203 protein-coding genes and 2 pseudogenes (2 of these 205 only partly in view) are annotated in these 227,163 nt (G+C 71.7%); 112 read left to right on the top strand and 93 right to left on the bottom strand.

Features of this window, described 5'->3' with window-relative positions; translation table 11 throughout:
- Nucleotides 1-108: the start of a YbfB/YjiJ family MFS transporter gene (locus AB0I28_RS01250; RefSeq protein WP_357488663.1), read on the bottom strand. The gene continues 1,029 nt to the left of window position 1, outside the view; 108 of the gene's 1,137 nt are visible here — the first part of the coding sequence; it begins with the start codon at nt 106-108; its stop codon lies off the left edge, out of view.
- A gap of 79 nt (nt 109-187) precedes the next feature.
- On the opposite strand from AB0I28_RS01250, the gene AB0I28_RS01255 reads away from it, so the two are divergent.
- Both AB0I28_RS01255 and AB0I28_RS01260 read left to right on the top strand, forming a co-directional pair.
- Nucleotides 188-796 (top strand): TetR/AcrR family transcriptional regulator, encoded by a 609-nt coding sequence (locus AB0I28_RS01255; protein WP_357488664.1) that lies wholly within the window; start codon nt 188-190, stop codon nt 794-796.
- Nucleotides 793-1,929 (top strand): serine hydrolase domain-containing protein, encoded by a 1,137-nt coding sequence (locus AB0I28_RS01260; protein ID WP_357488665.1) that lies wholly within the window; start codon nt 793-795, stop codon nt 1,927-1,929. Before AB0I28_RS01255 ends, AB0I28_RS01260 begins: the two co-directional genes overlap by 4 nt.
- A gap of 1 nt (nt 1,930) precedes the next feature.
- On the opposite strand, the gene AB0I28_RS01265 is transcribed toward AB0I28_RS01260, so the two are convergent.
- A complete protein-coding gene (locus AB0I28_RS01265) occupies nt 1,931-2,539 on the bottom strand; it encodes a TetR/AcrR family transcriptional regulator (RefSeq protein WP_357488666.1) in 609 nt (202 codons plus the stop codon).
- Between the two features lie 63 nt (nt 2,540-2,602).
- On the opposite strand from AB0I28_RS01265, the gene AB0I28_RS01270 reads away from it, so the two are divergent.
- From AB0I28_RS01270 to AB0I28_RS01280, 3 genes are read left to right on the top strand one after another with little or no spacing between them, the layout of a single operon-like run.
- A complete protein-coding gene (locus tag AB0I28_RS01270) occupies nt 2,603-3,010 on the top strand; it encodes a RidA family protein (RefSeq protein WP_357488667.1) in 408 nt (135 codons plus the stop codon).
- 59 nt (nt 3,011-3,069) lie between these two features.
- Nucleotides 3,070-3,711 (top strand): PAS domain-containing protein, encoded by a 642-nt coding sequence (locus tag AB0I28_RS01275; protein WP_357488668.1) that lies wholly within the window; start codon nt 3,070-3,072, stop codon nt 3,709-3,711.
- On the top strand, nt 3,708-4,841 hold the full coding sequence (locus tag AB0I28_RS01280) for a pyridoxal phosphate-dependent aminotransferase (protein ID WP_357488669.1): 1,134 nt from the start codon (nt 3,708-3,710) through the stop codon (nt 4,839-4,841). The genes AB0I28_RS01275 and AB0I28_RS01280 overlap by 4 nt, the downstream gene beginning before the upstream one ends.
- A 79-nt stretch (nt 4,842-4,920) precedes the next feature.
- Here AB0I28_RS01280 and AB0I28_RS01285 read toward each other — a convergent pair whose 3' ends face one another.
- Nucleotides 4,921-5,706, bottom strand: coding sequence for an alpha/beta hydrolase (locus AB0I28_RS01285; RefSeq protein WP_357488670.1), 786 nt, complete (start codon nt 5,704-5,706; stop codon nt 4,921-4,923).
- Between the two features lie 204 nt (nt 5,707-5,910).
- Here AB0I28_RS01285 and AB0I28_RS01290 point away from each other — a divergent pair, with 204 nt between their 5' ends.
- The 3 genes from AB0I28_RS01290 to AB0I28_RS01300 all read left to right on the top strand — a co-directional run bounded on the left by AB0I28_RS01290 (nt 5,911) and on the right by AB0I28_RS01300 (nt 7,137).
- Complete coding sequence (locus AB0I28_RS01290; protein ID WP_357488671.1) at nt 5,911-6,348, top strand: MarR family winged helix-turn-helix transcriptional regulator; 438 nt, start codon at nt 5,911-5,913, stop codon at nt 6,346-6,348.
- 71 nt (nt 6,349-6,419) lie between these two features.
- Nucleotides 6,420-6,869, top strand: a complete 450-nt coding sequence (locus AB0I28_RS01295; RefSeq protein ID WP_357488672.1) for a hypothetical protein — start codon at nt 6,420-6,422, stop codon at nt 6,867-6,869.
- A 4-nt stretch (nt 6,870-6,873) separates the two neighbouring features.
- Entirely contained in the window at nt 6,874-7,137 is a 264-nt protein-coding gene (locus tag AB0I28_RS01300) for a DUF3817 domain-containing protein (RefSeq protein WP_357488673.1), read from the top strand.
- A gap of 6 nt (nt 7,138-7,143) precedes the next feature.
- On the opposite strand, the gene AB0I28_RS01305 is transcribed toward AB0I28_RS01300, so the two are convergent.
- Entirely contained in the window at nt 7,144-7,596 is a 453-nt protein-coding gene (locus tag AB0I28_RS01305; RefSeq protein ID WP_357488674.1) for a MarR family transcriptional regulator, read from the bottom strand.
- 121 nt (nt 7,597-7,717) lie between these two features.
- Here AB0I28_RS01305 and AB0I28_RS01310 point away from each other — a divergent pair, with 121 nt between their 5' ends.
- The 3 genes from AB0I28_RS01310 (at nt 7,718) to AB0I28_RS01320 (ending at nt 12,058) form a co-directional block, all read left to right on the top strand.
- Nucleotides 7,718-9,163 carry an MFS transporter gene (locus AB0I28_RS01310; RefSeq protein ID WP_357488675.1) on the top strand — a complete coding sequence of 482 codons (1,446 nt, stop codon included), beginning with the start codon at nt 7,718-7,720 and terminating at the stop codon, nt 9,161-9,163.
- Nucleotides 9,164-9,312: 149 nt separating this feature from the next.
- Nucleotides 9,313-10,764 carry an argininosuccinate synthase gene (argG, locus tag AB0I28_RS01315; protein WP_357488676.1) on the top strand — a complete coding sequence of 484 codons (1,452 nt, stop codon included), beginning with the start codon at nt 9,313-9,315 and terminating at the stop codon, nt 10,762-10,764.
- A 214-nt stretch (nt 10,765-10,978) separates the two neighbouring features.
- Entirely contained in the window at nt 10,979-12,058 is a 1,080-nt protein-coding gene (locus AB0I28_RS01320; RefSeq protein WP_357488677.1) for a beta-eliminating lyase-related protein, read from the top strand.
- A gap of 134 nt (nt 12,059-12,192) precedes the next feature.
- Here AB0I28_RS01320 and dacB read toward each other — a convergent pair whose 3' ends face one another.
- Both dacB and AB0I28_RS01330 read right to left on the bottom strand, forming a co-directional pair.
- Entirely contained in the window at nt 12,193-13,758 is a 1,566-nt protein-coding gene (dacB, locus tag AB0I28_RS01325; RefSeq protein ID WP_357488678.1) for a D-alanyl-D-alanine carboxypeptidase/D-alanyl-D-alanine-endopeptidase, read from the bottom strand.
- A gap of 67 nt (nt 13,759-13,825) precedes the next feature.
- On the bottom strand, nt 13,826-14,332 hold the full coding sequence (locus AB0I28_RS01330; RefSeq protein ID WP_357488679.1) for a hypothetical protein: 507 nt from the start codon (nt 14,330-14,332) through the stop codon (nt 13,826-13,828).
- Between the two features lie 154 nt (nt 14,333-14,486).
- Between AB0I28_RS01330 and AB0I28_RS01335 the strand changes: the two genes are divergently transcribed.
- The 6 genes from AB0I28_RS01335 to AB0I28_RS01360 all read left to right on the top strand — a co-directional run bounded on the left by AB0I28_RS01335 (nt 14,487) and on the right by AB0I28_RS01360 (nt 21,982).
- Nucleotides 14,487-14,936: a YdeI/OmpD-associated family protein gene (locus AB0I28_RS01335; RefSeq protein WP_357488680.1), complete on the top strand. Its 450-nt coding sequence runs from the start codon at nt 14,487-14,489 to the stop codon at nt 14,934-14,936.
- Nucleotides 14,937-15,075: 139 nt separating this feature from the next.
- The gene (locus AB0I28_RS01340; RefSeq protein WP_357488681.1) at nt 15,076-15,975 is read left to right on the top strand and encodes a glycoside hydrolase family 19 protein; all 900 of its coding nucleotides are present in this window, start codon (nt 15,076-15,078) and stop codon (nt 15,973-15,975) included.
- A gap of 349 nt (nt 15,976-16,324) precedes the next feature.
- Complete coding sequence (locus AB0I28_RS01345) at nt 16,325-17,890, top strand: M4 family metallopeptidase (RefSeq protein ID WP_357488682.1); 1,566 nt, start codon at nt 16,325-16,327, stop codon at nt 17,888-17,890.
- Between the two features lie 142 nt (nt 17,891-18,032).
- A complete protein-coding gene (gene bla / locus AB0I28_RS01350) occupies nt 18,033-18,950 on the top strand; it encodes a class A beta-lactamase (protein ID WP_357488683.1) in 918 nt (305 codons plus the stop codon).
- A 78-nt stretch (nt 18,951-19,028) separates the two neighbouring features.
- Nucleotides 19,029-19,970, top strand: coding sequence for an alpha/beta hydrolase-fold protein (locus AB0I28_RS01355; protein WP_357488684.1), 942 nt, complete (start codon nt 19,029-19,031; stop codon nt 19,968-19,970).
- 107 nt (nt 19,971-20,077) lie between these two features.
- Nucleotides 20,078-21,982 carry an endo-1,4-beta-xylanase gene (locus AB0I28_RS01360; RefSeq protein WP_357488685.1) on the top strand — a complete coding sequence of 635 codons (1,905 nt, stop codon included), beginning with the start codon at nt 20,078-20,080 and terminating at the stop codon, nt 21,980-21,982.
- Between the two features lie 9 nt (nt 21,983-21,991).
- On the opposite strand, the gene AB0I28_RS01365 is transcribed toward AB0I28_RS01360, so the two are convergent.
- Genes AB0I28_RS01365 through AB0I28_RS01375 form a run of 3 tightly spaced genes read right to left on the bottom strand, consistent with a single transcriptional unit; the run spans nt 21,992 to nt 23,552 of the window.
- Nucleotides 21,992-22,528, bottom strand: coding sequence for a DUF664 domain-containing protein (locus tag AB0I28_RS01365; protein ID WP_357488686.1), 537 nt, complete (start codon nt 22,526-22,528; stop codon nt 21,992-21,994).
- Between the two features lie 50 nt (nt 22,529-22,578).
- Nucleotides 22,579-22,965: a tautomerase family protein gene (locus AB0I28_RS01370; protein WP_357488687.1), complete on the bottom strand. Its 387-nt coding sequence runs from the start codon at nt 22,963-22,965 to the stop codon at nt 22,579-22,581.
- Nucleotides 22,966-22,979: 14 nt separating this feature from the next.
- Nucleotides 22,980-23,552 (bottom strand): TetR/AcrR family transcriptional regulator, encoded by a 573-nt coding sequence (locus tag AB0I28_RS01375; protein WP_357488688.1) that lies wholly within the window; start codon nt 23,550-23,552, stop codon nt 22,980-22,982.
- 127 nt (nt 23,553-23,679) lie between these two features.
- Here AB0I28_RS01375 and AB0I28_RS01380 point away from each other — a divergent pair, with 127 nt between their 5' ends.
- Nucleotides 23,680-24,816, top strand: coding sequence for a magnesium and cobalt transport protein CorA (locus AB0I28_RS01380; protein ID WP_357488689.1), 1,137 nt, complete (start codon nt 23,680-23,682; stop codon nt 24,814-24,816).
- Here the strand turns inward: AB0I28_RS01380 and AB0I28_RS01385 are convergent.
- The 4 genes from AB0I28_RS01385 to AB0I28_RS01400 all read right to left on the bottom strand — a co-directional run bounded on the left by AB0I28_RS01385 (nt 24,794) and on the right by AB0I28_RS01400 (nt 29,120).
- Complete coding sequence (locus AB0I28_RS01385) at nt 24,794-25,810, bottom strand: LacI family DNA-binding transcriptional regulator (protein WP_357489271.1); 1,017 nt, start codon at nt 25,808-25,810, stop codon at nt 24,794-24,796. The genes AB0I28_RS01380 and AB0I28_RS01385 overlap by 23 nt on opposite strands.
- A 55-nt stretch (nt 25,811-25,865) precedes the next feature.
- Complete coding sequence (locus tag AB0I28_RS01390) at nt 25,866-26,696, bottom strand: carbohydrate ABC transporter permease (RefSeq protein ID WP_357488690.1); 831 nt, start codon at nt 26,694-26,696, stop codon at nt 25,866-25,868.
- Nucleotides 26,693-27,631: a sugar ABC transporter permease gene (locus AB0I28_RS01395; RefSeq protein WP_357488691.1), complete on the bottom strand. Its 939-nt coding sequence runs from the start codon at nt 27,629-27,631 to the stop codon at nt 26,693-26,695. Before AB0I28_RS01395 ends, AB0I28_RS01390 begins: the two co-directional genes overlap by 4 nt.
- Before the next feature lie 184 nt (nt 27,632-27,815).
- The gene (locus AB0I28_RS01400) at nt 27,816-29,120 is read right to left on the bottom strand and encodes an extracellular solute-binding protein (protein WP_357488692.1); all 1,305 of its coding nucleotides are present in this window, start codon (nt 29,118-29,120) and stop codon (nt 27,816-27,818) included.
- Between the two features lie 230 nt (nt 29,121-29,350).
- Here AB0I28_RS01400 and AB0I28_RS01405 point away from each other — a divergent pair, with 230 nt between their 5' ends.
- The 10 genes from AB0I28_RS01405 to mmsB all read left to right on the top strand — a co-directional run bounded on the left by AB0I28_RS01405 (nt 29,351) and on the right by mmsB (nt 42,770).
- Nucleotides 29,351-31,696, top strand: a complete 2,346-nt coding sequence (locus AB0I28_RS01405) for a glycoside hydrolase family 3 N-terminal domain-containing protein (RefSeq protein ID WP_357488693.1) — start codon at nt 29,351-29,353, stop codon at nt 31,694-31,696.
- Nucleotides 31,693-32,790 (top strand): Gfo/Idh/MocA family oxidoreductase, encoded by a 1,098-nt coding sequence (locus AB0I28_RS01410; protein ID WP_357488694.1) that lies wholly within the window; start codon nt 31,693-31,695, stop codon nt 32,788-32,790. Before AB0I28_RS01405 ends, AB0I28_RS01410 begins: the two co-directional genes overlap by 4 nt.
- Nucleotides 32,787-33,689, top strand: coding sequence for a PmoA family protein (locus tag AB0I28_RS01415; RefSeq protein WP_357488695.1), 903 nt, complete (start codon nt 32,787-32,789; stop codon nt 33,687-33,689). The genes AB0I28_RS01410 and AB0I28_RS01415 overlap by 4 nt, the downstream gene beginning before the upstream one ends.
- 182 nt (nt 33,690-33,871) lie before the next feature.
- Entirely contained in the window at nt 33,872-34,933 is a 1,062-nt protein-coding gene (locus AB0I28_RS01420; protein ID WP_357488696.1) for a LacI family DNA-binding transcriptional regulator, read from the top strand.
- Nucleotides 34,930-36,594 carry a ribulokinase gene (gene araB, locus AB0I28_RS01425; RefSeq protein ID WP_357488697.1) on the top strand — a complete coding sequence of 555 codons (1,665 nt, stop codon included), beginning with the start codon at nt 34,930-34,932 and terminating at the stop codon, nt 36,592-36,594. Before AB0I28_RS01420 ends, araB begins: the two co-directional genes overlap by 4 nt.
- On the top strand, nt 36,591-37,253 hold the full coding sequence (locus tag AB0I28_RS01430) for an L-ribulose-5-phosphate 4-epimerase (RefSeq protein ID WP_357488698.1): 663 nt from the start codon (nt 36,591-36,593) through the stop codon (nt 37,251-37,253). Before araB ends, AB0I28_RS01430 begins: the two co-directional genes overlap by 4 nt.
- Nucleotides 37,254-37,290: 37 nt before the next feature.
- Nucleotides 37,291-38,688: an L-fucose/L-arabinose isomerase family protein gene (locus AB0I28_RS01435; RefSeq protein WP_357488699.1), complete on the top strand. Its 1,398-nt coding sequence runs from the start codon at nt 37,291-37,293 to the stop codon at nt 38,686-38,688.
- A gap of 44 nt (nt 38,689-38,732) precedes the next feature.
- Nucleotides 38,733-39,845, top strand: a complete 1,113-nt coding sequence (gene chvE, locus AB0I28_RS01440) for a multiple monosaccharide ABC transporter substrate-binding protein (RefSeq protein WP_357488700.1) — start codon at nt 38,733-38,735, stop codon at nt 39,843-39,845.
- Between the two features lie 70 nt (nt 39,846-39,915).
- Nucleotides 39,916-41,463 carry a multiple monosaccharide ABC transporter ATP-binding protein gene (mmsA, locus tag AB0I28_RS01445; protein WP_357488701.1) on the top strand — a complete coding sequence of 516 codons (1,548 nt, stop codon included), beginning with the start codon at nt 39,916-39,918 and terminating at the stop codon, nt 41,461-41,463.
- Nucleotides 41,460-42,770: a multiple monosaccharide ABC transporter permease gene (gene mmsB, locus AB0I28_RS01450; RefSeq protein ID WP_357488702.1), complete on the top strand. Its 1,311-nt coding sequence runs from the start codon at nt 41,460-41,462 to the stop codon at nt 42,768-42,770. The genes mmsA and mmsB overlap by 4 nt, the downstream gene beginning before the upstream one ends.
- A 178-nt stretch (nt 42,771-42,948) precedes the next feature.
- Here the strand turns inward: mmsB and AB0I28_RS01455 are convergent, their stop codons facing one another.
- Complete coding sequence (locus AB0I28_RS01455) at nt 42,949-43,941, bottom strand: LacI family DNA-binding transcriptional regulator (RefSeq protein WP_357489273.1); 993 nt, start codon at nt 43,939-43,941, stop codon at nt 42,949-42,951.
- Nucleotides 43,942-44,238: 297 nt separating this feature from the next.
- Here AB0I28_RS01455 and AB0I28_RS01460 point away from each other — a divergent pair, with 297 nt between their 5' ends.
- The 6 genes from AB0I28_RS01460 (at nt 44,239) to AB0I28_RS01485 (ending at nt 50,984) form a co-directional block, all read left to right on the top strand.
- Nucleotides 44,239-45,210: an ABC transporter substrate-binding protein gene (locus tag AB0I28_RS01460; protein WP_357488703.1), complete on the top strand. Its 972-nt coding sequence runs from the start codon at nt 44,239-44,241 to the stop codon at nt 45,208-45,210.
- Nucleotides 45,211-45,235: 25 nt separating this feature from the next.
- Nucleotides 45,236-46,762 carry a sugar ABC transporter ATP-binding protein gene (locus tag AB0I28_RS01465; protein ID WP_357488704.1) on the top strand — a complete coding sequence of 509 codons (1,527 nt, stop codon included), beginning with the start codon at nt 45,236-45,238 and terminating at the stop codon, nt 46,760-46,762.
- Complete coding sequence (locus tag AB0I28_RS01470) at nt 46,759-47,808, top strand: ABC transporter permease (RefSeq protein WP_357488705.1); 1,050 nt, start codon at nt 46,759-46,761, stop codon at nt 47,806-47,808. The genes AB0I28_RS01465 and AB0I28_RS01470 overlap by 4 nt, the downstream gene beginning before the upstream one ends.
- Nucleotides 47,805-48,794 carry a galactofuranose ABC transporter, permease protein YjfF gene (gene yjfF, locus AB0I28_RS01475; protein ID WP_357488706.1) on the top strand — a complete coding sequence of 330 codons (990 nt, stop codon included), beginning with the start codon at nt 47,805-47,807 and terminating at the stop codon, nt 48,792-48,794. The genes AB0I28_RS01470 and yjfF overlap by 4 nt, the downstream gene beginning before the upstream one ends.
- 72 nt (nt 48,795-48,866) lie before the next feature.
- Nucleotides 48,867-49,385 carry a DinB family protein gene (locus tag AB0I28_RS01480; protein WP_357488707.1) on the top strand — a complete coding sequence of 173 codons (519 nt, stop codon included), beginning with the start codon at nt 48,867-48,869 and terminating at the stop codon, nt 49,383-49,385.
- Between the two features lie 81 nt (nt 49,386-49,466).
- Entirely contained in the window at nt 49,467-50,984 is a 1,518-nt protein-coding gene (locus AB0I28_RS01485) for an alpha-N-arabinofuranosidase (protein ID WP_357488708.1), read from the top strand.
- A 40-nt stretch (nt 50,985-51,024) separates the two neighbouring features.
- On the opposite strand, the gene AB0I28_RS01490 is transcribed toward AB0I28_RS01485, so the two are convergent.
- From AB0I28_RS01490 to AB0I28_RS01500, 3 genes are all read right to left on the bottom strand, one after another.
- A complete protein-coding gene (locus AB0I28_RS01490) occupies nt 51,025-51,993 on the bottom strand; it encodes an NAD(P)-dependent alcohol dehydrogenase (RefSeq protein WP_357488709.1) in 969 nt (322 codons plus the stop codon).
- 289 nt (nt 51,994-52,282) lie between these two features.
- Complete coding sequence (locus AB0I28_RS01495; protein WP_357488710.1) at nt 52,283-53,824, bottom strand: FAD-dependent monooxygenase; 1,542 nt, start codon at nt 53,822-53,824, stop codon at nt 52,283-52,285.
- A gap of 79 nt (nt 53,825-53,903) precedes the next feature.
- Nucleotides 53,904-54,533: a TetR family transcriptional regulator gene (locus AB0I28_RS01500; RefSeq protein ID WP_357488711.1), complete on the bottom strand. Its 630-nt coding sequence runs from the start codon at nt 54,531-54,533 to the stop codon at nt 53,904-53,906.
- Between the two features lie 44 nt (nt 54,534-54,577).
- On the opposite strand from AB0I28_RS01500, the gene AB0I28_RS01505 reads away from it, so the two are divergent.
- On the top strand, nt 54,578-54,709 hold the full coding sequence (locus AB0I28_RS01505; RefSeq protein ID WP_357488712.1) for a hypothetical protein: 132 nt from the start codon (nt 54,578-54,580) through the stop codon (nt 54,707-54,709).
- 29 nt (nt 54,710-54,738) lie between these two features.
- Nucleotides 54,739-54,915: a hypothetical protein gene (locus AB0I28_RS01510; RefSeq protein ID WP_357488713.1), complete on the top strand. Its 177-nt coding sequence runs from the start codon at nt 54,739-54,741 to the stop codon at nt 54,913-54,915.
- Between the two features lie 4 nt (nt 54,916-54,919).
- Here the strand turns inward: AB0I28_RS01510 and AB0I28_RS01515 are convergent, their stop codons facing one another.
- Nucleotides 54,920-55,393, bottom strand: coding sequence for a pyridoxamine 5'-phosphate oxidase family protein (locus AB0I28_RS01515; RefSeq protein WP_357488714.1), 474 nt, complete (start codon nt 55,391-55,393; stop codon nt 54,920-54,922).
- 56 nt (nt 55,394-55,449) lie between these two features.
- On the bottom strand, nt 55,450-56,100 hold the full coding sequence (locus AB0I28_RS01520; protein WP_357488715.1) for a TetR/AcrR family transcriptional regulator: 651 nt from the start codon (nt 56,098-56,100) through the stop codon (nt 55,450-55,452).
- A 239-nt stretch (nt 56,101-56,339) separates the two neighbouring features.
- On the opposite strand from AB0I28_RS01520, the gene AB0I28_RS01525 reads away from it, so the two are divergent.
- From AB0I28_RS01525 to AB0I28_RS01545, 5 genes are all read left to right on the top strand, one after another.
- Nucleotides 56,340-57,509 (top strand): acyl-CoA dehydrogenase family protein, encoded by a 1,170-nt coding sequence (locus AB0I28_RS01525; protein ID WP_357488716.1) that lies wholly within the window; start codon nt 56,340-56,342, stop codon nt 57,507-57,509.
- A 32-nt stretch (nt 57,510-57,541) separates the two neighbouring features.
- Nucleotides 57,542-59,074 (top strand): long-chain fatty acid--CoA ligase, encoded by a 1,533-nt coding sequence (locus AB0I28_RS01530; RefSeq protein ID WP_357488717.1) that lies wholly within the window; start codon nt 57,542-57,544, stop codon nt 59,072-59,074.
- Between the two features lie 81 nt (nt 59,075-59,155).
- The gene (locus AB0I28_RS01535; protein ID WP_357488718.1) at nt 59,156-60,154 is read left to right on the top strand and encodes a LacI family DNA-binding transcriptional regulator; all 999 of its coding nucleotides are present in this window, start codon (nt 59,156-59,158) and stop codon (nt 60,152-60,154) included.
- Between the two features lie 89 nt (nt 60,155-60,243).
- Nucleotides 60,244-61,506 carry a PHB depolymerase family esterase gene (locus tag AB0I28_RS01540; protein ID WP_357488719.1) on the top strand — a complete coding sequence of 421 codons (1,263 nt, stop codon included), beginning with the start codon at nt 60,244-60,246 and terminating at the stop codon, nt 61,504-61,506.
- Nucleotides 61,507-61,591: 85 nt separating this feature from the next.
- Nucleotides 61,592-62,089 carry a GNAT family N-acetyltransferase gene (locus AB0I28_RS01545; RefSeq protein ID WP_357488720.1) on the top strand — a complete coding sequence of 166 codons (498 nt, stop codon included), beginning with the start codon at nt 61,592-61,594 and terminating at the stop codon, nt 62,087-62,089.
- 293 nt (nt 62,090-62,382) lie between these two features.
- Here the strand turns inward: AB0I28_RS01545 and AB0I28_RS01550 are convergent, their stop codons facing one another.
- The 3 genes and pseudogenes from AB0I28_RS01550 to AB0I28_RS01560 form a co-directional block, all read right to left on the bottom strand.
- Nucleotides 62,383-62,505 carry a hypothetical protein gene (locus AB0I28_RS01550; protein WP_357489323.1) on the bottom strand — a complete coding sequence of 41 codons (123 nt, stop codon included), beginning with the start codon at nt 62,503-62,505 and terminating at the stop codon, nt 62,383-62,385.
- Between the two features lie 450 nt (nt 62,506-62,955).
- Nucleotides 62,956-63,618, bottom strand: a pseudogene (locus AB0I28_RS01555) (ice-binding family protein); the annotation flags it as partial.
- A 207-nt stretch (nt 63,619-63,825) separates the two neighbouring features.
- A complete protein-coding gene (locus AB0I28_RS01560) occupies nt 63,826-64,671 on the bottom strand; it encodes an alpha/beta hydrolase (protein ID WP_357488721.1) in 846 nt (281 codons plus the stop codon).
- A 65-nt stretch (nt 64,672-64,736) separates the two neighbouring features.
- Here AB0I28_RS01560 and AB0I28_RS01565 point away from each other — a divergent pair, with 65 nt between their 5' ends.
- Nucleotides 64,737-65,522, top strand: a complete 786-nt coding sequence (locus AB0I28_RS01565; RefSeq protein ID WP_357488722.1) for a TetR/AcrR family transcriptional regulator C-terminal domain-containing protein — start codon at nt 64,737-64,739, stop codon at nt 65,520-65,522.
- 32 nt (nt 65,523-65,554) lie between these two features.
- Here the strand turns inward: AB0I28_RS01565 and AB0I28_RS01570 are convergent, their stop codons facing one another.
- On the bottom strand, nt 65,555-66,496 hold the full coding sequence (locus AB0I28_RS01570; RefSeq protein ID WP_357488723.1) for a LysR substrate-binding domain-containing protein: 942 nt from the start codon (nt 66,494-66,496) through the stop codon (nt 65,555-65,557).
- 99 nt (nt 66,497-66,595) lie between these two features.
- On the opposite strand from AB0I28_RS01570, the gene AB0I28_RS01575 reads away from it, so the two are divergent.
- Entirely contained in the window at nt 66,596-67,912 is a 1,317-nt protein-coding gene (locus tag AB0I28_RS01575; protein WP_357488724.1) for a D-arabinono-1,4-lactone oxidase, read from the top strand.
- Nucleotides 67,912-69,093, top strand: a complete 1,182-nt coding sequence (locus tag AB0I28_RS01580; RefSeq protein WP_357488725.1) for an amino acid deaminase/aldolase — start codon at nt 67,912-67,914, stop codon at nt 69,091-69,093. Before AB0I28_RS01575 ends, AB0I28_RS01580 begins: the two co-directional genes overlap by 1 nt.
- On the opposite strand, the gene AB0I28_RS01585 is transcribed toward AB0I28_RS01580, so the two are convergent.
- Genes AB0I28_RS01585 through AB0I28_RS01595 form a run of 3 tightly spaced genes read right to left on the bottom strand, consistent with a single transcriptional unit; the run spans nt 69,094 to nt 71,168 of the window.
- On the bottom strand, nt 69,094-69,957 hold the full coding sequence (locus AB0I28_RS01585; protein WP_357488726.1) for a haloalkane dehalogenase: 864 nt from the start codon (nt 69,955-69,957) through the stop codon (nt 69,094-69,096).
- Between the two features lie 15 nt (nt 69,958-69,972).
- On the bottom strand, nt 69,973-70,356 hold the full coding sequence (locus tag AB0I28_RS01590; protein WP_357488727.1) for a TIGR03618 family F420-dependent PPOX class oxidoreductase: 384 nt from the start codon (nt 70,354-70,356) through the stop codon (nt 69,973-69,975).
- On the bottom strand, nt 70,353-71,168 hold the full coding sequence (locus AB0I28_RS01595) for an NAD(P)H-binding protein (RefSeq protein ID WP_357488728.1): 816 nt from the start codon (nt 71,166-71,168) through the stop codon (nt 70,353-70,355). The genes AB0I28_RS01590 and AB0I28_RS01595 overlap by 4 nt, the downstream gene beginning before the upstream one ends.
- 342 nt (nt 71,169-71,510) lie before the next feature.
- Between AB0I28_RS01595 and AB0I28_RS01600 the strand changes: the two genes are divergently transcribed.
- Together AB0I28_RS01600 and AB0I28_RS01605 are read left to right on the top strand one after the other, a co-directional pair.
- Nucleotides 71,511-73,037, top strand: a complete 1,527-nt coding sequence (locus AB0I28_RS01600; protein ID WP_357488729.1) for an amino acid permease — start codon at nt 71,511-71,513, stop codon at nt 73,035-73,037.
- A 121-nt stretch (nt 73,038-73,158) separates the two neighbouring features.
- Complete coding sequence (locus AB0I28_RS01605; protein ID WP_357488730.1) at nt 73,159-73,983, top strand: methyltransferase domain-containing protein; 825 nt, start codon at nt 73,159-73,161, stop codon at nt 73,981-73,983.
- Between the two features lie 24 nt (nt 73,984-74,007).
- Here the strand turns inward: AB0I28_RS01605 and AB0I28_RS01610 are convergent, their stop codons facing one another.
- The 4 genes from AB0I28_RS01610 to AB0I28_RS01625 all read right to left on the bottom strand — a co-directional run bounded on the left by AB0I28_RS01610 (nt 74,008) and on the right by AB0I28_RS01625 (nt 78,453).
- Nucleotides 74,008-75,219, bottom strand: a complete 1,212-nt coding sequence (locus tag AB0I28_RS01610) for an ROK family protein (RefSeq protein WP_357489275.1) — start codon at nt 75,217-75,219, stop codon at nt 74,008-74,010.
- An 11-nt stretch (nt 75,220-75,230) separates the two neighbouring features.
- The gene (locus AB0I28_RS01615; protein ID WP_357489277.1) at nt 75,231-76,484 is read right to left on the bottom strand and encodes an ABC transporter permease; all 1,254 of its coding nucleotides are present in this window, start codon (nt 76,482-76,484) and stop codon (nt 75,231-75,233) included.
- 8 nt (nt 76,485-76,492) lie between these two features.
- Nucleotides 76,493-77,296 carry an ATP-binding cassette domain-containing protein gene (locus AB0I28_RS01620; protein WP_357488731.1) on the bottom strand — a complete coding sequence of 268 codons (804 nt, stop codon included), beginning with the start codon at nt 77,294-77,296 and terminating at the stop codon, nt 76,493-76,495.
- Between the two features lie 71 nt (nt 77,297-77,367).
- Nucleotides 77,368-78,453 carry a substrate-binding domain-containing protein gene (locus AB0I28_RS01625; protein WP_357488732.1) on the bottom strand — a complete coding sequence of 362 codons (1,086 nt, stop codon included), beginning with the start codon at nt 78,451-78,453 and terminating at the stop codon, nt 77,368-77,370.
- A gap of 881 nt (nt 78,454-79,334) precedes the next feature.
- On the opposite strand from AB0I28_RS01625, the gene AB0I28_RS01630 reads away from it, so the two are divergent.
- Nucleotides 79,335-80,213: a UTP--glucose-1-phosphate uridylyltransferase gene (locus tag AB0I28_RS01630; RefSeq protein WP_357488733.1), complete on the top strand. Its 879-nt coding sequence runs from the start codon at nt 79,335-79,337 to the stop codon at nt 80,211-80,213.
- A 77-nt stretch (nt 80,214-80,290) separates the two neighbouring features.
- Nucleotides 80,291-81,019 carry a DUF2071 domain-containing protein gene (locus AB0I28_RS01635; RefSeq protein WP_357488734.1) on the top strand — a complete coding sequence of 243 codons (729 nt, stop codon included), beginning with the start codon at nt 80,291-80,293 and terminating at the stop codon, nt 81,017-81,019.
- A gap of 70 nt (nt 81,020-81,089) precedes the next feature.
- Here AB0I28_RS01635 and AB0I28_RS01640 read toward each other — a convergent pair whose 3' ends face one another.
- Nucleotides 81,090-84,263 (bottom strand): BTAD domain-containing putative transcriptional regulator, encoded by a 3,174-nt coding sequence (locus tag AB0I28_RS01640; RefSeq protein WP_357488735.1) that lies wholly within the window; start codon nt 84,261-84,263, stop codon nt 81,090-81,092.
- A gap of 120 nt (nt 84,264-84,383) precedes the next feature.
- Between AB0I28_RS01640 and AB0I28_RS01645 the strand changes: the two genes are divergently transcribed.
- Both AB0I28_RS01645 and AB0I28_RS01650 read left to right on the top strand, forming a co-directional pair.
- Nucleotides 84,384-85,262 (top strand): alpha/beta hydrolase, encoded by an 879-nt coding sequence (locus AB0I28_RS01645; protein WP_357488736.1) that lies wholly within the window; start codon nt 84,384-84,386, stop codon nt 85,260-85,262.
- 128 nt (nt 85,263-85,390) lie between these two features.
- Nucleotides 85,391-86,716, top strand: coding sequence for a glycoside hydrolase family 6 protein (locus AB0I28_RS01650; protein WP_357488737.1), 1,326 nt, complete (start codon nt 85,391-85,393; stop codon nt 86,714-86,716).
- A 64-nt stretch (nt 86,717-86,780) separates the two neighbouring features.
- On the opposite strand, the gene AB0I28_RS01655 is transcribed toward AB0I28_RS01650, so the two are convergent.
- The 3 genes from AB0I28_RS01655 to AB0I28_RS01665 all read right to left on the bottom strand — a co-directional run bounded on the left by AB0I28_RS01655 (nt 86,781) and on the right by AB0I28_RS01665 (nt 89,516).
- On the bottom strand, nt 86,781-87,374 hold the full coding sequence (locus tag AB0I28_RS01655; RefSeq protein WP_357488738.1) for a hypothetical protein: 594 nt from the start codon (nt 87,372-87,374) through the stop codon (nt 86,781-86,783).
- 17 nt (nt 87,375-87,391) lie between these two features.
- On the bottom strand, nt 87,392-88,483 hold the full coding sequence (locus AB0I28_RS01660) for a hypothetical protein (RefSeq protein ID WP_357488739.1): 1,092 nt from the start codon (nt 88,481-88,483) through the stop codon (nt 87,392-87,394).
- Nucleotides 88,484-88,598: 115 nt separating this feature from the next.
- Complete coding sequence (locus AB0I28_RS01665; RefSeq protein ID WP_357489279.1) at nt 88,599-89,516, bottom strand: DUF3500 domain-containing protein; 918 nt, start codon at nt 89,514-89,516, stop codon at nt 88,599-88,601.
- A 94-nt stretch (nt 89,517-89,610) separates the two neighbouring features.
- On the opposite strand from AB0I28_RS01665, the gene AB0I28_RS01670 reads away from it, so the two are divergent.
- Both AB0I28_RS01670 and AB0I28_RS01675 read left to right on the top strand, forming a co-directional pair.
- Entirely contained in the window at nt 89,611-91,209 is a 1,599-nt protein-coding gene (locus AB0I28_RS01670; protein ID WP_357488740.1) for a DNA polymerase ligase N-terminal domain-containing protein, read from the top strand.
- 23 nt (nt 91,210-91,232) lie between these two features.
- Complete coding sequence (locus AB0I28_RS01675) at nt 91,233-91,760, top strand: GNAT family N-acetyltransferase (protein ID WP_357488741.1); 528 nt, start codon at nt 91,233-91,235, stop codon at nt 91,758-91,760.
- A 13-nt stretch (nt 91,761-91,773) separates the two neighbouring features.
- Here AB0I28_RS01675 and AB0I28_RS01680 read toward each other — a convergent pair whose 3' ends face one another.
- Complete coding sequence (locus AB0I28_RS01680; RefSeq protein ID WP_357488742.1) at nt 91,774-92,148, bottom strand: VOC family protein; 375 nt, start codon at nt 92,146-92,148, stop codon at nt 91,774-91,776.
- Nucleotides 92,149-92,231: 83 nt separating this feature from the next.
- Here AB0I28_RS01680 and AB0I28_RS01685 point away from each other — a divergent pair, with 83 nt between their 5' ends.
- Nucleotides 92,232-92,417 (top strand): hypothetical protein, encoded by a 186-nt coding sequence (locus AB0I28_RS01685; protein ID WP_357488743.1) that lies wholly within the window; start codon nt 92,232-92,234, stop codon nt 92,415-92,417.
- Nucleotides 92,418-92,547: 130 nt separating this feature from the next.
- On the opposite strand, the gene AB0I28_RS01690 is transcribed toward AB0I28_RS01685, so the two are convergent.
- The gene (locus AB0I28_RS01690; RefSeq protein ID WP_357488744.1) at nt 92,548-93,420 is read right to left on the bottom strand and encodes an NAD(P)-binding domain-containing protein; all 873 of its coding nucleotides are present in this window, start codon (nt 93,418-93,420) and stop codon (nt 92,548-92,550) included.
- A 133-nt stretch (nt 93,421-93,553) separates the two neighbouring features.
- Between AB0I28_RS01690 and AB0I28_RS01695 the strand changes: the two genes are divergently transcribed.
- On the top strand, nt 93,554-96,745 hold the full coding sequence (locus AB0I28_RS01695; protein ID WP_357488745.1) for a BTAD domain-containing putative transcriptional regulator: 3,192 nt from the start codon (nt 93,554-93,556) through the stop codon (nt 96,743-96,745).
- A gap of 65 nt (nt 96,746-96,810) precedes the next feature.
- Here AB0I28_RS01695 and AB0I28_RS01700 read toward each other — a convergent pair whose 3' ends face one another.
- Both AB0I28_RS01700 and AB0I28_RS01705 read right to left on the bottom strand, forming a co-directional pair.
- Complete coding sequence (locus AB0I28_RS01700; RefSeq protein WP_357488746.1) at nt 96,811-99,240, bottom strand: discoidin domain-containing protein; 2,430 nt, start codon at nt 99,238-99,240, stop codon at nt 96,811-96,813.
- Nucleotides 99,241-99,376: 136 nt separating this feature from the next.
- A complete protein-coding gene (locus AB0I28_RS01705) occupies nt 99,377-100,393 on the bottom strand; it encodes a LacI family DNA-binding transcriptional regulator (protein WP_357488747.1) in 1,017 nt (338 codons plus the stop codon).
- A 167-nt stretch (nt 100,394-100,560) separates the two neighbouring features.
- Here AB0I28_RS01705 and AB0I28_RS01710 point away from each other — a divergent pair.
- The 3 genes and pseudogenes from AB0I28_RS01710 to AB0I28_RS01720 all read left to right on the top strand — a co-directional run bounded on the left by AB0I28_RS01710 (nt 100,561) and on the right by AB0I28_RS01720 (nt 103,576).
- Nucleotides 100,561-101,837 (top strand): annotated as a pseudogene (locus tag AB0I28_RS01710) (sugar ABC transporter substrate-binding protein).
- The gene (locus AB0I28_RS01715; RefSeq protein WP_357488748.1) at nt 101,837-102,709 is read left to right on the top strand and encodes a sugar ABC transporter permease; all 873 of its coding nucleotides are present in this window, start codon (nt 101,837-101,839) and stop codon (nt 102,707-102,709) included. The pseudogene AB0I28_RS01710 and the gene AB0I28_RS01715 overlap by 1 nt, the downstream one beginning before the upstream one ends.
- Nucleotides 102,710-103,576, top strand: coding sequence for a carbohydrate ABC transporter permease (locus AB0I28_RS01720; RefSeq protein WP_357488749.1), 867 nt, complete (start codon nt 102,710-102,712; stop codon nt 103,574-103,576).
- Between the two features lie 44 nt (nt 103,577-103,620).
- On the opposite strand, the gene AB0I28_RS01725 is transcribed toward AB0I28_RS01720, so the two are convergent.
- Entirely contained in the window at nt 103,621-104,406 is a 786-nt protein-coding gene (locus AB0I28_RS01725) for a TrmH family RNA methyltransferase (RefSeq protein ID WP_357488750.1), read from the bottom strand.
- A gap of 429 nt (nt 104,407-104,835) precedes the next feature.
- On the bottom strand, nt 104,836-105,696 hold the full coding sequence (locus AB0I28_RS01730; RefSeq protein WP_357488751.1) for a dihydrodipicolinate synthase family protein: 861 nt from the start codon (nt 105,694-105,696) through the stop codon (nt 104,836-104,838).
- Between the two features lie 70 nt (nt 105,697-105,766).
- On the opposite strand from AB0I28_RS01730, the gene AB0I28_RS01735 reads away from it, so the two are divergent.
- Nucleotides 105,767-106,681, top strand: coding sequence for a LysR family transcriptional regulator (locus tag AB0I28_RS01735; RefSeq protein ID WP_357488752.1), 915 nt, complete (start codon nt 105,767-105,769; stop codon nt 106,679-106,681).
- Here AB0I28_RS01735 and AB0I28_RS01740 read toward each other — a convergent pair.
- Both AB0I28_RS01740 and AB0I28_RS01745 read right to left on the bottom strand, forming a co-directional pair.
- Nucleotides 106,656-107,375, bottom strand: coding sequence for an aspartate/glutamate racemase family protein (locus AB0I28_RS01740; protein WP_357488753.1), 720 nt, complete (start codon nt 107,373-107,375; stop codon nt 106,656-106,658). The genes AB0I28_RS01735 and AB0I28_RS01740 overlap by 26 nt on opposite strands.
- An 83-nt stretch (nt 107,376-107,458) precedes the next feature.
- Nucleotides 107,459-108,916, bottom strand: a complete 1,458-nt coding sequence (locus AB0I28_RS01745) for a glycoside hydrolase (RefSeq protein WP_357488754.1) — start codon at nt 108,914-108,916, stop codon at nt 107,459-107,461.
- Nucleotides 108,917-109,063: 147 nt separating this feature from the next.
- On the opposite strand from AB0I28_RS01745, the gene AB0I28_RS01750 reads away from it, so the two are divergent.
- Nucleotides 109,064-110,371 carry a lactate 2-monooxygenase gene (locus AB0I28_RS01750; RefSeq protein ID WP_357488755.1) on the top strand — a complete coding sequence of 436 codons (1,308 nt, stop codon included), beginning with the start codon at nt 109,064-109,066 and terminating at the stop codon, nt 110,369-110,371.
- A gap of 13 nt (nt 110,372-110,384) precedes the next feature.
- On the opposite strand, the gene AB0I28_RS01755 is transcribed toward AB0I28_RS01750, so the two are convergent.
- From AB0I28_RS01755 to AB0I28_RS01775, 5 genes are all read right to left on the bottom strand, one after another.
- A complete protein-coding gene (locus AB0I28_RS01755; RefSeq protein WP_357488756.1) occupies nt 110,385-110,732 on the bottom strand; it encodes a YciI family protein in 348 nt (115 codons plus the stop codon).
- A gap of 326 nt (nt 110,733-111,058) precedes the next feature.
- A complete protein-coding gene (locus AB0I28_RS01760; RefSeq protein WP_357488757.1) occupies nt 111,059-112,246 on the bottom strand; it encodes a hypothetical protein in 1,188 nt (395 codons plus the stop codon).
- A gap of 48 nt (nt 112,247-112,294) precedes the next feature.
- Entirely contained in the window at nt 112,295-112,741 is a 447-nt protein-coding gene (locus AB0I28_RS01765; RefSeq protein ID WP_357488758.1) for a nitroreductase family deazaflavin-dependent oxidoreductase, read from the bottom strand.
- Between the two features lie 101 nt (nt 112,742-112,842).
- The gene (locus AB0I28_RS01770; RefSeq protein WP_357488759.1) at nt 112,843-113,298 is read right to left on the bottom strand and encodes a DUF4383 domain-containing protein; all 456 of its coding nucleotides are present in this window, start codon (nt 113,296-113,298) and stop codon (nt 112,843-112,845) included.
- A gap of 101 nt (nt 113,299-113,399) precedes the next feature.
- Nucleotides 113,400-114,605, bottom strand: a complete 1,206-nt coding sequence (locus AB0I28_RS01775; protein ID WP_357488760.1) for a glycoside hydrolase family 64 protein — start codon at nt 114,603-114,605, stop codon at nt 113,400-113,402.
- A gap of 150 nt (nt 114,606-114,755) precedes the next feature.
- On the opposite strand from AB0I28_RS01775, the gene AB0I28_RS01780 reads away from it, so the two are divergent.
- Nucleotides 114,756-116,180, top strand: a complete 1,425-nt coding sequence (locus AB0I28_RS01780; protein ID WP_357488761.1) for a basic amino acid/polyamine antiporter — start codon at nt 114,756-114,758, stop codon at nt 116,178-116,180.
- On the opposite strand, the gene AB0I28_RS01785 is transcribed toward AB0I28_RS01780, so the two are convergent.
- The 3 genes from AB0I28_RS01785 to map form a co-directional block, all read right to left on the bottom strand.
- The gene (locus AB0I28_RS01785; RefSeq protein ID WP_357488762.1) at nt 116,170-116,754 is read right to left on the bottom strand and encodes a helix-turn-helix domain-containing protein; all 585 of its coding nucleotides are present in this window, start codon (nt 116,752-116,754) and stop codon (nt 116,170-116,172) included. The two genes, AB0I28_RS01780 and AB0I28_RS01785, sit on opposite strands and share 11 nt — an antisense overlap.
- Before the next feature lie 39 nt (nt 116,755-116,793).
- On the bottom strand, nt 116,794-117,264 hold the full coding sequence (locus tag AB0I28_RS01790) for a DUF6640 family protein (protein WP_357488763.1): 471 nt from the start codon (nt 117,262-117,264) through the stop codon (nt 116,794-116,796).
- A gap of 122 nt (nt 117,265-117,386) precedes the next feature.
- Nucleotides 117,387-118,157, bottom strand: coding sequence for a type I methionyl aminopeptidase (map, locus tag AB0I28_RS01795; protein WP_357488764.1), 771 nt, complete (start codon nt 118,155-118,157; stop codon nt 117,387-117,389).
- Nucleotides 118,158-118,221: 64 nt separating this feature from the next.
- Here map and AB0I28_RS01800 point away from each other — a divergent pair, with 64 nt between their 5' ends.
- Entirely contained in the window at nt 118,222-118,524 is a 303-nt protein-coding gene (locus tag AB0I28_RS01800) for a helix-turn-helix transcriptional regulator (protein ID WP_357488765.1), read from the top strand.
- Here AB0I28_RS01800 and AB0I28_RS01805 read toward each other — a convergent pair.
- The 4 genes from AB0I28_RS01805 to AB0I28_RS01820 form a co-directional block, all read right to left on the bottom strand.
- Nucleotides 118,521-119,354 (bottom strand): phosphatase PAP2 family protein, encoded by an 834-nt coding sequence (locus AB0I28_RS01805; protein WP_357488766.1) that lies wholly within the window; start codon nt 119,352-119,354, stop codon nt 118,521-118,523. The genes AB0I28_RS01800 and AB0I28_RS01805 overlap by 4 nt on opposite strands.
- Nucleotides 119,355-119,434: 80 nt before the next feature.
- Nucleotides 119,435-120,073, bottom strand: coding sequence for a hypothetical protein (locus AB0I28_RS01810; protein WP_357488767.1), 639 nt, complete (start codon nt 120,071-120,073; stop codon nt 119,435-119,437).
- 32 nt (nt 120,074-120,105) lie between these two features.
- The gene (locus AB0I28_RS01815) at nt 120,106-120,786 is read right to left on the bottom strand and encodes a response regulator transcription factor (protein ID WP_357488768.1); all 681 of its coding nucleotides are present in this window, start codon (nt 120,784-120,786) and stop codon (nt 120,106-120,108) included.
- Complete coding sequence (locus AB0I28_RS01820) at nt 120,783-121,907, bottom strand: histidine kinase (RefSeq protein WP_357488769.1); 1,125 nt, start codon at nt 121,905-121,907, stop codon at nt 120,783-120,785. The genes AB0I28_RS01815 and AB0I28_RS01820 overlap by 4 nt, the downstream gene beginning before the upstream one ends.
- A 178-nt stretch (nt 121,908-122,085) precedes the next feature.
- On the opposite strand from AB0I28_RS01820, the gene AB0I28_RS01825 reads away from it, so the two are divergent.
- The 5 genes from AB0I28_RS01825 (at nt 122,086) to AB0I28_RS01845 (ending at nt 126,724) form a co-directional block, all read left to right on the top strand.
- On the top strand, nt 122,086-122,313 hold the full coding sequence (locus AB0I28_RS01825; RefSeq protein WP_357488770.1) for a hypothetical protein: 228 nt from the start codon (nt 122,086-122,088) through the stop codon (nt 122,311-122,313).
- On the top strand, nt 122,310-123,335 hold the full coding sequence (locus tag AB0I28_RS01830) for a hypothetical protein (RefSeq protein ID WP_357488771.1): 1,026 nt from the start codon (nt 122,310-122,312) through the stop codon (nt 123,333-123,335). The genes AB0I28_RS01825 and AB0I28_RS01830 overlap by 4 nt, the downstream gene beginning before the upstream one ends.
- A gap of 242 nt (nt 123,336-123,577) precedes the next feature.
- Nucleotides 123,578-125,104: a DHA2 family efflux MFS transporter permease subunit gene (locus AB0I28_RS01835; RefSeq protein WP_357488772.1), complete on the top strand. Its 1,527-nt coding sequence runs from the start codon at nt 123,578-123,580 to the stop codon at nt 125,102-125,104.
- A 151-nt stretch (nt 125,105-125,255) separates the two neighbouring features.
- Nucleotides 125,256-125,771 carry a SigE family RNA polymerase sigma factor gene (locus AB0I28_RS01840; protein WP_357488773.1) on the top strand — a complete coding sequence of 172 codons (516 nt, stop codon included), beginning with the start codon at nt 125,256-125,258 and terminating at the stop codon, nt 125,769-125,771.
- A complete protein-coding gene (locus AB0I28_RS01845) occupies nt 125,768-126,724 on the top strand; it encodes a hypothetical protein (protein WP_357488774.1) in 957 nt (318 codons plus the stop codon). The genes AB0I28_RS01840 and AB0I28_RS01845 overlap by 4 nt, the downstream gene beginning before the upstream one ends.
- 40 nt (nt 126,725-126,764) lie before the next feature.
- Here AB0I28_RS01845 and AB0I28_RS01850 read toward each other — a convergent pair whose 3' ends face one another.
- The 7 genes from AB0I28_RS01850 to AB0I28_RS01880 form a co-directional block, all read right to left on the bottom strand.
- Nucleotides 126,765-127,835: an ABC transporter ATP-binding protein gene (locus AB0I28_RS01850; protein WP_357488775.1), complete on the bottom strand. Its 1,071-nt coding sequence runs from the start codon at nt 127,833-127,835 to the stop codon at nt 126,765-126,767.
- Nucleotides 127,835-128,707, bottom strand: coding sequence for a carbohydrate ABC transporter permease (locus AB0I28_RS01855; protein ID WP_357488776.1), 873 nt, complete (start codon nt 128,705-128,707; stop codon nt 127,835-127,837). Before AB0I28_RS01855 ends, AB0I28_RS01850 begins: the two co-directional genes overlap by 1 nt.
- 10 nt (nt 128,708-128,717) lie before the next feature.
- Nucleotides 128,718-129,707, bottom strand: a complete 990-nt coding sequence (locus AB0I28_RS01860) for a sugar ABC transporter permease (RefSeq protein ID WP_357488777.1) — start codon at nt 129,705-129,707, stop codon at nt 128,718-128,720.
- Complete coding sequence (locus AB0I28_RS01865) at nt 129,682-131,124, bottom strand: extracellular solute-binding protein (RefSeq protein ID WP_357488778.1); 1,443 nt, start codon at nt 131,122-131,124, stop codon at nt 129,682-129,684. The genes AB0I28_RS01860 and AB0I28_RS01865 overlap by 26 nt, the downstream gene beginning before the upstream one ends.
- Before the next feature lie 159 nt (nt 131,125-131,283).
- Nucleotides 131,284-134,016, bottom strand: a complete 2,733-nt coding sequence (locus AB0I28_RS01870) for an AAA family ATPase (RefSeq protein WP_357488779.1) — start codon at nt 134,014-134,016, stop codon at nt 131,284-131,286.
- 108 nt (nt 134,017-134,124) lie between these two features.
- Nucleotides 134,125-135,108, bottom strand: coding sequence for a zinc-binding dehydrogenase (locus tag AB0I28_RS01875; protein ID WP_357488780.1), 984 nt, complete (start codon nt 135,106-135,108; stop codon nt 134,125-134,127).
- Nucleotides 135,109-135,124: 16 nt separating this feature from the next.
- A complete protein-coding gene (locus AB0I28_RS01880) occupies nt 135,125-135,700 on the bottom strand; it encodes an NAD(P)H-dependent oxidoreductase (protein ID WP_357488781.1) in 576 nt (191 codons plus the stop codon).
- 199 nt (nt 135,701-135,899) lie between these two features.
- On the opposite strand from AB0I28_RS01880, the gene AB0I28_RS01885 reads away from it, so the two are divergent.
- On the top strand, nt 135,900-137,276 hold the full coding sequence (locus AB0I28_RS01885; RefSeq protein ID WP_357488782.1) for an MFS transporter: 1,377 nt from the start codon (nt 135,900-135,902) through the stop codon (nt 137,274-137,276).
- 16 nt (nt 137,277-137,292) lie between these two features.
- On the opposite strand, the gene AB0I28_RS01890 is transcribed toward AB0I28_RS01885, so the two are convergent.
- Nucleotides 137,293-140,622: a hypothetical protein gene (locus AB0I28_RS01890; RefSeq protein ID WP_357488783.1), complete on the bottom strand. Its 3,330-nt coding sequence runs from the start codon at nt 140,620-140,622 to the stop codon at nt 137,293-137,295.
- Nucleotides 140,623-140,750: 128 nt separating this feature from the next.
- On the opposite strand from AB0I28_RS01890, the gene AB0I28_RS01895 reads away from it, so the two are divergent.
- Nucleotides 140,751-141,719: a PRC and DUF2382 domain-containing protein gene (locus AB0I28_RS01895; RefSeq protein ID WP_357488784.1), complete on the top strand. Its 969-nt coding sequence runs from the start codon at nt 140,751-140,753 to the stop codon at nt 141,717-141,719.
- A gap of 60 nt (nt 141,720-141,779) precedes the next feature.
- Here AB0I28_RS01895 and AB0I28_RS01900 read toward each other — a convergent pair whose 3' ends face one another.
- The 3 genes from AB0I28_RS01900 to AB0I28_RS01910 all read right to left on the bottom strand — a co-directional run bounded on the left by AB0I28_RS01900 (nt 141,780) and on the right by AB0I28_RS01910 (nt 147,163).
- Nucleotides 141,780-144,593: an NACHT domain-containing protein gene (locus AB0I28_RS01900; protein ID WP_357488785.1), complete on the bottom strand. Its 2,814-nt coding sequence runs from the start codon at nt 144,591-144,593 to the stop codon at nt 141,780-141,782.
- 102 nt (nt 144,594-144,695) lie between these two features.
- A complete protein-coding gene (locus AB0I28_RS01905) occupies nt 144,696-145,907 on the bottom strand; it encodes a biotin carboxylase (protein WP_357488786.1) in 1,212 nt (403 codons plus the stop codon).
- Nucleotides 145,907-147,163, bottom strand: coding sequence for an ATP-grasp domain-containing protein (locus AB0I28_RS01910; protein ID WP_357488787.1), 1,257 nt, complete (start codon nt 147,161-147,163; stop codon nt 145,907-145,909). The genes AB0I28_RS01905 and AB0I28_RS01910 overlap by 1 nt, the downstream gene beginning before the upstream one ends.
- Nucleotides 147,164-147,383: 220 nt before the next feature.
- On the opposite strand from AB0I28_RS01910, the gene AB0I28_RS01915 reads away from it, so the two are divergent.
- Genes AB0I28_RS01915 through AB0I28_RS01955 form a run of 9 tightly spaced genes read left to right on the top strand, consistent with a single transcriptional unit; the run spans nt 147,384 to nt 157,790 of the window.
- A complete protein-coding gene (locus tag AB0I28_RS01915) occupies nt 147,384-148,352 on the top strand; it encodes a hypothetical protein (RefSeq protein ID WP_357488788.1) in 969 nt (322 codons plus the stop codon).
- The gene (locus tag AB0I28_RS01920) at nt 148,349-149,566 is read left to right on the top strand and encodes an AMP-binding protein (protein ID WP_357488789.1); all 1,218 of its coding nucleotides are present in this window, start codon (nt 148,349-148,351) and stop codon (nt 149,564-149,566) included. Before AB0I28_RS01915 ends, AB0I28_RS01920 begins: the two co-directional genes overlap by 4 nt.
- Complete coding sequence (locus tag AB0I28_RS01925; RefSeq protein ID WP_357488790.1) at nt 149,563-150,870, top strand: MFS transporter; 1,308 nt, start codon at nt 149,563-149,565, stop codon at nt 150,868-150,870. Before AB0I28_RS01920 ends, AB0I28_RS01925 begins: the two co-directional genes overlap by 4 nt.
- Nucleotides 150,867-151,727, top strand: a complete 861-nt coding sequence (locus AB0I28_RS01930; RefSeq protein WP_357488791.1) for an SDR family oxidoreductase — start codon at nt 150,867-150,869, stop codon at nt 151,725-151,727. The genes AB0I28_RS01925 and AB0I28_RS01930 overlap by 4 nt, the downstream gene beginning before the upstream one ends.
- A complete protein-coding gene (locus tag AB0I28_RS01935; protein ID WP_357488792.1) occupies nt 151,724-153,205 on the top strand; it encodes an amino acid adenylation domain-containing protein in 1,482 nt (493 codons plus the stop codon). Before AB0I28_RS01930 ends, AB0I28_RS01935 begins: the two co-directional genes overlap by 4 nt.
- Nucleotides 153,202-153,420: a phosphopantetheine-binding protein gene (locus AB0I28_RS01940; RefSeq protein WP_357488793.1), complete on the top strand. Its 219-nt coding sequence runs from the start codon at nt 153,202-153,204 to the stop codon at nt 153,418-153,420. The genes AB0I28_RS01935 and AB0I28_RS01940 overlap by 4 nt, the downstream gene beginning before the upstream one ends.
- A complete protein-coding gene (locus tag AB0I28_RS01945) occupies nt 153,417-154,727 on the top strand; it encodes an FAD-dependent oxidoreductase (protein ID WP_357488794.1) in 1,311 nt (436 codons plus the stop codon). The genes AB0I28_RS01940 and AB0I28_RS01945 overlap by 4 nt, the downstream gene beginning before the upstream one ends.
- 10 nt (nt 154,728-154,737) lie before the next feature.
- Nucleotides 154,738-156,450, top strand: coding sequence for a class I adenylate-forming enzyme family protein (locus AB0I28_RS01950; RefSeq protein WP_357488795.1), 1,713 nt, complete (start codon nt 154,738-154,740; stop codon nt 156,448-156,450).
- A complete protein-coding gene (locus AB0I28_RS01955) occupies nt 156,447-157,790 on the top strand; it encodes a lysine 2,3-aminomutase (RefSeq protein ID WP_357488796.1) in 1,344 nt (447 codons plus the stop codon). Before AB0I28_RS01950 ends, AB0I28_RS01955 begins: the two co-directional genes overlap by 4 nt.
- A gap of 52 nt (nt 157,791-157,842) precedes the next feature.
- Here AB0I28_RS01955 and AB0I28_RS01960 read toward each other — a convergent pair whose 3' ends face one another.
- The 5 genes from AB0I28_RS01960 to AB0I28_RS01980 are packed head-to-tail and all read right to left on the bottom strand — an operon-like array spanning nt 157,843 to nt 165,766.
- Complete coding sequence (locus tag AB0I28_RS01960; protein ID WP_357488797.1) at nt 157,843-159,186, bottom strand: MFS transporter; 1,344 nt, start codon at nt 159,184-159,186, stop codon at nt 157,843-157,845.
- The gene (locus AB0I28_RS01965; protein WP_357488798.1) at nt 159,164-160,564 is read right to left on the bottom strand and encodes an FAD-dependent oxidoreductase; all 1,401 of its coding nucleotides are present in this window, start codon (nt 160,562-160,564) and stop codon (nt 159,164-159,166) included. Before AB0I28_RS01965 ends, AB0I28_RS01960 begins: the two co-directional genes overlap by 23 nt.
- Nucleotides 160,561-162,621, bottom strand: coding sequence for a molybdopterin oxidoreductase family protein (locus tag AB0I28_RS01970; protein WP_357488799.1), 2,061 nt, complete (start codon nt 162,619-162,621; stop codon nt 160,561-160,563). The genes AB0I28_RS01965 and AB0I28_RS01970 overlap by 4 nt, the downstream gene beginning before the upstream one ends.
- Nucleotides 162,618-163,034: a hydroxyphenylacetyl-CoA thioesterase PaaI gene (gene paaI, locus AB0I28_RS01975; protein WP_357488800.1), complete on the bottom strand. Its 417-nt coding sequence runs from the start codon at nt 163,032-163,034 to the stop codon at nt 162,618-162,620. Before paaI ends, AB0I28_RS01970 begins: the two co-directional genes overlap by 4 nt.
- A gap of 59 nt (nt 163,035-163,093) precedes the next feature.
- A complete protein-coding gene (locus AB0I28_RS01980) occupies nt 163,094-165,766 on the bottom strand; it encodes a BTAD domain-containing putative transcriptional regulator (protein ID WP_357488801.1) in 2,673 nt (890 codons plus the stop codon).
- Between the two features lie 1,098 nt (nt 165,767-166,864).
- Here AB0I28_RS01980 and AB0I28_RS01985 point away from each other — a divergent pair.
- The 3 genes from AB0I28_RS01985 (at nt 166,865) to AB0I28_RS01995 (ending at nt 171,155) form a co-directional block, all read left to right on the top strand.
- A complete protein-coding gene (locus tag AB0I28_RS01985; RefSeq protein ID WP_357488802.1) occupies nt 166,865-167,710 on the top strand; it encodes a cyanophycinase in 846 nt (281 codons plus the stop codon).
- On the top strand, nt 167,707-170,406 hold the full coding sequence (cphA, locus tag AB0I28_RS01990; RefSeq protein ID WP_357488803.1) for a cyanophycin synthetase: 2,700 nt from the start codon (nt 167,707-167,709) through the stop codon (nt 170,404-170,406). The genes AB0I28_RS01985 and cphA overlap by 4 nt, the downstream gene beginning before the upstream one ends.
- 140 nt (nt 170,407-170,546) lie before the next feature.
- Nucleotides 170,547-171,155, top strand: coding sequence for a hypothetical protein (locus tag AB0I28_RS01995; RefSeq protein ID WP_357488804.1), 609 nt, complete (start codon nt 170,547-170,549; stop codon nt 171,153-171,155).
- Here the strand turns inward: AB0I28_RS01995 and AB0I28_RS02000 are convergent.
- Nucleotides 171,145-171,813 (bottom strand): TetR/AcrR family transcriptional regulator, encoded by a 669-nt coding sequence (locus AB0I28_RS02000; protein ID WP_357488805.1) that lies wholly within the window; start codon nt 171,811-171,813, stop codon nt 171,145-171,147. The genes AB0I28_RS01995 and AB0I28_RS02000 overlap by 11 nt on opposite strands.
- Before the next feature lie 82 nt (nt 171,814-171,895).
- On the opposite strand from AB0I28_RS02000, the gene AB0I28_RS02005 reads away from it, so the two are divergent.
- Nucleotides 171,896-172,819: an alpha/beta fold hydrolase gene (locus AB0I28_RS02005; RefSeq protein WP_357488806.1), complete on the top strand. Its 924-nt coding sequence runs from the start codon at nt 171,896-171,898 to the stop codon at nt 172,817-172,819.
- Here AB0I28_RS02005 and AB0I28_RS02010 read toward each other — a convergent pair.
- From AB0I28_RS02010 to AB0I28_RS02025, 4 genes are all read right to left on the bottom strand, one after another.
- Nucleotides 172,716-173,897, bottom strand: a complete 1,182-nt coding sequence (locus AB0I28_RS02010) for a Cmx/CmrA family chloramphenicol efflux MFS transporter (RefSeq protein ID WP_357488807.1) — start codon at nt 173,895-173,897, stop codon at nt 172,716-172,718. The genes AB0I28_RS02005 and AB0I28_RS02010 overlap by 104 nt on opposite strands.
- A 234-nt stretch (nt 173,898-174,131) precedes the next feature.
- Nucleotides 174,132-174,686, bottom strand: coding sequence for a GNAT family N-acetyltransferase (locus tag AB0I28_RS02015; protein ID WP_357488808.1), 555 nt, complete (start codon nt 174,684-174,686; stop codon nt 174,132-174,134).
- A gap of 73 nt (nt 174,687-174,759) precedes the next feature.
- On the bottom strand, nt 174,760-176,634 hold the full coding sequence (locus AB0I28_RS02020) for a ricin-type beta-trefoil lectin domain protein (protein ID WP_357488809.1): 1,875 nt from the start codon (nt 176,632-176,634) through the stop codon (nt 174,760-174,762).
- A 119-nt stretch (nt 176,635-176,753) separates the two neighbouring features.
- Nucleotides 176,754-177,779, bottom strand: coding sequence for a LacI family DNA-binding transcriptional regulator (locus AB0I28_RS02025; protein ID WP_357488810.1), 1,026 nt, complete (start codon nt 177,777-177,779; stop codon nt 176,754-176,756).
- Between the two features lie 175 nt (nt 177,780-177,954).
- On the opposite strand from AB0I28_RS02025, the gene AB0I28_RS02030 reads away from it, so the two are divergent.
- On the top strand, nt 177,955-179,871 hold the full coding sequence (locus tag AB0I28_RS02030) for a serine hydrolase domain-containing protein (protein WP_357488811.1): 1,917 nt from the start codon (nt 177,955-177,957) through the stop codon (nt 179,869-179,871).
- On the opposite strand, the gene AB0I28_RS02035 is transcribed toward AB0I28_RS02030, so the two are convergent.
- Entirely contained in the window at nt 179,864-180,754 is an 891-nt protein-coding gene (locus AB0I28_RS02035) for a bile acid:sodium symporter family protein (RefSeq protein ID WP_357488812.1), read from the bottom strand. The genes AB0I28_RS02030 and AB0I28_RS02035 overlap by 8 nt on opposite strands.
- 207 nt (nt 180,755-180,961) lie before the next feature.
- Between AB0I28_RS02035 and AB0I28_RS02040 the strand changes: the two genes are divergently transcribed.
- The gene (locus tag AB0I28_RS02040) at nt 180,962-181,813 is read left to right on the top strand and encodes a phosphotransferase (protein WP_357488813.1); all 852 of its coding nucleotides are present in this window, start codon (nt 180,962-180,964) and stop codon (nt 181,811-181,813) included.
- Between the two features lie 24 nt (nt 181,814-181,837).
- On the opposite strand, the gene AB0I28_RS02045 is transcribed toward AB0I28_RS02040, so the two are convergent.
- The 3 genes from AB0I28_RS02045 to AB0I28_RS02055 form a co-directional block, all read right to left on the bottom strand.
- Complete coding sequence (locus AB0I28_RS02045) at nt 181,838-182,386, bottom strand: DUF2231 domain-containing protein (RefSeq protein ID WP_357488814.1); 549 nt, start codon at nt 182,384-182,386, stop codon at nt 181,838-181,840.
- A 97-nt stretch (nt 182,387-182,483) separates the two neighbouring features.
- Nucleotides 182,484-183,164: a zf-HC2 domain-containing protein gene (locus tag AB0I28_RS02050; RefSeq protein WP_357488815.1), complete on the bottom strand. Its 681-nt coding sequence runs from the start codon at nt 183,162-183,164 to the stop codon at nt 182,484-182,486.
- Nucleotides 183,161-183,745: a sigma-70 family RNA polymerase sigma factor gene (locus AB0I28_RS02055; protein ID WP_357488816.1), complete on the bottom strand. Its 585-nt coding sequence runs from the start codon at nt 183,743-183,745 to the stop codon at nt 183,161-183,163. The genes AB0I28_RS02050 and AB0I28_RS02055 overlap by 4 nt, the downstream gene beginning before the upstream one ends.
- A gap of 303 nt (nt 183,746-184,048) precedes the next feature.
- On the opposite strand from AB0I28_RS02055, the gene AB0I28_RS02060 reads away from it, so the two are divergent.
- Nucleotides 184,049-184,552 (top strand): Rieske 2Fe-2S domain-containing protein, encoded by a 504-nt coding sequence (locus AB0I28_RS02060; protein WP_357488817.1) that lies wholly within the window; start codon nt 184,049-184,051, stop codon nt 184,550-184,552.
- 53 nt (nt 184,553-184,605) lie between these two features.
- Here AB0I28_RS02060 and AB0I28_RS02065 read toward each other — a convergent pair whose 3' ends face one another.
- The gene (locus tag AB0I28_RS02065) at nt 184,606-185,721 is read right to left on the bottom strand and encodes an epoxide hydrolase family protein (protein WP_357488818.1); all 1,116 of its coding nucleotides are present in this window, start codon (nt 185,719-185,721) and stop codon (nt 184,606-184,608) included.
- A gap of 53 nt (nt 185,722-185,774) precedes the next feature.
- Entirely contained in the window at nt 185,775-186,902 is a 1,128-nt protein-coding gene (locus tag AB0I28_RS02070; protein WP_357488819.1) for an ROK family transcriptional regulator, read from the bottom strand.
- Between the two features lie 124 nt (nt 186,903-187,026).
- Between AB0I28_RS02070 and AB0I28_RS02075 the strand changes: the two genes are divergently transcribed.
- The 7 genes from AB0I28_RS02075 (at nt 187,027) to AB0I28_RS02105 (ending at nt 193,934) form a co-directional block, all read left to right on the top strand.
- Nucleotides 187,027-188,304, top strand: a complete 1,278-nt coding sequence (locus tag AB0I28_RS02075) for a sugar ABC transporter substrate-binding protein (RefSeq protein ID WP_357488820.1) — start codon at nt 187,027-187,029, stop codon at nt 188,302-188,304.
- Nucleotides 188,305-188,368: 64 nt separating this feature from the next.
- Complete coding sequence (locus AB0I28_RS02080) at nt 188,369-189,325, top strand: sugar ABC transporter permease (protein ID WP_357488821.1); 957 nt, start codon at nt 188,369-188,371, stop codon at nt 189,323-189,325.
- Complete coding sequence (locus AB0I28_RS02085) at nt 189,315-190,166, top strand: carbohydrate ABC transporter permease (protein ID WP_357488822.1); 852 nt, start codon at nt 189,315-189,317, stop codon at nt 190,164-190,166. The genes AB0I28_RS02080 and AB0I28_RS02085 overlap by 11 nt, the downstream gene beginning before the upstream one ends.
- Nucleotides 190,167-190,190: 24 nt before the next feature.
- Nucleotides 190,191-191,537: an alpha-L-fucosidase gene (locus tag AB0I28_RS02090; protein WP_357488823.1), complete on the top strand. Its 1,347-nt coding sequence runs from the start codon at nt 190,191-190,193 to the stop codon at nt 191,535-191,537.
- Nucleotides 191,534-192,508, top strand: a complete 975-nt coding sequence (locus AB0I28_RS02095; RefSeq protein ID WP_357488824.1) for an asparaginase — start codon at nt 191,534-191,536, stop codon at nt 192,506-192,508. The genes AB0I28_RS02090 and AB0I28_RS02095 overlap by 4 nt, the downstream gene beginning before the upstream one ends.
- Nucleotides 192,508-193,263, top strand: coding sequence for a copper homeostasis protein CutC (locus tag AB0I28_RS02100; RefSeq protein ID WP_357488825.1), 756 nt, complete (start codon nt 192,508-192,510; stop codon nt 193,261-193,263). The genes AB0I28_RS02095 and AB0I28_RS02100 overlap by 1 nt, the downstream gene beginning before the upstream one ends.
- Nucleotides 193,264-193,397: 134 nt before the next feature.
- Nucleotides 193,398-193,934: a hypothetical protein gene (locus AB0I28_RS02105; RefSeq protein ID WP_357488826.1), complete on the top strand. Its 537-nt coding sequence runs from the start codon at nt 193,398-193,400 to the stop codon at nt 193,932-193,934.
- 52 nt (nt 193,935-193,986) lie between these two features.
- On the opposite strand, the gene AB0I28_RS02110 is transcribed toward AB0I28_RS02105, so the two are convergent.
- From AB0I28_RS02110 to AB0I28_RS02120, 3 genes are all read right to left on the bottom strand, one after another.
- Nucleotides 193,987-195,240, bottom strand: a complete 1,254-nt coding sequence (locus AB0I28_RS02110; RefSeq protein ID WP_357488827.1) for a hypothetical protein — start codon at nt 195,238-195,240, stop codon at nt 193,987-193,989.
- Nucleotides 195,240-196,415 (bottom strand): AAA family ATPase, encoded by a 1,176-nt coding sequence (locus tag AB0I28_RS02115; protein ID WP_357488828.1) that lies wholly within the window; start codon nt 196,413-196,415, stop codon nt 195,240-195,242. The genes AB0I28_RS02110 and AB0I28_RS02115 overlap by 1 nt, the downstream gene beginning before the upstream one ends.
- Before the next feature lie 145 nt (nt 196,416-196,560).
- On the bottom strand, nt 196,561-196,791 hold the full coding sequence (locus tag AB0I28_RS02120) for a hypothetical protein (RefSeq protein ID WP_357488829.1): 231 nt from the start codon (nt 196,789-196,791) through the stop codon (nt 196,561-196,563).
- Between the two features lie 7 nt (nt 196,792-196,798).
- Here AB0I28_RS02120 and AB0I28_RS02125 point away from each other — a divergent pair, with 7 nt between their 5' ends.
- From AB0I28_RS02125 to AB0I28_RS02140, 4 genes are all read left to right on the top strand, one after another.
- Entirely contained in the window at nt 196,799-197,059 is a 261-nt protein-coding gene (locus AB0I28_RS02125; RefSeq protein WP_357488830.1) for a hypothetical protein, read from the top strand.
- A 60-nt stretch (nt 197,060-197,119) separates the two neighbouring features.
- Nucleotides 197,120-197,512, top strand: coding sequence for an orotidine 5'-phosphate decarboxylase / HUMPS family protein (locus AB0I28_RS02130; protein ID WP_357488831.1), 393 nt, complete (start codon nt 197,120-197,122; stop codon nt 197,510-197,512).
- Nucleotides 197,513-197,615: 103 nt separating this feature from the next.
- Complete coding sequence (locus tag AB0I28_RS02135) at nt 197,616-198,191, top strand: TetR/AcrR family transcriptional regulator (protein WP_357488832.1); 576 nt, start codon at nt 197,616-197,618, stop codon at nt 198,189-198,191.
- On the top strand, nt 198,191-199,798 hold the full coding sequence (locus AB0I28_RS02140) for a carboxylesterase family protein (protein WP_357488833.1): 1,608 nt from the start codon (nt 198,191-198,193) through the stop codon (nt 199,796-199,798). Before AB0I28_RS02135 ends, AB0I28_RS02140 begins: the two co-directional genes overlap by 1 nt.
- Nucleotides 199,799-199,854: 56 nt before the next feature.
- Here AB0I28_RS02140 and AB0I28_RS02145 read toward each other — a convergent pair whose 3' ends face one another.
- A complete protein-coding gene (locus tag AB0I28_RS02145) occupies nt 199,855-201,021 on the bottom strand; it encodes a DUF4132 domain-containing protein (protein ID WP_357488834.1) in 1,167 nt (388 codons plus the stop codon).
- 206 nt (nt 201,022-201,227) lie between these two features.
- On the opposite strand from AB0I28_RS02145, the gene AB0I28_RS02150 reads away from it, so the two are divergent.
- A complete protein-coding gene (locus AB0I28_RS02150) occupies nt 201,228-201,602 on the top strand; it encodes an STAS domain-containing protein (RefSeq protein WP_357488835.1) in 375 nt (124 codons plus the stop codon).
- 54 nt (nt 201,603-201,656) lie between these two features.
- Here AB0I28_RS02150 and AB0I28_RS02155 read toward each other — a convergent pair whose 3' ends face one another.
- Complete coding sequence (locus tag AB0I28_RS02155; protein WP_357488836.1) at nt 201,657-201,956, bottom strand: hypothetical protein; 300 nt, start codon at nt 201,954-201,956, stop codon at nt 201,657-201,659.
- Nucleotides 201,957-202,079: 123 nt separating this feature from the next.
- On the opposite strand from AB0I28_RS02155, the gene AB0I28_RS02160 reads away from it, so the two are divergent.
- A complete protein-coding gene (locus tag AB0I28_RS02160) occupies nt 202,080-203,039 on the top strand; it encodes a Gfo/Idh/MocA family oxidoreductase (RefSeq protein WP_357488837.1) in 960 nt (319 codons plus the stop codon).
- Between the two features lie 2 nt (nt 203,040-203,041).
- Here AB0I28_RS02160 and AB0I28_RS02165 read toward each other — a convergent pair whose 3' ends face one another.
- Nucleotides 203,042-204,091, bottom strand: a complete 1,050-nt coding sequence (locus AB0I28_RS02165) for a glucose 1-dehydrogenase (RefSeq protein ID WP_357488838.1) — start codon at nt 204,089-204,091, stop codon at nt 203,042-203,044.
- Between the two features lie 107 nt (nt 204,092-204,198).
- Here AB0I28_RS02165 and AB0I28_RS02170 point away from each other — a divergent pair, with 107 nt between their 5' ends.
- The gene (locus tag AB0I28_RS02170; RefSeq protein ID WP_357488839.1) at nt 204,199-207,351 is read left to right on the top strand and encodes a BTAD domain-containing putative transcriptional regulator; all 3,153 of its coding nucleotides are present in this window, start codon (nt 204,199-204,201) and stop codon (nt 207,349-207,351) included.
- On the opposite strand, the gene AB0I28_RS02175 is transcribed toward AB0I28_RS02170, so the two are convergent.
- The 4 genes from AB0I28_RS02175 to AB0I28_RS02190 all read right to left on the bottom strand — a co-directional run bounded on the left by AB0I28_RS02175 (nt 207,329) and on the right by AB0I28_RS02190 (nt 210,855).
- On the bottom strand, nt 207,329-208,105 hold the full coding sequence (locus tag AB0I28_RS02175; protein WP_357488840.1) for an ABC transporter permease: 777 nt from the start codon (nt 208,103-208,105) through the stop codon (nt 207,329-207,331). The two genes, AB0I28_RS02170 and AB0I28_RS02175, sit on opposite strands and share 23 nt — an antisense overlap.
- Nucleotides 208,102-209,064 carry an ATP-binding cassette domain-containing protein gene (locus AB0I28_RS02180; RefSeq protein WP_357488841.1) on the bottom strand — a complete coding sequence of 321 codons (963 nt, stop codon included), beginning with the start codon at nt 209,062-209,064 and terminating at the stop codon, nt 208,102-208,104. Before AB0I28_RS02180 ends, AB0I28_RS02175 begins: the two co-directional genes overlap by 4 nt.
- A 133-nt stretch (nt 209,065-209,197) precedes the next feature.
- On the bottom strand, nt 209,198-210,427 hold the full coding sequence (locus AB0I28_RS02185) for a sigma-70 family RNA polymerase sigma factor (RefSeq protein WP_357489281.1): 1,230 nt from the start codon (nt 210,425-210,427) through the stop codon (nt 209,198-209,200).
- An 11-nt stretch (nt 210,428-210,438) separates the two neighbouring features.
- Nucleotides 210,439-210,855 (bottom strand): YciI family protein, encoded by a 417-nt coding sequence (locus AB0I28_RS02190; protein WP_357488842.1) that lies wholly within the window; start codon nt 210,853-210,855, stop codon nt 210,439-210,441.
- A gap of 238 nt (nt 210,856-211,093) precedes the next feature.
- Between AB0I28_RS02190 and AB0I28_RS02195 the strand changes: the two genes are divergently transcribed.
- Complete coding sequence (locus AB0I28_RS02195; RefSeq protein WP_357488843.1) at nt 211,094-211,285, top strand: hypothetical protein; 192 nt, start codon at nt 211,094-211,096, stop codon at nt 211,283-211,285.
- A gap of 64 nt (nt 211,286-211,349) precedes the next feature.
- On the opposite strand, the gene AB0I28_RS02200 is transcribed toward AB0I28_RS02195, so the two are convergent.
- A complete protein-coding gene (locus AB0I28_RS02200; RefSeq protein WP_357488844.1) occupies nt 211,350-212,741 on the bottom strand; it encodes a PLP-dependent aminotransferase family protein in 1,392 nt (463 codons plus the stop codon).
- Between AB0I28_RS02200 and AB0I28_RS02205 the strand changes: the two genes are divergently transcribed.
- Both AB0I28_RS02205 and AB0I28_RS02210 read left to right on the top strand, forming a co-directional pair.
- Nucleotides 212,740-214,026, top strand: coding sequence for an MFS transporter (locus AB0I28_RS02205; RefSeq protein WP_357488845.1), 1,287 nt, complete (start codon nt 212,740-212,742; stop codon nt 214,024-214,026). The two genes, AB0I28_RS02200 and AB0I28_RS02205, sit on opposite strands and share 2 nt — an antisense overlap.
- A 12-nt stretch (nt 214,027-214,038) precedes the next feature.
- Nucleotides 214,039-214,629: an alpha-ketoglutarate-dependent dioxygenase AlkB gene (locus AB0I28_RS02210; RefSeq protein WP_357488846.1), complete on the top strand. Its 591-nt coding sequence runs from the start codon at nt 214,039-214,041 to the stop codon at nt 214,627-214,629.
- Here the strand turns inward: AB0I28_RS02210 and AB0I28_RS02215 are convergent.
- Entirely contained in the window at nt 214,604-216,577 is a 1,974-nt protein-coding gene (locus AB0I28_RS02215; RefSeq protein ID WP_357488847.1) for a translation factor GTPase family protein, read from the bottom strand. The genes AB0I28_RS02210 and AB0I28_RS02215 overlap by 26 nt on opposite strands.
- Nucleotides 216,578-217,007: 430 nt before the next feature.
- On the opposite strand from AB0I28_RS02215, the gene AB0I28_RS02220 reads away from it, so the two are divergent.
- The 11 genes in view from AB0I28_RS02220 to AB0I28_RS02270 are tightly spaced (at most 11 nt apart) and all read left to right on the top strand, a layout consistent with a single transcriptional unit that may run on beyond the window.
- Nucleotides 217,008-218,708 (top strand): phage tail sheath C-terminal domain-containing protein, encoded by a 1,701-nt coding sequence (locus AB0I28_RS02220; protein WP_357488848.1) that lies wholly within the window; start codon nt 217,008-217,010, stop codon nt 218,706-218,708.
- Nucleotides 218,709-218,717: 9 nt separating this feature from the next.
- Nucleotides 218,718-219,107 (top strand): hypothetical protein, encoded by a 390-nt coding sequence (locus AB0I28_RS02225; protein WP_357488849.1) that lies wholly within the window; start codon nt 218,718-218,720, stop codon nt 219,105-219,107.
- 6 nt (nt 219,108-219,113) lie between these two features.
- Nucleotides 219,114-220,394 (top strand): hypothetical protein, encoded by a 1,281-nt coding sequence (locus AB0I28_RS02230; protein WP_357488850.1) that lies wholly within the window; start codon nt 219,114-219,116, stop codon nt 220,392-220,394.
- Complete coding sequence (locus AB0I28_RS02235) at nt 220,391-221,065, top strand: hypothetical protein (RefSeq protein WP_357488851.1); 675 nt, start codon at nt 220,391-220,393, stop codon at nt 221,063-221,065. The genes AB0I28_RS02230 and AB0I28_RS02235 overlap by 4 nt, the downstream gene beginning before the upstream one ends.
- Nucleotides 221,065-222,033, top strand: coding sequence for a hypothetical protein (locus AB0I28_RS02240; protein ID WP_357488852.1), 969 nt, complete (start codon nt 221,065-221,067; stop codon nt 222,031-222,033). Before AB0I28_RS02235 ends, AB0I28_RS02240 begins: the two co-directional genes overlap by 1 nt.
- On the top strand, nt 222,030-222,680 hold the full coding sequence (locus tag AB0I28_RS02245) for a phage baseplate assembly protein V (protein ID WP_357488853.1): 651 nt from the start codon (nt 222,030-222,032) through the stop codon (nt 222,678-222,680). The genes AB0I28_RS02240 and AB0I28_RS02245 overlap by 4 nt, the downstream gene beginning before the upstream one ends.
- Nucleotides 222,680-223,153 (top strand): GPW/gp25 family protein, encoded by a 474-nt coding sequence (locus AB0I28_RS02250; RefSeq protein ID WP_357488854.1) that lies wholly within the window; start codon nt 222,680-222,682, stop codon nt 223,151-223,153. Before AB0I28_RS02245 ends, AB0I28_RS02250 begins: the two co-directional genes overlap by 1 nt.
- Nucleotides 223,150-224,862: a hypothetical protein gene (locus AB0I28_RS02255; protein ID WP_357488855.1), complete on the top strand. Its 1,713-nt coding sequence runs from the start codon at nt 223,150-223,152 to the stop codon at nt 224,860-224,862. The genes AB0I28_RS02250 and AB0I28_RS02255 overlap by 4 nt, the downstream gene beginning before the upstream one ends.
- On the top strand, nt 224,862-226,130 hold the full coding sequence (locus AB0I28_RS02260; protein WP_357488856.1) for a hypothetical protein: 1,269 nt from the start codon (nt 224,862-224,864) through the stop codon (nt 226,128-226,130). The genes AB0I28_RS02255 and AB0I28_RS02260 overlap by 1 nt, the downstream gene beginning before the upstream one ends.
- A 9-nt stretch (nt 226,131-226,139) precedes the next feature.
- Complete coding sequence (locus AB0I28_RS02265) at nt 226,140-226,637, top strand: hypothetical protein (RefSeq protein ID WP_357488857.1); 498 nt, start codon at nt 226,140-226,142, stop codon at nt 226,635-226,637.
- Nucleotides 226,638-226,648: 11 nt separating this feature from the next.
- On the top strand, nt 226,649-227,163 hold the 5' portion of the coding sequence (locus AB0I28_RS02270; protein WP_357488858.1) for a hypothetical protein. The gene runs 448 nt beyond the window's last position; only the first 515 of its 963 coding nucleotides appear in the window; its start codon is at nt 226,649-226,651; its stop codon lies off the right edge, out of view.

Consider the following 227,163-nt stretch of genomic DNA (forward strand, 5'->3'; position numbering starts at 1 on the left):
CAGCTCGGTGCGCATGGCCGGGACGAAGAGTCCGTAGCCGAAGCGGGCGAAACCGAGGGCGACGGCGGTGCCGAGGGCGAGCCGGAGTGCCTGTGTGCGGGGGTTCATGGGGACGTCCTGAGGTAGATCGAACCGATCGGTACGACCCAACCGTAGAGGACATCGAACCGCTCGGTACGATCAGGTCATGCCAGTCGCGAAGGGAACATCGCTCGACCCCGTACGCACCCGCGAGTCAATGCTCGCCGCGGCCACGGTCCTGCTCTATGAGCGCGGCCTCGACGGCGTCGGCGTCAGCGAGCTGTGCAAGGCCGTCGGCGCCTCGAAGGAGACGCTCTACCGGCACTTCGGGTCGAAGGAGGGCCTCGTCGCCGCCGTCCTTCAGGCCCGCAGTGACCGCGTCATCCGATGGATCACCGAAGCCGCCGAGGCGGCCGGTCCCGAGCCGCGGGCGCGACTCGCCGCCGTCTTCGACGCCCTCGGCGGCTGGTACGCCGAACCCGGTTTCCGGGGCTGCGCCATCGTCAACGCCGCCACCCAGCACCACCACGACCCCGCCCGGACCGTCGCGTCCGCGCACCTCGGCCGCTACCTCGAACTGCTCTCCGGCATCGCCGCCGACGCCGGGTCAACCCGTCCCGAGCGTCTCGGCAGGCAGCTGCTGATCCTCCTCGAAGGCGCGACCGTCGTCGCCGACCACCACGACCCCGACGGCACCACCGCCGCCGACGCGAAGGCAGCCGCCCTCGCGCTTCTCGCCACCGTTTCGCCCTCACCCCGAAAGCAGGCCGCATGACCGTCAACGGCACCACCGCACCGGGCTTCGAAGCCGTCGCCGACGCCTTCGCCGCCAACTTCTCCGTCCACGGTGAACTCGGCGCCGCCTTCACCGCCTACCGCGACGGCGAGCTGGTCGCCGACCTCTGGGGCGGTGCGGCCGACCGGGATACCGGCCGTGCGTGGACCCCCGACACCTTGCAGCTCATCTTCTCGGGCGCGAAGGGGCTCACCACCGCCTGCGTGCTCCTGCTCGCCGAACGCGGTGCGCTCGACCTCGACGCACCCGTGGCCCGCTACTGGCCGGAGTTCGCCGCCGCGGGGAAGTCCCGCATCACCGTTCGCGAGGTCCTCAGCCATCAGGCCCGCCTCCCCGGTGTCGGCGAGCCGCACGATTACGCCGACTGGCTGGACCACGCGACCATGGCGGGGCTGCTCGCCGCGCAGGCTCCGGTCGACGACCCGCGGGCCGGGTTCGCCTACCACGCGGTCACCTTCGGCTGGCTCACCGGAGAGCTCGTCCTGCGTGTCGACGGCCGCTCGATCGGCACGTTCTTCGCCGAGGAGTTCGCCGCCCCGCTCGGTCTCGACGTGTTCATGGGCCTGCCTGACGAGCACCACCACCGCGCGTCCATCATGGTCGGCGCGCCCGGGGTCCTCGCCGACGTCCCGGCCGACGAGTCCGACCCGCTGCTCGTGCTGACCCGCAACATCCTCGTGGGATCCGAGGGCCCGGGCATCTGGAACGACCCCGCCTTCCGGCGTACCGAGCAGGCCGCGATCGGTGTCCACGCCAGCGCGCGTGGGATGGCCCGCTTCTACGCCTGCCTCGCCCGGGGCGGTGAGCTCGACGGCGTGCGCGTGCTGAAGGAGTCCACAGTGGAGGCCGGCCGCCGCGAGGTCCGGCGCGGCATCGAACCCACCTGGAACGGGCCCATGGTCTACGGGACGGGCTTCGAGCTGCAGAACGAGTCGCTGCGCTTCGGAGCGCCGGTGGACGCCTTCGGCCACGCGGGCTGGGGCGGATCGCGCCACGCGGCCTGGCCGGAGCAGAGGATCGGGTACTCCTACGTCATGAACGAGATCCGCACGGCCGTGCCCGACCGGCGGCCCCTCGACCTGCTCGACGCGCTGTACAAGTCGGCCGCCTGAGTCAGTGCGGTGTCCAGCCGCTCTCGACCGAGCGGCGGCACGCGGCGGCCTCGTCGCCGCACGAGGTGAACAGCGCGGCCAGCATCGGGACCGCGTTGCCGAGAGCCTGCCGGGGGAGCGGTCCGTTGACGACGAGGGAAGCCAGGCCGTGTCCGATCGTCCAGCTCTGGACGGCGAGCCCGGCGGCGTCGACGTCGGTCCGGAAGCGGCCGACGCCCTTGGCGCGCTCGACGGCCTCGACGAGGGCGTGGAGGGTCGCGTCGGCGGCGGCCGGATCCTCGAGTTCGAAGCCGGCGTCGAACATGACGCGGTAGAGGTCGGGTTCGGCGAGGGCGTTGGCCAGGTAGGCCGCGCCGAGGGCGGCGAGGTCGCGCACCGGGTCCTCGGTCCGGGGGACCTCGGCCAGCCGGGCCGCCAGGCGGCCGAAGCCCTCCTGGCGCATCGCCTTCCAGAGCCCGTCCATGCCGCCGAAGTAGGTGTAGACGGCCATGGTGGACGCTCCGGTCCCGGCGACCAGGGACCGGAGCGTCACCGGCTGCCGCTCGCGCAGCATCTGGGCGGCGCGCTGGATGAGCTTCGCGCGTACCGCCGGATCCTTCGTTCTCACCATGACCCCAACAATACATAGCGCTGCTATGCTTTGGGGCATCGACCGTCCGACGAAGGAGTCACGATGACGATCACCCTGGTCAACCCCGACTGCCTGCCCAAGCCCGACGTCTACCGTCAGCTGTCCATCGCCACCGGCTCGCGGCTGGTGTTCCTGGCCGGACAGGTCGCCCGCGACGCCGAGGGCCGGCCCGTCGGCGCCGGTGACTTCGCCGCCCAGGTCGAACAGGCCTACCTCAACATCGGCCGGGCGCTGGCCGAGATCGGCGGCTCATTCGACGACGTGGCGAAACTGACGATCTACGTCGTCGACTGGAGCCCGGAGAAGTACCCGCTGCTGGGGGAGGGCGTCGCGAGGGCGGCGGCCGAGCTAGGCGTCGACCCCGTCAAGCCGATCACTCTGCTGGGCGTCGCCGCGCTCGGCGAGCCCGACCTGATGGTGGAGGTGGAGGCGACGGCGGTGCTGGACTGAGCGGGGCCCGCCCGGAAGCGGCCTGGACAGACTGTCCGGCCCGGACGTATCGTCCGGGCATGCGTGCGAGCGAGCCGGCCGACGACCGCGTCCGAACCTGGTCACCGGTATGCCGCGCGGTCGCGGCCCTCCTCGGCCCCTACGCCGAAGTGGTCCTCCACGACGCCGCCACCGACCGCGTCCTCGCCATCTGGAACCCGATGACGGCGCGCGCCCCGGGAGACCCCTCGCTGCTCGGCGAACTCGACGACCTCGACCCCGCCGCCGAGGACGTCTTCGGCCCCTACGAGAAGGTCCTCGCCGACGGCCGCCGCCTTTCGTCGGTCAGCGCCGTTCTCCGCGACGCCGAGGGGGAACCGTCGGCCGTCCTGTGCGTGAACCTCGACCGCACCCCGCTCGACCAGGCCGCCGCGGTCCTCGCCGGCTTCGCCGCACCGAGAACGCGGCGACCCGAACCGCTCTTCGAGCGGGACTGGCCCGAGCGCGTCCACCGGATCGTCGGCGGCTTCGTCCACGAGAGCGGCCGGCCCGTCGAACGCCTCACCCGCGAAGACCGCCTCACCGTCGTCGCCCGCCTCGACGACGCCGGCGTCTTCGCCCTGCGCCGCTCGGCACCCGAGGTCGCCCGCGCCCTCCAGACCTCCCGATCCACCCTCTACGCCCTGCTCGCCGAGCACCGGGCACGAAGGAGCCCGCGATGACCCGCCTGCCCGAGTTCCGGCTGGAGACCTACTTCTCGCGCTGGGAGTTCACCGCGCGACACCACCTCACCGCCTCCGACGCGCAGAGCATGTCGCTGCGCGAACTCCTCGAACTCGCCGACGACGCCGACCGCGATGCCTTCGAGAACCTCCACCTCGGCTACACCGAGACCTTCGGCGACCCGGGGCTGCGCGCGGCGATCGCCGAGGGCTACTACGACGTCGGCCCCGACGACGTCCTGTGCGTCGCGGGGGCCGAGGAGGGCCTGTTCCTGGCGATGAACGTCCTCCTCGACGCCGGTGACCACGCCGTCGTCGTCACCCCGAACTACCAGGCCGCCGAGACCGTCCCGCTGTCCTTGTGCGAGGTCACCGGCGTCGCCCTCGATCCCGAGCGCGACTGGGCGCTCGACCTCGACCGCGTCCGCGCGGCGATGCGCCCCAACACCCGTGTGGTGTCGGTGAACTTCCCCAACAACCCCACCGGCAAGGTCATCTCCCGAGCCGACTTCGCCGAGCTGTCCACGCTCTGCGCCGAACGCGGTGTCCACCTTTTCAGCGACGAGGTCTACCGCGGCCTCGAACTCGACCCCGCGCGCCGGCTGCCGCAGGCCGCCGACCTCGCCGACTCGGCGCTCTCGTTGAACGTGACCTCGAAGGCACTGGGCCTGCCGGGCCTGCGGATCGGCTGGATCGCCTGCCGGGACCGTGAACTGCGCTCGCGTCTCGAACGCGCCAAGCACTACACGACCATCTGCAACTCCGCCCCGAGCGAGGTGCTGGCCCGCATCGCTTTGAAGGCGAGCGAGACCATTCTGGACCGCAACCGCGCCCTGATCGCGGCCTCCCTTCCTCTCTTCGACGACTTCTTCGCCGAGTTCGCCGCCGACTTCGAGTGGCGGGCGCCCGACGGCGGCTGTGTCGCCTACCCCCGCTACCTCGGCGCGGACGGTGTCGAGGACTTCTGCGCCCGCCTGGTCGAGGAGGCGGGTGTGCTGCTGCTGCCCGCGAGCATCTACCGCTCCGAGCTGACGCCCACACCCACCGATCGCTTCCGCATCGGGGTCGGCCGCGCCCACCCCGAGCAGGGTCTGGACGCCCTCGCGAAGTGGATGCGCGAGCGCCGCTGAGGCGGCCCTTCCGCGGCGACTGCGCCGCCCGGTCCGCCGTCCCCGCCAAGGGGCGCGCAGGCGACGGCGTCAAGCGGCCTCAGCCGAGGAACTCCCTGATCCGCGCGGTCCAGGTCCGCACGTCGTCGACAGTGGACGACACGTGCAGTTCGGAGCCGCCGATGAGCTCGTGCAGGCGCTCGGCGGTGGCCACCGGGTGCAGGGGATCGGTCTCCCAGGTCAAGATCAGCGTTGGGTGGGTGATCGTCGCGATCGCCTCGGGGGAGGGCAGGTCGGACTCGCCTATGCCGCGCAGGATCGATGGCAGCAGTTCGTCGTCGACGTCGGGGGACAGGTCGAAGCTCGGGTGGTCGGCGAAGATCGGCAGTGGCTCGCCGTTCGCCCACTGCTCGCGCCACCGGGCCGCGCCGTTGCGCTCGATCTCGCCGGCGGTCCGCGTGTACCAGTGCCGAAGCCGCTCCGGGCCGGTCTCCCAGGCGACCGGCGGGATCATCACGACGAGGCGCCGGAAGCGCCGGGGCGCCTCGATCGCGGCGCGCAGCGCCGTGTCGCAGCCCAGGGACGAGCCGGTGAAGTCGATCGGCTCCTCGATGCCGGCGGCGTCGAGGAGGCCGAGCAGGTCGGCGGTGAAGTTCTCGAAGCGGTAGTCGGCCGGGACCGGCCTGCCGGTGGAATGCCCGTGCCCCCGGGCGTCGTAGGCGAGCATGCGGCGGCCGTCGGCGAGGGCTTCGAGATCGAGCAGGTCGAGCCGGGCGACGGCCGCGCGGCTGAGGAAGACGCCGTGCGCGTAGCCGAGCGGAGCGCCGGCCCCGGTGACCTGGTAGGCGATGGTGGCGCCGGCGCGGGTGTACCGCTGATCGTCCATTGTGTTCTCCCGTTCGGGGTTCGGGTATCCGCGGCCGATCGTACATACCAAACGGGGGTATCGTATAGGTGTGGAGCGAAATCCCTGCCGCTCACGGGAAAGCGGCCTCCGCGGACGATGTCGGCACCCCCGACACCGCAGGCCTCGCCGAACTGGCCGTCCGGTCGGGCGGTCGGAGTGCGGCCGGTAGGGGAAACTGGGGGCGTGACCTCCGACGACGACCGCCCGCGCCCGCCCGTGACCAGCACTTCGATCATCGTGCTGACCCTCGCCCGGCGGATCGAGACCGAGCTGAACGCCGGACTGGCCCCGCTGGAGCTGACCGTCGCCAGGCTCGGGCTGCTCGGTCACATCTCGGCGGTTCCCGGCGCGTCCTTCTCGGAGCTGGCGCGCATGTCGGGCACGACCGTCCAGAGTGTCCACTCGGCGGTGAAGTCGCTGGTCGCTTCCGGTCTCGTGCGCGACCACACCGCCAGAGCCGGTTCGGCATCGACGATCGAGCTCACCGAGGAGGGCGGCCGCCTGCTCACCGCCGCCAAGGGCGTGGTGAGCGAGGTCGACGAGCGCCTGTTCGGCGCCGACGCCGACCCGATCCAGCGGCGCGTCGGCGAGGGCGTGCGCGCGGCCTTCGGCTCTCCCTGACTCCATCGACCTTCAACTAGGTTGAAGCCATGGGTTAGGCTTCAGGTTGCCTGAAGGTTGGAGGAGCAATCATGCAGCACGTCCTGCTGTCGATACACGTACTCGCCGGGATCGTCTTCGTCGGAGGCTCGGCCGTCGCCACGAGCCTCTTCCCCCGCTACGCCCCCGTCGCCGACCCCGAACCCGGCTCGCCGCGCAACGCCGCCGTCGCCGCCGCGCTGCACCGGATCACCGGCGGTTACGCGCTCGCCGGGATCATCGTCCCCGTCGTCGGCATCACCCTCGCCCTGGTGCAGGGCCGCATGGGCGAGATCTGGATAGCCGTCGCGATGGTCCTCACCGGCCTCGCCGCGATCCTGCTGGCCGCCCAGATCCACCCCCGCCAGCGCGAGGCGCTCAAAGAGCCGGGAGAGGTGCGGCCGCTCAAGCGGTTGGCGATGCTCGCCGGCGTCTACAACCTGGTCTGGGCGGTGGTCGTGGTGCTCATGATCGTCCGGCCCGGCTACACCCCGGCGGCCTGAGGTCGTGCGCGCCCTGCGTATCGCGGCGCTGCTCGAAGCCTTGTCGCCGGCGGTGCTGCTGGTGAACCTGGCCACCGTCCACGCCGAAACCGTCACCCGTCTCGGCGGTCCGCTGCACGGGACGTCCTACGTCGCCGTCGTCATCACGACGGCGCTGGTCCCGAAGGCCCGAGGCTCAGGGGCGGGATGGCTGTCCGTCATTCCGGGCGTCGGCGGTCTGCTGGCGCGGCGGCGGCTGCGGACGCGGGAGCTCACGCGCACCGGTTAGCCGACCTCACGGGTGCGGCCAGTGCCGCCCGTCGAGCTGCTCGATGCTGGTGTTGAAGCGCTTCAGGATCGTCGCGAACTCCATGACCTCCTCGGTCGTCCAGTCCGCCAGGACCTTCTCCAGTCCCTGCGTGTTCCGGGTGCGGTCGGCGTCGAGACGCCGCTCGCCCTCGGCGGTGATGCGGAACTTGCGGGCGATGCCTCCGTCGGGGTCGGGGATGCGTTCGACGAGTCCGTCGCGCAGCATCGCCGAGGTCTGCCGGTTGAGGGTGGAGGCGTCGAGGCCGAAGGCGTCGCTGAGCTGGCCGATGGACATCGCGCCGTCGAGCCGGATGCGCGTGAGCAGGAGGTAGGCGCTGCGTTCGAGGCGTCCTTCGCCCGTTCGGCTCGGCGCCCGCAGATGGATGTGCCTGCCGAGGAGCATGGTCTCGAACTCGATGAGGTGCGTCGGCTTGTCCACGGCTCTCCCTCCCGGCGTCTCCTGTTACGTATACCACACGGTATGTAGCCTGCAATCAATATGTATCTTACATAGAGTGTGTAGGCTGCACATTGCTTCATCGTCGATCAAGGGAGATTTCGTGGACGGCACCGAGCCCGCCACCCGACCCGGCGCCATCGTCGCCGTACTGGCCTTCGCGGGCATCGTCGCCGCGCTCATGCAGACCCTCGTCGTACCGCTGATCGGTGAACTGCCGACCATGCTCGGCACCACCCCGTCGAACGCCTCCTGGGTCATCACCGCGACCTTGTTGGCGGCCGCCGTCGCCACGCCGGTCGCCGGTCGACTCGGCGACATGTACGGCAAGCGCCGCATGCTGCTGATCTCCACCCTGCCTCTCATCGTCGGCTCGGTCGTGTGCGCGCTGTCCGACTCGGTGGTCCCGATGATCGCCGGACGCGGACTCCAGGGGCTCGGCATGGGTGTCGTCCCACTCGGCATCAGCCTCCTGCGCGACGTCGTCGCGACCGAGAAGCTCGGCGCGGCCATCGCCACGATGAGCGCGTCCATGGGTGTCGGCGGCGCGCTGGGCCTGCCGCTGTCGGCGGCCGTCGCCGAGAACCTGGACTGGCGCGCGCTTTTCTGGAGCGCCGCCGTGCTCGGTGCCCTCGTGGCCGTGCTCATCGCCCGCTTCGTCCCCGCCGGGCGGACCGCCCCCGACGCCGGGCGCTTCGACCCGCTGGGCGCCGTGGGACTCGGCGTCGGTCTCGTCGCGCTGCTGCTCGCCGTCTCCAAGGGTTCCGACTGGGGCTGGACCTCCGGCACCACGCTGGGTCTGCTCGGACTCGCCGCCGTCGTCCTGCTCGCCTGGGCGTGGTGGGAGCTGCGCACCCGCGATCCTCTGGTCGACCTGCGCGTCACCGCGCGCCCGCAGATCCTGATGACGAACGCGGCCTCGATCCTGGTCGGCTTCGCCATGTACGCCCAGTCGCTGATCGTGCCGCAGCTGCTCCAGCTTCCGGTCGCGACCGGATACGGCCTCGGCCAGTCGATGATGGCCATGGGGCTGTGGATGGCCCCCGCCGGGCTGATGATGATGATCCTCGCGCCGCTGGGCGCCCGCCTCTCGGCCGCGCGGGGCCCGAAGGTCACCCTCGCCGTCGGCAGTCTCGTGATCGCCGTCGGCTACGCGTCGTCGATGCCGCTGCTGGGCTCGACCTGGGGGCTGCTCGTGGTCACGCTCATCTGCAGCACGGGCGTCGGACTCGCCTACGGGGCCATGCCCGCGCTCATCATGGGGGCGGTGCCGCGCTCGGAGACCGCCTCGGCCAACAGCTTCAACACGCTGATGCGATCCATCGGGTCCTCCGTCTCGGCCGCCGTCATGGGCGTGGTCCTCGCTCAGCTCACCACCGACTTCGGCGGGCACCTGCTGCCCTCGGAGACGGGGTTTCGCACCGGACTGCTCATCGGCTGCGGAGTGGCGCTGGCGGCGGCGCTGACCGCTCTGGCGATCCCCGTCAAGCCGGCGCCCGTCGAGGAGCAGGCCCTCCCATCGGAGCCGCTGGCGGCCGCCGCCCGCTGACAGAACTCGTGCCGCCCGCTTCCTGCACTCGGGGGCGGGCGGCCTTTTGTCCGGAAGATCGCATTCAGCGGACACTTCTTTCGGACTCGACACGCTGTGATCGGGATCCCATTGCATGATCATGCACTGCTATGCATATACTCTTACTCGTGTCTAAGGTCCTTTCTTCTCTTCCTGTCGGTGAACGCGTCGGGATCGCCTTCTCCGGCGGCCTCGACACCTCGGTGGCGGTCGCGTGGATGCGCGAAAAGGGCGCGATCCCGTGCACCTACACCGCCGAGATCGGCCAGTACGACGAACCCGACATCGCATCGGTCCCCGGCCGCGCGACGACCTACGGCGCCGAGGTGGCCAGGCTCGTCGACTGCCGCGCCGCCCTCGTCGAAGAGGGTCTGGCCGCGCTGGCCTGCGGGGCGTTCCACATCCGCTCGGGCGGTCGCACCTACTTCAACACCACGCCGCTGGGGCGCGCCGTGACCGGCACGCTGCTGGTCCGCGCGATGCTCGACGACGGCGTGCAGATCTGGGGCGACGGCTCCACCTTCAAGGGCAACGACATCGAGCGGTTCTACCGCTACGGCCTGCTGGCCAACCCGTCGCTGCGGATCTACAAGCCGTGGCTCGACGCGGGCTTCGTCAGCGAACTCGGCGGCCGCACCGAGATGTCGCAGTGGCTGCTCGCCCGCGACCTGCCGTACCGCGACAGTGTCGAGAAGGCCTACTCGACCGACGCCAACATCTGGGGCGCCACGCACGAGGCGAAGTCCCTGGAGCACCTCGACGCCAGCATCGAGCTCGTCGAGCCGATCATGGGCGTGCGCTTCTGGGACCCGGCCGTCGAGATCCTCACCGAGGACGTCACGATCGGCTTCGAGCAGGGCCGGCCGGTGACCGTCAACGGCAAGGAGTACGAGTCGGCCGTCGACCTGGTGATGGAGGCCAACGTGATCGGCGGCCGCCACGGGCTCGGCATGTCCGACCAGATCGAGAACCGCATCATCGAGGCCAAGAGCCGGGGCGTGTACGAGGCGCCCGGCATGGCGCTGCTGCACGCCGCCTACGAGCGGCTCGTCAACGCCGTCCACAACGAGGACACCCTGGCCAGCTACCACAACGAGGGCCGGCGGCTCGGCCGTCTGCTCTACGAGGGCCGCTGGCTCGACCCGCAGGCCCTGATGCTGCGCGAGTCCCTCCAGCGCTGGGTCGGCATGGCCGTCACCGGCGAGGTGACGCTGCGGCTGCGCCGGGGTGAGGACTACTCCGTCCTCGACACCACCGGCCCCTCCTTCAGCTACCACCCTGACAAGCTGTCGATGGAGCGCACCGAGGACTCCGCCTTCGGTCCCGTCGACCGCATCGGCCAGCTGACCATGCGCAACCTCGACATCGCCGACTCCCGCGCGAGGCTGGAGCAGTACGCCGGACTCGGCATGGTCGGCAGCCCGCAGCCGGCGCTGATGATCGGCGCCGCGCAGGCGGCCTCCACCGGGCTCATCGGCGCCATGCCCGCCGGCGGCGCCGAGGCCATCGCATCGCGCGGGGAGACCTCCTTCGAGGAAGAGCTGCTCGACTTCGCCGCGATCGAGTCGGGCACCGACTAGGCCGTGTCCGGGTGAGCACTGCGGGGCTGCGGCGGACTCGCACCCACAAGGCCACCAGGACACGCGCTAGGCCGCACGGACGGCCGGCTGAATTGACGACCGGCCGCGCGCCCTTGGGTGCGCGGCCGGCGGTCTCACGGCCAGTGGTGCTCGCCGCCGGACCAGCACCCCGGTCCGGCACCGTGGGCCCGGCTGCGTTGGCAGGATGGACGCCATGACCTCCCGACCCCAGATCCGCCGCTCGCTCAGCTCCCACTCGCCGCTGCGCCGCAACCCCCGCGCCGTCCTCGCCCGCCTCATCGAACGCCCTGAGGTGGACGCGCCGGCCTACGGCCCGGGCAACCCCATGGACGTCCTTGAGCGGCGCGTCGCCGAGATCCTCGGCAAGGAGGAGGCCCTGTTCTTCCCCACGGGAGCGATGGCGCAGCAGGTCGCCCTGCGGATCCACGCGGAGGCGAGCGGGCGCAAGGGCTTCGCGGCCCACCCGGCCAACCACCTCGACCTCTGGGAGCAGCAGGGCTACGACGTCGTGCACGGCCTGCACTTCCACCGCGTCGGCGACGCCAACGAACTGATGACCGACGAGGACCTCGCCGCCCTCGGCGAACCCGTCGCCGCCGTCTTGTGGGAGCTGCCGCAGCGTGAGATCGGCGGGCTCATGCCCGCATGGGAGGACCTGCGCGAACAGGTCGCCACCGCCCGCGCCGCCGGCGCCGCGACCCACCTCGACGGAGCCCGTCTGTGGGAGGCGCAGACCTGCTACGACCGGCCCTTCGCCGAGATCGCCGACCTCTTCGACACCGTCTACGTGTCCCTCTACAAGGGAATCCAAGGAGTCCGCGGCGCCGTTCTCGCCGGCGACGCCGCGGTCGTCGCCGAGGCGAAGGTCTGGCGGACCCGCCTCGGCGGCCAGATCCCCGACGCCTGGCCGCTCGCGCTCGCCGCCCTCGACGGGCTGGACAACGTGCTGCCGCGCATGGCCGAGTTCCGTCGGCACGCGGTCGCGCTCGCCGAGGCGATCAACGCCGACGGGATCGCCCGGACGGTCCCGGAGGTGCCGCAGACGCCGCTGTTCCACGTGCACCTGCCGGTCGGCCGGCGGGCGGCGGTCGAGGCGAGTTCGGCGATCCTGGAGGAGACGGGCTCACACCTGTTCGGCGGGGCGCGTTCGACGCCGCTGCCGGACCGCTGCCTCTTCGAGGTGAGCGTCGGGGAGAACGCGATGGAGTTCGAACCGGCCGAGCTGGCGGTGCTGCTGCGCGAGCTGGTCGAGCGGGCGCGGAAGAACGGGTGACGGCGGCATCGTGGAGGAGCGGGTCGGCTTCGCGTCGACGTGAAGCCGCGCGTAGGCACGGGGGGAGCCCGAGCGTGACGGGGGAGCGCACAACCGGCCGCCCCGAGGTCTCACCCACGAGGCGGCCGGTCCGGTCAGCAGTGGCCCGGCTTGCGCCAGGAGCATTCCAGGTCGGCCGAGGCGGTGTCCTCGGGGATCGACGCGGTCGCCGCCATTGCTGACGCGCCGGTGGTGTGGGCGGCCAGGGCGACGGCGATCTTGTCCTCGATGTCCTTCACCGATGAGGCGAGGTAGTCGTTGGTGACCACGCTGAACACGAGCTGCCGCCCGTCGGCGTCGGTGACGTAGCCGGACAGCCCCGAGACTCCGGTGAGCGAGCCGGTCTTGGCGCGCACGTTGTTCTTCGCGGGTGTGTTGCACATGCGGGTGCGCAGGGTGCCGCCGACGAAGCGCTCGGCGTTGCAGGCCACCGGCAGCGAGGCGTACCAGTCGTCGTACCAGGGCTCGTCGCGGACGCCGACGAGGAGGCGGGCGATATCGAGCGCGGGGATGTCGTTGCGGCGGGACAGGCCCGAGCCGTCGGCCTGGCGCAGCCTGGCGACATCCATCCCCTGGGTGGCGACGAAGGAGCGGACGGCGGCGAGTCCGGCGCTCCACGTGCCGGAGCCGGAGACCTCGCGGCCGACGGCCTTGACGAGGGTCTCGGCGTGGCCGTTGTTGGACAGTTTCATGAACGGGATCATCAGCTCCGACAGCGTCATCGACTCGTGCGCGGCCAGCGAGCGGGCGCCCTCGGGTGTGGCCGTGCCGAGCTCGTCCTTGCCGAGAACCTTGACGCCGTGCGCCTTCAGGGCGCGGCGGAAGACGTCGGCGGCGAGTCCGGTCGGTTCCCACACCGAGACCCACTCGGTGGTCGCCGAGGCGCCGACGGGGATCTGGCCGGAGATGACGATCTGGTTCGATCCGTGCTCGCGGGAGATGCCGAGGGTGTCGGTCTGCCCGGCGGGCACCGTCTTGCCGTCGTTGACGATCTCGACGTAGCCGTTGGCGGGCTCGACGGTGAACACCGGCGCGTCGCCGGGTTCGGCTCCGGGGGTGGCGCTCACGACGACCGTCCCGGCGTCGTAGTCGGTGTCGGGGGCGACGGTCAGCGCCGAGATCTGCGCGGCGTAGTAAGCGCTCTCATCGTCGGCGGCCCAGTCGCTTCCGTTGCGCTGGGCGTCGTAGGCGGTGTCGTCGGCGACGAGTTTGCCGGTGACGGTCCTGATCCCCGTGGCCGCGATCGCGGCGGCGAGTTCGTCGTAGTCGGCGGCGAGCGTGGTGGGGTCGCCCGAGCCGCGCAGGTAGAGGTCGCCGGCGAGGACCGAGCCGTACTTCTTGGCGGTGGCGGCGACATCGGTGACGAAGCGATGGTCGGCGCCCAGGTAGTGCATGGCCGCCGAGGCGGTGAGCAGCTTGGTGTTCGACGCGGGGATTCCACGCGTGCGGCCGTTGCGGTCGTAGAGGACCTCGCCGGTGTTCGCGTCGGCGACGACGACCCCGACCTGGGAGCCGTCGAGACGGGGGTCGGTGAGGACGGCGTCGAGCGTGCGGGCGAGTTCGGCGTCGGCGGCTTCGTGGGCGATGGCCGTTCCGGTGACGGTGACGGCGCCGGCGAGGACCGCCGCGGCGGCCAGCAGGGCGATGGTGCTTCTCTTCATCCGCTGATGCTGGCAGGGAGATTTTCTCCGGGCAAGGGCCGGTCGGGCGACATCTTCGCGACGGTGCTCAGGTCCGCGGTCTCTCGGCGTGGGAACGCATCGCGCGATCGAGGTCGCGCGCGAGCGAAGCGCGGACGAGGCCCCGGGCTCGCAGGCGGCGAAGGTCGGCGCGGTTGTCGTACATCAGCTGCACGTGGAAGTAGTTGACGTACTCCAGCCAGGCGAACAGCGCGAACGCCAGTCCCGGGATGGAGGACCGGCCCGGCGTGCCCACCGTCGACCAGACGGCGAGGACGGTTCCGGCGAACAGGAGCGGCGGGTTCGCCACCCGCAGGAGCCTGAACACGGCGACACCGGGGAGACGGCGCCGCCCGGCCGACAGTTGCCGCAGTTTGGCGACCCAGTATCCGGTGCCCTGGAGAAGCAGGATCGCGACGAGGGCGAAGCCGACGACGTTCGCCGCCGACGGGGGGAAGCCGGCCACGCCGAACCACACCCACGCCTGGAGCGGGATGTTGACCAGCTCCAGGGTCGCCAGCGAACGCAGGCGACGGTGGACCGGTGATCTCGGCACGGTGCCAGCCTAGGGTCGGCGGCGAAGGAAACCGCCGCCCGGGTGCCGGATCGGGCCGGACGGCCCCTGACCTCCCCGGATTCGTCCCCGCAGGGGCCGCCGGGCGCTAGATTCGACGCCACTTGCCGGATGAACAGCCTCGCCAGGAGTCCCGATGCAGTTTCGAGCCGTCGTCCAGTCCTCCGGAAAGACCGCCACCGGGATCGAGGTGCCCGCCGGCATTCTCGACGCCCTCGCGTCCGGGAAGCGCCCCAAGGTCAAGGTGACGCTCGGCGACCACGTCTACCGCACCACCGTCGGCAGCCACAACGGCCTTGCCATGATCCCGGTGAGTGCCGAGGTGCGCGAGCAGTCGGGTGTCGCCGCCGGCGACGACATCGAGGTCGGCATCGAACTCGACACCGAGGTGCGCGAGGTGGAGGTGCCCGACGACCTCGCGGCGGCCCTCGATGCCGAACCGCGGGCGCGGGCCTTCTTCGACGGCCTGTCCTACTCGAACAAGCGCTGGCACGTGCTCCAGGTGACCGGTGCGAAGGCCGCCGAGACCCGGGCCCGTCGGATCGAGAAGTCGGTGTCGGCGCTCAAGGACGGACGCCAGCGCTGACCGCCACCCCTGCCGTCCGGCCGGGAATGTCCCAGTGGAGTGAATCCCGCCCGGGTTTCGGCCGCGGATCATTGAACATCCCGAAACGTACTGGTAGCTTTCGGATAACCGTAAACTTTCCTAATCCGTAGGAGCGGTAATGCCCAAGTTACGCACGCTCGGCCTCCTCGTGGTCGCCGTCGCCGCAGGAGCCGCGGCACTCGTCGTCCCGACCGTCACCGCCTCGGCCGCGGCCGCCTGCGCGGCACCGTGGAGCGCCTCGGCCGTCTACGTGGCCAACAACGTCGCCTCCCACAACGGCCACAACTGGCGCGCCAAGTGGTGGACCCAGAACGAGACCCCCGGCACCACCGGCGAATGGGGAGTCTGGGCCGACACCGGGACCTGCGGCGGCGGTGGCGATCCCGACCCGGACCCCACCGGCTTCGTGGTCACCGAGTCGCAGTTCAACCAGATGTTCCCCAGCCGCAACTCCTTCTACACCTACAGTGGACTGACCGCCGCGATCCAGGCGTTCCCGGCATTCGCCAACAGTGGCAGCGCGACGGTCAAGAAGCAGGAGGCCGCGGCCTTCCTCGCCAACGTGTCGCACGAGACCGGCGGACTGGTCCACATCGTGGAGCAGAACCAGGCCAACTACCCGCACTACTGCGACCCGAGCCAGCCCTACGGCTGCCCGGCCGGGCAGGCCGCCTACTACGGTCGCGGCCCGATCCAGCTCTCGTGGAACTTCAACTACAAGGCGGCCGGCGACGCCCTCGGCATCAACCTGCTCGCCGACCCCTGGCAGGTCGAGCGCAACGCGGCAACCTCCTGGAAGACCGCGATCTGGTACTGGATGACCCAGAACGGTCCCGGCACGATGACCGCCCACAACGCCATGGTCAACTCCCGCGGCTTCGGTGAGACCATCCGCAGCATCAACGGCTCCCTCGAATGCAACGGCGGCAACCCCGGCCAGGTGCAGAGCCGGATCGACAAGTACCGCGCCTTCACCGCCCTGCTCGGCGTCGATCCCGGCGCCAACCTCTACTGCTGATCCTCCGGCCGGGCGACGGTGACCTCCGTCCGTGCCCGGCCCCGAACGGGCGGTCCCGGGTGTGCCCGGGACCGCCCGCTCGCATGGGCGGCAGGAGTCCCCGCCGAAAAACCCCACCCCTCCGGTTCCTGTCGGTCCATATCGGACAGTCGCGCCGAGACCTCCCGAAAAGCCGGATCGACCTGGCGATTCACGCATCTGTCCGGACATCGACGCAGTTGGCCCGTCTCCATTCACTGAACGAGACGATGCGACCATCCATTGACTTCCGTCGAACGGGCGACGAACTTCGGAGGACACCGGCCCCGGGTTCCCTGCCCGGGGCCACCGACGGAAGGAGCGCGTCCATATGCGACGCCTTATCGGCGCCGGGGCGGCCACTGTGCTCGCCACGGCGCTTTTGACCGCCGGGGCCATGTCCTACGCGGACGAACCCGGCGATCCCGCCGCCGGAGACGTCCTCGGCATCGCCGCCGCGGCCGCCGACGGACTGGTCGCCCAGCGCGGCGAGGACCTCAAACTCGCCGCCGACGACACCGTCGCCCGGACCGGCGTCAGCCGGGCCCTCGGCCTCAACTTCGTCTCCTACACCCGCGGCCACGCCGGCCTCCCCGTAGTCGGCGGCGACTTCGTCGTCGTCACCGACGACACCGGCAACGTCCTCTACACCCAGGTAGCCCAGGGTGAACCGATCGACGTGACCACGACCCCCAAGGTCACGGCCGACTCGGCGGAGAAGACCGTCGCCGCGCTGCTGGACGACCCGCAGGGCAGCCCCGAACTCGTCGTGCTCGCCTGGGCCAACCCGGCACTGGCCTGGGAGAGCGTCGTCGAAGGAACCGAGGACGGTGCGCCCTCGGTGACGCACGTGTTCGTCGACGCCCTCACCGGCGAGGAGATCACCCGCTACGACGAGGTCGCGGCGGGCACCGGCAGGACCTTCTACAACGGCCAAGGCGGTGACGTGACCGTCGGTACCTCCGCCGACGGCTCCGGCTACGCCATGACGGACCCGGCCCGCTCGGGCGTCAGCTGCGCCGAGGACGGCGGTTCGCCCCTCACCGACGACGACGACGTGTGGGGCGACGGCACCGGCACCGACCTGGTCACCGCCTGCGTCGACGCCATGTACGCGGCCGGCGTCGAGTGGGACATGCTCGCCGACTGGCTCGACCGCGACGGCTTCACCGGCGACGGCCAGGGCTTCCCGATGTACGTCGGGATGGACGCGGTCAACGCCTATTGGGACGGCGGCTCCACGACCTTCGGGCACTCGCAGGACGGACAGCGCCAGCTGACCCCGATGGACATCGTCGCCCACGAGCTCGGCCACGGCATCTTCCAGCACACGCCCGGAGGTTCCGGCGGCGGCAACGAGACCGGCGGGATCAACGAGGGAACCGGCGACATCTTCGGCGCCCTGACCGAGTGGTACGCAGCCCAGGCCAATGACGAGGCGCACGACCCCGGCGACTACACCGTCGGCGAGGAAGGCGGTCTCCTCAACCCCGGCGAGCCGATCCGCTACATGTTCGACCCCGCGCAGGCCGGCGACCCGAACTGCTGGACCGAGGAGATCCCGGGAACCGAGGTGCACGCCGCGGCCGGCCCGATCGACCACTGGTTCTACCTGCTGGCCGAGGGCACCGCGGCCGGCGGCGACGGCAAGCCCGGAAGCACGACCTGCGACGGCTCCACGCTGACCGGCATCGGCGTGGAGAAGGCCGGTCAGGTCTGGATGGGTGCGCTCAACGGCAAGACCTCCGGATGGACCTACACCGAGGCCCGCACCGCGGCGCTGAACTTCGCGGCCACCTCCGCGCTGTTCCCGACCTGCGCCGAGTACGACGCCACGAAGGCGGCCTTCGACGCGGTGACCGTCCCGGCAGAGGCGGATCCCGCCTGTAGCAAGTAGAAGCCCCACTGGTGCACCACCCGGGGCCGCGTCCGTGAGCGCGGCCCCGGCTCCCGCCCGGGCGCGGGCAAGGTGCCGGATCCCGCGAGGCTATCGTCGTCGGGAACCGAGAACTCCGACATTTCGCCGAGACGGGGAGTCCATGACGTCCACGCAGCCGATTCTCACCCGACGGGCGCTCCTCGGCGTTGCGGCTTTGGCGCCGCTGGCCGCATGCTCGGGCGAGAAGGCGCCGCCCGCCGCGACTTCCTCGGCCTCGCCGTCGGAGGCGGCGCTCGAACCGGCGCACGAGAGGCTCGCCGAACTGGAGCGGGAATTCGGCGCGCGCCTTGGTGTCTACGCCCTCGACACCGGCACCGGCGCGACCGTCGTCAACCGCCCCGACGAGCGCTTCGCCTTCTGCTCGACCTTCAAACTCCTCGCCGCGGCGGCCCTCGTCGGACGCCATCCGATGTCCTATCTGGACACCGTCGTCGCGTACACCGAGGCCGACCTGCTCAAGCACGCTCCCGTCACCTCGAAGAACCTGGCCGGGGGCATGACGGTCGGCGCGCTGTGCGACGCGGCGGTCCGCTACAGCGACGGCACGGCCGGCAACCTCCTGCTCCGTGAACTCGGCGGCCCGGCGGAGCTGACCGCCTTCACACGCGGCCTCGGCGACAACGTCACCCGGATGGACCGGATCGAACCCGACCTCACCGAGGCCACACCCGGAGACCCCCGCGACACAAGCTCGCCGCGCGCCCTCGGCGGGGACTTCCGGCGGATCGCGCTCGGCGAGGCGCTGCCCGCCGAACCGCGCGCCTACCTGCGGGACCTCCTCGAACGCAACCGCACCGGCGACGCCCGCATCCGGGCGGGGGTACCCCCGGAGTGGACGATCGCCGACAAGACCGGCACCGGCGACTACGGGACGCTCAACGACATCGCGCTCGCCTGGCGTCCGCACGCCGCACCCCTCGTCATCGCGATCATGTCCAGTAAGGACGCCCGCGACGCCGAGTACGACGAGGCGCTCCTCGCCGAGACGGCGGCCTACGTGGCGGACACTCTCGGCTGAACGCGGGCCTTCCCCCGAAAGATCAGGCGTGGCAGGGTTGTCGAATCGATCATCATCCCCACGCCCCGAGGTGCAGACATGTCTCGACCCGTGACCCGCCGTGCCGCGATCACGGCGGGCCTCGCCGCCGCCGGATCCCTCGCCGTTCCAGCCGGTGCCGCCGCGAGCCCGCCCCGCCGCGAGGGCACGCTCCTCACCGCCGCGGCGCCCTCGCCCGTCCTCGGCGAGGACATCGACTACATCGCCTACCTCCCGCACGGGTACCACCGAGCCCGCCGCCGCTACCCGGTCGTCTACCTCCTCCACGGCCGCGGCGACGACATGACCGGCTGGACCAGGATCAAGTCCGTCCTCGACGAACTGATCGCCGCCCGCCGCATCCCTCCCGTCATCGCCGTCATGCCCGACGCGCCCTACAGCGAGGCCGGCGGCTACTACGTCGACTCCGCCTTCACCGGGATCCCCGCCGGGCGGCCCGTCGAGACCGCTTTCACCACCGACCTCATCGCCCACGTCGACGCCGCCTACCGCACCCGCACCGACCGGGCCTCACGGCTCGTCGGCGGCTACTCCATGGGCGGCGCCGGGGCGCTGCGCTACGTCCTGGCCCACCAGGACCTCTTCGCCGCCGCGCTCGTCCTCAGCCCCGCCGTCTACACCCCGGCCCCGCCGGCCGACTCGTCCGTCCGCGAGTTCGGCGCCTTCGGCGAGGGCGACCTGCGGTTCGCCGAAGAGGTCTACCTGGCCAAGAACTACCCGGCGCTGCTGTCCATCGTGGACACCGCCGCGCCGGTCCACGTCTACGTCGCCGTCGGCGACGACGAGTGGCCCAACCCCGATCCCGCCGACTTCCGCCACGACCTCGACTTCGAGGCCGCCGTCGTGCACAACCACCTCAAGCGCACACCCGGCGTCAGCACCCAGTTCCGCGTTCTCGGCGGCGGACACGACTGGGACGTCTGGGCACCGGCGTTCGAGACCGGCCTCCCCCACCTGCTGGCCGCACTCGAACAGGCCTGATCCGGCGGCGGCCGGCGCGGTTGACGCCGCCCGGCCGCCTCCCTAGGATCACGGCAAGCGCTGTGGGAGCGCTCTCGTCGGTGTCCGCACCAGCAAGGAGCCCTTCCATGCGACCTCGCCAAACCACTCGGACGTCCACTGTGGCCGCCGTCCTGCTCGCCCTCCTCGCGGCCTTACTCGCTGCCCCTCCCGCAGCGGCCGCCGCGTCCGGCCCCGTCACCGTCCTCAGCCACGGTTTCGAGGACGGAACCACCCAAGGCTGGACTCCGCGCGCGAGCGACAGCGTCGCCGTGAGCACCGCGCTCGCCCGTACCGGTGCGGCCAGTCTGGCCTCGACCGGCCGCACGGCAGGCTGGAACGGCCCGACGCTCGACCTGCTCGGCACTCTGGAGCAGGGCACCCGCTACACATTCTCCGTCTACGTGCGGCTCGCGCCGGGCGAGTCGGCGACGACGCTGAGGATGAGCGTCGAACGCCGCTCAGGGTCCACGCCCTCCTACGACCAGGTCGCCGGCTCCACCAACGCCGGCGAAGGCGCCTGGACACAGCTCACCGGGACCTACACCCTCGCCCACGACGTCGACTTCCTCACCGTCTACATCGAGTCGGCGAGCGCCACGGCCGCCTTCCACGTCGACGACTTCACGCTCACCTACACTCCGCCCAGACCGATCCAGACCGACATCCCGGCTCTGAAGGACGTCCTCGCGCCGCACTTCCCGATCGGCGCGGCGATCACCCGCGCCGAGACGCTCGGTGTGCACGGCGAGCTGCTCGCCCGCCACTTCGACTCCGTCACGCCCGGAAACGCCCTCAAGTGGGACGCCACCCAGCCCACCGAGGGCGACTTCCGCTTCGCCGACGGCGACGCACTCATCGGCTACGGGGCCGAGCACGGCATGGCCGTGCGCGGCCACACTCTCGTCTGGCACAACCAGACGCCGTCATGGGTCTTCGACGACGCCTCGGGCGAGCCGATGACCGCGACGCCCGAGAACAAGGCGCTGCTGCTGTCGCGCCTGGACGCGCACATCCGTGCCGTCGTGGGGCACTTCGGCGACGCGATCGGCACCTGGGACGTGGTCAACGAGGTCATCGACGAATCGCAGGGCGACGGTCTGCGCCGCAGCCGGTGGTTCGAGCTGACGGGCCTCGACTACATCCGCACGGCCTTCCGGGTGGCGAGGGAGGCCGCTCCCGAGGCGAAGCTGTTCATCAACGACTACAACACCAACGTCCCCGCCAAGCGCGACAAGTTGCACGCCCTGGTGGCGCAGCTGCTCGCCGAGGGTGTACCGGTCGACGGGGTGGGCCACCAGATGCACGTGACCTTCGAGTGGCCCTCGGTCGCCGAGACCGGTGAGATGCTCGACCGCTTCGCGCCGCTGGGCGTCGAGCAGCAGATCACCGAGATGGACATGAGCGTCTACCGGGACTCCGGTGAGTCCTTTCCCACGCCGCCCGCCGACCGGCTGCTCACCCAGGGGCACCGCTACCAGGCGATGTTCGACCTGTTCCGTGCGCACGACGACCAGATCGGCTCGGTCACCCTGTGGGGCCTGGCCGACGACTCGACCTGGCTCGACACCTTCCCCGTCACCCGCAAGGACCACCCGCTGCTCTTCGACACCGAACTGCAGGCCAAGCCCGCCTACTGGGGCATCGTGGACCCCGGCCAGATCGGGAACCCACCGGGCGGGCAGGGCTGCACCGTCGCCTACCGGACCTCCTCGTGGCAGGGCGGGTTCCAGGCGACCGTCACCGTCACCTCGGCGACGGCCGTCGCCGGCTGGAGCCTCGCGTGGACCTTCGCCGACGGGCAGCGCGTCACCCAGATGTGGAACGGCCGGCGGACTCAGAACGATGCCGAGGTCACGGTCGTCAACGAGCCCTACAACGCGGTGATCGCGGCCGGCGGGAGCGTCTCCTTCGGATTCCTCGGCAGCTGGTCGGGCACCAACGCCTCTCCGACCGCCTTCCGGTTCAACGGGACGGCGTGCGCGGTGGTCTGAGCCGGACGGTCACTGCGGACGGCCCTCGCCGACCAGGCCGTCGACCGACTCGCGGATCAGGTCGGCGTGGCCGGTGTGCCGCGCGTACTCCTCGATCATGTCGACGAGCAGGAGGCGCAGGTAGGGCGACTCGCCGGCCCCCGACACGTAGGCCGCGACGTGCTCGGGGTCGCCGGCGGCCCGGACGTTGGCGCGCGAGAGGTCGACGGACCTCTCCCACAGCGCCATGAGCTCCTCGGGGCTGTCGTCGGCGGCGGTCCGCCACTCCCAGTCGGGGTCGGCGTCGAAGTCGACGCCGGCCCACGGCTCGGCCGGGCCGGCCCCGGTCAGCCGCTGGGAGAACATGTCGTCCTCCACGAGGGCCATGTGCTTGAGCAGCCCGCCGAGGGTAATCGTCGAACTGGCCACCCGGGTGTTCAGGCCGGCCGCGTCGAGTCCGCCGCACTTCCAGGCGAAGGTCAGGCGGTTGCGCTCGAGGCAGCCGACGAGGGTGTCGAGTTCGCTGCCGGCGACGGGCGGGTGGATGATCATCTCGTTCTCGGTCATGCCGCAGACGTTAAACGGGATTCCGGACGCTCGGCTTCCGGATTGCGAGATCAGTCCGAGGCGTAGTGGGCGAGCCCGTGCCCGAACGACCAGTCCGCCGGCTCGTTCTCGGTGACGGTCACGAACACGTTGCGCGCCTCGGTGCCCGCGTACTCGCCGGCCAGTTCGGCGATGCGCCGGTACAGCTCCCTCTTCTGTACCGCCGGCCTTCCCGAGCGCATCGTGATCGCCACGTAGACGATCCCGTCGTCGCGCCGGACGCCCAGGTAGCCGCCGTAGCGCAGGGTGCCGCCGGTGCCGTCGTGGTCTGTCAGGACCTGGAAGAGGTCGTCCGGCGGGAAGCCCATGGTCTCGCCGAGGGCCTCGTGCACGGCCCGGCCGAGTGCGCCGAGACGTTCGGGACCGGCGCGGAGGGTGTCGATGCGGACGAAGGGCATGGCGGTGATTCCTCCTAGGGTGCGGTGGGGGAGTGGACGGCGATGAGTCCCAGGACGCCGTCGACGGCCCGGTCGTAGGTCTCGGCGGAACCTGTCGCGCGGGCCAGTACGTAGCCGCCCTGCAACACCGCGACGAGCGCGGCAGCGGTGTCGGCCGGGTCGAGGCGCGCGTCGATCTCGCCCTTCTCGCCGGCTTCGGCCAGCAGGGCGGTGAGACGCCCGGTGAGCAGCGCGAAGGTCTCCTCGACCGGGGCGCGGAGCGCGGGGTCGGCCATGACGTCGGGATCGTGCGTGAGGCGCCCGACCGGGCAGCCGCGCAGGGCCTCGCGCTCCCGGCGCAGGTATGCGGTGACCCGTTCGAGGGCGGTCCCTGGGCCGGTGAAGACGGCATCGGCCCTCTCCCGGTGCTCCCCGGCGCTGCGCTCGATCGCGGCGAGGGCGAGTTCGGCCTTGCCGCCGAAGTGGTGGTACATGCTGCCTTGGCCGGCGCCCGACAGTCTCTGGATGGCCTTGGGGCTGGTGCCGACGTAGCCGCGTTCCCACAGAAGTTCGCGGGTGCTGTCGATGAGCCGTTCCCGGGTGTCCACGCCCCGACTGTACATACCAATAGGTACAGCACGCGAAGCCGCACACACCTTCGCGTCAAGCCCACCGGGCCACCACCGGCGTGGGCTAGCCTGAGGGCGAATTTCCCATCGAGCGTCAGGAAGCGCCATGGTCAACCGGCGGTTGCGCGCCCTCCTTCCCAAACGGGGCACCGGAGCGTCCGCCGACCACGAGCGGGCGCCCGAGCACACCATGGACCCGCGCGGCCACGAGCCGGCGTCGGTCGAGGAGAGCGTCGTGCAGGCCGCCGTGTACCGCGACGGTCGCCGCACCGACACCCCGGCGACCCTCGCCGAGGCGCTGCGAAGCCTCCCCGAGGACGACTCGATGGCCTGGATCGGCCTCTACCGGCCCGACGAGGCCCAGGTCCTCGCCGCCGCCGAGCAGTTCGGCCTGCACGAACTCGCCGTCGAGGACGCCATCGTCGCCCACCAGCGGCCGAAGCTGGAACGCTACGGCGACACGCTCTTCATGGTCCTGCGCGCCGCACGCTACATCGACGAGACGGAGGAGGTCGACTTCGGCGAGCTGCACGTCTTCGTCGGCCGCAACTTCGTGCTCACCGTCCGGCACAGCGAGTCCCCGGACCTGGCCGTGGTCCGCAAACGCATGGAGGACGAACCGGAGCTGCTGCGGCTGGGCACCGAGGCGGTCCTCTACGGGATCCTCGACGCCGTCGTCGACGGTTACGCGCCGGTCGTCGCCGGCCTCCAGAACGACATCGACGAGATCGAGACCGAGGTCTTCCAAGGCGACCCGGCGGTCTCGCGGCGCATCTACGAGCTCTCCCGCGAGGTCATCGAGTTCCAGCGCGCCACCCGGCCGCTGATCTCCATCCTTAATGCGCTGGCGGCCGGATTCAACCGCGACCAGGTCGACGGCGAGCTCCAACGGCACCTGCGCGACGTCGCCGACCACGCGACCACCGTCGTCGAGCGCGTCAACTCCTTCCGGCATGTTCTCGCCGACATCCTCTCGCTGAACGCGACCCTCGTCGCCCAGCAGCAGAACACCGAGATGAAGGCGCTCACCGAGGCCAGCTACGCCCAGAACGAGGAGATCAAGAAGGTCTCGGCCTGGGCGGCGATCCTGTTCGCCCCGACCCTGATCGGGACCGTCTACGGCATGAACTTCGACGTCATGCCCGAGACGCACTGGCTGGTGGGCTACCCCTTCGCGCTGGCCCTCATGATCGCGACCTGCGCCGGCCTTTACCTGATCTTCAAGCGGCGCGGCTGGCTATAGGCGGCGCGCAGCTCTCGCGGACCACGAGCTCGGTCGCCAGTTCCATCCGGGGGCTCTCCAGCCGCTCACCGGCCGCCAGTCGCAGGACCGTGCGGGCGGCCAGCACACCCATCTCGCTCAGCGGCTGCCGCACGGTCGTCAGCGGCGGGGAGGCCCAGCGCGTCTCGGGCAGGTCGTCGAAGCCGACGAGGCTGACGTCGTCGGCGACCCGCAGGCCCGCGCGGCGGACCGCCTCGTAGGCCCCGAAGGCCATCTGGTCGCTCGACGCGAAGATCGCCGTCGGCGGGTCGGGCAGCGCGAGCAGCCGGGCGGCGCCGTCGAAGCCGGACTGGTGGTAGAAGTCGCCGTCGTAGACCAGTTCCGGGTCGGCGGGGATTCCCGCGGCCTCCAGCCCGGCGCGGTAGCCGTCGAGCCGGGCCCGGGCGCACAGCATCGCGCGCGGGCCGGTGATCACCGCGATCCGGCGGTGCCCCAGGGAGAGCAGGTGCTCGGTGGCCGAGAGGCCACCGGCCCAGTTCGTCGCGCCGATCGTCGGGGTGTCCGCGCTCGACCCGCCGACCGGGTCGACGACGACGGTCGGCACTTCGAGACGCCGCAGCTCCTCCCGCTGCGGGGAGTCCAGTTTGGACGTCACGAGGATCACCCCGTCGGAGGCGCGGGCCCGCAGGTTCTGCAGCCACTGGCGCGCCGAGGTCGTCTCGCGGTGGATCGCCGAGACGACCGTGCCGACGCCCGCGGCGTGCGCGGCGTCCTCGACACCGCGAATGATCTCCACGGCCCAGGGGGAGTCGAGGTCGTTGAAGACGAGGTCGATCAGTCGCGCGCGCTCCTTGTCACGGGAGTTGCGGCGCCGGTAGCCGCGCAGCGCGAGAATGTCCTCGACCCGGCGGCGGGTACCGGGCGCCACGTCGGAGCGGCCGTTGATCACCCGCGAGACCGTCGGCACCGAAACGCCCGCCTCGGCGGCGATCTCGCTGATCGTCACCCGCCCCACGCTGTCCGCACCCACCTGCCCGGTCCCTCCCGTTGCTCGACTGCCCCAGCCTAGGTCACTTGCCGCCGACGCCCGCCAGCCCGGCGACCAGCCAGCGCCGCGCGAACAGGTACAGCACGAAGATCGGCAGCGCCGACAGCAGCACGCCCATCATCATGCCCGGCAGGTTGATGCCGAACTCCTGCCGGAACGACTGCAGACCGAGGGTCAGCACCTTCTTGTCCGGGCTGTGCAGGAAGATCAGCGGGAAGATGAAGCTGTTCCAGGCCCCCAGGCCGACGAAGACGCTGACCGTCGTGATGCTCCCGCGCGACAGCGGGAGCACCAGGCTCAGCATCATCCGCAGCGACCCGGCGCCGTCGACGGTCATCGCGTCGTAGAGCTCGCCGGAGATGTCGCGCAGCGAACCCGACAGGATCAGCACCACCAGCGGCAGGTTGAACGCCACCGTCGGCAGCACCACGGCCGCGAGGGTGTCGTTGAGGCCCATCTTGGTGATGATCAGGTAGACCGGGATGATCACCGCCTGCGCGGGGATCGCCAGTCCCAGCAGGAACACCCGAAACGACGCGCTCGCCAGCAGGCTGCGCGAGCGGACCACGGCGTACGCCGCCGGGATGGAGAGCAGCAGGGTCAGCACGATCACCGCGGCCGTCACCATGAGCGTGTTGCCCATGTAGCCGGCGAAGCCCATGTCGAACACGGCCGCGAAGTTCTCGAAGGTCACGTCGGTGGGCGGGGCCAGCGGCCCGTGGTCGAGGAGATCCTGCTGACTCTGCAGGCTCCAGGAGATCATGGCCAGGATGGGCACCGCGACGACGACGAGCCAGGCGGCCGTCAGGGCGCCGGCGAGCAGGTTGGGCCGCGAGCGGGCCGCACCGGTCACAATCCCTCCAAGGTGGACCGCATCTTGGCGAAGCCGGAGAAGCGGACGATGAGCAGCGACAGGGTCGTGCCGGCCACCACGAGCAGGGTCGCGATGGTGGCGGCGTAGCCGAACTCGTAGTTCTCGAATCCGGCCCGGTACATCAGGAAGGGCAGCACGTGCGTCGAGATGCCCGGCCCTCCGTTGGTGAGCAGCAGGATGGTCTCGAAGAAGGTGAGCGAGCCGACGATGATCAGCGTCGAGGACGTGACGATCGTGTTGCGCAGCTGGGGCAGGGTGATCCGCCAGAACGCCTGCACGCGGCCGGCGCCGTCGATGGTGGCCGCGTCGTAGAGCACGGCGGGGATGTTGCGGGCGGCGGCCTGGTAGATGAGCGTGTGGAACGGCACGAACTGCCAGCCGACGACGAACACGATCGCCGCCAGCGCGCCTCCGCGGGTGCCGATGATGTTGCCGTCGTCGAAGCCGAACACCGGCCCGAGGTCGGCGGCCAGCCCGAAGTTCGGGTCGAGGAAGCGGTGGAACATCAGCGCGATCGCCGCGCTGGACAGCAGCAGCGGCAGGAAGAAGATAGCCGACAGCACGGCGCGGTTGCGCTGCCGTCCGGCCGCCCAGACGCCGATGAGCAGGGCGAGCGGCGTCTGCGTGGTCCAGCTCAGGACGGTCAGCAGCAGGGTCGTGCGGCCGGCGGCGAAGACCTTGTCGTCGTCGAAGAGGCGCTCCCAGTTGGCCGTGCCGGCCGGTTCGGGGTCGCCGATGCCCGTCCACGTCGTGAAGGACAGCGCGACCACGAGCACCAGCGGCAGCAGCGCGAAGAAGCCGAAGAAGACCGCCGCGGGGAGGATGTAGAGGAGGTTCGGGCGAGGGATGGCGGCGGCGCGGCCGGTTGCCCGCCGGGTACGCCGGGCCGCCGCCGGTGGAAGGTCTGCGGTCATGCCCGGCCGTTCCCGTCGGGCGAAGGGTGAAGGCCCGGCGGCGCGGAGATGGGCGTGGGACGGACCGAGGCGTGCGGAAGACGCCGGGGGAGACCGTTGACGTGTCCCTGCCCCGCCTTCTCCGCAGGCCCTTCCGGACCGATGTCCGGTGGCTCCCCGCACAGGCCCCCGCCCGTCATGCTGCTCATGCGGCCGCGTCCTCGTTGGCCTTGACGAACCCGGCGGCGTCGAGCTCGCCGAGGAAGACCTGCGAGAGCGCGTCGAGCATCGGCCCGGCCAGCTCGCGCTCGACGGCCTGGTCCCACGACAGCTGGAAACTCGGCGCCTTCGCCACGAGGTCGTAGACGAAGGTGGCGAAGTCGGGGTTCTCCGCCGAGGCGAGGCGGTCGGTGATGTCGGTGACCGCGGGGACGTCGCCGATGGAGATGAGGCCGTCCACATAGGCCTCGGAGGCCATCTCCGCCTTCAGGTAGGCGATGGCGGCGTCCTTGTGCGCGGAGTCCTTGGTGACCGAGAAGTAGTTGGTGGGGTTGCCGACGACCGCGTCGGGCGCCCCGGCGCCGTCCTCGATGACCGGGAACGGGCCCCACGCGAGGTCGTTCCTGGCGAACTCGGGAGCGCTGCCGAGCTGGGTCGTGTACTCCCACGAACCCATCAGGTGCATCGCGGCCTGCCCGGAGGAGAACACCTGCTGCACGGCGCCGCCCTCCCACTCGACGGCCGGGAAGTTGGTGCCGAAGACACCGCTGTCGACCAGTGAGGTGATCGTGTCGACGGCTCGTGTGACGGCCGGGTTCTGCCAGGCGCCCGGTGTGCCTGCGGCGATGTCGGCGAAGACCTGGGCCCCGCCGATGCGCTCGACGAGGTACTCGATCCACATCAGCTCGGTCCACGACTGCGCGCCGGCCAGGGCGACGGGTGTGACGCCGGCGCTCTTCAGACGCTCGCAGACGTCGAGGAACTGCGTCCAGGTCTGCGGGATCTCCACGCCGACCTCGCCGAACACCTTGGTGTTGTAGAACATGTGCACCGGCTGCATCGTGCGCATCGGGATGCCGTAGAACTTCCCGTCGATCTTGCCGGCGTCGAGCACCGAGGGCAGGAAGGCGCCCTTGAAGGCGGGGTCGGCGTCGAGGTGGGGTGTCAGGTCCTCCAGCAGCCCTTCGCGAGCGTAGGTGCGGATGCTCCCGCCGCCCCAGTTGAAGAACACGTCGGGTCGCTGGTTCGTGCCGACCGAGATGTGAACCTTGTCGCGGTACCCGGTGTTGACCTCCGGGCGGAGCACGCCCTTCGTGCCGGCCGAGGCGTTGTGGCGGTCGAGGGAGGCCTGGCTGACAGGGTTGACGTTCTCGTCCTGGAGGACCCAGACGTCGAAAGTGTCGTCGGCGGCCTCTTCACCGCCGCATCCGGCGCCGAATAAGGCGACGGCGGCGCCCCCGCCGGCGAGGGTGAGGAATCTCCGGCGAGGCATCGACATGGGGTTGGTCATGACTGTCCCTTCACGACACGGACGGTCCGCGGAACCGAGCGACACCGAAAGTTTCGGTTGTTCTGCTCGGTACATCCAGTGATGCCGGGCACACTACCGCCGTGTTTTCGGCCGGTCAAGTCCTTGTTTCCGTTGCACGGCAACCGATATGGTGCCTGCGTCGGGCAAGGTCCGGCAATGGAAGATCCTGAAACTTTCAGTTGTCGAACGGTAGGGGAGAGGCGGGCCGGATGCACACTGGCGAGGAGACCCACCAGCCCTGGCTCGATCCGGCGGCACCCGTCGGCGAGCGCGTCGCGAGCCTCCTGGCCGCCATGACCCTCGAAGAGAAGACCGCCCAGCTGTACGGGGTCTGGATCGGCGTCGAACCCAGCGGGGCCGACGTCGCCCCGCACCAGCACGAGTTCGCCGACGAGAGCCTCGACTTCGACGAGCTCGTCACCGCTGGTCTCGGCCAGTTGACCCGGCCGTTCGGCACCGCGCCGGTCGACCCCGCCGAAGGCGCCAAGGCGCTCGCCCGCATGCAGGCCGACATCCGCGCCGCCGGCCGCCACGGCGTCCCCGCCCTCGTCCACGAGGAGTGCCTCACCGGCTTCATGACCTGGGGCGCCACCGTCTATCCCACGCCGCTGGCGTGGGGGGCGACCTTCAACCCGGCCCTCGTCGCCGCCATGGCCGGGCAGATCGCCGCGGGCATGAGACGCGTCGGGGTCCACCAGGGACTCGCGCCCGTCCTCGACGTCACCCGCGACCCGCGCTGGGGCCGCACCGAGGAGACCATCGGCGAGGATCCCTACCTCGTCGCCACCCTCGGCACCGCCTACGTACGCGGGCTGCGGGAGGGCGGTGTCATCCCCACCCTCAAGCACTTCGCCGGATACGCGGCCTCCGCCGCCGGCCGCAACTTCGCCCCCGTCTCCATCGGCCCCCGCGAACTGGCCGACGTCGTCCTGCCGCCTTTCGAGATGGCGATCCGCGACGGCGGCGCCGACTCGGTCATGCACGCCTACACCGAGATCGACGGGCTTCCCACGGCCGCCGACCGCTCGCTGCTCACCGAACTGCTGCGCGACGCCTGGGGTTTCACCGGAACGGTCGTCTCCGACTACTTCGGCGTCTCCTTCCTCGAACTCCTCCACGGCGTCGCAGCCTCGCCGTCGCAGGCCGCGGCGCTGGCGCTGGCCGCGGGCGTCGACGTGGAGCTGCCGACGGTCCGCTGCTACGGCGGGCCCTTGGCGAGCGCCGTCCGGGAGGGCCTGATCGGCGAGTCGGCCGTCGACCTCGCGGTCGAGCGGGTGCTGCGGCAGAAGATCGAACTCGGCCTCCTCGACCCCGATGCCACCGACCTTCCCGACGGCGCCATCGACCTCGACCCGCCGGAGGCCCGCGACACCGCCGCGCACCTCGCCGAGGAGTCGGTGATCCTGCTGGCCAACGACGGCATTCTGCCCTTGGCGGCGCCCGCGCGGATCGCCGTGATCGGGCCGGTCGCCGACGATCCGGCCGCGATGCTGGGCTGCTACGCCTTCCCCAGCCACGTCGGCCGGGAGCACGCGGCGCAGGACGGCGGCGACACCGGCCGGCCCTACTCGGTCGACCTGGGCGTCGACATCCCCGACGTGCTCACGGCTCTGCGCGGCGAGCTCCCGGCTGCCGACATCGCCCACGCGAAGGGAACCGGCGTCGACGACCACGACACGGCCGGCTTCGCCGAGGCCACCGCGCTCGCCGCCTCCGCCGACGTCTGCGTCGCCGTCCTCGGGGACCGCTCCGGCCTCTTCGGCAGGGGCACTTCCGGTGAGGGCTGCGACCGCGCCGATCTGCGCCTGCCCGGTGCACAGCTCGAACTACTCGACGCGCTCCTGGCCACCGGCACACCCGTCGTCCTGGTCCTGCTCACCGGCCGCCCATACGCGCTCGGCGCGCACGCCTCCCGTGTGGCGGCCGTCGTCCAGGCGTTCTTCCCGGGCGAGGAGGGCGCCAACGCCGTCGCCGGCGTCCTCTCGGGACGCGTCAACCCTTCGGGCAGGCTCCCGGTGAGCGTCCCCAGAGGACCCGGCGGCCAGCCGTCGACCTACCTGTCACCGATGCTCGGCCGCCGCACCGACGTCAGCGCCGTCGACCCCACGCCGCTGTTCCCCTTCGGACACGGCCTCTCCTACACCGCGTTCACCTGGGAGGACGCGCGTGCGAGCGCCGCCGAGACCGGAACCGACGGCTCGGTCGAAGTCTCGGTCACCGTCACCAACACCGGCGACCGCACCGGCGCCGAGGTGGTCCAGCTCTACCTGCACGACCCGGTCGCGCAGGTCACGCGGCCCGTCGTGCGGCTCATCGGCCACGCGAAGGCCGAACTCGTACCGGGGGAGCGGCGAACCGTCACCTTCGGAGTCCACGCCGACCTGTCGTCCTTCACCGGCCGCGACGGGCGGCGAGTCGTCGAACCGGGCTCGCTCGAACTGCGTCTCGGCCGCTCTGCCGCCGACATCGCCTCCACCGTGGCCGTGCGACTCGACGGCGACCTGCGGGTCGTCGGACACGACCGGCACCTGTCCTCGACGGTGACCTGGACATGAGGACGCGGGAGGTCGCCCTCGTCGGCACCGGCGGGATCGCCGGTGTCCACGCCGCTGACATCGGCCGGCTCGCCCCGCGAGTGCGCGTCACCGCGGCGGTCGACCCCGACGCCTCCCGGCTCGGCGAGTTTCGCGAGCGGTGGTCGGTGCCGAACACCTACACCGACCTCTCGACAATGCTCGACACGGCACCACCCGACCTGGTGATCGTCTGCACCCCACCGCATCGGCACGCCGGAATCGCGCTCGCCTGCCTCGGGCGGGGTGTGCACACGTGGTGCGAGAAGCCACCGGCGCTCAGCCTCGCCGAGCTCGACGCGGTCGCCGCCGCCGAGACCCCGGACGCTCGGTTGATCACGGTGTCGCAGCACCGCTTCGGTTCCGGCGCCGAGCGGCTGCGCCGCATGGCCGCCTCGGGTGTGCTCGGGCCCAGCATGGCGGCGCTGTGCCTGACCCTCTGGCACCGCCCGGACTCCTATTTCGACCTCGACTGGCGGGGGCGCTGGGACACCGAGGGCGGCGGGCCGACCATGGGCCACGGCATCCACCAGATGGACCTGGCCCTGTCGGTCCTCGGACCCTGGCGCGAGGTCACCGCCGTCGCCGCCCGCCGGGCCCGGCCCACCGACACCGAGGACTTCTCCGCCGCGCTGGTCACCCTCGACGACGGCACGGTCGTCACCGTCGTCAACAGCCTGCTGTCCCCGCGCGAGACGAGCCACCTGCGTTTCGACTTCGCCAACGCCACCGTCGAGCTGACCCACCTCTACGGCTACGGAGACGACGACTGGCTTCTCACCCCCGCCGAAGGCCACGCCGAAGCCGTCCAGGCCGCGTGGGACGCCGGGCCCGCCGGGCGGCCCAGTGGCCACGCAGCCCAGCTCACCGCGATCCTCGACGCCCTCGACGACGGGCGCCCGCCACCGGTCACCGCCGCCGACGCCCGCGTCACACTCGAACTCATCACGGCCGTCTACGCCTCCGCCTTCACCGGCGCGCCCGTCCGGCGCGGCGAGATCGGCCCGCGCTCCCCTTTCTACCGGCGCATGGACGGAGCCGGCGCCCCCTGGCCCCCGAGACGAGGACCGCGATGAGCGAACTGCGACTCACCGACGACGGCACCTCCCTGCGCGTCGCCCACGACGGCGGCGAACTGCTGCGCTACGTCTACCGGCCCGACGACGCCCAGCTGGAGTCCCCGCGCCCGTACTTCCATCCGCTGCGAACCCTCGGCGGCCGGATCGTCAGCCTCTACCGGCCGCACGATCACGTCTGGCACAAGGGACTGGCGCTCTCACTGCCCAATGTGGGCAGTGAGAACTTCTGGGGCGGCACGACCTACCGCCGGGGGATCGGCTACCGCCAGTACGACAACGACGGATCCATGCGCCACCGCGGGTTCACCGGCCACACGCACGAGCCCGGGCGGGTCGGCGCGAGCCACCGCCTCGACTGGGTGACCCAGGCCGGCGCCACCTGGTTCACCGAGGAGCGCTCCTTCATCGTCACGACCGCGCCCGAGGCGTGGGCGCTCCGCTTCGAGACGACGTTCACCAGCGTCGCCGAAGAGCCCGTCGTCATCGGCAGTCCCACCACCGAGGGACGCGACAACGCCGGGTACGGCGGTCTCTTCTGGCGCGGACCGAGATCCTTCACCGACGGTGTCGTCCGCGTCCCGGGACGCACCGGCGGAGACGAGCTCATGGGCGTCCGCGCGCCCTGGATGGCCTATACCGGCCGCCACGACGAGACCGGCGGAGCGTCCACACTGCTGTTCGCCGACGATTCCCCGGGGACCCCGGTGCGCTGGTTCGTCCGCGCCAACCCCTTCGCGGCGGTCTGCCCGGCGCCGTTCTTCGACACTGAGTTCCCCATCGCGCCGGGGGAGTCGCTGAGCCTGCGCTACGCCGTGGTGATCGCCGACGGGGACCACGGCGACGAGGGCACCGCCGCGCTGGCCGGAATCGCCACCGGGGCCCTAGCGGGACGTTAACGCTAACAACGTTCTCAGACTCCGAACCGGGGCGTCGCGACGCCCCGGTTCGGCCTGTTTCACGCCTGTTCTCGCCGGCCTCCAAGACTTCTCGATCCGTCATCTCCTTGACATCCGGGTCATGTTCGCGTTAACAATGTGCGCGCTAACACGTTTTCCGGCTCCGGACGGAGAGAGACGACATGGCCGACCCCGGCACGTTGCCGAGCGACCTCGACGGCAGCACCCGCGCGGCGGTCATGGCCGACGTCGCCCGGCTCGCCGGCGTCTCCCACACCACCGTCTCCCGCGTCATCAACGGCCACCCCTCCGTCCGCGAGTCCACCCGGCACCGCGTCCGGCAGGCCATGACCGCCCTGGCCTACCGCCCCAACAGCGCCGCCAGGACACTGGTCACCGGCCGCTCCCGTGTCCTCGGCGTCATCTGCATGGACCCCACCTATTACGGACCCGTCTCGGTCCTCAGCGCCGTCGAACGCAGCGCCCGCCAGTCCGGCTACGCCGTGTCGATCGCCAACCTCCCGGGCCTCGACCGCCGCAGCCTCACCGACGCCGTCGACTTCCTCGCCGCCCAAGCCGTCGTGGGCATCATCGCCATCACCCCGCACGCGGCGACCATGGCCGCCCTCGCCCACGTCCCCGCCGGAATCCCGATCGTCGCCGTCGAAGGATGCAGCGGCGCGGTGCCCACCGCCGCCGTCGACCAGTACCTCGGCGCCCGCCTGGCCACCGAGCACCTCCTCGGGCTCGGCCACCGCACGGTCGTCCACATCGCCGGGCCCGCCGACTGGTACGAGGCGCCCGAACGCGAACGCGGCTGGCGCGACGCCCTCACCGACATCGCCCGGCCCACCCCGTCGGTCGAGCGCGGCGACTGGACCGCCGCCTCCGGCTACGCGGCCACCCGCCGGATCCTCGCCCGCGACCGACTCACCGCCCTGTTCGTCGCCAACGACCAGATGGCCCTCGGTGCTCTTCTGGCCCTCCACCAGGCCGGCCTGGACGTGCCCGGCGACGTCAGCGTCGTCGGATTCGACGACGCCCCCGAGGCCGCCTACTACACGCCGCCGCTGACCACCGTCCGCCAAGACTTCGCCGAGGTCGGCCGCACCGGAATGGACCTGCTCCTCGAACAGATCGAGGGCGCGGCCCGCTCCACCCGCCGCGTCATCACCATCCCCGGCCTCGTGGTGCGCGCCAGCACCGCCCGCCCGCCCAACGACCAAGGACGGCACACCGCATGAGCGCACCAGCCCGCCGCTACGTGATCGGCGTCGACTACGGCACCCTCTCCGGCCGCGCCCTCGTCGTCGACGCCGCCGACGGAACCGAACTCGGCACGGCCGTCGGCGAGTACCGCCACGGAGTCATCGACCGCGTCCTCCCCGGCACCGGTGAGGCGCTCCCTCCCGACTGGGCCCTCCAGCACCCGCAGGACTACCTCGACGTCTTGCGCACCGCCGTCCCCGCCGCGATCGCCGACGCCGGCGTCGATCCCGCGCACATCGTCGGCATCGCCACCGACTTCACCGCCAGCACCGTCCTGCCGGCCCTCACCGACGGCACCCCCCTCTGCCTCACCGAGCGGTGGGCCGACCGCCCCCACGCCTGGCCGAAGCTGTGGAAACACCACGCTGCCCAGCCGCAGGCCGAGCGGATCAACGCCCTCGCCCACGAACGCGGCGAGACCTGGATCGCCCGCTACGGCGGCAAGATCTCCGCCGAATGGGAGTTCGCCAAGGGTCTTCAGCTCCTCGACGAGGACCCCGAGGTCTACGCCGCCGCCGAACGCTTCATCGAGGCAGCCGACTGGATCGTGTGGCAACTGTGCGGCCGCGAGAACCGCAACGCCTGCGTCGCCGGGTACAAGGGCATCCACCAGGACGGCGAGTGGCCGTCGCAGGACTTCCTCGCCGCCCTCGACCCGGGCTTCACCGACTTCGTGACCGGCAAGATCGCCCACCCCCTGTCCCCGCTCGGCGGACGCGCCGGCGGCCTCACCGAGCGCGCCGCCGCCTGGACCGGCCTGACGCCCGGAATCGCCGTGGCCGTCGGCAATCTCGACGCCCACGTCACCGCCGCCGCGGCCAAGGCGCTCGGCCACGGCCGCATGGTCGCCATCATGGGCACCTCCACCTGCCACGTCGTCAACGGCGGACACCTCGCCGAAGTACCGGGGATGTGCGGAGTCGTCGACGGCGGCATCGTCGAAGGCTCCTACGGCTACGAGGCCGGACAAAGCGGCGTCGGCGACATCTTCGCCTGGTTCGTCGACAACCAGCTGCCCGCCTCCTACGCCACCGCCGCCGAGGAAGCCGGCCTCGACCCGCACGAACACCTCACCGCGCTCGCCGAACGGCAGAAGGTCGGCGAGCACGGTCTGGTCGCCCTCGACTGGCACAACGGCAACCGCTCGGTCCTCGTCGACCACGAACTCTCCGGCGTCATCGCCGGCCTCACCCTCGCCACCCGTCCCGAGGACGTCTACCGCGCCCTCCTCGAGGCCACCGCCTTCGGGACCCGCACCATCGTCGAGGCCTTCACCGGCGCGGGCATCGAGATCGGCGAGCTCATCGCGGCCGGCGGACTGCTCAAGAACCGCTTCCTCATGCAGATGTACGCCGACGTGACCGGCCTGCCCCTGTCGGTCATCGGTTCGGCGCAGGGCCCCGCCCTCGGCGCGGCCATCCACGCGGCCGTCGCCGCCGGAGTGCACGCCGACGTCCACGCCGCTTCGACGGCGATGGGCAGCGTCCACCACCGGGCCTACCTTCCCGATCCGGCGCGCACCGCCGCATACGACGCCCTCTACGCCGAGTACCGGCTCCTCCACGACCACTTCGGCCGCACCGGCGAGACCCTCCACCGCCTGCGCCGCATCAGGAACGAGGCCCGCACCGCATGAGCGCCCACGACACCACCGCACTGCGCGCCGAACTCGCCGCGCTCCACCGCGAACTCATCCGCTGGGGACTGGTCGCGTGGACCGCCGGCAACGTCTCGGCCCGCGCCGCGGACCCCGGCCTGTTCGTCATCAAGCCCAGCGGCGTCTCCTACGACGACCTCACCGCCGAGTCGATGGTCCTGTGCGACCTCGACGGAGAGGTCGTCGAGGGACGGCACTCGCCGTCGAGCGACACCGCCGCCCACGCCTACGTCTACCGGCACATGCCCGAGGTCGGAGGCGTCGTGCACACCCACTCGCCGTACGCGACCGCGTGGGCGGCGGTCGGCGAACCCATCCCGTGCGTACTGACCGCGATGGCCGACGAGTTCGGCGGCGAGATCCCGGTCGGGCCGTTCGCGCTCATCGGCGGCGACGACATCGGCAAGGGCATCGTGGCGACCCTCCGCGGCCACCGCTCCCCGGCGGTGCTGATGGCCAACCACGGCGTCTTCACCGTCGGCGCGACCGCAGGCGCCGCCGTCAAGGCCGCGGTGATGTGCGAGGACGTCGCCCGCACCGTCCACATCGCACGCCAGCTCGGCGAGCCACGGCCCATCGGCCGCGAGCACGTGGACAGCCTCTTCGACCGGTACCAGAACGTCTACGGACAGCGCTGAGCACGCCAACGCCCACTATGAAGGAGCCACCGACGCCATGACGGACACCAAGCCCAGGATCGGGATCCTCGGGATCATGCAGGACCTGTACGACCACATGATCCCCGGCATCACCGAACGGCAGGACGGCTACGCCCACGACATCGCCGCGCACCTCGGCGACGTCGCCGAATGGGTCGTCGGCAAGCCGGTCAAGGACCGCGGCGACGCCGAGACGGTGATGCGCGAGTTCGTCAACGCCGACCTCGACGGTGTCCTGGTCGTCATGCTCACCTACGGCCCGGCCATGCGCGTGGCCCGCCTGTTCAACGAGAACCGCCTGCCGGTGTGCCTGGCCAACATCCAGCCCGAACCGAGCGTCACCCCCGCTTGGGACATGGCCGACATGACCTACAACCAGGGCATCCACGGCGCCCAGGACACCGCCAACGCCATGGTCCGCGCCGGCCGGCCCTTCGACGTGATCACCGAGGACTGGCGGACCGCCGCCTTCGCCGAACGGGTCGGGCGCTGGGCGCGCGCCGCCCGCGCGGTCACCGCCTGGCGCTCGCTGAAGGTCGGCGTCTTCGGATACGCGATGAATGACATGGGCGACATCCGCGTCGACGAGAACGCCTTCCTGCGCGCGCTCGGCCCCGAGATCAGCTTCGTCGCCCCCGGCGACCTGTTCCGCGGGACCGGAGAGGTCACCGAAGCCGAGGCGGCCGGGCTGATGGCCTGGGAGGACGAGAACTTCGACATCGACCCCGCTCTCACCCCGCTGGAACGCGGCGACCACGCCCGCATGCAGATCGCCATCGAGCGCATCCTCGTCGACCGCGGCTACCGGGCCTACTCGACGCACTTCGACGCCATCGGCGAGGACGGCCGCTTCAACCGCCTCCCGCTCGCCGCGGCCTCCTCGCTCATGGCCAAGGGCTACGGCTACGGCGCCGAGGGCGACGCCATGGCCGCCGCCATGGTCTACGCCGGCCACCAGCTGATCGGCGACGGCCACTTCACCGAGATGTACGCGATGGACTTCCCCTCCGACTCCATCCTCATGAGCCACATGGGCGAGGGGAACTGGAAGGTCGCCCGCGAGGACGAGCCCGTCCGGCTCATCCGCCGCGAACTCGGCATCGGCAGACTCGGCGAACCCCCCACCTTCCTCTTCCGGTACCGGCCGGGCCCGGCGACCCTCGCCTGCCTCGTGTCCCTCGGCGGCGAGAAGTTCCGCCTCGTCGTCGCCGAAGGGGAAGTCCTCGACGGACAGATCCTGCCCGCGCTCGAAATGCCATACGGGCAGTTCCGCCCCGCCTCCGGCGTACGTGCCTGCATGGACGGCTGGCTGCGCGCCGGCGGCCCTCACCACCAGGTCATGAACCTCGGCCTGCACGCGGCGGACTGGCGGACCTTCGCCGAACTCGCCGGCGTCGAGTACGTCCAAGTCTGACCCCCACCGCGCACACCACCAAGGCAACAAGGGAGTTGTAGCCCATGAGCACCATCGACCGACGACAGCTGCTCGCCGGGGTCCTGGGAGCCGGCGCGCTGCTGGCCACCGCGGCCTGTTCCGTCGAGGACGAAGGCGGCGGCCAGGCCGCCGACGGCCCCCCAGCCAAGGGCACCATCGGCATCTCCATGCCCACCAAGTCCTCCGAGCGCTGGGTCGCCGACGGCGACAACGTCGTCAAGGAGTTCACCGCCCTCGGCTACAAGACCGACCTCCAGTACGCCGAGGACGTCATCGAGACCCAGGTCTCGCAGATCGAGAACCTCATCACCAAGGGTGTCCAGGCACTGGTCATCGCCGCCATCGACAACAAGTCCCTCACGGCCGTCCTCCAGCAGGCCAAGGACGCCGAGATCCCCGTCATCGCCTACGACCGGCTCATCCGCGAGACCGACAACGTCGACTATTACGCCACCTTCGACAACTTCAAGGTCGGCGTCCTCCAGGGCGGCTACATCGAGGAGAAGCTCGGCCTCGCCGACGGCGAGGGCCCCTTCAACATCGAACTGTTCGCCGGCTCCTCCGACGACAACAACACCTACTTCTTCTTCGACGGCGCGATGTCGGTCCTCCAGCCCCACATCGACGCCAAGAGGCTCGTCGTCGGCAGCGGGCAGACCGCCATCGACCAGGTGACCACCCTGCGCTGGGACGGCGCCACCGCGCAGGCCCGCATGGAGACCCTGCTCAGCGCCAACTACGCCGGCGAGAACGTCGACGCCGTGCTGTCTCCCTACGACGGCATCAGCATCGGCATCATCTCCGCGCTCAAGAGCGTCGGCTACGGCAGCGGATCCAAGAAGCTGCCCGTGGTCACCGGACAGGACGCCGAACTCGCCTCGGTCAAGTCGATCATCGCCGGCGAGCAGACCCAGACCGTCTTCAAGGACCTCCGCGAGCTCGCCAAGCTCGCCGTGTCCATGACCGACGCGGTCGTCAACGGCAGGCCCGCCGAGACCAACGACACCACGTCCTACGACAACGGCAAGAAGGTCGTCCCGACCTTCCTCCTCCAGCCGGTGACCGTCGACAAGGGCAACTACCGCGAGGTCCTGGTCGACAGCGGCTTCTACACCGAGGCCCAGCTCACCGGGTGAGCGGCGCCCCGCGGCGGTCCCCGGCGAGTCCGGGGCCGCCGCGGGCATCGCGGAGAGGCGAGTGGCAAGCATGTCCGAGCACATCCTCGAAATGCGCGGGATCGTCAAGGAGTTCCCCGGCGTCCGCGCCCTCGACGACGTGAACCTGCGCGTCCGCCGAGGCGAGATCCACGCGCTGATCGGTGAGAACGGCGCCGGGAAGTCGACGCTCATGAAAGTCCTCAGCGGCGTCCACCCGCACGGCTCCTACAGCGGCGCGATCGTCGTCGACGGCCGCGAGGCCGCCTTCCGCGACATCCGCGCCAGTGAGGCCGCCGGCATCGCGATCATCCACCAGGAGCTGGCGCTGGTGCCGCAGCTGTCGATCGCCGAGAACATCTTCCTCGGCAACGAACGCGGCCCGAAGGGCTTCGTCGACTGGCGCGAGACCAACCGGCAGGCGATGCGGCTGATGGCGACCGTCGGCCTCATCGAAGACCCCGAGGCGCCGGTGTCGGGCATCGGCGTCGGCAAGCAGCAGCTCGTCGAGATCGCCAAGGCGCTGTCCAAGGAGGTCAGGCTGCTCATCCTCGACGAACCGACCGCCGCGCTCAACGAGGCCGACAGCGCGGGCCTGCTCGCCCTGCTGCGAGTGCTGCGCGAGCAGGGCATCACCTCGATCCTCATCTCCCACAAGCTCAACGAGGTCATGGCGGTCGCCGACTCGATCACCATCCTCCGCGACGGCAGGACCATCGAGACGCTCGACGTGGCAGCCGACGCCGTCGACGAGGACCGGATCATCAAGGGGATGGTCGGGCGCGACCTCGACCACCGCTTCCCGCCGCGCGAACCCGACGTCGGCGAGGTCCTCTTCGAGATCCGCGACTGGAATGTCGACCACCCGACCGTCGCCGGGCGCCGCGTGGTCAAGGACGTGTCCCTGCACGTCCGGCGCGGTGAGGTGGTCGGGATCGCGGGGCTCATGGGCGCGGGCCGCACCGAACTGGCGATGAGCGTCTTCGGCCGCTCCTACGGCACGAACATCACCGGGACGGTCGTCAAGGAAGGGCGTGTGCTGCGCCTGCGCACCGTGCGCGACGCCATCGACGCCGGCATCGCCTACGTCACCGAGGACCGCAAGCAGTACGGCCTGCTCCTCGACGAGGACATCCGCCGCAACGTGACGCTGGCCGACCTGCCGAGGGTGTCCCGCCGCTCGGTCATCGACCTCGACAAGGAGGTCGTCGAGGCGACACGACTGCGCGACCGGCTGCGGGTGAAGTCGCCGACGGTGTTCCAGAAGACCCAGAACCTGTCCGGCGGGAACCAGCAGAAGGTCGTGCTCGGCAAGTGGATCTTCGCCGGTCCCGAGCTGCTGATCCTCGACGAACCGACGCGCGGGATCGACGTCGGCGCCAAGTACGAGATCTACACGATCATCGGGCAGCTCGCCGCCGAGGGCAGGGGCGTGCTGGTCATCTCCTCGGAGCTGCCCGAACTGCTCGGTCTGTGCGACCGCGTCTACGCGATGAACCAGGGCCGCGTCACCGGAGAACTGCCACGGCACGAGGCCACTCAGGAGGCTGTCATGAGACTGATGACGAACAACGCGAGCGAAGGGCCGGTGCGACCGTGACCCTCCTCGACAAGATTTCCCGGGGCGACGACGACCGGTCACCGGAGAAGATCTCCTCCACCGTCGCGGCCGGCGCCGACACCGGCGTGCGCGCAGCCCTGCGGCGGACCCTGCGCAGCAACGTACGGCAGTACGGCATGATCGTCGCTCTGGTGCTCATCACGGTTTTGTTCGCCGTGCTCAGCTCGGGAAAGCTGCTCACACCGCTGAACATCACCCAGATGATCCAGCAGAACGGGTACATCCTGGTGCTGGCGATCGGGATGATGCTGGTGATCGTCAACGGGCACATCGACCTGTCGGTCGGCTCGGTGGCGGCGCTGGTCGGCGCGATCGCCGGGGTCCTCGTCGTCAACTGGCACTGGGACTGGCGGCTGGTGCTGGTCGCCGGGCTGGTGCTCGGAGGGCTCATCGGGGCCTGGCAGGGCTACTGGATCGCCTACGTCAAGATTCCCGCCTTCATCGTCACCCTCGCCGGGATGCTGCTGTTTCGGGGGCTGGCGCAGCTGCTCCTCAAAGGACAGTCGATCGGCCCCTTCCCCGACGCCTTCCGCGACATCGCCGCGGGCTTCCTGCCCGAACTGGGGAACTTCAAGGGCGTCCAGTTCGTCGGGATCAGCGACTTCACCGTGCAGCTGAAAGTCGGGCCGCTGCACACCCTCACCCTCGTCCTGGGCGTCGCGGCGACCGCGATCGTCGTGTGGACCGAACTGCGCGCCAGGCGGAGCCGCCGTTCCTACGGCCTGCCGGCCGGGCCGAAGTCGCTGTTCACGGTACGGCTGGTGGCGCTGGGTGCGGTGATCCTGCTGTTCAGCTACGTGCTGGCGTCCTACAACGGCATCCCGATCGTGGGGTTGATCCTCATCGGCCTGATCGTCGTGTACTCGTTCATGATGAACCGCTCGGTCGCCGGACGGCAGATCTACGCCGTGGGAGGCAATGAGAAGGCGGCCCTGCTGTCGGGCGTGAAGACGAAGCAGAACACCTTCTGGGTGTTCGTGAACATGGGCGTCCTCGCGGCCCTGGCCGGGATGATCTTCGCGGCGAGGCTGTCGGCCGCCACACCGAAGGCGGGCGTGAACTTCGAGCTGGACGCGATCGCCGCCGCCTTCGTCGGCGGCGCCTCCGCCTCCGGCGGGATCGGGACGGTGGTGGGCGCGATCGTGGGCGCCCTGGTGATGGGGGTGATGAACAACGGCATGTCGATGATCGGGGTGCAGAGCGACTGGCAGCAGATCATCAAAGGGCTGGTGCTGCTGGCGGCGGTGGCGTTCGACGTCTACAACAAGCGCAAGGCGAAGGGGTGAGGACGGTGGGGTAGGGGAGCGATTGGCGGGGTGAGGGATAGGCGGGGTGCGGGCGGTGCCGTGGGCTGGCGGCTGGGCCGTGACTGCCTCTTCCCGCCCCGAGGTACGGATCCCTCAGCTGAATCGGCAGGGCACCCCCCTCCTAACCCCGGCCTTCCCCGCCCCGCCTGAGCCCGCTCTACCCCCGTCGCGGCGGCGCCGTGCTCGCCCGCAGCACCAGCGTCGGCACGACCTGCGCGGCCACCTCGCCCTCGCCGGCGGCGCCGTCGAGCAGGCGCAGCAGGGTCGCCATGCTCCTGCGCCCGACCTCGTCGAAGTCCTGCCGAACCGTCGTGAGCGGGGGAAGCATGAACTCGGCTTCCGGAATGTCGTCGAAGCCGACGATGCTGATGTCGTCGGGCACCCGGATCCCCTGCTCGTGCAGGGCTCGCAGGAGGCCGAGGGACATCTGGTCGTTGGCGACGAACACGGCCGTCACGCCGGGCTGGGCGGCGAGGGCGGCGCCGGCGGCGTAGCCGGAGCGGGCGCTCCAGTCGCCGCCGATCATGGGCGGGACGACGGCCCCCGCCTCAAGGAGGGTCTGCCGCCAGCCTTCGATGCGGTCGCGGGCCTCCAGCCAGTCGCCGGGCCCGGCGATGTGCCACACGGTGTCATGCCCGAGTTCGAGGAGGTGGCGGACGGCCAGGCGCGCCCCGGTGACCTGGTCGACGGAGGCCGACGGCAGGCCCGAGTCCTGCCCCGCCTCGACGGCCACGGCGGCCATGCCCTTCGGCAGGTTGTAGAGCGCCGCCGCGGCGGCCATCTGAGGGGCGATGATGATGATCCCGTCGACGCCCTGTCCGGCCAGGGCCTCGGCGGCTTCGAGGACGCTGGCGCGGTCGACGCGTTCGAGCGCGCTGATGCTCACCCCGTAACCGGCGGCCCGCGCGGCCCGCTCGATGCCCAGCAGGGTCGAGGCGGGTCCATAGAGGATCGTGTCGAAGCTGATGACGCCGAGTACACCCGAGCGCCTGCTCACGAGGCCGCGGGCCATCGCGTTGGGGCGGTATTCGAGTTCGTCGACGGCTCGCAGCACGCGTTCCCTGGTCTCCGGGCGAACGCGCGGGCTTCCGTTGAGCACTCGCGAGACCGTCTGGTGCGACACCCCGGCCAGGCGGGCGACGTCGGTCATCACGGCCGGCCGTTCGGCCTTCGGCGCGGCGGTCACCGCTGCTCCCGTCGGGGCACGTCGCGACTCCATCCGTGGTCGGGCGACTGTCCTTGCCGCTTTAGATTAGCTCTCGGCGACCAGACCCGAGTTGTCGCATGCGCGCTCACATGGCCCGCCCGTGGCCGAATTGTGACCTGGGGGTCCTCTTGACGCTGATGATGTGAGCGTTAACACTAGGCTGCAACCGCGCCGTAACGGTGCCGACCCGCCAGTGACACACGGGCACCGCCGGCCATCTTCGAGCCCAAAGGAGACACCGTGCGCACACGGTTCCTGGCCGCCTTGGCCGCTCTCGCCTTAAGCACCGCCGCCCTCGCGGCCTGTGGTGACGGCGGTGACGCCGGCGGCTCCGGCAAGATCACCCTCGGTTTCGCCCAGGTCGGCGCCGAGAGCGCCTGGCGCACCGCCAACACCGCCTCCATCCAGGAGTCGGCCGCCGCGGCCGGCATCGACCTGAAGTTCTCCGACGCCCAGCAGAAGCAGGAGAACCAGATCAAGGCGATCCGGTCCTTCATCCAGCAGCGCGTCGACGTCATCGCCTTCTCGCCGGTCGTCGAGTCCGGCTGGGACACCGTCCTCAAAGAGGCCAAGGACGCCAAGATCCCCGTCGTGCTGACCGACCGCGCCATCGACTCGGCCGACGAGTCGCTCTACGTCACCTTCCTCGGCTCCGACTTCGTCGAGGAGGGCCGACGGGCCGCGAACTGGCTCGTCGAGGAGTACCGGGACGGCACCGACCCGGTCAACATCGTCGAACTGCAGGGCACCACCGGATCGGCGCCGGCCATCGACCGCCAGACCGGCTTCGCCGAGACCATCGCCGCCGACCCCAAGTTCAAGGTCATCGCCTCCCAGACCGGCGAGTTCACCCGCGCCAAGGGCAAGGAGGTCATGCAGGCCTTCCTGTCGGCCAACAAGGACATCGACGTGCTCTACGCCCACAACGACGACATGGCCCTCGGTGCGATCCAGGCCATCGAGGAGGCCGGCCTCAAGCCCGGCGAGGACATCAAGATCATCTCTGTGGACGGTGTCAAGGACGCCTTCGTCGCCATGACCGAAGGGAAGATCAACGTCGTCGTCGAGTGCAATCCGCTCCTCGGGCCGCAGCTGATGGACGTCGTCAACAAGGTCGTCGCCGGCGAGCAGACCCCCAAGCGCATCCTCACCGAGGAAGGCGTCTTCACCGCCGACCAGGCCGCCGCCGAACTCCCCAACCGCAAGTACTGAACGCCAGTTCCGAGAGGAGAAGGCGATGCCGCCACTCGAACCCGTCCTGACCATGCGCAACATCACCAAGCGATTCGCCGCGGTCACCGCGCTCGACGGCGTCGACCTCCGCCTCTTCCCCGGCGAGGCGCACGCCCTCGTCGGGGAGAACGGCGCCGGCAAGTCCACCCTGATCAAGGTCCTCACCGGTATCCATCCGCACGACACCGGCGAGATCACCATCGACGGTGAAGCGCTCACCGCCACGACGCCCGCGCAGGCGCAGGCCGCCGGCATCAGCACCGTGTACCAGGAGATCGACCTCTGCCCGAACCTCTCGGTCGCCGAGAACATCCACATCGGACGCGAACCCAGGCGCTTCGGCCTCGTCGACTTCGGCCGCATGCGCCGCCGCGCTCGCGAACTCACCGCCCGACTCGGCCTCGACATCGACGTCGCCGAACCCCTGTCGGCGTTCTCCCCGGCCGTGCAGCAGCTCGTCGCGATCGTGCGGGCCGTCGACCTGCGGGCCAGGGTCCTCATCCTCGACGAGCCCACCTCCAGCCTCGACCGCGACGAGACGCGCCGGCTGTTCACCGTCATGCGCGCCCTCAAGGCCGAAGGCGTGGCGATCGCCTTCGTCACCCACTTCATCGACCAGATCTACGAGATCTGCGAACGCGCGACCATCCTGCGCAACGGCCGCCTCGTCGGCGAGTACCCGACCGCCGAACTGTCGCACGTCGACCTCGTCACCCGCATGATCGGCAAGGAGCTGGCCGCCCTCGACGAGATCGGCGAGCGGCCCAAACCGAGCCCGGCCGCGCTGGAGCGCCGCCCGCCGCTGCTGCGCGCGGAGGCTCTCGGCCGCAGGAACGCCATCGCACCCTTCAACCTCTCGGTCCACGAGGGCGAGGTCCTCGGCCTCGCCGGGCTCCTCGGCTCCGGCCGCACGGAGATCGCCCGCCTGCTCTTCGGCGCCGACCGGGCGACCTCTGGCACCATCACCGTCGACGGCGAACCGGCGACCCCGCGCTCACCCCGCGCCGCCATCGCCCGCGGCCTCGCGTTCAGTCCCGAGAACCGCAAGACCGAGGGCCTGATCGCCGACCTGTCCATCGCCGACAACATCCTCCTCGCCCTCCAGGCCGCGCGCGGCTGGACCAGGCCCGTCCCCGCCGCCCGCCGTGATGCCCTCGTCGGCGAGTACATCCGCGCGCTGCGCATCACCCCCGCCGACCCCGACAGCCGCGTCGCCGACCTTTCCGGCGGCAACCAGCAGAAGGTCCTCCTCGCACGCTGGCTCATCACCCGGCCGAGGCTGCTGATCCTCGACGAGCCCACCCGCGGCATCGACATCGGCGCCAAGGCGGAGATCCAGCGCCTCGTGGCGTCCCTGTCGGCCGAGGGCATGGCCGTGGTCTACATATCCGCCGAGCTTGAGGAGGTCCTGCGCGTGAGCCACGACATCGCCGTCGTCCGCGACCGCGAACTGATCCCCGACACCACCGGCGACGGCACGTACACCATGGACCGTCTCCTGGAGACCATCGCCGGGGGAGAACGCGCATGAACCTGCTGCGCCACCGCCTCTTCTGGCCGGCCGCCGTCCTCCTCGTCCTCATCGGCGTCAACACCGCCGTCACACCCGGCTTCCTCGACATCCGCACGCAGGACGGTCACCTCTACGGCAGCCTCATCGACATCGTGCGCTTCGGCGCCCCGCTCATCCTGATCTCACTGGGCATGACCCTCGTCATCGCCACCGGCGGCATCGACCTCTCGGTCGGATCGGTCGTGGCCATCGCCGGGGCACTGGCCTGCCTGCGCATCACCGGCCAGTCCGACCAGGCCGAGACCCTCGGCGTCCTGGCCGCCGTCGGCGTCGCGCTCGCCCTGACGGCCGTCCTCGGCGCCTGGAACGGAGTGCTCGTCGCGCGTTTCGGGATCCAGCCGATCGTGGCGACCCTCATCCTCATGGTCGCCGGTCGCGGTGTCGCGCAGCTGATCACCGAAGGCCAGATCATCACCGTCAACAGCCCGCCCTACAAGCTCATCGGCGGCGGCTACTGGCTGTCGCTCCCCTTGTCGGTGATCATCGCGGCGGGCGTCTTCGCGCTCATCGCGCTCCTCACCCGGCGCACGGCCCTGGGCATGCTGCTCGAAGCCGTCGGCGGCAACCCCACCGCCGCCCGCCTCACCGGCGTGCGCGCCCGAGGACTCGTCATCACCGTCTACGTCGTCTGCGCCCTGTGCGCCGGCGTCGCCGGCCTGATGATCAGCTCCAACGTCTCGGCGGCCGACGGCAACAACGCCGGCCTGTGGATCGAACTCGACGCCATCCTCGCCGTGGTCATCGGCGGCACCGCCCTGACCGGCGGCAGGTTCCACCTGACCGGCACCGTTCTGGGCGCACTGATCATCCAGACCCTCGCGACCACCATCTACACCGTCGGCGTACCACCGCAGACGACCCTGCTGTTCAAGGCCGTCGTCGTCATGGCCGTGTGCCTCATCCAGTCCCCACGACTGCGCGCCCGCCTCCGCGGACGCCGCGCACCGCGGACCACGCCCGCGACGGCCGACCGCACCGAACCGAGCCTGGAGACGCCGGCATGACCGCACTCGCCCCCGTCCTCACCGGCGTCCGCGGCGCCGGCCGCCGCTACCTGCCGGTCTTGGCGACCCTCGCGCTCCTCGCCGTCATGTACACCACCGGCGCCGTCCGCTACGAGGCCTTCGGGCACCCGCAGGTCCTCCTCAACCTCTTCATCGACAACGCCTTCCTCCTCGTCGTCGCCGTCGGGATGACCTTCGTCCTGCTCACCGGCGGGATCGACCTCTCGGTCGGGGCCATGCTCGCGCTGTCGACGATGATCTCCGCCTGGCTGGTCACCGTGCACGGCTGGCCACCGGCGCTGGTCATCCCGCTCGTCCTGGCCGTCGGCGCGCTCGCCGGCGCCGGCATGGGCGCGATCGTCCACTATTTCGAGGTTCAGCCGTTCATCGTCACCCTCGCCGGGATGTTCCTGGCCAGGGGCCTGTGCCACCTGATCAGCATCGACTCCATCTCGATCACCGACCCGGTCTACACCGACCTCGCCCAGACCCGCGTCTGGCTCGGCGAGGACCTGTTCGTCTCGGTGAGCATGCTCATCGCCCTGGCCGTGGTGGCCGTCGCCTTCGTCGTCTTGCACTACACGCGCTTCGGGCGCGGTGTGTACGCCGTCGGCGGCGGCGAGCAGCCCGCGCTGATGATGGGCCTGCCCGTGGCGCGGACCAAGATCGCCGTCTACGCCATCAGCGGACTGTGCTCCGCGCTCGGCGGCGTGCTGTTCACCTTCTACATGCTCTCCGGCTACAGCCTCCACGCCGTCGGCACCGAACTCGACGCGATCGCCGCCGTGGTCATCGGCGGGACCCTTCTGACCGGAGGATCGGGCTTCGTTCTCGGCACCGTCCTCGGCGTCCTGGTACTCGGTGTCATCCAGACGATCGTGAACTTCCAGGGCGACCTGAACTCCTGGTGGACCAAGATCGTGGTCGGCGCGCTGCTGCTGGCCTTCATCGTCCTCCAGCGCGCGATCGGGCGGCGCCGGACGTGAGTGCCCGGCGAACGCGTCGAAGCCTCCACGCGAGCGCGCCGCACTGTCGGACGGCGACCCTAGACTCCCGCCATGAGTTTCACCGCACCCCAGGTCCGGCGCGCGGAGCCACTGCAAGCGGGCGGCGAACGCGCCATGCTGGAGAGCTTCCTCGACTACCACCGCGACACGCTGCTGCACAAGTGCTCCGGCCTCGACACCGAGCAACTGCGGACGGCGCCGGTGCACGCGTCGAGCCTCCGCCTGCTCGGACTCGTCCGCCACCTCGCCGACGTCGAGCACTACTGGTTCGGTGTGGTCCTTCACCACGCCGCGGACCTCCCCTTCTACGGATCCGAGGACAATCCCCGCGTCGACCTCGACGAGGCCGAACACGCCGACCCCGCCGAAGCCTTCGACCGCTACCGCGCGGCCGTCGTATTCGCCCGCGAGACCGCCGACGGATACGCGCTCGACCACGTCTTCGAAGACCACGCAGGGCAGCCGACCAGCCTGCGCTGGATCTTCCTGCACATGATCGAGGAGTACGCCAGGCACAACGGCCACGCCGACCTCCTCCGCGAGAGCATCGACGGGGTGACCGGGGAGTAGACCTCGCCAAGGGGACCCGGCGCCGGTGCGGCCGAAGCGAACCGAGACGATGCCGAACAACCCGCCAAGGAGGCCAACGCCATGCCGGCACCCCACAACGCACGCCTCACCCTCGACCCCACCGCCCCGTCCGCCCCGGTCGACCCGCGCATCTTCGGCGCCTTCGTCGAACACCTCGGCCGCTGCGTCTACACCGGCGTCTACGAACCCGGCCACCCCACCGCCGACACCGACGGCCTGCGCACCGACGTCCTCGACCTCATCCGCGAACTCGGGCCCACCATGCTGCGCTACCCCGGCGGCAACTTCGTCTCCGGCTACGACTGGGAGGACGGCGTCGGCCCGAAGGACGAACGCCCCCGCCGGCTCGACCTCGCCTGGCGCACCGTCGAGACCAACCAGTTCGGCCTCGGCGAGTTCATCCGCCTGTGCCGTGCCACCGGCACCGAGCCCATGATGGCCCTCAACCTGGGCACCAGGGGAGTCGCCGAGGCGATCGCGCTCGCCGAGTACTGCAACATCCCCGGCGGGACCGCCCGGTCCGAGCTGCGCCGGGCGCACGGCGACGCCGAACCCTACGGTATCGGTCTGTGGTGCCTGGGCAACGAGCTCGACGGTCCCTGGCAGATCGGGAACAAGACCGCCGAGGAGTACGGGCGGTTGGCCGACCAGACCGCCCGCGCGCTGAAGATGATCGATCCGGGCCTCGAACTGGTCGCCTGCGGCAGTTCGGGTCGGAGCATGCCCACCTTCGGGCAGTGGGAGGCGACCGTCCTGGAGCACGCCTACGAGTCGGTGGAGTTCATTTCGGCGCACGCCTACTACGAGGAGACCGACGGTGACGTCGACAGCTTCTTGGCCTCGGCGGCCGACATGGAGTCCTTCATCGCGGGCGCGGTCGCCACGGCCGACGCGGTCGGTGCGCGCCTGAAGAGCCGCAAGCGGATCAACATCTCCTTCGACGAGTGGAACGTCTGGTACATGGGCCGCTGGCACGCCGAAGGCGTGCATGAGGAGCCGTGGCAGGTCGCGCCGCGTCAGCTGGAGGACGTCTACAGCGTCACCGACGCCGTGGTCGCCGGGAGTCTGCTGATCACCCTGCTGCGCAACGCCGAGCGGGTCACCGCCGCCTGTCTCGCCCAGCTGGTGAACGTGATCGCGCCGATCATGACCGAACCAGGCGGGCCCGCCTGGCGGCAGACCATCTTCCACCCGTTCGCCGAGGCGTCCCGGTACGGCCGCGGGCGCGTTCTGACGGTCAATGTGGACAGTCCCGAGCACGACACCGCCAAGCACGGCACCGTTGCGCTGCTGCACGCCACCGCCGTCGCCTGCGAGGACGGCTCGACCTCCGTGTTCGCCGTCAACCGTGACACCGCGCGGCCGTTGACCTTGACCGTCGACCTTCGGGCCGGCGGACCGCACGGAGCGGTCACCTGCTCGACCCTTGCCGACCCCGATCGGCACGCGCGCAACACGATGGCCGAGCCGGACAGGGTCACGCCGCAGTCGAACAAGGACGTGCGCGTCGAGGCCGGCCGCGTCGAGGTGACGCTGCCGCCGCTGTCGTGGAACACGATCCGGATCGCCGCGGCCTGAGGCGGGGGGAGGGGAGACCGGCGACGGCCTCCCCTCCCGATCACGGTGTCAGCACGACCTTCCCGCGCGCGTGCTCGGTCTCGGTGCGGCCGATCTCCGCGGCGGTGTCGGCGAGCGCGGCGGTCTTCTCGATGAAGGGTTCGAGCCTGCCTTCGGCGATCAGGCCCGCGAGATGGGCGAGGTCGGCGTTGTCGCGGCCGGCGGCCAGCGGACGCAGCCGCTGCTTGACGAACGGGGAGGTCGCCAGCATCCCGAGGACCCGGGGGAAGGGACCGGCGAAGCTGTCGGGGTTCCCGCCGACGGAGACGTAGGTTCCGCGTTCGGTGAGGACCCGCCGGATCGCGCTGACGGAGTGGTTGCCCGCGATGTCGATGACGGCGTCGTAGCGCTCCTTGCCGAGGGTGAAGTCCTCGTGCGCGTAGTCGATGACGCGGTCGGCGCCCAGGGAGGCGACGAGTTCGGTGTTGCGCGTGCTGCACACCCCCGTGACCTCGCCGGCACCGAGCACTTTGGCCAGTTGCACGGTGAAGGTGCCGACCGATCCGGTGGCACCGTTGACGAGGACGCTGTGGCCGTCGGCGACTCCGGCGGCGCGCAGCGCCTGGAGCGCCGTCGACGCGCCGACGGGGAGCGTCGCGGCCCGCGCGAAGCCGACTCCGGGAGGGATGGCCACCAGGTGCTTCTGCGGTGTCGCGACGTACTCGGCGAAGCCCTTCTGGTCCACCTCGCCGAAGACCTCGTCACCGACGGCGAAGGCGGTGACGTCCGGTCCGACGGCGGCGACCGTGCCGGCGACGGCCCGGCCGAGGATGAGCGTGCGCGGCCGCTTCAGGCCGACGGCGAGGCGGATCAGCGTCGGCCGGCCGCGCATGAAGATGAGGTCGGCCTTGTTGAGGCAGGCCGCGGCGACCTTCACCAGGACCTTGTCGCCGTCGGCGACGGGATCGGCGACATCGGTGTAGCGGAGATGTTCGGGTGGTCCGTAGCGATCTTGGACGATGGCCTTCACGGGCACTCCTGTGTTGCTGTGGAACCGGCTGAAGCCGGTTCTCCCCCCTGCCTCCACTGTGGGCGCGATGCGGCCCGCGTGACAGGAGCCGAACGGGCAGAGCGCCCGCGACCTGCCGGGCCTGAGTGCAGTGTTCCATGGTCTTTCGCGCTGTCGGGGCGAATGGAACGAGAGCACGGCCCGACACCGGATCGAGATCACGCTGGAATGGGTGTCCTCATGGGGACTCGACACGCACCCCTGTGCCCCCGCCGTGCCCCGGACGGTCTGAGAGACCGCGCCGGCGGCATCACCCGAACCATCGCTCGACGGCCGCGCGCAAGGCCTTCAACTCGGCCTCGCCGGGACGTGGCGACGACGACGCCCACGCCACATAGGAGTCGGGCCGAACGAGCATCGCCGTGAAAGCCTGCCCGCCGACGGCTCCGCCGGCGACCACCTCGACGCGCCCGTCCGCCGACGCCATCGCGGCCGCGGCCGATCCGTCCTCGGTCAGGTCGATCAGCAGGGGCCGCCCGGTGGCGCTGTGCTCGGCCGGTCGGGCCGTCCCGCCGGATGCAGGTGGCTCCAGGTCCGGCGCGAAGGTCCCGACGAGCGGATGCGCGCCCTCGTCGCCCATGTCGTAGCGGACGTCGGCCCCGGCGGTGAGCTCGGCGAGGCGGCGGACGGTCCCCGGGTCGGTCAGCAGTTCGCCGAAGAGTTCGCGAAGCCCGGTCACCTCGGCGCCCGGCGCGATGAGCGCCGACTGCGCCCGCGCGTTCATCACCATGCGCCCGGCCGCCCGCCGCCGCTCGGGCTCGTAGGTGTCCAGCAGGCCCGCCGGCGCGGTTCCGCCGACGGCCGCGGCGAGCTTCCAGCCGAGATTGACCGCGTCCTGCAGACCGAGGTTGAGGCCCGGGCCGCCACCGGAGGCGAAGATGTGGGCGGCGTCGCCGATCAGGAACACACGACCGTCACGGAAGCGCTCGGCAAGGCGCGTGTTGCCGCCGTGCAGACGGCGCAGCGCATGCGGTCCCGCGCCCTCCGGCGGGCCGATCGGCACGTCGGCGCCGAGCACTCGCCCCACGCTCGCCCGCAGCTCGCCGAGGGTCATCGGATCCTCGCCGCCGGGGCCGTCCCACTCGGTGGTGGAGATCAGCGGGGGGTGGCCCGGAAGCGGCGCGTAGGAGAAGCCGCCGCGCTCGGTCCGGTGCGGCAGGAACGGCCGGACCGGACCGTGGCCGGGCACGTTCAAGGCGCCCGAGGCCGCGTCGATCCAGTCGGCGGGCAGGCTCACGTGCGCCGAGCGCAGAGTCGAGCGATCGTGCGTGACCCCCGGGAACCCGATGCCGGACAACTTGCGCGTGACACTGTGCGCCCCGTCGGCGCCGACCAGGTACCGCGCACGCAGCCGGTAGCCTCCTTCCGGACCGTCCACATCGACGCTCACCGCGCCGGCGTCCTGAGCGAGACCGGTGACCCGATGCCCGCGCCGGATCTCGGCCCCGAGTTCGAGGGCGCGCTCCTCCAGCACCTCGACGATCCGCCGCTGCGGCACCGCGAGCCCGAACAGCGGGCTCTCGTCGAGCAGACTCAGATCGAGACCCAGTGCCCCGAACATGAAGTACGCCGAGTTCGCCCTCGGCGGACGCGGGCCACCACCGAGGCGCTCATGGAGGCCGCGGCGGTCGATCAGCCGGACCACCTGACCGAGCAGCCCGTTCGCCTTCGGTTCGGCGCTCGGTTCGGTGAGCTCCTCCAGCACCATCGGGCGAACCCCGGCCAGACCCAACTCGCAGGCCAGCATCAGGCCGTTCGGCCCGCCTCCGGAGATGACGACGTCGACGGTCATGGTCTGCTCCTCTCACTGAAAATGGGCACGACGGGGCAGCCCGGCGACCACGCCGGGCTGACTCGCCGAAGATGATGGGTTAGGGGACCGGAAGGCCCGAGGTAACGGCGGCGAACACCTCGCGCAGCAGCGTTTCGAGCGGCATGGAGGCATCGGCGCGCAGGCAGTGCTCGACCGCGACCGCGCTCGCCGCGCCGACCACGGAGGCGACCAGTCTCGGGTACACGTCCCGCGACGCGTCGAGGCCGGTGCGCTCGGCGATCGCCAGGGCCAGCTCCTCCTGCGCGGCGGCGTTGGCCTTGAGGACCTCGCCGTGCAGGGCGGGTTCGCTCAGCACCAGTAGCAGTGCCTCGCGCCAGCGACGGTCCTCCGGGCTGGGCGTGCCGTCTGGGACGTCCGGCGCGAACTGGGACCGCACCGCGATCACGATGGCGTCCCACAGGGGCTCGCCCGCCGGGCGTGCCCGCAGTTCGTCGGCGATGCGCATGGCACGGTCGAGGTGGCCGGCGGCGATCGCCTCGGCCTTGCCCGAGAAGTAGTTGCGGAAGGTCCGCGCCGAGACGTCGGCGGCCGCCGCGATCTCATCGACCGTCACGTTGTCCCATCCGCGTTCGACGCACAGCCGGATCGTGGCCCGGCTCAAGGCCAGGCGGGTCTCCCGCTTCTTGCGCTCGCGCAGGCCGGTGGCCTCGCCGTCGTCGGTCGCCATGACACCAACGTAGCAAAGCTTGCCAATATTGCAAACTTGCCAGAATGGAAAGTTTTTGGATCTCGATGGGCGCGGGCATCGCCGTCGACACCGCCTTGGAGTACCCCGAGCTGGTCACCGCCGTGGTCGTCACGGGCGCCGGCACCAGCGGCCGTACTTCGCCGATACACGGCTGACGGAGCGCGCCGCCGGGATCGAGGTGCCGGTGCTCGCCGTCCACGGAGTCGCGGACTCCGCCGATCACATCGGCACGGCCGAACGGCTCGTGGAGACCGTCGCCGACGGCCGTTCGGTCTTCGTTGAGGACGCCGCGCACTACCCGAACATGGAGCGCCCGCAGACCTACGACGAGACCCTGGCCGCCTTCCTCAAGGGACTGTGACGGCTCAGGGCAGCCGTACGGTCAGGCGCGAGTCGTGAGCGGGCCCCAACTCGGGATCGCCGCCCCTGATCAGGATCGAGTGCTCCAGTACGGTCGCGCGGTAGAGGCGGAACAAGGCCGGTGCGCGCAGCTCCTCGGGGCCGAAGCGCCTGCCCTCGGGCAGTTTCGCGTTGAAGAGGCCGACGGCCGCCGCCAGCTCGCCGTCCGGCACGGGCGCGGCTTCGGCGGACATGTAGACCGCCTCCGCCGTGCCGATCGCGCACCGGGAGTCGAAGATGGTGATGGCCACTCGCGGGCGGACCGCGATGTTGCGCGAGTGGAGTGTCTCGGGTGAGGACACCCAGTAGAAGTCGTGGTGGCCGTCGGGGGTGTAGAAGACCGGGCTGACCCACGGCTCGCCCGCGGCGTCGGCGGTTCCCAGCGCCATGTACGTGTTCTGGGCGATCAGTTCGCGCGCGATGTCGGCGTGCTTCGACACGGCCGGACTCCTCCCGTGGATGCCAGTGCGGACACGCGAACCGTATCGCGTGGACCCTATTCCGGTGGCGCGGTCAGCTGGGCGTACCGGGCGGCAAGGCCGTGGAGGAGCGCGTCGAGGCCGATCTCGAAGGCGCTGTCGTCGACGCGCTCGCGAGCCTCGGCGAGCAGGTGCGCCTGGTCGAGGTGCGGATAGGCGCCGTTGTAGAGGCCCGCGTCGTCGGGGAAGGCCGCCGCGAAGGATCCGAGCGCCGAACCGGTGACGAAGTAGCGCATGATGGCGCCGACCCGGGTCGCCTGCCCGTTGGGCCAGCCGGTGGCGACGAGTCCGCCGAAGACGGCGTCGGCGATGCGCAGGGCGTTCGGCCGGCGTCCGAATCCGACGGCCAGCGCGGGCACGATGTTGGGGTGCGCCGCGAGCGCGCGGCGGTAGGAGCGCGCCCACTCGCGCAGGGCGCCGGGCCAGTCGCCCCGGTCGCCGAGACCGGCGAAGGCGCTGATGTCCACTTCGGACAGCACGGTGTCGACGGCGGCGTCGATGATCTCGTCCTTGGTGCCGAAATGGTTGTAGAGGGCCGGTCCGCTCACTTTGAGGCCCGTCGCCAGGCGCCGGGTGGAGACGGCGTCGAGGCCTTCGGCGTCGATGAGGGCGAGCGCCTCGGTGACGATGAGGTCGCGGCTGAGCAGCGGCCGGCGGGGTCGGCCCACGGCAGGCTCCTCTCGCGATCACGGGTTCGGACGGCTCATCCTGCCATCGGGTCTTCCCAGGACCGCCGTCGAGGACTAGCATCCGAAATTAGCACTGCTAATTTTAGCCTCCCTGCGACGGTGGGCTCGATGCCGCGCGGCTCCGCCGTGCCCTCGGCCCCGATGACCCTGGCCGCGTTTCCAGCGGCCGCACCCGCGCCGGCGCAGCCGCCGGCGCCGCCCGAAGGAGCTTTGCGACCGTGGACTTCTCCCTCACATTCGAGCAGCGCGCGATCCGCGACACCGTCCGCGACTTCGTCAACAAGGAGGTCCGGCCGCTCGAAGCCGAAGTGCTGCGCCGGGAGCGGCGGCACGAGCCCGGTCTCGAACCCGGTGAGCTGCGCGAACTCCAGCTCAAGGCGAAGGAGTTCGGCTTCTGGGGTCTGGCCACGCCCGAGGAGTACGGCGGGATGGAGCTGCCGGCGATCACGCAGTCGCTGATCTTCACCGAGCTCGGCCGCACCTTCGTGCCCTTCGTGTTCGGCGGCGACGCCGACAACATCCTGTTCTACGCCGACGAGCGGCAGAAGCGCGAGTACCTGCTGCCGACGATCGCCGGCGAGCGGCGCTCCTGCTTCGCGATCACCGAGCCGGGCGCCGGCTCCGACGCCGCCAACATCAAGCTTTCGGCGCGTCGCGACGGCGGCGACTGGATCCTCAAGGGCGAGAAGACCTTCATCACCGGCGGCAACGAGGCCGACTTCGCCATCGTCATCGCCGTCACCGACAAGGAGAAGGGCGCCCGCGAGGGCGCGACCGCCTTCCTCGTCGACCGCGACATGGGCTGGACCTCGGAGTTCATCCAGACCATGGGGGAGGGCGGCCCGGCCTCGCTGATCTTCGACGACGTCCGGGTGCCCGCCGAGAACATCCTCGGCGAGGTCGGGTCCGGCTTCAAGCTGGGCATGGAGTGGATCGGCAAGGGCCGGTACCTGATCCCCTCGACGGCACTGGGCATCGCCGAGCGCGCCCTCCAGATGGCCATCGAGCACGCTTTGAACCGCGAGACCTTCGGCAAGCCGATCGCGGTCAACCAGGCGATCCAGTGGATGATCGCCGACTCGGAGGTCGAGCTGGAGGCCGCGCGCCTGCTCATCCTGCGCGCGGCGTGGATCGTCGACCAGGGCGGCGATCCACGCCACGCCTCGGCGATGGCGAAGCTCTACGGGGCCGAGATGGTCAACAACGTCGTCGACCGCGTGATGCAGATCCACGGCGGCATGGGGTACACGCGCGAACTGCCGATCGAGCGCTGGTACCGGCAGGTCCGCCTGTTCCGGATCTTCGAGGGCACCGACGAGATGCAGCGCCTGATCATCTCGCGCGACCTCCTGCGCGGTTACACCAAGCTCGGCCAGGAACCGAGCTAGCTCCGCTACCGCCCACAAAGGAGTCACCGCCCATGGCCACCCTTTCCCTAGCCTCGATCCTCGCCGAGTCGGCGCTTCGCCGCCCCGGCCACACCGCCGTCATCGAAGGGGAGCGGCGCCTGTCCTACGCCGAGCTGTGGCTGCAGGCGCGCGGGCAGGCCGCGGCTCTGGCCGCCCTCGGCGTGCGGCCCGGTGACCGGGTCGCGCTCATGGCGCCCAACACCGTCGAGTTCCCGCGCGCCTACTACGCGATCCTCGCCGCCGGCGCGGTCGTCGTCCCGATCCACCTGCTGATGGGGCCGGAGGAGACCGCGCACGTCCTGCGCGACAGCGGCGCGAAGCTCCTGCTGTGCCACGCGGCGGTCCTGGCCGGCGGCGCGCAGGCCGCGATCGCCGCCCGGGTCCGCCTGATGGCGATCGGGCCGCCGGCCAGCGCGCCGGGCGTCGACGGGCGGCTCGAAGACCTCGCCGAGACGACCCCGCCGCCGTCCACCCATGTCAGCCGCGCGCCGGACGACCCGGCCGTGGTGTTCTACACCAGCGGGACGACCGGGGTGCCCAAGGGCGCGGTGCTCACGCACCTCAACCTCGTCATGAACGCCACCGTGAACGCCTTCGACTGCCACGACGTCCGCCGCTGCGACGTGGCGCTCGGCGCGCTGCCGCTGTTCCACACCTACGGGCAGTCGGTCAGCATGAACGCGACCTTCCGCCTCGGCGCCACGATGGTCCTGCTGCCGCGTTTCCAGGCAGCCGAGGCCATCGCGCTGATGATCAAGGAGGGTGTGACCATCTTCCACGGCGTGCCGACGATGTTCCACGCCCTCAGCGCGGCAGCCGAGGACGCCTCCGAGCTGCCGCGTCTGCGCCTGTGCATCTCGGGGGGAGCATCCTTGCCGGGACCGGTTCTCGAACGCTTCGAGAAGAGCTTCGGCACCGAGGTCTACGAGGGCTACGGCCTCTCGGAGACCTCGCCGACGGCGACGGTGAACCAGCCGGTCTTCGGCCGCCGTGTCGGCACGGTCGGCCATCCCGTCTGGGGCGTGGACGTCGAGATCGCCCGCGCGGATCTCGAGGAGGAGATCGAACTCCTGGCGGCGGGGGAACTCGGTGAGATCGTCATCCGCGGCCACAACGTCTTCGCGGGCTACCTCGACCTGGCCGAGGCCACCGCGTCATCGCTTGTGGACGGCTGGTTTCGCACCGGGGACCTCGGCACCCGAGACGCCGACGGCTTCGTCGCCGTCGTCGACCGCAAGAAGGACATGGTCATCCGCGGCGGCTTCAACGTCTACCCGCGTGAAGTCGAGGACGTCCTGCTGCGCCACCCCGAGATCGCCGAGGTCGCCGTGATCGGCCTGCCCCACCCCGTCCACGGCGAGGAGATCTGCGCGGTGGTCGTCCCGGCGGGAGAAGAGCGTGAGGCCGAGACGCTGGTGGAATGGGCCCGCGACCGCCTGGGGCCCCTGCGATACCCCCGGCGCGTCGAGTTCGTCGACGAGCTCCCGCTGGGACCGAGCCTCAAGGTCCTCAAGCGCGAGCTGCGGGCGAGGTACAGCGGCTAGCAGCGGGAGGTCGCCGCGCCTCGGCCCGCGCGGCGACCTCAGCACGACGCTCAGGCCGCGCGCGGGACCTAGACTGTGCCGATGACCTCCGGCCGCCGCGACCTCACCGTCGCGCGGATCGCCGCGCTCGCCGGGGTTTCGGCGCCGACCGTCTCGCGCGTGGTCAACGGCCAGCCCGGCGTCGCGCCGGCGACCCGCGAACGCGTCGAGGAGGTCCTGCGCGAACAGGGCTACCGCCGTCCCGAGGTCGCGCCGGCCGCGGTCCTCGAACTCGTCTTCCACGCCCTGGAGAGCCAGTGGGCGCTGGAGATCATCCGGGGGGTCGAGCACGCCGCCCGCGCGCACGGCCTCGCCGTGCTGCTCACCGAGATGCAGGGCCGCCTCACCCCGGAGAAGGCCTGGACCGAGCAGATCCTGGCGCGCCGGCCGACCGGGGTGGTCGCCGTGTTCTCCGAACTCACCGTCGCCCAGCAGTCCCGGCTCGCCACGCAGGAGATACCCCTGGTCGTCGTCGATCCCACCGGGGAACCTCTGCACGAGACGCCATCGGTCGGCGCGACGAACTGGACCGGGGGACTGTCGGCGACCCGGCACCTGCTCGGCCTCGGCCACCGCCGCATCGCCGCGGTCGGCGGCCCCGTCCGATGGCCGTGCTGCCGAGCCCGCCTCGACGGGCACCGCGCTGCCATGGACGCCGCCGGAGTGCCCGCCGAGCTGATCCGCGAGGAAGTCCTCTACGTCGAAGGCGGCCTGCGCGCCGCCCGCGAGCTGCTCGCCCTGCCCGAGCCGCCCTCGGCGATCGTGTGCGCCAACGACCTGCAGGCCATGGGCGTCTACCGGGCCGCTCGCGAGGCCGGCGTGCGCGTCCCCGAGGAGCTGAGCGTGGTCGGCTTCGACGATCTCGACTTCGCCGCCTGGGCCGGTCCTCCGCTGACCACCGTCCGGCAGCCGCTGTTTCGCATGGGCGCGACCGCTGTCGACCTCGTCGCCGAACTCGCGGCCGGCCGAAGGCCGGAGGAGCACCGTGTCGAGCTCGGCACGACCCTCGTGGTCCGGGAGAGCACCGGCCCCTTGCTCTGAGAAACATTTCAGAGGATGATGTGAAACATTTCCATCCGGTTCCCCGTGCCGGACGTGTTGGGCGTCCCGGCCGACCGACGGGAGTCACCATGCACCGCATCAGCGCGCTTCTGCGCGGACTGCTCACCGCCGTCCTGTTAACCGGCGGCATCGTCGCCGCCACCTCCTCGCCCGCTTCGGCGGCCGCGCTCACCGAGGTCACGAACTTCGGCGCCAATCCCACCGGCCTGCGCATGCACCTCTACGTGCCCGACTCGGTCACGACCCGCCCGGCCGTCCTCGTCGCCATCCACTACTGCACCGGCTCAGGCCCGGCGTTCCACTCCGGCACCGAGTTCGCCGCGCTGGCCGACCAGCGCGGATTCATCGTCGTATATCCCTCGGCCACCCGCTCGGGCGCGTGCTTCGACGTGTCCTCCCCGGGAGCCCTGCGCCACAACGGCGACAGCGACCCCGTCGGGATCGTGTCGATGGTCTCTTACGTCCTGCGCACCTACAACGCCGATCCCGCGCGGGTCTTCGCCACCGGAGCCTCCTCCGGCGCCATGATGACCAACGTCCTGCTGGGCGACTACCCCGACGTCTTCAAGGCCGGCGCCGCCTTCATGGGCGTCCCCTTCGCCTGCTTCGCCACCACCGACGGCTCGGGCTGGAACAGCGCCTGCGCCAACGGCCAGATCAGCAAGTCCCCGCAGGAATGGGGAGACCTCGCCCGCGCCGCCTACCCCGGCTACACCGGTGTGCGGCCCCGCATGCAGCTGTGGCACGGCACCCTCGACGACATCCTCCGCTACCCGAACTTCGGCGAGGAGATCAAGCAGTGGACCAACGTCCACGGGGTCGGCCAGACACCGTCCTACACGGACAGTCCACAGCCGAACTGGACCCGCACCCGATACGGCGGCACCGGGACCACGGCTCCCGTCGAGGCGATCAGCGTCGCCAACACCGGCCACAACCTGCCGCAGGGCGGCATGGCCGCGGCCGTGCTGGCCTTCTTCGGCCTCGACGGCGGAACCACCCCGCCGCCGGCCGGCGCGTGCCGGATCACCTACACGGTCAGCTCCTGGAACACCGGCCTGACCGCGAGCGTCACGATCGCCAACACCGCGGCGACATCCGTCAACGGATGGGCCCTGGCCTTCACCCTGCCCGCCGGGCAGACGATCACCTCGGGCTGGAACGCCGCCTACTCCCCGGCCGGCGGTCAGGTCACCGCCCGCAACGCCTCCTACAACGCCGCGATCGCGCCCGGAGCCTCGGTGAACATCGGGTTCCAGGCGACCCACACCGGCAACACCGGTGAACCGTCGGCCTTCACCCTCAACGGCACCGCCTGCACCGTCGTCTGACGACCGCACCCGCACCCGCCGGCCGGACTCCCGGCCGGCGGGAGCGCACTTGCCGCCGGACCGCCTCCGCGCCAAGATCGTCCCCATGGACGCCACACTCCGGTCCGCCGACGGCCTCGATGCCGCCTTCCTCACCGACATGCTCGTCGAAGCCGCCGACTGGCGGCACCAAGGCCCACCCGACCCCGAACGCGAGAGGCGCGCGCTCGCCGACGTGAAGGCCGCGCGATATGTCGAGGGCTGGCAGCGCGCGGGCGACCTGGGCGTGGTGGCGGTCGACGCCGACGGACGTCCCGTCGGCGCCTGCTGGGCGCGACTGTTCACCGCCGCCGAGCCCGCCTACGGCTACATCGCCGACGACGTACCGGAACTGGCCATCGGCCTGGTGCGGGAACGGCGAGGCGAAGGGCTCGGGCGCGTCCTGCTGCGCGAACTGATCACGCGGGCGCGGGGGACCGGCCACGCCCGGATCTCCCTCGCGGTCGACGACGACAACCCCGCGCTGCGGCTCTACACGGGCGAGGGCTTCGTCGTGACCGAGAGGCGGCCGACGGCGGTGACGATGGTGAGAGGCCTGGCGTAGCGCGGAACCGGCGCGAAGCACCATCTCGTCCACGGACGGGCACGGGCCTTCACGCTGCCCGCGGGTCAGACGATCACCGCGGGCTGGAACGCCACTCACTCGCCCGCGAGCGGCCGGGCCACCGCCCGCACCGTCGTCTGACGGCCGCCGTTCTTTCAAAGAGTCGGCCGGCGCTCGAACGGAGACGCCGCGGTCGGCTGACCGCGGCGTCTCCAGAGTCCCTTGGAGGACCCCGTCAGTGCATCCACTCCGCCGCCGACGGAGAGGTCGTGCCGTTCACCCCTGCCGTTCGGTCAGGCCTCGTCGCGACGACCGCGCCGCACGCTGGTCGCCACGAGCGCGATTCCCACGACGAGCGCCGCGAGCGCGGACATGATCAACGGCAGGTTCATCGGGTCCCCGGTCACCGGAAGCATGTCCGGCCCCGATCCGTTATCGCCGCCGGGTCCACCCGGGCCACCCGGTCCACCGGGTCCACCCGGTCCGGACCCACTGGGTCCGGGCCCGCCCGGGCCGGAACCGCTGGGCGTCACCGGTACCGAACCCGACGGGCTGATGCTCGTCGTCGGGCTGGCGCTGATGGACGGTGATGGGCTGCTGGGTGCCGGGCTGCTCGGTGCCGGGCTACTGGGTGCCGGGCTGCTGGGTGCCGGGCTACTGGGTGCCGGGCTGCTCGGAGCCGGACTGCTGGGCGCCGGACTGCTGGGTGATGGGCTCCCGCTCGGCGACGGTGAGGTGCTGGGTGACGGACTCACGCTCGTCGACGGGCTGCCACTCGGAGACGGGCCCTCGCATGTGGCGTCGGTGAAGACGTTCGTGTCGAGAGTGACCGACCCGTTCCGGGCGAGAGCGCGTCCCTGGACGCTGGATCCGTTGTTGACGGTGATGGACGTCAACGCCATCATCGTTCCGACGAAGGTCGTGTCGGTGTCGAGTGTGGCGGAGCTGCCGATCTGCCAGAACACATTGCACGCCTGCGCCCCGTTGATGAGGGCGACCGTGCTGTTCGGAGCGGTGATCAGGGTGGATGCGATCTGGAAGATGAACACCGCGTTCGGATCGTCCTCGCCGTCGAGCGTCAGCGTTCCGGTGATCCCGATGGCGCCGTCCGCCTTGTAGACGCCGGGCGCCAGCGTGAGCCCGCCGAGGTCGACGGCGATGTTGGCGTCCGGCGCCTGTCCCGCGGCGTTGTTGTACGCCGTGGTGAGGTCCGCCTGCGCTTGGAGGGCGTGAGCGTCGGTCGGGTGCACGGTTCCCAGGACGGTTCCGGGCGGGAAGCCCGTGATCGAGGTGCCCGGGCTGACACCGAGGTCTCCGGACAGGACCGACAGGCCCGTGTTGGTGACGGATTGGCCGCCGAGCACCGAGTAGCTGTCCGCATTGCCGAGACCGACCGCCGTGCCGATCGCCTGCGCACTCGGGACCGCGAAGATCAAGACGATCGCCCCAGTGATGGCCAGGGCGAGACCACCGCCGGCGCGCAGCCCCCTCTCATGCCCTCGAAGCTGTCCGAAAAGCCGTCTTGTCACGAGTCCTCCTCAGGCTCCTCCGTCTCGGGACGGTATGTGAGCAATTCGACCATAGGGCATCTGAGGTGCAAATCCGATAAACTAGTCTAAAAGTGACACAGCTCGAACATCACATTGGACGTTCGCAGGAAGGGCGTGGCGTTGCCTGCTGTCCTCGTCTCCGGGTCGGGGCGCGGGGCGTCCGGTCGCGCCCGGTGAAGGGCCCGCTCACCCCGTGAGTCGCGCCTCCAGCCAGGGGCGCAGGACCGGCAGGGCGTTGCCCGGTTGCATGGCCGCGGTGTGGTCGAGGCCGTCGAGGATCTCGACCTCCCACCCGGCGGCTTCCAGGCTCGGCCTGTTGGTGTTGGTCGCCCCGGCGATGTCGACGGTCACGCCGCCCCACTTCTCGCCGTAGACGATGGTGTCGGCCGAACCTGCGAAGCACAGGCGCGGCAAGGTTAGCCGGGACTGTGCTGCGCGGTCGTCGAAGCCGTCGAGGGCTTCGTAGAGGGTGACGAACTGGCGGGTCTGGTCCTTGCTCAAGGTGACCTCGGCGGCCGACCAGTCGAACTCCTCGCCGCCGGAGGGGGCGGCGGGAGGTTTCGGTGTGCCGCCCGACATGTCGTGGGTGGCGTTGGTGACCCGGAGCATCTCGGCGTAGGGCCCGCCCTGCGGCGGGAATCCGCCCATGACGAGCGCGTCGAGCCGGTCGGTGCGCAGGGCCAGCTGGAGTCCGCTGAGGGCCAGCCAGGAGTAGCCGTAGTAGGCGAAGCGCGCGGCGCCGGCGGCGTCGGCGACCGCGAGGAAGTCGGCGGCGATGTTCGCCGGCGTGAGCGTCGCCGGTTTCGGGTGGGCCATGACGTGGGCTTCGTAAGGGAAGGCGACGACGGTGAAGACGTCGGCGAGCCCGTTGACGAGGGTGCGGCCCAGTTCGGGGTCCATGCCCCAGCGGCGCAGCTCCTCGGCCTTCGCCGGGTCGGCGGGCGCGGGGTCGACGGGCAGCAGCACGGTCGGTCCCGTGCCCTGGACGGTGAGTTCGACGGTGTTCCCGTCGTGCAGTTCGGCGGTGGTCACGCGCTCCTCCTATAATTCCTTAGGCCTTAAGGAAACGATAGCTTATGGCATAAGGAGTTCGCATCGTGAGTAACCTCGCCGGCCAGGGTGACCCCGCCGTGTCCATGTCGCTGCTGTGGGCCCCCGCCGGGGACAGGGCGACCGCGACGCCGGGGCCGAAGCCGGGACTGAGCGTCGACCTCATCGTCGAGGCCGGCATCTCCGTCGCGGACACCGCGAGCATGGCCGGCCTGTCGATGCGCGCGGTCGCAGAGCGGCTCGGCCGCACGTCGATGGCGCTGTACACCTACGTCCCCGGCAAGGCCGAGCTGCTCGATCTCATGTACGACCGGGCGCATGCCGAACTCGGCGGCCCGCGCCCGCCCGAGGACGGCTGGCGGCCGGGAGTGCTGTCGTGGGTCGCCGAACTCAAGGAGTTCTACCTGCGGCACCCCTGGGTGCTCCAGGTCTCCTACGCCCGCGCGGTCCTGGGCCCGAACGAGCAGGCGGTTCTGGAAACACTGCTGGACGTGCTCTTCACGACCGGGCTGCCCGCCGACGTGCTGCGGGGCGTGGTCGGCTCGCTGTTCCACTATGTGCGCGGCTTCGCGCAGACGATCGCCGAGACCGCGCTGGCCGCCGCGACCCAGGAGGACTGGTGGCGCGAGCGGTCCGGCATGCTCGACGAGGTCGCGCCCGACTTCGCCGAGCGCTTCCCCCTGTCGGTGCGCCTCGGCCGCGAAACGGCGGCGGGGGGCGGGGGAAGGGAGTGGTCGTGGGAGCGGCAGCTCGACGCGACCTTCGACGCCGGGCTGACCGTGATCCTGGACGGGGTGGAGGCGGCGGTGCGGGCGCAGGGGGTGCGGAGGTGACCGGCGCACCGGCCGGCCTCTCCCACCGCCCCCTACCGCCTCGCGTCGGCCGTCGAGGTCCCCTCGATCAAACCCACGATCCCGGCCTCGGCTTCCCGCACGTCCCTGGCGACGTCGGCGAACCACGCGACACCCGGGCTTCTGCGGCCTTTGCGCCAGGCGACGGCCAGCCGTGAGCCGGACACGCCCGTGATCGGCACGTACCGCAGCCCACCGCGCCCGGCGTAGCGCTCGATCCCCGCGACGGTGACGGCGACGGCCACACCGGCGGCGACCATCTCCAGCTCCTCGCTCTGCGAGGAACTGCGCACGACGCGACGGGGGAGCGCGGGGTCGCGGTGGGCTTCGAGCGTCCAGTACCCGAACCACAGCGGATCGTCGCAGCGTCCGGCCACGATCGGCTCGGCGGCGACCTCGGTGGCGGTGACCTCCGTGCGCGCGGCGAAGGGATGGCCGAGGGGGACGGCGACGACGAGCGGTTCGGTGAACAGCGGCTGCGACTCGACGTCGGGCGCCGAGACCGGCAGGCGGATGAGGGCGACGTCGGAGCGGTCGTCGGCGAGGCCCGCCGTGGGGTCGCCGAACCCCGACTCGTGCATGTCGAGGGTGATCCCCGGATGCCGTTCGGCGAACGCCCGCAGGAGCGGCGTGGTCAGTTCCAGCGCGGCGCCGATGACGAACCCGAGCCGCAGCGTCCCCGCTTCACCCTGGTGGACACGGCGGGCGGCGTCGACCCCTGCCCCGATGGCGGCGAGCGCCTCACGCGCCGAGGCGAGGAAGACCTCCCCGGCCTCGGTGAGGGCGACCGCGCGGGTGGTGCGCCGCACCAGGCGGGCGCCGACCTCGTCCTCCAGCTCGCGGATCTGCTTGCTCAGCGCCTGCTGGGTGAGGAACAGCCGCGCGGCGGCACGGCTGAAGTGCAGCTCTTCGGCGAGGGTCACGAAGTAGCGCAGCCGGCGGCTCGACACATCCACAACCACAGATTGTAAGTCGTGGCGGGAATGGTTGTTTCACTCCGCTCGCCGGCCCTGCGAACGTTACCCGCATCACACCATGGTGACGAGGAGACGAACATGGCCCGAACCGGAGCCGAATGGCGCAACTGGAGCGGCGGCGTCCGGGCCCGCCCGGCCCGCGTGGCCGCGCCCGCGACCACCGCCGAGGTCGCCGACGCGGTCAAGTCCGCCGCTCGCGACGGCCTGCGCGTCAAACCCGTCGGCTCGGGCCACTCCTTCACCTCGATCGCGGCCACCGACGGCGTCCAGCTGCGTCTCGACGGCCTCGACACCGTCAGCTCCGTCGACCCCGCCACCGGCCTGGTCACCGTCGGCGGCGGCATCTCCCTGCACCGCCTCGGCCCCGTCCTCGCCTCGCACGGGCTCGCCATGGAGAACCTCGGCGACATCGACCGCCAGACCATCACCGGTGCCATCTCCACCGGCACGCACGGCACGGGCGCCGCCTTCGGCGGTATCGCCACCCAGGTCCGCGGGCTCGAACTCGTCCTCGCCGACGGCTCCGTCGTCCACTGCGACGCCCATGAGCGGCCCGAACTGTTCGCCGCCGCGCGGGTCGGGCTCGGCGCGCTCGGCGTCATCACCGCCGTCACCCTCCAGTGCGTCCCCGCCTTCGCCCTCTACGGCGTCGAGGAACCGCTCCCGCTCGACGAGGTCCTCGACGACATCGACGCCCTGGCCGACGGGTACGACCACTGGGAGTTCTTCTGGTTCCCGCACAGCCGGACCGCGCTGACCAAGCGCCACACGCGGCTGCCCGCCGACACCGCATTGCGGCCCGTCGGCGCCGTGCGGCACCTCGTCGACGACGAACTGCTCAGCAACGTCACCCTCGGAGCGCTCATGCGCGTCGGCACCGCCTTCCCGCGCACCATCCCGGCTCTCACCCGCTTCGCGAGCCGGGCACTGTCCCGCCGTGAGTACACCGACCTGTCCCACAAGGTCTACACCTCCCGCCGCGCCGTGCGGTTCTTCGAAGGCGAGTACGCCGTACCGCGCGAACACGCCGCCGAGGTCCTCCGCGAGATATCCCGCTGGGTCGACGCCCACGACGAGAAGATCTCCTTCCCCCTGGAGGTCCGCTACGTGGCCGCCGACGACATCCCGCTCGCACCGACCTACGAGCGCGACAGCGTCTACATCGCCTTCCACCAGTACCACCGGATGCCGTACCGGCGCTTCTTCGACGCGATGGAGGACATCCTCGGCGCGGTCGGCGGACGCCCTCACTGGGGCAAACTCCACCGCCTCGACGCCGAGGCGCTGCGCGGCCTCTACCCTCGCTTCGACGAGTTCACCGCCCTGCGCGCCGAACTCGACCCCTCCGGCCTCTTCACCAACGACTACCTCGACCGCGTCCTGGGGAGGCCGTGATGGGTTTCGCCGAACTCGAACGCGCCACCGCCCACCTCCAGGCGCCCTTCGCCGTGGTGGACCTGGACGCCTTCGCCGCCAACGCCGCCGACATGGCCCGCCGCGCCGGCGGGAAACCCATCCGCGTGGCCAGCAAGTCCGTCCGCTGCCGCGCCCTGACCAAGGCCGCGCTCGACCTGCCCGGCTACCGGGGAATCCTCGCCTACACCCTCCCCGAGGCCCTGTGGCTCGCCTCGGACTTCGACGACGTCGTCGTCGCCTATCCCACCGTCGACACCACCGCCCTGCGCGAACTCGGAGCCTCGGCCGCACTCGCCGCCCGCGTCACCGTCATGGCCGACGACCCGGCCCAGCTCGACCTGATCACCGACGCCGCCGGCCCGAACGCGCACCCGATCCGTGTGTGCCTCGACCTCGACGCCTCCCTGAAACTCCTCGGCGGCCGCGTCCACATCGGAGCCCGCCGCTCGCCCGTCCACGGCCCCGCCGCCGCCCGCGAACTCGCGCGAGCCGTCCTGGCCCGCCCGGGCCTGCGCCTGGTCGGCGTCATGTCCTACGAGGCGCAGATCGCCGGGGTCGGCGACAACGCTCCGGGCAAGCCGTTCACCCGGACCGCAGTACGCACGGTCCAGAGCGTCTCCCGGCGCGAACTCGCCCGCCGCCGCCGCGCCGCGATCGCCGTGATCGGGGAACTGGCGCCCCTGGAGTTCGTCAACGGCGGCGGCACCGGCAGCCTTGAGTCCACCACGGTCGAAGACGCCGTCACCGAGCTCGCCGCCGGTTCCGGGCTGTACGGGCCGGCGCTGTTCGACACCTACCGGGCATTCCGGCCGCGCCCGGCGGCCTTCTTCGCGCTTCCCGTCACGCGCCTGCCGGGGCCCGGTGTCGCCACCGTCCTCGGCGGCGGCTGGGTCGCCTCCGGCGCGGTGGGCCCCGATCGGTTGCCGACCCCGGTGTGGCCGCAAGGGCTGCGGCTGACGTCGATGGAGGGCGCCGGCGAGGTCCAGACCCCGCTGACCGGTAAGGCCGTGGCGGGGCTGCGCGTCGGCGACCGCGTGTGGTTCCGTCACACCAAGGCGGGGGAGCTCTGCGAGCACGTCAACGTCCTTCACCTCGTCGAAGGCGACGAGGTGAAGGAGACGGTCGCGACCTACCGGGGGGAAGGCCACGCCTTCCTCTGATCAGCGCAGGCCGTGCTCTTCGGTCCACGCCCTGATCGAGTCGGCGATCTCCCCCGGACGGTCCTCGGGGGTGTGGTGACCGGCGGGCACGTCGTGGTGGGCGATCTCGAGCGCGGCGAAGTTCGCCGAGCACCAGTCGATCATCTCCCGGTGCAGCATCGTGCCCGGCCCGGCCGCGAAGGTGATCAGCAGCTTCGGCACCTCGGGGCTCGCGGCCAGCCACTCGCCGTAGGCGTCGACCCGGGCGACGACGTCGGCGGGTTCACCGCCGAGCGGCATCGACCGTGCCCACCGCAGGATCGGCAGGCGGCTGTCACGGGTCGGGTACGGCGCGCGGTAGGCCGCGGCGTCGGCTTCGGAGATCTCCCCGGCGACCGTCCCCGACAGGTCGAGGAAGAGGTTCTGGTCGAGGAGCATCGACTCGCCGACACCGGGCGTCTTGATGGCCGCGAACAGCTCGCGGCCCCCCTCGGGGAACTCCGCCCAGTCCATCGACTTGACGATGGTCTCGGTGACCGCGATGCCCTTGATCCGGCCGGGGGCGCGGGCGGCCAGGTCGAAGGCGAGCGCTCCGCCCCAGTCGTGCCCGACGAGGACGGCCTCATCGAGGCCGAGGGCGTCGAACCAGGCTTCGAGGTAGCGGGCCTGGTCGTCGAAGGAGTAGCCGATCGCGGGTTTGCCCGACTCGCCCATGCCGATCAGGTCGGGGGCGAGCAGGCGGCCCGGCCCGCCGACCGCGGGCATGACCTCGCGCCACAGGTGCGAGGAGGTCGGGTTGCCGTGCAGGAACACGATCGGCGTCGCGGAGCCGGAACCGAGTTCGCGGTGGAACATCGTGGAGTCGAGGACGTCGGTGCGGGGCATGGCGTTCCTTCGGGGTCAGGTGTTGAGACTCATGGTCCGGTCGACGGCGATCTCGATGAGCACGCGGCCGGGAGGGGCTGGGGGAGCGGAGCCGTAGCGCCGCGCGTATCGGGCCGCGGCGTCGGCGACGCGGCCGGCGTCGGAGGTGACCGTCGCGGTGCCCTCCAAGGTGAGCCAGCGGAAGCCGTCGACCTGGCAGAGGCCGACGCGGCCGTTCCGCCGGAGGTTGGCGACCTTGCGGGAGCCGCCGACGGTCAGGATCCGGGCGACGCGGGCGACGCCGTCCCAGGTGAAGCGAACCGGTGCGGTGTGCGGTGATCCGTCGGGCCGCAGGGTGGTGAACGCCGCCACGCGCGATTCGGCGAGGAAGTCCGCGGCGGTCCGCGGGAGCGGCCTCACCGGAACGCGAGGGCGTGGTGTGCCGCCCACACGGCGAAGGTGCCCGGCGCACGGCCGAGGACGGCTTCGGCATCGGGGCTGACGGCCTGTTCGGCGGGCGTCGGCTCGCCGAGGATGCCGAGCGTCGCGGTGACCGCCTGCCGCGGCATGAAGGCGAGCATTCGCGCGGCGGCCTCGTCGCGGGTCAACTCCGTGAAGGCGATCGGCTCGCCGATGGCCTCGGCGATCAAGGCCGCTCGCTCGCGTGGTGTCGTGGCGGCCGGGCCGGTGAGCACATAGGTGCGTCCACTGTGGCCGGACTCGCGCAGGACGGTGGCGGCGACCGCGGCGATGTCGGCCGGGTCGATGAAGGGGAGCGCGATGTCGGCGAAAGGCGCCGCGGCCGCGCGCGCGGTGCGGATCGACGCGGCCCACGCGAAGGAGTTCGACGCGAAACCGCTCGGTCGCAGGATCGTCCAGTCGAAGCCGGACGCCCGGACGGCGTCCTCGAAGGCGCGCGGGTGGCCGAAGGCGTCCGGGCGGGTGCCCGCGCCTTGGGAGGAGAGCAGCACGAGCCTTCGCACTCCGGCGGCCTTGGCCGCGTCGAGGATGGCATGGGGGTCTTCGCCCGCGACGAGGAGGAACAGCGTCTCGCCGCCCGCGAAGGCCGCGGCGAGGGTGGCGGGCTCGCCGAGGTCGGCCGCGCGGTGGGTGACGCCCTCAGGGAGGTGGGCGGCGGTGCGGGAGACGGCGGTGACGGTCTCCCCGGCGTCCGCGAGCTGCCGGGTGATCAGGCGTCCGACGTTTCCAGTGGCTCCGGTGACAGTGATCATCACAAGTCCTTAGTTAGTTAACTGACTTACTCCTGTCGAACGGTAGCCCATCTCGCCGCCTGGATCCAAGGATGTGAGTCAGGTAACCAAGTCGGGTTCGGCGCTGTCGATGACCGCCGTCTCCGCCGTGATGCCGGCCCGCATGGGCGCGCCGCTCGACGGGCGAGCCGGGGCGCGGGCCGGCGAGATGGACCGCCCCCGCCATCCGGGGCCTGGCCGTCTTCCGTGCCGTGTCCCTTGACAGCGTGACCGCGCTGTGACCCAATCAATCCTCAGTGGACAGTCCGTGAACGCTTCACCCGGCCGCCGTCCCCGGCGCCCGGACCGCAAGGAGGACGCCAAGTGCCCGATCAGGAGAAGAGCGCCGGACCCGGCGACGACCGGCGGCGACTGCACGAACTCGGCTACGCGCAGGAACTCTCGCGCAACATGTCCGGCTTCTCGAACTTCGCCGTGTCCTTCACCATCATCTCGATCCTCTCGGGTTGCCTGACCCTCTACGCCTTCGGCATGGACACCGGCGGGCCCGCGATCATCGTGTGGGGCTGGCCCCTCGTCGGGCTGATGACCCTTCTCGTCGGCCTGGCGATGGCCGAGGTCTGCTCCAGTTACCCGACCGCCGGCGGCCTCTACTACTGGGCGGCGAAGATGGCCCCGTCCAGGGCGGCCGCGTGGTCCTGGTTCACCGGGTGGTTCAACTTCCTGGGCCAGGTCGCGGTCACCGCCGGCATCGACTTCGGGGCGGCGTTCTTCCTCAACGCCCTCCTCGACCTCCAGTTCGGCTTCGCGGCGACGCCGGAGCACACCATCATCCTGTTCGGCGCCATCCTCGTCCTGCACGGACTGCTCAACACCTTCGGCGTGCGGCTGGTCGCCCTCTTCAACGACATCAGCGTCTGGTGGCACATCGCCGGTGTGCTGCTCATCGTCGGCGCCCTCGTCGTCCTGCCCGACCGGCACCAGCCGGCCGAGTTCGTGTTCACCGGCTTCGTCAACAACACCGGCTGGTCCTCGACGATCTACGTCGGCATGCTCGGGCTGCTCCTCGCCCAGTACACCTTCACCGGCTACGACGCCTCGGCGCACATGACCGAGGAGACCGTCGACGCGGCGCGCTCGGGCCCGAAGGGGATGGTGATGTCGATCGTGGTCTCCCTGGTCGCCGGCTGGGTCCTGCTGATCGGGCTGACCTTCGCGATCCAGGACTACGACGGCGCCCTGGCCAGCGAGACCGGGGTCCCGCCCGCGCAGATCTTCATCGACGCCGTGGGCATGAGCCTCGGCAAGTTCCTCCTCGTCGTCGTGGTCGGCGCCCAGTTCTTCTGCGGGATGGCCTCGGTGACGGCCAACTCGCGCATGATCTACGCGTTCTCGCGCGACGGCGCCCTGCCCGCGTCCCGGTTCTGGCACCGCATCAACAAGCGCACCCGCACACCGACCAACGCGATCTGGCTGGCCGCAGGGGGTGCCTTCCTCCTGGGCCTGCCGTACCTGTGGAACTCCACGGCCTACGCGGCGGTGACCTCGGTGGCCGTGATCGGCCTCTACATCGCCTACGTGCTCCCGACGATCCTGCGTCTGAGGCAGGGCGACCGCTTCCATCGCGGGCCGTGGCACCTGGGCCGGTGGAGCCGGCCGATCGGGATCATCGCGGTGATCTGGGTCGGGTTCATCGCGGTGCTGTTCACGCTCCCGCAGAAGAGCCCGGTGACGGTGGAGACCTTCAACTACACGCCGATCGCGGTGCTCGTCGTGCTCGGCTTCGCCGGGATCTGGTGGCTGGTGTCGGCGCGGAAGTGGTTCACCGGACCGAAAGTCCAGGGCACGCCGGAGGAACTGTCGGCCATCGAACGCGACCTGACTCTCTAAAAGGGACGGACCGGTCGGCCCGGGGATTCTCGACGAGAAGCCCTGGTCCGACCCTTCTGGTGCCCCATAAGGTGAGTGAGCGGGGGGCGGGAATCCGTTTATGAGACGCCGGAGGCGAGCAATGAACCAAAAGTCTGATTCCGCACCCGCTATCGCCGCGTTCTACGACAACACGGTCGACGCGTTCGACACCCTCTTCGACGGCTCCATCCACACCGGCTACTGGGCCGAGGGCGCGAGCACGCTGACCGAGGCCCAACGGGCACTGACCGACCTCGTCCTCGACGCCCAGACGATCCCCTCGGACGGCGGACGCCTGCTCGATCTCGGCTGCGGGCAGGGCGGCCCGGCGCTGTACGCCGCGGAGCGTCTCGGCGTCGGCGTCTTCGGTGTGACCCTGAGCCCGGCGCAGGCGAGGCTCGCGAAGGCCACCGCCGAGGACTCCGGCGCCTCGGCGCGGGCGGAGTTCCACGTCATGGACATGTCGGCGATGTCGCTGCCCGACGCGTCCTTCGACGGGGCCTACGCGATGGAGTCGGTCTTCCACGTCGCCGACAAGACCGCCGCCTTCACCGAGATCCTCCGGGTTCTCAAACCCGGTGCCACGCTGGCCATCGCCGACTACCACCTGATCCGCGCGATGCCCGAACAGGATCTCGCGATCGCCACCGGCGCGCTGGCCGCGGCGCCGCTGCCAACGCTGATCGAGTGGCTGCGGGCCCTTGAGGAGGCGGGTTTCGAGGCCGTGGAGAGCCGCGACCTCTCCCTCGACGTCCTGCCCAGCGCGGCGGCGATGCGCCAGGCCGTGGTGGAGCGCGCGGAGAGCCTGACCGTCGTCGTGGGCGCCGAGGGCCTCGGCCTCATCGAGCAGGCCGTCGACCAGTACGCGCGCATCTACACCGAGGACCAGGGATTCGCCCTGTTCACCGCCCGCAAGCCCGGCTGAGCGCGCCGACCGGGCCGCGCCGGGTCACTGGCCCGCCGCGCCCGGTCCTTCCAGCGGATCGGCGAGCAGGTGCTCGAAGGCCAGCTCGGCGGCGCCGATCAGCGCCGCGTCGTCGCCGAGCTTCGGCGTCCGCAGACGCAGGTTCTCCCGACAGGCGGGCAGCACCATCGAGTTGAGGCGCGAGCGGAGGCTGGCCGCGGTGGCCAGGTAGAGGTCGCGCATGGTCCCGCCGAAGACGACCATCTCCGGGTTGAAGATGTTGACCAGGTTGGCCACGCCGAAGCCGAGCCAGTCGCCGACCTGCCGCACCGCCGCCTGCGCTTCGCCGTCACCCCGCGCGGCGGCGTCGATGACCGACAGCAGCGCCTCGCGCCCAGTCGCGCCGTCGACGGAGGCGGCACGGAGGAGGGCGTGCTCGCCGATCTCGGTCACCCAGCAGCCCTTCGAACCGCACCCGCAAGGGTGCCCGCCGGCGCGGACGACCATGTGCCCGACCTCGCCGCCGTAGCCGGTGTGGCTGGTGATGCGGTGCCCGCCGGAGATGATCCCGGCGCCGACCCCGACGTCGCCGTAGAGGTAGAGGACGTTCCCGCAACCGGTCGCCACGCCCCTCGCGTGTTCGGCCATCGCCGAGAGGTCGGCCACCTTCCCGACGCTCATTGGGGCTTCGGCGCCGAGCACCTCGGTGAGCGCCGACGTCAACGCCTCGCCGACGGTGTCGAGGTCGCCGCCGAGGTGGACGAGGCCGCCGTGTGCGCGAACGGTACCCGTCACGGCCACGCCGGTTCCCATGTGGAGGGCGTCGCCGGGGGTGTCGCCGTGCATGTCGGAGATGAACTCCGTGATAGCCGCGACGGTCCCCTCGACGCCGGGATCGCCGTCGCGCGGCTTCTCCCGCCGGTCGAGGATCTCCCCGCCGAGGCCGACGCGCGCGGCGCGGATCCGGTCGACGTCGACACTGACGGCATAGGTGTAGACCAGCGTGGACAGCGGCCGCACGACCAGCGACGGCCGCCCCGCCCGCCCGGTCTGCGCCGCCCCCGAGGCGCGCGGCGTCTCCTCGGTGACGAGACCGGCGGTGGCCAGGTCGGAGGTGAGGGCCCCGATGGTCGACCGGTTGAGGCCGAGCTCGCCGGTGAGCTCGGCCCGGGTCGTGGCGCCGTTGATGTGGACGTATCGCAGCAGCGCGCCGAGATTGTGTCTGCGGATCTCCTCCTGACTCGGACCGGCGCGCAGACCCGGGGTGCTCAACGGTTCCCGGTGGCGGCGGCGCGGCGGCGCGAGAGGGCGTCGACGCCGGCGGCGAGCAGCAGCACGCTTCCGGTGACCACGTACTTGATACCGGAGCTGTAGCCCATCAGTCCCATGCCATTGATGATGACGGCTACGACCGCGCCGCCCAGCACCGCGTCGCGGGCGCGGCCCTTTCCGCCGAAGAGACTGGTGCCGCCGATGACGGCGGCGCCGACGGCGTAGAGGAGGACGTTGCTGCCCCCGGTGTTCGGGTCGACCGAGTGGTCCCGCGAGGCGGCGACGATCCCGCCGACGGCGGCCATCGAGGAGCAGAGCACGAAGGCGGAGATGCGGATGCGGTCGACGTTGATGCCGGCCCGCCGTGCGGCCTCCCGGTTGCCTCCCACGGCGTAGAGGTGGCGCCCGTAGGGGGTCTTGTCGAGCACGAAGGTCCACACCACGAGCAGGACGGCGATGATCGGCGCGATCACCGGGACGCCCTTGAGGGAGGCGATGAGCGTGTTGAGGCTGCGCTCGACGTTGAGCACGTAGACCGCCCCGCCGAGCAGCACCGCGAGCGCGGCGACCCGGATGAGCACGATGGACAGCGGCGCGGCGGCCAGACCCCGGGCGGCGCGGCGGCGGATCCGGTTGAGCTGGATCAGCGCGTAAGCGGCGACGGCGGCCACAGCGAGCACCCAGCCCAGCAGCGGCGGCAGGTTGCGGTTGGCGATGGCGACCACGATGGAGTCGCTGACGGTGATGTTGGTGCCCTCTTTGAGCAGGAGCAGCACCAGCCCCTGGAAGCCGAGGAAGGCCGCGAGGGTCACCACGAACGACGGGATGCCCACCTTCGCGACGAGGAATCCGAGGACGGCGCCGATGAGCGTTCCGGCGGCGATCGCCGCGGCGACCGCGACGTACCAGGGCAGCCCGTAGGTGGCCAGCAGGATCGCCAGGACCGAGGCGCACACGCCGCTGGTGAACCCGGCCGACAGGTCGATCTCGCCGACGAGCAGGACGAACACCAGGCCCATCGCGATGAGCGTGACCGCCGCGCCCTGGCTGAACAGGTTGGCGAAGTTGCCCGGCGAGAAGAAGTTCGGGCGCAGGATCGAGAACACCACGCACAGCACCACCAGGCCGAGCACGGCCGGCAGCGAGCCGATGTCGCCGCCCCGCACACGGGCGGCGTAGTCGCGGACGTGCGCGGACAGCCGCGAGCCCTTCGCCGCGGTGGGGGCCCCGGCGTGCGCCGGGGCTTCGATGTGGGTGCTCACCCTTGTGCTCCGTTCAGTCCGTGGTCTTCGCCGGATCCGGCCCCGGGCAGCCCGAGGTCCCCGCTGCGGCCTGCGGTGATGAGTTCGACGACCTGCGCGTGGGTCACCTCGGCGATCGGGACCTGTGCGGCCATCTGACCCAGGTAGAGGGCCGCGACGCGGTCGGCGACGGCGAAGACGTCGTTCATGTTGTGCGAGATCAGCACCACCGCGAGGCCGTTGTCGGCCATCCGGCGGGCGAGTTCGAGGACCTGCCCGGTCTGGGCGACGCCGAGGGCGGCGGTCGGCTCGTCGAGGATCACCACGTTGCTGTTCCACAGCACGGCCTTGGCGATCGCGACGGTCTGCCGCTGCCCGCCGGAGAGGCTGGAGACCGGCTGCCGCAGTGACTTCACGGTCCGCACCGACAGTCCCGCCAGGGTCTGCGCGGCGAGCTCCTCCATGGTGGCCTCGTCGAGGACGAGGCCGCTGCGCCGCTCCCGGCCGAGGAACATGTTCTGGACCACGTCGAGGTTGTCGCACAGCGCGAGGTCCTGGTACACGACCTCGATGCCGAGCTCGGCCGCCTCGCGCGGGCCGTTGATCGATACCGCCCGGCCGTCGTAGTACACCTGGCCGGAGTCGATCGAGTAGATGCCGCTGACGCACTTGACGAGGGTCGACTTGCCGGCGCCGTTGTCGCCGACCAGCGCGGTGACCTCGCCGGCGGTGACGGTGAAGTCGACGTCGCGCAGCACCTGTACGGGGCCGAAGCTCTTGTTGATCCCGCTGAGTTCGAGCAGCGGTGGGCTCGTGGACACGGTGGCCTCCTTGGCCGAAGTCCGGGCGGCGGTCGTGTGCCGACGGCCGCCGCCCGGATGAGGGGGAGTGGTCAGGAGATTCCGGCGTCGGCGCACAGGTCGGCGTAGGCGTCGACGCACAAGTCGGCGACCGTCACGTAGCCGTCATCCACGACCGCCTTGACGTTCTCCACGGTGATCGACAGCGGGTCGAGGAGAACCGAGGGAACATCGCGGCCGGTCTCGGGGTCCTTGACGGTCTGGCCGGTGTCCTTGAGTTCGCCCTTGGCCAGCGCGATGGCCAGTTCGGCGGCCGCGTCGGCCTCCTTCTTGACGGCCTTGTAGACGGTCATGCACTGCTCTCCGGCGAGGATGTGCTGGAGGGCCTGCACGGTGGCGTCCTGGCCGGTGACGGGGACCTTGCCCTTGAGGTTGTTCTTCTCCAGGAGCGAGATCACCGCGTGGGCGAGTCCGTCGTTGGCGGCGAGCACACCGTCGATCTTGCCGCCGGTGCTGGTCAGCATCTGCTCGAAGATGGTGCCGGCCTGGGTGTTGTCCCACTCGGGAACCGACTCGTCGGGTCCCTTGACGTACTCGCCGGAGTCGTAGAGCGGCTGCAGGACCGAGTCGTAGCCGGTCTTGAACAGGGTGGCGTTGTTGTCGGTGGCCGATCCGTTGAGCTCGGCGACGACGGGCTTCTCGACCTTGGCGTCGGCCAGGCACTTGACCAGACCCTCGCCCTGGAGCTTGCCGACGGCCTCGTTGTCGAAGCTGACGTAGTAGCTGGAGTTCCCGCCGATGGTGAGGCGGTCGTAGTCGATGGTGGCGACGCCCTGAGAGCGGGCCTTCTCGATCACGGCTTTGCCGGTTCCGGAGTCGAGGTTGACGATCATCAGGACGGTGGCGCCGTTGGTGATCATCTGGTCGGCGATGGTGCCGAAGGCGGTCTTGTCGTTCTGGGCGTTCTGGATGTCGTACTCGACGCCGGCGGCCTCGAACGCGGCCTGGAGGAACTTGCGGTCGGCGGTCTCCCACCGGGCGGAGGACTTGCTGTCGGGGAGGATCACGCCGATCTTGGGGGGCTTGGTTGCCGAGCCGCCGTCGTCGTCCTGACCGCAGGCGGTCAGACCGCTGAACGCGAGCAGCCCCGCCGCGGCGATGGTGAGGAACCTGCGCATGGCACGGGTCCTTTCAGGGGTGGGTGGTGTGAGCGGGGGCGCCGCCTTGGTCTTCGCGAGGACCTCGGCGGCCTGGATGCGACCGGTCGGACGGTTTGTTGTGTCCAGCAACATATAAGCGCCCAGGTCGCCGCACAAGGGTGTGCGCCGGGCGGGTTTGTTGTCAGCGGTAACAATTTGGTAACGCGATCGGAATCCCGCCGTCGCACAGCGTGCGCCCTGCCGTCGAAGGCATCCCGCCGACGGCTCGCGTGCCCTGTGGCCGGTCCTGTTCGGACCGTCCGACCCGATCGCTCGGGCTCCCGGTCGGTCCCGCGCAGCGGCGACAGCATCAGGGCGCTCTCCAGGACGCGGCTGCCGCAGCGATCGCGCAGCGCGGCGGCGTCGGGGCGCCGGGCGCCCGGGGCGATTCCAGGACCCCCAGCATCCGCGTCGATCGTGCCAGCAACTCGCGGGGATCGTCGGCGTGCTCACCCTCGTCGTATCGGTGCCGTCGAAAGGATCGCGCCATTCGACGCCGACCGCCCGATCGAAGCCCGTGCACCATTCTTCCCCAATCCGCGAAATGGTCTTCCCCATGCCCGCCGGGAATCCACTAGCATTCGAGGAGACGCCCCGGGGAAATCAGTCGCCCGGGCGGGCAAAGGAGCCCGGGGAATCGCGAGCGGGAACAGTGCCCGCGAATCGGCCGCCCATCGGCGAGAATCCCTCACCACCGTCGAAACGCGCCGTTCCCCCGCCGATCCAGATCCGTTCACCCGACCGCGAAACGCGTCGTCGGGGCACCTGACACGCCCGTCCTGCCGGGCGAATCCAGTGTGGACGTGCTGTTAATCTTGCGGCACCCGACGACCGAACGACTTCCACGAGGAGACCGACAAGTGATCCGCAAAGCAGTGATCCCGGTGGCCGGACTCGGAACGCGCCTGCTTCCTCTCACCAAGGCGCTGCCCAAGGAGATGCTCCCCGTCGGCGACAAACCGGTTCTCGAACACACCATCCGCGAACTCGCCGACTCCGGGATCACCGACATCACCATCGTCACCTCATCGCGCAAACCGGCCATCCAGAGCCACTTCGCGCCCGATCCCGAACTGGAGCGACAGCTCGAGGAGGCCGGCAAGGAGGACGTCGCCGAGGCGATCCGCGAGGTCTCCTCCCTCGCCCGCATCACCTACGTCTACCAGGACGGCCCTTACGGCAACGGCACCCCGATCCTCAACGCCGCCCGCGTCGTCGGCGACGAGCCCTTCATGGTCCTCTGGGGAGACGACGTCTTCGTCGCCGAGGTGCCGCGCGCCCAGCAGCTCAAGGAGAGCTACGAGCGCGTCAAGGCGCCCGTCCTCGCCCTGATGCCGATCGCCCCCGAAGACGCGCCCCGCTACGGGATCCCGGTCGTCGAGGAGACCCTGGAAGGCGGCCTCATGCGCGTGTCCGGACTCATCGAAAAGCCTCCGGCCGATCGCGTCCCCTCGAACTTCGCCGCGATCGGCGGCTATGTCATGACTCCGGCGATCGTCGCCGAACTCGAACGGCTCACCGCTCAGTGGTACGAGCACCGCAAGGGCGAGATCTACCTCGCCGACGCCCTCAACGCCTACGCCGCCGACAATCCCGTGTACGGCCAGGTCATCAGCGGCACCTGGTACGACACCGGGACCCCGCTCAACTACCTCCTCGCACAGTTCGCCGCAGCGCTCGCCCATCCCGTCTACGGACCCCAGATGCGCAAGCTCGCCCTCGACTCGAAGGGCGCCTGAGCGCGCCGAATCCGCCTGCCGCCGGTCCGGCCGGGAGTAGCATCCTCCCGACGGGCCGGCGAGCGTCGGGAGCGCCCATGGAAGCCGAAGCGGTCAGTCCGAGCACGCCGCGGCCGGTCACCCGGGGGCTTCTCGCGCAGTCCTGGCTGGACGCGGCCTTCCTGCACTGGCGGATCGATCCCGCGGCGGTCCGTCCGCTGCTGCCCCCCGGCATCGAGGTCGACCTCCACGACGGCGCCGCCCATGTCGGACTCATCGCCTTCCGGATGGTCCGCACCCGCGTGCTCGGTTCACCGGCCGTGCCGTGGCTGGGCACCTTTCTTGAGACCAACGTGCGCGTCTACACCGTCGACGCCACCGGCCGCCGCGCCGTCACCTTCCTGTGGATGGCCGCCGACCGGCTGCTTCCGGTCCTCGCCGGACGCGCCGGATTCGGTCTGCCCTACCGCTGGTCGCCGATGCGGCTGCGGCGAACGGGCGCCCGTTTCGCCTACACCTGCCGCAAACCCTTCAGCCGCGTCGAGATCGAGGCAGGCGAGGCCATCGCCGAACCGTCTGCGCTGCAGACCTTCCTTACGGCTCGCTGGGGTCTGCATACACGGGCCTTCGGGGCGACCCGCCACCTCGCCAACGAGCATCCGCCCTGGCCGCTGTGCACCGCGAAGCTCATCACCTGCGACGACGGGCTCGCCGCCGCCGCCGGGCTCCCCGGCGTCACCGCCCGTCCGCCGGACAGCGTGATGTTCTCGCCCGGCGTGCACGCGCGCTTCGGGCCGACCCGGGAGTCCCCGCACGCCTCGGCGTAGGCGGTGACGATCTTCCGGTCCGGCGAGGTACCGTCCGGTGGCGTCGACAGTGCTGCCGGCCGCCGGCGGGTCATTTTCCCCCGCGCGGCATTCCCGCCCTCGCGGCGACCGCATCGGCTCGCGAGTAGTGCGCGGCCGCCTCGGCCGGACGCTCCAGGGCCATCGCCAGGTCGCCGAGATGGGCCGCGACCGGACCGAAGGAGAGCACGCCGCTGCCCGCACCGGCCAGTTCCCCGGCGGCGGGCAGGAGCGCGGCGTGGACCCGGCGCATCCACGCGAGATCGTCGAGAGCTCGGGCGATGCGGCCTTCGACGCACAGGCGGGCCTCCAGCATGAGGTCGTGCGGAGAGGCCGGAATGTCCTCGGCGGCCGCACGCGCCTCGGCGACCCGGCCGCCGTCGAGGAGGGCGAGGGGCCGGCACCACGGGGTGTACGGGCCCCAGTCGGCGTCCTCGGCGGGCAGGCCCCTGCGAAACCGGAGGCTGAGCAGCGCCAGCGGCAACAGCCCCTCGTCCATTCCCGGCATGCCCGCCGTCGACGACGCCACCGCCGCGCGCCGGTAGGCGGCCTCCGCCGAGGACGCCTCTCCGGACACGGCCAGGCGCAGCGCGGCGTACCAGTCGGTGAACACCGCCACGAGCGGCAGCCCTCGTCGCGCCGCGATCGAGGTGACCGCGTCGGCGTGGGCGTCGGCGGAGGCGAAGTCGGCGAGGGCCGCGTGCGCCTGGACGCCCATGAGGTGCCCGAGGACGGTGAACGCCGGGAGATCGAGGGCGATGAGCTCGTCGGCGAGGCCCGCCCGCTGCGGAGCGAGCCCGGCACGGGTGAAGGAGTGCATGAAGCGCGCGTTGAGTGCCAGGGCCTGCGCCTCGGGGCTGTCGGCGAGAGCCGCGGCCTCCCTGGCGGCAGCCTCCCCGCGGCCGTCGGCGGTGCCGCGCAGTTCGAGCGCGATGGCGCTCAGCAGGCGGCTGCGCGAGTCCCGGCCGGCCTCGGGCAGGGCGACCAGGGTCCGGGCGGCCGCGCCGACGATCTGCGCCGAGAGGGTCTCGTCGTCGTTGCGGGTCCACAGTGCCGGGACGTTGAACGCGGTGATGACCTCGGCGGTCAGTTCGGGGTCGCCGACGGCCTCGGCGGTCTCCACCGCCGCCGAGCGCTCCCGCCGGGCGCCGTCGAGGTCGCCGGTCACGGCCAGCGCCCGGACGAGGCCCATCGTCGCGTGAAGCCTCGTCCGGGCGTCGCCGAGTCCGGCCCGGCTTTGCGCGTCGAGGGCGTCGCGCCACATCCGGGCGGCCTCGTGCGGGGCGAAGCGGAGGTCGGCGCGGGCGGCGGCGACGGCGGCGTAGTGGGCGGCCTTGGCGGCCGAGGAACGCCCGGTCGCGTGCAGGAAGTGATGCGCGAGGGCTTCGGCGTCGCCGGGGTGAAGCCGCTCGACGGCCCGCGCGGCCGCCGCGTGCCAGTGGGCGCGGCGCGGCGCGGAGACGTCGCCGTAGACGGTGTCGCGGATCAGGGCGTGCGCGAAGCGCACCCGCGTGGCCGACGGAGCCTCCAGGAGTCCGGCGTCGAGGGCGTCGTCGACGGCATCGAGGACCCGGGCGCCCGCCACCGCCGACAGCACCTCCAGATCGACGTCCGTTCCCAGGACCGAGGCTTGGCGGAGTACCCCCATGGTCGGGGCCGGCAGCGAGGCCAGCCGATGGCGGATCACCTCGCTCACCCCCGGCGGCACCGACGTGAGCGCCTTGTCGCCCTCGGCTTCGCGCAGACGCAGGAGTTCCTTGGCATAGAACGGGTTCCCACCGCTGCGGGCGTGGACGGCCGAGGCCGCCGGACCCAGCTCTCGGCCGGTCATCGCGAGCCCCAGCTCCGCGACGGCCGACTCGGTGAGCCCCGACAGGTAGATCCGCACCGGATCCAGCCGGGCGGCGCGCGCCAGCAGCCCGGCCAGTGGCGCCAGACCGGTCGGGCGATGCGTGCCGAGGAACAGCACCGGACCGCGCGGTGGTGTGGCCGCCAGCCCTTTGAGCAGTTCGAGTGTCGACTCCCCGGCAGACTGGAGGTCGTCGAACACGAGCAGCACCGGCGCCCGCTCGGAGGCGGCCGACAGGTGCTCGGCCAGGGCGGTGACGACGCCGAACGGCGAGTCGCCGGACAGGTCGGGCTCCGTCCGGCCCGGAACGCTCCCGGCGGCGGCCAGGTCGGCGAGGACCCGCGTCCACGCCCAGGCCGGCGGCACACCCTCATGGTCGGGGCTGGGCCCCCAGGCGGTCGTCCAGCCGCGCGCGGCCAGCTCGGCGGCGAAGCGCCCGGCGAGCGCCGTCTTCCCCGCCCCGGCCTCGCCGGAGACGAAGGCCTGCACGGGCTCGCCCCGGCTCAGGACGCGCTCGGCGGCCCGGTGCAGCCGCGTGAGCTCGGCGTCGCGCCCGACCAGCAGGGGCAGCACCGGGGCGACGGCCGCGACCACGGTGCTCAGCACCGGTCGCAGCGCCGGATCCTGCGTGAGGATCCCCGACTCCAGGGCCCGCAGGCCCGGCCCCGGGTCGATGCCGAGTTCGCCGGTGAGGACCGTGCGCGCACGTCGCAGGGTGTCGAGGGCGTCGCCCTGCCTGCCGGCCCGGTACAGCGCGAGAGCGAGCAGTCCCCAGGCGTCCTCGCGCCAAGGATGGGCGATGACGTGCGCGTCGAGACCGGGAACGGCCTCGGCCGCCGCCCCCAGTGCCAGCGCGGCCTCGGCGCGGCGCTCGACGGCCAGGAGCCGCAGCTCGTCGAGGCGCCGCGCCTCGGCCAGCGCCCACGGCCGGTCGGCGACCTCCCCGTAGGCTGGTCCGCGCCACCAGCCGAGAGCCTCGTCGAGGGCTTCGGCGACCTCGGCCGCGCGGTCCCCGGCGAGCATGCTTCCCGCCTCCACCACGACCCGCTCGAACCGCCACGCGTCGACCGCGTCCGGCTCGGCGCGGAGGGCGTAACCACCGCCGACGGTGACCAGCAGCCGCGCCTGCCCGCGTGGGCGCCGGGCGGGTTCGAGGGCGCGGCGAAGCGCCGACACGAAGGTCTGCAGTGCCCCGACGGCGCCCTCGGGCGGCTCGTCCCACAGGTCGTTCACCAGCCTGGCCACCGGCACCGTCCGGCCCCGGGCGATCAGCAGCCGGGCGAGGACGGCGCGGTGCCGGGGACCTTTGAGGTCGATGGGGCCCTCGGCGTTTCCGGCGGTAACCGGCCCGAGCACCGCGAAACTCACCGCAGGCACCACCTCAGCCTAGGTCAGCGCCGACGGCCGCACCCGGCCGTTGCGTCGATGCTCAGTCACCGCTGACTCGCCGGGCGCACGCTCGCCACCGAACCCGAGAACGAATGAGAGGGACCGGGCATGAACACCACCATCGCCGGATTCGACCGGCAGCGCGTCACCGTGGCCGAGGGCGTCGCCCTCAACGTCGCGGTCGGCGGAAGCGGCAGCCCCATCGTGCTGCTGCACGGCTTCCCTCAGACCCACCTCATGTGGCGCCACGTCGCCGCCGACCTCGCCGCCGACCACACCGTCATCTGCCCCGACCTGCGCGGCTACGGCGCCAGCGACAAGCCGGCCGAGGACGGACCGGAGACCTACGCCAAGCGGACCATGGCCCGAGACGTCGTCGAACTCGCCGCCGCCTTCGGTTTCGAGCGCTTCGCGCTCGCCGGGCACGACCGGGGCGCGCTCGTCGCCGTGCGCGCCGGGCTCGACCACCCCGATCGGGTCACTCATCTGGCGTCCCTCGACGTGCTGCCGACCCTCGACATGTGGGACGTGATGCACGGCGCCTCGGCCGCCGTCGGGTTCCATCTCTACCTGATGGCCCAGCCCCCAGGCCTGCCCGAGCAGATGATCTCCGCCAGTGCCGACGCCTTCTTCGGGCACTTCCTCGACATCTGGATCCGCGACCCCGAGGCGATTCCCGCCGAGGTCCGGGAGGTCTACCTGGCTGCCTCGCGCGGCGCTGTCGACTCGATCGTCGCCGACTACCGGGCCTCGGCCGGCGTCGATATCGATCACGACCGCGCCGACCGCGAGCGCGGCAACCGGCTGGAGATGCCGGTGACCGTGCTCCAGCAGGACTGGGGGAGCGCGCTCGGGTTCGACGCGCCGGCACTGTGGGGCGCCTGGGCGAAGGACCTCGACCACCGGACGGTCCCGTTCGGGCACTTCATGGCGGAGGAGGCGCCCGCCGGGGTCGTGGGGGCGCTGCGGGATCTGCTGGCGCGCTAGCGCGGCTCGGGAGGCGGGCGGCCGCCCGCCTCCTTGGAGCAGTACCGCCCATGGCTTTACACGCGGGGCGCGGAGTGGTTACCCTATTTGTGGGAGCGCTCCCACTGTACGTACCACTAGGAGCCTCCATGCGCTTATCCATCCGCCGCGCCGTACTGATCGTCGTGGCATTCGTCCTGGCCTCGGCCGCCGTCGTGCTCATCCGCGCCGGCGAGGCGCGGGCCCTCGACTCGGCCTTCTGGGTCAACCCCAGCACGTCCGCGGCCGCGTGGGTCGCGGCCAACCCCGGCGACAGCCGCGCCGGGGTCATTCGCGACCGCATCGCGGCGGTGCCGCAGGGCACCTGGTTCACCCGGCACAACCCGCAGACCGTGCAGGGCGAGGTGAGCGCCGTCGTCGGTGCCGCCGCCTCGGCCGGCAAGATCCCGATCCTGGTCGTCTACAACATCCCCAACCGCGACTGCTCCGGCGCCAGCAACGGTGGCGCGCCCAGCCACAGCGCCTATCGCCAGTGGGTCGACCAGGTGGCCGCCGGACTCGCCGGTCGGGCCGCCACCGTCATTCTCGAACCCGACGTGCTGTCGATCATGTCCAGCTGCATGGACGGCGGTCTCCAGAACGAGGTGAAGGCCTCCATGGCGTACGCGGGCAAGGCCCTGCGCCGAGCGTCGGCGCAGGCCCGCGTCTACTTCGACGCCGGACATTCCGCGTGGCTCGCACCCGGCGAGATGGCCTCCCGCCTCAACGGCGCCGACATCGCCGGCAGCGCGCACGGGATCGCCACCAACGTCTCCAACTATCGCCGCACCGCCGACGAGGTCGCCTACGCCAAGAACGTCATGGCCGCGACCGGTGTCGGCGGGCTGCGCGCGGTCGTCGACACCAGCCGCAACGGCAACGGGCCCGCCGGATCGCAGTGGTGCGACCCGCCCGGGCGCGCCACGGGCACTCACAGCACCACCGACACCGGCGACTCCGCCGTCGACGCCTTCCTGTGGATCAAGCTTCCCGGGGAGGCCGACGGCTGCGCCGCCGGAGCCGGGCAGTTCGTCCCGCAACTCGCCTACGACATGGCCATGGCCGCACCCGGCGGTCCCGGCCCGACGACCTCGCCGACCACGCCTCCGACCACGACCCCGCCGCCCACCGGCGGATGCGAGGCGACCTACCGCATCGTGAACCAGTGGACGGGCGGCTTCACCGCCGAGTTCACGATCGCCAACCGCGGCGCGACGACACCGGCGGGCTGGACCGCGACCTGGTCCTACGCCGACGGCCAGCGCGTCACCTCGGGCTGGAACGCGACCTTGACCCAGAGCGGCGACTCGCACAAGGCCGTCGACCTGGGCTGGAACGGCCGTCCGGGACCCGGGCAGACCGCGAGTTTCGGTCTCCAGGGAACCTTCAGCGGCGCGAACAGCGCCCCGACCGGGCTGGCCTGCGTGTTCCGCTGACCGGCACGGCGGCGGGCGGCCCCGGGGGACTGGGGCCGCCCGCACAAGACCCACAAGCCATCCCCTAGGGCTTGAGGTCCGACTCGCGCACGACTCCCTCGTCGAGGGCGGTCACCGCGGCGCGCAGGCGCATGGGTCCGGCCTCGGCCGTGACATCTCGCAGGAGCACGTAGGGGCCGACGACGAGCCGGCGGACGCGGCTGCGGAAGGGCCCGGCGTCGTCGCGGCCTTCGAGGTGGGTCACGTATTCGGCGCAGTCACGCCCGAGGAACTGCTCGCGGCCGCTGGGCGCGAGGCCTTCGAGGCCGGTGGCGAACAGCTGCGCCGGGATGGGCGACACCCGCTCCAGCGGGGCCTTCCACTGTGCGCCGTGCGGTTCGGTGACCCAGGCGTGTTCGGCGGCGAGCTCGCCGTGGACGTCGAGGTGGCCGCTGAGCGGCAGCCGGGAGTCCATGATGGCCTCCATGGTCCGGGGCACCTTGCCGAAACCCCGGGGTTCGGTGACGTCGCCGGCCACCGCGCTCAAGATTCGGCCCGACTCTTCGCGGGCGTGGAACCGGTCGCCGAGCCACCAGACGGTCAGGACCGCCTCCAGGACCGGTGTGCTGGGCAGTTCACGGGTGAGCAGGATCCGGGCGCGGACGTTGCGAGTCGCCATGGTCGTACCTTCCTTCGCTAGTGCGCGTGTTGCCTCAGGTCGCCGGTGGTGGTCTCGAAGTTCGCGAGGCCGGCGCCGTCCATGTAGAAGCGGCTCGCGTTCGCCGGGATCCCATGGGGGATCGTCAGCAGGTAGGTCAGGTGCCGGCTGCCCATGCCGGCATAGCGCACGTTGGCCGCGGCGGCCTCCCGGACGCGGCGGGCGAAGTGGAGATTGCGCCACAGCCCGAAGTAGGCGAACAAGTCATCGTCGCCGCGCAGTGGAAGTCCGGCGAGGCGCAGCCGTTCGGCGTTGCCCAGGTCCTGGTCGGCCGCGGCGCGTTCCAGCAGCACCGGGATCAGGGCAGCCGCGACGTCCAGGATCGCCGGGACCTTGCCGGCGTGAGCGTGGGTGTCGAGGGTGTCGCCCAGCCAGGTGTCGACCACCAGCCCGGTGATGTAGGTGTCCAAGGTGGGGTTGGCGGTGTGGGCGAGGTACCGCTGCCGCAGGTGGGTCTCGGCGGGCGTCACGGCGTTGCCGCCGTTGACGCGCGCGTGCACGTCGGCGGCGATGTCCTTGAACAGGCCCCAGCCGATCTTGAGGTAGCGCTGGACCGGCTTCCCGTCGTAGCCCGCGACCCGGCGCAGGTCGGCCACGTGGTGGGGCAGGAACCGGCGCAGCAGGACCATCCCGGTACCGATCTTCGGGTACAGCGACTCGCCGCCGAAGAGGTGCCGGTTGGGAAGGGCCGCGATGCCGTAATGCGCCATCTCGGCGTTGTTCTCGGCGTCGTAGGCGGCCAGGAGGTTCGAGCCGGGCGCCATCACGTCACAGGCGAAGCGCTCGTAGACGAAACTCGTGAAACCGGTCGCGCTCTTCACCTGGCGCAGGTCGACCTCGGTGTGGTCCTCGCCCAGGATGTTGAGATGCTGGGCGGGGAAGCGCAACCAAGTCCCTTGCGAACGTGGACCCGGAAGATTGCCGACGTGGTCGGTGGCGCCCGCCGCGTGCGCGTTCACCTCGTTCCAGTCGGTGTAGTCGCGGATCACCGCGTCGGCGACGTTCGGCGTGGTGGCCTGGGTGAGCTGGTCGTCTCCGGGGTCGATCTGCTGTCCGTTTACCCAGAACATCGCGGTCCCTTCCGTCCGGGTGGAACTCCACCGTAGGAAGGCCGCCGACCCGATCAGGAGTCCACAAGGGACGGCGAGCGGACACCGCCGGTGTCCGGCGGGGCACCCGCCGTGCTCAGCGCTCGCCCGCCTTGTGCGCGGCCAGCAGTCCGGCCGCGAAGTCGTCGCCGGGCCGGCGCAGGACCGTGTGGACGTGGTTGGCGTCGTTCTGCGTGTTGTCGTACTCGATCAGCAGACCCGGCGACTGGATCCGGTAGTAGTGTCCGCCGCCGCGCTCGGCCGGGCCCTCCCAGGCGAAGCGCAGCTCGTCGGGACGCAGGCTCTCCCGCTCGATCGCCGCCAGGCGCGGCGGCAGCCGGTCGAGGTAGAGGTCGACGAGCTCACCTAGCAGGCCGGCGTCACCGGGGGACAGGTCGGCGGCCCGCAGGCCCGGCCCGAGTTCGACACCCGTGATGTCGCGGGCGTTGCTCGTGCGGATGTCATCGGGGGCGTGCGGCGAGACGATCGCCTGCTTGCGCAGGGCATCGGTCAGTCCGGCGAGCAGTCGCCGCGCCAGCTCCTCCTCAAGGGCGAGCGGCCGTACGACAGGCGTGCCCCGGTAGAAGGTGATCGCCGGGTTCGCGCCGAGGAACACGGGCGTGGGGCTGACCTCGTCGGCGACCACGCTCATCGTCACCGACACGTGGTGCCCCTCGAAGCGCCACGACCAGGCGTCGTCGTCGGGCGAGCCGAACAACGCCACCCAGTAGTCGGCGGAGTGGCGGTCGCGCCGGTGTCCCTCGGCCCGGTCGAGGACCTCTTCGAGCCCCATGACACTGGTGACCTGGGCGAAGGCGTGCTCGCTCATCGCCGTGGCCAGCAGCCGGTGGGCGTTCTTGCGCCCGGCGAGGCTCAACCCCGCCAGGCATGTCCCCGGCCGCGGCCGGGGACGGTAGTCCCAGCGCAGGCGGTCGGGGTCGCCGAACGCGTGGACCGCCTCGGCGGCCTGCTCGTCGCTCAGCGACGCCAGCAGTCGCCGTCCCGCCGCGCGCATCTCCTCAGCCGTCACGCACACCACGCTAGCGCCACCGGGACCCGGTAGGCCCGAAACGGTGCGGCCGACCGGGGCCGTGCGGTATGCCGGAGACGTGGCCGACAAGCGCAAGAAGAAGGACGGGCTGGCGCGGTACCGCGCGAAACGCGACTTCGCCGTCACCGCCGAGCCCGCCGGCGGGTCCGGGGACGACTCGCCCGGCGGCCGCTTCGTCGTGCAGCGCCACCGTGCCACGCGCCTTCACTACGACCTGCGGCTGGAGATGGGCGGAGTGCTGGCGAGCTGGGCCGTCCCGAAAGGACCGACCCTCGACCCGAAGGCCCGCCAGCTCGCCGTCCACGTCGAGGACCATCCGGTCGAGTACTACGACTTCGAGGGCGTCATCCCCGGCGGCGAGTACGGCGGCGGGGACGTCATCGTGTGGGACCGGGGCACTTGGGAACCGGCGAAGACCGGCGACCCGGTCCGCGCCGTGGAGCGCGGCGAACTCCACTTCGACCTGCGTGGCGAGAAGCTCGCCGGCCGCTTCGTGCTCGTCCGCCGCGCCCACGACGGCGACGACGACTGGCTGCTCATCCACAAGGACGACGAGTACGCACGGCGCGGCTGGAACCCCGAGGACCACCCGGTCTCGGTGAAGTCGGGCCGCACCAACGAGGAGGTCGCCGCCGCGCCCGAGGCCCTGTGGCGCGGTGACCTGCCCGCCGCCGAGGCGTCCGTGGCGGTGGCCGCGCACGGGCACTGGAGCGCGGCGAGCCCCGAGGAGCTGGCCGCGCTGGCCGAACTCGGCGACGGCGGCACGTGGACCGTCGGCGGCCACCGGTTGCGGCTGTCGAAGCTCGGCAAGGTCTTGTTCCCCCGAGCGAAAGGCCGCAAGGAGGTCACCAAACGCGACCTGATCGCCTACCACTCGACGATCGCGCCCTACATGCTTCCCTACCTGGCGGGCCGTCCCGTCAACGTCCACCGCTTCCCCGACGGCGTCGAGCGGCCCGGCTTCTGGCAGAAGGCCGTGCCCGCCCACGCGCCCGAATGGCTGACGACCTGGCGCGACACCGAGGCGGAGGCCGACCGCACCGGCCGCTACGCCGTCGTCGACAAGGTGGCCTCGCTGGCCTGGATGGCCAACCACGGCGCCGTGGAACTCCACCCCTGGATCTCCGGCCTGCGCGACGTGCACGAGCCCGACTGGGCGCTCATCGACATCGATCCCGGCGAGAAGACGCGTTTCGCGGACATCCTGCTGCTCGCGCGCCTGTACGGGGAAGCGCTCCGCCATCTCGGCGTCGAGGGGATGCCCAAGGTCACCGGGCAGCGCGGTGTGCAGATCTGGGTGCCGGTCCGCGCCGGCTACACCTTCGAGGAGACGCGGGAGTGGGTGCACAAGGTCTCGCGCGCGGTCGGCCGCACGGTCCCCGAGCTGGTGAGCTGGGAGTGGTACAAGGACCGGCGGGACGGGCTCGCCCGCCTCGACTACACGCAGAACGTGCGCAACAAGACCCTCGTCGCGCCGTTCAGCGCCCGGCCCGCACCCGGCGCGCCGGTCTCGGTGCCGATCACCTGGAAGGAACTCGACGACCCCGACCTGCGCCCCGACCGCTGGACCGTGCACACCGTCCTCGACCGGGTCCGCGAGGCCGGCGACCCCCTGCACGAGCTGATCGGCCGCCCACAGGAGCTTCCGCCGCTCTAGCGAGTGTCTGCGATCATCTGCCCGTGCCTCTCACTCGACTGATCACGCCCGACGACGCCGGGGTCATCACGGAACTGTGCCGCGCCAACCGGGAGTTCCTCGCACCCTGGGAACCCCTGCGCGACGAGGATTTCTTCACCTTCGAGCACCAGCTCGGCCTCATCGCCGGGAGCCTCAAGGCCCACGAGGAAGGGAGGAACCTTCCGCACGTGATCCTCGGTGACGACGAGCGCGTCGTCGGCCGGGTGACCTTGAACGGGATCGTCCGCGGCGCCTTCCAGTCGTGCAGCCTCGGCTACTGGGTCGCCGAGGACCAGAACGGGCGAGGCGTGGCGACCGCGGCCGTCGGCGAGATCCTGCGAATCGCCTTCACCGAGCTGAACCTGCACCGGGTCCAGGCCGAGACTCTCCCGCACAACACCGGTTCACGGCGGGTCCTGGAACGCAACGGGTTCACCGCCTTCGCGACCGCGCCGGACTTCCTGCTCATCGCCGGGCGCTGGCAGGACCACCTGCTCCACCAGATCGTCAACCCCGACTGGAAGCCCTGAGCGGCCCCACCGGTCAGGGCAGTGCCCGGCGGCGCAGCAGGCAGAACTCGTTGTCCTCGGGATCGGCGAGCACGTACCAGTCGACGTCCTCGCCCTGACCGACGTCGGCGTGCCGGGCGCCCAGCGCCAGCAGGCGGTCGAGTTCGGCGTCCTGCTCGCGGTCGGTCGGCCGCAGGTCGATGTGCAGGCGCAGCTTCTCCCGCTTGGGGCCGGCGGCGGGACCGAAGGTCATCGTCGGCGCCTGCCCGTCGGCCGGCTCCGGCGGACCGATGCCGATGAAGTCCTCGGCCTCCGAGGTGACGACGTAGCCCAGCACCTCGCACCAGAACCGGGCGAGGCGCGGCGGGTCGAGGCAGTCGAGGGCGAGCTCGGTGATCCGTGCGGCCATCCGCCCACCTTAACGGCGCCGCCGAGGGACGAGCGGCGTACCGGGTCCGGTCCACGCGGCGTGCATCAGGCAAGATCGCGGTCGTGATGACACAGGAGCGAACCCGCGGTGCCGGAGAGCACGACCCCGATGCCGGGCACACCGGCGGCTGCACCGCCCAGCACGGTGCCGTCGCCGACCACCTCGCGTGCTGTATCGAGGACCGGGACCACGACGGCCCTCACGTGGCCGTCGACGAGGACTGCGTGATCGTCGCCGTCTGGGATTGAGCCGTCCGGCTACCGTGACGCGATGCTCCACTCCGTCGTCTTCTGCGCCGCTCGCCGCAGCGCTCACGGCTGCGGCACGGTGAGGGCACGCCTCGCTCGCGGTGACGCGGGCGAGGCGTGCCCGGGCCTGTCAGGGCTTGCGGATGACCTCGCTGAGGCTCGTCCACGAGTCGCGGCCGTGGCCGCGCTCGATCGCGGACCGGTAGTGCGCCTGGATCGCGCGCGGCAGAGTCAGGTCGATGCCAGCCTCCTCGCTGGCGGTGACGACGTGGTCGGCGGTCGCGCCCATCATCGTCACGTTCGCGCCTTGGTCGCCGTGGTCGCCGCTGTCGATCCCCTGGGCGCTGGGCTCCAGGAAGAAGCCCGCCAGGTTCAGCGTCTCGGTCGCGTAGGGCACCAGTTCGGCGGCCTTCACGCCGGCCGACTCCAGCATCGCCGCGGACTGCGCGAAGGACGACAGCATGGTCAGGAACAGGTTGAGCTGCGCCTGGTACCAAAGCTGCGCGAGGCCGAGGTCGGTGCCCCGGTAGTCGGGCCGGCCGATCACCGCGAGGGTGTCGCGGTGCTCGTCCATGACCTCGGTCGCGCCGCTGTAGAACACGTAGGACTGCTCGGTGCCGACCATCATGTACGGGACCATGATCCCGCCGGTCAGCAGGCGCGCGCCCCGGTCGGCGAGCCAGGCCCCGGCTTCCCGCGTCTTGCCCGGGCTGTCGGAGCTGATGTTGACGATCGTGCGCCCGGCCAGCGCGTCGCCGACACCGTCGAGGATCGCGTACATCGCCGCGTAGTCGGTCAGGCTCAAGATGACCAGTCCACTGGCGGTGACCGCCTCGGCCGGCGTCGCCGCGAGCTTCGCGCCCCGCTCCACCAGCGGCTCGGCGCGCGAGGCGGTCCGGTTCCACACCGTCACGGGGTGCCCGGCGTTCAGGTAGGCGCCGGCCATCGCGCTGCCCATCGGGCCGAGGCCGATCACGGTCACAGGGGTCTTGGCGTTGCTCATGTCTCTCCTCGATCAGGTGCTTCGTTCGACCCCTAGAAGTTGCGCCGGCCCGCTGATGGTCGGCTGACGCGCCGCTGACGACCACCCGGAGCGTGACGCGGGCGACTGCCGCCCCTGGGTTACCGTTTCGCCCATGCGCTTCGGAGTTCTCGGTCCGGTCACCGCCTGGACCGGCGACGGCGAACCCGTCGCCATACCCGAACGCAAGGTCCGCGCCCTGCTCGCCATCCTGCTCACCGACCCGGGCCGCACCGTCTCCACCGACCGGCTCATCGACGAACTGTGGCCCGCCGAGCCTCCGGCGAAGCCCGCCAACGCCCTCCAGCGCAAGGTCTCCGAACTCCGCAAGGCCCTCGACGCCGCCGAGCCGGGCGCCCGCGAGCTCGTCGCCCACCGGCCGCCCGGCTACCTCCTGCGCGCCGATCCCGCCGACACCGACGCCGGCCGCTTCACCACCGCCCTCGCCCGTGCCCGCCGCGCCACCACACCGGCCGCCCGCGCCCACCTCACCGAACAGGCCCTCGACCTGTGGCGCGGCCCCGCATACGCGGACTTCGCCGACGAGAACTTCACCCGCGCCGATACCGTCCGCCTCGCCGACGCGCGCCTCGAAGCCGCCGAACTGCTCGCCGAGACCCGCCTCGAACTCGGCGACCACGCCCAAGCCGTCGCCGAACTCACCGAACTCGCCGCCCGCCACCCCGCCCGCGGCCGACTGCGCGCCGCCCACATGCGCGCCCTCTACCATTCCGGCCGCCGCACCGAGGCCGTGGAGGCCTACGCGGCCCACCGCCGGCACCTCGCCGAACTCGGCCTCGACCCCGACCCAGAACTCGCCGACCTGCACCGCGCGATGCTCCGCCAAGACCTCCCGGAGCCGCCACGCCCCCAAGTGGCCGGAGACCACCTCCCCCGGCCCGTCGCCGAACTCATCGGCCGCGACACCGCACTCGCCGAAGTCGTCGGCCACCTCGCGACGGCACGGCTGGTCACCCTCACCGGCCCCGGTGGGGTCGGCAAGACGCGCCTCGCCCTGGAGGCCGCCCACCGCGTCCGCGACGACCACCCCGACGGCGTGTGGACCGTGGAACTCGCCGCCCTCCCCGCAGGCGACGGGCCCGAAGCACAGGACGCGGTCGCCGAGGCCGTCATGGCCGTCCTGCGCGTCGGTGAGTACGGCACGACCGGCCCGCTGCCGGCCTCCGTTCCGGTGACACCGCTCGAACGCCTCAGCCGGGCCGTCCGCGACCGCGACATGCTGCTCCTGCTCGACAACTGCGAGCACCTCGTCGGCCCGGCGGCGCTTCTGTCCGCGCGTCTCCTGCGCGACGCGCCCGGACTGCGCGTGCTCGCCACCAGCCAGCAGCCCCTCGCCGCGGGCGGTGAGGTGCGATACCCGGTCCCGCCGCTGGCCCTTCCGGACACCGACACCGGCGTCGCCGAGTCGGGCGCCGTGCGGCTCTTCACCGAACGCGTCGCGGCGACCGTTCCCGGGTTCAGCGTCACCGAGGACAACTCCGCCGAGGTCGCCGCCATCTGCCGCCGCCTCGACGGGATTCCCCTCGCCCTCGAACTCGCCGCGCCGCGAGTCCGGGTGCTCGGCACCACCGGGCTCCTGGAACGGCTCGACGACCGCTTCGGTCTGCTCACCGACGGCTACCGCGACGCCCCCGACCGGCAGAAGACCCTCCGCGCGATGATCGACTGGAGCTACTGGCTGCTCACCCCCGACGAGCGGACCGTGCTGCGCCGCCTGTCGGTGCACGCCGACGGCTGCACCCTCGACGCCGCCGAGGAGGTCTGCGCCGACGCCGACATCGCCGGCGGAGCGATCCTCGGCCTTCTGGCAGGGCTCGTCGACCGCTCGCTGGTCGCCGTCACCCCGAGCGGCCCCGAACCGCGTTTCCGGCTGCTGGAGTCCGTCGCCGCCTACAGCGCCGAACGCCTCGAAGAGGCGGGCGAGGCCGAGCACCTGCGCGCCAAGCACGCCGAGTATTACGCGCGGCTCGCCGAGCAGGCCCGCCCGCACCTGCACGGACACGGCCAGCGCCGCTGGCTGGCACGCCTCGACGCCGAGACGGCGAACCTCCGCGCAGCCATCGAACTCGACGGCGACCCCGACCGCACCATGCGGCTCGTCGACGCGCTCGTCTGGTACTGGTCGCTGCGCGGCCGCTTCAGCGAAGCCGACCGCTCCCTCACCCTCGCCCTGGCCCGCATGCCCGACTCCGAGTGCCCCGCCGCCTGCCGTGCGACGGCCTGGCGCTGGGGAGTGCGCCGCCTGCGGGGAGTCTCCGGCGAGCAGACCCGGGCCGCGGCGCCCACCGAGGCCCCGCCCGAGGCCGACATGGACGGGCGCAGCGACTGGTTCCTGTCCTACGCGCTGATGGAGACCGTCGAGTACGAGACCGGCGCCCGCCTGGTCGAACGAGCCCTCAAAGGCGCCCGCGCCGAAGGCGACGACTGGGGGATCGCCGCCGCCCTGGCCCTGCGCGCCGTCCAGCGTTTCGGGAGCGGCGACCTCACCGAGGCCCTCGCCGACGCCGCCGAGAGCCTCGCCCTCTTCGAACGCCTCGGCGACGCGTGGGGTCAGCTTCGCGCGATCTACCCCCTCGCCTCCCACGCCGAGGTCACCGGCGACTACGCCCGCGCCGAGCGGCTCCACACCCGCGGCCTCGCCGCCGCCGAGGAGCTCGCCCTCTGGCGGGAGGCGTCCGACCGGCTGTGCGGGCTCGGCCGCGTCGCCCTCCTGCGCGGTGACCTGGACGCCTCCCGCCGACTGCACGAGCAGGCCCTGCACCGGGCGGTCGAGCACCGCCACCACAACGGCGAGGTCTCCGCCGAGATCGGCCTCGGACTGACCGCCCGGCGCGCCGGGCGGCTCGACGAGGCCGAGACGCGTCTGCGCCGCGTCCTCGACTACGGCCGGGAGTACGACTTCCTGCCGATCACCACGCTCATGCTCGCCGAACTCGGCTTCGTCGCCGAACTGCGCGGAGACGTCGCGTCGGCTCGCGACCTTCACCGCCGCGGCCTTGCCGAGGCGCGCAGGCTCGAGGACAGCCGGTCGATCGCGCTGGCCCTCGAAGGCTCGGCGGGCGCCGAGGTGCTGGCGGGGGAGTACCGCACGACCGCCCGGCTGCTCGGTACCGCCGCGGCGCTGCGGGAACGCGCGGGGACGCCGCTGCCGTCGGGTGAGCGCGGTGACGTCGTGCGCATCGGTGACTCGGCGAGGCGCGCTTTGGGCGCGCGGGACTTCGACGCCGAGATGGCACGGGGCCGGGAACTGCCCGCCGGCTGGTTCGGCGGCGCTGCGGACGTTTAGGGACCGCCGTGCCCGCCCCGTCGCCACGGGCGGGCACGGCGGAGTCTCGCGAACCGCCGGAGGTCCTAGGTGCCCCAGGCCTCGAACTCGTAGATACGGGCGGCGGGATCGGTGTTCTGGGTCGGCCGGGTGATCACCAGGCGCACGTACCTGGCGGCCGTCGCGACGGGATGCGTGGTCGTCGACGCCGTGTTCCCCGCGACGGTCACCGCCGTCGCCCAGGGGTCGGTGGTGGCCGACCTCGTCTGGACGGTGAAGTCGCGCGTGTTCCACGTCGCCGACTCGCCACCGGCACCGGCGTGCTTGACGGTGAACCGGCTCAGCGAACGCACCCCGCCGAGGTCGACCTCCAGCCACTTCTCGGCCGTCAGCGTGCACCACTTGTCGGTGTTGCCACCTGAGACGCTGCCGTTGACGGCCTTCGCGGGACCCTCGCCGGCGTTGGTCTGGCCGGACGCCGTCGCCGGGCGGCTGAGCGCCAGGTTCGACTCGACGGGCGAACCCGCCCAGGCGACCGTCGTGGTCGCCGGCGCCGAACGCCCGTACTCGGTGGAGACCGCCTCGACCTCGATGGTCGTCGAGGACTCGGTTCCGGCCCGGTCGAGCCGCGCCACGAAGTAGGCGTCGTTCGGTGTCGCGCCCAGGTAGGTGCGGCCGCCGCCGGAGTCACGCCGGTAGACGTCGTAGTGGTGCACCGACCCGCTCGCCGAGGCCGTCCACGCCAGCCGCAGCGACTTGCGGGTGGCGGAGACGTCGGTCGTGCCCAGCACCGTCAGCGCTGTAGGGGAGGCGGCGCCGTCGACGGTCCCGTCGTAGACGGCGATCTGGCCGACCCGGATGTCGTACGCCGCGACCGTCGAGGCGGCCTGCGCCTGGAGCGCGATCTGGGCGATCGTCTTGCCGGCGTGCGCCGACAGGTCGAAGGTCCTGCGCTCCCAGCCGGTGCCCGAGTTCGAGCCGAGGTCGATGGCGGTGAAGACGGCGGGGGCGTCGGTGAAGGCGATCGCGGCCCGGAGGTTCGTGGCCCCCGCCGCCGGCGTCTTGACCACGACCGACAGCTTCGTACCGGAGGCCACCGGCAGAGCGGCCTGGTAGAGGCGCACGGTGTTGAGCGCGTCGAGCCGGCCGGTCAGCCGCAGCGAGGAACCGCCCTCGAAGGCGTCGCCAAAGTCCAGCGACGGCGTCAGTCCGGTGCCGGCCGAGGAAACGATCCAGCGGTAGGTCGGCAGCACGTCCTGTACCGAGAGGTTGTTCCACGCGCCCGTCGCGACCCTCGTCCCGCCGACGTTGTAGAACTCGCCGTGACCGGAGTTGAACCCGGTCACGAAGGGCTTGGCGGTGACCGGCGTCGACTCCGCGATGTGATTGGCCAGTCCCTTCCAAGCCGAACCCGTCGCGGTGTTCGAGGGGTCGCCGTTGGCGCCGATCCAGTACCGCGAGTCGCGGGCCCGGAAGTCGGCCGGGCCGGAGGAGGACTTCCACGTCCACTCCGGACGGTAGAGGCCGAGCGAGGTCACGTGCGCCGCGCCCGCGGGGAAGACCGCGGCCCAGTCGACGCTCGTGTCGTACCCGCCCGCCTCGGTGTCGATCCCCGAGTACAGGTCGAACTCGCTGCGGCCGAGCGAGCGCGCGTGGGAGCGCGAGGAGGCCAGCCCCGACGCGCTCCACCAGAAGTTGAGGAACATCGAGTCGCAAACCCGGGCCGGATCGGACAGGAAGGAGTCGTTGCTCGCGTTGAGCGCGTTCTGCCAGGAGATCGAGCCGTTCTCGACCATCGAGTCGTACCACATGTACTCGTCGCCGCCGGCCCGCGCGTACTTCATGAAGGCGCGCAGTTCGGCGGCGAGCGCAGCGTCGCCGCCGCCGGTCTCCTGGTTGATGAACCAGCCGTCGAAGCCGTAGTGGCGCGCGACCTGTCCGAGCTTGTCGGCGACCGGGTACGACGACCCCGACCGCGCCACGAAGTCGCGGACCCACTGGAGCTGACCACCGTAGGCGGCGGGCGGGAAGAAGACCGTCCCGTACACCTTGACGCCGTTGCGGTGTGCGGCGTCGACGACCGTCGCGTTCGGCGCCAGGATCAGCCCCTCACCGGCCGAACCGCCCCAGAACACGAGAGTGTCGACGTACTGCCAGTAGCCGAAGGCGTAGTAGTTCGCGTCCGCCGAGCCCTGCGAGGGGTTGGCGGAGGTCGGGCCGAAGGACACCAGCGACACCACGCGGCCCTCGCCTGCGCGGGCGTTGGCGTTGGCCTTGAGCCGGGGATCGAGCGCCCGCGGGCGCAGCGGCACGCGCGAGCGGTTGAAGCGGGCGTCGGGGTCGGTCGCCGGATCCCAGTTCAGGATCGTGCTCGGGTACCAGTACGAGGCGAAGGGCTGGTCGCCGGGACCCAGTGCCTCGGGGAAGGGCGCGCCGGCGGCGGCGAGCGCCGGGCTCGTCCCGGTGGCGGCGATGGCTAATGCGGGCAGCAGGGTCAGGACTGTTCGTCGGTGCATCTGCGTCTCCTACCGGTGGTCCTCGAATGGACGCCGCGGCCGTTTCGGGAGGCGTCTTCTCCGCGGCCTTCCGGGTCGGATACTAAACCGCTATAGCGCTCCTGCCAAGAGGCTGGAACCGGCTCGGCGGGACCGATCACGGGGGAGGACCGGTGCTCTCGTGGACGCTGAGGGTGGGCGTGGCGGTCTTGACGTTGCGGGACTCGGAGGGGTCGGCGATCGTCGCCAGAAGGGTCCGTGCGACCGAGCGCCCGAGGTCGAAGGTGTCGCGGGACAGGCAGGTCAGCGAGGGGTGCACGATGCGGGTGAGCACCGACTCGTCGAAGGCCACGATGGACAGTTCGCCGGGCACGGCCACGCCCATCTCCTGGGCGACGCCGAGGCCGGCGACGGCCATGACGTCGCTGTCGTAGATGATCGCGGTCGGCCGTTCGGGTCGCGACAGCAGGGTGCGGGTCCGGGCGGCGCCCTCGGCGTCGCTGAAGTCGGTCGGCAGGGACTCGGCGCGCAGGGCCAGGCGGCGGGCGCGGTCGCGCAGCGCCTGCATGCGACGCCGGGTGTGCCAGAAGGCGGGGAGCCCGGCGACGTGCGCGACGCGGGTGTGCCCGAGGGCGGCGAGGTAGTCGACGATGGTCAGCATCGCCTCGCGGTCGTCGGCCCACACGCTGGACAGACGTCCGTGCTTGCCGGGCAGGCCGCCGAGCACGACCGAGGGGATCGCGAGTCCTTCGAGGACCGCGGTGCGGGGGTCCTCGACGCGCGGGTCGACCAGGATCAGCCCGTCGACACGGTGTTCGGAGGCCCAGCGCCGGTAGACCTCGATCTCCGCCTCGATGTCCTCGACGACGAGTAGCTGCAGTGCGATCGACTCGCCGGAAAGCGTCGCCTGCAGCCCCGAGAGCAGTTGCGCGAAGAAGGGTTCGACACCCAGGGTGCGGGCGGGCCGGGCGGTGACGAGCCCGGCGGTCTCGGCGCGGGCTCCGCTGAGGGCGCGGGCGGCGCTGTGCGGCCGCCAGTTCATCTCCTCGGCGACCCGCATGATCCGTGCCCGGGTGGCCTCGCTGACACCCGGGCGCCCGTTCAGCGCGAAGGACACCGCGCCCTTCGAGACGCCGACGCGGGCGGCGATGTCGGCGATCGTGGGTCTGCCCACGGGGTGTCCTCGTCTCGTCCGGCCGCGCGCGGTACGGCGCGGAAACCCTTGACACGAAAGTCTAGTCGTTGGATAGTCGCCAACTACTAGACCGGATTAGCAATTCCCATCCGGCGGGCACCGGCCGGGCTCCGCGTCGAGCGGGGAGGAACGGACAGGAGTCGACAATGCGCAGAGTCTGGTTACTGACGGCCGCGACGGCCGCCGCGGCCCTGGTACTCGCGGGCTGTGGGCTCGGCGGGGGAGACGGGGCGGGTTCGGACGCCGACGCCTCCGGCGAGGTGAAGGGCGAGGTCACCTTCCAGACCTGGGCGCTCAAGCCGAAGTTCACCGAATACGTCCAAGGCGTCATCGACGCCTTCGAGGCGGCCCATCCCGGCACCGAGGTCGAGTGGCTCGACCAGCCCGGCGACGGGTACTCCGACAAGGTGTTGAGCCAGGCCGCCGGCGATTCGCTGCCCGACGTGACCAATCTGCCGCCCGACTTCGTCCTCCCCCTTGTCCAGCAGGGGATGCTCCTCGACGTCGAGAAGGCCGACCCGGCGCTGGCCGCCGACTACGTCACCGGCGGTCTCGATGCCTACCGCTACGCCGGGCACGAGGGCGTCTACGCCTACCCGTGGTACCTCAACACCGATGTCAACTACTGGAACACCGAACTGCTCACCGCCAACGGCCTCGACCCGGCGAAGCTCCCGGCGACCCTGGACGAGCTGATCGCGCAGGCCCGGGTCATGAAGGAGGCATCCGGCGGCGAGGTCTACCTGATGAGCCGCAAGCCGGCACTCGGCGACCTCGCCAACGCGGGCGTGCCGATCATGGCTCCCGACGGTAAGTCCTTCGCGTTCAACACTCCCGAGGCGGCCGCGCTGCTCGACAAGTACCGCGACGCCTACGCCGAGGGCCTGCTCCCGCAGGACGTGCTGACCGACAAGTACGCCGGCAACGCCGAACTGTTCAGCAGCGGCAGGGCGGCCTGGACCACCGGTGGCGGGAACTACATCACCAGCCTCGCCACCGACAATCCGACGCTGGCGCCGAAGGTCGTCCCGTCTCCGGCGATGGGCACGCCCCCGCTCTACGCGCAGGGCCTGTCGGTGTCCAGCGGCAGCGAGAACCTGCCGACCGCGCTGGCCCTGGCCCGCTGGGTCACCAACGCCGAGAACCAGGCCGCCTTCGCCCACCTGGTCAACATCTTCCCAGCACGAAGGCCTCGGCGGCCGACCCGTTCTTCGCGCAGAGCGACGGCACGCCCTCCGGTGACGCGAAGGTCATCGCCTTCACCTCGCTGGCGCAGGCGCGCATGCTCCAGCCCGTCGAGGTCAGCGGCGCCATGAACGACGTCATCAACCAGCAGTTCAGTCTCGCCATCAGCGGTGAGGCGAGCTCGCGGGAGGCGCTCGACGAGGCCGTCGAGCGCTGCGACCAGCTGCTCGGGCAGTAATGACCCACCGGCGCTGGTTCACGCCGTGGCTGCTGGTCGCTCCGGCGGCGGTGTGGCTGGCGGTGTTCAGCCTCTGGCCGTCGGTCAACACCGTGGTGCTGGCCTTCACCAACGCCAAGCCGCTGGGCGGAGGCCGCTTCACCGGAACGGAGAACTTCCAGCGCTTCGCCGACGACTCGCAGCTCGGCGACGCGCTCCTCAACAGCGTCGTCTACATGCTCGTGTGCGTGCCGCTGCTGACGTTCCTGCCCCTGCTGCTGGCTCTGCTCGTGCAGCGCAGGCTTCCCGGGATCGCCTTCTTCCGGACGGCCTTCTACACCCCGGTCATCGCCTCGGCGGTCGTCGTCGCGCTCATCTGGGGCTGGGTGCTGGAGGAGCGCGGGCTCGTCAACGGCCTCGCGCAGCAACTCGGCGTGCTGTCGGGCCCGCTGCCGTTCCTCACCGACCGCTGGCTGCTGCTGTTCAGCGCGATCAGCCTGACGGTGTGGAAGGGCCTGGGCTACTACATGATCATCTACCTGTCGGCGCTGGGCAGCGTCGGGCGCGAACTCCACGAGGCGGCCTTCATGGACGGTGCCGGACCGGTTCGCCGCTTCCTGGCCGTCACGGTCCCGGGCGTGCGCAACACGATGGCGCTGGTGTCGGTCCTGATCTCGGTCTCGGCGCTGCGCGTCTTCTCCGAGCTCTACGTCCTGTCCGACGGCACCGGCGGCCCCGGCGGGCAGGACATGTCGGTGGTGATGCTGATCCAGCTGTACAGCCGTGGCTTCACCGGCCACCTCGGCTACGCCTCGGCGCTGAGCCTGCTGCTGTTCGCCGTGACGATCGGCCCGATGCTGCTCCTGCTGCGGCTCAACCGGAAGGCGGCCTAGATGGCGGCGCGCCGGGGAAAGGTCGCCGCGCGCGGCTTCGGGACGGCGACGCCGGGGGAGAAGGTCCTGCGCTACGGCCTGCTGCTCCTCGTGCTGGTGCTGACCGTCGGCCCGTTCCTGTGGCAGCTGTCGACTTCGCTGAAAGGGATGGGCGAGGACATCTACACGCGGACGCCGGGCTTCATCCCCTCGGATCCGACCCTCGCCAACTACGGCAGCGTCGCCGACACGATCCCGGTCTGGTCCTATGGCCGCAACTCGCTCATCGTCGCCGCCATCGTCGTCGCCGGCAACGCCGTCGGGGCGACTTTGGCCGGTTACGCCCTGGCGAGGCTGCGCTTCCGGGGCCGCCGGCTGGTCCTCGGCCTGTTCTTGGCCACCCTCGTCCTGCCCGGCGAGGTCACGATCATCTCCCAGTACGTCACCGTCCGGGGCCTCGGTCTGGCCGACACCCTCCTCGGCGTGGCCCTGCCCGGCGCCATCGGCATGCTCAACGTCCTGCTCATGCGCACCGCCTTCCAGGCCATCCCGCAGGACCTGGACGCCGCGGCGATCATCGACGGCGCCGACGCCTGGCAGCGGCTCGTCCACATCGGACTCCCCAGCGTGCGCGGAATGCTGTCGGTGGTGGTGATCTTCTCCTTCATCGGCGCCTGGGACGACTTCCTGTGGCCGCTCATCGTGCTCACCGACCCCGAGAACTACACGCTCACCGTCGGGCTCCAATACCTCAACGGCACCTTCAGCGCCAATCCGCGCCTCATCGCCGCCGGGACGATGATCGCGTTCATTCCCATCGTGGTCGTCTTCGCGGTACTTCAGCGCTTCTTCTTCAAGGGAGTGGAGGAGGGCGCGATCAAGGGGTGAAGGGGAGCGGGCCGCCGCCGGCGTCACGGCGGCGGCCCGAGGCGCTATCCGAACAGCAGCACCCCCGCCGCCACGGCGACGTTGAGGGAGTCCGCGCGGCCCCGCATCGGGATCGACACCGGGTGGTGCGGCACCTCCCTCCACTCGGGAGCGACGCCCTCGCCCTCGGACCCGACGACGATCGCCGTCGGCCGCCCGCCGCGCGGGCGGTCGCGGAAGTGCTCCCGGGCGCCCGGAAGCGCCAGGTACACGGCGAATCCGTGCCGGGCCAGCCACGCGGCGGCCTCGCGCGGCGCGCCGAGGTCGACGACCGGCGTGGTCAGGACCGTTCCCCGGCTCGCGGTGAACACCTCGGGGTGCTCGACGCGGGCGCGGCGGCCGGTCAGGATCAGGGCCTGCGCCCCGCTGGCGTCGACGACCCGGACGAGGGCACCGAGGTTCGAGGCGTACTCGATGCCGTCGGCGACCAGCACCACGGTGCCGTCGTCGACGCGACGGCCCCCGATGGTGCCGTCGCCGGCACGCCAGCCGGGCAGTCGCACCAGTGACGCCAGCCCGGAGGACCGGTTGCGGCGGCTGATGCGGGCGTAGGTCTTCGCCGAGACCGCGAAGGCGGACCGGGCACGGCGGGAGACGGTCCCGGCGAGCTCCCGGCTCCCGTCGGTGAGCAGTTCGGGGCACTGGACGAAGACCTCGATGTCGCCGCCGGCGTCCAGCAAGCAGCGATGGGCCCAGTCGCCTTCGGCGAGAAGGGTTCCGGGCGGAGTGTTGCGGGCGGACAGAAGTGCGCTGATGCGCGGATCGCGTGCGCTGACGTGCGCGACGGCCATGATGCACTCCGGAAGGAGGGTACGGCTGAGACAGGCGCGTCGTCCTCAATGGACGGACCTGGCTCCAAGGCATGTGTGCGCCGGAACGGCGCCCCCGGTTGCGCGCGGTCTACCGGGTGCCCTGGCCGTACATGGCCGTGTGCATGCGCGCAGGCTAGCTTCCGCGACCCGCTCCGCGCAGCCGAGTTTCGGCCGCCGGGCACAGATCCGGCCCCCGCCCTGGCGATGGAAGCGGGGGCCGGACGGCGTCTCGCCGCCCGGCGGACCATCAGGCCGCCGGGCGACGCGGGTCGTTCTCCCCAGATCGAACTCCGACGACGCTAGCGCCGGTCCGTAGACGCCGCGTAGACGTCGCGTATACGCGGTGATCCGCGCCGCCGGGATGTGCCGCCCGGCATGATCGCGGCCATGCCCGCCGCGAGCCGTTCGCTAGCCGAGTTCCTTCAGTGCCGCCGACAGGGAGCCGGGGCCGGAGGCCAGCAGCGGCAGCCGCACGTGCGGTGTCGGGATCTCGCCCCGCGAGTGCAGGACGGCCTTGACGACCGTGGGGTTCGGCTCGGCGAACAGCGCCGCCGAAAGGCCCGCCAGGCGGTGTCCGAGGGCGCGCGCCTCCGCGACCTCGCCGGCGTGCCATGCCTCGACGAGCCGCGCGAAGTCGGCGGTGGCCAGGTGCGCCGAGGCGAGGATCCCGCCGTGCGCACCGAGCGCCAGCAGCGGCGAGATGTAGATGTCGTCGCCGCCGAGGACGGTGAAGCCTTCGGGCAGGTCACCCATGAGCGCCATCGTGTCGGGGTTGAACCCGCCCGCGGCGTACTTGACCCCGGCGACGCCGGGGATCGCCGCGAGCCGGCGCAGCGCGGCGGCCGAGAGGTACTGGCCGGTGCGGTAGGGAATGTCGTAGGCGATCAGCGGGACCGGCGAGACCTCGGCGAGGTGGGTGAAGTGCGCGACGACGCCGTCCTCGCCGGGCCGGACGAACGGGGGCACCAGGGTCAGCGCGGCGGTGATCTCCGGGAACTCGGCGAGCGCGGCGAGGGCGCCGGCGGTCGAGGCGCCGGCGATCAGCGGCACCGATCGCTCACGGGCGACGCGGGAGGTCACGTCCAGCACCGAGCGCTTCTCGTCCTCGGTGAGCGAACCCACCTCGGCGGTCGTGCCGAGGGCGACCAGCGAGGCGGCGCCCTCGTCGAGGACCCGGCCGGCCAGGCGCTCCAAAGCGTCGAGCGCGAGAGCGCCGGACGCGGTGAACGGTGTGATCAGCGGAAGGTGGAGGCCGTGGAGATCAGTCATGTCCTCATGCTGCCCGCTGAAACCCGGAAGGACCAGTTCCGATTCCTGAGGTAATGCGTAAGCTGAACTTATGCTCGACGTGCGCCGCCTGCGGCTACTGCGCGACCTCGCCCGGCTCGGCACCATCGCCGCGGTCGCCGAGGCCCACACCTACTCCGCGTCGGCGGTGTCCCAGCAGCTGGCCGCCCTTCAGCGTGAAGCCGGGGTGGAACTCCTGGAGCGGACCGGCCGGAGGGTCACGCTCACCCCGGCGGGCGTCAGCCTCGTCGAGCATGCCGAGACCGTCCTCGCCGCGCTGGAAGCGGCCTCGGCGACGCTCGCCGCCGCCCGTTCGGGTCTGCGGGGAACCGTCCGGATCGGCGCCTTCCCGACTGCCATGCGCACCCTGCTGCCCGCCGCCCTCGTGGCCCTTGCCCGTGACCGGCCCTCCCTCGACCTCATGGTCCGCGAGCTGGACCCGGTCGACATGCCCGACGCGCTGCGCGACCGAAGCCTGGACGTGGCGCTCCTGCACGACTACGACCTGGCTCCCGTGGCGCCCGACCCGACCGTCGACTCCGAACCGCTGCTCGACGAGACGGTGTTCCTCGCCGTGCCCGCCGCGATGCCCGGCGGCTCCGGCGGCGGCCCGGTGGCCGCGTTCCGCGACGCCGACTGGATCCTCGGGGCCCCCGGCACCCTCTGCCACACCGTCGCCGTGCGCACCTGCCAGGCCGCCGGGTACACCCCTCGCACGCGACACCACACCGATGACTTCACCGCCGTCCTCGCCCTGGTCGCCGCGGGCCTCGGCGTCGCGCTGGTGCCGGGCCTCGGCGCGGTCTCGCCGCCCGGCGGCGTGCGGCTGATCCCGCTGCCGACCACCCGCCGCACTCGCATCGCCTACCGCAGGGGCGCAGGAGGGCATCCGGCGGTGGCGGCCTGCGTCGCCGCGATCCGCAGCGCGACGGAGGACTACCTCAGCGCGTCGGCCCCGTCTTCGTAACGACTTCACCCATTGCCAGTTCGGCGGCGGCCTCGCAGTGCAGTCGCGTCGTGGCGAACACCGGAACCGCGCTGTCGGCCTGGCCGACCAGCAGCTCGATCTCGGTGCACCCGTATATGACACCGCCCGCGCCGCGCTCGACGAGCCGGGCGATCACCTCCCGATAGACCGCGCGCGACTCCTCCCGCACCACTCCCCGGCACAGCTCGCCGTAGATGATGTCGTGCACGACCCGCTGGTCGGCCTCGTCGGGGACCAGCACCTCCAGCCCGTGCGAGGCGATCCGCTCGGTGTAGAAGCCCTCCGACATGGTGAAACCGGTGCCCAGCAGCCCGACCTTTCCGACTCCGGCGGCCTTGACCGCCGTGGCTGTGGCGTCGCCCAAGTGCAGCAGTGGGATCGACAGGCCGGCGCCGATCTCCCCGGCGACCTTGTGCATGGTGTTCGTGCACAACACCACGAAGTCGGCCCCGCCCGCCTCCAGCGCGCGGGCCGCGTCCGTCAGCTCCCGCGCCGCGTCGGCCCAGCGCCCCCCGGCCTGCATCTCCTCGATCCCCGCGAAGTCGACCGAGTAGAGCAGGCACCGCGCCGAGTGCAGCCCGCCCAACCGCGCGGCGGCGAGTTCGTTGAGGATCCGGTAGTACTCCGCGGTCGACTGCCAGCTCATCCCGCCCAGCAGGCCGATCAGCTTCACGTGAACCTCCCTCGCGACCGGAGAGGGCACCGGCCGTCGGCTCCAAGCTAACCGGAACCCGTCGGCCGGTGCCGTCACAGACTCTAGAGCCGCACGCCGTCGATCTCGAAGGTCTGCACCGTGTTCGCCGGAAACGCCCGCGCGAAGCGGCGTCCGCTCACGCGGGTGTCGGAATAGGCCCGGTACCGCTCGCCGCCGTTCGTCTGCGTCGACCACCGCCGGATCACGGCGTCGGGAACACTCGCGAACCGCGTCAGGTCGTAGGTGATCGTCTGCGCCGTGCCGTAGTTGGCGGTGACCAGCACCAGCCGCGACGCCGCCGCGTCGTAGGCCGCGACGGTATTGCCCTCACCGCCGTCGATGACGCGCATCCCCGGACGGATGTGCCGGGTGTACTGGGCGAGGACGTGGTACTTCGGGTTCACCGCGCCGAGCGTCCCGGTCTCGTTGTCGGCCTGGATCAGGCCCCAGCCGCCGCCGTCGAGCACCTGCCAGTAGACCCACGCCGTCGGGTGCAGCCACCGCATGTCGAGGTTGAGGTTGCGGGCCAGGCGCAGGCCCGTGCCGTCGTTCTCCCCGTACTCGGAGTTCCACAGTGTCTTCCCGGCGGCGCGCACGTCGTTGTGGAGCAGGTCGCGCCGGCCGCCCTCGTACTGGTATCCGTGCACGTTGACCTTGGCGACCTTGCCGCGCGCGGCGGAGGTGAGTCCGTTGAAGGTCGCTCGGGCCTGGTCGTAGCTCGTCTCGTCGGAGGCGGTGATCCGCACCGACGACAGGCCGCGCGCGTCGAGTTCGGCGCGCAGGAGGTCGACGACCGCCGACTGGGTGGCGACGTTGAAATGGCAGCCCTCCTGCGTTCCGGTCGCCGTCCACCAGCCGGCCATCGGCTCGTTGAAGGGGTCGACGTACTGGAAGTCCACTCCCCAGTTGTCGCGCGCGTACCGTGCGACCACGGCCATGTAGACGGCGTGCTGCCGATGGTTCCACGACTGGAGGTTGTCGGCGTTGCCGTCGGCGCCGCCGGCCGGGTTGTGGTTGACGCACATCCACCACATCGGGGAGTTGGAGAAGAGCTCGAAGCGGTCGGCGCCGCGAGCCCGGGCCTTCGCCATCATCGCGCGCTGCGGCGCGTCTGCCGACCAGTTCCAGCTCGGCGACGCGGGGTCGGCCGAGGTCCAGTCGAGCCAGAAACCGTCCATCTGACGCGAAGGCATCATGTTCGGCGAGACCGCCATGCGCTCGCCGCCGATGGAGTTCTGCGAACAGGCGCCGGCGTTGTAGCGGACGATGTTCATGCCGAGGCCGGGCAGGGTGGTGCCGCCGAAGGGCACCTGGGCGCGGGTGAACATGATGTCGGCGAGGTCGTCACGGTGGCCCCAGGCCCGCGCCCACCAGCACAGTGACGTGCCCCAGCCCTCCCAGACGCCCCAGTTCGCGGTCGGGTCCACGACGGTGGCGTAATCGGCCCGCGCGGCGGCCGGGACGCCGGCGGCGCCTAACGCGCCGGCACCGGCGGCGGTGAGGAGTGTGCGACGGCGCATTGGGAGCCTCCTGAGCGTCCGGGCCTCCAGAGATATCAGCCCCACCGGCCAGCGTCAACCCTTCGGAAAAGGGAGAGAAAAAGCCTCGCCGTCGAGCACGGCCCACCGCGCGTCCCCGCCGATGCTCTACGGTGAGGAACGCCCGCAGTGACCCCGATCACCAGGAGGCCCTCCATGCCCGGCGGCGACCCCATCGGCAGGCGCGTGCAGTCGCGCATCTACCGCAACGGCGCCCTCGGCGTACCGATGCCCACGCCCCGCTCGCCCGGGGCGCTCGAAGACGCCGCCCGGAAGAAGATGAGCGCCCGCGCGTTCGCCTACGTCGCCGGATCCGCCGGCGCCGAGCGCACCGCCCGCGCCAACACCGACGCCTTCGACCGCTGGGAGATCGTCCCGCGGATGCTGCGCGACGTCGCCGAGCGCGACATGGGCGTCGACCTCTTCGGCCGCCACCACCCCACGCCCTTCCTGCTGTCCCCGATCGGCGTACAGGAACTCGCCCACCCCGACGCCGACGTGGCCACCGCCCGCGCGGCCGCCGCTACCGGCGTCCCGATGATCTTCTCGACGCAGGCCTCGCGCTCGATGGAGGAGTGTGCGGCCGTCATGGGCGAGGCCTCCCGCTGGTTCCAGCTCTACTGGAGCAGCGACGACGACGTGGTGGTCAGCTTCCTCGAACGCGCCGAGGACTGCGGATGTGAAGCGCTCGTGGTCACCCTCGACACCCACGTCCTCGGCTGGCGCCCCCGCGACCTCGACAAGGCCTTCCTGCCCTTCGCCCACGGCATGGGCATCGCCCAATACACCAGTGATCCGGCTTTCATGCGGCTGGCCACCGCCCGCGCCGAGCGGGCCGGCCCCGCCGAGCCACGGCCACGGCCCACCCCCGCCGCGATCCGCACACTGCTGGCGATGACCCGCCGGCACCCCGGGCGCTTCACCGACAACATCCGCTCGGCCATGCCCCAAGCCGCCGTCGAGACCTTCCTCGATGTCTTCTCCCGCTCCACCCTCACCTGGGACGACCTCGACTTCCTGCGCGAGCACACGACCCTGCCGATCGTCCTCAAGGGAATCCAGGACCCCCACGACGCCGTCCGCGCCGTCGACGCGGGCATGGACGGCATCGTCGTGTCCAACCACGGCGGACGCCAGGTCGACGGCGCCATCGGCTCGCTCACCGTCCTCCCCGAGATCGTCGCCCGCGTCGGCGGCGCCTTCCCAGTCCTTTTCGACAGTGGCGTGCGCACCGGCGCCGACGCGTTCAAGGCGCTCGCGCTCGGCGCGACGGCCGTCGGCATCGGCCGCCCGTACATGTACGGCCTGGCCATCGACGGCTCGGCCGGCGTCGAGGCCGTCGTCGACCACCTCGCCGCCGAACTCGACCTCACCATGGCGCTCGCCGGAGCGAGCGCCATCGGTGACATCGACGCGAGCTTCCTGCGCCACCGCTGACGCCGGTCTCCCCTCAGGCCGGTGCCCGCCGGACCTCGACGGTCAAGCCCGGTGTGAACGGGATACGGCGGGCGAGGGCGATGGCCTCGTCGTGGTCGGCGCACTCGAGGATGTAGAGACCACCGATCTGCTCGGCGGTCTCGGCGAAAGGCCCGTCGGTGACCAGATCGCCGCCGTCGGCGGCGCGCCGCACCACCTTGGTCTCGGCGGAGTCGGCGAGCCCGACGCCGGCCACGAAACGGCCCTCGGCGCGCATTCGGGCGCCGAAGTCGGCGTGGAGCGCGATGACCCGCTCCAGTTCTTCGGCCGGCAGTTCGCGTTCGGCCTTCTCGTTCGAGTAGCCGAGGAACAGGTACCGCATGTGCTTCCTCCAGGATGGTCGTCGTTCTCTCCATCCTTGACGCATCGCGGCCGCCGGGATCGACAGTTCGCCGGTGCGGTTTCCAGAAGAAGTGCCGCCCGCCGAACCCACGCCACCGAGCCGGATCCCCGCACTGCTGTCGGTGGCCGCGCTCGCCGGCGCGGCCACCCTCGCCTTCTCTGTTCTCGCCTGGACCCGCGGTGGGCGGACCCGCGCCGCGCGCCTGCACTACACGGCCATGACCCTCGGGATCCTGGCCTTCCTCACCGTCGCCGGCTACTGCCAGCTGTTCGGCCGGCCGATCGCGGCCCGCCTCCGACACATGGCTACTGGACCGCGCTCGCCGCCTCGGCCGCCGATCCCGGCCGGCCGCCGTACATCGAGACGACCGTTCCGCCGAGGTCGGCGATGTAGCTGCCCTGGTACTCCTCATCGCTCACGTTCACCGCGATCTGGATCGCGCCGGAGGGTGAGTTGCCCACCGTCGCCCGCTGGACCATCACCTGGATCTCGGTGGGCGCGGTGATGCCGGTGGCCGTCATGGCGTCCTCGACGATTCCGGGGATCTTGCCGAAGTCGACCTCGCCGACGTCGTAGAGGGCGGCGGCGGCCTCCTCCGGGGTGGCCTGCAAGGGCTCCTCGGAGCGGGTCGCCTCACCTTTCTCGTAGGTGTAGACGTTGAGGACGGTCGCGCCCGGCGAAGTGGGCGCCACCGCGGTGACCTTGCCCTTCTCGAAGACGAGCTGCGCGACCTTCCCGGCGCCGATCTTATCGGTGAGCACCTCGACGACGCCTTCCTGGCGCCAGTTGCGGGCGAAGTCCTCGGAGTCGACGTCGCCGAACACGCCCTTGGCGCCGACGGTGAAGTCGTCCCGGAAGACACCGGCGGGAGCGGCGACGCCGAGTACGAAGGCGATGGCGTAGAGCAGCACCCGCAGCGGGCGGCGGCGCCCGCCGCTGCCGAGCAGCGGCTGGCGGCCGATGGGCTTGTCGCCCTTCTCCGGCAGCCACAACGGCGCGTCCTCGGGCACCGAGTCGCCGAACTCCTTGATGTGCTTGCGCCAGTCGCGGTCGGGCTTGCGCACGAGCCACGCCTCGGGGCGCTCGTCGTCGGGGCGGGCCACCAGTTTGATCAGGCCCGGCTGGTAGTCGGCCCGCTCTTTGGGGCCGACGAACAGCTGCGCGCGTGTCTTGTAGGCGTCGCGTTCCTCGGGGTCGACGACCAGCGTGATGTGGCACAGCGTCGCCTCGTTGATCTCGACGTCGGTGCGGTTCACGCTGGTGATGCGGGCGAGGGCGCCGCCCTCGGCGGCGAGGGCCGCGGCGACGGCCTTCTCGGACGGCTCGTAGCTGCCGCGCCCCCCGATGCGGGGGATGCCGATCGCCGCGCTGCCCGCCGCGATGACGACCGCGGGCAGCCAGAGCCACACGAAGCTCGCGTCGAGGGTGACGTACTCCAGCGCGATCGCGCCGGCGGCGAGTCCGGTGGAGAGTAAAAAGACGATGATAAGCATGATGGGCGCCACCTTATCCGTCGTGGCGCCCGGACGCGAGCGGCGCGCTCAGCCCTCGGTACGGCGCAGCGCGATGACGGGAATGTCGCGCTCGGTTTTCTTCTGGTAGTCGTCCCAGCCGGTCCAGACCTTCTTCAGCTCGGGCCACACGCGCGCCTTCTCCTCGGCGGACAGGACCCGTGCGTCGGCCTCGAAGCGCTCGGTCTCGACCCGAAGGCGGACCTTCGGGTTCGCCTCGATGCTCAGGAACCACAGCGGGTGCTTCTCGCTGCCCCCGTTGGAGGCGACCAGGAGGTAGTCGTCGCCGTCGCGGCCGTACATCAGGACCGTGCGATGCCACTCGCCGCTGCGCCTACCGACGTAGTCGACCAGCAGGCACGGGATTCCCTGAACGGTCAGCCCCTTGGTGCCGCCGGACTCCTCGTAGAGTCTGGCCTGCTTGGCGACCCATTCACTGGAGCTGTGGCGGACCTGGACGGCGGCTTCGTCGGACATGGGTTGCTCCTCGCGTGCGTGTGCGGGTGGACCCAGCGTGCAACCTCGGTGCCCGGGCGGCTATTCCGCCGCCGTAGTCCTCGTGGGTCCACTCCGGCCGCTCAGCGTCCGCGCCGCACACCGCCCAGCAACAGCCCGAGCGCGATCATGGCGACGGCCAGGCCCAGGTGCAGCCAGTTGTCGGCGGTGTTGACCGGGATGAAGTTCGCTACGCTGTCGTGGGAGATGAACAGCCCGTACAGCCAGACCAGCGCGTAGACGACACCTCCGCCGATCAGGTAGGAGCGGGCGGTGGAGAACGAGCGGGCCATCGCCACTCCCGCGACGCCGAAGAGCAGGTGCACGATGTTGTGCAGGATCGACACCTGGAACACGCCGAGCAGCATCGCGCCGGACTCGTGGCCGGCGAAGGACATCTCGCCGACGTCGGTCGTGAGACCGGGGATGAAGCCGGCGATGCCGACCAGCAGGAAGACGATGCCGAGAACCAGTGCGACGAGCTGCGCCGGTGTGCGCGTGGTCGCCGTGACGGCCGGATCGTGGGCTGAAGCGGTCATGATGAGCCTCCTCGGGACGGCGCCCGCGAAGGGCACCCGAATTAAGCCCTTTCGCCCTCATTCTAGGGCCGGTGGCGTCCCGGCGCCACCGGCCCGCACTTTTACCAGCCGGCGGTTATGGTCAGGCTCGTCGGCGGGTTCGCGTTGGGCAGGATCTTCACGCTGCTCTGGTCGTTGACGTCGTCGTAGGGGAAGCCGTAGGCGCGATTGGCGATGCTCACGGTGTGGAAGAAGGCCGAGTACTCGTTGTCCGGTGAGCCCGCGTAGTAGCTCGCCGCCCGCCACCAGTCGGAGGTCCGGGCGGCCACGCCCCGGTTGAAGGCGGCGCAGAACTCCGCCCCGAGCTCAAGTTCGGTGACCGCCATTCCCGGTGAGGCCAGCGCGCCGGAGCAGGACAGCACGTCGGCGCTGCTCGGCTTGTTCAGGTAGAACGGGCCGGCGCCGTCCTTGGTGAACTGCAGCCGTCCGCCCGAGACCCGGCCGGTGAAGGTCTGGTTGAGCCTGGTGAGGGTGAACTGCGAGTTCGCGTACTGGTTCCACACCGCGTCGATGTAGCCCTGCAGGAATCCGGCGTGCGCGCCGCCGGGCCGAAACGCCGGCGAGCTCCTCGGCGCGAGGATGCGCCTGGAGTCCATGAGCCCGTCGAAGGGTCCCGAGACGGCCTGCGTGAAGCGGGAGCGGACCTCGTCCCGGGTCAGGGTGAGGCCGATGGTCTGGTCGTAGCCGATCGCGGTCTGCGTCAGTCGTGCGGTCATCGGGAATCCGAACAGGTCGACCTGGGTGGTGTTGCCCCCGAATGGGACAAGCCCGTGCACGTAGGTGAACTCGTACCAGTCGAAGTACACGTCGAGGTTGGGGTCGCCGGGATTGTTCACGTCCGGCCCGCCCCAGCCGCGGTCGTCGGGTGAGATCGGGAAGTACATCGGCTGCCCGTAGGAGAGGTACATCCGCGCGCCCTCGATACGCGGGGGCAGCGGAAAGGTCCTGGCCTGCGCGAGGGTGAAGGACATGTTGGCGTAGTTGCGGCCGTTCTTGGTGAGATGGCCGGGCGCGTTCTCGTCATCGTGGTCGATCGGGCGCAGTGTCCCGTCGGTGCGCAGGTACGCCCACTGGCCGGGTGAGGACATGCCCATCACGGTGACGTACACCTGGGCGTCGGACCAGGTTCCGCGCGTGTTGTTGACGATCGTGACCGGAAAGGAGCCCGCCGGGGCGGCCGCCGACGGCGGGGGAGCGGCGAGCAGGGCGCCGGCGACGGCGAGGACGGCGGTGAGCGCGGTGATTAAGCGCGAGGCGGTCGTTTTCATGGGAGGCCTCCAATGCCGGGTGGCCACCGACCCTTACTAACAGGTCAGTAACTTCAGAGAACAGGCTAGCGTATATCCCCCGAATGACACCAGATCGCCGTTAAAGTGCGCATTGATCCACTCCCACCGGTCGCAGCGAGCGGGGACGACATGGCCCACGAGATCACGCCGCCTCCGGCCAGGCTCACGCTGCCGACCCTGACCGCCATGGTCGTCGGCTCCATGGTCGGCGCCGGGGTGTTCTCGCTGCCGACCCGCTTCGCCGAGGAGACCGGCGTCGCCGGAGCGCTGCTCGCCTGGGCCGTGGCCGGCGGCGGGATGCTCATGCTCGCCTTCGTCTACCAGACGCTCGCGGTGCGCCGACCGCATCTCGACGCCGGGATCTACGCCTATGCCAAGGCCGGCTTCGGGGAGTACATGGGCTTCTTCGCCGCCTTCGGCTACTGGGCGAGCGCCTGCGTCGGAAACGTCACCTACATGGTGCTGATCATGTCGACGGCGGGCGCGGTGTTCCCGGCCCTCGGCGAAGGCGACACGGTCTTGGCGGTGATCTTGTCCTCGGCCGGATTCTGGGCGTTCTTCCTGCTGATCCGCCGGGGCGTCAAGGAGGCCGCCGCCCTCAACCGCGTCGTCACCGTCGCCAAGATCGTGCCCATCGCGGTCTTCGTGTTGCTCGCGGTGTTCTGCCTCGACCCGGCTGTGTTCGCCGCCAACTGGAGCGGGACCGACCAGGCCGGATCGCTCTTCACCCAGGTCCGCGGGACCATGCTCGCCACCGTCTTCGTCTTCCTCGGTGTCGAGGGCGCCAGCGTCTACTCTCGCCACGCCCGCCGCCGCACCGACGTCGGCCGGGCGACCGTCCTGGGCTTCCTCGGCGTCTTCGCGATCTTCGCGTCGGTCACCATCGTGTCCTACGGGATCCTGCCGATGGAGGAGATCGCCGCGCTGCGCCAGCCCTCGATGGCGGGCGTCCTCGAAGCGGCCGTCGGGACGTGGGGATCGGTCCTCGTCGGGGTCGGCCTCATCGTGGCGGTGCTCGGCGCCTATCTGGCGTGGACCCTCATGGCCGCCGAGGTCCTGTTCGTCGCGGCCGAGGACGGGGACATGCCCCGCTTCCTCGGCCGCGTCGGCCGCGCCGACGTGCCCGTCGCGGCGCTCGCGCTGACCACGGCCCTGTCCCAGGTCATCCTGGTGGTCACCTTGTTCTCCGCGGACGCCTTCGACTTCGCGCTCAACCTCACCAGCTCGCTCGTGCTCGTCCCCTTCCTGCTCGCCGCCGGGTACGGGCTGAAGATCGCGCTGCGTCCGGACCCCGGTGAGCGCCGGGTCGCGCGCGAACTCGCCGTCGCGGCCGTCGCCACGGTCTACACCGCGTGGCTGCTGTACGCCGGCGGTCTCGACTACGCGCTGATGTCGTTCATCCTCTACGCGCCGGCGACCGTGCTGTTCGCGATGGCGCGGCGTGAGCGGGGCAGGCGGGTGTTCTCGCCGGGTGAGGCGGTGATCTTCGCGGTGGCCGTCGCGGGTGCCGTGGCCGGTCTGGTGGGGCTGTCCACCGGCTGGATCAGTCTGTGAGCCGGGACCGTTCGCGCGGTGACAGGCCGTCCAGGGAGAGTTCGACGAACCGGCGCCAGTCGCCGATCCCGGTGCGGCTGACGGTGGCCACGGCACCGACGACCATGTAGAGGTCGGCGACCGTGGCGTCGTCGCGGATCAGTCCCTCCACGCGGCCGCGTTCGAGGAGTTCGGCGCCGAACTCGGTGAGTTCGGCGCCGACCGGGCCGCGCGGCTCGGTGTCGCCGAGGACGGACTCGATGGCGCCCGAGAGCGCCCGCCCCTGCTCGTGCACCTCGGCGACCCGGGTGAGGAAGGCGGCGAGGGCTCGCCGCGCGTCGGGTTCGGTCCGGCAGGCCGCGCGGGCATGATCGAGGATGTCGGCGAAGCGCCGTTCGGCGGCGGCCTCGACGAGGGCGCGGCGGGTGGGGAAGTGGCGGTAGACGGTGCCGACGCCGACCCCGGCCTCGCGGGCGACGTCGGCCATCTGGACCGCTTCGCCGCGTTCGGTGAACAGGGCGGTCGCGGTGTCCAGGACGTGGTCGCGGTTGCGCGCGGCGTCGGTGCGGAGCTTTCGGGCGGACGGGCTCGGCATCGGCGGTCTCCGTGGCGCTGGCGGGCGAATGCCGAGAGGTTACCCGGCGGCGCGGCCCGGAATGGGGGAACGGGTTCGTTCGAGGATCAGCGCGGCCGACAGCGCCACGAGCATGACGAGGGCGATGAACAGCTGCGGGTCGAGGCCGGCGACCTTGACGGCGTCGGCGGCGTGCTCGGGGTCCTGGGGCGCCGTTCCCGGAAAGAGGAGAGCGGCGAACATGCCCAGCCAGGTGACCGAGCCCAGCGCGGCGGCCAGGTGAAAGCGGGCGCGGAGGTCGCCCGTTCGTCCCCACAGGACTGCGAGGCCTACGCCTGCGATGAGTGCGGCCATCACGATGTACTGGGCGTCGTGGAACTTGGCGTGCGGTGGCCACGCCGGGTTGTGCAGGTGCAGGTCGGCGACGGCCGGGATGGCCAGGTCGGCCAGGAGTGGTCCGAGGAGCGTGAAGAACAGGACGACGCGCACGAGGATCCGAGGGGCGGTCCAGTGGCGTGGAGCGGCGGTCATGGGGTGGTCCTTCGTCATTTAAATGGAAGAGGAATCCGATTCCGTTTAGAGGCTAGGCAGGGATTGTCCGCCTGTCAACCGCGCGGGGCCCGGCGTCACGCCGGCCCCCGCGTGATGTGCGGTTACTTCGGGAGGGTGAGGATCTCGGCTCCGTCCTCGGTGACGGCGATCGTGTGCTCGCTGTGCGCCGTCCGGCAGCCCGTCGCGCTCCGGAGCGTCCACCCGTCGGGGTCGGTGACGAGTTCGGCGGTGTCGGCCATGACCCACGGCTCCAGGGCCAGCAGCATTCCCGGGCGCAGCTTGTACCCGCGGCCGGGCCGTCCGGTGTTCGGAATATGCGGATCCTGGTGCATCGTCGAGCCGACGCCGTGGCCCCCGTACTCGGAACTGATCGGATAGCCGGCCTCGGAGAGGACGGAGCCGATGGCGTGGGAGATGTCGCCGACGCGGGCGCCCGGGCCGGCCGCGGCGATCCCCGCGCGCAGCGCGCGTTCGGTCGCGTCGATCATCGCGATGCTCTCCGGTGGCTCGGAGCCGCCGACGACGAAGCTGACGGCGGCGTCGGCGACCACTCCGTCCTTGGAGACGGCGAGGTCGAGCGTCAGCAGGTCGCCGTCGGCGAGCGTGTAGTCGTGGGGTTTCCCGTGCAGTACGGCGTCGTTGACCGAGGTGCAGATGTAGTGGCCGAAGGGTCCGCGGCCGAAGGGCGGCTCGTAGTCGACGTAGCAGGACAACGCGCCGGCCTTGGTGATCATCGCCCTCGCCGACCGGTCGATGTCTTGGAGGTTGGTGCCCGCCGTACTGCGGTCCCGCAGTGTTCGCAGGATGGCGGCGACCAGGGCGCCCGCCTCCCTCGCGCGGGACAGTTCGCCGGGGTTCAGGATCTCGATCATGGCGCGCCTTCCCTGGTTGCCAATAACTATCCCGGTCATATTATCCCGGTACTAGAATCGGCCCATGGTCAGGTTGCCGCTCACACCCGCCGAGGTCGAGCGCGGGCAGCGCCTCGGCGCGCTTTTGCGTCGTGCCAGGGGAAAGCGCTCGATGCTCCAGGCCGCGCTCGACGCGCGCGTCTCGCCCGAGACCCTCCGAAAGATCGAGTCCGGCCGGGTCGCGACTCCGGCCTTCCCGACCATCGCGGCGATCGCGGGCGTGCTCGGCCTGTCCCTCGACGCGGTGTGGGCCGAGATCAACCAGCCCGAGCGTGCGGGCGAACCCGCGGCCTCCGCTCACAGCGCTCGCGAGCGGATGGCCTCCTAGTCTCGCGCGCGGATCCGGTACCGCCAGGCGATCGCCGCGGTCCCGAGCACCGCCAGCCAGGTCAGGCCGAGCGTCCAGCCGCCGAGTACGTCACTGGGGTAGTGCACGCCGAGATAGATCCGCGACAATCCGACCGCGACGGTGCCGACCGCGCCCGCCGTCCACGCCGTCGCCTTGGCGGTCGCGCTCCTGGTGACCATGCACAGCAGCCACGCGATGAGCGCGAAACCGACCAGCGAGGTGGCGCTGTGCCCCGAGGGGAACGAGTAACCGGTCGCGGTGACCAGCTGCGCCGGCGGATTGGGACGCTGCCGGCCGATGAGCAGCTTGATCACGTTGACCAGGATCTGGATGCCGCCCAGCCCGGTGAGCGACAGCCACACCGGAGTCCAGGACTTACGGGAGCGCGCCACCAGTACGGTCGCGACGACCACGCCGAGCGTCAGCAGCAGCGAACCGCCGAGATCGGTGATCGCGATCTGCACGCGGTTGAGGGCCGGCACGCGGTGCTCGACGAGCCAGCCGACGGCGGGCTCGTCGATGGCGGCGATGTCGTCGCCGTCGGTGACGCCGTCGAGGATCTCGGTGAACATCATGGCGCCGACGAGTACGGCGCCCGCCCCGGCGGTGAGGATCAGCGCCTCGGCGGCCACCCGGAGACTGAGCCAGGAGACGCCCGCCCGGCCACGCTCACCCGCCGCGCGGACCCACGAGGCCCCGCTCAGCCGGGCGACCGCCGGGCGCACCGAGGAGACGAGCACGAAGGCGAAGGCGACCACCTGAGCCGCCATCACCAGGCTCATCAGCAGGGTCCAATGCACGAGTGCCACTACCGCTCCATCCGAAAGGGACCGACGCGGGCGACGTTAGCGCGAATCGGTCCCTTCCGGGCGAACTCTTCAGCGAGGCTTCAGGCGCGCGGCTCGCAGTGCCAGCGCCACGAATCCAGCCGGGCCCGGCCGGGCAGCTCACCGCGACCGGTCGCCCACAGCAGCGTCGGCCACGGCTCGCCGTCGGCGGGAGCGTCCGGGAAGAGCCGGTACAGCACCCGCGCGCACACCTCCGCCGGCGGCTCGAACTCCAGGCCCAGGGCGCGGGCGATGTCGCCGGTGTGCACGACCGCCTCCACGATTCCCATCGCCGCGAAACCCTCGGGGTCAGCGATGCCGAGTCCGTGGAAGGCGCGCGCCTCGGGAGGGGTCGTGGCCACCACCGCCGCCAGGAAGGTCCCGCAGGTCTCGATGACCTGCACGAGACCGGCCGGACCCGCCTGCGGGTCGGCGAAGACACTGGCCGCCGGGCCGCCGGGGGTCTTGCTGACGCACGTGAAGGGCACGTGGCCATCCAGCGGCGGCCGCGCCGGACCGAACTGGGCGGCGTAGGCGAACAGGTCGTCGGCGAGGTGCTCGGCGGTGTCCCAGCAGCTCCACGTCAGGCCGTCGGCCGGGACGCTCCAGTCGGCGTCGAGGGCGCCCCCGAGGGCGGAGGAACAGGAGGCGACGGCGACGCGCACGTCGTCGGAGGTCACGGGACCCGGGGTGTCGGACATCCGGACAACGTAACCTCCGGGTCCGACAGTCCTCAGGTGCCGAGGAGCCCGGCGTCGTGGACCAGCAGCGCGATCTGCACCCGGTTGTTCAGGTCCAGCTTCGTCAGGATCGCCGAGACGTGCGTCTTGACCGTCGGCACGCTCAGGTGCAGCGTCCGCCCGATCTCGGCGTTCGACTTGCCGTGGCCGACCTGGACGGCCACCTCGCGCTCGCGGTCGTTGAGCAAGGCCAGCCGCTTCGCCGCCCGGGCACCGCGGCCGTCCCGGTCGTCCTCGGCGACCCGCGCGATCAGCCGCCGGGTCACCGCCGGCGACAGCACCGGCAGCTTGCGCGCCACCTGCCGTACCGCCTCCACGATCTCGGCCGGCGGGGTGTCCTTGAGCAGGAAACCCGCCGCGCCGGCCCGCAGCGCGCGCAGCACGTGCGCGTCGGCGTCGAAGGTCGTCAGCACGATCACCTCCGGGGCGCCCGGTCGTGCCCGCAGCGCCTCGGTGGCGGCCAGACCGTCCACGTACGGCATGCGGACGTCCATCAGAACCACGTCCGGTCCCAGGCGCCCGACCAGATCGGCCACCTCGCGCCCGTCGCCCGCCTCACCGAGGACCCGGATGTCGGCCGCCCCGCCGAGCATCATCGCCAGCCCCGCGCGGACGAGCGGGTCGTCGTCGACGATGAGCACGCCGATCGTCGCGGCATCCGGCGACATGGTCATGCCGGCCAGGGTAGCGAGGCGCTCAGGCGCCACTCGCCCGCCTCCGGTCCGTGTTCGAGGGTCCCCTCGGCCAGCGTGACGCGCTCGGCGAGCCCGATCAGGCCCTGCCCGCCCTGCCCGCCCGCCGCCGACGTGACCCTGTTGCGGACCTCGACGGTGAGGCCCGCACCGGCCCGGCCCGTCAGCGCGACCCGCACCGGCTCGCCGGGGGCGTGCTTGCGCGCGTTCGTCAGCGCCTCCTGGACGATCCGGTAGGCCGTCCGGCCGGCCTGTTCGGGGGGTTCGCGATCGAGCGACACCGTCAGGTCCACCGGCGTGCCCGCCCGCACCGACTCGCCGACCAGCCGTTCGACGTCGGCGACCCCGGGCTGCGGCAGCTCCCCGACCGGTGCCCTCAGCACCCCGATCACCTCGCGCAGGTCCTGCAACGCCAGGTGCGCGTTCTCCCTGATCACCCCGGCCGCGCGCACCACGTCGGCCGCCGGCGCGTCCGGCCGGAACTCCAAGGCCCCGGCGTGCACGCTCAGCAGTGAGAGGCGGTGCCCCAGCACGTCGTGAATCTCCCGCGCGATCGTGTCCCGGGTGTCGCGCTGGGCCTGCTCGGCGCGCATCCGCGACTCGCTCTCGGCCCGCGCGGCACGTTCCCGCAGCGACTCCACCAGCTTGCGCCGGTGGGAGACGAACAGGCCCCAGCCCACCGCCGTCGACTGCATCGCGAAGCTCAGGATCAGCGACATCGCGAGCCCGGTCTCCGGGTCCGGCCGCACGAACGTGTAAGCCCCGCCGGCGAGCAGGCCCAGCCCGAACAGCGCCAGTGTCGTCCTCGGCGGCCGGTGCACGGCCACCGTGAACAGCGCGATCAGCATCGCCCCGGCGACCAGTTCGGAGACCGCCGACACCGCGATCAGCGCCACCGCCAGCTGTACCGGCCAGCGCCGCCGCAACCACAGCGCCCCGCATCCCAACGCACCGACCACCTGGTCGAGGTTGTACAGCCACGGCGGTTCCGGCATGGGCCCCGCCTCGATGCGCAGCCCCGACAGCACCAACCCGGCCAGGACCGCCAGCGCGAACGCCGTCGAGTCCACGACCCAGTCCCGGACCCCACGCCTACCGCTCATGCCCCGAACCTACCGACGCACAGCCCATCGGGCACCGCGGCGCGGTGAGGTCGATACCGAAGTCGCCGCGGCCGATACTTTGGTCGCCACACCGGGCCTCGACCGCATACCTCGGTCGGACCATCTCCTGCCGACGACCGATCCGCGCGCACCGCCGGTCTCCATAGCGTCGACGACCATGAGAAAGACAGTCGAGACGTCCGGACTCATCCTCGTCCTCGTGGGCGTCAGCGGAGCGATCGACCGCCTGTGGACCCAACCGATCATGAGCCTCATCCTCAACGCCTTCGACCGCTGGGTCGTCCCGGAGCTGAGCTTCGCCGCCGGCTATGAGGTCTTCGCCAACCTCATGCTCTCGGTGATCGGCGCCGTCATCATCGTCATCGGCGGGAGGCTCGAAGCATGAGGCCCGACCTCTCGGCACCGCGCCGTCTGCGCTGGGGCCCGGCGGCCGCGCTACTCGTCCTGTCACCGGTGTGCGCCGAATACCTCGTCGGCTACGACGACAGCACCGGTGACCCGGGCGCACTCCTGGCGGGCCTGATCGTCTTCGTCCCGCTCTACGGCGCACCCGCGCTGCTCATCCGCGAACTTTCCCGCCGCCTCGAAATGGGCCGGCCCGGCATCCTCGCGCTCGCCTGCGCGGCGGGCGTCGCCCAGGCCGGGATCATCGACCAGTCGATGTTCAGCCTCGACTACCGCGACATCGACTACTGGGCCGCGCTGATCGAGCCGACGTGGATCGCACCGCTCGGCACCAGTGCGACCACCACGATCGGCTTCGTCGCCGGACACACGCTCATGAGCTTCGGCGCACCCATCGCGATGGTCGAGTCCTTCGCGCCCGGACGGCGGCCCTGGCTGCGGCTGCCCGGGCTGATCGCCACCGTTGGCCTTTACCTCGCCGGTGCCGCCGTCGTGCTCCGCTGGCACCTGACCACGGAGTCCGACCACGCCTCCACCGCCCAGCTGGCCGGGGCCGCGAGCGTGGCACTCCTCCTCATCGTCCTCGCCGTCGTACTCGGCCGGCGGAGGCCTCGGCGCGGCGACGGTCCGGTACCCGCGCCGATCCTCGTGGGGACGGCCTCGCTCGCGCTCACCTTCGCCTACCAGCTCATGCCGCCGACCTGGCTCGGCGTCGCCGGGACGCTGGCGATCCTGGCGGGCGCCGCCCTCGCCGTCGGCCGGCTGGCGCGCTCACGGCGCTGGACCGGCGCGCACATCGCGATGCTGGCCACCGGCGCGCTCGCATCGTCGGCGCTGGTGGGCTTCTTCAGCGCGCCGATCGGCGACGTCGACCCGGTCGCGCGTTATGCCCACAATGTCTTCTTCCTGGTGGGTGCGATCGTCCTCGGCCTGCTGGCCGCGCGCTCGGCCGGCCGCCGAGAGACGAGGGAGGAGCCCGCCGGTTCGACCGCGGTGGCGTGACCGTCCTATGTGGAGCAGCTGTCGGCACCGCGTCGGCCGCCCGGAGCGCTCGGAGGCTGTTAAATCGGCCACGGTGGTTTCGTCACGGTCGGTGACCGGCGCTCCCCTTCCCGCCCCCCACCAGGCAACCCGGGGGTGAGGTGGCTCCGCCCGCTGTGACCAGGGACACGGCCCCCGCATGGGTCCTTGTAACAGTCGGTGTGAACACTTGAGTGCGCCTACACCTCACAGGAGATTCACTGATGTCCACCGTTCCAAGCGGTCCCGCCGCCTCCGAGAAACTCGACGGCGGTGTTCTGAAGATCGCCGGTGTGGTCGTGCTCGGCCTGGTGATGTCGATCCTCGACATCACCGTGGTCAGTGTTGCTTTGCCGACCTTCACCACCGAGTTCGACACGTCCCTCGCCACCGCGGCGTGGACGATGACCGGCTACACCCTGGCCCTCGCCACCGTCATCCCGATCACGGGCTGGGCCGCCGACCGCTTCGGCACGAAGCGGCTCTACATGATGGCCCTCGTCCTGTTCGTGGCCGGCTCGGTGCTGTGCAGCTTCGCCTGGGACATCAACTCGCTGATCGGCTTCCGGGTCCTGCAGGGCCTCGGTGGCGGCATGCTGATGCCGCTGGGCATGACGATCATGACCCGCGCGGCCGGTCCGCAGCGCGTCGGACGCGTCATGGCCGTTCTCGGCGTCCCGATGCTGCTGGGTCCCATCGGCGGCCCGATCCTCGGCGGCTGGCTGATCGAAGAGGTCAGCTGGCAGTGGATCTTCCTCATCAACGTTCCGCTGGGCATCCTCGCGCTCATCTTCGCCGCGGTCGTCCTGCCGAAGGACGCGCCGAGCCCGTCGGAGTCCTTCGACTTCGTCGGCATGCTGCTGATGTCGCCGGGTCTGGCGCTGTTCCTCTTCGGCGTGTCCTCCATCCCGGAGGAGGGGACGGTCGCCGCGCCTCGCGTGCTGATCCCCGCCGCGATCGGCGTGGTGCTCATCGTGGCCTTCGTCTGGCACGCGTTCCGCCCGCGCCACCCCCTGGTCGACCTGCGCCTGTTCAAGAACAAGCAGCTCAGCGTCGCCACCATCACCATGTTCCTGTTCGGTGTGGCGTTCTTCGGCGCGATGCTGCTGATCCCCACCTACTTCCTGCAGATCCGCGGTGAGTCGACCCTCCACGCCGGCCTGCTGGTGGCTCCGCAGGGTCTCGGCGCGATGCTCACGATGCCGATCGCCGGCCGCCTGGTCGACAGGATCGGGCCCGGGAAGATCGTGCTCACCGGCATGATCCTCATCCTCGGCGGCATGGGCGTGCTCACCCAGATCGAGTCGACGACCTCGTACCCGGTCCTGCTGGGCGCGCTGTTCGTCATGGGCCTGGGCATGGGCGCCACGATGATGCCGACGATGACCGCGGCGATGCAGACGCTGACCGACCACATGATCGCGCGCGGCTCCACGCTGCTCAACATCGTGCAGCAGGTCGCCAGTTCCATCGGCAGCGCGATCATGTCGGTGGTCCTCACCAACCAGATCACCGGCTCGGAGCTCGCGGGTCCGGCCATCGCGGCCCAGTCCGACCCGGCCATCGCCGCCCAGCTCCCGCCGGGCGTGATGGAGAAGGGTCTGGCGGAGGCCGCCGAGGGCTTCGGCGCGACCTTCGTGCTGGCGTTCGTGCTGATCATCGCGACGTTCGTGGCCGCTCTCTTCCTGCCCCGCAAGAAGGCACCGGTCGCCACCGACGGCGAGGAGCGCGCGCCGGTCCTGGTCCACTAGGACGCGACCACCGCAGTGAAAAGGGCCGCCCGCGAGGGCGGCCCTTTTTCGTGTGCGAGCCGGCCTCGCGCGGTGCGGAACCGGTGTGACACCACGCCAAGATCAACCCGTATTCCGGTCGACCCCGACCACCGCGAAGCCCTGGAGCGAGATGTCACCAGAAGAGGAGCGCGACTTCCACGAATACGTCGCGGCCCAGACCAAGCGCCTGTGCCGCTTCGCCTACCTTTGCTGCGCGGACTGGCACCAGGCCGAGGACGTCGTGCAGACCGCGCTCATTCGGCTCTACGGCGCCTGGAAGCGCGCGCGACGAGCCTCGGTCGACGCCTACGTCCGCCGGATCATCGTCAACGCCCTCATCGACGAGCGCCGTCTCTTCCGCTTCCGGCGCGAGCAGACCCGCCCCGAGCTCCCCGAACGCCCGCAGCGCTCGAACGGTCTCCCCGAGGAGCGCGCGGTGCTCATCGAGGCGCTGCTGCGGCTGCCGAAGCGGCAGCGGGCCGCGGTCGTCCTGCGCTACTGGGAGGACCTTCCCGGCGATCAGGTCGCGCGGATCCTCGGCTGCTCCCCGGGAGCCGCCCGCAACCTCACCATGCGCGGTCTGGCGGCCCTGCGCGCGTCGCTTTCCACCGAGAACCTCGAACTCTTCGAAGGAGTGCCGTCATGACCACCGATGAACTCAACCGCGTCCTGAACGACGAGTTCGAGCGGTGCACCCCGGAGCTGTCGATCGTCCCCTCGGCGATCATCGCCAAGGGCCGCAGGCGGGCGCGCGCCAGGCTCGCGGGTCTCGCCGGCGGGGGAGTGGCCGCCATCGCCGCTGTCGCGGTGCTTCTGCCGACGGTGTTCGCCGGTGGGACCGCGCAGGACGCCGCCGTACCGCCGCTGCGGCAGGACCCGAGCGAGTACCCGATCGCGTTCGACCCGAACGTGGAGTACATCTGGAGCGCCGACGAGAGCCGCTTCGACGAGGAGAACGAGGCCGACGCCTACACCACCACCCCGGCCACCGAGGAGCTCACCACGGCCTGGCTCGCCGGGTTGGAGGCCCTGGGCTTCCAGGGGCAGGGCTCCTGGAACGAAGGCGCGGTGACGCGCCACAACGAGGTCCTTACACCCGACCAGGACCAATCGGGCGCCTACGGCGGGTGGGCAGGCGACGAGTCGAAGGTCCTCGCCGAGCGGCTGGCCTATTCGGCGCAGGTCGACACCGCCGACGGCATCATCTCGCTGTACGTCCGCCCGGCCGGACTGTTCCTGCGCGGCGCGGGGACACAGGCGAAGAACCCCAGCTCCCTGCTGCCCGACCCCCGCTATCTCGTCCCCGGTTGCGACTCGTACACGTACATGCTCGAGTTCCCGCGGCCCGCGGAGGTCGAGACCACTTTCGAATGCGTCGAATCCGAAGGCTCCGAGGGCGAGCGGATCCTGAGCGTCCGGCCCTCCCAGACCACCGGCGGGAGAACCAGCCGAACGATCGCCTACCTGGTCGTCTACCGCGCCGACGGGTCGGCCGTGCTCATCACCGAGCGCTCCTGGAACGAGACGAGTGAACCGTCCCTCTCCGACGAGCAGATGACCGCCCTCGCCCTCGCCCTGCCCGCCGTCCCGGTGGAATGAGACGTGTCGCCCGGCGTCCAGACGGGGACGCCGGGCGGCATCACTCCCCGATCAGCTCCCCGCCTTCGGCGCGGTAGAGCAGCAGCCTCCCCGCGACGGGTGCCAGCCGCACCTGCGCCCCGGGCTCCGGCTCGTCCTCCTCGGGCACGGTCGCACCGACGAGTTCGCCCGCGCAGTCGACCGTGACCAGGGTCGTCGTCCCCAGGTTCTCCAGGATCGACACCTCCCCGGCCAGTCCGTCGCCGGACGCGCTCAGTCGCACGTACTCCGGCCGCACTCCCACGACGACCTTCTCCCCCTCGGCGACCTTCCCGACGGCCTCCGCCGGGATCGGCAGACGGCCCCCGGCGACGGCGACCGTCTCACCGCGCACCTGCCCGTCGAGCAGGTTCATCGGCGTCGAGCCGATGAAGTTGGCCACGAAGGTGTTCGCCGGCCGCCCGAAGACCTCCCGGGGCGTGCCGAGCTGGCGGATGCGGCCGGCCTCCATCACCGCGATGCGGTCGGCGAGGGCCAGCGCCTCGGCCTGGTCGTGGGTCACGAAGACCGTCGTGACGCCGAGTTCGCGCTGGAGCCGCTTGAGGAAGGTCCGCGCCTCCAGCCGCAGCCGCGCGTCCAGGTTCGACAGCGGCTCGTCGAAGAGGAACAGGGCGGGGTGGCAGGCGACGGCGCGCGCGAGCGCGACCCGCTGCTGCTGCCCGCCCGACAGCGCGCCCGGCCGGCGGTCCATCAGCTCGGCGAGGCCCAGCTGCCGGCCGATCTCGGTGGCCTTGCCGCGCCGCTCCGAGCGTGACTGGCGTTTGATGCGCAGCGGGTAGGAGATGTTGTCGATGACGGTCATGTGCGGGAACAGCGCGTAGTCCTGGAAGACCATCGCCACGTCCCGCCGGGCCGGCGACACCGTGGTGACGTCCCGGTCGCCGATCAGCACTGTTCCGCCGGTGGCGACCTCCAGACCGGCGATGGTGCGCAGGAGTGTCGTCTTCCCGCACCCCGAGGGGCCGAGCAGGGCGAAGAACTCGCCGTCGTCGATGTCGAGGTCGAGCCCGTCGACGGCGTGCACCCCGCCGGGGTAGACCTTGTCGAGGGCGCGCAGGGAGATTCCGGCCATCAGCTCTTGATCCCTCCGTGGAAACGGAAGCCGTACTTGCGCGAGACGTACAGGTACATGGCGATCACCGGAAGCGAGTACAGCAGCGAGAACGTCGACAGCAGCGCCAGGTTCGGCTGCCCCGCCTCGGTGTAGAGGGTGCGCATCAGCACCGCCGCGGGCTGCTTCTCCGGGTCGCGCAGCAGGATGAACGGCACGAGGAAGTTGCCCCACACGTTCACCACCGTCCACACCGCGATCGTCGCCAGACCCGGTGCGATCAGCGGGGCGACGATGTCCTTGAGGATTCGCAGCGGCGAGGCGCCGAAGACTCTGGCGGACTCCTCGTAGGACTTCGGGACGGTGTCGACGAAGTCCTTGAGCATGAAGATCCCGGCCGGGAGCAGGCCGCCGGCCATCACCAGCATCACCGCGAAGCGGGAGTCGATGCCGAGGGACGGGTGGACGCCGTCGCCCAGCTCGGAGACCAGCAGGAACAGGGGCACCATCGCCGCCGTGCCGGTCACCACGCTCGACAGCAGCAGGAGCACGTAGAGAAGGGCGTCGCGGCCGGGCATGCGCACGCGGGAGAGCGCGTAGGCGGCCAGAGCGGCGCCCACCACGACGAACAAGGCCGTCCCCGCCGACAGCAGGATCGAGTTGAGCATCGAGCCCCACGCGTAGGGGTTGGCGTTGATCTCGGCGAAGTTCTCCAGGGTGGCCTCGGGGACCTCGACGGCGTAGGTCGGGCTGGCGTCGAACGGCGCGGTCACCAGCCACAGCAGCGGAAGCGCGAAGAACACCGCGATCAGGCAGGTCAGCGCATAGAACCCGATCCGGGCGGCCATGCGCCAGGCCGCCCGGCGGGCGTCGTCGTCGGAGACGCTCCTCATGAAACCCTCCTCACGGGATCCGCCGCTTTCGCAGCATGCGCAGATACAGCAGGGCCAGCGCGATGTTGGCGACCAGGACCAGCAGCGAGATCGCCCCGCTGTAGCCGAGGCGGCCGTCGCGGATCGCGGTGTTGTAGACGTAGACCGACACGATCTCGGAGTCGTCGCCGGGGCCGCCGGCGGTGAGCAGGAACGGCGAGAAGTCGTTGAAGGTCCACAGGGTGATCAGCAGCGTGTTGGTCAGCGCGTGCCCTCGAATATGCGGGAACACGATGTCGCGGAGGGTCTGCGGGCCCGAGGCCCCGGCCAGCCGCGCGGTCTCCAGCTGCGAGGGCGGAACCGACGACAGCGCCGCACCGTAGAGCATCATCGAGAAGGCCGTGCCGCGCCAGATGTTGAACACGACGAGGCTCGCCATCGGGTAGTCGACCAGCCACGCCAGGCCGGGGGTGCCCAGCATCGCGTTGACCGTCCCACCATCGCGGTCGAGCATCGCGATCCACAGGAACGCCACCACCGAGCCGGGCAGGATCCACGCGAAAAGGACCAGCGTCTCGACCGTCCGGCGCACCCAGCCGGTGACGTTGCGCAGCGACCAGGCCAGCGCGAAGCCGAGCCCGTTCTGCCCGACGACCGCCGAGAAACCGACGAACAGCAGCGTCAGTCCCAGCGAGTTGTAGAACGACGGGTCGGCGAGCACGTCGGTGTAGTTGTCGACGCCGACGAAGGACGGGCTGACGTGCTTCGGCCCGGTCCGCTCGTAGTCGGTGGCGCCGATGTAGAGCGTCCACAGCGCCGGGAAGAGCAGGAAGACGCCGATCAGGAGCAGGGCCGGCGCGACGAACGCGACCGCCCGGGCTCTGCCCAGTCCCACGACGTCCGAGGCCGCCCCGCCCGTCGGGACGCCGACCGCGACCACGCCCGCGTGGCTGGTCCCGGCGGTGCGGGGGTCGGCCCCGCCCGCCGGGCCGCCGTCATCCGGAGGCGACGCGTTCGCCACCGACGATGCCTTCCAGCGTCTTCTGATAGGCCGCCGCGGCCTCCTCGACCGAGGAGCCGTCGACGATCGCGTAGGTGGCCTCCTGGATCGCCGTCGAGACCTGGAGGTAGGCCAGGTCGCCCGGACGGAAACGGGTCAGCGGCACGACCTGCGAGGCGATGAAGCTCAGCATCGGATCCCCGGCCAGGACCTCGGCGTTGACGTCGTCGCGCTGGGTGATGCGCGGGCTGTCCCTCACCAGTTCCTTGACCGTCTCGGCGGAGGCCATGAAGCGCATGAGCTCCCAAGCCTGCTGCGGGTAGGCGGTGTTCGGGTTGAGCACCTGCGCGGCACCGCCCGACATCGACACGAAGTCCTGCCCGCCGACACCGGCACCCGGCGCGAATGCCGGGATCTTCGCCCATCCGACCGCCTCGTCGCGGTCGGGCATCGGCGCCACGTCCGAACTCGGGCTCAGCACTCCGCGCCACAGGTAGTCGCTCTCCAGCAGGATCCCGACCCGCCCTTTGGAGAAGGCCTCGAAGGACTTGTCGCGCCCCTTGGCCTCCTGCTGGAGCGTGGCGTCGCCCAGTTCACCGCCGTAGACCTGCTGGTAGAAGTCGAGGACCTGCCGCACCTGCGGGGTGTCGCCCTGCCACTTGCCGTCGGTGAGGATCTCCTTGCCGGTACCGGCGAGCATGGGCAGGAAGCCCTGCATCGTGGTCGCCTCGCCCATCGCGGTGCCGGCGTTGAGCTGCAAGGGGATGGCGTCGGTCTTGTCGGCGACGGCCCCGGCCGCGTCGAGGACGTCCTGCCAGCTCGTCGGCTGCCAGTCGGCGGGCAGCCCGGCCTCGGCGAACACTTCCTTGTGGAAGTAGAGGACGCGCCCGTCGGTGCCCGAGGGGATCCCGTAGCGCTTGCCCTCATAGGAGGCGTTCTGCTGGACCGAGGGCTGGATCTGGCCCCAGCCGTCCCAGTTGTTCGCCGCGTCGGCCCCGACGACCTCTTCCAGCGGCTTGATGAAGTTCGAGGCGGCGAACTCGCCGACCCAGATGCCGTCGATGTCGATGATGTCGGCGCCCTTGCCGGCTTCGAGGTCGAGGCCGATCTTGCTCTTGTACTCGGCGTCGTCGACGCCGTTGGGCTCGAACTCGATGTGGGCGGTGACGCCCTTGGCCTTCTGCTGCTCGACGAACTTCGGGATCACGTAGCCGGTGAGGAAGTCGGCGCCCTCGGCGTTCTTGCCGCCCGCGATCGCGTTCGAGGTGATCGTGAGCGTGAACTCGCCTGCACCGGCGTTCTTGTTCGGGTCGGCCGCCTCGTCGTCACCGCCGCCGAGGCATCCGGTCGCGACCAGGGCGGTCAGACCGGCGAGGGCCAGGACTCGGCCGGCGCGCCGCGCCGGCCCCCATGCTGATAACGAGCTCGGTCGGCGCATCGCTGGTCACCCTCTTCGCTGAGGCGGCGTCGCCGGCCGCCCGGCGATCCTGCGATCACCGGGCGGCCGGTCGTCTGGTGTGCCGACCCTAGTGAGGACAAATCGCCGGTGTCAACACCTTCCGGCCACCGGTCCGGCCGTCCACGATGGACCGGTGGGTCACTCTCCGCCCGGGCGCAGCCTGCCCAGTTCGGCGCGCGAGGCCACGCCGAGCTTCGGATAGGCCTTGTAGAGGTGATAGCCGACCGTGCGCGGGCTGAGGAACAGCTGCGCGCCGATCTCGCGGTTGGTCAGCCCTCCGGCGGCCAGGCGCACCACCTGCGACTCCTGCGGGGTGAGGTCGGCGAAACGGTCGTCGGACCGGACCGGTTGCGCCGCGACGCTCTCCCCGGCGGCGCGCAGTTCGAGCCTGGCCCGGTCGGCCCAGGCCGTCGCGCGCAGCCGCTCAAAGGTATCCATCGACTGCCGCAGATGGGGCTTGGCGTCGTTGACCCGGCGCTTGCGCCGCAGCCACTCGCCGTAGAGCAGCTCGGTCCTCGCTGTTTCGAAGGGCCGGTCGTCGGGACCGCCGTGCGCGGCGAGTGCCTCGGCGAAGTGCCGCTCGGCGCCGGCGTCGTCGAGGAGTGCGCGGCAGCGCGCGGTGACCGCCGCGGCCCAGGGCATGCCGACGGCGGTCGACCAGGCCTCGTAGAGCTCGAAGGCGTCGCCGACGCGCACCGGACCGTCGACGCGCGTGGCTGCCTCCACCAGGTCGGGGATGTAGGGGAGCAGGTCCATGCGGTGCGGTCGTGAGACCGCCGCCGACAGCCGTTCGTGCGCCGCCTCGAAGCGGCCGAGCGCGAGATCGGCCAAGGCGAGCGGGCCTTCGCCGATCACCTGCCCGCGGTTGCCCATGCTCTCGGTGACCTCGCCGAGGAGCCGTCCGCACCGCTCCTCGTCGCCTTCGACCGCGGCGAGGAAGGCCAGTACGCTCGCCGGCACTCCGCGCAAGATCGTGTTCGTGCCGATGTCGGCGGCCAGCCGCAGCGCTTCGGTCGCCGTGTCCAAGGCCTCGGCGTGCGCTCCGGCGTACTGCTGGGCTCTCGCCAGCAGGCCCAGCGCACGGGGGAGCACGCCGAGCGCTCCGGGCGCCCGGCAGCGCGCCACCAGTGCCTCCGCCTCGGCGAGCGCCGTCACGTGGTCACCGAGCATCAGCCGCCACACGACGAGCGTCGCGGCGTCCTCAAGGCGCATCACCGCGACATGTTCGGCGACGATCGCCACCATCTTGCGCAGGGCCGTGAGGCCGTCGGCGGGGGTGAGTCCGGCGCGCCCGTTGATCCCGGCGGCGGCGACGGCGATGGCCTGGACCCGGTCGGCGTTGCGGAGGCCGAGCTCGGCGGCCAGCCGGGCGTCGGCGGCGGCCGCGTTGAAGTCCCCGGTGAGCCAGGCGAGTTCGGCGGCGTTGAAGAGCAGGAAGCTGGCGTTGTCCTGGGAGTGCGGCGCCACCCGCCGTGCCGCGTCGGACCAGATCCGGTGGGCGGAGGCGGGTTGCCCGCGCCAGTTCGCCGCCGAGCCGCGTACCCGGGCGACGAGCGCGAGCGCGATCTCGTCGGTGAGGTTGCGCGCGGCCTGGTCGGCCAGGGCGTCGGCGCGGTCCAGCTGGCCGGCGTCGAGGGCCGAGCGCGCGGCGGCCAGGAAGCGCCGGCCCCGCTCGGCTGGCGCCGGGCTCAGCGCGGCGGCCCGGGCGTATCCGGTGGTGACCGCCGCGTACCCGCCGCGGGTCAGGATGGCGTCGGTCTCGGCTTCGAGCAGGGCGGCGACCTCTTCGTCGGTGCCGGTGGTGGCGGCCGCGAGATGCCAGGCGCGCCGGTACCCGTCGACGGTGGGGTCGAGGACCGCGGCCAGCGCCGAGTGCGCGGCGGAACGCTCCCGGGATCCGGCACCCTGGTAGGCGGCGGCGCGGATGAGCGGATGGCGGAAGAGGACCTGGTCGGCGGTGGTGCGCAGCAGTTCGCGCTTCTCGACGAGATCGAGGTCGTCGACGGAGGCGCCGAGCCTGGCCGCCGCGGCGAGTACGGTCGCCGTGCTGCGGCTGTCGTCGGCGGAGGCGACCAGCAGGAGGTCGCGGGCGGTGGCGGGCAGGGTGGCGATCCGGTCGCCGAAGCTGCGCTGGATCCGGCCGTGCGTGGGCAGCCGGGTGACGCCGCCGGTTTCGGCGCCCAGGTGCCCTTCGCGCTGTGCCGCGGCCAGTTCGCGCAACGCGAGCGGGTTTCCGCTCGATTCGGTGCGGATGTGGTCGCGGACGTAGTCGGGCAGGTCTGCGGCGTAGGCGTCGAGGACCTGACCGGCGGCCTGTTCGCCGAGGGGTGACAGGACCAGTTCCTCGATGCCCTCGGCGCTGAAGACCGGCGCGTGGGAGTCGCGCGCGCCGAGGATCATCACCACGCCCTCGGCCTGAAGCCTGCGCGCGACGAAGCGCAGGACGGCGGTGGTCTCGTGGTCGAGCCAGTGCACGTCGTCGACCAGGCACAGGACCGGGGTCGTCTCGGCCAGTTCGGTGAGCAGGTTGAGGACCGCGAGGCCCACCTGGAACCACTCCCGGTCCTCGGTGGCGGCCAGGCCGAGCGCGGTCCGCAGGGCCCGGGCCTGCGGGCCGGGCAGTGAGTCGATGCGGCCGACGTGCTCACGGAGGAGCAGGTGGAGACCGGCGTAGGGGAGTTCCGACTCGAACTCGGCGCCGTTGCTGCGCAGCAGGAGCAGGCCCTCGGCCCGCTCGGCGCAGTGTTCGAGGAGCGCCGACTTGCCGATGCCGGCCTCGCCGCGCACGATCAGCGCGGCGCTGCGTCCCGATCGGGCCGCGTCGATCAGCCGGTCGAGCCGGGCGGTTTCGGTGGGGCGGCCGAACAGCATGGGCGCGATTCTACGCAGGAAGGAAGCCCTATCCGGTGCGCGCGAGTGTGACGTGGACGTCCCGGAGGGCGGCGGCGGCCCTTGCGGCCGCGCCGCCCTTCCGGTTCCTCAGGGGACCAGCACGGCCTTGCCGACCGTGCCGCGGTTCTCCAGCGCGGTGTGCGCCGCCGCCGCCTCGGCGAGCGGGTAGACCTGGGTGAGCGCGATGAGCCGTCCGGCCGCGCCTTCGGCCAGCGCCTCGGTCTCCAGGCTGCGCAGGCCCCCGGGGCGGGCGAGCATCCGCGGCCCGAGGGCGACGGTCACCTCCAGGGCCTTGGCGTAGATGTCGTCGGCGTCGAGCTCGGTGACCGTCCCCGACGACCAGCCGAACATGATGAAGCGCCCACCGATGCCCAGCAGGTCAAGGGCCGCGCGCCCGGCCTCGCCGCCCACGCTGTCGAAGGCGACGGTGATCTCGCGCCCGGACAGGGCCGTGCGCACCGCCTCCGCCCAGCCGGGCTCGTCGTAGGCCACCGTGATCGCCTGCGGCGCGACGTTCTTGATCTGGTCGAGTTTCCCGCCTCCCGCGGCGGCGACCACGGTCGCGCCCACGTTGGCGGCCGCCTGCACAAGCAGGGAGCCGATCCCTCCCGCTGCGGCGGTGACCAGCACGACGTCGTCGCCGGTCAGCGCGGCCACGTCGAGGATCCCGATCGCCGTCCGGCCGGTACCGATCAGCGCGACCGCCTCGGCCTCACCGAGTCCATCGGGGATGGGGTGGACCGCTTCGGCCTCGCGTACCGCCAGTTCGGCGTAGCCGCCGCTGGCGATGCCCAGGTGGGTGACGGCCCGTCGCCCCACCCAGGAAGAGTCGACGCCGTCGCCGACGGCTTCCACGACGCCGGCGACCTCGCGTCCCGGTGTCATCGGCAGCGCCGGTCCGGCGAACGGGTGGTCGCCGGCGGTCCCGGCACGGATCGCCGCGTCGAGCAGGTGCACGCCGGCCGCGCGGACCCGGATCAGCAGCTGCCCGGGCCCGGCGACCGGGTCGGGAGCGTCCTCGAAGAGCAGGGTCTCGGCCGGGCCGACCTCGTACTGGCGAATCGCCTTCATGGCCACTTCCCTTTCGTCAGACCGCGTAGGCGGTTTCGAGGCGGGCGGTGCGCAGCGCACGACCCCACCAGGTGAGCTGGCCGAGCATTCCCTTGGCCGCGCCGGCCAGGGCCTCGGGCTCGGCGAAGCGGCCGTCGGGGCCCAGCAAGGTCCAGTAGTTGACGAGGCCGATGGTGTCGCGCACGGTCAGCGCGTGGACCTCGGGGAAGATCTGCCGCAGGTGCTCCACCGCCCGCTGTCCGCCGACCATGCCGCCGTAGGAGACGAAACCGACCGGCTTGGTGTGCCATTCCGCCTGGTAGTGGTCGATCGCGGCTTTCAGGCCGGCCGGGTAGCTGTGGTTGTACTCCGGCGTGACCACGACGAACGCGTCGGCGGCGTGCAGCCGGGCCGACAGGCTCCGCACGTTCGGGTGGTCGTCGCTGTCACCGGTGATGTGGGCCGGCAGCTCGCAGTCGAGCAGGTCCACGACGTCGACGTCGAAGCCGCCGTATCGACGGGCCTCCTCGGCGATCCACTCGGCCGGAACCGGACCGAAGCGTCCTTCGCGGGTACTGCCGATGATGACGGCGAGTTTCAGGTTGTCGGGCATGGGGTGCTCCTCGTCAAGGCTTCGACCACCGGTTTCGGTGTCGTGGCCAAAGCTATGGGCGGCCGGCGGTCCCGCCATCTGTCAGGTGACTGGGCCCGGTGACCGGTGACCTGTACTGGCGGTGCGACCGGCGCCCCGGTCGCACCGACCAGTCACGCGACAGATGCCCCGGCCGGTCCCGGATCCATAGTTTCGGGGTATGACTCAGCTCGGCACCACCGAACCCCGCAGCGAAGTTCCCACCCGGTGGGCGCCCGTCTTCGCTCTCGCCTTGGCCATGGTCGTCGTGACCTCCGACCTCATGCTCGCCGCCGTCGCCCTGCCCGACATAGGCGACGACCTGAGCGTCGGCCCGGCCGTCACCGCCTGGGGCCTGCTCGGCTACGCCCTGCCGATGTCGGCGGCGGCCATCCCCGCCGGCCGCTGGGCGGACAAGGCCGACATCCGCAAGGTGTTCCTGCTGTCGATGTTCGGTGTCGCCGCCGCCAGCGTCCTGGTCGCCGCCGCCCCGACCTTCTGGCTGCTGATCGCCGCGCGCTTCCTGCAAGGGCTGGCCGCCTCACTGGTCATGGCCGTCTACATGCCCATCGTCGCGGCGTCCGTGCCCGCGGACCGGCGCGGACGGGCCATCGGTTACATCATCACCGTGATGACCATCGGCGGCATGATCGGCGCCCCGCTCGGAGGCCTCGCCGTCGGCGCTTTCGGCTGGCGCGGCCTGTTCCTGCTGAAGCTGCCCATCGTCGCCGCCGCCCTGTGGCTCGGCTGGCGGGCGATTCCCGGCAACGGCAAGGGCCTGCCCGTTCCCGACCGCGTCCTGATCCGCGACAGCCTCGTGATGGGCGGCGCCGTCGCGGCGATCCTCCTCGCCTTCGACCGACTCAGCGAACAGCCCGCGCTCGCCGCCGTGCTCGTCGTCATCTCGGTCGCCCTCACGGTCGTCTGGCTGCGGCTGCGCAGCTCGGCGCCGCTGATCGCGGTCATCCGCCGGCGGACCGTCGGGATGGGCCTGCTCGGCCTCTTCCTGATGAGCTTCGCCGTCGGCCTGATGTCCTTCCTGCTGCCCTACTTCGTCGTCGACGAGATGCGCGAAAGCCCCGCGACCACGGGTGTCGCGCTGCTCTTCCTCTCCGGCGCCATGGCCCCGATCGCGCCCATCGCCGGCAAACTCGCCGACACCTTCGGCGCCCACAAGGTCGCCGTGGTCGGGGCGATCCTCTCGGTCGGCGCGATGACGACGATGCTCACCGTCGACTCCGACACCGACCTGTTCGGGCTCGCCTGGCGCCTGGTGCTCATCGGCATCGCCTCGGCGCTGTTCAACGGGCCCATCAACACCAGTCTCATGGCGGCCACTCCCCGCGAGGCGATCGGCGCGGCGGGCGGGGCCTTCGCGACGGTGCGGACGCTCGCCTCGACCATCGGCCCGGCCGTGACGGCCCTGGCCTGGACGATCGGCGGTGGCGGGATGACCGGCTTCACCGTCGGCGTGCTGACTCTGCTGGCGGCCTACGGTCTCGGGGTCCTCGCGCTCCTGGCCGCCGGCCCTTCACGGGAGAAGGCACCGGCCGTTTGACCGGGACGCCGTCGCGTCATTCCTGTGTGGTGAACAGCGCGAGCGCGGCCGCGCGGACCTCTGCTTCGGCGTGCCCGCGCAAACGCAAGAGCAGGTCGCGCCACGGCGGGTCGGCGCCACGCCGGCCGGAGCCGACGCGGGAGCCGCCGTCGGCGAGCGCCAGCGCGAACAGTCCGGCGGGGAGATCTCCGCGTTCGGCGAGCGTCTCGGCGGCCGGCCGGAAGGCCCGCGCGTCGCCGTGCGGACGGCGCGAGGCCGCCGCGAGGATCTCCCCGGCGACGCGGGACGCGGTGACCGGCCGCCCGGCGAGGAGGTCGGCGACCGACGCCAGGTCTTCCGCGATCGCGCCGGGGACCGCCGAGGTCAGGCCGCTGGAGGCGATGAGCAGCCGTGCGGCGCCGGCGAGGTGATCGGGACGCTCGGCGAGGATCCCGCCCGCCCGGGCCAGCGCGGCGCGGCCCGCCGGTGACAGGGCGGTGTCCGCGTGGGCCACGGCTGCGGACACGAGCGCGTCGAGGCGCTGAGCGGACGGACGGTCCCGGTCGCACGCCTCCGGCCGGGTGTCGGCGGCCTCGGCGTCGAGGAGGCCGGCGACGGCTTGTTCGAGCGCCTCGGAGTCCGGGGCGGTGTGCAGCATGGCGGCCAGCGACCGCGCGGCGATCCGCCAGTGGACCCGCTCGTCGAGATCGGCGAGCGCGCCGACCAGCAGACCGCCGGCTTCGGGAGCCCATGGAGCCCAGGATGGATAGGCCGCCCAGGCGGCGACGGCGATCAGCGGCCGCGGGTGGGCGCACAGCACGCTGACGAGGCCGCCGTAGCGAGTACGGTGCCGAGGCGCGGTGTCGAGTGGTCCGATCGCGAGGACGGCCGTGGCGACCGCCGTCTCGTCGCCGGCGACGGCATCGTCGAGGATCTGCCAGGCGCGGGGATCGTCGAGCTGGAGGCGCACCGCCGAGACGATGGCGGCCTTGACATCGCGATGCGTTCCGGGCCGCCAGGCCGCGGCGAGCGCGTCCATCGCTGCGGGCACCGCCAGCCGCGACAGCAACCGCGCGGCCTCTTTTCGGCTGGTCACCTTGCGCCCGTCGGCGAGGGCGCCGGTGAGTTTCGGTCCGAGCCGTGACGGGTGTACGAAGCTCGCGGCGCGTCCGGCGGCGTACGCGGCGACGCGGGCGCGGTCGCCGTCGAACTCGGTGAGCGAGACGTCGAGGGCGTGTTCGGGGTCGCCGGTGTGGGCGAGGGCTGCGAGGGCGGCCTCGGCGAGGACGACGTCGGGGGAGCCGAGGTAGCGCGAGACCACGGTGTCACCGCCGGGGACATCGGCGACGGCGTGGATCGCCTGGACTCGGGAGTACCGCTGCGCGCCGGCGTCCGCCGCCGCTTCGGCCAGCAGTCGTGCGCACACATCGCGCTGGCGCGGCAGCATGCGGCCGGGGAACCTGATGGACGGGACCCAGGGGGCGCCTTCGGCGATGAGGCGTCCGTGCGGCGGACCGGGCAGCACCAGGTCGAGCAGATCCGTGCGCCGCGCGGACAGGATGTTCCACACCGGTGGCATCGCTACCGTCGAGCTGTCCTCGCCGACGACTTCTTCCACGCGGGTGTCGCGGGTGGCGGGGTCGTCGAGCCACAGGCGGATCCCCTGGAGCATCACCGGGACGAGATTGCGTGGCGACACGGCCCGGCGCAGCAGGGCCTGGAGACCCCGGACGCCCCGGGCGCGCTTGCCGAGAGCGTTGGCCACGGCGAAGAGCGGGTCGAAGTGGGCGCGGTCCGCGCACGCCGTCAGCCAGGGGAGCACCGCCTCCGCGAAGGCGTGCTCCTGGCCTCGGCGCAGGGCGCGGTCGAGCCGGGGAAGCGGAGGCATCCTGTTGGCGAACAGGCGGTCGAGCGTCCGGGTGGCCCAGACGCGGAGCGGTGCGACCTCGCCGCGTTCGGCGAGGACGGTCGTGGCGAGGCGGCCGAGCGCGTCGAGTGTCATCCAGGAGGCGTCGCGCGCCTCGGCCACACCCGTGGCCAGTTCTTCCAGCGTGGCGAGATGCGAGGCCTCGAAGCGGTGGGCGGGCACGGCGGCGATCGCGCCGACCGCGCTCTCGCGCACCGGGTCCTGCTCGTTGCGGAGCCGGCCGAGTGCGCCCAGTGCCGTGCCGAGCGCGGTCGGATCGTTCGATCGGACGGCGCACTCGAAGAGCAGCCGGTAGGCCTCGGCTCGTTCCTCCGCCCGGTGTGAGCGGGTCGCTTCGGCGATCGCGGGGAAAGCCTCTTCGAAAGGAAGGCGTGCCGTGAACCAAAGCCTCTGCCCGGCGTCCTGGGCGATCTGCGGCAGAGCCAGGCAGCGCCTCGCCTCGGCCGTCTGGCGCGCATGGGGGAGCGCCGACAGCAGCGGGTCGCCGATCGGGTCGGTGAGGTCGGGACGGACCGCGTCGAACAGTTCCGAGCGCCGCGACGGGGGCAGCGCGTCGAGCAGGGCGGCCAGTTCGCCGTCGCCGTCGAGGGCGTGCGCGAACCCGGTGAGCACGACGGTGTCGAGGCCGGCGATCCGGCGCAGCAGGGACGGACGCGAGCGGGCCGCGCGAAGTCCGGTCTGCGCCGGGTCGGTCAGCAGCCGCACGACCCGTTCGGGCCGCCGGACGGCCAGCAGGCCGACGGCCCAGGCGGTCTCCGATACCGCGGGCAATCCGGGGTGGCGCTCCAGCAGCGCGAGGAGGTCCTCGGGCGCGTGGCGGGCGGTGGTCAGGACGGCCCGCCCGCGCCTCGACCACCACGCGTCGCGGGCGGGACCGGCGAATTCGGCGAGGAGGCGGCCGGCCTCGTCGAGGACCGGGCCGGGGTGGCGCCCGGCGAGGAACTTCCAGCCGGTCAGCGCGTAGGACAGTTCCGGCAGGAGCCGGGCGACGGTGTCGCCCTCGCAACCGGGAAGCACGCGGGCGGCCTCCCGGTCGCCGTAGCGGGCGCGCACCGGGCCGATGATGGCCTCGGCGAGCGGCGTGTCGTTCCTCGCCAGCCGGTAGAGCCGGGCCCGCGTCCCGGCGGGGGCGTCGTCGAGCAGGGCGGTCAGCCGGGGCGTCTCGACGCCCAAGGCCACGGCCGCGCGCAGTGAGCGGGCGACGATGCCCCGGTCGGTGTCCGCCAGCCCGGTGCGCACCGAGCGCCCGTCACGGGCGGCCACGCCCATGGTCAGCGCGATGTGCCGGTGGTCGGTGTCTCCGGACCACAGTTCGCCGAGCAGTTCGCGCAGGTCGGCATGGGGCAGTCGGCACGCGTGCGACGCCAGCAGACGCGCGCGGGCCGGATACGCCAGGGAATCGAGGCGGGTGAGCAGTGCCGTGCCGGGTGAGGCGGACATGCCGACATCCTGCACGACGCTCGCACGAGGGTCACCAGAATTGATCTCGCCGAATGTTTAAGTGTTGATCACACTGGGTAGCAAGTGGCTTGCAGAGATCATCGGCGAACCATCGGGGGGATGGACAAATGATCGGCAACTCGCAACTCACTCAGCTCCACGACGCGACCGTCTACGACGCCAACGGTGACAAGATCGGCGGCGTCAAGCAGGTGTTCGTCGACGACGCCAGCGGCGACCCCGTCGTGGCGAGCGTGCACACCGGACTCTTCGGGATGAGCGAGTCGTTCGTCCCGATCCACGACGGCGACCTGAGCGACGGGCGGCTGCAGGTCAAGGTCGACAAGGACATGGTGCGCGACGCGCCGCGCCTCGACCCGGCCGGAGAGGGCGACGAGGTCCACCTCAGCGACGAGCAGCTCGGCGAGCTGTACTCGTACTACAACCTGCCCTACGGCAGCGGCCGGCGCGACTACGCCAACACCGACAAGCAGCAGACTGGGCCGATGGCCGGGCAGAACACGGCGAAGGGGCGCGACACGGCGAAGGGGCGCGACACGGCGAAGGGGCGCGACACGGCGAAGGGGCGCGACACGGCGAAGGGGCGCGACACGGCGAAGGGGCGCGCCCAGGTGCCGGCCACCGAGGCGCAGGGAGCCGCCGACCAGGCCGCGGCGAAGCGTTCGGGCCGCAAGTCCGGCGCGATGGACGCCGACGCCGAGTCGCCCGAGCTCACCAGCTACGCCGAGAAACTGCACGTCGGCACCGAGGCCGTCGAGGGCGGCCGCGTGCGGCTCCGCAAGCACGTGGTGACCGAGAACGTCACCAAGACCGTTCCGGTCCGCCACGAAGAGGTCCGCGTCGAGCGTGTCCCGGTCGACGGCGACGCCGCCGACCCGAAGCACCAGTTCGCCGAGGAGACCGTCGAGGCGACGCTCTACGCCGAGCGGCCGGTCGTGGAGACCGAGACGGTCGCCGTGGAGAAGGTCCGCCTCACGAAGGACATGAAGACCGACGAGCAGCAGGTCACCGGCGAGGTCCGGCACGAGGAGATCGACGTCGACGACACCGGCCGCGAGCGAGGCCGTGAACGCTGACGATGGCAGGGAATGGGCCGGGGAGGCGGCGCCGCCCCCCGGCCGCCCCCGTGCCCGCCGTCAGGACACGCCGTAGTCGGTCTCGCGGACGAAGATCGTCACGTCGTGCCGGATCCACGAGCGCAGGAACTCGGCGTCCTCGTAGGGCAGCAGCCCGATGCCGGGCGGCTCCCATCCCAGCGAGTAGGACTTGCGGCGGGCCCGGCACAGCCGCAGCGCGAGGCCGTCGGGGAATTCGTCGAGCCTGCGATCGGTGTGCACGACCATTTCGCCGAGCGCGAGGACCAGGTACAAGACGGCGCCCAGGACCTCACGGCGGTGCCCGGCGGCGCGGGCCAGCGCACGGTCGCCCAGTCTCAGCGCCTCCGGAACGAAGCGCTCGTCGCCTCCCGGCAACGGGGGCATCGCGGTGAGCTGGTGCAGGTCGAAGGGCGAGCCGATCGTCTCGCGCAGCAGCGCGAGATCCCGCAGGGCACCGGTGCGCACGACACCCCGCCGCTCCGGGAAGGCCGCGTCCAGCAGCGCCATCGCCGACGTGAACGGCGGCCGCCTCGTGTAGGTGTGCAGTTCTCCGCCGAAGAGCCGGTCGAACCGCGACGCGAGCTGGTCGCCGGGCAGGTCGGCCAGGCGCAGCAGGCCCCGTTCCAGACAGAAGTCCCACAGCCACGGATGCGCCAGGCACAGCTGGCGGACCTGGGCGGCGTCGCGTGACAGACGCTCGGCCACCAGCGCCTTCAAGACCCCCGGCACCGCCCCGGAGTGCCGGAAGTGCTCGCCGAGCAGCAGCCGGAGATGAGCGTGGGCCGAGGAGGTCGGCATGCTCTCCAGGAAACCGGCGAGGACACCGCGCAGTGCGTCCCGGTTCAGCGGCACGGTGTCGGCGGTCAGGACGCAGAACTCCCGCAGCACCCCCGCCTGCGGCTGCTCGGAGCGTTCGGCCTCGGCGAGCAGTTCCAGGATCATCTGCGACGAGCCCGCCGCGCTGTTCTGGCTGACGATGCTCAGGCACATCTGGGCGAGCACCGGGTTCTTCTGCGAGACGATGTGCGGCACGAGCTCGCGGGCGAGGCGGCTGACCGAGGCGGAGTGGCGGACGTGGTGACGGGCGGCGAAGTACTCCATCAGGCTTCGGTGGGTGAAGGCGAAGATCTCCTCGCCCTCGTCGTTGGGCCCGATGTCGGTGAACAGCCAGCCCCGCCCCCGGCACAGCTCGATCACCTCCCCGGCGAGGCGCTCGGCCTCGCGGCGGTCGGCGACCACTTCGGACAGCAGATTACGGGCGGCGACCGAGCGCAGCTGACGCTCGGTCATGCCGCCCTGGTATTCGGGGGTGTGCAGCATCAGCGCGGCGATCTCGATCAGCGCGATCTCGTAGGTGTCGACCTCCCAGGTGCTGTCGACGATCCCGCGCGACAGATCCCAGTCGCGCAGCAGCAGCTCGACGCACTTGCGGTAGATCTGGGTGCGCCGCCTCGGGATGTCGGCGTGACCGCGGTAGAGAACGCAGATGAACGACAGCATGAGCGGATTGCTGCGCAGGTCGTGGATGGAGCCGCTGGTCTCCATGAAGTGCGCGATCGCCTTGGCGCGCGCCGAGTCGTCGAAGGACGCCGCCAGCCGGAACCACTTGCCGACGTACTCCTCCACCTGGCGGGGAGTGAAGGGGTTGATCTCCAGTTCGGTGTAGACCTCGGTGTCGAGCCGGATGGCGGGGTAGCCGATCCCGCGCGCGGTCACCAGGACCGCGCTGAGCGGGAAGGCGTTGCCGACCGCCTCAATCGTGCGCGACACCTGCTTTCGCCGTGCCAGCGAGCTGACCTCGTCGACGCCGTCGAAGATGACCAGCGCCCCGCCCTCCAGGAGCGTGCGCTCGACGAGGCCCGGCGGTGGCGGGGTCTGGAAGCCCCGGGCCAGGACCCGCTCGATCTCCTGCACGACGTTGAAACCGGCCGGGTCGAGGTTGAGGCCGCGCACCGGGAGCAGGAACACCGGGCCGCGCTCGCGCGACCACCGGATCCCGATCACCTTGCTCAGCGTCGACTTGCCCGCGCCGGGGTTGCCGACGATGACGGTCCGGTCGAGCTCGTCGACGATCCGGCCGACTCCGGTGCGCCGCGACATCCGCAGGCTCGGCGCGTTCACCCCGGCCTGCGCCGGCGCGGTGACCTCCGGTTCGACGTAGAGCTCGGCGAAGGGGATCTCGCGCCGCGAGCCGAGGTCGGGCAGCGGGATCCGGCCGTGCGCGCGGTCGAACTCCAGGCGGTACTTGGCCATCCAGCGGGCCGAGTCCTCGGTGCCGCCGCCGTTGGCCGCCAGGAAGGCCACGTAGCGTTCGGCCGACTCGGCGGTGGCCAGCGACAGGGTGGCCTGCGCCCAGTTGAAGGTGTCGCCGCCGGCGACCGGGTATCCGGTGAGCTGCTCGGCGACCCGCGCGCAGGCGGTGTCCAGGCTCTTCCAGAGCGCGTCGAAGGCCGGCCGGAACGACTCGGTGAGCACCCGCCGCCGTTCCGGCGCGGCATCGGTGAACAGCTCGTCGGCGAACAGCGTGAATGCGGCCTCGCCCAGCCTGCGGCCGCCCCTGGCCTGACCGGCGATGCGCAGGGCGATCAGCTGCTTGGCGAAGACCTGGAAGCGGGGGAGGCCGACGACCTTCAGCAGCCGCTGGTGGGTGATGTTCTCGGGCAGGTCGAACACGATCGACAGGGCGGAGAAGTCGCCCTGGTGCGGCCCGCGGATCTGTTCCAGCCGCCCGTAGGCGTCCGGGCTGCGCACGTGGCCCTTGCGGACCAGCGCCGACCACGCGCGCTGGATGAACGGCCTGGCGGCCTGGTTCACCACGTTCGTCAGCGGGGGCACGAGCCGGGTCAGGTCCACGCACCGAGATTACGGCTTGTCCGGCGGATCGGCGTGGGGCCGCGGCCGCCCGGCCACCGCGAAACCGCGTCTACTGTGGAGGCCGCCCGTTCGGGCAGCGGTTCACGGCGCCTCGCCGCGGACCCGAAAGTCCCGTGCGGTGGCCTCGATCGCCGCCGTCACCTCGGCCGGTCCGGCGCCCCTGAACCGGAAGCGGCCGCCGACGTGCTCGTAGTACGCGTCCGCGGCGGGCAGGACGTCTCCCGGGCTCAGCAGAGCCTCGGCGTAGGGGCCCGGCACGCGGCCGGTCATCGGCGTCGCCTCGGTGATCCGGCACGGCCGGGCCGCCGGGGCGGGCACGAGCAGCCAACCGGCCGTCTCCTCCGCCCGGAAACCGTCCCACGGCAGGGGATCGAGGCCCATGGAGAGCCGGAAGGCGGCCTCCATGAGGTCGTAGCCGTGCACCTCACGCCACAGGAAGGGGATCTCGGCGCCGCCGACGCGCGCGCCCACTTCGAGAAAGGCGCACTCGCCGCTCTCCTCGCCGACGAACAGCTCCAGGTGGAAGGGCGTGGCCCGGCCGGGCGACAGGGCGCCGAGGACGCGGTCGGTGACCTCCGCGACGAGCCCGGTGACCGCCGGATCCTCGACCGAGCCGAGCACGTCGCCGGTCCGGAAGCCCAGGCAGGTGTTGAGGTACCGGGAAGCGCGCAGCGGTCCGGTGCGGGTGCCGTCGAAGAGCCCGTCGACGTGGAAGATCTGGCGTTCGTCGAAGGCCTGGACCATCAGGGGGCCGTGGGTGTCGACGTCGAGGTCGCCGAGTCCGGCCGGTCCATCCAGTTTGGACACCCCGGCGCTCGAACTGCCGACGCGCGGTTTCACCACGACCGGGTAGCCGTGCTCGCGGGCGAAGGCCTCGACCTCGCCGGCGTCGGTGACGCCCGCGAAAGCCGGCACCGCGACACCGGCCGCGGCGACCTTCCCGGCCATGACCAGCTTGTCGCGGAAGGGGACCAGGTCGGCCAGTACCGGACCGGGGCAGTCCCACTCGGCGCGCAGCTGCGCCGCGACGAGCAGGTCGTCCTCCTTGAGCCCGACGATCGCCGCCGGGCTCCCGTGGTCCTCGACGAGGTGCTTGACCCGGTCGGCGACCGAGGGCAGGTCGTCGGTCGCCGCGACCAGCTCGACGGCGGCCGCCGCCGTCGACAGGGACGGCGCGGCCACCTCCGTCGTCACATAGGTGACCGCGTTCGCCTCGTGGTCGATGTAGCGCTCGTACTCGGCGTAGCGCGCCAGCCAGCGGTGGATGACGACGACGTGCGGCCGCGCCTCCATCAGGACTCCCCGGCCAGTTCGTAGAAGGCCGGGCCGTCGAGGTGGCGGACGGTCCCGAAGTCGCGGATCGCGATCTCCTCCACCTCGTGGGCGAAGTTGACGATCAGCGGGCAGGTCATGTCGTCGATCGTGGGCCGCAGGCGCCCGCCGGGCGAGACGACCGGCCGGACGTCCTGGAAGCTCTCCAGCCCTTCGATCACCGGCAGCAGCGGGTATCCGGCCAGTTCGGCGTCCACCGTGGACACCGCCATCGCCGAGACCCAGTGCCGGTTGAGCCGGTAGTCGTCCTTCCAGCGGGCGTCGAAGCGATCCGGGCGGACGTAGGCGTCGACGATCCACTCCAGGTGCGCCTCCCCGATGCACTCGCGCGAGTAGAACGGGATGTCCAGTCCCGCCATCCGAGCGGCCGCCTCCACCAGGCAGGGACCCTCCGGCGTCAGCTTGATCTCCAGGTGGGAGGCGCCGTACTGGACGCCGAGCGCGTCGAGGACCTCGAAGGCGTAGGGCACCAGCGCGTCCTGGGCGTCACCGCGCCGGGGCAGGATCCGCAGTCCGGTGGTCAGGTCGAGGATCCCGTTGGCGGAGATCTTCTCGTACTTCCACACATCGGTGACGTGGTGGCGGCCCTCGCGGCTGACGATGTCCACGATGTACTCGCCGCCGGCCAGGTACTCCTGGGCGACGACGCCGTCGTTGCGCGCGGAGAAGACGTTCTCGGCGCCGAGGATCGCCTCGTAGGCCGCGACGGACTCCTCGGGCGTCGAGCAGAACGCGACACCGTCGCCGGCGGCGCTTCGCAGCGGCTTGACGACCACGCGGCCACCGAAGTCGCGATGCCAGTCGGCGAGCTGCGCGGCATCGGTGACCAGGAGCTGCCGGGTCGCGCGGACCCCTGCGGCGCGGACGGTCTCCATCTGCACGTACTTGTCGCGGCGGGCGGCGCTGAGGGCCGTCCCGTTGCCGGCCAGACCCATCCGCTCGGCGAGGAGGTCGGCGAACTCCACGCCCACCTCACCGCCGGCGATGACCGCCTCGGGCTCGAAGGCCGCCACCGCCGCGATCGTGGCCTCCAGGTCGCCGTCGTGGACGATGTTGGCCGCGTAGGGCGACAGGTCGAAACTCGACTGGTAGACCAGCGGCACGCCCGGCGTGCTCTGCACCCGCACCACCGCGTAGCCGGCCTCGTGGAGCACCGGCGCCAGCCGCCTGGTCGGGGAGTAGGCGTCGACGATGACGACGTGCTTCTGCGTGCTCATGGACAACCCTTTTCCTCCGAGGTCTCGCCTGACCGGCAAAGGATGAGCGCCGCCGCCATGGATTCGCCACAGATCCGCCAGTGCCCGCGCGCACCGGATTCGCAGTGGATCTGTAGGCGGCGTTGCCAGACTCGCCCGGTCCTCACCCGCCGCGCCCGGCGGCCCGCCCCCACCTCGAGAACGGTGAACCATGACTGAGGCGACTAGCACGCTACGACGCGTGGTCTGGCTCTTCCCAGACCGCGAGTCCACCCGGACCCGCGCGAAGTGGAGCGCCTCTTTCTGGGAGGCCTACCAGGACGTCGCCAAGGAACTCGGCCTTTCCTTCGAACGTGTCGCGCCCGAAGCGGTCACCGCCGACGCCCTCGACCCGGGCAACCCGAAGTTCTACATCGACGGCGAGCGCGTCACCCCCGACGACACGCTGTTCATCTCCTCGCTGTACTCCCTGCCCTACCAGTCGATGGACGTCTTCAACCAGCTGACGCTCTACAACGTCCTCGAACTCGCCGGCTTCTACCTGCCGCACCCGCCGGAGCTGGCCACGGTCTGCAACGACAAGCTGGCCACGATCCTCTACCTGCGCGACTGCCCGGTCTCGCCGGTCCCGACCGTGCGCATCGGATCGGGCCGCGACCTGGTCTACGACGAGTACGAGGCCGCCATCGCCGACCTGCCCTACCCGGCGTTCAGCAAGCCGGCCGGGTGGGCCACCTCCCGCGGCATCAACCTCGCCCGGGACTCCCACGACGTCCGCGGCCTGCTCAGCCTCGCGCAGGGCGGCGACACGACCATGGTGTTCCAGCCCTACCTGGGTGCAGGCACCGTCGACTTCCGCGTGTTCATGATCGCCGGCGAGCCCCGCAAGGTCATGGTGCGCGCGCCCGGCGACGGAGCGCTCTACCCGCAGTACACGACCGGCGCCAAGATCCACTGGGCGGACGTGCCTGAGGAGCTGTCGGAGGCGCTGGCCTACTTCCGCGAGAAGCTCCCGGTGCCCTTCGTGTGCATCGACTTCCTGCACGACGGCGAGCGCTTCTGGCTCTCCGAGATCGAGTTCGACGGCGGCATCTTCTGCCCCGACCCGAGCGACCCCGAGGCCGTCCGGATCCAGCGCGAGCTGATCCGCGGCCGCTTCCAGGCCTACCGCGACGCCCACTCCGCGCGGATGGGAGCCGAGGCGCGATGACCGGTTTCCAGTCCAGCGCGCCCGGCGCCCGCGACGTCGCCGCCGCGACGCTCGGCAAGCTCCGCTCGGTCCCCGCGCTCGCCGAGCGCTACTCCGACGTCGTCGTGCTCGACAGCCTCGAAGACCTCGTGCACGTCCCGGTGATGCTCAAGGACGATCTCAACATCGCCCTCGACCACCTCCAGCCCCGCGCTCACGAGGGCTCGACGTGGATGTTCCAGAGCGGTGGCACGACCGGTGCCCCCAAGCTCGGCTACGCCCCCACCGGCCTGTACATGAACGAGGTGCACGAGCAGTGGAAGCCACTGGGGCCCGATGACCTGTTCGTCAACGGCTGGAGCGCCGGGAAGATGTGGGGCGGCCACTACCTCGTCGCCGCCTACGCCGATCTGACCGGCTGCACGGGCATCCCGCTCGGCGCGATCGGCAAGGCCGAGTACGACGCGTGGCTCGAGTTCTTCCTGACCCGCCGGGTAACCGCCTTCGGCGGCGCGCCCAGCACCCTGCGCAACCTCTTCGGGTACGCCCGTGAGGCGGGCGTCAAACTTCCCGACCTGCGCAGCGTCCTGTGGCTCGGCGAGGCATGGCACCCGCAGCTCGACGACGACATCCCCGCCGTCGCGCCGAACGCGCGTCGCTGGGGTCTCTACGGCAGCACCGAGACCTGGGTGATCGGCACCAACACCCCTGACTGCCCCGACGACACCTGGCACCCGCTGCCCTCGCAGCTCGTGCACGTCGGCGCCGACGGGCTCATCGACTTCACCTCCCTCAAGCCGCACGGCCTCAATCCCGTGCTGCGCTACCAGACCGGTGACGCCGGCGAGTGGGTCTCCTGCGAGTGCGGTGAGCCCGGGCGGGCCCTGCGACTGCTGGGCCGCCGCGACGGTGTCGTCCAGTTCCGCAGTCACAACCTCGACGTGGACGCCACCATCGCCGAGTTGACCGCGCTGCCGGGCGTCGCCCGCATCCAGCTGCGGATCACCTCGCACCCGGCCAAGGCCGACACCCTCGAAGTCCTCGCGGTCCCCACCCGTGACGCCGGGCCCGACCTCGCCGACAACCTGCGCCGTCACATGTGCGGCTCCGGTTTCGGTCCGGGCGTGGTCTTCCACAACGACCCCACCTGCCTGACGGTGACCCTGATCGACTCGCCCGTCATGAACGAGCGCACCGGCAAGTCGGCGAACCTGCTGCGAAGGCAGGCGGCATGATCCGCGACCGCGTACGCCTCGGCCGGGACTTCAACCTCCTGTGGGCCGGCCAGACCGTCAGCTACGTCGGCGACAAGATCAACCTGTTCGTCATTCCCACGGTCATGATCCTGCTGCTCGACGCCTCGCCCTTCGAGGTCGGCGTCGTCGGCATGGCGCAGTGGCTGGCCATCCCGCTGCTGAGCATGGTCGCCGGGGTGCTGGTGGACCGCTGGGATCTGCGGCGGACGCTGATCTGGTGCGACCTGATCCGCTTCGGCGTCATCGGCATCCTCCCGGTCGCCTGGTGGTTCGACTTCCTGTCGGTCCCGCTCATCTTCGCCAGCGTCGCCGTGGTCAGCGCGATGACGGTGTTCTTCAACATCGGCTACATCGCCACGATCGCCGCGGTCGTGCCGAGCGAGAACCGGGTGAAGGCCTTCTCCCGCATGGAGACCAGCCGCACCACCTCCGAGGTCGTCGGGCCGGCCATCGCCGGCGGCATCTACCAGCTCACCGGGGTCTTCTCCCTCATCATCGACGCGGCGACCTACCTGTTCTCCGCGGGCGCGATCCGCTCGATGAAGCCCTACGGCGGCGGCGCCGGGCGCAGCCAGCCGATGTGGGTGCGCTTCAAGCGCGGCTTCCAGCTCAACTGGAACGACCGCGTCCTGCGCGGGACGATGCTGGCGACCTTGCTGGCCAACATCGGCGGCCCGATCTTCGTCACCGTCATGCCGCAGCTCGCCTACCGCGGGCTCGGCCTGTCGGCGGGCACCTTCGGCACCGTCATGTCGGTCGCCGCGGTCGGCGCCGTTGCCGGCGCGCTGCTCACCCAGCGGGTCAGCAGACTCCTCGGCCCCGCGCGGGTCATGCCGTGGGCGATCTTCCTGCACTCCGCGGTCGGTCTCGGCGTTCTCGCCGCACCGGAGCTCCCCGCCCCGATCGTGCTCGGCGCGACGCTGGCCGCCTACGGCTTCACCCTCGTCATGTACAACGTCAGCACCGCCGCGGTCCGCCAGGTCCGCGTGCCCAACGAGGACCAGGCCATCTCGCAGGCGGCCTTCCGCACCGTCACCTGGGGCATCATCCCGATCGCCGCGTTCGTCGGCGGTGTGGTCGTCGACGCCCTCACCGAGCCGCTCGGCTCGCTCGACGCCACGACCTACACGATGGTCGCCGCGACGCTGATCGGCACCTTCTTCGCCTGGGTCCCCATCGCCTCCGCACACCGCCGCCTCAAGCGCGAGGAGGAGGCCGCGGCCGCCGCGGCCGCCGGGGACGACACTCCCGAGGCCCTGACCGAGGAGGTGACCGCGAAATGACCGGTACCGTCCTGATCACCGGCGCCTCATCCGGGATCGGCATGGAGACGGCCGTTCGCGCGGCCCTCGCCGGACACACCGTCGTCGCCACCATGCGCGACACCGGCCGCTCCGAAGAACTCCGCAAGACCGCCGCCGAAGCCGGAGCGACCGTCGACGTCCGCGCCCTCGACGTCACCGACCCCGACTCCATCGAGGCCTGCGTCTCCGAGGCGGTCGAGGCCCACGGCGGCATCGACGTCGTGGTCAACAACGCCGGGGCGGCCAGCACCCTGCCCACGGTCGAGGTCTGCCCCATGGACCGCTACCGGGCCGGGTTCGAGGTCAACTTCTTCGGCGTCGTCAACGTGACCAAGGCCGTCATGCCCCACCTGCGGGCCTCACGGGGACGGCTGATCACGGTGGGAAGCACGCGCGGCCTGATCGCCCAGCCCTTCAACGAGTGCTACTCGGCGTCGAAGTTCGCCGTCGAGGGATTCATGGAAAGCCTCGCGCCCACCGCCGCGGCCGTCGGGGTCGACGTCGTCATCGTCGAGCCGGGTCCCGTCCTGGGCACCGCCTTCGCGGCCAACTCCGGGGCCACCCGTGACTCCCTGCTCGCGATGGCCGGCCCCTACACCGACGTGCTGACGTCGTACCTGGACTGGTTCGCGAGCAACGGCTTCCCGGGCGCCAAGACCGCCGGCGAACTCGCCGAGACATTGGTCGAGACCATGACCGCCGACGACCCGCCGTTCCGCGTGCTCGCCGGCGAGTGGGCGGCGGAGTTCGCCGCCCGCAAGCTCACCGAGCCCGAGGGCCGCGCCATCCTGGCGATGACCTCGGCGTGGGTCCGCAACGAGGCAGCCGGACGATGACGACACCGACCGCACTGGAGGCGGCCGACCTGTCGGCGGAGTTCGCGCGGCACGCGGGCGGCACCGGCCCGGCGATCGTCCACAACGGACGGACGATCGCCTACCGTGAACTCGCCGACCGGGTCGACGCCCTGGCCGAGGGCCTCGGCCCGGATCCGGGCACCGTCGCCGTCCTCACCTCCCGCACGCCCGAGACCGTGGTGGCGCTCCTCGCGATCCTGGCCGCGGGCGGCACCTACTGCCCGGTCGATCCCGCGTTCCCTGCGGTCCGCCGCGACGCCATGCTCGCCGCCGCGGGCTGCCGCTCGGTCGTCGTGACCGCGCCCGGGCAGACTCCGCCGCCGGGACTGCTTGCCGTCGACGCCGCCGCACCGCCGCCGAGCCGGGGCGGCCGCACCGCCCCGGCGGGCCCCGGGAGACCGGCCTACGTGCTGTTCACCTCCGGATCCACCGGAGTCCCCAAGCCCGTGGCCACCCCGCGCGGCGCGATCGCGGCGACCGTCGCCTCGCTGCGCGACCTCTTCGGTGTCACCGCCGACGACCGGGTGCTCCAGTTCGCCTCACTGAACTGGGACACCTGCTTCGAGGAGATCCTGCCCGCCCTGACCGGCGGGGCGACCCTCGTCCTCGACGATGAGGCGCACACCGGCTCCTTCCCCAGGTTCCTGCGGGCGATCGCCGAGCGCGGGGTCACCGTCGCCGACCTGCCCACCGCCTACTGGCACGAGCTGGTCCACCACCTCACCGACTACGGCGACCCCCTCCCCGATTGCCTGCGGCTGCTGATCATCGGCGGCGAGGCGGCCTCGCCCGCGCGCCTCGCCGACTGGCACCGCCTCGAAACCGGGGGAGTACGGCTGCTCAACACCTACGGCTGCACCGAGACGACCCTCATCACCCACGCCGCCGAACTCGGCGCCGAGGTCGACGGCCGTGTCCCTATCGGGCATGCGCTGCCGCACGTCGTCGAGGAGATCGGCGCGGACGGCGAACTCCTGATCGGCGGACCCGCCCTGGCCCTCGGCTACCTCGGGCTGCCCGAGGAGACCGCCGCCCGCTTCGCCGAACTGCCGGACGGCCGCTTCTTCCGAACCGGAGACCGCGTGGTGCGCGCCGGGGACGCCGGACTGCTGCACATGGGCCGCATCGACGGCGAACTGAAGATCCGCGGGGTGCGCGTCGACCCCGCCGAGGTCGAGGCGCTCATCGGCGCCCACCCGGCAGTCGCGGCGGTCGCGGCCGTCGGCGCGACGGTGGCCGGCCGGACCCTCCTGGTCGCCTACGTCGTCGCCTCCGGTGACGACCCCGAAGACCTGCCCGGCGAAGTGCTGGGCCATCTGCGCACCACCGTCCCCGGTCACCTGGTTCCCGGGCGGCTGACGGTGGTCGGCGAGCTCGCGTACACCGCGAGCGGAAAAGTCGACCGGGCGGCGACGCACCGGCGGTACGCCCGCGAGGGCAGGGAGGCGAGACGATGAACGTTGACGGGGTGATCGTGATCTTCCGTCGGGTGCTGGAGATCGACGAGATCACGGCCGATTCCGACTTCTTCGAGCTGGGAGGCGACTCCCTGCTGGCGACGCGGGTCCTGAGCGGGGTCGCGCGGACGACGGGCGTGGAGCTGTCCTTCGACGACTTCCTCCTCGCCCCGACCCCGGACGCGCTGGCCAAGCGGATCGGCGCGGCGGAATGAGGGTCGCAGTCGTCGGAGCGGGGCTCGCCGGACTGACCGCCGCCGCCCGCCTCACCGAGGCCGGCGCCGAGGTCACCGTCCTGGAGGCCCGTGACCGCGTCGGGGGACGCACGCACGGCATCGAGGTCGCGCCCGGAAGCTGGGCCGACGCGGGCGCCGCCTACCTCGGCGACCGCCACACCCGGCTCACCGAGCTCATGTCCGAACTCGACCTGAAGGCCACGCCGACGGGCATGGTCGGCGACAGCCGCTTCGAACTCGGCCACGGCGCCGACACCAGGCACGGGCGCTTCCCGCCGCTCAACGCCGTCGCCCTCGGCGACCTGTTCGACCGGCTCGCCGACGTGACCGCCACGATCCGCGCCGACGCCCCCTGGCTCACCCCCGACGCCGCCGCGCTGGACGCGACGACCGCCGCGGAGTGGCTGGAGAACGGGCTGCCGCACCCGGACGCGAGGCTGTTCTTCCCGCTGTTCCTCGGCGAGATGATGGCCGCCGACCCCGCCGACGTGTCGGTCCTGCACATGGCCTTCTACCTGCGTTCCGGCGGCGGGATCCGCTACCTGAACGCCTTCGAGGGAGGCGCACAGCAAGACCGGGTCGACGGGGGCGCCCACCAGATCTGCGAGCGTCTCGCCGTCAACCTCGACGTCCGGCTCGGGCAGCCCGTGCGGTCGATCGAGTCCACCGACGGCGGCGTCACGGTCACCACCGACTCCGGACCGCACCGCGCCGACGCCGTCGTCGTCGCGATCCCGCCGGTGCTCGCCGACGCCATCGACATCCGCCCCCGCCCGGCCGTGCCCCGCTCGACCGAGCGCACCGCTCCCGGCTGCGCCGTGAAGGTGCACATCATCTACCCCGCACCGCTGTGGCGCGACCACGGCCTGTCCGGCTGGTCGGTCAACGCCTACGGTCCCCTGCTGTCCACCGTGGACGACTCGCCGACCGACGGTCCCGGCGTCCTCACCGGCTTCGTCACCGGCACCGAGGCCCACCGCTTCGCCGCCCTGCCCGCCGCCGAGCGACGCGCCGCCGCCGTCGCTCAGGCCGACCGGCTGTTCCCCTTCCTGCCCGAGCCGATCGGTTTCCACGTCACCGACTGGGTCGGCGACGAGTTCAGCCGCGGCTGCTACGCGGCGCTCTTCGGCCCGGGCGACTGGACCCGCCTCGGACCCACCCTGACCGAGCGGCACCACCGCGTGCACTGGGCCGGGACGGAGACGAGCACGGAGTTCTTCGGGCTCATGGAAGGCGCGATCCGCTCCGGCCACCGCGTGGCCGCCGAAATCCTCACCCTCTACTAAGGAGGCCGCAATGAGCGACACCACCTCTATCGCCCCGCTGGAGGCCCGGCGGAAGCTGATGACCGAGCCCGATCTCGGCGCCGGCAACTTCCTCGACCACGCCTTCGCGGCAAACCCCAACCGGAACGTCCCCTTCGTCTTCACCCACCGCCTCGACCACCGCGGCAAGGTCTCCCTGCGCGGCCACAGCCTCAAGGACCTCGTCGCCCTCCGCGACCGCTACGCCCGCTGGTACCACACCTTCGGTGTACAGCCGGGCGAGCCGGTCGGCGTCGTCGTCGCCGAAGGCCTCGAACCCCTCATCCACTTCCTGGCGCTCTCGGCGCTCGGCGCCATCCCCGCGATGATCAACGACGCCATGCGGCCCGACGTCATGATCCGCTACCTGAACCACGTCGGCGTGGTCGGCGTCGTCGCCGACGACACCACCCGCCTCGCGTCGGCCTACCGCGCCGACCCGCAGTCCCGCCCGCGCTTCCTCGCCCTGGCGGCCGAGGTGCAGGCCTTCGACGCCGAGTCGGCCGGACTCCCCGAGGTCTACCCCTACAAGCACCAGGCCGACGACATCGTCGCCCTCATCCACTCCTCGGGCACCACCGGCACCCCGAAGTCGACGATGCTCGGCCACCGCCAGTTCTGGGACGGCAAGCAGCCGCGCATGATCCGCTTCCCGGCCGAGCCCGGCGACCGCCTCATGTCCCTCATGCCGCACACCCACGCCGGCGGCCTGAGCTACTTCCTCACCGCGACCCTCCTCGGCCTGCCGCAGGTCATCATGGGCGACTGGCGCCGCAAGGTCGTCGAACCGGTCATGGAGGCCTTCCAGCCCACCATGCTCGCCTCCTTCCCGCGCACCTACGTCGAACTGGCCACCGGCGAACTTCCGGTCAAGGGCGCCGCACGAGTCCACTCCTGGTTCAACACCGGCGACTGCGCCCACTACGGCCACATCCGCCGCCTGGTCACCCTCGGCGAGCGCCCCGCCGGCCTCATCAAGCCCTGGCTGCTGCCCAGCGAGGCCGCCGCCGAGAAGGCCCTTCCCGGCTCCCAGTTCATCGACGGGCTCGGCTCCTCCGAGATGGGCATGGCCCTCTTCGGCCAGGTCACCACCCCCGAGTCCGAACGCGACGACCGCTGCGTCGGCAAGCCCACCGAGGTCGTCACGGCCGCCGCCGTCCTCGACGACGACGGCCGGCAGGTGCCCGACGGGACCGTCGGCATGCTCGCCATCCAAAGCCCCTCGCGCACCCCCGGCTACTGGAACAACGAGCGCCTCACCGCGTCCTTCGAACTCAACGGCTACTGGCTCACCGGCGACGTCGCCCGGCGCGAAACCGACGGCCGCTTCTACCACCTCGACCGCACCGTCGACGTCATCGACACCTCGGCCGGGCCGGTCTACAGCCTCCTCCTCGAAGAGATCCTGCTCGCCGACTGCGCCGAACTCGTCGCCGACTGCTCGGTCGTCGGTGTACCCGCCGCAGGCGGCGTCGGACAGGCGCCGGTCGCCGTGGTCCGCCTCCAGGCCGAGGCGGCCGGGACGAGCGGTGAGGCCGTCGCCGAACGCGCCAACAAGGCGCTCGCCGACGCGGGACTGGCCACGCTGGCCGCGGTCCGCGTCGCCGTCGAGCCGGGCGACTTCCCGCTCGGCCCGACCGGCAAGGTCCTCAAGCGGGAGCTGCGCACCCGCCTTGCCGGAATCCTGGAGGACGCCGGCCGATGACGCCCGACGCGGCCCGGCAGCCCTACCGGTACGTCCGGAAGCCCTTGACCGAACCGGACTGGCGGCGGCTGCCGGGCTGGCGCGGCGTCACCGAGGCGGAGTGGCGCGACGCCCAATGGCAGCGCGCGCACTGCGTCAAGAACATCCGGCAGCTTCGCGAGATTTACGGCGACCTCGTCGGCGAGGAGTTCTACACCGACCTCGCCGCCGACGGCGAGCGCTTCGCCACGATGTCGATGCTCCTGCCGCCGCAGATGCTCAACACCATCGCGCCGCACGGCCCGCCGGACGCCGAGGCGCTGTTGGCCGACCCGATCCGGCGGTACATGCTGCCGGTCGCCTCCGACCGGGATCCGCGATGGCCGAGCCATCCCTTCGCCGAGCGCGACTCCCTGCACGAGGCCGACATGTGGGCCGTCGAAGGGCTCACGCACCGCTATCCCACGAAGGTCCTCGCCGAGATGGTGGCGACCTGCCCGCAGTACTGCGGGCACTGCACCCGCATGGACCTGGTCGGCAACTCCACCCCGCAGGTCGTCAAGACCAGGATGGAGCTGCGCCCGGCCGACCGCCAGGAGCAGATGCTCGACTACCTCAAGCGCACCCCGGCCGTCCGCGACGTCGTCGTGTCCGGCGGGGACGTCGCCAACGTGCCCTGGCGGCAGCTGGAGGCGTTCTTGACCCGTCTGCTGGAACTGCCGTCGATCCGCGACATCCGGCTGGCCACGAAGGCGCTGGTCGGCCTGCCGCAGCACTGGCTCCAGCCGGAGGTGCTGGCGGGGATGGAGAGGGTGGCGCGGGCGGCGTCGGAGCGGGCGGTGAACCTGGCCGTGCACACCCACGCCAACCACGTCAACTCGGTCACGCCGCTGGTCGGCGAGGCCGCGCGGGCGCTGCTCGACGCCGGCGTCCGCGACGTGCGCAACCAGGGCGTGCTCATGAAGGGCGTCAACGCCACCACGGAAGACCTGCTAGACCTGTGCTTCGCGCTGCAGGGCGAGGCGAACGTCCTGCCGTACTACTTCTACATGTGCGACATGATCCCGAACTCCGAGCACTGGCGGACCTCGCTGGCCGAGGCCCTCGAACTCCAGACCGCGATCATGGGGTACCTGCCGGGCTACGCAACGCCGAGGATCGTGTGCGACGTGCCCTTCGTGGGCAAGCGGTGGGTGCACCAGGTCGTCGACTACGACACCGAGCGCGGTGTCTCGCACTGGACGAAGAACTACCAGATCGCCGGTGAGGACCTCGGCGAACGCTTCCCCTACTACGACCCGATCGCGACGCTCCCGGAGGCGGGCCGCCGCTGGTGGGCGGAGAATCACGGGCCGGCCTAGGTCCTTGACGCGAAAGGGGGCACGGCGATCGCCGCGCCCCCTTTCGCGTGCCTCAGACCCGGGCCGCGGCCAGGCTCGGCGCGCGAGCCGTCAGAACCCGGCGGCGCAGGTAGAACCACCAGTTGGCCGCCGCGAAGACCCCGTAGGCGGCCAGGAACAGATACAGGGCGGTGGTGATCGTGCCGGTCTCGCTCAGCGAGACGGCGAAGCCGCGCGGGATCAGGAAGCCCCCGAAGGCTCCGATCGACGAGGCGATCCCGATCGCCGCGGCCGACTCGCGCTTCGCGCGGGTCAACGCGGCGGCGGGGTCGGCGCCCTCCGACAGTTCCTTGCGCGCCCGTGTCGTGAAGATCGCCGGGATCATCCGGTAGGTCGAGCCGTTCCCGGCGCCGCTGGCCACGAAGAGGACCAGGAAGGAGCCGAGGAAGAGCCCGAAGGATCCCCGCTCCAGGCCCGCGAGGGCACCGCACACTCCCAGCGCCATCACCGCGAACGACCAGCCGGTCACCCGTGCGCCGCCGAGCCGGTCGGCGAGCCGGCCTCCGAGCGGCCGCGCGAGCGAGCCGACGAGCGCGCCGAGGAAGGCGAAGTAGGAGGCCTTCGAGTCGGGGAACGCCCGGTTGATGACCAGCGGGAACGCCGCCGAGAACCCGATGAACGAGCCGAAGGTGCCGATGTACAGGAATGACATCACCCAGGTGTGCAGGCGCTTGAACGCCCTGCCCTGTGACACGAAGTCGGCCTTGACCACCGTCAGGTTGTCCATCAGGAAGAAGGACAGCACCGCCGAGAGCAGGATCAGCGGCATCCACACCAGTCCCGCGTTGGCCGCCACCGTCCCGGCGCCGACGGTCACCACGACCGGCACCAGCAGCTGCACGACCGCGACGCCGAGGTTGCCGCCGGCGGCGTTGACGCCCAGCGCCGCCCCTTTGCTGCGCTCGGGATAGAAGTAGGAGATGTTGGCCATCGACGACGCGAAGTTCCCACCGCCGAGGCCCGCCGTCGCCGCTGCGGTCAGCAGCAGCCAGTACGGGGTCGACGGGTCCGACACGCACCACGCGAGCAGCCCGGTCGGGATCAGCAGGAGCAGGGCGCTGACCACCGTCCAGTTCCGCCCGCCGAACAGCGCGACGGCGAAGGTGTACGGCAGGCGCATCGCCGCGCCGCACAGGTTCGGCACCGCCACCAGCCAGAACAGCTGGTCCACGGTCAGCTCGAAGCCGGCGGCGGGCAGGTAGAGCACCACCATGCTCCACAGCAGCCATACGGTGAAGCCGAGGTGCTCGACGAAGATCGAGTTCACCAGGTTGCGGGTGGCCACCCGTCGCCCGGTCGAGCGCCAGAAGCCCTCGTCCTCGGGCTCCCAGTGCTCAATGGTCCTGCGCAGGCTCAACGGTCGTCTCCTTCGGTCTGAGGGTTTCGGCGAGGGCCGCGATCCGGCCCGCGCAGTCACCGCAGCCGGTGCCCGCACGGGTCGCGGCGGTCAGGGCGGCGGCGTCGGCGGCTCCCGCGCGCCACGCCTTCACAAGGGACTCCCGGGTGACGCCGTTGCAGCGGCACACCAGCGCCCCCGTCTCGGCGCGTGAACCGGGCAGCGCGCGGCCGAACATCAGCGACAGGCGGTCGGCGGGAGCGGCGCGGCCGCTCGCGTGCACGTCGGCGACGACGGCGGCCGCCTCGGGCAGACCCAGCAGGATCGCGCCGGCCACCCGGTCGCCGTCCATCGCGAGCCGGGCGTAGCGGCCACCGGCAGGGTCCTCGAAACGCAGCACCTCGCCGGTCGGCGCGCACGGGTCGCCGACGGTGGTGAGATCCACCGGGCCCACCCGCAGGCGGGTCGACGCGGGGGGCGGTTCGTAGCGGACGTCGCCGCCGGTGAGGACCTCGGCGAGCACTTCGGCCTGCGCCCACGCCGGTGCGACGAGACCCGCGGGCACCGGCCCGAAGCGCGCGCAGTCGCCGATCGCGTGGATCCGCGGGTCTGCGGTGCGCAGCCGGTCGTCGACGAGGATCCCGGAGTCGGCGGCGAGTCCGGCCCGCTCGGCCAGCGAGGTCTCGGGCCGCACGCCGGCGGCCAGGACGACCAGGCCCGCCGGGACGAAGGTCCCGTCGTCGAGTTTGACGCCGTCGCCGGGGTACACCCGCACGGCTCCGCGACCGAGCACAGTGGACACACCGGCCCGGCGGCACAGCCCGTCGAGGACGGCGCTCCCGGCCTCGTCGAGCGAGCGCTCCATCAGCCGGCCCGAGGGCTGCACGACCGTCACCGGCACGTCGAGCCCGGCCAGGGTCAGCGCCGCCTCCACACCGAGGACCCCGCCGCCGAGGACGGCGACCGGCACGCCGTCGGCGACCCCTTCGGCGACACCGAGGAAGTCGTCGACCGTTCGCAGGACCGAGACACCGGGGACGTTCGGGAGAAGTCCCTCGATCTCCGGGACGACGACCCGGCTGCCGGTCGCCAGAACGAGCACGTCGTAGGGGATCGGCGCACCTCCGGCGAGGCGAGCCACGCGCGCCGTCCGGTCCACCGCCGACACCTCGTCGCCGAGGCGCAGGGTGACACCCGCACGCCGTGCCCACTCGTCGTCGTGCAGGCGCAGGTCCCGCTCGGCGAGCGCGCCCGACAGCAGCCGAGGCAACAGCACCCGGTTGTACGCCGGCCGTGTCTCGGCCCCGGCGACCGTGATCTCCATCCCGGCGTCCCGCTCGGCCAGCAGCTCGGCGAGCCTTGCGCCCGCCATCCCGTAGCCGGCGATCAGCACCCTCATGCCGGCTCCAGCCGCACCGCGCAGGCCTTGAACTCCGGCATCCGGCTGATCGGGTCGAGCGCCGGGTTCGTGAGCAGGTTCGCCCGCCCGGCTCCGGGGAAGTGGAAGGACGCGAAGACCGTGTCCGGGCGGATCCCGGGGGAGTGGCGCACGCGGGCCACCATCGCACCCCGCCGCGACACCACCCGCGCCATCCCGCCGTCGGCGAGCCCGGCCCTCCCGGCGGTCTCCGGATGCACCTCCACCGAGGGCTCGGCGGCCAGTTCGGGAATCCGCCGGGTCTGCGCCCCCGACTGGTACTGCGCGAGAACACGGCCGGTCGTCAGCCACAGTGGATGATCCCGGTCCGGCGACTCGGCTGGGCCCCGGTGGTCGACGGCACGGAACCTCGCCCGTCCGTCGTCGTGTGCGAACCGCTTCCCGAACAGCCGGGGAGTGCCCGGATGCGACTCGTCCGGGCAGGGCCAGTGCAGCGCCTCACCCGCCCGCAGCCGCGCGTACGAGATCCCCGCGTAGTCGGCCGGACCACCGGCCGAGGCACGCCGCAACTCGTCGAAGACCGCCTCGGGCGCGGCCGGGAAACGCTCCGGCGGCTGCCCGAGCCGCACGGCCAGGTCCCCCAGGACGCCGAGCTCGTCCCGGACTCCTTCCGGGGGCTCGGCCGCCTTGCGCCGCAACAGGACCCGCCCTTCGAGGTTCGTCATCGTCCCGTCCTCTTCGGCCCACTGCGGCACGGGCAGAACGACGTCGGCGGCGGCCGCCGTCTCCGACAGGACCAGGTCGGCGACCACGAGCAGATCCAGCGCGGCCATCCGCCGCTCGATCCGGCCCGCGTCGGGTGCCGAGACGAGCGGGTTGCTGCCGAAGACGAGCAGTCCGCGCGGCCCGCCGGGCTGCCCGAGGGCGTCGAGCAGTTCGAAGGCCGAGCGGCCCGGTCCGGGAAGGCTGTCGGGGGCGACACCCCACACACCGGCGACGTGCGCTCGTGCCCCCGCGTCGGTGATGGAGCGGTACCCGGGCAGCTGGTCGGCTTTCTGCCCGTGTTCGCGGCCGCCCTGTCCGTTCCCCTGGCCGGTGAGGCACCCGTAGCCCGAGCCGGGTGTGCCCGGCAGGCCGAGGGCCAGCGCGAGGTTGATCCAGCCGGAGACCTGGTCGACGCCGTCGGCGTGCTGCTCGGTACCGCGGCCGGTGAGGATGTAGGCATTGCGCGCCGACGCCAGCGCCGTCACGGCGGCGACCAGCTCGGCCGCCGGGACGCCCGTCACCGACTCGGTCCGTTCCGGCCACCAGCGGCTCGCCACACGCCAGGCCTCGTCGAAACCGCTCGTGCGGGAGGCGAGGTAGGACTCGTCGGCCATCCCGCCGGTGACCGCGGCGTGCAGCATTCCCAGCGACAGCGCCAGGTCGGTACCCGGCCGCGGCGCCAGGTGCAGTGAGGCGTTCTCGGCGGTCGCCGAGCGGCGCGGGTCGACGACGACGAGCCCGCCTCGCTCGCGGGCCCGCCGCAGGCGCCGCACCAGCGGCGGCATCGTCTCGGCGACGTTGGCGCCGGCGAGCAGGATCGCGTCGGCGCCGGCCAGATCGGCCTCGGGGAACGCCAGACCGCGGTCGATCCCGAAGGCCCGCGTCCCGGCGGCGGCGGCCGAGGACATGCAGAAGCGTCCGTTGTAGTCGATCTGGGAGGTGCCCAGCGCCACCCGGGCGAACTTCCCGAGCAGGTAGGCCTTCTCGTTGGTGAGCCCGCCACCGCCGAACACGGCGACGGCGTCGCGGCCGTGCCGCTCCTGGATCGCGCGGATGCCGGTCGCGACGGTGTCCAGGGCCTCGTCCCAGGTCGCCTCGCGCAGCACGCCCTTCTCGCGGACCAGCGGTGTCCGCAGCCGCTCGGGGTGGTCCAGCAGGGCCGCCGCCGACCAGCCCTTGCGGCAAAGGCGTCCCTCGTTGACCGGGAAGTCGCGCGACACCACGCGTAGCCCTCGCGGCTCGGGGGCCAGGCCCATGCCGCACTGGAGGGCGCAGTACGGGCAGTGGCTCGCCACGGTGGCCGCGGTCTTCACGACCGTGCCGGGAAGGGGTTTCCCGCCAGCGTCACGCTGTGGCCGCGGAACTCGGCGACCACACCGCCGCCGGAGCCGGTGACGGTGACGTCGTAGAGTCCGCCGCGCCCGGCGCGCGCCCGCTCGACGGCTTCGGCGACCAGCACCTCGCCCACCTCGGCGGCGCGCAGGAACGTCACGCTCGCGTGCTGCGCGACCGCGACGGGCCCGTGGGAGTTGCAGGCGTAGGCGAAGGCCGCGTCGGCGAGCAGGAACACGAAACCGCCGTGCCCGATGCCGTGGCCGTTGACCATCGTCTCGGCCACCGTCATGCTCACCCGCGCGCGGCCCGTCTCGACCTCGTCGAGGGTGATGCCGAGGCTTTGGCAGGTCAGGTCCCGGGCGTACATCGCCTCGGCGCGCGAGCGGGGCATTCTTCCTCCTGAGGGGCCGGCCGTGCGCCGAGTCTGGCGGCCGGCCCCTCAGATTCGCTTCAGATCCGGTACGAGTCCGCCGCGTCCAGCCGTGGCAGCGCCATGTAGACCTCGTCGGCTCCCTGCTCACGCCGGGCGAGCGCGACGTCGATCGCCGCGATGTCGTCCGGTGCGCGCAGGCCCAGGCTCAGGCCGATCAGCGTCCGGGCCAGACCGCGGTCCTGCGGCGTCACCCGCTCGGCGTACAGCGACTGCCCCAGGTGGGCGAGGTACTCGTCGGCCAGGCGCCGGCTGAGGCACAGCCGGTCCGGGTCGAAGCGACCGAACCTGCCCTCCTGCCAGCCGACCGCCGCCTGGCACAGGATGAGCGCCTGGGCGAACCGCTCATGCCCGCGGTCGACGGCGCCCGAGCGGACCAGCACCTCGGCGTAGCCGAGGAGCACCACCGCGTAGGACAGCGGCTCCCGGCCCGGATCGAGGTGCCGCAGCGCCGACTCCAGCGACTCGCGCGCCTCCGCGGGACGCGACTGGCGCGCCCGCAGCACGCCGAGCCCGAAGGAGGCCGCGCTCGGCAGCCTCCCGTCACCGGGATCGAGGAGTTCGGCGGCGAGGGTGAGATGCCCGTCGGCGGTGCGGACGCGCGCGGGGTCGCGCAACAGCACCAGACCGAGCCGGGCATGCGCCTCACCGGCCGCACGGCGGTCGCCGAGACCCAGCGCGGCGGCCAGGCCCTGCTCGCACACCTCGGCGGGCAGGTCGGCCCCCGACGCGTGCGCCAGCGCCACCAGGCGCCAGGTGAGCGCCCGGTCCCGCCGCTCGGTGGCCCAGCGGACCACCGCCAGCAGGTTCGGGCTCTCGGCCTCGATGAAGCGGTCGGTGCCCGAGCCGTCCGGCTCGAACGGAGACCACTCCGGCTGCCCGACCACCAGTGGCCAGTCCCGGTCGGGCTCCAGCCTGCGAGCCAGCACGTCGAAGACCGCGAGGTACCAGCGCACCACCCGCTCCTCCACGATCGCGCGGTCGGTGAGCGCCGCCCCGCAGCGGCGCGCGAACCGTCGGATCATGTCGTGCAGCCAGTACCGGTCGGGACCGGTCTCGACCACCAGGTTGGCGCTGATCAGCTCGTCGAGCAGCCGCCGCGCCCGCAGCACCGAGGTGCCGGCCGCGGCGGCGGCCAGCGACAGGCACACCGTCGCGCCGGGAAGGAGGCCGAGCTGTGCGAACAGCCGCCCGGCCGCCGGGTCCAGCGAGTCGTGCGCCTCGGCGAGCGCGGCCCGCACGGTGCGCGGATCGTCGGCCACCGACAGCGCGTCGACGTTGTCCCGCAGTTCCTCGGCGAACGACGACAGCGACTGGCGGCGCCGGGCGGCCAGCGTCGCGCCGGCCTGGCGGATGGTCAGCGGCCAGCCGCCGCAGAGGTCGACGACCTCCGTGGCGTCCTCCCCGCGCAGCCGCTCGGGACCGACGATGGCGCGCAGCAGAGCGTGCGCGGCCTCGCCGCCGAGCGGCTCGATGGTGAGGGTTCGCACCGCGTGATGGGCCGAGAGCGCCGACAGGCTGCCGCGGCTGGTGGCCACGACCAGGCTTCCCGAGGTCGGCGGCACCAGTGGCAGCAGCTGCGCCACCGACCCGGCGTCGTCGGCGACGATCAGCACCCGCCGGCGGTGCGTCAGCGTCCGGTAGAGCGCCGCGCGTTCCTCGGCGCTCACCGGAAGCTGCTCGACGGCCACGCCGAGAGCGACCAGGACCGTGCCGAGCGCCGACCCCGCCGACAGCGGGGCGCCGAGTCCGGCACCGCGCAGTTCGACGAAGATCTGGCCGTCCGGAAAGCGCTCGGCGACCGAGTGAGCCCAGCGCACCACCAGCGCGGTCTTGCCCAGACCGCCGACGCCGGTCACGACCAGCACCCTCGGCTCGTCGGACGGACCGGGCATGGCGGCGTTCAGCGCGGCCAGGTCGCGTTCCCGGCCCGTGAAGTGGCCGACGCTGGCCGGCATCTGCGCCGGCCGGGGTTCCTCCTTTCGTTCCTCGGGAGGCGGTGGCGCCTCCACGACGTGCACGGCGCGCGAGAGCTCGCCGCCGCGCAGGATCATCGCGTGCAGGTCGCGCAGGTCGGCGCAGGGTTCTCCGCCGAGTTCCTCGGCCAGCCGCTCCCGCAGCGCCTGGTAGGCGCGCAGTGCGTCGGCCTGGCGGTTGCTCCGGTAGAGCGCGAGCATCAGCTGCGCCGCGAGCCGTTCCCGCAGGGGGTGGACCGCCACGGCGGTGATCAGCTCACCGACCAGTTCGGTGTGCTTTCCGAGCCCGAGTTCGGCCTCGAAACGCTCCTCCAGCAGACCGACGCGCAGCTCGTTGAGCCGGGCCCGGTCGGTGTCGATCCCCGGTGCGGAGAGCCCGTCGAGGGGCTCACCCCTCCAGAGGGCCAGTGCGCGGTGCAGCAGTTCGGCGGCCGAGACGGGGGCGGTCGCCGAACGGGCCTGGCGGGCGAGGTCCTCGCACCGGTTCAGGTCGCTGCAGCCCGCGGCGAGCGCGAGCGAATACCCGGGGTGCCGGGTGAGGAGCGCTTCGCCGACTTTTCGGCGAAGGGTCGACACCAGACCCTGCACACGGGATCGAGGCTGCGCCGGTGGGCGCTCGCCCCATAGACTGTCGATGATCCGCTCGGTGGAGAGCACCTTCCCCGGTGACAGGGCGAGAAGCGCGAGCAGATTCCTTTCCAGCGGTGCCAGCGGCACGCCGATTCCATCGACTCGGGCCTCCACCGGCCCGAGTAGGACTACCTCCAACAACGCAGCACCTTCGCTATCGTCGAATCGGGACGTACTCCACGGAGCCCACCTCTCGGGCGAGACGCTTTCGGCGTCTCGCGGGAAATCCGCTAATCACCGTCGGCGAAATTGGGGCGTTCGCTGGCGGTGATTTCTCGGCCAATCGGTGGAACCGACTGTGGAGTTTTCGTTTATGAGTTCTAACGTTTCGGGCGGTCAGGGTCGTCGATCAATTCCGTAATCGTGATCTCGGACGAGGTGGCGAAATGAACTCGGCACATCACGGACGGTGAATGTGCCCCGGACAGGGGTGGGAGAAGGGGGTGTCACGGGCTCCGCTTCGGTATCGGATGCCGGTGGCGTGAGGGGTAGGGCGCGCGACGACACGCGCGGTGAACAGGGGAGGGGTGCGGGCGGCGAGTCGGGAGCGAATGAACGCCCGGCCGACTTCGCCCGTGATTTTCTCGCCGGGCGGACCGTTGCGGTTCACGGCGGCCGCCGATGGCCCGCAGGCCGTCCGCGGGCGCTGCGGCCTCTCCGGATCGCTGCTGCGGACATGGCTTCACACTACCGGCCTACATCAACACGGCCGAACAATGTGGACGGATTGGTCCACTTTGACTCGCCGCTTCGCATGCGCTTTTTTCGGTGGCGAAGAGAGGGGGCGAACTAAGGGCTCGTGCGCATTTGCCACGGGCATTCCCGTTTGTTCACCATCACCGTTTGGTCCGGCTTTCCCGCCATTGGGGACGATGTCGGCGCGGTGCAGGCGGGCGAGGCGCACGAGAACGACCGGACCCGAAGAGCGCGACCCGGTGATCATCATGTGGTGGCCGTTGCCGGCCAAGACCGGCAGGGCACCGGGCCGAGTCCCACGCGTCACACCGGCCACACCGGCCACCACCTGGCCTCCTGTCTCGAAAACGCCAGGTTCCGCAGTCGGCGATCCGACGGCGCTTCGCCGTGTTTGTATCGGATCATCGCGGGTAAAGCCCACCAGGGCGGCTGCCGCAGCCGACGCACAAGGGTGGGTGCGATCGGCCCATGGCCGCCAAGGGGGAGCACATGACGTACATCAAGTGGGGGACGGCCGCACCTAGTGCCCGGGTCCTCGTCATCGGAGGCGCGGAGAGTCACTGCGAGCACGACGACACCATTCTCGACCGTTTCATCGAACTCTCCGGTCGCGGCGGGTCGCGCATCGTCGTGATCGCCACCGCCAGCGGGGATCCCGACAAGATCGAGGCCGAGTACCTTGAGGTCTTCGCCCGGCTGGGCGCGGGCCACGTCGAGGCGCTCCGCCTGGAGAACCGCGACCAGGCCAACAGCGAACACGCCGTGGCGCTTCTTCGCGCGGCGACGGGCGTCTTCTTCACCGGCGGCGACCAGTTGCGCATCACCACCGTCCTCGGTGGTTCCCGCGTCGACACGATCCTCCACGAACGCGTCGAGGACGGCCTCGTCCTGGCCGGCACCAGCGCCGGAGCCACCATGATGGCCAGCACGATGATCGTCGAGGGTCAGGGTTCTCGCGTCTCGCCGTGCAGCGTCCGCACCGGACCCGGCCTCGAGTTCGTGCACGGCGTGCTCATCGACATGCACTTCGCCGAACGCGGCCGCCTCAACCGGCTGCTCAGCGCCATCGCGCAGTACCCGCACGAACTCGGCCTCGGCATCGACGAGAACACCGCGATCCTGGTCGAGGGCTCCCGCTTCGAGGTCATCGGCGCCGGATCGGTCACCGTCATCGACGCCGGCCCCGCCTCGACCATCGAGACCCCCGCCGAAGAGCTCGGCTCCATCGCCTTGTGCGGGGCCCGCCTCCACGTACTTCCCCACGGTTACACCTTCGAGCTCAACGGACGCCAGCCGCGTATCACCGACGCTCCCGAACCGGAGGAACAGCCATGAGGATCGAGTCCGCACACCGACTGCGCGGCCCCAACCGCTACCTGCCTCGACCGGTCGTCACCGTCCGCGTCGAACTGGACGAGCTCACCGAGCGCGAGACGACCGACCACCCCGGTTTCACCGAGGCGCTGCTGGCGATGCTGCCCGGACTCGCCGGACACCACTGCGCCGGCGACCGCCCGGGCGGATTCGTCAAGCGCCTCCACGGCGGCACCTACTTCGGGCACGTCGCCGAGCACATCGCGCTCGAACTCTCCGCGATGATCGGCCGTGACGTCACCTTCGGACGGACCACGCTGGCCGGCCCCGCGGGCTGCTACGACGTGGTCATGGAGTGCCCGCGCGACGAACCGCCCTCCTCGGTCGTCCCGCGCGCGCTCATCGAGCTGGCCGCCGGCATCGTCGACACGCTGATCGCCGGCGGCGAACCCGAGTGGCAGACCGAGCTCGCCTCGATCCGCGCGGTCCACGAGAGCGAGCGCCCCGGTCCCAGCACCGAGGCGATCGCCGCCGCCGCGCGCCGTCGCGAGATCCCGGTCGAACGCGTCGGACGCCTCGGTCTGCTGCGCCTGGGCTACGGCCGGCACCGCCGCCTGGTCTGGGCCGCGATGACCGACCGGACGCCGGCCGTGGGCACCGACATCGTCGGCGACAAGCAGCTGACGCGGGAGTTCCTGGCCGCCGCGGGCATCCCGGTCCCGACCGGGCAGGTCGCCCACAGCGTCCAGGACGCGATGGGGCTGCTCGCCGAACTCGGCGCTCCGCTGGTCGTCAAGCCGCGCAAGGGGAGGCAGGGAAACCACGTCTACCTGGACCTGTGCACCCCGCGCGAGATCACCACCGCCTTCGCCGAGGCCTCGCGCGACGGCGACGTGCTCGTCGAGCGGCAGTTCGAGGGCCGCGACTACCGGGTCCTCATGGTGGCCGGTGAGGTCGTCGCCGCCGCCGAGCGCCGCCCGGCGCACGTGGTCGGCGACGGTGTCCACGACATCGCCGCGCTCGTCGAACTCGTCAACGCCGACCCCAGGCGCGGCGAGCACCACGACCGCGCGCTCACCCGGCTCAGGCTCGACGCGGGCGCCCTGCGCCTGCTCGCGGAGCAGGGCCGCTCGCCCGCGTCCGTGCCAGCGGTGGGAGAGACGGTGTGGCTGTGCGCCAACGCCAACCTCTCCACGGGCGGCACCAGCCGCGACGTCACCGACGAGGTGCACCCCGACGTCGCCGAACTCTGCCGCCGGACGGTCGCGGCCGTCGGCATGGACGTCGCGGGCATCGACCTGCGGCTCCCCGACATCGCCGAACCGCTCGAACCGACCTCGGCGGACAAGCCGGCCACCGCCGGAGTCATCGAGGTCAACGCCGCGCCGGGCCTGCGGATGCACCTGTCGCCCTCGGCGGGCAGGGCCCGGCGGGTCGGGACGGCGATCGTCGACGCCATGTACCCGCCCGGGACACCGACGCGCATCCCGATCGTCTCGGTGACCGGCACGAACGGCAAGACGACCACGACCCGGCTCATCGCCCACCTCCTCGGCGATGACGGGCGGCGTGTCGGGGTGACCACCTCGGACGGCGTGTACATCGACGGCCGGCTCGTGCACCGTGCCGACGCGACCGGCCCGGCATCGGCCGACATGATCCTCGGCGACCCGACCGTCGACATCGCGGTCCTGGAGACCGCCCGGGGCGGGATCGTCCGCCGCGGCCTCGGCTACGAGTGGTCCGACGTCGGTGTCATCACCAACATCGAGGCCGACCACCTCGGACAGGACGGGATCTCCACCATCGAGGACCTCGTCGACGTCAAGAGCCTGGTCGCCGAACGGATCCGCGACGGCGGCGCGCTCGTCCTCAACGCCGACGACGCCGACACCGTCGAGATCGCCCGCCGCAGGCCGGTCCGGGCGGCGTACAAGGACCAGATCTGGTTCGGCACCGACTCCGACAACCCCGTCATCACCGACCACCTGCGCGCCGGCGGCCGCGCCTTCCTCGCCGAAGGCGACCGCCTGGTCGAGGCGACCGGTCCGCGTCGCGAGGTGCTGATGCATCTCGCCGACATCCCCGGTTCCTTCGACGGGAAGGCACCGCACGCGGTCGCCAACGCGCTCGCGGCCGTAGCCGCCGCGCGCGCCCTCGGCGTGCCGGCCGAGGTGGTCGCCGCGAAGCTGCGCTCCTTCGACCCGTGGACGGGAAACCCGGGCCGCAGCATGCTGTGGAACCTCGACGGCGTGGACCTGCTCGTCGACTACGCGCACAACGCGCCCGGCCTGGCCGCCATGGCCGACACCGTCGCCGGGATCTGGGACGGTGCCGTCGCCGCGGTCACATTCCCCGGGGACCGTCGCGACGACCTGCTGGAAGCCTCCGCGCGGGCCGTGGCCGAGGGCTTCGACCGCGTCGTCGTCTACGAGGACGTCGACAAGCGCGGGCGCGGCGCCGGTGAGACTGCCGCGCTGATCCGCGACACCGTGGCCGCGCACCGCCCTGCGGTGGACTGCCGGGTGGAGCCGGGGATGGAGGAGGCGCTGCCCGCCGCCATGGCACTGGCCCAGCCGGGCGAGGTCGTGCTGCTGACCTACGAGAAGCTCGCGCCGGCCGTGGCGCTGCTGGAGTCGCTGGGCGCCACTCCGGTGACCGCGCCCAGGCTGTTCACGTTCACTCCGGCGGTCACGGAGGCCATCGGGCGCGGGTAGGGGACCGGTTCGCGGGCTCCCGGGCGGCGGAAGTGGGTCGCCGCCCGGGTTCGCTCCGCGGTGGCACCGGCTTCGGCCCGGGTTCGGCCGGCGCCGGTAGACTCGCGGCCGCCCCGCCCGTCTCCCCGCCGAGGCCGCCCATGAACCAGCGACTGCTCACCTTTCTGCGCCCGGCCCTCGGTCTGCTCGCCGTGCTCGCCGCACAGTGGACGCTCCGGCTCGGCGCGCGCGAGGCCGCGCTGGTCGAGTGGGACTGCGGCGGCGGAAGGTGCGGGACCAACGACTTCGCGGGAGCCGCCCCCGTGCTCGGCGTCCTCGCCCTGGTGGCCGGCGCGTACCTGTTGCTGCCGAAGAGCCGCCGTGCCCTCGCCGCGCCACTCGTCGTGATCGGCACCGCCGTGTGCGTCGTCATCGGCCTCGAAGAGGGGATCGCCGAGGGCAACATCGAGCGCGACGGCGACTCGTACTTCTTCATGTTCGGCGGCCTCGACAGCCGCAACCTGGAGATCGCGATGGCGGTGCTCGCCGTCGCGGCGGTCGCCGTCTGGGCCTTCCTGGCGTTTCGAGGGGCGCCGAGGCCGTCCGTGCCGCGAACCGAGACCGCCGCCGAGTCCGCTCCCGCCATGCCCGAGCCGGACCGTGAGGACGAGCGGACGGCGCGGGTCATCGCTCAGCTGACGCGGCTGCGCGAGTCGGGGGAGATCGACGGGCCGACCTACGACCTGGCCGTCGCCAAGCTCATGCGCTAGACCCCAGCATCCCGGCGACGATCCGCGACAGCAGGGCGGGGAAGCGGTCGGCGTCGGCCGGCCCGGCGGTCGCGGCGAAGGCGGCCGCGAGCATCGGATGGGAGCCGTCGGCGGCGACGCGGGCCAGGTAGGCGGCCTGCCGCCGGACGTAGTCGCTGTCGGCGTGCGCTTCGTGATGGGCGTACATCGCCACGGCGGCGTTGAGCATCGCGAAGGCCTCGAGTTTGGCGGTGGCGGCGAGCGGGTGTCCGTCGAGGACGCTGAGGAACCGCTCGAGCAGGTCCGCGCCCGCCGGGCCGAGGCTCGCCCGCGTCATCACCAGCTCCGGCAGCCACGGGTGGCGGCGCATGATGGCCAGCCCCTGCACTCCCAGCGCGGTGAGGTCGGCCACGGGGTCGCCGCTCGGCGGTTCGAAGACGTACTCGGCGGCGGTGGCGTCGGCCATCAGGTCGAGTATGTCGTCGCGGTTGGCGACGTAGCGGTAGAGGGAGGCCGCGCCGGTCCCGAGCTCGGCGGCGACGCGGCGCATGGACACCGCCTCCAGGCCGTCGCGGTCGGCGAGGGCGATGGCGGCCGCGGTGATCTCGGCGCGGCTGCGCTCGGCGGGTCTCCCCACGGCCGAGTGCTCGGGCCGCACCCAGATGACCTCGTCGGACATGTCTTCCCCTCTCGGCGTTTGCGAACACCGTACCCGATCGGCTAGCCTAATTTGCGAACGTCGTTCGCGAAAGGATTGATCCATGGCCACCCGCCACACCGAGAACGGTCCGATGACCATCGCCTACGAAGACCACGGAGGCCGAGGCGGCGACCCCCTGCTGCTCATCATGGGCCTGGCCGTCACCCGCTTCTGGTGGCCGCCGGGCCTCATCGGCATGCTCATCGCCCACGGCTTCCACGTCGCCACCTACGATCACCGCGACTCCGGCGAATCCAGCCGCTGGCCGGAGGAGAAGCACGGCAACCCCATCACCTCCCTGTTCCGCAAGCGCCCCGCCGCCTACACCGCCGAGGACCTCGCCGACGACGGCGCCGCGGTCCTCGACGCGCTCGGCTGGGACAGCGCGCACCTCTTCGGCCACTCCATGGGGGGACTCGTCGCCCAGCACATCGCGCTGCGCCACCCCGAACGCGTCCGGACCCTCACCACCTCCGCCGCGGTGCCCAGCGGCGCCCGGTCCCGCGACCTGATCCGCTACATCCGGCCCGGCGTCCTGGTCTCCATGGCGTCGCGGCGCGTCCCCGACGGGCCCGAGGGTGCGGTCACCGCCGCCGTGGAGATCGCCCGCAGGCTCGCCTCGCCCGGCCACGCCTTCGATGAGGAGGGCGCGCGCAACTCCGCCGAACGCGACCGCGTCAGCGGATTCCGCGACCGGCACGCGCAGGCCCGCCAGACCGGCGCCCGCTGGAGCGGGCCCGCGCTGAGCGAGCTGCGCGCGCCCCTGCTCGCCTTCCACGGCGAGGCCGATCCGCTGCTGCGCCTCGGCGCGGCCCGCGACCTCGCCGCCGCCGCGCCCGACGCCCAGCTGATCCTCCTGCCGGGCGTCGGACACGACCTGCCTAAGGCGCTGTGGCCTCGCTACGCGTCCGCCGTTCGCGGGCACGCCGATCGAAGGGCGTCACCGCCACGACGGCCAATGCCGTCGCCACCAGCCCGGCGCTGACCCACAGCGGCGAACGGAAACCGAGGCCCGCGCCGATCGTCAGGCCGCCGAGCCACGGACCCAGCGCGCCGCCGACGTTGAACGCCGCCGTCGCGAATCCTCCCGCGAGGGTCGGCGCCGATCCCGCCGCGTACATCGCGCGCGCGATCAGCGTCGACCCCACCGCGAACGACAACGTCGCCTGCACCGGAACCAGGACCACGGCCGCCACACCGCTCCCGGCCGACACCGCGAACAGCGCCCAGCCCGCGAGCAGGGCGAGCCCGCCGACCACGACGAGCCGCACCGGCCGGGTATCGGCGAAGCGCCCGCCCAGCGTCACACCGAGGAAGGAACCGACGCCGAACAGCGCCAGCATCGCCGGCACCCACGCCTCCCTGATCCCCGCGACCGAGGTCAGCAGCGGAGCCAGATACGTGAACGCGCAGAACGTCGCGCCGTTGACCAGCGCGCCCAGCAGCAGGGTGACCAGCAGACCGGGGTCCCGCAGCGCCCGCAGCTCCCGGCGGGCGTTCGTGCTCGCCGACGGCGCAGGGCCGGACGGAACCGAGCGGAAGACGGCGACGACGGCCGGCACCGACACCGCCGCGACCGCCCAGAAGGCCGAACGCCAGCCCCAGTGCTGGCCGAGCAGCGCGCCCGCGGGAACGCCCGCGACGCACGCGATGGTGACCCCGCCCAGCAGCGCGGAGGTCGCCTTTCCCCTGGCGCCGGCGGGGACGAGCGCGCTCGCGGTGGCCAGCGCCACGGCCAGGAAGCCGGCGTTGGCCAGCGCGCCGACCACCCGCGTGGTCAGGAGCACCGCGTAGCTGGTGGTGAGCGCGCCGAGGACGTGCACGAGCAGGAAGGTGACGAGGAAGACGAGCAGCGCCCTGCGCCGAGACCAGCGCAGGCTGAGGATCGCCATGAGCGGCGCCCCGGCGATCATTCCGGCGGCGAAGGCCGAGGTGAGGTTTCCGGCCGCCGGGACGGACACCGACATGTCGGCGGCGATGTCGGGCACCAGGCCCGCGAGCATGAACTCCGAAGTGCCCTGCGCGAAGACCGCGAGGGCTAGCATGTAGACGGCGATGGGCATGAGAAGACTCCGTGACCGCGAGGTGGACGCGGCGGCTGGCGGGTGCCGGCGGCCGGTGACCGTGCGCGATCCGGTGGCGGAGCCGAAGAGTGCCCGAATACCCGGCTGGAGACGTGAGGTCTCAGCGCGAGGTCGACGACGGGCGGCCACCGGAACGCGGTGGCCTGCGTCTGGACGCCTCGGGACTGGACATGGCGGCGACGCTAGCTTGCGGGGTCGGTGCGGCGCAAGGATTTAACGGCCGTCTTCGGCGAGTTCGCGTTCCATCGCGACGCCCGCCAGGGTCGTCCCGTCGGGGAGCGGGAGGTCTTCGCGGCCGACCTCGCGGAACCCGAAGGCCTGGTAGAGGGGCACTCCAGGAAGGGTGGCCATCAGCACCAGCGAGCGGTAGCCGTCGGCGGCGGCGTCCTGCGCGCAGGAGGTGAGGATCGCGCGGCCGAGGCCGCGCCGGGCGAAGTCCCCGCGGACGAACATCGCGCGCACCCGTGCCGGCTCGGTCGCGGGGTCGAGGAGGCGCGCGTCACCGGACTGGTCACCGGACCCGGTGTAGAGCTTGTCGCGCTTGCTCCAGCCGCCGCAGGCGACGATCTCGCCCTCGGCCTCGTGGACGTAGTAGGTCCCGTCGTCGATGAGCATGGTGTCGGGGACGGTGAGGAACCTCGCGGCGGCCGCGGTGTCGCGCTCGTCGTGGAAGAGCGGGAACAGTTCCTCGACGGAGCGGCGCATCAGCGCCGCGATCTTCGGCACGTCCGCGGGGACGGCCTTGCGCTGGGGAGGTCGCGTGCTCACGCCGGTGATCTTTCCATCGGCGGCGGCCGATGTGAAGGGTCCGCGGGCGTGTCCGCTCGCGGACCCCGGATACCTAGGTGAAGGTCCACTTCTGGTTGGCGGCGCCGGTGCAGCTCCACAGCTGCAGGCGGGCGCCGTCGGCGCTGCTGTTCCCGGTGACGTCGGCGCACTTGCCGGCCGCCGGGTTCGTGAGGTCCCTGGTGGAGGCGTTGTAGGCCCACTGCTGATTGGGTGTGCCCGAGCAGGTCCACAACTGGAGCGTGGTGCCGTCGGCGGTGCCGTGTGCGGTCGCGTCGAGGCACTTGCCGAGCGCGCGCACCGTCCCGTCGCCGGGACGCGACCACTGCTGGGCGCCGGATCCGTTGCAGGTGTACAGCTGCACGGCGGACCCGTCGGCGCTGCTGCCACCGGCCACGTCCATGCACTTGCCGGCCAGGCCGGTCACCTGCCCGCCGGTGGGGCCGCCGCCGGGCGTGCCCGACCAGGTGAACGTCGCCGTCGTGCGGGCCGGGAGGCTGTAGGTGAAGGACTGGCCGCCCCAGTTGACGCGCACGGTCTGGGCCGAGCCGCCGCCGTTGTGCGCGATGAGCGCCTTGGAGCCGTCGGGGTTGCGCCAGGCCACGTTCGGGACGGTGCCGTTGGCCGTGGAGTCGACGCGGTGGGCTCCCGGCTTGACGAACTTGGTCAGGTGCCCGGTCGTGTAGTACTCGATCGTGTAGTCGACCTGCCCGGCTCGCGGGCCGCCCTCCTGGACGGTGACCAGGCCGGTGCAGGTGCCGCAGCCGCCGTTGTGCGGGCCCATGTTCTGGTTGAGCGCCAGGCTCCACTTGACCAGGCTGCCGCTCCAGTTGCGCGTGTAGTTGACGATGTCGGCGAGGTCCTCGTTGTGCTGGTTGGAGACCCAGGTGCCGCCGGAGTGCTCGGTGCTGAACTGCTTCACGCCCGGGTACTGGCCGTGCACCTGCGAACCGACGGCCGGGTCGCCGAAGTAGCCGTGCCAGGCGATCCCGCCGAACAGGGGGTCGTTGCGCAGTGCCGCGTCGGCGAGGATCTGCCCGCCGAAGTTCGGGTAGTCGCCGTAGTTCCAGTCGTGCACCAGGACCTTGGTGCTCAGGCCCGCGGCCCGGAAGGCCGGATAGACGTGGTTCTTGGTGAACTCGATCAGGCCCGAGGCGTTCCAGCTCATGCCCGGGTAGTTCATCGCGGTGGGGTTTCCCGACTGGCAGCAGTTGGGCTCGTTCTGCACCGAGATGTAGTTCACCGCGACGCCGGCGGCCTGGTAGCTCTGCACGTACTTGACCAGGTACTGGGCGTAGGCGGGGTAGTACTCCCACTTGAGCCAGCCCATCTGGTCCATCCGGCCGTTGTCCTTCATCCAGCCCGGCGCGCTCCACGGGACGCCTTTGACGCGCAGTGCCGGGTTGAGCGACTTCGCCTGCTGGGTGAGCAGCCGGACTCCTGTGTCGTAGCCGTTGGTGTTGAAGTCGGACAGGTCGCAGCAGGTGTCGTCGAGCGAGACCATGCCGGGCCGCGAGAGGTCCGAGGCGCCGATGGGGTTGCGTACGAAGGAGAGGCCGATGCCCTCGGTCGGCGAGAAGAGCTTGCGCATCACCGCGTCGCGGGTGGTGGCGCTGATCGGGCCGCCGCGCATGAGGTAGGCGGTGGTGTCGGTGATGGAGGCGCCGCCGCCCTCGAACTGCTGGTAGGTGGTGCCCTCGTTGACGGTGATGGTGTTGCCGCCGCTGCCAGGGGCGCCGAACGCGATCGCCGGCTGCTGCTGGAGGCCGCGCGTGACGACGCGGCCACCGCCGTCGGACGTGGTCGTCAGCCAGACGTCGACCCGCTCGCCGGCCGCGCCGGCGGGGGGTGGGGAGACGGTGGTTCCTAATGCGGCCAGGCAGACGGCGACGATGCCGATGCCGAGCGCGCGTCGGGGTGTCGGGTGCATCCCGGGCTCCTTCCGGAGGAGTGAGACGAGCGCTGCAACAAATGAAACAAAACTGGAACACGCTCGCCGAACCAGAGAAACACGACCGTCACCCGCTGTCAAGAACCTGAAACATTTCCTCAGCGCGCGGGCCCCGTCGAGCCTCGCACCACCAGTTCGGTGGCCAGCTCCACGTGCAACGCCTCCAACTCGTGCCGGTCCAGCAACCGCATCAGCAGCGTCACGGCCATCCGGCCCATCTCCTGCAGCGGCTGTCGCACCGTGGTCAGTGCGGGCTGCGCCGCCCGGCTCAGATCCAGATCGTCGAACCCGGTCACCGACACGTCCCCCGGCACCGACAGCCCGCGCTCGGCGGCGGCCCGCAGCGCCCCCACCGCCATCTTGTCGTTGAAGGCCGCCAGCGCCGTCGGCCGCCGGGGAAGATCGAGCAGCTCACCGGCCACCCGATAGCCGTGCTCGATGGTCGGCTCCGGCACGGACCGCACCAACTCCGGCGCCGACAGCACGCCCACCTCGGCGAGCGCAGCCGCGTACCCGGCCAGACGGGCGTCACTGGTCAGCCACTTGCTCGGCCCACCGACAACCCCGACCCGCCGGTGCCCCAGACCGACCAGGTGCGCCATCACCTGCCGCGCCCCGGCGAAGTGCGCCGCGGAGACCGAGACGATGTCACGCGGCAACGGCGTCCGCGGATCGACCACCACGAAAGGAAAGCGGCGGTCCCGCAACAAGATGATGTCCCCGGCGTCCTCCGGCGGGAGTATCAGCACCGCCGCCGCCAGGTCGCTCTGCGCGGCCAGCCCGGCGAGGACCGGCTCTCCCTGCGAGGCCTCCCCGGCGCTGAGCACGACCCGGCGCCCGTGCCGCTCCAGGGTCTCGGCGATCGAGGACACGATCAGTCCGAAGTAGTCGGTGAGGACGTATGGGCAGCGCACGAACACCGCTCCCTCGGACGGACGGCCCGCCGCGGCCCGGGGACGCGGCGCCTGAGCGCCCAGCCTGTCAACGGCCCGCAGCACCAGATCGCGCGTGTGCGGAGCGACATTGCCCTGTCCGTTGAGCACGCGTGAGACCGTCGCGATGGACAGTCCCGTCTCGGCGGCGACGTCCCGCACCGTCGCGCGGACCCCGGATGGCCTGGTCATCTGGCACCCTCCCTGGTGGAGAACGTTACCCGGATCCGGCGACCCGCCCCGCGCCGACGCGAACGTCCGGCGACGTCCACCATGGACGGCCCGCGGCCGATTCGTAGGGCGAGGCCCCCGTCAAGAGGGGGCTGGGCCCACTGCCCACAAGAGCCGGTCACGCCATCCTCGCCAAGTGACCCAAAGGACCCCGACACGTGTCGCCGCCGGCCTCCTCACCGCCGCCGTCACCACCGCGACCTTGCTCGCCGCGACACCCGCGCACGCCGAGACGACCGACCTGCCGGGCATCGCCCAGCTCGCCGACGCCGTCGTCTCCGAACAGCTGAGCACCGGAGACGTTCCCGGTGCCGCCGTGGTCATCGTCGCCGGAGGGGAGGTCGTGCACACGGCAGGCTACGGCCTGGCCGACATCGCCTCGGGAACACCGTTCGACCCGGCCACCACGGGCTTCTACACCGCCTCGACGGCCAAGCTCTTCACCGCCGCGGCCGTACTCCAGCTCGCCGACCGGGGACTGCTCGACCTCGACGCGGACGTCAACGACCACCTCACCGCCTTCGACGTCCCCGACACCTTCCCCGGCAAGCCCGTCACGCTCGAACACCTGCTCACCCACACCGCCGGCTTCGACCCCGACGGCGGCACCTTCGCCACCTCCGCCATCGATCCCGCCGACCTGCCGACCCTGGCAGACAGCCTCGCGGAGACCATGCCCGAGCGCGTCCGCGAGCCGGGCACGGTCCTCGCCTACGACAACTACGGAGTCGCGCTCGCCGGGCACATCGTCGAGCAGGTCGCCGGTGTGCCGTACGACCGCCACATCGCCGAGAACGTCTTCGCTCCCCTCGGCATGACCGGGTCGACGGCGGCCCAGCCGCACCCGGCCGAGATCGAGGCGACGCTGGCCACCGGTTACCGTCCGGCGGGCGACGGCCAGACCGAGACCGCCGGAAACCACAATCCTTGGACTCCGACGGGACCAGGCCAGGTCACCACCGCCGCCGACATGGCCCGCTTCATGATCGACCAGCTCTCCGGCGCGTCCCTGCTCGGCGCGGGCGTCCCCGAGCGGATGATGGCCGGCCACTACGCCCAGGACCCGCGCATGCCCGGCATGGGCTACGTCTACGAGGAGCGCCCGCGCAACGGGCAGCGCGTGCTCTTCAAGGGCGGCGACGGATCCGGCTTCCACAACGACATGTCGCTGCTTCCCGAGCGGGGGATCGGCGTCTTCCTCACCGTCAACGGTGACGGGAACGGAGACTTCGACGGCGGCGCGCTGACCGATGCGATTCTCGACCGGTACTTCCCGCAGGAGCCGGTGACGACCGCGCCGCAGGGCATCGGCGGCGACGTCGCGCACTACGAGGGCACGTACCGGACCTCGCGCCTGTCACGGGACGGCGTCCTGCGCGCCCGAGCCCTCACGCAGTCGGTCGTCACCGTCGCCGCCAACCCGGACGGCACCATCACGACCACCGGCCGGACCCTGTCGAGCGACTCCACGGCCGACTCCCAGATCTGGGTGCAGACCGAACCCGGGTTCTTCCAGGAGATCGACGGCCCCGGCACCCTCGCCATCAGTTCCGACGGCGTCCTCACCGAATGGCGCGGCCAGAATCAGGTCTACCTGCGCATCGACTGGTACGAGCGGCCCGACCTGCACCTGCAGGCGCTTCTCATGGCGCTCCTCGGACTTGTCGCCGCGCTCATCGCCATCCCGATCGTGGCCGTGGTCCGGCGCGGTCGCGAACGGCACCCGCGCGCCGCCCGTGCCGCGCGCCTCGTCGGCTGGCTGACCGCCGCCGTGGCTGTCGCGCTGACCGCCGCGATCGTCACGCTCCTGTCCGACCCGAACGCCGCCTTCGACCTGGTCACCCTCGGCTCGCCGGCGCTGTACGTCCTCATGATCGCGGCGACGGCGACCGTCGCGGCCACCGTCGCCGTGTGCGCCGGGGCGGTGGCCGCGTGGGTGAGCGGATGGTGGCGGATTCCGGGGAGGATCGCCCACACGCTGCTCGCGCTGTCGGCGGTGACCTTCTCGGCGGTGATGATCGCCTACAACCTCACCGGTCCGCCGTTCAACTGACCGCCGGTTCGGCGGGGGAGTCGGCCTCGGACCGGATCCCCCGCCGCAGCAGGTAACCCGCCACGGCGGCCGTGATGAACATCCACAGGCCGTAGGTCAGGGCGGGCACGGCCATGCGGGAGTCGTTCAGCAGCGTCGGACTCAGCGCGATCGCGATGGCGAGGGTTCCGTTGTGGATGCCGATCTCCATGCAGCTGGCGATCGACTCCCGCTTCCCGACCCGCGCGAGCCTCGGCGCGAAGTAGCCCACCGCGAGGCTGAGCACGTTGAACAGCAGGGTGAGCACGCCGATCTGGGCGATGTACTCGCCGAGGTGGTCGATCTCCTGGAGCACCGCCGCAGCGAGCGCGAGGATGAGCACCGCGATGGAGGTGATGCGCACCGGGCGCGTCATGCGGTCGGCGAAGGCGGGGAAGCGCGAGCGCAGCGCCATCCCGATCGCCACCGGGATGAGGATGATCGCGAAGACCTGGAGGCTCTTGTCGAACTGGAGGCCGACCGCCCCGTCGGCGGCCATGAAGTGGCCGAGGGCGAAGTTGACCACCAGGGGGAGCGTGACCACGGCCAGGACCGAGTTGACCGCGGTCAGCGTGACGTTCAGGGCGACGTCACCGCCGAAGAGATGGCTGAACAGGTTCGCCGTCGACCCGCCGGGCGAGGCCGCCAGCAGCATCATGCCGACGGCGAGGACCGGCGGCGGTTCGAAGAGCAGGATCAGGCCGAAGCAGGCCGCGGGGAGCAGCAGCACCTGGCAGACCAGGGCGATCACGGTCGCCCGCGGATATACCGCGACGCGTTTGAAGTCGGCGACGGTGAGGCTCAGGCCGAGCCCCAGCATCACGATGGCGAGGGCGATGGGTAAAAGGGTGCTGACGACCTGCATGGGGAACTCCTGTGGGTGAGGGGATCCCCCGGGTCGGGTGGTGCGCCGCGGCCCGGGCCTGAGAACTTACCGCTCCCGGACGTCCGATGGTGGGACCGCGGCGCACGCGGCGGGCCTCGTGGCCGCCACGACCGTGATCACGACTTGGTACCGTGCCCTGGCCGCACCGCCCGGAAGGCGGCGCCCAAGGGAGAGGGACCGGTCACGATGAGGGCAGCAGAGGCTCGGCGCGCGGTGGCCGCGGCCAGGGCGACCGTCTCGGCACTCGGCCTGCGAGCCGACGAAGCGGTCGTCCTCCACGACTCGAACAAGCTCACCGTGCGCTTTCTGCCCGCCGACATCGTCGCCCGGGTGGCGCCCGAGGCCGATGGGGTGGCGTGGTTCGAGGTCGATCTCGCCGTGCGGCTCGCCGAGTCGGGTTGCTCGATCGCCGCCCTCGATCCCCGGGTGGAACCGAGCGTCCACGAACGCGACGGCTTCGCCATCACGCTGTGGACCCATCACGAACCCGTGCCACCCCTGGAGATCCCGCCGGCCGACTATGCGGGCGCGCTCCAACGACTGCACGCCGGCATGCTGCCGCTCGATGTGGCGGCGCCGCACTTCAGCGAACGAGTCGAGCAGGCGCTCGGGTCGCTCGCCGACCGCGACCGCACGCCGGACCTCGCCGAAGCCGACCGGCGGCTGCTGACCGACACCTTGCGAAGCCTGGGACGGGTGATCGGCGAGCACGGCGGCGCCGAACAGCTGCTGCACGGCGAGCCGCACCCGGGCAACGTGCTCAGTACGGGCAACGGCCTGCTGTTCATCGACCTGGAGACGTGCTGCCGAGGGCCGGTCGAGTTCGACCTCGCCCACGCGCCCGACGGTGTCGGTGAGCTGTACCCGGGCGTGGACCCCGAGCTCCTGCGGGTGTGCCGGATGCTCGTGCTGGCGATCATCACGACCTGGCGCTGGGATCGGGAGGACCGGCACCCGGACGGCCACCGGCTGGGCGTGGAATGGCTCGGCCGGCTCCGGACCGAACTCGACGGCCACGGCCCGGACATCCCCGGCTGATCGCCGATCCCGGCGCCGGGTCTTTCAGCCCCAGAGCATCTCGGCGCCGGTGTGCCCGGCCTTGAACACGTACCAGCACGACGCGACGGCGAGGATCACCAGGACCGCGCCGAGCACGATCATGACGATGCCCCGGGTCGAACCCGCCGGTTCGTCGGCGCCGAGCCAGGAGCCGGCCGGGCCGATCTTGCGCGTCCGGGCGAAGGCGTCGAGGCGGCGGCTGGCCAGACCCGCGTGGACCAGGGCGCCGATCGCCAGCGCGAGAACCAGCCACACGAGGACGTCGCCGTACTGGGAATGGTCGTTGAAGCTCGTCGCGGCGGCCTGCGCCGCTTCCGGGGATTCCCGCATCTCCTCCAGGCGTTGCCCGGCCAGGTTCTGCCCGCTCAGTTTCGCGGCGAAGGCCACCACCGGCGCGATCACCGCCAGCGCGACCACCGCCCAGCCGATGTTGCGTCGCACCTTGGGAACCAGCGCGTAGGCGGCGGCGAACAGACCCAGCAGCGGCACGAAGACCACCGGCAGGTGCACCGCGAGGGGGTGCAGGGGCAGTCCGAGGAACTCCGTTGGCATACCGGCATCGCCTTCCGTTCGTCTACCGGGCGGCGGTTTCGCCCGCCCGACCATGACTACGGACAAGGCGCCCGGAAGGTTCAATCCGGCGTCGTGTTCATCGCTCCCAGCGAAGGATCGTCTTGCCTTCGAGATCCTGGATCTCCATGGCCGCGATGTTCTCCGGAGACCAGCGCGTGAACAGCGTGATCCCCTCCGAGAGGCCGTCCTTGGCGTGCCAGCTGCCCGCCACGTCGTCGTCCCCCTTGCCGTTGGTGACCACGAGCCGGTAGGGCAGGCCGCCGAGGTAGGAGTCCTTGACGGTGTAGGCGCAGTCGATGCGGATCTGCGTGCCGCCCGGGAACCGCGTCAGGGCGGCGTCGCCCTGAACGTCGAAACCTTCGACGGGCGCGAAGACCACGTCGATCGAGTCCGGCTGCGCGACGATCGGCGGCGACTCCGGCTCGGGGCGCAAGAGTTCCGCGGCCGAAAGGGAGCCGGCCGAGACCAGCACCGCGGCGGCCGCGGCGACCAGCGCCGTTCGCCACTTGCGCTGCCGACGGTCGACGCGCACTCGCCGGATCAGTCCCGCAAGCGTGTCGGCGGGCGGTGCGGCGCCTTCGGCGAGCATGTCCTCGATGGGGGCGTGCGCGAGCACGCCGGGTAGCTGGGCGAGTCCGGAGACGGTGGCGCCGCACTCGGCGCAGCCCGGCAGGTGCGACTCGAAGCGGGCGCGGTCGGCCGGGTCGAGGGCCCCGAGTACGTAGGCGGCCCCGTCGTGATGGTGCTGACAGGTCATCGTGACTCCTCGGTGACCACTCCGGCCTCTTCCAAGGCGAGTTTCAGGGCACGCAGCCCGTAGTGGAGGCGGGACTTGACGGTGCCCGGCGGGACACCCAGGCGCGTGGCCGCCTCGCCGACGCTGCGTCCTCCGTAGAAGCACTCGATGAGCACCTCGCGGTGCGCCTGCGTCAGCTTGCGCAGGGCCTCGGTGACCAGTAGTCCCTGGATGGCGGTGTCGACGTGGTCGGCGATGTGCCGGCCCGGCAGGTGGTCGGGGATCTGGTCGGTGACGACCTCCGGCCGGACCTTCCCGGCCCGCCAGTCGTCGATCACGCGCTGCCGGACGGTCGTGAACAGCCAGCGTCGCGCGTGTTCGGCGGTCACCGAGAGAACCCTCGGATACCGCCAGGCCCGCAGCAGTGTCTCCTGGACGGCGTCCTGGGCCCGCTGCTCGTCGCCGCGCGTGAGCCGCAGCGCGTAGCGCCACAGGGCGTCGGAGTGCTCGGCGTAGAGCGCGCGGGCGAGACGCTCCTCGTCGGGCGTCGTCCCCCGGCCGGCGAGTCTGCCGCCGCGCTCGGGGATCGGGTCTGTGTCCATGCCGTACGTCCTCGTCAGGGGATGCCGCCTCGGTGGCCTGGTGCGGCCGTCGCGGGAAACCGCGATCTCCATGCCGGTAACTACGGTGGCGGGCGCCGAAGCGTTCAACCCGTCGCGCACGTCACTCCCGAGCGCGCCGGCGGCGTTTCGAGATTAACCCCGCACCGGATTGAACGTTTCTCAGCTGTCGGCCGTAGTGCTGGGAAGCGGCGTCCGTCGGACGGCCTCTCCGGACGCGGCACCGTCTCCGGCGAAGGCCCGGCGGGCGAAGCCGTCGGATCGGCACTCGAGACGGGATTCAACGTGAACGAACTCAAAGAGGCACTGCCAGGCAAGTCCGCGGTCGAGATCGCCGGCGAGGTCGCACGCTCCTCCCGGCGCGGCGTCCTCTGCGGGGCGCTCGGCGCCTCCGCGGTGGCCGTCCTGGCCGCCTGCGGCTCCGAGACCGAGCCGCCCGCCCCCTCCGGCGACAACCCTCCGGCCGACAACGCCCCCAGCGGCGCGACCAGCGAGAAGCCCGGCAGCGAGAACGCGCTGGCCAAATTGTCCGACATCCCCGTCGGCGGCGGCCTGGTGGCCGGGAGCCTGATCCTCGTCCAGCCCGAGACCGGGAAGGTCGTCGCGTTCAACCGGACCTGCCCGCACAAGGGCGTCCAGCTCCCCGCCCCGCAGGACGGGAGCATCACCTGCCCCTCGCACGGTTCGGTCTTCAAGGCCGCCGACGGTTCGCTGAGCAAGGGCCCGGCGACCAGCGGTCTCACCGAGGTCGAGGTCGAGGTCACCGACGGGGAAGTCTTCGCCGTCTGACGCACGGCGGGCCGGGGCGCCCCGCTCGCGTCCCGGCCGCCGGACGCGCGGTCTCAGCGAAGGCCGCGGAAGAACTCCCGCACGTCGGCGGTGACCAGTTCCGGCTCCTCCTTGGCGACGAAGTGCCCGCCCGCGGGCAGGTCGTTCCAGAAGCGGATGTCGGCGTAGGTGCGCTCGGCGAGCGAACGCGGCATGCCCAGGTCGGCGCGGCTGACGCTGATCCCGGCCGGCACGGTGATCACCGGAAGAACGGGCTCGAAGCGGTCGTCGTGGTAGGCGCGAAAGGACGTCCCGATCGTGCCGGTGACCCAGTAGATCATCACGGTGGTCAGGATGTCGTCGTAGGTGAAGCGGTCCCCGTCGCTCCAGGCCCGGAACTTCTCCGAGATCCACGCGGCCAGCCCCGATGGCGAGTCGAGCAGGCCGGCGGCGAGCGTGTCCGGCCGCGTCGACTGGATCTGGCTGTAGCCCTCCCCGCCCGCCCAGCGGTTCTTGAGCCAGTCGAGGAACTTCCGCTCCTCGGAGGTCAGCTCGGTGCGCCGCTCATCCGGCGGATAGGCCGGATGCGCCGCGTGGACGCCGATGACGCGCTCGGCGTGGCGGGCCGCGAGCCAGTCGCTGACACCCGCTCCGACGTCCTCGCCGTAGGTCCCGAAGCGCTCGTAGCCCAGCAGTGCCATGAGTCCGGCCCACACGTCGGCGGTCGCCGGGCCGATCACCGGACCTTCCGGAGCCGAGGACCAGCCGTAGCCGGGCAGGGAGGGCACCACGACGTCGAAGGCGTCGGCCGGGTCCCCGCCGTGCGCGCCGGGATCGGCCAGCAGCGAGACGATCGGCAGCATGTCGGCGAAGGAGTACGGCCAGCCGTGGGTCACCACGAGCGGCATGGGCGGCGGGCCGCCGGGGACGCCGGCGCCCCGGACGTGCGCGAAGTGGACGGTCTGGCCCCCGATGTCGGCCAGGAACTGCGGGAAACCCGCCAGCCAGGCCTCCTTCGCCCGCCAGTCGAAGTTCCCCGCCCAGTACTCGACGAGCTCGCGGAGATAGTCGGGGTCGGTCCCCGCCGACCACGGCTCACCGGGCGTTCGCGAAGGGAAGCGGGTCGCCTCAAGACGCAGGCGGAGGTCTTCGAGCACGGCTTCGGGCACGTCGATCCGGAAGGGCTCCATCGCCAAAGGATGCCACCGCCATGCGACACACCGATCACCCGACCCGCGCTCGGCTAGGAGGCGATGCTCGCCGCCAGCACCAGACTCGCCGCGCCGCGCGCGTGGGCGCTGTCGTCCCAGGGTCGCACCCGAACGTCGAGGTCGGGGAAGGCGACGACGCCGGCGCCGATCGCCGCGCTGAAGCCCGGTTCCAGATACGGCCACAGCACGTGGCTCTCACCGATCACGGTGAGGGCCCGCACCGCCAGTACGTTGACCACGCCGGCCACCGCCCGCCCCAGGATCGCCCCGGTCTCGGCGAGCAGTTCGGCGAAGCCGGGTGCGCCGGCGAGCGCGAGGAGTCCGTCCAGGTCGAGATCGCGGTCGGTCAGGCCGCGCCGCCTGGCGCGGGCGGCGAGGGCGTGGTCGGCCACATATGCCTCCAGGCAGCCGTTGCGGCCGCACACGCACACCGGCCCGGACGGGTCGACCGGCACGTGCCCGAACTCGCCGGCGACGCCGTCGGGTCCACGATGGACCCGGCGCCCGAGGACGATGCCCATGCCGACACCGTCGCCGATGGCCAGGACCAGGAAGTCGTCGTGCTCGCGTCCGGCGCCGAACAGCAGCTCGGCGGTGGTCGACGCGCGGGTGTCGTTGTCGATGAGCACCGGTACGGGCAGGCGTTCGGCGAGGGCCGGGCCCAGCGGCACGCCGGTCCAGCCGAGTCTGGGGGAGAGGCGCACGGTTCCGGTGGTGGGGTCGATGACGCCGGGCAGAGCGACCCCGACACCGCGGACCCGGGAGCCGGTCTCCGCGGCGAAGGCCCCGGCGCAGGCGTCCGCCAGTTGGGAAACGGGATCGTCGGCGGGGTCGAAGGGGATTTCGAAGCGGTCGACCTCTGATCCGTCGAGCCGGACCAGGACGCCGACGACGTGCGTCGGGTGCACTCGCAGGCCGAGGGTATAAGCGGCGTCGGCGACGACTTCGAGGGGGACTCTCGGCCGGCCGGGACCGCTGACCTGCGGCGCGAGTTCGCGGATGTAGCCGAGCGCGACGAGTCGGCGGGTGTGTTCGGTGACGGTGGCCGCGCCGAGGCCTAGGCGCGCGGCGATCTGGGAGCGGTTGAGGGGACCGGCTCCGAGCAGCGCGAGGATCTCGGTGCGGGTGAGGTCCTCGCGGTACCGGGGGTGGCTTGGCACGTGTCCATTCTCCGTTGCGTCTTGACGACCCGGCCGGTCGGGGCCTACAGTCACCGCTTATTAATTCGCCTCCGAAATTACTACCCGTGCGGGAGTTTCGCCACGGAGGCCTCCAGGAGGAAAAATGCGAAAGCTCAAGCGGGCCGCCCTCGCCCTCGGCGCCGTGGCCGTGGCCGCGAGCGCCCTCACCGCCTGCGGCGGCGGTTCCGACTCCGCGGGCGGCAGCAAGGCCGACGACGGCACCGTCACCCTCGACTGGGAGATGTGGGCCGGCAGCGAGGACGAGAAGGCGCAGCTCGACCACCTCGCGCGGATGGTCACCGAGGCGAACCCGAAGATCAAGGTCAACCTGCGCACCGCGCCCTTCAACGACTACTTCACCAAGCTCCAGACCGAGTTCGCCACCGGCGAGCAGGCCTGCGTCGTCTCCATGCAGAGCCTGCGCCTGGCCGGGTACACCGACCTCCTCGAACCCCTAGGCGAGCACGTTCCCGCCGACGGCTTCGACCCCGCCTCGACCGCCGCGCTCAGCCTCGGCGGCGAGCAGCTGGCGATGCCCTTCGACCTCGCCTCGATGCTCGTCTACTACAACAAGGACGCCTTCAAGGCCGCCGGACTCGACGAGCCCAAGGCCGGCTGGACCGTCGCCGACTTCGAGAACGCCGCCGAGAAGCTCACCGCCGACGGCAAGTCCGGCTTCGGCATGTCCTTCTCGGACCTGCACACGCTCTCGCTGCTGCTGTCCTACAACGACGCCAAGCCCGTCACCGATGACGTCAAGCTCCAGTTCGACGAGCAGAAGATGGTCGAGGCCGTCGCCTGGTACGCGGGGCTCGCCAAGAACGACGTCGGCAGCGTCCCGGCGAGCGCCGCCGACGGAGGCTGGGGCGAGACCCAGTTCGTCAACGGCAACGCCATGATGGCCGTCGACGGCTCCTGGAACATCGGCTCCAACATCTCCGCGGCCAAGTTCGACGTCGGAGTGGCCCCGCTGCCCGCCGGCGCCGCCGGCTCGAAGACCTACGTCGCCAACTCCGGCTTCGGCGTCTCCAAGAGCTGCCAGTACAAGGACGAGGCCTACGAGGCCGTCAAGATCCTCACCGGCGCCGGGGCCGCCCAGTACCTCACCGACCAGGGCCGCGGCTTCCCGGCGCGCACCGAGCAGCAGCCGGCGTTCAAGGACTACCTCGTCGCGCAGGACCCGGACAGCGCCGAGGCCGTCAGCGCCGCCGTCGACTCCATCACCGCCAGCCTCGCCACCGGCGTTCCCCTGTTCACCACCAAGAACTGGGACGAGGTCAGCAAGAACATGGCCCGCTACCTCATCGAGGTCTACACCGGAGCCTCCACACCGGCCGACGCCCTCGCGGCGATCCAGCAGCAGGGCGCCCGCAACCAGTGATCCCGCGGCGGGCCGGGTCTTCGTCTCCCCACCCGGCCCGCCGCCCTCGACGACGAGGTGAACCGTGGCGACACCGTCATTGACAACTCCGGCGCCCCCGCGCCCGGCCCCGCGCGGGCCGGCCGGGAAGCGGCGGCGAAAGAGCCCCGGCCGCCGCGCCGAGCAGTGGAGCGCCTTCGGCTTCGCCGGGCCGAGCGTCATCGGCCTCGGGCTGTTCACGCTGTTCCCGGTCGCGATGGCCGTGGTCATGAGTCTGTTCAACTGGCCGATGCTGGGCGACCCGACCTTCCTCGGCCTGGACAACTTCAAGTACCTGTTCGGCGAGGACCCCAACTTCGGCGTGGCGCTGCGCAACACCTTCATCTTCACCGGCCTCTACGTGCCGCTCAACATCATCGTCGCGCTGGCGCTGGCCTTCTGGATCAACAACTCCCGCTACGCGCAGCTGTGGCGGGTGCTGTTCTTCATCCCCGCGATCACGCCGATGGTCGCCAACGCGGTGATCTGGAAGCTGCTCCTCCAGCCCGACGGCACCTTCGCCTACTACCTCGACAGCATCTTCGGGATCTCCGCGCCGAACTTCCTCGCCGACGGGCGCACGGCGCTGCTGTCGGTCGTGGCCATGAGCGTGTGGCAGGGCTTCGGCTACAACCTGATCGTCTTCTCGGCCGCGATCAACGAGATGCCGGCCAATGTCCTTGAGGCGGCGCGACTCGACGGTGCCACCGGGCTGCGCAAGTTCTGGTCGGTGCAGCTGCCGCTGATGTCGCCGGCGATGTTCTTCGCGACCACGATGACGCTGATCACCTCGATGCAGGTGTTCACCCAGCCCTACATCCTCACCGCGGGCGGGCCGGGCAACGCCACCGAGACGCTCGTGATGAACGTGTACCAGGCCGGGTTCCAGTCGCGCGACCTCGGTCTGGCCGCCTCGGGCGCCTGGATCCTGTTCGCCATCATCCTGCTGATCACGGCCGGCCAGTTCCTCGGCCAGAAGAAGTGGGTCCACTATGACCATTGACGCCAAGACGAGCACGCCCCGCAGGCTCAAGCGGATCGTCTCCCATGTCCTGCTGGCCGCCGTCGCGCTGCTGTTCCTGTACCCGCTGATATTCGCCGTCGCGACCGCCCTCAAGCCGCCCGGCGAGACCTTCGCCAGCCCGCCGTCGCTGATCGGCTCCGACGTTCGCTGGCAGAACTTCGCCGACGTGTTCACCTACGTTCCGTTCCACCGCTACATCCTCAATGGACTGTTCGTGGCCGGTGCCGGGACACTGGTGGTGCTGGCCGCCTCGGCGATGTCGGCCTACGCCTTCGCCTCGCTGCGATGGAAGGGCCGCGACTCGCTCTTCCTGGTCTTCCTGGCCACGCTGATGGTCCCGCAGGAGGTGCTGGTCGTCCCGATGTTCCTGCTCATGCGCGAGTTCGGCTGGGTCGACAGCTACGCCTCGCTGATCTTCCCGTGGGCCTTCACCGCGTTCGGCACCTTCCTGCTGCGCCAGTTCTTCCGCGCGGTGCCCTACGAACTCCACGAGGCGGCCCGCATGGACGGCGCCGGCCCGATCCGCATCTTCCTGCGGATCATGCTGCCCATGGCCAAGCCCGCCCTCGGTGTGCTCGCGGTGTTCACCTTCATCAACTTCTGGAACAGCTTCCTGTGGCCGCTGATCATGATCAACGACGTCAGTGAGCGCGGGACCGTCCCCCTGGGCATGCAGTTGTTCTTCGGGCAGAACGGCAACCAGTGGCATCTGGTGATGGCCGCCGCCGTCGTGTCCGTCGTGCCGACCCTCCTGCTGCTCATCGCCCTGCAGAAACACCTGGTCAAGGGCATCGCCACCGCCGGTCTCGGCGGACGCTGAGCCCGCACCCCTGAAAGGGATCCATTGCTTCTCTTCGACCGCCGCACCGGGCCCGAGCTGGGTGATGCCGCGCCCGTCTACCCCGACCGGAAGGTGCCCGCCTGGTATCGCGACGCCAAGTTCGGGGTGTTCGTCCACTGGGGCCTCTACTCGGTGCCCGCCTGGGCGACGCCGCACACGCCCGGCCGCCACGTGCCGACCGAGCTGGAGTTCAGTCACCACCAGTACGCCGAGTGGTACGCCAACACCGTGCGGATCCCGGGTTCGCCGACGCTGGCGCACCACGAGGCCGCCTACGGGGTCGGGACGTCCTACGAGGACTTCGCCGACGAGTGGACCACCGAGGCCTTCGATCCCGCCGGGCTGATGCGGCTGTTCGCCGAGGCGGGCGCCCGATACGTCGTCCCGACCTCGAAGCACCACGACGGATTCTGCCTCTGGGACACCGCCACGACCGCCTTCAACAGCGTGAGCCGCGGGCCCCGGCGCGACCTGATCGCCGACCTGGCGAGCGCCGCGCGCGATGCCGGCCTCAGGTACGGCCTCTACTACTCCGGCGCCCTCGACTGGCACGTGTCGGACTTCCCGCCGATCCAGTCGCTGACCGAGTTGTTCACCTTCCGCCGCAACGACCCCGCCTTCGCCCGCTACTGCCACGCGCAGGCGAGCGAACTCGTCGAGCGCTTCGCCCCCGACGTGCTCTGGAACGACATCGACTGGCCCGACGCGGCCAAGGCCGATGTGCCCTATGGCCTGGCGGCGCTCTTCGGGGCCTACTACGCCGCCGTCCCGGATGGCGTGGTCAACGACCGCTGGGGTGTGCCGCACCTCGGCTACCGCACCCGGGAGTACCGCACCGAGGACGGCATCCAGAACGGCGTGTGGGAGGCGACCCGCGGGATCGGGCGTTCCTTCGGGCACAACGAGGCCGAGGACGACCGGCATCTGGCCGGCCGCTCCGAACTGGTGCACCTGCTGGCCGACACCGTCGCCAAGAACGGCAACCTGCTGCTCAACATCGGCCTGCGTGCCGACGGATCGGCGCCGCCCGAACAGGTCGAGCGTTTGCGAGGGCTGGGGGAGTGGCTGGCCCGCGACGGCGGCGCCGTCTACGCCACCCGCCCGTGGCGGCGCCACGCCGAGCCGGCCGGGGACCCGGTGAGGTACACCGCGTCCCCGGACGGCACACTCAATGTGATCATGCTCGATCCCGGCTCCGGTGTGCTGCGGCCCGCCGCCGACCTGCCGCGCACCGGCCTGCGCTGGTACGGGCAGCCGGCCGAGCCGGACGCCACCGGCGCGATCGAGGTACCCGGGCGGCTGCGCGGCGAACCCGCCGCCGTCCTCACCGTCGAAGGAGGAGCCGCGTGAGCGAACTGGGTGACACGGGCCGGGCCGTCCGCCTCGCCGAGGTGGTCCGGGGCGGCTTCGTCGAGAGCGTCCACCTCGGGCACACCGTAGTCGTCGACGTCCGCGGCGAGGTCGTCTACGCCGCCGGGGATCCCGAGGTGACGATGCTGCCGCGCTCGTCGGCCAAGCCCTTGCAGGCCGTCGCGAGCCAGGCGTCCGGTGCCGGACTGTCCGGGGAACTCCTCGCGGTCGCCTGCGGCAGCCACACCGGCGAGGAGTTCCACGTCGAGGCCGTCGACGCGATCCTCGACCGCGCGGGCCTCCCGCGCGCCGCGCTGCGCAATGTCGCCGACTACCCCGAGGACCTGCCCGCCCGCTACCGGCTCGTCCGCGCGGGCGGCGAACCGGCGCCGGTGTACATGAACTGCTCGGGGAAGCACGCCGCCATGCTCGCCGCCTGCGTCGTCAACGGCTGGGACCTCGACGGCTACCTCGACCCCGCGCACCCGATGCAGCGGATCGTCGTCGAGACCGTGGAGCGCCTGGCCGGAGAGACCGTTCCACTGACGGTCACCGACGGCTGCGGAGCGCCGTGCCCCGCCGTCAGCCTCGCCGGGCTGGCCAGGACCTTCGGCCGCCTCGCCGCCGCCCCCGGCGGAACGCTCGACGGTGCAGTCGCCGGGGCGATGCGCGCCCACCCCGAGTACGTCGGCGGCACCGGACACGTCAACACCCGCTTCGCCCGGCTCGCGCCCGGCGCGATCGTCAAAGGCGGCGCCGAGGGGGTCCTCGTCGCCGCGATGCCCGATGGGACCTCCGTCGCGGTCAAGTGCCTCGACGGCAACCCCCGCGCGACGACCGCCGCCGGGATCGCCGCGCTGCGCCTCGCCGGCGTCGCCCTGCCCGACCTGGGCGAGCTCACCGACCTCACCGTCAGTGGCGGCGGTCGGCCCGCCGGGCACATCGCCGTCACTGTGAAGGGAAGAGCGTGATGATCTACGAGGTCTGCATCGACAGCGTCGCCGGAGCCCTCGCGGCCGAGGCGGGCGGCGCGCACCGGGTCGAACTGTGCTCGGCGCTCTTCGACGGCGGTCTCACCCCGACCCTCGGCACCGTCGAGCGCACCATGGAACGCGTCACCTCGATCCGGGTGCACCCGATCATCCGCGCTCGTGGCGGCGACTTCGTCTTCGGCGCCGACGAGCTGGCGGCCATGCGGCGCGACACCGAGCTCATCGCCGGCACGGGCGTGCACGGCATCGTGATCGGCGCCCTCACACCCGGAGGCGACGTCGACGTCGATGCCTGCCGCACCCTCATGGAAGCCGCACCGGGGCTGTCGGTGACCTTCCACCGGGCCTTCGACATGGCCCGCGATCCCTTCGCCGCGCTGGAGACCCTCATCGACATCGGCGTCGACCGGGTCCTCACCTCGGGGCAGGAATCGCTCGCCTTGGAGGGGGCGCCGCTGATCGCCGAGCTGGTCCGCGCCGCCGGTGAACGCGTCATCGTCATGCCCGGCGCGGGCGTGACGGCCCGCAACCTCGACCGCATCCACGCCGAAACCGGGGCCGCCGAGTACCACTTCGGGGTCTGGGAGACCGCCGAGAGCCCCATGGTCCACCGCAACCCGTACCCGTTCATGGGCGGTGAACTGCGGCGGCCGGAGTTCTCCCGCGACATCACCAGCGGCGTCGGCGTCGCCGACTTCGTCGCCGCGGGGGAGCGCATCGCCGGCCGACCGTAGCCTGGTCGACCCGGCGTTGGGCGACGCCGAACGGGAATGTCCGCCGGGCGTGCGATCCTCTTGCCGTGGGCTCTGGAGCCCGTTTCGGCCGGCCCCGAGGTCAGCTCGAACCGTCTCGACACAGGAGCTCCGCGATGGAAACCGACGACCCCCACCGCGGTGTGGACCCGCGAGAACGCCGAGCTCGCCGCGCCGACGCGAGGGTTGACGAAGCCGGTGCGGAGGAGAAACCGCCGGCGCCGACTCTCCTCGACGACTTCCTGTCGAAGGACAGGCGCAGGGTCCTGCACGCCGTCTGGGAGGTCTTCAAGACGCGCGACCCGAAGGTGCTGGAGCCGCTGGCGGCGGCCCTGCCGGTGATCGACCGGGCGACGGACGACGTCGATCTCGGCGGCGCCCTGATGTCCAACGGCGAGAACCTCACGCACGCGCTCGATCGGATCCGGCTCTTCGGCAAGGGCCGGTGCCTGTGCGCGGCCTATACCGACCACGTGTTCTACGAGCCCAGGAAGGAGGTCGCCTACGGGCACGTACGGATCGTCGAGGTGGTCGAGGGCTTCTACTACGGACGCCCCAAACGCATCTGCGAGTGCGCCGACTGCGGACAGCGCTACGAGATCGAGGAAGGCGAGTACCACTACCCCTGGTGGAAGTGGACCGTGCCGCACTGACGGCCGCGTCGCCGGTGGAGCGGACGGAGATCCACGGCCGCGCGACGCCCGGCTACGACGAGGCGTGCGGACGCGGGTTGTGCCCGCCGAACGCCGCCACCCGGTCCCAGAACCACGCGGCGAGGCTCTCCGCCACCGGTTCGTCCTCGGCGCCGGACCGGCGGATGACGACCCGGCCGGTCATCAGCTCGATGAGATAGCCGCCGGCGTCGTCGGTCATCACCTGGCTGTAGTTGTCGCTCACTTCCTCGTTGCGCCATTGCGGGTACGACGCCGGGTCGGCCTCGATCGCAGCGTCCATCGCGGCGACCTCCTCGGATGACATCAGCCGGAAGTCACCCGGCAGCCCCCAAGCCCTCCCTGCGCCGGGAGCCTGCCCCGCGTGCCACATCGCGATCTCGGCGTTCAGGTTGCCCTCCTGCGCCGTCTCCTCGTCGGCGGGCGGTCGCAGGACGGCCCGCAACTCGGCGGGCATCACGCCGTCGAGCGCGCTCAGGGCCGAGGCCAGGTCCACGCCCAGGCGCTCGTCGCGCAGCTCCGACCACAGGCGCTCGAACACTCCGGCGCGGTGCAGGTCGTCAAGGGTCTGTCCCTCCTCGGCGAGCGTCGCCCGCAGGTTGCGGATCATCGTGAGAGGGACCGCGAGGGACTCGTCGGTGGGGTCCAGGCGCAGCAGTCGCAGCGCCAGTTCCTCGGCGTCGGTGAAGCGACCCTGGTGCAGATACGCCCAGATGAGCGGAATGGCGATGAACTCGCTGGACGGATCGGCCCGCACGGCCTCCTCCGCGGCGGGGCCGAAGCGCTCCGGGGGCGCCAGGCTCCGCAGCAGGAACAACGCGCGGCGCACCAGCGCGAGCGGCAGCGAGTCGGCGTCGGTACGCGCGCACATCGCCACCGCGTCGTCGAGCAGTTTCCAGCCCTCCTCGAACTCTCCGGTCAGGGCGGTCAGCCCGCCGAGGTCCATCCAGTCGTGCCAGCGGTCCTGCTCCTCCCGCAGCACGTACCGAGACCAGCGCAGCGCCTCGGTGTGGTCCTCCTGATGTTGTTCGAGGCTGACGAGTTCGCGGGCCGCGCCCAGGGAGCGCTCGTCACGCAGGCCGACGACGGCCTGCAGGATCTCGCGTGCCTCGGCGACCTCGCCGCACCGGTACCGATGCTTCGCCAGGAGGATCCGCATGCCGCTGAGCGACGGATGCTCGGCGAGGACGCGCAGCGCGATCCTGGCGATCTCGGGGTTGGTGGGCTGGGCTTCATAGAGGGCCCAGCCCAGCCGGACATCGCGCTCGACGTAGTCGACCTCGCTCATCACATGCCCCGCTTCACCCGGTAGGCGCGCAGTTGCTCGAAGGTGCCGTCGTCGGCGCCGTACTCCAGCACCGGCGCCACCTGGTCGAACCACGACGCCGTCGACGGTGTGACCCCGCGCGCCACGGTGAGCAGCGCCTCGGTCGTCACCGGCACGATGGAGCCCGCCGCCATAGACGCGGTGAGCGCCTGCTGCAGCGCGACCTTCACCACGTGGGCGATGTCGGCGCCGGAGAACCCCTCGGTCGCCGTGGCCACCTGGTTGAGGTCGACGCCGTCGGCCGGCTTGCCCTCCAGGTCGCCCTTGAGGATCGCGGTGCGCGCGACCGCGTCCGGGGGCAGCACGAGGACCGTCTTGTCGATGCGGCCGGGACGCCGCAGCGCCGGATCGATGTCCCACGGCCGGTTCGTCGCGGCCAGGAAGTAGACGCCTTCGTTGACGCTCGACACACCGTCGAGTTCCTCGAGCAGCTGCGTCACGATCAGCCGCATCGACTGCGCTCCGACGCTACCGGATGTACGCCGGCCGCCGAGGGCGTCGAACTCGTCGAAGAAGATCACGCAGGGCGCGGCGGCCCGCGCGTAGCGGAACACGCTGCGGATCGCCTTCTCGCTGTCACCGATCCACTTGCTGAGCAGCTCGGCGAGGGTGACGTGAATGAAGGACGCCCCGAGGTCCCCGGCGATCGCCCGCGCGATGAAGGTCTTGCCGCAACCGGGCGGGCCGTACATGAGCAGGGAGCCGCCGGGCGTCTGGCCGAACGCCGCCGCCAGCTCCGGATTGCGCAGCGGGGCGAGGAACGTGGTGTTGAGGTGCTGCTTGACCTCGGAGAGGCCGGCGACGTCGGCCAGCGTCACTTTCGGGCGTTCGGCGTCCCACACACCGGGCACGTCGGGCTCCTTGGCGAGGTTACCGTCGGAGGGGGTGGGGATCGGCGCGGGCTCGCTCGGAGGTTCCGTGGCGCCACCGCGCAGCCGCGCGGCCAGGACGCGCGCACGCAGGACCCGTGCGCGGGCGGGGTCGCCCCCGCCGGATTCGAAGGCGGTCAGCTCGGCGGCGGCGCGAGCCGGGTCCGCCTCCAGCAGCAGCATGATGAAGTCCTCCCGCAGCGCGAGATTGCGCGGGTCCCGGCGCACCTCGGACTCGATCACCTCGAGGAAGTCGTCGTCCGCCATGTCCTGCCCTCCAACCGCGTGCGGTGACAGTGGGGCAACGTCCCGCACTGCGGCGGACGATCTCCGCCGCCGTCATTCTGGCCGATCCGCGCCAGCGACCTCGGCCGGGCTATCGCGTTGATCGGCCGAGACCACTCCGTTATCGTTACGACAGCCGCATCGAGGGAGAAAACAACATGAAGCGGTACGCCGTCGTCTTGCTCGCCCTCACAGCCCTCACAGCTTGTACGCCGTCCCGGGCCACGGTCGAGGCGGGCGCCGCGCCCTCCGCCTCGGGGTCACCGTCTCCCTCGGCGCCTTCGAGCAGCCCGCCGCCCGCCTCCGACGGCGAGAGCCTGAGCGCATGCCGCGACGGCTCCTGCACCGTCACGGTCACCCCGCCCGTGGACATCCTCTTCGACGGCGAGGCCGGCCTGCGTTCCCTGACCGTCGCGGCGATCGACGGACAGAACGTGGACTTCACGTTCAGTCAGGGCGGCTCCTCCGGCGGCGCCTCGGCACCGGTCGGCTGCCGGGTCGCGCTGGGCCTCAACGGTGGCGGCTCCTACTGCGAATCCGGCGACGCGCCGGACTTCGAGGGCGTGGAGATCCTGATCGTCAGCGTGCAGGGCGACACCGCCGTGCTCACCGTCTCCTACCTCTGATCTTGAGCGGCACCCGATGACGCACAATCAAGGCTTGGGAACACCGACGATCCGATCATCGTGGCCCTCGACTTCGACGATGCGCGCGACGCGGAGTCCCTGGTGGAACACGTGACGAGCATGACCGAGACCGACCTGGCGTGCGTCGGGATCGACGGGACCGTTGACGAGCAGGTCGAACGGCCGGCCGTGCTCGCCCGGGACAGCGGCTGCGACGGCGTCGTGGCCTCGCCCGCCGAGGCCGGCCCGCTGCGTGCTCTCCTGGGGCCCGAGGCTCTGATCGTGACGCCGGGCGTGAGCTTCGGGGATCCGACGAGTGATCACGCCCGTACGGGTACCCCGGCGGCGGCGCTGCGGTCGGGAGCCTCGCACGTGATCCTCGGCCGAGGAGTCAGCAAGGCCGCCGACCCGGTGGCGGTCATGCGCGAGCGGCGGGCGGCGATAGCCGTCTGACCAGCTGGAATGCCATGTCGTGGGTTCTGTCGCGCAAGATTTTGCTCATGCATGCTAAATTTAGCTCATGCAAGCAAAATCTCGCGCCAGGTCCGCTCCCTCCATGACGGAGCAGGCGAGGCGCGCCCAGATCGTGGCCGCCGCCATCGACACGATCGCCGAGGACGACCTGCCGAAGGCGTCCTTCTCGCGCATCGCCCGGCGCGCGGGGCTGTCGAGCACCGGCCTGATCTCCTACCACTTCGCCGGCCGCCAGGACCTCCTCGACGAGGTCGTCGCCACCGTCACCGCCGACTTCACCGCCTATGTACTCGCGCGCGGCGACGACGGCACCCCCGCCGGCGGCTTGCGGACCTTCCTCGCGGCCAGCCTCGACTACATGCGCGAGCACCGCGCGCGGCTGGTCGCGATGCTGCGCGTCCAGGAGGCGTCGGCCGCGGCGGCCGAAGGCGCCGGCGATCTGGCCGCCTCCGACCGCGCCAAACTCGCCGCGCTGCTCGTCGAGGGGCAGCGCGCGGGTGACTTCCGCGACTTCGACGCCGACGTGATGGCGGGCTTCGTCCTGTCGCTGCGCAACGGCGTCATCGCCCGCGTCGCGCGCGAACCCGGCTTCGACCCGGCGGCCTGCGCCGGAGAGCTGGTCAAGGTCGTCGAACTGGCGACACGAAGGGAGCGGTGATGAGACGAAGGCTGATCGCGGTCACGGTGGCCGCGGCACTGCTGGTGACCGGCACGAGCGCTTACACACTGGGAGGCGACGGAATGGACGACGGCGCGGTGGTACGCACCGAGTACGGCGAGGTCAAGGGCTCCGTCGAGGCCGAGAACCGGGTGTTCCAGGGAATCCCGTACGCGGCACCGCCGGTCGGTGACCTGCGCTGGGCGCCGCCCACGAAGCCTGCGGCCTGGGAGGGGGTCCGTGACGCCACGCGGCCGGGGAGCCCGTGCCCGCAGCTGCCCACTCCCTACGGGGGCGAGGGCAGTGTCGACGAGGACTGCCTGTTCCTCAACGTCACCGCCCCTCGGGACGCGACACCCGGCGAGCCGCTGCCCGTCATGGTGTGGATCCACGGCAACGGCAGCATCGGCTCCGGGGACGTCTTCGACGCCCGGCGGCTCGCCGCCTCGGGAGAGGTCGCCGTGGTGACCCTCAACTACCGCATGGGCGTCTTCGGGGCCTTCGGGCACCCCGACCTGCCCGACTCGGGCACCATCGGCCTCCAGGACCAGCGCGCCGCGCTGCGCTGGGTCCAGGACAACATCGGCGCCTTCGGCGGGGACCCCGCCAACGTCACCCTCTTCGGTGTCTCGTTCGGTGCGACCGCGACCGCCGCGCACATGATCGCCCCGGCCTCGCGGGGCCTGTTCCACAAGGCGATCATGCACAGCGGCTTCGCCACCTTGGACGCCCCCGCCGGCGCCCTCTACCCGCAGCTCGGCGCGATCGAGCACTTCGGCTGGAAGACCTCCGAGGAGAACCTCGCGACGGGTGCCATGGTCGCCGCCGAACTCGGCTGCGGCGAGGGCACCGACGCCATGGCCTGCCTGCGCGCGAAGGGAGTCGAGGAACTGCTGGCCTACCCACAGGTCATGAACATCTTCCAGACCTACGCCTTCGGCAACGCCGAACTCCCCGTCCTGCCCGAGACCTCCCTGGCCGCCGGCGACTTCGCCGACGTCCCGGTCATGGCCGGGGCCACCCGCGACGAGCACCGCACCTTCGTCGCCATCCGTGCCCTCAGCGGCTTTCCGATGACCGAGCCGGAGTACGAACCGGCCCTGCGGCAGGCGTTCGGCGACGACTGGAAGGCCGTCGCCGGGCAGTACCCGCTGACCGACTACGACGGCAACGCCGGTCTCGCCTACTCCGCCGTCATGACCGACCGCATGTGGGCGATGAACATCCAGCGGCAGAACCGGCTCATCGCGGCCCACCGGCCGCTGTACTTCTTCGAGTTCGCCGACCAGGAGCCGCCCGAGGAGTTCCCCTTCCCCGAGGACCTCCCGTCGGGCGCCTACCACAACGCCGACATCAGCTACCTGTTCCGCAGCCCCGAGTTCACCGAACAGCTGCGCCCCGACCAGCGCGAACTCTCCGAGGCGATGATCGGGTACTGGACCCGCTTCGCCCGCACCGGCGACCCGAACACCGAAGGCGCCCCGGCCTGGCGGCCCTACGCCGACGGCCGCCAGGTGCTCTCACTGGCGCCCGGTTCCGACGGCATCGCACCGGTCGACTACGCCGCGGAGCACCGCCTGGCCTTCTGGGAGGACCTCGGGGTGTGAGGGTGGGGTACATCGGTGCCGCGCTCGCCGGAGGGCGAGTGCGGCACCGCCCGCACTCACCCCAGCTGCCCCAGCGCCGTCTCGATCCCCGCGCCCGCCAGGTACTTCCGCCACCGCTCCCGCTCGTCGGTGCCCGTGCCGGCGCCGTTCCAGAGCCGTACGGCGACCGGTTCGACCGGCGGTGCGGTCAGCGCCGCGAACTCGCCCTCGGTACTCGGGACGGCGGGGACCAGGCGGCCGTCGGCGTCGGTGAACTCCCAGATCGCCGCCCGCGCGACGGTACCGGTGATGGGGTGGGAGAGGTAGAGCCGCGACCACTCGTCGTACTTCCAGCTCTTGGTGGGGGACAGGCGCGATAGGCGCCGGCGTTCGGCGGCGAGTTCGGCGAGGACGCGCTTGGCCGCGCGCTGGGTGCTCTCGGTGTGGTGGGAACCGAAACGGCGCTTGAATCCGGTCGGTGAGGGGAACGGGTGCCGGGTGGTCGCGACGAGGCCGTCGTCGTCGCGCCAGGTCAGCGTGACCGTCCGGAAGTCGACGACGGCGATCTCGGCGCGGTAGGGGGCGTTGCCGTAGATCGTGCCCTCGCCGCTCGGGCCGATCGTGCCCACCGCGTCGGGTCCCAGGCCCCAGGCGGGGATCGCCCGCTCCAGCCAGTCGTCCTCGGCGACCCCGAGAGCCTCGGCGGCCTGGCGGAGGACCTCGGTGACGCGTTCGTTGAGGATGACGTAGTCGAGGTCGCGGCGCAGTTCGCACAGCGCGTCGAGTCCTTCGGGCGAGTCGAGGTCGGCCAGCGCGTAGAACGCCGCCGCTGCGATCCCGTCGTCGCGGGTCATCCGTCCCGTGCCGGGGATCGAGGCGGCCCGCCTGGCCAGGCGGAGCAGGACCGGCGCCGCTCCGGCGATCCGGCCGGCCCCCGCTGCGGCGACGAAGGCGATCGCCAGGTCCCGGTTCTGCGTCCCGGCCATCGGCTGGGAGATTCCGCCCGCTTCGGCGAAGGCGGCGACCGCGTCGAGGACGAAACCGTCGACGCCGGGACCGAGCAGCGCCACGGTTGCGCGCGACCACGCCTTCTTGATCTCCCGGCGCTTGGTGAGGTTGTCCGGAAGCGTCGCCAGATGCGCACCGAGCACGTCGACATGTGGGGACCCGGCCGCGGCGATCAGTTCGCGGACGGCGGTGCCCCACTCGCCCGTGTCCGAGGGCGCCCAGGCGGGAAGAGTCATGACCGTGATTCTGTCCGACGGGCGCCACCGGACGACACGCCCGGGACGCTCGCCGACTCCACGACGCCGGCGCGGGAGGGCCTCGGTGCGCCCGCCCGCACGCTGACCGACATCCGACACACCACCGGTGTCCATGCCCTCGTCATCGCCCTGATCACCGGCGACCGAGCGCGCCGCCGGAGCCCTCCCGCGCGTAACGTTGGAGGGTGCCGCAAACCTTTCCAACAGGGCTCTCCATCGAGAGCTCAGACCGGCCGGACTGCCGTGTCTTCCGCCTGTCCGGCGAGCTCGATCTTCTGGTCGCCGGAGCCCAGGAGGCGGAGTTCGCCAACCTGGTGTCCGCCTCGCCGGGCCACACCGCCGTCCTCGACATGTCCGATGTGGCCTTCTGCGACTCCACCGGCCTCGGCATGCTCATCCGGGCCGCCAAAGGCCTCTGGCCGCACGGCGGTTCACTGCGCATCGCATCCCCTCAAGAACAGGTCACCCGCCTGATCACCACGAACGGCCTCGCCCGCGCCCTGCCCCTCTTCGACTCGGTCGAACTCGCCTGCCAGGCGAAGGACACCAGCCCTCTCTGAGGCTTGCCCGGTGGGTGCCCGTGGGGCACCCGCAAGACCGCGAGCCTCATCCCCTCACCCCTCCGGTTCCTGAGCGATCATGAACCGGTACCCCTCTATTCGCGCCTGGAAGACCCGCTCGCCCCATTCCCGGTCGGCCGGCTCGGTGGTGACCGCTCCCGCGTCGGCGTGCCGCGTGCGGATCCGGTCGATGTCGAGCGCGGCGGGCAGCCGAATGCAGATCTTGGCGCCGGCCCCTCGATCGGGCCGCGCCGCGTCGGGAAGAAAGTCGGGACCGGCGGCGCCCAGCATGATCTGGGCGCCGCCGAGCTCGGGTCTCAGCGGGTCGTCACAGGCGAGGATCACCGAGAGCATGGCCGTCGTCTCAAGCCCGCGCGGGTCTGCCCGGGATCGTCCTGGCCGCACGTATCAGTGGTCCGGTGGCCCTGTGTCGGACGCCATGTCGACAGCACGGGCGGCGTCGGCGAAGCTGACCGCGTGTCAGACAACCGGAAGATCCGCCTCGGCGTCATCGGGCTGGGTGCCATGGGCGGCCACGTCCTCGCCTCCGCGCGCGACCACGCCGACCTCACGGTCACCGCCGCCGCCGATCTAGACCCCGCCACCGTCGACCGCCACCGTGCGACCGACCCCGGCGTCGTCTTCACCACCGACCCCGCGGCGGTGGTCGCCTCCGACGACGTGGACGCCGTGTACATCGCCACCCCGCCGGCTTTCCACGCCGAACTCGCCGTGGCGGCGCTGCGCCGGGGACTCGCCGTGTTCTGCGAGAAACCCCTCGCCATCAGCGAGGCCGACGGCCGCGCCATGCTCGCCGCAGCAGAGGAGGCCGGGGTCGCCTGCGCGGTCAACTTCGCCCTCTCCGACCGGGCCGCCGTCCTGGAGATCGAACGCGCGCTCGGCGCCGGTGAGGCCGGCGACGTCGTCGGCGTCGACGTGCGCCTGCGCTTCCCGGCCTGGCCGCGCGACTTCCAGGCCGACGCGCGGTGGCTCGACGGCCGCGCCCAGGGCGGCTTCGTGCGCGAGGTCTTCTCCCATTTCGCCTACCTCACCGACCGCCTCCTCGGTCCGATCGAGCCGGTCGCGGTGAGCCTCGACTACGCCGAGGGCGCCGCCGAGACCGCCGCGCGCGGCCACCTCGTCGCCGGGGGTGTGCCCGTGCACCTGTCGGCCTTCTCCGGCCTCGCCGGCCCCGAGACCTACGAGTGGGTCCTGTGGGGCAGCCGCCGCTCGTACATGCTCCAGGGCTGGAGCAGGCTCCTCGTCTCCGAAGGCGGCGACTGGGAGCCCGTCGCGCTCACCGGCGAACCCGGCGGCGAGCCCACCCGCCTGGCCGCGTTCGCGCGCGCCGTGCGCGGCGGCGGCCACGTCAACCTGGCCGATTTCGACGCCGGCCGGCGGGTGCAGCGCGTCGTGGAGGCCTTCCACAACGCCTGAGGTCAATCCAGCGAGAGCACGACCTTGATGTCGCCGGGGCGCCCTTCGAGCGCCTCGGCGAAGTCCTCCAGCGGAACCCGTCGCGTGATCAGCCGCTCCAGCCACGGCAGGTCGGCGGCCAGCAGCGACGACGCCGCCGCCTCGTAGTGCCCGACGTTGGCGTTGACCGTCCCGATGATCACGTCGTTCTCCAGCACGATCTCCCGGTTGACCGCCCCGGCGTCGACGCCGATGGTGTGGCCCCCTGTCGAGACACCGGTCAGGCACACGATCCCGTAGGCCGCGGTGTGCCGCATCGCGTCGAACACGACCTGCCCGACACCGGTGGCCTCGATGACCACGTCGGCGGCGAGCCGCTCGGCCACCTCGGCGGCCGGCTCACTGTGATACGTCGCGCCCAGCGCCGCCACCGCCTCGGGCTTCGGGCCGTCCTTGGCGAGGTCGACGACGTGCACGTCGAGACCGCGCTGTACGCCCATGAGCGCGCCGAGCAGCCCGATCGGACCCGCGCCGGTCACCAGCAGCCTGCGCGGCTCGAACCACGACCGCGCGCCTACCCGCTCGATCTGATCCCAGGCCTTCGCCAGCACCGACGCCGGCTCGATGAGCATTCCGACCGACTCCAGCCGCGCGTCGACGGTGACGGCGTAGTCGGCCTCCACCGTCCACAGTTCGCTGGCGTAGCCGTCGATCTCCTTGATCCCGCGCTCGGTGTACTTCCCGTTGCGGCACATGTCGAAATGACCCCGCGCGCACGCGCCGCACGGCTCCGGGTCGGGACGCCTGACCACCCCCGCCACCAGATCGCCCGCCGCGAAGCCCGAACCGTCCGGCGCCGAGACCACCCGCCCCAGCGACTCGTGGCCCAGCACCAGCAGCTCCCGGCCGGGCGGCGCCCAGCCGTAGTCCCCCGCGATGATCTCGCGGTCCGTGCCGCACACCCCCACGGCCAGCCCGCGGACCAGAAGTTCACCCTCGCCGGCCACTGGATCGGGGACCTCGCTCACCCGCACGGCCCCCGCCTTCAGCGGTTCCATCGTCAGCGCACGCATCGACGACCCCCTCCGTCAAAATCACGATAGATCCCACCGGAGGGAAGCGGGCCGCTATCGCCCCATCGCCCTGAGACTCCCGCCCGGGCCGGAGATAACCTTCCCGGGTGACCGCCGAGCTGACCCTCCTCTCGCGCGTGGCCTACCGCGACCAGGAGATCACCGCTCCCCGGCTGCGCGGCCTCCTCGCGCTCCTCGCCGACGACCTCAACGCCGGCTGCGGCACCGCACGCCTCGTCGACGGCCTATGGCCCGAAGAGCGCCCCGAGAACCCCGCCAAGGCACTCCAGGTCCTCGTCTCCCGTGCACGCGCCCTACTCGGCACCGACGTCCTCGCCAGCACTCCCACCGGCTACCGCCTCACCCTCGGCGAAGACCACGTCGACGCCGCCGCCGTACTCGCCAGAGCCGCCGAGTCGGCCCGGGCCGCCCGCTCGGGCGACCACATCACCGCCCTCGACGCCGCCGAACGGGGACTCGCGCTCTGGCACGGAACCACACCTAGGCCCGTCCCCGCCGACGACGACCCCCTGACCGCCCTGCGAACCGCCCGCGCCCGCACCCACCAGAACCTCTCCAGGGGACGCGCGCTCGCCCTCGCCCGCGTCGGCAGGCGCGCCGAGGCCGCCGAACCGCTCGCCGTGATCTTCGGCGACCATCCCCGCGACGAAGAGGTCCTGCTCGAACTCCTTCGCTGCGAGGCGGCCGCCATCGGCACCTCGGCCGCGCTCACCCGCTACGACGCCTACCGGGCGGCGCTCCGCGACGAACTCGGCGCCGACCCCGGCGCGGCGCTCCAGGACGCGCACCGCGAGCTCCTGCGAGCCGAGTCGCCCGTCATCCGGCACGGCGTCACCCACGAACCCAACCGGCTCCTGGGCCGTGAGGCCGACATCGCGGCCGTCACGGCGCTCCTGCACACCTCACGGGTCACGTCCATCGTCGGCCCCGGCGGCCTGGGCAAGACCCGTCTGGCCCACGCGGTCGCGCGCGACGCCGAGCAGCGTGTGGTCCAGTTCGTCGGCCTGGCCGGGATCACCAGCGAGGGCGACGTCGGGAGCGAGGTCGCCGGGGCTCTCGGCGTACGCGGGAAGTACGGCGCCGAAACGCTTCCCGGCATCGTCGCCGCCCTGACCGGCGGGTCGACGCTCCTCGTCCTCGACAACTGCGAGCACGTCCTCGACGGCGTCGCCGAACTCGTCGGAGCGCTGGTGTCCATGGCACCCGACGTGTCCATCCTGACCACGTCCCGGGCACCGCTGGGCCTGTCGTCGGAGACCGTCTACACCCTGCCCGAACTCGACCTCGCCACCGCCGCCGAACTCTTCGCCCGCCGGGCCCGGGCCGCGCGGCCCAACGCCGAACTGCCCGCCGGCCTCGTCGAGGAGATCTGCCGGCACCTCGACGGGCTTCCCCTCGCGGTGGAACTCGCCGCCGCCCGGATCCGGGTCATGTCGGTCGCCGAGATCGCCCGCAATCTCGACGACCGCCTCACGCTCCTGCGCGGGGGAGCGCGCGATGCCCCCGAACGGCACCAGACCCTGCGCGCGGTCGTCGACTGGAGCTGGAACCTCCTCGCCGGCCGTCCCCGCGCGGCGCTGCGCGCGCTGTCGGTCTTCCCCGGCGGGTTCACCGCCGACGCCGCACGGCACCTGCTCGGCGCCGACGCCCTCGACCTCCTCGAACAGCTCAGCGAGCAGTCCCTGCTCAGAGTTCACGACGACGGTGCCGCCATCCGCTTCGGCATGCTTGAGACCGTGCGTGAGTTCTGCACCGCGCACCGCCAGGCGGAGGGTGAGTCCGAGCAGGTCACCGAGAGTTTCCTCGCCTGGATCCGCGACCTCGCCGCGGCCCGCCACCAGGATGGATTCGGCCCGCAGCCCTTCGCTTTCAGCGCCGCGATGCACGCCGAGCAGGACAACCTCCTGCTCGGGGTGCGCATGGGCCTCGAACGCGAGGACGGCGCGACCGTCGCCTCCGCGACGGCGCTCCTGGCCGCCATGTGGACGATCGACACCAACCACGCGCGCATCAGCCGGCTCGCCGCCGAAGTCGACGGACTGCTCTCGCGCTACCGCCCGGAACCCGAGCACGTGGAGGTGACCCGGGCGGCCGCCGTGCTGTGTCTCGCGAACACGCTCCTCGTCACCGGCCCCGGCCCCATCAGGTCCATCGCCACCCTCCGCCGGCTGCCGGAGACCCCGCCCGACAGCATCCTCGGGGCAATCGAGCACATCCTTCGTGACGCCGGCCGCTACTTCGGTCCCGACCACGGCCCGATCCGCGAACTGTGCGAACGTCCCGAACGCCACCTCGCCGGAGGCGCCAACGGCATCTACAGCTACCTCGCCGAGGCCGCCGGAGACGGCGAAGGCGCCCTCACCGCGGCCCGGCGGATGCTGGCCGCCTTCGACCGCGTCACCGATCCATGGATGCGCTGCATGGCGCACGGCCGCATCTCCGACCTCTGCCTGCAGCAGGACCGCCCCGAGGAGGCGCGCGATCACCTTGAGGCGGCTCTGGAGCTCATGGAGTCGCTCGACGCGTGGACCGACGAGGTCGGCATCCGCTGGGGTCTGGCCATGGCGAACCTCCAGACCGGCGACGTCGAGGCCGCCCAGCGGTGGATGATCCGGACCCGCCCCGAGGCCGCCGAGAAGCTCGCCGGCGTCCTGCGCCCCGACTTCGGCATCGAGGCCGAGATCCACCTGGCGCGCGGCCGCATCGACGAGGGTCTGCGGCTGTGGCGGTCGACCAACCTGGAGACCCACGGGGCCGGGCGCGTCGACCCCTACCTTGAGGCGTGGGTCATCGAGGCCGCGTCGGTCGCGGTGATCGCCCACGTGCGGCACGGGCGCCTCGACCTCGTCGCCGACCTCGCCGGCACGCTGCCCGCGAAACTGCGCGCGCTGCTGCCCGGGCAGTTCTCGCTTGAGCGGCAGACCACGATCTACGACCCGATCCGCGGGATCCTCATGGTGGCGATCGCGATGACCGACATCGCCCGGGCCCGCGACGGCGGCGATCCGGCGGCCCTGGGCAGGGCCGCGCGGATGTTCGCACTCGCCGAGTCCACGCGCTATCTGCGCAGCTTTCAGCCGACCATGTCGCCGGCGGTGCTGCGCGCCGAGGTCCGTGACGCGGTGGGGCCGGCGTACGACGAGGCGGTCTCGTCGTACGCCGGCCTCGACCCCGACGGCGTCCGGACGGCCGCGGTGGCGGTGCTCGACGAGCGGGTCAGCGGCCCGGGTCGCGGTTGAACGCGGCGCGCGCCCAGAGGAAGCCGAGCAGGTTCAGCGCCAGGCACCAGGCCAGCGCCAGGTAGCCGCTGTTCCCGATCGGCAGTCCGAGCAGCAGGCCGCGCAGCGTGTCGATGATGGGCGTGAACGGCTGGTACTCGGCGAACCAGCGGATGCCGTCCGACATCAGCGCCGGCGCGATGAACGCGCTGCTGACCAGGGGAAGGAACTGCATGGGGAACGAGGCCATGTTGGCGCCCTCCGCGGACTTGACGACCAGGCCGAAGGCGACCGACAGCCATGTGAAGGCCAGGATCAGCAGCACGAGCAGACCCACGGCGGCGAGCCACTCGACGGGGCCGGCGTTGGGCCGAAAGCCCACCGCGAAGGCGACGGCGACCACGAGTAGGAGGCTGATGAGGGTCCGTGCGGTGCTGCCGATGACCTGCCCGGTGATCACCGAGGTCCGCGCTATCGCCATGGTGCGAAAGCGCGCGATGATGCCCTCGTTCATGTCGACGGCGACGCTGACGGCGGTGGAGGCCGATCCGGCGCCGACCGCCATGACCAGGATCCCGGGCGCCAGGTAGTCGACGTAGGAGATGCCGCCGGAGCCGGCGGCCAGCGCCGGGCCCATGGCCCCGCCGAAGATGTAGACGAACATCAGCATCATCAGGACGGGCAGGAGCAGGCCGCTCACCGTCATCGCCGCGTAGCGGACGGAGTGCTTGACGTTGCGGCGGAGCATGGTGGTGGTGTCGGTGACGGCGCTCATCGTCGGTCTTCCTTCTCGGGTGTGGCGGTGTGCCCGGTGAGGGCGAAGAACACGTCGTCGAGGTCGGGCTGGTGGACGGTCAGGCCGTCGACGCTGATGGCGGCCCCGTCGAGCGTCGCCAAGACGTGCTTGAGGGTCTCGATGCGCCCGTCGCCGGGGACGGTGAGCGTCAGGGACTCGTCGTCGCGGGAGGCGCCGTCGAAGACCGCGGCGGCCTTGTCCAGGCCGGCCGGTTCGGCGAAGCTCAGCCGGATGTGCCCGCCGGGGATCAGCCGTTTGAGTTCGGCGGAGGTGCCCTCGGCGACGATCGTTCCGCCGTCGAGGACGGCGATGCGGTCGGCGAGCCGGTCGGCCTCCTCCAGGTACTGCGTGGTGAGGAAGATCGTGGTGCCGTCGGCGACGAGTTCGGTGATGATCTCCCACATGGTGCGGCGGCTGCGCGGGTCGAGGCCTGTGGTGGGCTCGTCGAGGAAGATGATCCGGGGGTCGCCGACCAGCGTCATCGCCAGGTCGAGGCGCCGTTTCATGCCGCCGGAGTAGGTGACCGGGGACTGCCGGGCGGCTTCGCTGAGTTCGAAGCGCTCCAGCAGGGCCGCGACACGCCGCCGCCCTTCCTTCCTGCCCAGCTGGTTCAGGTCGGCCATCAGGAGCATGTTCTCCTCGCCGGTGAGAAGCTTGTCGACCGCGGAGAACTGGCCGGTCACGCCGATCGCGCGGCGCACGTCCTGGGCCTCCCGGAGGAGGTCGTGCCCGGCGACGCGGGCCTGTCCGGCGTCGGGTCTGATGAGCGTGGACAGGATCTGCACGGCGGTGGTCTTGCCGGCCCCGTTGGGGCCGAGCAGGGAGAAGATCGTGCCCTCGGCGACGTTGATGTCGATGCCGTCGAGCACCACTTTGCCGCCGTAGGCCTTGCGGAGCCCTGACGCCCCGATGGCCTGCCGGGATGGGACGGTGGTCATGCTGTTCCTCGCCTCGTTGGGCGCGGCCCCGTCGGCCGCGACCCGGTGAGCGTGCGTCGGGCGGGGTTCAGGCGGGCTTCAGGGCGCTTTCAGCGGTGGCGCGGGCGGTTTCACGTCGCTGAAACCGGTCGTTCTATCCGGCGACGCCGTCGGCCTTCGAATGCAGGAACCGCTGCTGCTGGAGGTTCGCGGTGAGCCCGGCCGCCGTGAGGTAGGCCTCCCGCGCGGCCGGCTGTTCGCCGGTCATCTCCAGCAGGTGCGCCCGCGCCGCGTGGAAGCGGTGGTCGGCGCCGAGTCTGCCCTCGCCGGCCAGTGCGTCCAGCAGTTCGAGGCCGGCGCGCGGGCCTTCTGCCATGGCGACCGCGACGGCGTGGTTGAGGCGCACGACCGGGTTGTCGGAGATCCGCAGCAGGAGTCCGTAGAGCGCGGCGATCTGCGGCCAGTCGGTCTCGGCGGCCGAGGGCGCCTCGTCGTGCACGGCGGCGATGGCGGCCTGGAGCTGGTAGGGGCCGGTGTGCCCGCGCGGCAGGGCGGCGGTGACGAGCGCGATGCCCTCGGCGATGTGCGCGGCGTTCCACCGGCCACGGTCCTGCTCGGCCATGGGGACCAGGCCGCCGTCGGGGGCCGTCCGCGCCGCGCGGCGCGCGTCGGTGAGCAACATCAGCGCGAGCAGCCCGGCGACCTCCCCGTCGCCGGGAAGCAGCCGGTGGACCATGCGGGTGAGGCGGATCGCCTCGTCGGCGAGGTCGGTGCGCTGGAGGCTGGGACCCGCCGTGCCCACGTAGCCCTCGTTGAAGATCAGGTACAGGACGTGCAGGACCGCGCCGAGCCGCTCGCCGCGCGCCTCCCCGGACGGCAGCGCGAAGGGGACGCCGCTGGCCTTCACGGTCTGCTTCGCCCGGCTGACGCGCCGCGTCATCGTCGCCTCCGGGACGAGGAAGGCGCGGGCGATCTCGGCCGTCGTCAAGCCGCCGACGGCGCGCAGGGTCAGCGCGATCTGGGAGGCCGGCGACAGTGCCGGATGGCAGCACATGAACAGCAGGATCAGCGTGTCGTCGGAGGCCGGGCCCGTCCGGTCGGCGGCCGGTGCCAGCCAGTCCTCCGGCAGTGCCCACCGCGCCACCCTGTCCTCGCGCCGGCGGCGGGCCTGCTCGGCGCGCAGTAGGTCGGTCAGCCGCCGCGACGCCACCGTGATCAGCCACGCGCGCGGGTCGTCGGGGACACCGTCGGCGGGCCATTGCGTCGCCGCCGCGACCAGCGCCTCCTGCGTGGCGTCCTCGGCGAGGTCGAAGTGCCCGTAGCGACGCACGACCGCGCCGAGGACCTGCGGCGCCAGACGGCGCAGCAGGTCCTCGGGTCCCATGGCGGGTTCGGTCACAGCATGTCGCCCGCGGCTTCCTGGAGCGGACGGACGTCGATGTAGGCGGTCTCGCCGACGTGCGCCGGCCCCGGGCAGCGGCACAGCCGGCCCGCGATCTCGGTGGCCCGGTCGAAGCTGTCGACCTCGACGATCCAGTAGCCCGCCAGGACCTCCTGAGTCTCGGCGTAGGGGCCGTCGGTCACAACGGGGACACCGTCCTTGAGACCCGTGACCCTCCGCGTGTGGACCGGCCCGGCCAGCCCTCGCGTCTCCACGAGTTCACCCGACTCCTCCAGGGACTTGTTGAAGGCGGTCATGAACTCGACCATCGCGCCGAACTCCTCCGGCTTCCAGGCGGGTTTGTCGGTCGACTTGCCGGCCATGCCGTCGTAGTCCTGCTGGGATCCGTTGGTGAGGATCATGTACTTCATCGCTGACTCCTTGTCCTCCGGCGCCCTGCCGGGCGCCCCTTCACCGGAGACGTCGAGACCGCCACGACGGACCGGACATCGGGAACGGACCGGGTGGGGAAGTTTTCACGCGGGTGCGTGCAGGGACATTTTCGCGCACGGGGAGAGGCCCGGTGCGGAATCGGCCCGCACGGTCTCTCGACGGCCGACTAACCGTTTCCCGCCCACCCCGCCTCGTTCCCAGGGTTACGGTGATCGCATGACGAATCCTTACAGGGGCAACGACGACCGGGAGCAGAGCGGCGAGGGAAGCGTCGACAAGGGCGCCGAGCGTGAGGCCGAGGAGCACTCGGAGGTCCTGCGTCAGGAGGATCCCGCCGCGATCGCCGACGAAGACGGCCTCGACGGGCTCGCCGACCGGCGCGACGGCTCTCAGGAGCCGCCCGACTAGCGTCGGCGCCAGGTCTCGCGGGCGCCCCGACCACCGGATTTCCGGCGGTGCCGGGGCGCCTTTCTCATCGCGGGTCCCGCAGCAGCCGAACGCCTTCGGCGAGGTCGGCGGCCCGCGCGGTGGCGGCGAAGGCCAGGCGCAGGAAGGCGCCGGGCGGTTCGGCGGGGAAGAAGCGGCGTCCGGCGCCGACCGCCACGCCCGCGCGGCGTGCCCGCACGGCGTGGTCGGTGTCGTCGGAGCCGGACGGCAGCTCCACCCACAGGTGCAGACCGCCGGACGGGACGCGCGCGACCGTCCACGCGGGATGATGACGGGCCAGCGCGTCGGCCAGTGCCCGGCAGCGCGTGTGCAGTTCGGCCGAGAGGGCCCGAAGGTGCCTCTCCCACCCGGGCGACCCGAGCAGTTCCAGCGCCGCCTCCTGCATGGGGCGCGGCACGAAGAAGTCGTCGACGTAGCGGACCGCGCGCATCCGCTCCAGCACCGGGCCGCGCGCGACCAGCGCGCCGATCCGCAGGCTCGGCGCGGCAGGCTTCGTCAGCGAGGTCAGGTGCACCACCGTCCCGTCGCGGTCCTCGGCCAGCAGCGGTCGGGGAGGTGCTTGGCCGTGGCCGAGATGGCGGGCGAAGTCGTCTTCGACGATGAAGGCGCCGGCCGCCCTGGCGACCGCGACCACCTGCGCGCGCCGCCGCGCGGCCAGGACCGTCCCGGTCGGATTGTGGTGGGTCGGCTGGCAGTACAGCAGCCGCGCGCCGGTCATGGCGAAGGCGTCGGCGAGCAGGTCGGGCCGGATCCCGTCGCCGTCCATGGGGACCGGAACGGGCCGCAGACCGGCCGCGCGGGCCGCCGACAGGGCGCCGGGATAGGTCGGCGACTCCATGAGCACGGGGTTCCCCGGTCCGGCGATGGCGCGGAAGGCGATGGACAGGCCGCTTTGGCCGCCGGCGGTGATGAGCACGTCCTCGGCGCCGACGTCGGCGCCGGTTCCCCGCGCGAACAGCGAACGCAGGGACTCCAGGCCGCCGGTCGGCGCGCGGTCCCAGGCGTCGGGCCGGCGGGCCGCGCGGGCGAGTGCCGCCGACAGGGCCTTGGTCGGTTGCAGCGAGCGGTGCAGGTAGCCGCCGTCGAGGGCGATCGCTTCCGCCGGCGGGGGCCCGAGGCCGTCGGTGGCGGCCCTGGTGTCGACGGCGCGGTCGGTGAGAGCGACGGTCTGCCAGCCGGTGTCGGCGACCTCGGCGGGGCGCCTCGGCGGCGTGGCCGCGAAGGTCCCGCTGCCCGGCCGGGTCACCACGAGGCCTTCGGCGCTCAGGTGCGCGATCGCGCGCGAGACCGTCACCGGACTGACGTGGAAGCGCTCCACGAGTTCGCGGCTGCTGGGCAGCCGGTCGCCGGGGGAGAGGGCGCCGAGGAGCGAGCGGAGCTCGTCGGCCAAGCCCGCAGAAGTGCTACTCTCTGACATGAAAGACCATGATAGCGCTACTGTCGTCCTCGCGGAACCACTACCGCCCCGCCCGAGCCTGTGGCGCAACCGCGACTTCCTCGCCTTCTGGTTCGGCGAGACCCTTTCGCTCATGGGAACGCAGGTCACCAACCTCGCCTTCCCGCTGACCGCGATACAGGCCTTCTCCGCCGACGACGAGCAGGTCGGCCTTCTGCGTTTTCTCCAGCTCGTCCCCTACCTCGGTCTGGCCCTGCTCTTCGGCGTCTGGATCGACCGTGTCCGCCGCCGCTCGGTCATGCTGGGCGCCAACCTGGTCCGCTTCGCCCTGCTCGCCGCGATCCCGGTCCTCCACTGGACGGGCGCCCTGGATCTGACCATGCTGCTGATCCTCGCCTGCGCCGTCGGAGTGGCCTCGGTCCTCTACGACCTGAGTTGGATGTCCTATGTGCCGACTGTCGTCGGCGACCCCGCCGATTACGTCGAGGCGAGCGCGAAGATGGGCGTGAGCTCCTCCACCGCCGAAGTCGCCGGACCCGGCCTCGCCGGGCTCCTGATCGCCTGGCTCACGGCGCCGGTCGCCCTGGTCGCCGACGCCGTTTCCTATCTCGTCTCCGTCGTGTCCCTGCTCGTCATCCGCACCCGCGAACCACGCCCTGAGCCCGTCCGGCGCCATCTCGGCAACGAGCTGCGCGACGGGCTGAACTGGGTACTGCGCAATCCGATCCTGCGCGCGCTGGCGCTGATCGGCTTCTGCTGCAACTTCTCCATGGTCTCGACCTGGACGATGTTCCTGCTCTACGCCGACCGCGACCTGGCCCTGGGCTCGGCCGTGATCGGCGGCATCTTCGCCACGGCCTCCGTCGGCGGGCTCATCGGCGCCGTCGTCTCCCGCAAGGTCATCGCCCGCTTCCCGCTCGGGCGCGTCTATCTCGTCGCGCAGACCGCCCTGCTGCTCGGTCCGGCGCTCATCGCCGTCGCCGGTGGCCCCACCCCGGTCCTGGTCGCGATGTTCGTCGCGTCCTTCTTCACGACCTACCTGGGACTGGGCGTCGCGGGCGTCATCATCGTCAGCCTGCGCCAGACCAGCACCCCGCAGTCGATGATGGGCCGCATGACCGCGGTGTTTCGCACCCTGCTCTTCGGCGGCGGCGCGCTGGGCGGACTCGCCGCCGGCCTGCTCGCCGGAGGGCTCGGCGCGCGCGGCGGACTGATCGCCGTGGCCGTGGCCTCCGCCGCCGTGGTGATCGGGCTGCTCCTGTCCCCGGTCAGCCGGCTGCGCGAAGTGCCTGTCACATCCGCCTGATCGAATGGCCGGGTGTCGATTCCCGGTCTCACCCTCGCCCCCGGTTACCTCGACGACGCCGGGCAGGCCGCCCTGCTGGGCGTCGTCGACGGCCTGCCGTGGTCGGCGGAGCTGCGCAGGCGTGTCCAGCACTACGGTTTCCGCTACGACTACAAGCGCAAGTCCGTCGACCCCGACCTCTACCTCGGCCCGCTGCCCGCGTGGGCCGCGAAGCTGGCCGCCCGCCTCCACGCCGACGGCCACGCGCCGCGCCCGCTCGACCAGCTGATCGTCAACGAGTACCTGCCCGGTCAGGGCATCGCGTCCCATGTGGACTGCGTCTCCTGCTTCGCCGACACCGTCCTGTCGGTCAGTCTCGGGTCGAGTTGCGTCATGGACCTCAGTCGGCGTGACCGTTCCGAGAAGGTCCCGCTCCTCCTCGAACCCGGTGGGCTGCTGGTCCTGTCCGGCGAGTCCCGCTATGACTGGCTGCACGGGATTCCCGCGCGCAAGTCCGACCGCCATGACGGCCGGGTTCTCACGCGCGGGAGGCGGGTGTCGCTCACTTTCCGGACGGTGGTGCTCCAGCCGGACGTCCTCACCGGCCGCCGACCCGGCGGGTGAGGGCCAGCAGGTACTCGCGGCGGTTGAGCGGGTTGTTGTCGGTCCTCGACCGCTTCTGCAGCACGGTTCCCCGTACGGTCTCGTAGTGGTCGAAGGCCGACTCGAGCACGCCCTCACCGTGGGCGAGGCCGGGGAGGCGCTGCTCCAGGTCGTGCACGGATGCCGCCGGGATGTCGCCCTCGACCTCGCACACCTCACCTCGCGTCAGCGTCGATCCCGGCACCGCGCGCAGCCTCGCCAGCACCGGCAGGACGGCGCTCAGCGCCACCGCCGGCACTTCGAGCCGGAAGCGGTGCATCGGCTCCAGCACCTCGGTCCCGGCCTCCCGCAACGCCTCGGCCAGCACCAGCGGCGTCAGGTTGCGGAAGTCGCCGGCGGTGCTCGACATGCTCGGGTCGAAGCTGCCGTGGCTGTGGCTCTGCCTCGCCCAGTAACCGGAGTCGGTCATGGTCACCACGATGTCGGTGACCTGCCAGCCGTGCAGCCCCTGCAGCAGGGTCTCGTGAACGGTGTCCTCCACGGCCCGGAAGAACGAGGGCGGCATGGATCCCAGCTCGACCCCGAGGCGGAAGTCGACGCCGCTGTTGAGCGGCCCCGGCTCGACGCGCAGGCCGAGCGTCGCCAGGAACGGGTTGGGCTCCTTGGCGATCACCTCGACGGCCGATCCGGTGCCCAGCGGCCGTTCGATGTGGACGGTCGTGGTCTCCCGGAACGCCACCTCGACGCCGAAGTCCTCGGCGAGGGTCGCCTGGATGACCTCCTTTTGCACCTCCCCGTACAGGGAGACGAAGACCTCGCCGCGAACGTCGTCCTGCCGCAGGTTGATGAGCGGATCCTGCTCGGCCAGCTGGGCCAGCGCCACGTGCAGCGCGCCCTTGTCGGCTCCCCGCAGCGGGACCACGACCGTCTCCAGCGACGGCGGCGAGAAGTACCGGCGCTCGACGGCCCCGGGCGGGGGTTTCCCGACCGTGTCGCCGATGCGGACGTCGCCGAGTCCCCACAGTTTCCCGATCCGGCCCGCCGAGACCGATTCGGCGCGCTCGTCGGCGCCGTCGCCGAAGACGCGGATCGCGGTCACCTTGGCCTCGTCGTCACCGCGGAAGCGGAGGCGGTCGCGGGTGCGGACCGTCCCGGCGAACATGCGCACGTAGGCGATCTTGTCGCCGGTGGGGCCGCGCTCGATCTTGAAGACCGTGCCCGACACCTCGGCGTCCGGGTCGCCCTGCGCGCCGGGAAGCAGCTCCCGGATGCCGGCGGTCAGGGCCTCGATCCCCGCTCCGGTGATCGCCGAGCCGGTGTAGACCGGGTGGACGGCGGCGCGGGCGGTCTGCGCGGCGAGTTCGGCGCGGACCCGCGCGGCCGGGAGGTCGCCGTCGAGGTAGGCGGCGAGGAAGGAGTCGTCGTTGTCGGCGAGCGGTTCGGCGTCGATCTCGGTGATCGCGACGTGGTCGGCCGCGCGAGTGCCGGGCGCCGAGGAGGCGCCCATCGGGACGAGCGCGGGGCTGAGTTTGGCGGCGATGTCGGCGATGACGCGCTCGGGGTCGGCCCCGCCACGGTCGATCTTGTTGACGAACAGCAGGGTCGGGATCCGCAGCCGCTGGAGGGTCCGCATCAGCACGCGGGTCTGCGGCTGGACGCCCTCGACGGCGGAGACGACCAGGACGGCGCCGTCGAGCACGCTCAGCACCCGCTCCACCTCGGCGATGAAGTCGGGGTGGCCGGGTGTGTCGATGAGGTTGACGGTGACGTCGCCGAGGCCGAAGGACACGACCGCGGACTTGATGGTGATGCCGCGCTGCCGCTCAAGGGCCATGGAGTCGGTGCGGGTACTGCCGTCGTCGACGCTGCCGATCTCGTCGATGACTCCGGCGGCGTGCAGGAGCCGCTCGGTCAGGCTGGTCTTACCGGCGTCGACGTGGGCGAGGATTCCGAGGTTGAGGGTGCGCACTTGGCGTCATGTCCTTCATGTAGGCCGAATGGTGAACCTGGTGGGACACGAAGGCTGTGCGCAACGGAGTGCTCCTCGCCGTGAATCGGAAGTGGTGCCTGTGCCCCGAGTAGAACAAGGCGTTGCGGCGCAGGCAAGTGGATTAACGCGGTGACCGTCACGACGGACCACGGAGTACGTCGGCCCGAACGTGCATGCGCGCTCATACTCCTCGCCGGGTGCGCGAGGGAAGGCGGCCTTTCGGTGAATGCGCTGGCAGGAGCCTCACCTGGGCCGAAAGTACGAGCGGTACGGGGCTGAAAACCGTCGATCACGGCGACCCCAAAGGGCATGTCAGGCTGCCCACCCGGCTGTCCGCGACGGCATGCTCGGCCACCCGGGGCGGGGCGACGCTCAAAGCCGAGCAACGCCGCCGGAGAGGACTGAAGCGATGGCCACCTCGCTCATCGTGCCGGGAGTGCGGGTCGAGGCCCGCTTCGACATCCTGCCACCACTGCCGAGCCCCGCCGGGATCGTCGGCGTCGTCGGCATCGTCGACCGACCCACCGCCGACGGCTCGCTCGTCGGAGTGTCCAAACTCGCCGAACTGCGCGACGTCCTCGGCCCCGGCACCGCCGTGACCATGCCCGAGGCGGTGCACGCCCTCGGCAACGGCGCCAGTGAGATCGTCGTCGCGCCGGTCCTGGGCGGAGCCGCGGCCCGGCTCACCCTCGACAACCGCGACGGCGCCGACGCGGTGCTGCTGCGCTGCCGCTCGGCCGGTGACTGGGCCAACGGCCGCCTCGCCGTCGAGGTCCGCGAGAGCACCGACGCGCTCGGTGAACCCCTGCGCGTCACCCTGCGGATCCTCCGCGACGGGGCCGTCGTCGAAACCCACAGCGACCTGCGGGTCGCGCCGGGAGAGGCCGACGACCTGTTCGGCACCCTCAACCGCGCGTCCAGCCACGTCGTCGCCCTCGACCCCGGCATCGCCGGAGCCACGGCCGCCCCCGCCGACGCGACCTTCGACCCCAACGCCGAGGCCGTCGAACTCCCGGTGAAGAACGCCGCGAACAAGGTCCTCGCGATCCTCGTGCCCGCCGAGGGAGCCGACGCCACCGGCCTGCGCGTCGTGCTGACCGTGCCCGCGAGCGGCATCTCGATCGACGTGCACCAGAACGGGCTCCAGGAGTCCTTCCGTGGCCTGTCCCTCGACCCCGACTCCGAGCAGTACCTGCCCTTCGTCCTGGCCACCCGCAGCGCCTACCTGCGCGCCCGCGGCGCCACCACCCTGACCGGCACCGACGCGCTGCCCGCCGCCACGGCCGCGCCGCAGCCCTTCGCCGACGGAGCCTCGCCCGGCGTCGATGCCTACGTCACCGCCGTCGACCGCCTCGCCGACGACACCCGCGTCGACCTGATCCTCGCCGCGATCGAACCGACGCGCACCACCGCCGAGGTCCGCCAGATCCACCAGGCGCTCGTCGCGCACGCCGTGGCCATGTCCGACCAGGGCGCGCCGCGCATCGCCTTCGGCGCGGTCACCGCCGAGGAGCAGAAGAAGATCGCCGACGTCCGCGACCACGCCTCGGTCGCCCGCAACCGCCGCTTCGTGCTCGTCTCCCCGGCCGGAGCCGCCGGAGCCGTCGCCGGCATGGTCGGCCGCCTCAACCCGCAGGACGCGCCCACCTTCAAGAGCGTCCCGCTGTTCGGCACCCCGCCGGCCGCCTACCGCGAGAGCGAACTCAACGTCCTGCTCGGCCCGACCGTCAACGCCTGCGTCGTCGCCGACCGCCGGGGCCGCGGCGTCATCGTCCTCAAGGGAATCGACACCACCGGCGACCAGATCTCGGTCACCAGGGTCGCCGACCAGGCCGTCCGTGAGACCAAGGCGATCGCCGAGAACTTCATCGGCAGCCTCAACACCGACTCCGCCCGCGTCGCGCTCAAGGCGCAGCTCGTCGCGACCTTCACCCGCATGGAGCGGGCCGGCGCGCTCGTTCCCTCCACCGACGGATCCGACCCGGCGTTCATCGTCGACGTCTACTCCACCCAGCAGGACTTCGCCCAGGGCATCATCCGCATCGACATCGCGGTACGACCCGTGCGGGCCATCGACTACGTCTACGCCACGATCCGGGTCAAGAACTAAGGGGACGCCATGCCGACTATCGTCGCCGCCGCAGAGAGCAAAGTGCAGGTCGACGGCACCCCGGTCGACGGGGTGCGCGCCATCGACTACCGCACCCAGCAGGCCCGCACCAGCGTCTACGCGCTCGGCAGCACCGAGCGCATCGGGGTCGTCGCCGGCGCCCGCTCGGTCGAGGGCCGCCTCAAGGTCGCCTCCACCAGTGACGCGCTCAACAGCCTCGCCGTCGACCAGCCCTTCGCGCTGGTCGCCGAGTTCCAGCACGGCGCGACCAAGCTGACCGTCAGCTTCGAGGAGTGCTTCCTGACCGAGAGCGGATTCGCCCTCGCCGTGGGGGAGTTCGGTGAGGCCGTCTACAGCTTCACCGCCACCAGGGTCACCGAAACAGTCACCCAGGGCTAGGCGGCCATGGCGAAGGTCAGCGTCGATCTCGGCAACGGCACCGCCACGGTCGCCGGGCGGGCCATCGCCGTCGGCGAGCATCCCGACGGCCTGCGCCTGCACGGCCCCGACGGCCCGGTGCTGCGCTCGCTGAGCTTCGGGGAGCGGCGCTTCGCCGTCCGTGCCGCCGAGGGCTGCCCGGATCCGGCCGACGCGCTCGCCCGCTCCGTGGGGCGCCTCGCCCTCGGCGAGGAGACCGCCGACGCGGCCGTGGAGGCCCTCGCGCTGTTCCTCGCCGGCGCCCGCGAGGAGACCGGAACGGGACCCGGGCTCGCCGAAGCGGCGCTGGCCGTCGTGCGCGCCACCGGTTGGACCGCGACCGAACTCGACGCCGCCGTGGCAACCTCCGTCGACGAACTCGCCGGCGGCCTCATTCCCCCTTCCCTCGACGCCGACGACGGCTGGACGAGCCTCCGGCTGGCGCCCGCCTCCGTCGCCGAGATCCGCAACGACCTCGCGGCCGACCTGCTCAGCAGGGCCGCGCGCAGGCCCGCCGCCGAGGCCTTCAGTACCGTCGGCCGCACCGATAGCCCGACACCGCCGGAGGCCGCGTCCGACGCCTCCGCCGGTGCCAAGGACCCGGGTGCCGGGTCCGGTGCCCACGTGTCCGGGCCGACCGCAGGCGCGCCACCGGCGGTCGGCGACCCGTACGCGCAGGACCCGCCCGGCACCCGGCAGCACACCAGGGCGGCAGACCCCGGCCCACCTTGGCCGGCGTCCCCGTCCGCGGCAGGAGACCGGCCACCGTCGCGGGGCGTCAACGGCACGAGCCCACGACAGCCGACGCCTCCCGCACCCCGGCACACCGCCAACGGCGAACCCCGATTCGGCGGCGCGAACGGAACACGCGGCCCGCGAGCGGCCGCCCCGAACACGAATCACGGGCCCGGCGCCGCCCCCCGTGCGCGCCCCGAGCCGATCGTCCCGCGCGGCCCGTACTCCTTCGGCGCCCCCGGAGCCGCCCACCGTCCACACTCGACCCCGCGACGGCCCCTGCCGCCCCCGCCCGCACCCGGCACCTGGTCCCCGATCACGCGACCACCCACCCCCGAGCAGGCCGGAACGCTCATCACCGGCCCCTGGGCGCCCCTCGCCGAGCAGCCGCCCACCCCATTCGATCCCGGCGCACCCGCGCACCGAGCCCCGGGCGACCCGATCCTGCGCCTGGTCACCGAGGACGAGGACCTCGCCGAACGCCTCGCCCGCGTCCTCCACGACGAGGCCGACCTGAGGGGAATGGCGCCATGACCCGCCCGACACCCCTCCTCGGCGACATAACCCTCGACGCCGTCCAACACATCGAACACGTCCTCGACGGCGGCCACACCTCCACGGCCATCACCGGACTCGACGGTGAACTCCAGCAGCGCACCGGCCGCCCCTCGCACCGCATCCGTCTCCTCGGCGAGATCTTCGGAGCCGAGGCCGCCGACCGCCTCGCCGCGATACAGACCGCCGCCGCCGACGGCGCCGAACTCACCTTCGCCGCCGACATCGCCTCCGCGCTCGAACTCCAGAAGGTCGTCGTCACCCGCCTTCACGTCGCCGCGGTCGCCGGGCACACCGAACGCTACGGCTTCGAACTCGTCCTCGCCGAAAGCCCCGAACTGCCCCCGCCCGCCGAACTCGGCGGCTTCGGCGGACTCGCCGACTTCGGCCTCGGCGATCTCGGTTTCGGCGACCTCGGCGGAGTCCTCGACGACATCGGCGACCTCGCCGCGCAGGTCGCCGGCGCCGTCGACCAGGCCATGGCCGCCGTCGAAGCGATACAGGCCCTCGCCGCGCTCGCCGACCTCGCCCTGCCCGACCCCTCCGGCCTCCTCGCGCCGCTCAGCGGACCCGTGGCCGCCATCGGGGAGGCCGCCGACACCATGAACGACGCCGCCGCGGCCATCGCCGAAGCCTTCGGTGGTGCCTGATGAGCCTCGCTCCCACCGCCGCCCTCACCATCGCCGACCTGCGCTACGACGCGCAACTCGCCTCCGTCACCGTCGTCCTGGGCCTGCTGCCGGAGGTCAACCGCTGCCGGGCCGTCCTGCCGGCGACCGTGCGCTTCGAGGCCTCGCCCGGCGACCCCGCGAGCCTCACCCTCAGCGGCCTCGGCCTGGCCGGCGGCGCCGCCGCCGCGATCGTCCTCACCGGCACGGTCCACCGCGTTCGCCGCGACCCGCGCTGGATCCACCTCGACGTCACCGACGCCTCCGGCGCGCTCGCCGCCGTACGGCCGGGCGCCGGTTACACCGCGACGAGCGCGGCCGACGTCGTCGTCGCGCTGCTCGGTGAGGCCGCCGCGGTACCAGGCGAACTGCGCCTCGACCTTCCCCTCGCCGGTTACGTCGCCGACCAGTCGCGCACCGCCGCCGAGCACCTCGCCCGGCTCGCGGGCCTCGCGGGCTGCATCGGCACCGTCACCGGCGAGGGACCCGTCGCGGTCGTCCCGCCGCCCGCCGACGCCGACACGGCTCTGCGGCACGGACGCGAGCTGCTCACCTACCGGGTCGCCGACCACGGTCCGCCGGTCGCGCGCACTGTCCCCGTCGGCTCCGGGGCCGCTTCCCCCGAGGAACTGCGCCCTTCCCCCGACTTCCTGCCCGCCGACGCTCCCGAGCCCGCGGCCGACGTGCGCCGAGTGCCCGAAGCGGTCCTGCGCGCGCCCACGTCGGCCGGCACCGCCTCCGACGCGGCCGATGCGGCGGCCTCCCGCCTGTCCCGGCGCCTCTACGCGCGCTGCGTCCTGCTGCCCTCGCTGCGGCCGGGCACCGTCGTCGAAGTCGCCGAAGCGCCCGACGGCACGCTCACCGGCCCTTGGCTGCTCACCCGTGTCACCCACCGGGTCACGGCGGGCCGCCCCGCGGGAACCGAACTCGACGGGACGGCGGCGTCATGAGCGGACTCGTGGAAGCCGTCGCCCGCATCGCGCGGCACGAGTCGGCCGCCCGCGCGGTCGCCTCGGTCGGCCAGGTCACCGAGGCCCACTCCGGCGACGCCGACCACGCCGTGACGGTCCGGCTGCGCGACACCGGACTGGTCCTTGCGAAGGTCCCGGTGGCCGTCGGGATCCTCGGGTACACCGCGATTCCGGCCGTCGACGACCTCGTCCTGGTGGTCTTCTGCGAAGGCGACCGCAACGCGCCCGTCGTCGTCGGCCGCCTCTACCACCCCGGCCTCAACCCACCCGACCACGCCGACGGGCAGGTCGTCTTGAGCCTCCCGGCCGGTGAGAGCGAACCGAAGGTACGCGTTCTCGTCGAGCCCGGCGCGAACAAGGCCGTCGTCGAGATCGGCGGCGAGACGCGCGCCGAGATCACCGACACCGTCGTGCACCTGCGCATCGACGACGAGTTGTCGGCGAAGGTCGACAGCGGCGGCGGGGGGCGCGTCGAGCTCACCGCGGGCGGATCCTCGCTCGTCCTCAAGAAGAACGGCGACGTCACCCTCAAGGCCGCCGGGAAGCTCGAACTGTCCGGCACCGAGGTGGCGGTCAGCGGCACGGCCAAGGTCAGCGTCAAGGGCGCACTCGTGGAGTTGAACTGATGGCCGACACCGATCTGCTCGTCCTGCCGCACTTCGCCGCGCACGACGCCGGCGAGGCCGACCTGTCCACCGCTCCGAAGATCGCCGTCCGCGTCCGCCCCGACGGGGGCGTCGAAACCGGAGGGCGCGGCGAGGTCGCCGACCTCGCCGCCGTGTCCGGCCGCGAGAACCTCGCCCAGGCGCTCATCCTGCGGCTGCTCACCCCGCTGGGCAGCCTCGCGCCCCTCGGCCATCCCGACTACGGGTCCAGGCTCCACGAACTCGTCGGCGCTCCGCGCGACACCGCCCGCCGCCACCTGTGCCGCGCCTTCGTGCTCGCCGCCATCGCACGCGAACCCCGCGTCGAGCCCGGTGCGGTCAGCCTCGACTTCGACCCCGCCGCCGAAGGCCCCGACTCGCTGGCCTTCACCCTCGTCGTCCAGCCCGTCGCCGGCGGCGACCCCCTCGCGCTGAACCTGGAGGTGGGGGCATGAGCTACGTCCCGCGCGCCTACCCCGACATCGTCCGCGACCTGCTGACGACCTTGACCGGTGGCGTCGTCCGCGAGCAGATCACCGTGCCCGCCGGCGACGACCCCGTCCTCGTCCTGCAGCGGCTCGCACAGCGGCCCGTCCGCCGAGTTTCCCACCTGACCGGGCGCATCACCGCCGGCAAGGGTGCCAACGCCCGTGAGATCGACTACCGCTTCACGCCCGCCGACTTCGAACTCGTCACGAGCAACGGCGGGGAACCCGACGCGATCGCCTTCCGCGCAGGCGGACGCCGGCCGGTGCCCCTGTCCACAGTGGTCGTCAACTACTACCCGCTGGTCGCGCCGCCCGCACCGCTCACCGACCTCAACGTCGGCTCGGTCACCAGGACGCTCCTGGAGAGCGTCGCCCGCGAACTCGCCGAACAGTACGAACACCTCCGCCTGGTCTACGAGTCGGCCTTCGTCGACACCGCGACGGGCACCTCGCTCGACCAGGTCGTCGCGCTCGTCGGCGCCCAGCGCCTTCCGGCAGGGTTCCCGGTGGCCACCCTGCGGTTCACGCGCGCCACCGGAGTCCTCGGGCAGGTCACCGTCCCGGCCGGCACCGCCGTCGTCGACGCCACCGGCAACCGGTACCTCACCACCGCGGCCCTCACCCTGGAACCCGGCGAACCCGAGCGAAGCGTCCAGGCACACGGCGAGACCGCGGCGACGCCCGTCGTCGCCGCCGGAGTCCTCGACCGGCCCGCCGTCCTCATCGCCGGAATCGGACAGGTCACCAACCCCGAACCCGCGCGCGGCCTCACCGCCGCCGAGTCCGACCCCGACCTGCGCCGGCGCGCCAAGTCCGCCCTCCACGGAGTCGTGCGGGGCACCACCGACGCGCTGCTGTTCGCCGTCCGCTCCGTCCCCGGCGTCAAGGACGCCACCCTCACCGAGGCGCCCGGCGAGGTCAAGCTCACCGTCGTCTACGAGCAGGACACCCCCGAAGTGCGCCGACTGGTCCAGCTCGCCGTCGACGACACCCGCGCCGCCGGCATCCGCGTCCACAACGGAGCCGCCGAACCGCTCACCGTCGGCGCTCGCGTGCGACTCACCGTCGCCGGAAAGGTCCCGCCGGCGGGAGCCGAACTCGCACGGATCACCGGCGGAACCGTCGACCGGATCACCGCGCTCCTGCGGGGCGTCGCGCCCGGCGGCAAGATCCGGCGCGCCCAGCTCACCGGGCAGGCCCTCGCCGACCCGTGCGTCGTCGACGCCGAGATCGTCCTGGTGCCCGAAGGCGGCCCCGAGACCGAGGAACTCCAACTCCCCGAGGGCGTGACCGCCAAGGCCGGCACCGTCGAGGTCACCGGGATCGTGCCCGAGGACGCCACCGGAGCGGCCGCGCCGACCGCGACCGCCGATCTGTTCCTCCCCATGCACCTCAATCCCGGCGTCACCGCCGCCGAGGCAGAGACCGCCCTCAACGGCGCCGTCGACGCCCACCTGGCCACCCGCGCCCCCGACCAGCCGCTCACCGTCGACGGGCTGCTCGCCGCAGCCCGCGACGACACGCGCTACGCCGTCGTCCGCACCGAGGTCACCGTCACCGTCACCGACGCCGACCGCTTCCTCCAGCTCACCGACGGCCAGGGCACCTTCGCGCCGCAGGCCGGACAGGCCGTGGCCCGCGGCACCGTCACCCTCGACGTGCGGGAGGGGGCCTGATGGCACACGCCGACCGCATCACCGCGCGCCTTCCCGTCCTCTACGCCGACGGTGAGCTCGTCCGCACCTTCGCCGCGCACCCCGGGCTCGCCTGCGAGATCGTCGACGAGGACGTCCTGGAGATCCGCCGGGCCCACTTCTTCGACGCCGCCCTCGAACTGACCGAGGCCGCCGGGCTCGCCGCCCTCCTCGACCTCGCTCCCGAGCCGTGGCAGGACCTCGGCGCCTACCGCTCCTGGGTTCATGCCCTGCGTGAGGCCACCCTCGACCACGGTGCCGTCGGCGTCCGCGCGCTCCAGGTCTTCGTCGAGGAGTACCTCGCCCGCCTGACCCTCGCCACCGGCGTACCCGGACTGTTCACCGCGATCCCGGGCCGCGAGAGCGACTGGTCGCACGACCCCGAGACCACCGACCGGGCAGTCTTCACCGAGAACCCGCCGCGTGAGGTCACCGTTACCCCCGGCCCGCTCGCGCCCCTGAGCCGCTTCACGCTGCGCAACGACGGCCTCGACCCCGCCCCGGCCGGCTTCGTGCTCACCGGCCTGCCCGCCGGACCCGAGTACGTCCCCGTCGTCGTCAACCTGACCACCGGCGCCGCCCTCGTCTACCTCGACGCCGTCCCCACCGGGCAGCGCCTCCGCCTCACCGCCGACGGCCGCGCCCGGCTCGACGGCCGCGACGTCACCGAACGCCTGCGCCACATCGAACGGGTACAGCCGGGAGAACCCTGGAGCCCGGCCGAAGCCTCGCCCACCGGAGCGCCGTTCACGCTCGCGCGCGGCGTGAACGACCTGTGGTTCCTCACCGTCGCCCACCACGACTCGCCCGGCCTCGACCGCGTTCTGCTGGCCCTCGCCGACCTCGACCTCACGCAGGGCGCCTACGACATTGCGCGCCTCGACCACGCCCTGTTCGCCCAGGACCCGGCCGTCACCGTCTCGGCCGTCTGGCGCGAGAACGCCCCCGCCACCGTCCGCGTGACGCTCCCCGCCGGGACACTGCTCACCCGCCATGCCGCCGACCCCGGCCTCGCCGTCCGCGAGCAGACCGGCACCGCCCTGGCCGCCGGGCTCGCGCGGCTGTCCGTGGCCGGCGTCGACACCTCCGTCGACCTCGCGCCCTTCCGCGAGACCCAGCCGCAGCGGGCCCATCTCACCGGCCGCGGCCCCATCGTGATCCGCGAAGGCGGACCGACCGGCGCCGACACGCTGCCCGAAGCCGGCGGCGTGTTCGACGTGACCCCGTTCGAGGACTCGACCTTCCGCTGAGGAGTGACCATGCGTGCCCGGATGCGCCTTGAGTTGAACGACCGGCGCGGCGACCTGCTCGTCGTCCGCGAGGCGCGCAACGCCGTCATGCGCGGTGGCGCGCTGCTCGTCGCGGCCCTGTTCACCGGAGCCGAGGACAGCGGCCCGATCAGTCACCTGGGGGTCGGAACCTCCGACACCCCCGAGGCCGACACCTACGACACCGCCGCGCTCAGCAACACCGATCCCGCCCTCGAAGGCGCGACCGAGGCACCGGTGCCGGGCAGCGCCTTCACCGTCATCCCCGACCCGCAGCGGCGGCTCGCGCTGGTCCGCGTCCGCGCGACCCTCCCCGAGACGGCCGCCCTCGGCACGATCCGCGAGGCGGGCCTGCTGTCGCGGACCGGAGACACGGCCGTGCTCTACAACCGGGTCACCTTCGCGCCGGTCACCAAGGGCGACGACCACGAACTGACCCTGTTCTGGGAGATCACCTTCCCCTACGGCGACCTGCACGGTCTGGCCTGAGGAGTACCACGATGCCTGCCACGCTCAACCTTCAGATGCAGGGGCACACCCTGGCCTTCCGCGACGCCGAGGTGCACCTGACCAACCAGGCCACCGGCGCCACCATGACCCGCCGACCGTTCCTGGACGGCAGCCTCGTCGTCCGCGACATCGACCCGGGCGTCTGGCAGCTGAAGGTGACCCACCCCAACCTCACGTTGCCCATCGACAACCGCCCGATCAGGATCTTCGACCAGCGGCCGCCGACCCTGATCCCGGTGCCGGTGCCCGCCGACCTGTTCCGCGACAGCCCCATCCGCGACATCCCCGACGCCGACCTCGGCCCGGTGCAGACGCTCGCCACCTCCGCCCGAGACCGGGCGGCGCCGCTCGGTGCGAAGGCCTCCGGCGAGGTCATCCGCGCCTCCGACTGGAACGGGCTCGTCGGCACCGTCACCGACCTGGCCAACGCCGTCCTCCAGCTCGCGTCCCTGGTGTCCCCACGCGGGCACGACCATCCCGAGATCGCCGAGAAGATCGCCGAGGT

It is taken from the genome of Phytomonospora sp. NPDC050363, from assembly GCF_040655735.1.
Lineage (GTDB): Bacteria > Actinomycetota > Actinomycetes > Mycobacteriales > Micromonosporaceae > Phytomonospora.

Bases quoted from the DNA above. Each gene is read 5' to 3' on its own strand.
- AB0I28_RS01255 (WP_357488664.1), top strand. From the start codon at position 188: ATGCCAGTCGCGAAGGGAACATCGCTCGACCCCGTACGCACCCGCGAG.
- AB0I28_RS01260 (WP_357488665.1), top strand. From the start codon at position 793: ATGACCGTCAACGGCACCACCGCACCGGGCTTCGAAGCCGTCGCCGAC.
- AB0I28_RS01265 (WP_357488666.1), bottom strand. From the start codon at position 2,539: ATGGTGAGAACGAAGGATCCGGCGGTACGCGCGAAGCTCATCCAGCGC.
- AB0I28_RS01270 (WP_357488667.1), top strand. From the start codon at position 2,603: ATGACGATCACCCTGGTCAACCCCGACTGCCTGCCCAAGCCCGACGTC.
- AB0I28_RS01275 (WP_357488668.1), top strand. From the start codon at position 3,070: ATGCGTGCGAGCGAGCCGGCCGACGACCGCGTCCGAACCTGGTCACCG.
- AB0I28_RS01280 (WP_357488669.1), top strand. From the start codon at position 3,708: ATGACCCGCCTGCCCGAGTTCCGGCTGGAGACCTACTTCTCGCGCTGG.
- AB0I28_RS01285 (WP_357488670.1), bottom strand. From the start codon at position 5,706: ATGGACGATCAGCGGTACACCCGCGCCGGCGCCACCATCGCCTACCAG.
- AB0I28_RS01295 (WP_357488672.1), top strand. From the start codon at position 6,420: ATGCAGCACGTCCTGCTGTCGATACACGTACTCGCCGGGATCGTCTTC.
- AB0I28_RS01320 (WP_357488677.1), top strand. From the start codon at position 10,979: ATGACCTCCCGACCCCAGATCCGCCGCTCGCTCAGCTCCCACTCGCCG.
- dacB (WP_357488678.1), bottom strand. From the start codon at position 13,758: ATGAAGAGAAGCACCATCGCCCTGCTGGCCGCCGCGGCGGTCCTCGCC.
- AB0I28_RS01335 (WP_357488680.1), top strand. From the start codon at position 14,487: ATGCAGTTTCGAGCCGTCGTCCAGTCCTCCGGAAAGACCGCCACCGGG.
- AB0I28_RS01340 (WP_357488681.1), top strand. From the start codon at position 15,076: ATGCCCAAGTTACGCACGCTCGGCCTCCTCGTGGTCGCCGTCGCCGCA.
- AB0I28_RS01345 (WP_357488682.1), top strand. From the start codon at position 16,325: ATGCGACGCCTTATCGGCGCCGGGGCGGCCACTGTGCTCGCCACGGCG.
- bla (WP_357488683.1), top strand. From the start codon at position 18,033: ATGACGTCCACGCAGCCGATTCTCACCCGACGGGCGCTCCTCGGCGTT.
- AB0I28_RS01355 (WP_357488684.1), top strand. From the start codon at position 19,029: ATGTCTCGACCCGTGACCCGCCGTGCCGCGATCACGGCGGGCCTCGCC.
- AB0I28_RS01360 (WP_357488685.1), top strand. From the start codon at position 20,078: ATGCGACCTCGCCAAACCACTCGGACGTCCACTGTGGCCGCCGTCCTG.
- AB0I28_RS01365 (WP_357488686.1), bottom strand. From the start codon at position 22,528: ATGACCGAGAACGAGATGATCATCCACCCGCCCGTCGCCGGCAGCGAA.
- AB0I28_RS01370 (WP_357488687.1), bottom strand. From the start codon at position 22,965: ATGCCCTTCGTCCGCATCGACACCCTCCGCGCCGGTCCCGAACGTCTC.
- AB0I28_RS01380 (WP_357488689.1), top strand. From the start codon at position 23,680: ATGGTCAACCGGCGGTTGCGCGCCCTCCTTCCCAAACGGGGCACCGGA.
- AB0I28_RS01395 (WP_357488691.1), bottom strand. From the start codon at position 27,631: ATGACCGCAGACCTTCCACCGGCGGCGGCCCGGCGTACCCGGCGGGCA.
- AB0I28_RS01400 (WP_357488692.1), bottom strand. From the start codon at position 29,120: ATGACCAACCCCATGTCGATGCCTCGCCGGAGATTCCTCACCCTCGCC.
- AB0I28_RS01405 (WP_357488693.1), top strand. From the start codon at position 29,351: ATGCACACTGGCGAGGAGACCCACCAGCCCTGGCTCGATCCGGCGGCA.
- AB0I28_RS01410 (WP_357488694.1), top strand. From the start codon at position 31,693: ATGAGGACGCGGGAGGTCGCCCTCGTCGGCACCGGCGGGATCGCCGGT.
- AB0I28_RS01415 (WP_357488695.1), top strand. From the start codon at position 32,787: ATGAGCGAACTGCGACTCACCGACGACGGCACCTCCCTGCGCGTCGCC.
- AB0I28_RS01420 (WP_357488696.1), top strand. From the start codon at position 33,872: ATGGCCGACCCCGGCACGTTGCCGAGCGACCTCGACGGCAGCACCCGC.
- araB (WP_357488697.1), top strand. From the start codon at position 34,930: ATGAGCGCACCAGCCCGCCGCTACGTGATCGGCGTCGACTACGGCACC.
- AB0I28_RS01430 (WP_357488698.1), top strand. From the start codon at position 36,591: ATGAGCGCCCACGACACCACCGCACTGCGCGCCGAACTCGCCGCGCTC.
- AB0I28_RS01435 (WP_357488699.1), top strand. From the start codon at position 37,291: ATGACGGACACCAAGCCCAGGATCGGGATCCTCGGGATCATGCAGGAC.
- chvE (WP_357488700.1), top strand. From the start codon at position 38,733: ATGAGCACCATCGACCGACGACAGCTGCTCGCCGGGGTCCTGGGAGCC.
- mmsA (WP_357488701.1), top strand. From the start codon at position 39,916: ATGTCCGAGCACATCCTCGAAATGCGCGGGATCGTCAAGGAGTTCCCC.
- AB0I28_RS01455 (WP_357489273.1), bottom strand. From the start codon at position 43,941: ATGACCGACGTCGCCCGCCTGGCCGGGGTGTCGCACCAGACGGTCTCG.
- AB0I28_RS01465 (WP_357488704.1), top strand. From the start codon at position 45,236: ATGCCGCCACTCGAACCCGTCCTGACCATGCGCAACATCACCAAGCGA.
- AB0I28_RS01470 (WP_357488705.1), top strand. From the start codon at position 46,759: ATGAACCTGCTGCGCCACCGCCTCTTCTGGCCGGCCGCCGTCCTCCTC.
- yjfF (WP_357488706.1), top strand. From the start codon at position 47,805: ATGACCGCACTCGCCCCCGTCCTCACCGGCGTCCGCGGCGCCGGCCGC.
- AB0I28_RS01480 (WP_357488707.1), top strand. From the start codon at position 48,867: ATGAGTTTCACCGCACCCCAGGTCCGGCGCGCGGAGCCACTGCAAGCG.
- AB0I28_RS01485 (WP_357488708.1), top strand. From the start codon at position 49,467: ATGCCGGCACCCCACAACGCACGCCTCACCCTCGACCCCACCGCCCCG.
- AB0I28_RS01495 (WP_357488710.1), bottom strand. From the start codon at position 53,824: ATGACCGTCGACGTCGTCATCTCCGGAGGCGGGCCGAACGGCCTGATG.
- AB0I28_RS01500 (WP_357488711.1), bottom strand. From the start codon at position 54,533: ATGGCGACCGACGACGGCGAGGCCACCGGCCTGCGCGAGCGCAAGAAG.
- AB0I28_RS01505 (WP_357488712.1), top strand. From the start codon at position 54,578: ATGGAAAGTTTTTGGATCTCGATGGGCGCGGGCATCGCCGTCGACACC.
- AB0I28_RS01530 (WP_357488717.1), top strand. From the start codon at position 57,542: ATGGCCACCCTTTCCCTAGCCTCGATCCTCGCCGAGTCGGCGCTTCGC.
- AB0I28_RS01535 (WP_357488718.1), top strand. From the start codon at position 59,156: ATGACCTCCGGCCGCCGCGACCTCACCGTCGCGCGGATCGCCGCGCTC.
- AB0I28_RS01540 (WP_357488719.1), top strand. From the start codon at position 60,244: ATGCACCGCATCAGCGCGCTTCTGCGCGGACTGCTCACCGCCGTCCTG.
- AB0I28_RS01545 (WP_357488720.1), top strand. From the start codon at position 61,592: ATGGACGCCACACTCCGGTCCGCCGACGGCCTCGATGCCGCCTTCCTC.
- AB0I28_RS01550 (WP_357489323.1), bottom strand. From the start codon at position 62,505: ATGCTTCCGGTGACCGGGGACCCGATGAACCTGCCGTTGATCATGTCC.
- AB0I28_RS01575 (WP_357488724.1), top strand. From the start codon at position 66,596: ATGGCCCGAACCGGAGCCGAATGGCGCAACTGGAGCGGCGGCGTCCGG.
- AB0I28_RS01580 (WP_357488725.1), top strand. From the start codon at position 67,912: ATGGGTTTCGCCGAACTCGAACGCGCCACCGCCCACCTCCAGGCGCCC.
- AB0I28_RS01585 (WP_357488726.1), bottom strand. From the start codon at position 69,957: ATGCCCCGCACCGACGTCCTCGACTCCACGATGTTCCACCGCGAACTC.
- AB0I28_RS01595 (WP_357488728.1), bottom strand. From the start codon at position 71,168: ATGATCACTGTCACCGGAGCCACTGGAAACGTCGGACGCCTGATCACC.
- AB0I28_RS01605 (WP_357488730.1), top strand. From the start codon at position 73,159: ATGAACCAAAAGTCTGATTCCGCACCCGCTATCGCCGCGTTCTACGAC.
- AB0I28_RS01625 (WP_357488732.1), bottom strand. From the start codon at position 78,453: ATGCGCAGGTTCCTCACCATCGCCGCGGCGGGGCTGCTCGCGTTCAGC.
- AB0I28_RS01635 (WP_357488734.1), top strand. From the start codon at position 80,291: ATGGAAGCCGAAGCGGTCAGTCCGAGCACGCCGCGGCCGGTCACCCGG.
- AB0I28_RS01645 (WP_357488736.1), top strand. From the start codon at position 84,384: ATGAACACCACCATCGCCGGATTCGACCGGCAGCGCGTCACCGTGGCC.
- AB0I28_RS01650 (WP_357488737.1), top strand. From the start codon at position 85,391: ATGCGCTTATCCATCCGCCGCGCCGTACTGATCGTCGTGGCATTCGTC.
- AB0I28_RS01655 (WP_357488738.1), bottom strand. From the start codon at position 87,374: ATGGCGACTCGCAACGTCCGCGCCCGGATCCTGCTCACCCGTGAACTG.
- AB0I28_RS01660 (WP_357488739.1), bottom strand. From the start codon at position 88,483: ATGTTCTGGGTAAACGGACAGCAGATCGACCCCGGAGACGACCAGCTC.
- AB0I28_RS01665 (WP_357489279.1), bottom strand. From the start codon at position 89,516: ATGCGCGCGGCGGGACGGCGACTGCTGGCGTCGCTGAGCGACGAGCAG.
- AB0I28_RS01680 (WP_357488742.1), bottom strand. From the start codon at position 92,148: ATGGCCGCACGGATCACCGAGCTCGCCCTCGACTGCCTCGACCCGCCG.
- AB0I28_RS01690 (WP_357488744.1), bottom strand. From the start codon at position 93,420: ATGAGCAACGCCAAGACCCCTGTGACCGTGATCGGCCTCGGCCCGATG.
- AB0I28_RS01695 (WP_357488745.1), top strand. From the start codon at position 93,554: ATGCGCTTCGGAGTTCTCGGTCCGGTCACCGCCTGGACCGGCGACGGC.
- AB0I28_RS01700 (WP_357488746.1), bottom strand. From the start codon at position 99,240: ATGCACCGACGAACAGTCCTGACCCTGCTGCCCGCATTAGCCATCGCC.
- AB0I28_RS01715 (WP_357488748.1), top strand. From the start codon at position 101,837: ATGACCCACCGGCGCTGGTTCACGCCGTGGCTGCTGGTCGCTCCGGCG.
- AB0I28_RS01720 (WP_357488749.1), top strand. From the start codon at position 102,710: ATGGCGGCGCGCCGGGGAAAGGTCGCCGCGCGCGGCTTCGGGACGGCG.
- AB0I28_RS01725 (WP_357488750.1), bottom strand. From the start codon at position 104,406: ATGGCCGTCGCGCACGTCAGCGCACGCGATCCGCGCATCAGCGCACTT.
- AB0I28_RS01730 (WP_357488751.1), bottom strand. From the start codon at position 105,696: ATGACTGATCTCCACGGCCTCCACCTTCCGCTGATCACACCGTTCACC.
- AB0I28_RS01735 (WP_357488752.1), top strand. From the start codon at position 105,767: ATGCTCGACGTGCGCCGCCTGCGGCTACTGCGCGACCTCGCCCGGCTC.
- AB0I28_RS01745 (WP_357488754.1), bottom strand. From the start codon at position 108,916: ATGCGCCGTCGCACACTCCTCACCGCCGCCGGTGCCGGCGCGTTAGGC.
- AB0I28_RS01755 (WP_357488756.1), bottom strand. From the start codon at position 110,732: ATGCGGTACCTGTTCCTCGGCTACTCGAACGAGAAGGCCGAACGCGAA.
- AB0I28_RS01760 (WP_357488757.1), bottom strand. From the start codon at position 112,246: ATGCTTATCATCGTCTTTTTACTCTCCACCGGACTCGCCGCCGGCGCG.
- AB0I28_RS01765 (WP_357488758.1), bottom strand. From the start codon at position 112,741: ATGTCCGACGAAGCCGCCGTCCAGGTCCGCCACAGCTCCAGTGAATGG.
- AB0I28_RS01770 (WP_357488759.1), bottom strand. From the start codon at position 113,298: ATGACCGCTTCAGCCCACGATCCGGCCGTCACGGCGACCACGCGCACA.
- AB0I28_RS01775 (WP_357488760.1), bottom strand. From the start codon at position 114,605: ATGAAAACGACCGCCTCGCGCTTAATCACCGCGCTCACCGCCGTCCTC.
- AB0I28_RS01780 (WP_357488761.1), top strand. From the start codon at position 114,756: ATGGCCCACGAGATCACGCCGCCTCCGGCCAGGCTCACGCTGCCGACC.
- AB0I28_RS01785 (WP_357488762.1), bottom strand. From the start codon at position 116,754: ATGCCGAGCCCGTCCGCCCGAAAGCTCCGCACCGACGCCGCGCGCAAC.
- AB0I28_RS01790 (WP_357488763.1), bottom strand. From the start codon at position 117,264: ATGACCGCCGCTCCACGCCACTGGACCGCCCCTCGGATCCTCGTGCGC.
- map (WP_357488764.1), bottom strand. From the start codon at position 118,157: ATGATCGAGATCCTGAACCCCGGCGAACTGTCCCGCGCGAGGGAGGCG.
- AB0I28_RS01800 (WP_357488765.1), top strand. From the start codon at position 118,222: ATGGTCAGGTTGCCGCTCACACCCGCCGAGGTCGAGCGCGGGCAGCGC.
- AB0I28_RS01810 (WP_357488767.1), bottom strand. From the start codon at position 120,073: ATGTCCGACACCCCGGGTCCCGTGACCTCCGACGACGTGCGCGTCGCC.
- AB0I28_RS01815 (WP_357488768.1), bottom strand. From the start codon at position 120,786: ATGACCATGTCGCCGGATGCCGCGACGATCGGCGTGCTCATCGTCGAC.
- AB0I28_RS01820 (WP_357488769.1), bottom strand. From the start codon at position 121,907: ATGAGCGGTAGGCGTGGGGTCCGGGACTGGGTCGTGGACTCGACGGCG.
- AB0I28_RS01825 (WP_357488770.1), top strand. From the start codon at position 122,086: ATGAGAAAGACAGTCGAGACGTCCGGACTCATCCTCGTCCTCGTGGGC.
- AB0I28_RS01830 (WP_357488771.1), top strand. From the start codon at position 122,310: ATGAGGCCCGACCTCTCGGCACCGCGCCGTCTGCGCTGGGGCCCGGCG.
- AB0I28_RS01835 (WP_357488772.1), top strand. From the start codon at position 123,578: ATGTCCACCGTTCCAAGCGGTCCCGCCGCCTCCGAGAAACTCGACGGC.
- AB0I28_RS01840 (WP_357488773.1), top strand. From the start codon at position 125,256: ATGTCACCAGAAGAGGAGCGCGACTTCCACGAATACGTCGCGGCCCAG.
- AB0I28_RS01845 (WP_357488774.1), top strand. From the start codon at position 125,768: ATGACCACCGATGAACTCAACCGCGTCCTGAACGACGAGTTCGAGCGG.
- AB0I28_RS01850 (WP_357488775.1), bottom strand. From the start codon at position 127,835: ATGGCCGGAATCTCCCTGCGCGCCCTCGACAAGGTCTACCCCGGCGGG.
- AB0I28_RS01855 (WP_357488776.1), bottom strand. From the start codon at position 128,707: ATGAGGAGCGTCTCCGACGACGACGCCCGCCGGGCGGCCTGGCGCATG.
- AB0I28_RS01865 (WP_357488778.1), bottom strand. From the start codon at position 131,124: ATGCGCCGACCGAGCTCGTTATCAGCATGGGGGCCGGCGCGGCGCGCC.
- AB0I28_RS01870 (WP_357488779.1), bottom strand. From the start codon at position 134,016: ATGCTGTTCGGCCGCCCCACCGAAACCGCCCGGCTCGACCGGCTGATC.
- AB0I28_RS01875 (WP_357488780.1), bottom strand. From the start codon at position 135,108: ATGAAGGCGATTCGCCAGTACGAGGTCGGCCCGGCCGAGACCCTGCTC.
- AB0I28_RS01880 (WP_357488781.1), bottom strand. From the start codon at position 135,700: ATGCCCGACAACCTGAAACTCGCCGTCATCATCGGCAGTACCCGCGAA.
- AB0I28_RS01885 (WP_357488782.1), top strand. From the start codon at position 135,900: ATGACTCAGCTCGGCACCACCGAACCCCGCAGCGAAGTTCCCACCCGG.
- AB0I28_RS01890 (WP_357488783.1), bottom strand. From the start codon at position 140,622: ATGTCCGCCTCACCCGGCACGGCACTGCTCACCCGCCTCGATTCCCTG.
- AB0I28_RS01895 (WP_357488784.1), top strand. From the start codon at position 140,751: ATGATCGGCAACTCGCAACTCACTCAGCTCCACGACGCGACCGTCTAC.
- AB0I28_RS01905 (WP_357488786.1), bottom strand. From the start codon at position 145,907: ATGGAGGCGCGGCCGCACGTCGTCGTCATCCACCGCTGGCTGGCGCGC.
- AB0I28_RS01910 (WP_357488787.1), bottom strand. From the start codon at position 147,163: ATGAGCACGCAGAAGCACGTCGTCATCGTCGACGCCTACTCCCCGACC.
- AB0I28_RS01920 (WP_357488789.1), top strand. From the start codon at position 148,349: ATGACCGGTTTCCAGTCCAGCGCGCCCGGCGCCCGCGACGTCGCCGCC.
- AB0I28_RS01925 (WP_357488790.1), top strand. From the start codon at position 149,563: ATGATCCGCGACCGCGTACGCCTCGGCCGGGACTTCAACCTCCTGTGG.
- AB0I28_RS01930 (WP_357488791.1), top strand. From the start codon at position 150,867: ATGACCGGTACCGTCCTGATCACCGGCGCCTCATCCGGGATCGGCATG.
- AB0I28_RS01935 (WP_357488792.1), top strand. From the start codon at position 151,724: ATGACGACACCGACCGCACTGGAGGCGGCCGACCTGTCGGCGGAGTTC.
- AB0I28_RS01940 (WP_357488793.1), top strand. From the start codon at position 153,202: ATGAACGTTGACGGGGTGATCGTGATCTTCCGTCGGGTGCTGGAGATC.
- AB0I28_RS01945 (WP_357488794.1), top strand. From the start codon at position 153,417: ATGAGGGTCGCAGTCGTCGGAGCGGGGCTCGCCGGACTGACCGCCGCC.
- AB0I28_RS01950 (WP_357488795.1), top strand. From the start codon at position 154,738: ATGAGCGACACCACCTCTATCGCCCCGCTGGAGGCCCGGCGGAAGCTG.
- AB0I28_RS01955 (WP_357488796.1), top strand. From the start codon at position 156,447: ATGACGCCCGACGCGGCCCGGCAGCCCTACCGGTACGTCCGGAAGCCC.
- AB0I28_RS01965 (WP_357488798.1), bottom strand. From the start codon at position 160,564: ATGAGGGTGCTGATCGCCGGCTACGGGATGGCGGGCGCAAGGCTCGCC.
- paaI (WP_357488800.1), bottom strand. From the start codon at position 163,034: ATGCCCCGCTCGCGCGCCGAGGCGATGTACGCCCGGGACCTGACCTGC.
- AB0I28_RS01985 (WP_357488802.1), top strand. From the start codon at position 166,865: ATGACGTACATCAAGTGGGGGACGGCCGCACCTAGTGCCCGGGTCCTC.
- cphA (WP_357488803.1), top strand. From the start codon at position 167,707: ATGAGGATCGAGTCCGCACACCGACTGCGCGGCCCCAACCGCTACCTG.
- AB0I28_RS01995 (WP_357488804.1), top strand. From the start codon at position 170,547: ATGAACCAGCGACTGCTCACCTTTCTGCGCCCGGCCCTCGGTCTGCTC.
- AB0I28_RS02000 (WP_357488805.1), bottom strand. From the start codon at position 171,813: ATGTCCGACGAGGTCATCTGGGTGCGGCCCGAGCACTCGGCCGTGGGG.
- AB0I28_RS02005 (WP_357488806.1), top strand. From the start codon at position 171,896: ATGGCCACCCGCCACACCGAGAACGGTCCGATGACCATCGCCTACGAA.
- AB0I28_RS02010 (WP_357488807.1), bottom strand. From the start codon at position 173,897: ATGCCCATCGCCGTCTACATGCTAGCCCTCGCGGTCTTCGCGCAGGGC.
- AB0I28_RS02020 (WP_357488809.1), bottom strand. From the start codon at position 176,634: ATGCACCCGACACCCCGACGCGCGCTCGGCATCGGCATCGTCGCCGTC.
- AB0I28_RS02025 (WP_357488810.1), bottom strand. From the start codon at position 177,779: ATGACCAGGCCATCCGGGGTCCGCGCGACGGTGCGGGACGTCGCCGCC.
- AB0I28_RS02035 (WP_357488812.1), bottom strand. From the start codon at position 180,754: ATGCAGGTCGTCAGCACCCTTTTACCCATCGCCCTCGCCATCGTGATG.
- AB0I28_RS02040 (WP_357488813.1), top strand. From the start codon at position 180,962: ATGAGGGCAGCAGAGGCTCGGCGCGCGGTGGCCGCGGCCAGGGCGACC.
- AB0I28_RS02045 (WP_357488814.1), bottom strand. From the start codon at position 182,386: ATGCCAACGGAGTTCCTCGGACTGCCCCTGCACCCCCTCGCGGTGCAC.
- AB0I28_RS02050 (WP_357488815.1), bottom strand. From the start codon at position 183,164: ATGACCTGTCAGCACCATCACGACGGGGCCGCCTACGTACTCGGGGCC.
- AB0I28_RS02055 (WP_357488816.1), bottom strand. From the start codon at position 183,745: ATGGACACAGACCCGATCCCCGAGCGCGGCGGCAGACTCGCCGGCCGG.
- AB0I28_RS02065 (WP_357488818.1), bottom strand. From the start codon at position 185,721: ATGGAGCCCTTCCGGATCGACGTGCCCGAAGCCGTGCTCGAAGACCTC.
- AB0I28_RS02075 (WP_357488820.1), top strand. From the start codon at position 187,027: ATGCGAAAGCTCAAGCGGGCCGCCCTCGCCCTCGGCGCCGTGGCCGTG.
- AB0I28_RS02085 (WP_357488822.1), top strand. From the start codon at position 189,315: ATGACCATTGACGCCAAGACGAGCACGCCCCGCAGGCTCAAGCGGATC.
- AB0I28_RS02100 (WP_357488825.1), top strand. From the start codon at position 192,508: ATGATCTACGAGGTCTGCATCGACAGCGTCGCCGGAGCCCTCGCGGCC.
- AB0I28_RS02105 (WP_357488826.1), top strand. From the start codon at position 193,398: ATGGAAACCGACGACCCCCACCGCGGTGTGGACCCGCGAGAACGCCGA.
- AB0I28_RS02110 (WP_357488827.1), bottom strand. From the start codon at position 195,240: ATGAGCGAGGTCGACTACGTCGAGCGCGATGTCCGGCTGGGCTGGGCC.
- AB0I28_RS02115 (WP_357488828.1), bottom strand. From the start codon at position 196,415: ATGGCGGACGACGACTTCCTCGAGGTGATCGAGTCCGAGGTGCGCCGG.
- AB0I28_RS02135 (WP_357488832.1), top strand. From the start codon at position 197,616: ATGACGGAGCAGGCGAGGCGCGCCCAGATCGTGGCCGCCGCCATCGAC.
- AB0I28_RS02140 (WP_357488833.1), top strand. From the start codon at position 198,191: ATGAGACGAAGGCTGATCGCGGTCACGGTGGCCGCGGCACTGCTGGTG.
- AB0I28_RS02145 (WP_357488834.1), bottom strand. From the start codon at position 201,021: ATGACTCTTCCCGCCTGGGCGCCCTCGGACACGGGCGAGTGGGGCACC.
- AB0I28_RS02155 (WP_357488836.1), bottom strand. From the start codon at position 201,956: ATGCTCTCGGTGATCCTCGCCTGTGACGACCCGCTGAGACCCGAGCTC.
- AB0I28_RS02165 (WP_357488838.1), bottom strand. From the start codon at position 204,091: ATGCGTGCGCTGACGATGGAACCGCTGAAGGCGGGGGCCGTGCGGGTG.
- AB0I28_RS02175 (WP_357488840.1), bottom strand. From the start codon at position 208,105: ATGAGCGCCGTCACCGACACCACCACCATGCTCCGCCGCAACGTCAAG.
- AB0I28_RS02180 (WP_357488841.1), bottom strand. From the start codon at position 209,064: ATGACCACCGTCCCATCCCGGCAGGCCATCGGGGCGTCAGGGCTCCGC.
- AB0I28_RS02185 (WP_357489281.1), bottom strand. From the start codon at position 210,427: ATGGGACCCGAGGACCTGCTGCGCCGTCTGGCGCCGCAGGTCCTCGGC.
- AB0I28_RS02190 (WP_357488842.1), bottom strand. From the start codon at position 210,855: ATGAAGTACATGATCCTCACCAACGGATCCCAGCAGGACTACGACGGC.
- AB0I28_RS02195 (WP_357488843.1), top strand. From the start codon at position 211,094: ATGACGAATCCTTACAGGGGCAACGACGACCGGGAGCAGAGCGGCGAG.
- AB0I28_RS02205 (WP_357488845.1), top strand. From the start codon at position 212,740: ATGAAAGACCATGATAGCGCTACTGTCGTCCTCGCGGAACCACTACCG.
- AB0I28_RS02200 (WP_357488844.1), bottom strand. From the start codon at position 212,741: ATGTCAGAGAGTAGCACTTCTGCGGGCTTGGCCGACGAGCTCCGCTCG.
- AB0I28_RS02220 (WP_357488848.1), top strand. From the start codon at position 217,008: ATGGCCACCTCGCTCATCGTGCCGGGAGTGCGGGTCGAGGCCCGCTTC.
- AB0I28_RS02225 (WP_357488849.1), top strand. From the start codon at position 218,718: ATGCCGACTATCGTCGCCGCCGCAGAGAGCAAAGTGCAGGTCGACGGC.
- AB0I28_RS02230 (WP_357488850.1), top strand. From the start codon at position 219,114: ATGGCGAAGGTCAGCGTCGATCTCGGCAACGGCACCGCCACGGTCGCC.
- AB0I28_RS02235 (WP_357488851.1), top strand. From the start codon at position 220,391: ATGACCCGCCCGACACCCCTCCTCGGCGACATAACCCTCGACGCCGTC.
- AB0I28_RS02240 (WP_357488852.1), top strand. From the start codon at position 221,065: ATGAGCCTCGCTCCCACCGCCGCCCTCACCATCGCCGACCTGCGCTAC.
- AB0I28_RS02245 (WP_357488853.1), top strand. From the start codon at position 222,030: ATGAGCGGACTCGTGGAAGCCGTCGCCCGCATCGCGCGGCACGAGTCG.
- AB0I28_RS02250 (WP_357488854.1), top strand. From the start codon at position 222,680: ATGGCCGACACCGATCTGCTCGTCCTGCCGCACTTCGCCGCGCACGAC.
- AB0I28_RS02255 (WP_357488855.1), top strand. From the start codon at position 223,150: ATGAGCTACGTCCCGCGCGCCTACCCCGACATCGTCCGCGACCTGCTG.
- AB0I28_RS02260 (WP_357488856.1), top strand. From the start codon at position 224,862: ATGGCACACGCCGACCGCATCACCGCGCGCCTTCCCGTCCTCTACGCC.
- AB0I28_RS02265 (WP_357488857.1), top strand. From the start codon at position 226,140: ATGCGTGCCCGGATGCGCCTTGAGTTGAACGACCGGCGCGGCGACCTG.